Origin of the sequence: Pantoea sp. UBA7232 (assembly GCF_002473195.1) — a bacterium.
Taxonomy (GTDB): Bacteria; Pseudomonadota; Gammaproteobacteria; order Enterobacterales; family Enterobacteriaceae; genus Pantoea; species Pantoea eucrina.
Genome location: NZ_DKTK01000008.1, coordinates 57672 through 288357, shown reverse-complemented (window position 1 = coordinate 288357; position 230686 = coordinate 57672). Strand labels below are relative to the sequence as shown.

Annotated in this window: 226 protein-coding genes, 9 pseudogenes and 1 riboswitch (1 of these 236 running past the window's edge); of the genes and pseudogenes, 111 read left to right on the top strand and 124 right to left on the bottom strand. The window is 54.4% G+C overall.

Annotated elements, in window-relative coordinates; genetic code table 11:
* Positions 1-234 precede the first annotated feature (234 nt).
* Positions 235-435: a hypothetical protein gene (locus B4056_RS09335; protein ID WP_094111613.1), complete on the top strand. Its 201-nt coding sequence runs from the start codon at positions 235-237 to the stop codon at positions 433-435.
* Between the two features lie 161 nt (positions 436-596).
* On the opposite strand, the gene B4056_RS09330 is transcribed toward B4056_RS09335, so the two are convergent.
* Entirely contained in the window at positions 597-1700 is a 1104-nt protein-coding gene (locus B4056_RS09330; protein WP_288654555.1) for an NAD(P)H-dependent flavin oxidoreductase, read from the bottom strand.
* Positions 1701-2131: 431 nt separating this feature from the next.
* Between B4056_RS09330 and B4056_RS09325 the strand changes: the two genes are divergently transcribed.
* Positions 2132-3418, top strand: coding sequence for a methyl-accepting chemotaxis protein (locus B4056_RS09325; RefSeq protein WP_094111615.1), 1287 nt, complete (start codon positions 2132-2134; stop codon positions 3416-3418).
* A 30-nt stretch (positions 3419-3448) separates the two neighbouring features.
* On the opposite strand, the gene B4056_RS09320 is transcribed toward B4056_RS09325, so the two are convergent.
* Positions 3449-4522, bottom strand: coding sequence for an acyltransferase family protein (locus tag B4056_RS09320; RefSeq protein ID WP_288654484.1), 1074 nt, complete (start codon positions 4520-4522; stop codon positions 3449-3451).
* A gap of 443 nt (positions 4523-4965) precedes the next feature.
* Between B4056_RS09320 and B4056_RS09315 the strand changes: the two genes are divergently transcribed.
* On the top strand, positions 4966-7536 hold the full coding sequence (locus B4056_RS09315) for a bifunctional diguanylate cyclase/phosphodiesterase (RefSeq protein ID WP_244555229.1): 2571 nt from the start codon (positions 4966-4968) through the stop codon (positions 7534-7536).
* On the opposite strand, the gene B4056_RS09310 is transcribed toward B4056_RS09315, so the two are convergent.
* The 4 genes from B4056_RS09310 to B4056_RS09295 are packed head-to-tail and all read right to left on the bottom strand — an operon-like array spanning position 7531 to position 11527.
* Positions 7531-8862 carry an MFS transporter gene (locus B4056_RS09310; RefSeq protein WP_071668359.1) on the bottom strand — a complete coding sequence of 444 codons (1332 nt, stop codon included), beginning with the start codon at positions 8860-8862 and terminating at the stop codon, positions 7531-7533. The genes B4056_RS09315 and B4056_RS09310 overlap by 6 nt on opposite strands.
* Entirely contained in the window at positions 8855-9490 is a 636-nt protein-coding gene (locus B4056_RS09305; protein ID WP_288654481.1) for a DUF4286 family protein, read from the bottom strand. The genes B4056_RS09310 and B4056_RS09305 overlap by 8 nt, the downstream gene beginning before the upstream one ends.
* Entirely contained in the window at positions 9483-10832 is a 1350-nt protein-coding gene (locus B4056_RS09300) for an amidase (protein ID WP_288654480.1), read from the bottom strand. The genes B4056_RS09305 and B4056_RS09300 overlap by 8 nt, the downstream gene beginning before the upstream one ends.
* Before the next feature lie 14 nt (positions 10833-10846).
* Complete coding sequence (locus B4056_RS09295) at positions 10847-11527, bottom strand: DUF2848 domain-containing protein (RefSeq protein WP_094111835.1); 681 nt, start codon at positions 11525-11527, stop codon at positions 10847-10849.
* A 114-nt stretch (positions 11528-11641) separates the two neighbouring features.
* On the opposite strand from B4056_RS09295, the gene B4056_RS09290 reads away from it, so the two are divergent.
* Positions 11642-12316, top strand: a complete 675-nt coding sequence (locus B4056_RS09290; RefSeq protein WP_094111834.1) for a GntR family transcriptional regulator — start codon at positions 11642-11644, stop codon at positions 12314-12316.
* Here B4056_RS09290 and B4056_RS09285 read toward each other — a convergent pair.
* Entirely contained in the window at positions 12310-13338 is a 1029-nt protein-coding gene (locus B4056_RS09285; protein ID WP_094111833.1) for a LacI family DNA-binding transcriptional regulator, read from the bottom strand. The genes B4056_RS09290 and B4056_RS09285 overlap by 7 nt on opposite strands.
* Positions 13339-13577: 239 nt before the next feature.
* On the opposite strand from B4056_RS09285, the gene ascF reads away from it, so the two are divergent.
* The 6 genes from ascF (at position 13578) to B4056_RS09255 (ending at position 21130) form a co-directional block, all read left to right on the top strand.
* Positions 13578-15020, top strand: a complete 1443-nt coding sequence (ascF, locus tag B4056_RS09280) for a PTS cellobiose/arbutin/salicin transporter subunit IIBC (protein ID WP_040113527.1) — start codon at positions 13578-13580, stop codon at positions 15018-15020.
* A gap of 15 nt (positions 15021-15035) precedes the next feature.
* Entirely contained in the window at positions 15036-16472 is a 1437-nt protein-coding gene (locus B4056_RS09275; protein ID WP_150034835.1) for a 6-phospho-beta-glucosidase, read from the top strand.
* 252 nt (positions 16473-16724) lie between these two features.
* Entirely contained in the window at positions 16725-18755 is a 2031-nt protein-coding gene (locus tag B4056_RS09270; RefSeq protein WP_288654477.1) for a hypothetical protein, read from the top strand.
* 134 nt (positions 18756-18889) lie between these two features.
* Positions 18890-19447, top strand: coding sequence for a YfiR family protein (locus B4056_RS09265; protein WP_040113531.1), 558 nt, complete (start codon positions 18890-18892; stop codon positions 19445-19447).
* Between the two features lies 1 nt (position 19448).
* The gene (locus B4056_RS09260) at positions 19449-20663 is read left to right on the top strand and encodes a diguanylate cyclase domain-containing protein (protein ID WP_094111828.1); all 1215 of its coding nucleotides are present in this window, start codon (positions 19449-19451) and stop codon (positions 20661-20663) included.
* 17 nt (positions 20664-20680) lie between these two features.
* Complete coding sequence (locus B4056_RS09255; protein WP_150034890.1) at positions 20681-21130, top strand: OmpA family protein; 450 nt, start codon at positions 20681-20683, stop codon at positions 21128-21130.
* Here the strand turns inward: B4056_RS09255 and B4056_RS09250 are convergent.
* Both B4056_RS09250 and B4056_RS09245 read right to left on the bottom strand, forming a co-directional pair.
* Positions 21117-22094, bottom strand: a complete 978-nt coding sequence (locus B4056_RS09250) for a UV damage endonuclease UvsE (protein ID WP_094111827.1) — start codon at positions 22092-22094, stop codon at positions 21117-21119. The genes B4056_RS09255 and B4056_RS09250 overlap by 14 nt on opposite strands.
* 105 nt (positions 22095-22199) lie before the next feature.
* The gene (locus B4056_RS09245; protein ID WP_094111826.1) at positions 22200-24230 is read right to left on the bottom strand and encodes a choline transporter; all 2031 of its coding nucleotides are present in this window, start codon (positions 24228-24230) and stop codon (positions 22200-22202) included.
* Positions 24231-24479: 249 nt separating this feature from the next.
* On the opposite strand from B4056_RS09245, the gene betI reads away from it, so the two are divergent.
* Genes betI through betA form a run of 3 tightly spaced genes read left to right on the top strand, consistent with a single transcriptional unit; the run spans position 24480 to position 28266 of the window.
* A complete protein-coding gene (gene betI / locus B4056_RS09240) occupies positions 24480-25076 on the top strand; it encodes a transcriptional regulator BetI (protein ID WP_040113539.1) in 597 nt (198 codons plus the stop codon).
* A gap of 13 nt (positions 25077-25089) precedes the next feature.
* Positions 25090-26562, top strand: coding sequence for a betaine-aldehyde dehydrogenase (gene betB / locus B4056_RS09235; protein WP_071668368.1), 1473 nt, complete (start codon positions 25090-25092; stop codon positions 26560-26562).
* Between the two features lie 24 nt (positions 26563-26586).
* Positions 26587-28266: a choline dehydrogenase gene (betA, locus tag B4056_RS09230; RefSeq protein WP_071668369.1), complete on the top strand. Its 1680-nt coding sequence runs from the start codon at positions 26587-26589 to the stop codon at positions 28264-28266.
* A 141-nt stretch (positions 28267-28407) separates the two neighbouring features.
* On the opposite strand, the gene B4056_RS09225 is transcribed toward betA, so the two are convergent.
* On the bottom strand, positions 28408-29334 hold the full coding sequence (locus tag B4056_RS09225) for a LysR family transcriptional regulator (RefSeq protein ID WP_040113544.1): 927 nt from the start codon (positions 29332-29334) through the stop codon (positions 28408-28410).
* A gap of 98 nt (positions 29335-29432) precedes the next feature.
* Between B4056_RS09225 and B4056_RS09220 the strand changes: the two genes are divergently transcribed.
* Positions 29433-30764: an aspartate aminotransferase family protein gene (locus tag B4056_RS09220; protein ID WP_040113546.1), complete on the top strand. Its 1332-nt coding sequence runs from the start codon at positions 29433-29435 to the stop codon at positions 30762-30764.
* A gap of 4 nt (positions 30765-30768) precedes the next feature.
* Here the strand turns inward: B4056_RS09220 and B4056_RS09215 are convergent, their stop codons facing one another.
* The 8 genes from B4056_RS09215 to B4056_RS09180 form a co-directional block, all read right to left on the bottom strand.
* Entirely contained in the window at positions 30769-31635 is an 867-nt protein-coding gene (locus B4056_RS09215) for a DMT family transporter (protein ID WP_094111836.1), read from the bottom strand.
* A 32-nt stretch (positions 31636-31667) separates the two neighbouring features.
* Positions 31668-32306, bottom strand: a complete 639-nt coding sequence (leuE, locus tag B4056_RS09210) for a leucine efflux protein LeuE (RefSeq protein ID WP_040113891.1) — start codon at positions 32304-32306, stop codon at positions 31668-31670.
* Between the two features lie 223 nt (positions 32307-32529).
* Positions 32530-33927: a purine-cytosine permease family protein gene (locus tag B4056_RS09205; protein ID WP_094111824.1), complete on the bottom strand. Its 1398-nt coding sequence runs from the start codon at positions 33925-33927 to the stop codon at positions 32530-32532.
* A gap of 183 nt (positions 33928-34110) precedes the next feature.
* Complete coding sequence (locus B4056_RS09200) at positions 34111-35577, bottom strand: aldehyde dehydrogenase (RefSeq protein ID WP_094111823.1); 1467 nt, start codon at positions 35575-35577, stop codon at positions 34111-34113.
* 12 nt (positions 35578-35589) lie between these two features.
* The gene (locus B4056_RS09195; RefSeq protein ID WP_040113552.1) at positions 35590-36627 is read right to left on the bottom strand and encodes an LLM class flavin-dependent oxidoreductase; all 1038 of its coding nucleotides are present in this window, start codon (positions 36625-36627) and stop codon (positions 35590-35592) included.
* Positions 36624-37565 carry a flavin reductase family protein gene (locus B4056_RS09190; RefSeq protein WP_094111822.1) on the bottom strand — a complete coding sequence of 314 codons (942 nt, stop codon included), beginning with the start codon at positions 37563-37565 and terminating at the stop codon, positions 36624-36626. The genes B4056_RS09195 and B4056_RS09190 overlap by 4 nt, the downstream gene beginning before the upstream one ends.
* A 3-nt stretch (positions 37566-37568) precedes the next feature.
* Positions 37569-38396: an alpha/beta fold hydrolase gene (locus B4056_RS09185; protein WP_094111821.1), complete on the bottom strand. Its 828-nt coding sequence runs from the start codon at positions 38394-38396 to the stop codon at positions 37569-37571.
* Positions 38368-38970 carry an amino acid synthesis family protein gene (locus B4056_RS09180; RefSeq protein ID WP_040113559.1) on the bottom strand — a complete coding sequence of 201 codons (603 nt, stop codon included), beginning with the start codon at positions 38968-38970 and terminating at the stop codon, positions 38368-38370. The genes B4056_RS09185 and B4056_RS09180 overlap by 29 nt, the downstream gene beginning before the upstream one ends.
* 533 nt (positions 38971-39503) lie before the next feature.
* Here B4056_RS09180 and B4056_RS09175 point away from each other — a divergent pair.
* Entirely contained in the window at positions 39504-40181 is a 678-nt protein-coding gene (locus B4056_RS09175; protein ID WP_040113561.1) for a GntR family transcriptional regulator, read from the top strand.
* Positions 40182-40183: 2 nt separating this feature from the next.
* On the top strand, positions 40184-40471 hold the full coding sequence (locus B4056_RS09170) for a DUF1330 domain-containing protein (RefSeq protein WP_288654474.1): 288 nt from the start codon (positions 40184-40186) through the stop codon (positions 40469-40471).
* 178 nt (positions 40472-40649) lie between these two features.
* Here B4056_RS09170 and B4056_RS09165 read toward each other — a convergent pair whose 3' ends face one another.
* The gene (locus B4056_RS09165) at positions 40650-41846 is read right to left on the bottom strand and encodes an FAD-dependent oxidoreductase (protein WP_094111820.1); all 1197 of its coding nucleotides are present in this window, start codon (positions 41844-41846) and stop codon (positions 40650-40652) included.
* Between the two features lie 217 nt (positions 41847-42063).
* Here B4056_RS09165 and B4056_RS09160 point away from each other — a divergent pair, with 217 nt between their 5' ends.
* Positions 42064-44391: an FdhF/YdeP family oxidoreductase gene (locus tag B4056_RS09160; protein WP_094111819.1), complete on the top strand. Its 2328-nt coding sequence runs from the start codon at positions 42064-42066 to the stop codon at positions 44389-44391.
* A gap of 44 nt (positions 44392-44435) precedes the next feature.
* Here the strand turns inward: B4056_RS09160 and B4056_RS09155 are convergent, their stop codons facing one another.
* Complete coding sequence (locus tag B4056_RS09155; RefSeq protein WP_094111818.1) at positions 44436-45272, bottom strand: substrate-binding domain-containing protein; 837 nt, start codon at positions 45270-45272, stop codon at positions 44436-44438.
* Positions 45273-45478: 206 nt separating this feature from the next.
* Here B4056_RS09155 and B4056_RS09150 point away from each other — a divergent pair, with 206 nt between their 5' ends.
* The 3 genes from B4056_RS09150 (at position 45479) to B4056_RS09140 (ending at position 47176) form a co-directional block, all read left to right on the top strand.
* Positions 45479-46168, top strand: a complete 690-nt coding sequence (locus B4056_RS09150; protein WP_288654471.1) for a hypothetical protein — start codon at positions 45479-45481, stop codon at positions 46166-46168.
* 111 nt (positions 46169-46279) lie between these two features.
* A complete protein-coding gene (gene blc, locus B4056_RS09145) occupies positions 46280-46807 on the top strand; it encodes an outer membrane lipoprotein Blc (RefSeq protein WP_040113572.1) in 528 nt (175 codons plus the stop codon).
* 90 nt (positions 46808-46897) lie between these two features.
* Complete coding sequence (locus B4056_RS09140; RefSeq protein ID WP_094111816.1) at positions 46898-47176, top strand: VF530 family DNA-binding protein; 279 nt, start codon at positions 46898-46900, stop codon at positions 47174-47176.
* A 42-nt stretch (positions 47177-47218) separates the two neighbouring features.
* Here B4056_RS09140 and B4056_RS09135 read toward each other — a convergent pair whose 3' ends face one another.
* From B4056_RS09135 to B4056_RS09115, 5 genes are all read right to left on the bottom strand, one after another.
* Complete coding sequence (locus tag B4056_RS09135) at positions 47219-47431, bottom strand: hypothetical protein (protein ID WP_113655350.1); 213 nt, start codon at positions 47429-47431, stop codon at positions 47219-47221.
* Between the two features lie 424 nt (positions 47432-47855).
* Entirely contained in the window at positions 47856-48071 is a 216-nt protein-coding gene (locus tag B4056_RS09130) for a YdgH/BhsA/McbA-like domain containing protein (RefSeq protein ID WP_040113576.1), read from the bottom strand.
* A 374-nt stretch (positions 48072-48445) separates the two neighbouring features.
* Entirely contained in the window at positions 48446-48997 is a 552-nt protein-coding gene (locus B4056_RS09125) for a C40 family peptidase (protein ID WP_040113578.1), read from the bottom strand.
* Between the two features lie 316 nt (positions 48998-49313).
* Positions 49314-49469, bottom strand: coding sequence for a hypothetical protein (locus tag B4056_RS09120; RefSeq protein ID WP_158086450.1), 156 nt, complete (start codon positions 49467-49469; stop codon positions 49314-49316).
* 240 nt (positions 49470-49709) lie between these two features.
* Positions 49710-50777 carry an SDR family oxidoreductase gene (locus B4056_RS09115; RefSeq protein ID WP_071668378.1) on the bottom strand — a complete coding sequence of 356 codons (1068 nt, stop codon included), beginning with the start codon at positions 50775-50777 and terminating at the stop codon, positions 49710-49712.
* 101 nt (positions 50778-50878) lie between these two features.
* Here B4056_RS09115 and B4056_RS09110 point away from each other — a divergent pair, with 101 nt between their 5' ends.
* Positions 50879-51781 carry a LysR family transcriptional regulator gene (locus tag B4056_RS09110; protein ID WP_113655319.1) on the top strand — a complete coding sequence of 301 codons (903 nt, stop codon included), beginning with the start codon at positions 50879-50881 and terminating at the stop codon, positions 51779-51781.
* 4 nt (positions 51782-51785) lie between these two features.
* Here B4056_RS09110 and B4056_RS09105 read toward each other — a convergent pair whose 3' ends face one another.
* On the bottom strand, positions 51786-52904 hold the full coding sequence (locus B4056_RS09105; protein ID WP_288654468.1) for a lactonase family protein: 1119 nt from the start codon (positions 52902-52904) through the stop codon (positions 51786-51788).
* 263 nt (positions 52905-53167) lie between these two features.
* Between B4056_RS09105 and B4056_RS09100 the strand changes: the two genes are divergently transcribed.
* Entirely contained in the window at positions 53168-53806 is a 639-nt protein-coding gene (locus B4056_RS09100) for a LysE family translocator (RefSeq protein ID WP_040113586.1), read from the top strand.
* Between the two features lie 40 nt (positions 53807-53846).
* Here the strand turns inward: B4056_RS09100 and B4056_RS09095 are convergent, their stop codons facing one another.
* From B4056_RS09095 to B4056_RS09075, 5 genes are all read right to left on the bottom strand, one after another.
* The gene (locus B4056_RS09095; RefSeq protein ID WP_094111815.1) at positions 53847-54614 is read right to left on the bottom strand and encodes an N-acetylmuramoyl-L-alanine amidase; all 768 of its coding nucleotides are present in this window, start codon (positions 54612-54614) and stop codon (positions 53847-53849) included.
* 271 nt (positions 54615-54885) lie between these two features.
* Positions 54886-55686, bottom strand: a complete 801-nt coding sequence (locus B4056_RS09090; protein WP_094111814.1) for an inositol monophosphatase family protein — start codon at positions 55684-55686, stop codon at positions 54886-54888.
* Positions 55687-55700: 14 nt separating this feature from the next.
* On the bottom strand, positions 55701-56762 hold the full coding sequence (locus B4056_RS09085) for an ABC transporter ATP-binding protein (protein ID WP_104085803.1): 1062 nt from the start codon (positions 56760-56762) through the stop codon (positions 55701-55703).
* The gene (locus B4056_RS09080) at positions 56759-58981 is read right to left on the bottom strand and encodes an ABC transporter permease (protein WP_113655316.1); all 2223 of its coding nucleotides are present in this window, start codon (positions 58979-58981) and stop codon (positions 56759-56761) included. Before B4056_RS09080 ends, B4056_RS09085 begins: the two co-directional genes overlap by 4 nt.
* Before the next feature lie 74 nt (positions 58982-59055).
* On the bottom strand, positions 59056-60084 hold the full coding sequence (locus B4056_RS09075; RefSeq protein WP_040113596.1) for an ABC transporter substrate-binding protein: 1029 nt from the start codon (positions 60082-60084) through the stop codon (positions 59056-59058).
* A 210-nt stretch (positions 60085-60294) separates the two neighbouring features.
* Here B4056_RS09075 and B4056_RS09070 point away from each other — a divergent pair, with 210 nt between their 5' ends.
* Positions 60295-61329 carry a LacI family DNA-binding transcriptional regulator gene (locus B4056_RS09070; RefSeq protein ID WP_094110754.1) on the top strand — a complete coding sequence of 345 codons (1035 nt, stop codon included), beginning with the start codon at positions 60295-60297 and terminating at the stop codon, positions 61327-61329.
* Between the two features lie 20 nt (positions 61330-61349).
* Here B4056_RS09070 and B4056_RS09065 read toward each other — a convergent pair whose 3' ends face one another.
* The 3 genes from B4056_RS09065 to B4056_RS09055 are packed head-to-tail and all read right to left on the bottom strand — an operon-like array spanning position 61350 to position 63607.
* Positions 61350-61757 carry a DUF2000 domain-containing protein gene (locus B4056_RS09065; protein WP_040113600.1) on the bottom strand — a complete coding sequence of 136 codons (408 nt, stop codon included), beginning with the start codon at positions 61755-61757 and terminating at the stop codon, positions 61350-61352.
* Between the two features lie 33 nt (positions 61758-61790).
* Positions 61791-62648, bottom strand: coding sequence for an AraC family transcriptional regulator (locus tag B4056_RS09060; RefSeq protein WP_094110755.1), 858 nt, complete (start codon positions 62646-62648; stop codon positions 61791-61793).
* 56 nt (positions 62649-62704) lie between these two features.
* On the bottom strand, positions 62705-63607 hold the full coding sequence (locus tag B4056_RS09055) for a LysR substrate-binding domain-containing protein (RefSeq protein WP_094110756.1): 903 nt from the start codon (positions 63605-63607) through the stop codon (positions 62705-62707).
* 97 nt (positions 63608-63704) lie between these two features.
* On the opposite strand from B4056_RS09055, the gene B4056_RS09050 reads away from it, so the two are divergent.
* Positions 63705-64475 carry a 2OG-Fe(II) oxygenase family protein gene (locus tag B4056_RS09050; protein WP_094110757.1) on the top strand — a complete coding sequence of 257 codons (771 nt, stop codon included), beginning with the start codon at positions 63705-63707 and terminating at the stop codon, positions 64473-64475.
* Here the strand turns inward: B4056_RS09050 and B4056_RS09045 are convergent.
* From B4056_RS09045 to B4056_RS09035, 3 genes are all read right to left on the bottom strand, one after another.
* Entirely contained in the window at positions 64437-65540 is a 1104-nt protein-coding gene (locus tag B4056_RS09045) for a DUF2817 domain-containing protein (RefSeq protein WP_094110758.1), read from the bottom strand. The two genes, B4056_RS09050 and B4056_RS09045, sit on opposite strands and share 39 nt — an antisense overlap.
* Before the next feature lie 39 nt (positions 65541-65579).
* Positions 65580-66347, bottom strand: a complete 768-nt coding sequence (locus B4056_RS09040; RefSeq protein ID WP_094110759.1) for a transporter substrate-binding domain-containing protein — start codon at positions 66345-66347, stop codon at positions 65580-65582.
* A 218-nt stretch (positions 66348-66565) separates the two neighbouring features.
* On the bottom strand, positions 66566-67567 hold the full coding sequence (locus tag B4056_RS09035) for a zinc-binding alcohol dehydrogenase family protein (RefSeq protein ID WP_071668389.1): 1002 nt from the start codon (positions 67565-67567) through the stop codon (positions 66566-66568).
* Positions 67568-67704: 137 nt separating this feature from the next.
* Between B4056_RS09035 and B4056_RS09030 the strand changes: the two genes are divergently transcribed.
* Positions 67705-68619 (top strand): LysR family transcriptional regulator, encoded by a 915-nt coding sequence (locus B4056_RS09030; protein ID WP_040113614.1) that lies wholly within the window; start codon positions 67705-67707, stop codon positions 68617-68619.
* Positions 68620-69022: 403 nt separating this feature from the next.
* On the opposite strand, the gene B4056_RS09025 is transcribed toward B4056_RS09030, so the two are convergent.
* From B4056_RS09025 to B4056_RS08995, 7 genes are all read right to left on the bottom strand, one after another.
* Positions 69023-69481, bottom strand: a complete 459-nt coding sequence (locus tag B4056_RS09025) for a hypothetical protein (RefSeq protein ID WP_040113616.1) — start codon at positions 69479-69481, stop codon at positions 69023-69025.
* Between the two features lie 105 nt (positions 69482-69586).
* Entirely contained in the window at positions 69587-70555 is a 969-nt protein-coding gene (locus B4056_RS09020) for a HesA/MoeB/ThiF family protein (RefSeq protein ID WP_094110760.1), read from the bottom strand.
* Positions 70556-70565: 10 nt separating this feature from the next.
* Positions 70566-71324 (bottom strand): thiazole synthase, encoded by a 759-nt coding sequence (locus B4056_RS09015; protein WP_094110761.1) that lies wholly within the window; start codon positions 71322-71324, stop codon positions 70566-70568.
* 3 nt (positions 71325-71327) lie between these two features.
* Complete coding sequence (thiS, locus tag B4056_RS09010; RefSeq protein ID WP_040113622.1) at positions 71328-71525, bottom strand: sulfur carrier protein ThiS; 198 nt, start codon at positions 71523-71525, stop codon at positions 71328-71330.
* Positions 71509-72453 carry an FAD-dependent oxidoreductase gene (locus tag B4056_RS09005; protein ID WP_113655315.1) on the bottom strand — a complete coding sequence of 315 codons (945 nt, stop codon included), beginning with the start codon at positions 72451-72453 and terminating at the stop codon, positions 71509-71511. The genes thiS and B4056_RS09005 overlap by 17 nt, the downstream gene beginning before the upstream one ends.
* 122 nt (positions 72454-72575) lie before the next feature.
* Positions 72576-72696, bottom strand: a riboswitch (TPP riboswitch).
* Between the two features lie 428 nt (positions 72697-73124).
* Entirely contained in the window at positions 73125-73556 is a 432-nt protein-coding gene (locus tag B4056_RS09000) for a type II toxin-antitoxin system VapC family toxin (RefSeq protein WP_052246551.1), read from the bottom strand.
* Positions 73549-73794: a type II toxin-antitoxin system Phd/YefM family antitoxin gene (locus tag B4056_RS08995; RefSeq protein ID WP_040113898.1), complete on the bottom strand. Its 246-nt coding sequence runs from the start codon at positions 73792-73794 to the stop codon at positions 73549-73551. The genes B4056_RS09000 and B4056_RS08995 overlap by 8 nt, the downstream gene beginning before the upstream one ends.
* Before the next feature lie 548 nt (positions 73795-74342).
* Between B4056_RS08995 and B4056_RS08990 the strand changes: the two genes are divergently transcribed.
* The gene (locus tag B4056_RS08990) at positions 74343-74780 is read left to right on the top strand and encodes a 6,7-dimethyl-8-ribityllumazine synthase (protein WP_040113628.1); all 438 of its coding nucleotides are present in this window, start codon (positions 74343-74345) and stop codon (positions 74778-74780) included.
* A 116-nt stretch (positions 74781-74896) separates the two neighbouring features.
* On the opposite strand, the gene B4056_RS08985 is transcribed toward B4056_RS08990, so the two are convergent.
* Positions 74897-75109, bottom strand: coding sequence for a glycine zipper 2TM domain-containing protein (locus B4056_RS08985; protein ID WP_040113630.1), 213 nt, complete (start codon positions 75107-75109; stop codon positions 74897-74899).
* Positions 75110-75375: 266 nt separating this feature from the next.
* Positions 75376-76101 carry a pirin family protein gene (locus B4056_RS08980; RefSeq protein ID WP_113655313.1) on the bottom strand — a complete coding sequence of 242 codons (726 nt, stop codon included), beginning with the start codon at positions 76099-76101 and terminating at the stop codon, positions 75376-75378.
* A 120-nt stretch (positions 76102-76221) separates the two neighbouring features.
* Between B4056_RS08980 and B4056_RS08975 the strand changes: the two genes are divergently transcribed.
* Positions 76222-77103: a LysR family transcriptional regulator gene (locus B4056_RS08975; RefSeq protein WP_071668393.1), complete on the top strand. Its 882-nt coding sequence runs from the start codon at positions 76222-76224 to the stop codon at positions 77101-77103.
* Here B4056_RS08975 and B4056_RS08970 read toward each other — a convergent pair.
* Together B4056_RS08970 and B4056_RS08965 are read right to left on the bottom strand one after the other, a co-directional pair.
* Positions 77097-78032, bottom strand: a complete 936-nt coding sequence (locus B4056_RS08970; RefSeq protein ID WP_040113640.1) for an ROK family protein — start codon at positions 78030-78032, stop codon at positions 77097-77099. The genes B4056_RS08975 and B4056_RS08970 overlap by 7 nt on opposite strands.
* Before the next feature lie 162 nt (positions 78033-78194).
* Positions 78195-79364: an ROK family transcriptional regulator gene (locus B4056_RS08965; protein WP_040113642.1), complete on the bottom strand. Its 1170-nt coding sequence runs from the start codon at positions 79362-79364 to the stop codon at positions 78195-78197.
* Positions 79365-79619: 255 nt separating this feature from the next.
* Here B4056_RS08965 and B4056_RS08960 point away from each other — a divergent pair, with 255 nt between their 5' ends.
* From B4056_RS08960 to B4056_RS08940, 5 genes are read left to right on the top strand one after another with little or no spacing between them, the layout of a single operon-like run.
* Positions 79620-80855 carry an extracellular solute-binding protein gene (locus tag B4056_RS08960; RefSeq protein ID WP_288654459.1) on the top strand — a complete coding sequence of 412 codons (1236 nt, stop codon included), beginning with the start codon at positions 79620-79622 and terminating at the stop codon, positions 80853-80855.
* Positions 80856-80864: 9 nt separating this feature from the next.
* Positions 80865-81773, top strand: a complete 909-nt coding sequence (locus B4056_RS08955; protein WP_113655311.1) for a carbohydrate ABC transporter permease — start codon at positions 80865-80867, stop codon at positions 81771-81773.
* Positions 81763-82602 carry a carbohydrate ABC transporter permease gene (locus B4056_RS08950; RefSeq protein ID WP_040113648.1) on the top strand — a complete coding sequence of 280 codons (840 nt, stop codon included), beginning with the start codon at positions 81763-81765 and terminating at the stop codon, positions 82600-82602. The genes B4056_RS08955 and B4056_RS08950 overlap by 11 nt, the downstream gene beginning before the upstream one ends.
* Positions 82599-83546 carry a carbohydrate kinase family protein gene (locus B4056_RS08945; RefSeq protein ID WP_094110766.1) on the top strand — a complete coding sequence of 316 codons (948 nt, stop codon included), beginning with the start codon at positions 82599-82601 and terminating at the stop codon, positions 83544-83546. The genes B4056_RS08950 and B4056_RS08945 overlap by 4 nt, the downstream gene beginning before the upstream one ends.
* A gap of 3 nt (positions 83547-83549) precedes the next feature.
* On the top strand, positions 83550-84638 hold the full coding sequence (locus B4056_RS08940) for an ABC transporter ATP-binding protein (protein ID WP_094110767.1): 1089 nt from the start codon (positions 83550-83552) through the stop codon (positions 84636-84638).
* A 3-nt stretch (positions 84639-84641) separates the two neighbouring features.
* Here B4056_RS08940 and B4056_RS08935 read toward each other — a convergent pair.
* A pseudogene (locus B4056_RS08935) lies at positions 84642-86055 on the bottom strand (MFS transporter).
* 117 nt (positions 86056-86172) lie between these two features.
* Between B4056_RS08935 and B4056_RS08930 the strand changes: the two are divergent.
* The 3 genes from B4056_RS08930 to B4056_RS08920 are packed head-to-tail and all read left to right on the top strand — an operon-like array spanning position 86173 to position 87645.
* On the top strand, positions 86173-87066 hold the full coding sequence (locus B4056_RS08930) for a helix-turn-helix transcriptional regulator (RefSeq protein ID WP_094110878.1): 894 nt from the start codon (positions 86173-86175) through the stop codon (positions 87064-87066).
* 36 nt (positions 87067-87102) lie between these two features.
* Entirely contained in the window at positions 87103-87276 is a 174-nt protein-coding gene (locus tag B4056_RS08925; RefSeq protein ID WP_166714220.1) for a hypothetical protein, read from the top strand.
* Between the two features lie 21 nt (positions 87277-87297).
* Positions 87298-87645 carry a hypothetical protein gene (locus B4056_RS08920; RefSeq protein WP_040113654.1) on the top strand — a complete coding sequence of 116 codons (348 nt, stop codon included), beginning with the start codon at positions 87298-87300 and terminating at the stop codon, positions 87643-87645.
* Positions 87646-87686: 41 nt separating this feature from the next.
* Here B4056_RS08920 and B4056_RS08915 read toward each other — a convergent pair whose 3' ends face one another.
* On the bottom strand, positions 87687-88880 hold the full coding sequence (locus B4056_RS08915; RefSeq protein ID WP_040113656.1) for a zinc-dependent alcohol dehydrogenase: 1194 nt from the start codon (positions 88878-88880) through the stop codon (positions 87687-87689).
* Positions 88881-89144: 264 nt separating this feature from the next.
* Between B4056_RS08915 and B4056_RS08910 the strand changes: the two genes are divergently transcribed.
* Positions 89145-89852, top strand: a complete 708-nt coding sequence (locus B4056_RS08910) for a phage antirepressor KilAC domain-containing protein (protein WP_094110768.1) — start codon at positions 89145-89147, stop codon at positions 89850-89852.
* Positions 89853-89890: 38 nt separating this feature from the next.
* Here B4056_RS08910 and B4056_RS08905 read toward each other — a convergent pair whose 3' ends face one another.
* The gene (locus B4056_RS08905) at positions 89891-90109 is read right to left on the bottom strand and encodes a hypothetical protein (RefSeq protein ID WP_040113660.1); all 219 of its coding nucleotides are present in this window, start codon (positions 90107-90109) and stop codon (positions 89891-89893) included.
* A gap of 329 nt (positions 90110-90438) precedes the next feature.
* Between B4056_RS08905 and B4056_RS08900 the strand changes: the two genes are divergently transcribed.
* Genes B4056_RS08900 through crtB form a run of 5 tightly spaced genes read left to right on the top strand, consistent with a single transcriptional unit; the run spans position 90439 to position 96210 of the window.
* Positions 90439-91344, top strand: coding sequence for a polyprenyl synthetase family protein (locus B4056_RS08900; RefSeq protein WP_288654456.1), 906 nt, complete (start codon positions 90439-90441; stop codon positions 91342-91344).
* 12 nt (positions 91345-91356) lie between these two features.
* The gene (locus B4056_RS08895; RefSeq protein ID WP_150034847.1) at positions 91357-92634 is read left to right on the top strand and encodes a glycosyltransferase; all 1278 of its coding nucleotides are present in this window, start codon (positions 91357-91359) and stop codon (positions 92632-92634) included.
* On the top strand, positions 92634-93806 hold the full coding sequence (gene crtY / locus B4056_RS08890) for a lycopene beta-cyclase CrtY (RefSeq protein WP_094110769.1): 1173 nt from the start codon (positions 92634-92636) through the stop codon (positions 93804-93806). The genes B4056_RS08895 and crtY overlap by 1 nt, the downstream gene beginning before the upstream one ends.
* The gene (locus tag B4056_RS08885; protein ID WP_150034848.1) at positions 93803-95284 is read left to right on the top strand and encodes a phytoene desaturase; all 1482 of its coding nucleotides are present in this window, start codon (positions 93803-93805) and stop codon (positions 95282-95284) included. The genes crtY and B4056_RS08885 overlap by 4 nt, the downstream gene beginning before the upstream one ends.
* Complete coding sequence (gene crtB, locus B4056_RS08880; protein WP_094110770.1) at positions 95281-96210, top strand: 15-cis-phytoene synthase CrtB; 930 nt, start codon at positions 95281-95283, stop codon at positions 96208-96210. The genes B4056_RS08885 and crtB overlap by 4 nt, the downstream gene beginning before the upstream one ends.
* On the opposite strand, the gene B4056_RS08875 is transcribed toward crtB, so the two are convergent.
* The gene (locus B4056_RS08875) at positions 96149-96682 is read right to left on the bottom strand and encodes a sterol desaturase family protein (RefSeq protein WP_065647494.1); all 534 of its coding nucleotides are present in this window, start codon (positions 96680-96682) and stop codon (positions 96149-96151) included. The two genes, crtB and B4056_RS08875, sit on opposite strands and share 62 nt — an antisense overlap.
* A 113-nt stretch (positions 96683-96795) precedes the next feature.
* Entirely contained in the window at positions 96796-98196 is a 1401-nt protein-coding gene (gene clcA / locus B4056_RS08870) for a H(+)/Cl(-) exchange transporter ClcA (protein WP_113655308.1), read from the bottom strand.
* A 266-nt stretch (positions 98197-98462) separates the two neighbouring features.
* On the opposite strand from clcA, the gene glsB reads away from it, so the two are divergent.
* Positions 98463-99386 carry a glutaminase B gene (glsB, locus tag B4056_RS08865; protein WP_094110772.1) on the top strand — a complete coding sequence of 308 codons (924 nt, stop codon included), beginning with the start codon at positions 98463-98465 and terminating at the stop codon, positions 99384-99386.
* Positions 99387-99389: 3 nt separating this feature from the next.
* Here the strand turns inward: glsB and B4056_RS08860 are convergent, their stop codons facing one another.
* Positions 99390-100331, bottom strand: a complete 942-nt coding sequence (locus tag B4056_RS08860; RefSeq protein WP_040113677.1) for a D-2-hydroxyacid dehydrogenase — start codon at positions 100329-100331, stop codon at positions 99390-99392.
* 186 nt (positions 100332-100517) lie between these two features.
* On the opposite strand from B4056_RS08860, the gene B4056_RS08855 reads away from it, so the two are divergent.
* Together B4056_RS08855 and B4056_RS08850 are read left to right on the top strand one after the other, a co-directional pair.
* The gene (locus B4056_RS08855) at positions 100518-100916 is read left to right on the top strand and encodes a DUF2946 domain-containing protein (protein WP_288654452.1); all 399 of its coding nucleotides are present in this window, start codon (positions 100518-100520) and stop codon (positions 100914-100916) included.
* Between the two features lie 74 nt (positions 100917-100990).
* Entirely contained in the window at positions 100991-102721 is a 1731-nt protein-coding gene (locus B4056_RS08850; RefSeq protein WP_288654451.1) for a DUF2534 family protein, read from the top strand.
* 39 nt (positions 102722-102760) lie between these two features.
* Here the strand turns inward: B4056_RS08850 and ahr are convergent, their stop codons facing one another.
* From ahr to B4056_RS08835, 3 genes are all read right to left on the bottom strand, one after another.
* Positions 102761-103777, bottom strand: coding sequence for an NADPH-dependent aldehyde reductase Ahr (ahr, locus tag B4056_RS08845; RefSeq protein WP_040113682.1), 1017 nt, complete (start codon positions 103775-103777; stop codon positions 102761-102763).
* A gap of 186 nt (positions 103778-103963) precedes the next feature.
* Positions 103964-104350, bottom strand: coding sequence for a cupin domain-containing protein (locus B4056_RS08840; protein ID WP_071668413.1), 387 nt, complete (start codon positions 104348-104350; stop codon positions 103964-103966).
* 76 nt (positions 104351-104426) lie between these two features.
* Complete coding sequence (locus B4056_RS08835; protein ID WP_071668431.1) at positions 104427-105305, bottom strand: LysR family transcriptional regulator; 879 nt, start codon at positions 105303-105305, stop codon at positions 104427-104429.
* A 131-nt stretch (positions 105306-105436) separates the two neighbouring features.
* Here B4056_RS08835 and B4056_RS08830 point away from each other — a divergent pair, with 131 nt between their 5' ends.
* Entirely contained in the window at positions 105437-106612 is a 1176-nt protein-coding gene (locus B4056_RS08830; RefSeq protein ID WP_094110776.1) for an MFS transporter, read from the top strand.
* Here B4056_RS08830 and B4056_RS08825 read toward each other — a convergent pair.
* The gene (locus tag B4056_RS08825; RefSeq protein ID WP_113655306.1) at positions 106609-107544 is read right to left on the bottom strand and encodes a LysR family transcriptional regulator; all 936 of its coding nucleotides are present in this window, start codon (positions 107542-107544) and stop codon (positions 106609-106611) included. The two genes, B4056_RS08830 and B4056_RS08825, sit on opposite strands and share 4 nt — an antisense overlap.
* A gap of 123 nt (positions 107545-107667) precedes the next feature.
* Here B4056_RS08825 and B4056_RS08820 point away from each other — a divergent pair, with 123 nt between their 5' ends.
* The gene (locus tag B4056_RS08820; RefSeq protein WP_288654448.1) at positions 107668-107931 is read left to right on the top strand and encodes a DUF2798 domain-containing protein; all 264 of its coding nucleotides are present in this window, start codon (positions 107668-107670) and stop codon (positions 107929-107931) included.
* A gap of 24 nt (positions 107932-107955) precedes the next feature.
* Here the strand turns inward: B4056_RS08820 and B4056_RS08815 are convergent, their stop codons facing one another.
* The 3 genes and pseudogenes from B4056_RS08815 to B4056_RS08805 all read right to left on the bottom strand — a co-directional run.
* Positions 107956-108915 (bottom strand): sensor domain-containing diguanylate cyclase, encoded by a 960-nt coding sequence (locus B4056_RS08815; RefSeq protein WP_094110777.1) that lies wholly within the window; start codon positions 108913-108915, stop codon positions 107956-107958.
* Between the two features lie 27 nt (positions 108916-108942).
* Positions 108943-109629, bottom strand: a pseudogene (locus B4056_RS08810) (hypothetical protein).
* Between the two features lie 154 nt (positions 109630-109783).
* Positions 109784-110155: pseudogene (locus B4056_RS08805) on the bottom strand (decarboxylase); the annotation flags it as partial.
* 5 nt (positions 110156-110160) lie between these two features.
* On the opposite strand from B4056_RS08805, the gene B4056_RS08800 reads away from it, so the two are divergent.
* Together B4056_RS08800 and B4056_RS08795 are read left to right on the top strand one after the other, a co-directional pair.
* Positions 110161-111144 carry an MFS transporter gene (locus B4056_RS08800; protein WP_288654445.1) on the top strand — a complete coding sequence of 328 codons (984 nt, stop codon included), beginning with the start codon at positions 110161-110163 and terminating at the stop codon, positions 111142-111144.
* 20 nt (positions 111145-111164) lie between these two features.
* Positions 111165-111524 (top strand): annotated as a pseudogene (locus B4056_RS08795) (VOC family protein); the annotation flags it as partial.
* A 119-nt stretch (positions 111525-111643) separates the two neighbouring features.
* Here B4056_RS08795 and B4056_RS08790 read toward each other — a convergent pair.
* A complete protein-coding gene (locus B4056_RS08790; RefSeq protein ID WP_223811781.1) occupies positions 111644-112324 on the bottom strand; it encodes a DUF2268 domain-containing protein in 681 nt (226 codons plus the stop codon).
* Between the two features lie 351 nt (positions 112325-112675).
* Between B4056_RS08790 and B4056_RS08785 the strand changes: the two genes are divergently transcribed.
* Positions 112676-113218 (top strand): cysteine hydrolase family protein, encoded by a 543-nt coding sequence (locus tag B4056_RS08785; protein WP_288654549.1) that lies wholly within the window; start codon positions 112676-112678, stop codon positions 113216-113218.
* A 182-nt stretch (positions 113219-113400) separates the two neighbouring features.
* On the opposite strand, the gene B4056_RS08780 is transcribed toward B4056_RS08785, so the two are convergent.
* Positions 113401-113793 carry a VOC family protein gene (locus B4056_RS08780; protein WP_094110782.1) on the bottom strand — a complete coding sequence of 131 codons (393 nt, stop codon included), beginning with the start codon at positions 113791-113793 and terminating at the stop codon, positions 113401-113403.
* Positions 113794-114055: 262 nt separating this feature from the next.
* Complete coding sequence (locus B4056_RS08775) at positions 114056-114508, bottom strand: acyltransferase (protein ID WP_094110783.1); 453 nt, start codon at positions 114506-114508, stop codon at positions 114056-114058.
* 279 nt (positions 114509-114787) lie between these two features.
* Here B4056_RS08775 and B4056_RS08770 point away from each other — a divergent pair, with 279 nt between their 5' ends.
* A complete protein-coding gene (locus tag B4056_RS08770; RefSeq protein WP_288654442.1) occupies positions 114788-115207 on the top strand; it encodes an ASCH domain-containing protein in 420 nt (139 codons plus the stop codon).
* 252 nt (positions 115208-115459) lie between these two features.
* Here B4056_RS08770 and B4056_RS08765 read toward each other — a convergent pair whose 3' ends face one another.
* Together B4056_RS08765 and B4056_RS08760 are read right to left on the bottom strand one after the other, a co-directional pair.
* Positions 115460-115978, bottom strand: a complete 519-nt coding sequence (locus B4056_RS08765) for a class I SAM-dependent methyltransferase (RefSeq protein ID WP_199560433.1) — start codon at positions 115976-115978, stop codon at positions 115460-115462.
* Complete coding sequence (locus B4056_RS08760) at positions 115927-116208, bottom strand: hypothetical protein (protein WP_199560432.1); 282 nt, start codon at positions 116206-116208, stop codon at positions 115927-115929. The genes B4056_RS08765 and B4056_RS08760 overlap by 52 nt, the downstream gene beginning before the upstream one ends.
* A 340-nt stretch (positions 116209-116548) precedes the next feature.
* Between B4056_RS08760 and B4056_RS08755 the strand changes: the two genes are divergently transcribed.
* Together B4056_RS08755 and B4056_RS08750 are read left to right on the top strand one after the other, a co-directional pair.
* Complete coding sequence (locus B4056_RS08755) at positions 116549-117886, top strand: TonB-dependent siderophore receptor (RefSeq protein WP_288654440.1); 1338 nt, start codon at positions 116549-116551, stop codon at positions 117884-117886.
* A gap of 15 nt (positions 117887-117901) precedes the next feature.
* A complete protein-coding gene (locus B4056_RS08750; protein WP_150034853.1) occupies positions 117902-118906 on the top strand; it encodes an ABC transporter substrate-binding protein in 1005 nt (334 codons plus the stop codon).
* A gap of 62 nt (positions 118907-118968) precedes the next feature.
* Here the strand turns inward: B4056_RS08750 and B4056_RS08745 are convergent, their stop codons facing one another.
* Positions 118969-119571: a TetR/AcrR family transcriptional regulator gene (locus B4056_RS08745; protein WP_113655301.1), complete on the bottom strand. Its 603-nt coding sequence runs from the start codon at positions 119569-119571 to the stop codon at positions 118969-118971.
* A 138-nt stretch (positions 119572-119709) separates the two neighbouring features.
* Here B4056_RS08745 and B4056_RS08740 point away from each other — a divergent pair, with 138 nt between their 5' ends.
* The 3 genes from B4056_RS08740 (at position 119710) to B4056_RS08730 (ending at position 121348) form a co-directional block, all read left to right on the top strand.
* Positions 119710-120111, top strand: a complete 402-nt coding sequence (locus B4056_RS08740) for a RidA family protein (RefSeq protein ID WP_094110787.1) — start codon at positions 119710-119712, stop codon at positions 120109-120111.
* Between the two features lie 151 nt (positions 120112-120262).
* A complete protein-coding gene (locus B4056_RS08735) occupies positions 120263-120829 on the top strand; it encodes a TetR/AcrR family transcriptional regulator (protein ID WP_288654436.1) in 567 nt (188 codons plus the stop codon).
* Positions 120830-120871: 42 nt separating this feature from the next.
* Entirely contained in the window at positions 120872-121348 is a 477-nt protein-coding gene (locus tag B4056_RS08730; protein ID WP_288654435.1) for a DUF1348 family protein, read from the top strand.
* Between the two features lie 44 nt (positions 121349-121392).
* Here the strand turns inward: B4056_RS08730 and B4056_RS08725 are convergent, their stop codons facing one another.
* Complete coding sequence (locus B4056_RS08725) at positions 121393-122712, bottom strand: D-serine ammonia-lyase (protein WP_071668107.1); 1320 nt, start codon at positions 122710-122712, stop codon at positions 121393-121395.
* A 211-nt stretch (positions 122713-122923) separates the two neighbouring features.
* On the opposite strand from B4056_RS08725, the gene dsdC reads away from it, so the two are divergent.
* The 3 genes from dsdC to umuC all read left to right on the top strand — a co-directional run bounded on the left by dsdC (position 122924) and on the right by umuC (position 125614).
* Positions 122924-123847, top strand: coding sequence for a DNA-binding transcriptional regulator DsdC (gene dsdC / locus B4056_RS08720; protein WP_288654433.1), 924 nt, complete (start codon positions 122924-122926; stop codon positions 123845-123847).
* A gap of 124 nt (positions 123848-123971) precedes the next feature.
* Positions 123972-124349 (top strand): peptidase, encoded by a 378-nt coding sequence (locus tag B4056_RS08715; protein WP_040113719.1) that lies wholly within the window; start codon positions 123972-123974, stop codon positions 124347-124349.
* A 2-nt stretch (positions 124350-124351) separates the two neighbouring features.
* Positions 124352-125614, top strand: a complete 1263-nt coding sequence (umuC, locus tag B4056_RS08710) for a translesion error-prone DNA polymerase V subunit UmuC (RefSeq protein WP_288654432.1) — start codon at positions 124352-124354, stop codon at positions 125612-125614.
* 181 nt (positions 125615-125795) lie between these two features.
* On the opposite strand, the gene B4056_RS08705 is transcribed toward umuC, so the two are convergent.
* Both B4056_RS08705 and B4056_RS08700 read right to left on the bottom strand, forming a co-directional pair.
* On the bottom strand, positions 125796-126194 hold the full coding sequence (locus B4056_RS08705; protein ID WP_288654431.1) for a response regulator transcription factor: 399 nt from the start codon (positions 126192-126194) through the stop codon (positions 125796-125798).
* Positions 126195-126731: 537 nt separating this feature from the next.
* The gene (locus B4056_RS08700) at positions 126732-127649 is read right to left on the bottom strand and encodes an AraC family transcriptional regulator (RefSeq protein WP_040113733.1); all 918 of its coding nucleotides are present in this window, start codon (positions 127647-127649) and stop codon (positions 126732-126734) included.
* Positions 127650-127807: 158 nt separating this feature from the next.
* Here B4056_RS08700 and B4056_RS08695 point away from each other — a divergent pair, with 158 nt between their 5' ends.
* A complete protein-coding gene (locus B4056_RS08695; RefSeq protein WP_288654430.1) occupies positions 127808-128542 on the top strand; it encodes an SDR family oxidoreductase in 735 nt (244 codons plus the stop codon).
* Between the two features lie 58 nt (positions 128543-128600).
* On the opposite strand, the gene corA is transcribed toward B4056_RS08695, so the two are convergent.
* From corA to B4056_RS08680, 3 genes are all read right to left on the bottom strand, one after another.
* Positions 128601-129605, bottom strand: coding sequence for a magnesium/cobalt transporter CorA (gene corA, locus B4056_RS08690; protein WP_094110794.1), 1005 nt, complete (start codon positions 129603-129605; stop codon positions 128601-128603).
* 120 nt (positions 129606-129725) lie between these two features.
* A complete protein-coding gene (locus B4056_RS08685) occupies positions 129726-130046 on the bottom strand; it encodes an AzlD domain-containing protein (RefSeq protein WP_040113737.1) in 321 nt (106 codons plus the stop codon).
* On the bottom strand, positions 130036-130710 hold the full coding sequence (locus B4056_RS08680) for an AzlC family ABC transporter permease (RefSeq protein ID WP_040113744.1): 675 nt from the start codon (positions 130708-130710) through the stop codon (positions 130036-130038). The genes B4056_RS08685 and B4056_RS08680 overlap by 11 nt, the downstream gene beginning before the upstream one ends.
* Before the next feature lie 101 nt (positions 130711-130811).
* Between B4056_RS08680 and B4056_RS08675 the strand changes: the two genes are divergently transcribed.
* Positions 130812-131360 (top strand): helix-turn-helix domain-containing protein, encoded by a 549-nt coding sequence (locus B4056_RS08675; protein WP_040113746.1) that lies wholly within the window; start codon positions 130812-130814, stop codon positions 131358-131360.
* Positions 131361-131457: 97 nt separating this feature from the next.
* Here B4056_RS08675 and B4056_RS08670 read toward each other — a convergent pair whose 3' ends face one another.
* The 3 genes from B4056_RS08670 to B4056_RS08660 form a co-directional block, all read right to left on the bottom strand.
* Positions 131458-132768 (bottom strand): MFS transporter, encoded by a 1311-nt coding sequence (locus B4056_RS08670; RefSeq protein WP_094110795.1) that lies wholly within the window; start codon positions 132766-132768, stop codon positions 131458-131460.
* 111 nt (positions 132769-132879) lie between these two features.
* A complete protein-coding gene (locus B4056_RS08665; RefSeq protein WP_113655285.1) occupies positions 132880-133479 on the bottom strand; it encodes a nucleotidyltransferase family protein in 600 nt (199 codons plus the stop codon).
* A gap of 54 nt (positions 133480-133533) precedes the next feature.
* A complete protein-coding gene (locus B4056_RS08660; RefSeq protein WP_288654429.1) occupies positions 133534-134910 on the bottom strand; it encodes an aldehyde dehydrogenase family protein in 1377 nt (458 codons plus the stop codon).
* Between the two features lie 397 nt (positions 134911-135307).
* Between B4056_RS08660 and B4056_RS08655 the strand changes: the two genes are divergently transcribed.
* From B4056_RS08655 to B4056_RS08635, 5 genes are all read left to right on the top strand, one after another.
* The gene (locus B4056_RS08655) at positions 135308-136243 is read left to right on the top strand and encodes a RepB family plasmid replication initiator protein (protein ID WP_040113754.1); all 936 of its coding nucleotides are present in this window, start codon (positions 135308-135310) and stop codon (positions 136241-136243) included.
* Positions 136244-137269: 1026 nt separating this feature from the next.
* Positions 137270-138469, top strand: a complete 1200-nt coding sequence (locus B4056_RS08650; RefSeq protein ID WP_071668117.1) for an AAA family ATPase — start codon at positions 137270-137272, stop codon at positions 138467-138469.
* Positions 138470-138476: 7 nt separating this feature from the next.
* Entirely contained in the window at positions 138477-139448 is a 972-nt protein-coding gene (locus tag B4056_RS08645) for a ParB family protein (RefSeq protein WP_040113758.1), read from the top strand.
* A 258-nt stretch (positions 139449-139706) separates the two neighbouring features.
* Positions 139707-140813: an ABC transporter substrate-binding protein gene (locus B4056_RS08640; RefSeq protein WP_071668119.1), complete on the top strand. Its 1107-nt coding sequence runs from the start codon at positions 139707-139709 to the stop codon at positions 140811-140813.
* Positions 140814-141055: 242 nt separating this feature from the next.
* Complete coding sequence (locus B4056_RS08635; RefSeq protein WP_071668120.1) at positions 141056-141877, top strand: Cof-type HAD-IIB family hydrolase; 822 nt, start codon at positions 141056-141058, stop codon at positions 141875-141877.
* Positions 141878-141911: 34 nt separating this feature from the next.
* Here B4056_RS08635 and B4056_RS08630 read toward each other — a convergent pair whose 3' ends face one another.
* A complete protein-coding gene (locus tag B4056_RS08630; protein ID WP_040113764.1) occupies positions 141912-142313 on the bottom strand; it encodes a winged helix-turn-helix transcriptional regulator in 402 nt (133 codons plus the stop codon).
* Between the two features lie 108 nt (positions 142314-142421).
* On the opposite strand from B4056_RS08630, the gene B4056_RS08625 reads away from it, so the two are divergent.
* On the top strand, positions 142422-143471 hold the full coding sequence (locus tag B4056_RS08625; protein WP_288654424.1) for an NAD(P)-dependent alcohol dehydrogenase: 1050 nt from the start codon (positions 142422-142424) through the stop codon (positions 143469-143471).
* A 342-nt stretch (positions 143472-143813) separates the two neighbouring features.
* Positions 143814-144869, top strand: coding sequence for a diguanylate cyclase (locus tag B4056_RS08620; RefSeq protein WP_071668122.1), 1056 nt, complete (start codon positions 143814-143816; stop codon positions 144867-144869).
* A gap of 21 nt (positions 144870-144890) precedes the next feature.
* On the opposite strand, the gene B4056_RS08615 is transcribed toward B4056_RS08620, so the two are convergent.
* The 4 genes from B4056_RS08615 to hpxD form a co-directional block, all read right to left on the bottom strand.
* Complete coding sequence (locus B4056_RS08615) at positions 144891-145157, bottom strand: DksA/TraR family C4-type zinc finger protein (protein ID WP_040113772.1); 267 nt, start codon at positions 145155-145157, stop codon at positions 144891-144893.
* 513 nt (positions 145158-145670) lie between these two features.
* Positions 145671-145874 carry a general stress protein gene (locus B4056_RS08610; protein WP_040113773.1) on the bottom strand — a complete coding sequence of 68 codons (204 nt, stop codon included), beginning with the start codon at positions 145872-145874 and terminating at the stop codon, positions 145671-145673.
* A 435-nt stretch (positions 145875-146309) separates the two neighbouring features.
* Complete coding sequence (locus B4056_RS08605; RefSeq protein ID WP_094110799.1) at positions 146310-147278, bottom strand: PDR/VanB family oxidoreductase; 969 nt, start codon at positions 147276-147278, stop codon at positions 146310-146312.
* Between the two features lie 9 nt (positions 147279-147287).
* Entirely contained in the window at positions 147288-148319 is a 1032-nt protein-coding gene (hpxD, locus tag B4056_RS08600) for a molybdenum cofactor-independent xanthine hydroxylase subunit HpxD (protein ID WP_071668124.1), read from the bottom strand.
* Positions 148320-148452: 133 nt separating this feature from the next.
* Between hpxD and B4056_RS08595 the strand changes: the two genes are divergently transcribed.
* Entirely contained in the window at positions 148453-149367 is a 915-nt protein-coding gene (locus B4056_RS08595; RefSeq protein WP_040113783.1) for a LysR family transcriptional regulator, read from the top strand.
* On the opposite strand, the gene map is transcribed toward B4056_RS08595, so the two are convergent.
* Positions 149364-150146, bottom strand: a complete 783-nt coding sequence (map, locus tag B4056_RS08590; protein ID WP_376780624.1) for a type I methionyl aminopeptidase — start codon at positions 150144-150146, stop codon at positions 149364-149366. The two genes, B4056_RS08595 and map, sit on opposite strands and share 4 nt — an antisense overlap.
* Positions 150143-150388, bottom strand: a complete 246-nt coding sequence (locus B4056_RS08585; protein WP_040113787.1) for a ParD-like family protein — start codon at positions 150386-150388, stop codon at positions 150143-150145. Before B4056_RS08585 ends, map begins: the two co-directional genes overlap by 4 nt.
* A gap of 349 nt (positions 150389-150737) precedes the next feature.
* Here B4056_RS08585 and B4056_RS08580 point away from each other — a divergent pair, with 349 nt between their 5' ends.
* The gene (locus B4056_RS08580; RefSeq protein WP_288654420.1) at positions 150738-150974 is read left to right on the top strand and encodes a hypothetical protein; all 237 of its coding nucleotides are present in this window, start codon (positions 150738-150740) and stop codon (positions 150972-150974) included.
* 321 nt (positions 150975-151295) lie between these two features.
* Here the strand turns inward: B4056_RS08580 and B4056_RS08575 are convergent, their stop codons facing one another.
* A complete protein-coding gene (locus tag B4056_RS08575) occupies positions 151296-151784 on the bottom strand; it encodes a MarR family winged helix-turn-helix transcriptional regulator (RefSeq protein WP_040113792.1) in 489 nt (162 codons plus the stop codon).
* Positions 151785-151947: 163 nt separating this feature from the next.
* On the opposite strand from B4056_RS08575, the gene B4056_RS08570 reads away from it, so the two are divergent.
* The 7 genes from B4056_RS08570 (at position 151948) to B4056_RS08540 (ending at position 158596) form a co-directional block, all read left to right on the top strand.
* A complete protein-coding gene (locus tag B4056_RS08570) occupies positions 151948-152625 on the top strand; it encodes an SOS response-associated peptidase family protein (RefSeq protein WP_288654418.1) in 678 nt (225 codons plus the stop codon).
* 78 nt (positions 152626-152703) lie between these two features.
* The gene (locus B4056_RS08565) at positions 152704-152964 is read left to right on the top strand and encodes a hypothetical protein (RefSeq protein WP_094110881.1); all 261 of its coding nucleotides are present in this window, start codon (positions 152704-152706) and stop codon (positions 152962-152964) included.
* A 121-nt stretch (positions 152965-153085) separates the two neighbouring features.
* Entirely contained in the window at positions 153086-153934 is an 849-nt protein-coding gene (gene hchA / locus B4056_RS08560) for a glyoxalase III HchA (protein ID WP_113655278.1), read from the top strand.
* A 459-nt stretch (positions 153935-154393) separates the two neighbouring features.
* Positions 154394-156322 (top strand): methyl-accepting chemotaxis protein, encoded by a 1929-nt coding sequence (locus B4056_RS08555; RefSeq protein ID WP_040113798.1) that lies wholly within the window; start codon positions 154394-154396, stop codon positions 156320-156322.
* 307 nt (positions 156323-156629) lie between these two features.
* Positions 156630-157790: a diguanylate phosphodiesterase gene (locus B4056_RS08550; protein ID WP_040113800.1), complete on the top strand. Its 1161-nt coding sequence runs from the start codon at positions 156630-156632 to the stop codon at positions 157788-157790.
* A gap of 242 nt (positions 157791-158032) precedes the next feature.
* Positions 158033-158296 (top strand): hypothetical protein, encoded by a 264-nt coding sequence (locus tag B4056_RS08545; protein ID WP_040113802.1) that lies wholly within the window; start codon positions 158033-158035, stop codon positions 158294-158296.
* A gap of 102 nt (positions 158297-158398) precedes the next feature.
* Positions 158399-158596 carry a hypothetical protein gene (locus B4056_RS08540; RefSeq protein WP_040113804.1) on the top strand — a complete coding sequence of 66 codons (198 nt, stop codon included), beginning with the start codon at positions 158399-158401 and terminating at the stop codon, positions 158594-158596.
* 17 nt (positions 158597-158613) lie between these two features.
* On the opposite strand, the gene ycgZ is transcribed toward B4056_RS08540, so the two are convergent.
* From ycgZ to B4056_RS08520, 4 genes are all read right to left on the bottom strand, one after another.
* Entirely contained in the window at positions 158614-158856 is a 243-nt protein-coding gene (gene ycgZ / locus B4056_RS08535; protein WP_040113806.1) for a regulatory protein YcgZ, read from the bottom strand.
* Positions 158857-159085: 229 nt separating this feature from the next.
* Entirely contained in the window at positions 159086-159394 is a 309-nt protein-coding gene (locus tag B4056_RS08530) for a hypothetical protein (protein WP_040113808.1), read from the bottom strand.
* Positions 159395-159914: 520 nt separating this feature from the next.
* Entirely contained in the window at positions 159915-160565 is a 651-nt protein-coding gene (locus tag B4056_RS08525; protein ID WP_040113810.1) for a hypothetical protein, read from the bottom strand.
* A 234-nt stretch (positions 160566-160799) separates the two neighbouring features.
* Entirely contained in the window at positions 160800-161060 is a 261-nt protein-coding gene (locus B4056_RS08520; RefSeq protein WP_071668134.1) for a hypothetical protein, read from the bottom strand.
* A gap of 980 nt (positions 161061-162040) precedes the next feature.
* Here B4056_RS08520 and B4056_RS08515 point away from each other — a divergent pair.
* Positions 162041-162805 carry an SDR family NAD(P)-dependent oxidoreductase gene (locus B4056_RS08515; RefSeq protein ID WP_071668135.1) on the top strand — a complete coding sequence of 255 codons (765 nt, stop codon included), beginning with the start codon at positions 162041-162043 and terminating at the stop codon, positions 162803-162805.
* A 54-nt stretch (positions 162806-162859) separates the two neighbouring features.
* Here B4056_RS08515 and B4056_RS08510 read toward each other — a convergent pair whose 3' ends face one another.
* The 5 genes from B4056_RS08510 to B4056_RS08490 form a co-directional block, all read right to left on the bottom strand.
* Positions 162860-163090: a YgdI/YgdR family lipoprotein gene (locus tag B4056_RS08510; RefSeq protein ID WP_040113814.1), complete on the bottom strand. Its 231-nt coding sequence runs from the start codon at positions 163088-163090 to the stop codon at positions 162860-162862.
* A 22-nt stretch (positions 163091-163112) separates the two neighbouring features.
* Complete coding sequence (locus tag B4056_RS08505) at positions 163113-163340, bottom strand: YgdI/YgdR family lipoprotein (RefSeq protein ID WP_175540442.1); 228 nt, start codon at positions 163338-163340, stop codon at positions 163113-163115.
* 314 nt (positions 163341-163654) lie between these two features.
* On the bottom strand, positions 163655-163906 hold the full coding sequence (locus B4056_RS08500; protein WP_288654413.1) for a two-component-system connector protein YcgZ: 252 nt from the start codon (positions 163904-163906) through the stop codon (positions 163655-163657).
* 50 nt (positions 163907-163956) lie between these two features.
* Positions 163957-164160: a hypothetical protein gene (locus B4056_RS08495; protein WP_040113920.1), complete on the bottom strand. Its 204-nt coding sequence runs from the start codon at positions 164158-164160 to the stop codon at positions 163957-163959.
* Between the two features lie 127 nt (positions 164161-164287).
* Positions 164288-164905 (bottom strand): TetR/AcrR family transcriptional regulator, encoded by a 618-nt coding sequence (locus B4056_RS08490; protein ID WP_094110807.1) that lies wholly within the window; start codon positions 164903-164905, stop codon positions 164288-164290.
* Between the two features lie 143 nt (positions 164906-165048).
* Between B4056_RS08490 and B4056_RS08485 the strand changes: the two genes are divergently transcribed.
* The 4 genes from B4056_RS08485 (at position 165049) to B4056_RS08470 (ending at position 168700) form a co-directional block, all read left to right on the top strand.
* Complete coding sequence (locus B4056_RS08485; protein ID WP_288654410.1) at positions 165049-165708, top strand: NAD(P)-binding oxidoreductase; 660 nt, start codon at positions 165049-165051, stop codon at positions 165706-165708.
* Between the two features lie 24 nt (positions 165709-165732).
* The gene (locus B4056_RS08480; protein ID WP_113655276.1) at positions 165733-166308 is read left to right on the top strand and encodes a pyridoxamine 5'-phosphate oxidase family protein; all 576 of its coding nucleotides are present in this window, start codon (positions 165733-165735) and stop codon (positions 166306-166308) included.
* Positions 166309-166660: 352 nt separating this feature from the next.
* Positions 166661-167644: a DUF1852 domain-containing protein gene (locus B4056_RS08475; RefSeq protein WP_288654406.1), complete on the top strand. Its 984-nt coding sequence runs from the start codon at positions 166661-166663 to the stop codon at positions 167642-167644.
* Positions 167645-167668: 24 nt separating this feature from the next.
* Positions 167669-168700, top strand: coding sequence for a methionine synthase (locus B4056_RS08470; RefSeq protein WP_071668139.1), 1032 nt, complete (start codon positions 167669-167671; stop codon positions 168698-168700).
* Between the two features lie 57 nt (positions 168701-168757).
* Here the strand turns inward: B4056_RS08470 and B4056_RS08465 are convergent, their stop codons facing one another.
* Positions 168758-169342 carry an AraC family transcriptional regulator gene (locus B4056_RS08465; RefSeq protein WP_288654545.1) on the bottom strand — a complete coding sequence of 195 codons (585 nt, stop codon included), beginning with the start codon at positions 169340-169342 and terminating at the stop codon, positions 168758-168760.
* Positions 169343-169688: 346 nt separating this feature from the next.
* On the opposite strand from B4056_RS08465, the gene B4056_RS08460 reads away from it, so the two are divergent.
* A complete protein-coding gene (locus B4056_RS08460) occupies positions 169689-170366 on the top strand; it encodes an SDR family oxidoreductase (protein WP_288654404.1) in 678 nt (225 codons plus the stop codon).
* A 103-nt stretch (positions 170367-170469) separates the two neighbouring features.
* On the top strand, positions 170470-171090 hold the full coding sequence (locus B4056_RS08455; protein ID WP_071668140.1) for a pyridoxamine 5'-phosphate oxidase family protein: 621 nt from the start codon (positions 170470-170472) through the stop codon (positions 171088-171090).
* A gap of 68 nt (positions 171091-171158) precedes the next feature.
* Here the strand turns inward: B4056_RS08455 and B4056_RS08450 are convergent, their stop codons facing one another.
* Entirely contained in the window at positions 171159-171623 is a 465-nt protein-coding gene (locus tag B4056_RS08450; protein WP_040113832.1) for a YlaC family protein, read from the bottom strand.
* Positions 171624-171690: 67 nt separating this feature from the next.
* A complete protein-coding gene (locus B4056_RS08445) occupies positions 171691-173094 on the bottom strand; it encodes a PLP-dependent aminotransferase family protein (RefSeq protein WP_113655274.1) in 1404 nt (467 codons plus the stop codon).
* Between the two features lie 423 nt (positions 173095-173517).
* On the opposite strand from B4056_RS08445, the gene B4056_RS08440 reads away from it, so the two are divergent.
* The gene (locus tag B4056_RS08440) at positions 173518-174768 is read left to right on the top strand and encodes a sensor domain-containing diguanylate cyclase (RefSeq protein WP_288654401.1); all 1251 of its coding nucleotides are present in this window, start codon (positions 173518-173520) and stop codon (positions 174766-174768) included.
* Positions 174769-174856: 88 nt separating this feature from the next.
* Here the strand turns inward: B4056_RS08440 and B4056_RS08435 are convergent, their stop codons facing one another.
* Genes B4056_RS08435 through B4056_RS08410 form a run of 6 tightly spaced genes read right to left on the bottom strand, consistent with a single transcriptional unit; the run spans position 174857 to position 179614 of the window.
* The gene (locus B4056_RS08435; protein WP_150034867.1) at positions 174857-175483 is read right to left on the bottom strand and encodes a tetratricopeptide repeat protein; all 627 of its coding nucleotides are present in this window, start codon (positions 175481-175483) and stop codon (positions 174857-174859) included.
* On the bottom strand, positions 175484-176290 hold the full coding sequence (locus B4056_RS08430) for an SDR family oxidoreductase (RefSeq protein ID WP_288654399.1): 807 nt from the start codon (positions 176288-176290) through the stop codon (positions 175484-175486).
* Positions 176277-176942, bottom strand: coding sequence for a TenA family transcriptional regulator (locus B4056_RS08425; protein ID WP_288654397.1), 666 nt, complete (start codon positions 176940-176942; stop codon positions 176277-176279). Before B4056_RS08425 ends, B4056_RS08430 begins: the two co-directional genes overlap by 14 nt.
* Positions 176943-178379 (bottom strand): AMP-binding protein, encoded by a 1437-nt coding sequence (locus tag B4056_RS08420; RefSeq protein WP_094110813.1) that lies wholly within the window; start codon positions 178377-178379, stop codon positions 176943-176945. It lies immediately after the preceding gene.
* Complete coding sequence (locus B4056_RS08415; protein WP_094110814.1) at positions 178369-179019, bottom strand: thermostable hemolysin; 651 nt, start codon at positions 179017-179019, stop codon at positions 178369-178371. The genes B4056_RS08420 and B4056_RS08415 overlap by 11 nt, the downstream gene beginning before the upstream one ends.
* A 4-nt stretch (positions 179020-179023) precedes the next feature.
* Positions 179024-179614 (bottom strand): cytochrome b/b6 domain-containing protein, encoded by a 591-nt coding sequence (locus B4056_RS08410; protein WP_288654393.1) that lies wholly within the window; start codon positions 179612-179614, stop codon positions 179024-179026.
* 725 nt (positions 179615-180339) lie between these two features.
* Here B4056_RS08410 and B4056_RS08405 point away from each other — a divergent pair.
* The gene (locus B4056_RS08405; RefSeq protein WP_094110816.1) at positions 180340-180666 is read left to right on the top strand and encodes a hypothetical protein; all 327 of its coding nucleotides are present in this window, start codon (positions 180340-180342) and stop codon (positions 180664-180666) included.
* A gap of 1547 nt (positions 180667-182213) precedes the next feature.
* Here B4056_RS08405 and B4056_RS08400 read toward each other — a convergent pair.
* Entirely contained in the window at positions 182214-182834 is a 621-nt protein-coding gene (locus B4056_RS08400) for a LysE family translocator (RefSeq protein WP_113655345.1), read from the bottom strand.
* A 621-nt stretch (positions 182835-183455) separates the two neighbouring features.
* Here B4056_RS08400 and B4056_RS08395 point away from each other — a divergent pair.
* From B4056_RS08395 to B4056_RS08385, 3 genes are all read left to right on the top strand, one after another.
* The gene (locus B4056_RS08395) at positions 183456-183722 is read left to right on the top strand and encodes a YdgH/BhsA/McbA-like domain containing protein (protein WP_071668142.1); all 267 of its coding nucleotides are present in this window, start codon (positions 183456-183458) and stop codon (positions 183720-183722) included.
* Between the two features lie 344 nt (positions 183723-184066).
* Positions 184067-186229, top strand: a complete 2163-nt coding sequence (gene fhuE, locus B4056_RS08390) for a ferric-rhodotorulic acid/ferric-coprogen receptor FhuE (protein ID WP_108569787.1) — start codon at positions 184067-184069, stop codon at positions 186227-186229.
* Between the two features lie 268 nt (positions 186230-186497).
* The gene (locus tag B4056_RS08385; protein WP_094110818.1) at positions 186498-186971 is read left to right on the top strand and encodes a hypothetical protein; all 474 of its coding nucleotides are present in this window, start codon (positions 186498-186500) and stop codon (positions 186969-186971) included.
* A 200-nt stretch (positions 186972-187171) separates the two neighbouring features.
* On the opposite strand, the gene B4056_RS08380 is transcribed toward B4056_RS08385, so the two are convergent.
* The gene (locus B4056_RS08380) at positions 187172-187438 is read right to left on the bottom strand and encodes a hypothetical protein (protein WP_071668145.1); all 267 of its coding nucleotides are present in this window, start codon (positions 187436-187438) and stop codon (positions 187172-187174) included.
* A gap of 393 nt (positions 187439-187831) precedes the next feature.
* On the opposite strand from B4056_RS08380, the gene B4056_RS08375 reads away from it, so the two are divergent.
* Entirely contained in the window at positions 187832-188716 is an 885-nt protein-coding gene (locus B4056_RS08375; protein WP_288654391.1) for an NAD-dependent epimerase/dehydratase family protein, read from the top strand.
* Between the two features lie 59 nt (positions 188717-188775).
* Positions 188776-189066: an SDR family NAD(P)-dependent oxidoreductase gene (locus tag B4056_RS08370; RefSeq protein ID WP_223811787.1), complete on the top strand. Its 291-nt coding sequence runs from the start codon at positions 188776-188778 to the stop codon at positions 189064-189066.
* 852 nt (positions 189067-189918) lie between these two features.
* Here B4056_RS08370 and B4056_RS08365 read toward each other — a convergent pair.
* Complete coding sequence (locus B4056_RS08365; protein WP_094110820.1) at positions 189919-190839, bottom strand: LysR substrate-binding domain-containing protein; 921 nt, start codon at positions 190837-190839, stop codon at positions 189919-189921.
* 104 nt (positions 190840-190943) lie between these two features.
* Here B4056_RS08365 and B4056_RS08360 point away from each other — a divergent pair, with 104 nt between their 5' ends.
* Positions 190944-191969, top strand: a complete 1026-nt coding sequence (locus tag B4056_RS08360; protein WP_288654544.1) for a zinc-dependent alcohol dehydrogenase family protein — start codon at positions 190944-190946, stop codon at positions 191967-191969.
* 87 nt (positions 191970-192056) lie between these two features.
* Here the strand turns inward: B4056_RS08360 and B4056_RS08355 are convergent.
* Positions 192057-192863, bottom strand: a pseudogene (locus B4056_RS08355) (sigma-54 interaction domain-containing protein); the annotation flags it as partial.
* On the opposite strand from B4056_RS08355, the pseudogene B4056_RS08350 reads away from it, so the two are divergent.
* The 5 genes and pseudogenes from B4056_RS08350 to B4056_RS08330 form a co-directional block, all read left to right on the top strand.
* Positions 192857-193237 (top strand): annotated as a pseudogene (locus tag B4056_RS08350) (efflux RND transporter periplasmic adaptor subunit); the annotation flags it as partial. The pseudogenes B4056_RS08355 and B4056_RS08350 overlap by 7 nt on opposite strands.
* Positions 193230-196319 carry an efflux RND transporter permease subunit gene (locus B4056_RS08345; protein WP_288654389.1) on the top strand — a complete coding sequence of 1030 codons (3090 nt, stop codon included), beginning with the start codon at positions 193230-193232 and terminating at the stop codon, positions 196317-196319. The pseudogene B4056_RS08350 and the gene B4056_RS08345, both read left to right, overlap by 8 nt.
* A 239-nt stretch (positions 196320-196558) precedes the next feature.
* Positions 196559-196834, top strand: a complete 276-nt coding sequence (locus B4056_RS08340) for a putative quinol monooxygenase (RefSeq protein WP_071668157.1) — start codon at positions 196559-196561, stop codon at positions 196832-196834.
* A gap of 173 nt (positions 196835-197007) precedes the next feature.
* Positions 197008-197346: a cupin domain-containing protein gene (locus B4056_RS08335; protein ID WP_071668158.1), complete on the top strand. Its 339-nt coding sequence runs from the start codon at positions 197008-197010 to the stop codon at positions 197344-197346.
* A gap of 232 nt (positions 197347-197578) precedes the next feature.
* The gene (locus tag B4056_RS08330; RefSeq protein ID WP_223811788.1) at positions 197579-198136 is read left to right on the top strand and encodes a histidine phosphatase family protein; all 558 of its coding nucleotides are present in this window, start codon (positions 197579-197581) and stop codon (positions 198134-198136) included.
* 95 nt (positions 198137-198231) lie between these two features.
* Here the strand turns inward: B4056_RS08330 and B4056_RS08325 are convergent, their stop codons facing one another.
* The 3 genes from B4056_RS08325 to B4056_RS08315 all read right to left on the bottom strand — a co-directional run bounded on the left by B4056_RS08325 (position 198232) and on the right by B4056_RS08315 (position 200103).
* Complete coding sequence (locus B4056_RS08325) at positions 198232-198816, bottom strand: sugar phosphate isomerase/epimerase family protein (RefSeq protein ID WP_233496279.1); 585 nt, start codon at positions 198814-198816, stop codon at positions 198232-198234.
* Positions 198817-198837: 21 nt separating this feature from the next.
* Positions 198838-199116, bottom strand: a complete 279-nt coding sequence (locus tag B4056_RS08320; RefSeq protein WP_223811790.1) for a hypothetical protein — start codon at positions 199114-199116, stop codon at positions 198838-198840.
* A 117-nt stretch (positions 199117-199233) separates the two neighbouring features.
* Entirely contained in the window at positions 199234-200103 is an 870-nt protein-coding gene (locus B4056_RS08315; protein WP_071668161.1) for an AraC family transcriptional regulator, read from the bottom strand.
* A gap of 663 nt (positions 200104-200766) precedes the next feature.
* Here B4056_RS08315 and B4056_RS08310 point away from each other — a divergent pair.
* The 4 genes and pseudogenes from B4056_RS08310 to B4056_RS08295 all read left to right on the top strand — a co-directional run bounded on the left by B4056_RS08310 (position 200767) and on the right by B4056_RS08295 (position 204646).
* Positions 200767-202176: pseudogene (locus B4056_RS08310) on the top strand (sugar porter family MFS transporter).
* 25 nt (positions 202177-202201) lie between these two features.
* Entirely contained in the window at positions 202202-203212 is a 1011-nt protein-coding gene (locus B4056_RS08305; protein ID WP_288654387.1) for a Gfo/Idh/MocA family protein, read from the top strand.
* A gap of 36 nt (positions 203213-203248) precedes the next feature.
* Positions 203249-203677: a PTS sugar transporter subunit IIA gene (locus B4056_RS08300; protein ID WP_094110824.1), complete on the top strand. Its 429-nt coding sequence runs from the start codon at positions 203249-203251 to the stop codon at positions 203675-203677.
* Positions 203678-203704: 27 nt separating this feature from the next.
* Positions 203705-204646, top strand: coding sequence for a sugar phosphate isomerase/epimerase family protein (locus B4056_RS08295; protein WP_094110825.1), 942 nt, complete (start codon positions 203705-203707; stop codon positions 204644-204646).
* 192 nt (positions 204647-204838) lie between these two features.
* Here B4056_RS08295 and B4056_RS08290 read toward each other — a convergent pair whose 3' ends face one another.
* From B4056_RS08290 to B4056_RS08275, 4 genes are all read right to left on the bottom strand, one after another.
* A complete protein-coding gene (locus B4056_RS08290) occupies positions 204839-205015 on the bottom strand; it encodes a DUF1289 domain-containing protein (RefSeq protein ID WP_094110826.1) in 177 nt (58 codons plus the stop codon).
* 90 nt (positions 205016-205105) lie between these two features.
* Entirely contained in the window at positions 205106-205861 is a 756-nt protein-coding gene (locus B4056_RS08285; RefSeq protein WP_094110827.1) for an ABC transporter ATP-binding protein, read from the bottom strand.
* Positions 205858-206892, bottom strand: coding sequence for a FecCD family ABC transporter permease (locus B4056_RS08280; protein ID WP_083429487.1), 1035 nt, complete (start codon positions 206890-206892; stop codon positions 205858-205860). The genes B4056_RS08285 and B4056_RS08280 overlap by 4 nt, the downstream gene beginning before the upstream one ends.
* The gene (locus tag B4056_RS08275) at positions 206882-207868 is read right to left on the bottom strand and encodes an ABC transporter substrate-binding protein (RefSeq protein ID WP_254794533.1); all 987 of its coding nucleotides are present in this window, start codon (positions 207866-207868) and stop codon (positions 206882-206884) included. The genes B4056_RS08280 and B4056_RS08275 overlap by 11 nt, the downstream gene beginning before the upstream one ends.
* Before the next feature lie 319 nt (positions 207869-208187).
* On the opposite strand from B4056_RS08275, the gene zigA reads away from it, so the two are divergent.
* The 5 genes from zigA (at position 208188) to B4056_RS08250 (ending at position 214296) form a co-directional block, all read left to right on the top strand.
* The gene (gene zigA, locus B4056_RS08270) at positions 208188-209408 is read left to right on the top strand and encodes a zinc metallochaperone GTPase ZigA (protein WP_071668169.1); all 1221 of its coding nucleotides are present in this window, start codon (positions 208188-208190) and stop codon (positions 209406-209408) included.
* A gap of 335 nt (positions 209409-209743) precedes the next feature.
* A complete protein-coding gene (locus tag B4056_RS08265) occupies positions 209744-210982 on the top strand; it encodes an MFS transporter (protein WP_108569775.1) in 1239 nt (412 codons plus the stop codon).
* Positions 210983-210998: 16 nt separating this feature from the next.
* Positions 210999-212054 carry a sugar phosphate isomerase/epimerase family protein gene (locus B4056_RS08260; RefSeq protein WP_071668171.1) on the top strand — a complete coding sequence of 352 codons (1056 nt, stop codon included), beginning with the start codon at positions 210999-211001 and terminating at the stop codon, positions 212052-212054.
* A gap of 12 nt (positions 212055-212066) precedes the next feature.
* Complete coding sequence (locus B4056_RS08255) at positions 212067-213218, top strand: Gfo/Idh/MocA family protein (RefSeq protein ID WP_094110829.1); 1152 nt, start codon at positions 212067-212069, stop codon at positions 213216-213218.
* Positions 213219-213315: 97 nt separating this feature from the next.
* Entirely contained in the window at positions 213316-214296 is a 981-nt protein-coding gene (locus B4056_RS08250; protein ID WP_071668173.1) for a LacI family DNA-binding transcriptional regulator, read from the top strand.
* Positions 214297-214302: 6 nt separating this feature from the next.
* Here the strand turns inward: B4056_RS08250 and B4056_RS08245 are convergent, their stop codons facing one another.
* Positions 214303-215151 carry a sugar phosphate isomerase/epimerase family protein gene (locus B4056_RS08245; RefSeq protein ID WP_376780625.1) on the bottom strand — a complete coding sequence of 283 codons (849 nt, stop codon included), beginning with the start codon at positions 215149-215151 and terminating at the stop codon, positions 214303-214305.
* Between the two features lie 387 nt (positions 215152-215538).
* Positions 215539-216423 (bottom strand): LysR family transcriptional regulator, encoded by an 885-nt coding sequence (locus tag B4056_RS08240; protein WP_071668195.1) that lies wholly within the window; start codon positions 216421-216423, stop codon positions 215539-215541.
* A gap of 102 nt (positions 216424-216525) precedes the next feature.
* Here B4056_RS08240 and B4056_RS08235 point away from each other — a divergent pair, with 102 nt between their 5' ends.
* From B4056_RS08235 to B4056_RS08225, 3 genes and pseudogenes are all read left to right on the top strand, one after another.
* Positions 216526-217620, top strand: coding sequence for an NADH:flavin oxidoreductase (locus B4056_RS08235; protein ID WP_094110831.1), 1095 nt, complete (start codon positions 216526-216528; stop codon positions 217618-217620).
* Positions 217621-218006: 386 nt separating this feature from the next.
* Positions 218007-218513, top strand: a pseudogene (locus B4056_RS08230) (DUF4142 domain-containing protein); the annotation flags it as partial.
* Positions 218514-218670: 157 nt separating this feature from the next.
* Positions 218671-218922, top strand: a pseudogene (locus B4056_RS08225) (hypothetical protein); the annotation flags it as partial.
* A gap of 131 nt (positions 218923-219053) precedes the next feature.
* Here B4056_RS08225 and B4056_RS08220 read toward each other — a convergent pair.
* The 6 genes from B4056_RS08220 to B4056_RS08195 all read right to left on the bottom strand — a co-directional run bounded on the left by B4056_RS08220 (position 219054) and on the right by B4056_RS08195 (position 226022).
* On the bottom strand, positions 219054-219662 hold the full coding sequence (locus B4056_RS08220; RefSeq protein WP_094110833.1) for a KpsF/GutQ family sugar-phosphate isomerase: 609 nt from the start codon (positions 219660-219662) through the stop codon (positions 219054-219056).
* Entirely contained in the window at positions 219659-221299 is a 1641-nt protein-coding gene (locus B4056_RS08215; protein WP_094110834.1) for an FGGY-family carbohydrate kinase, read from the bottom strand. The genes B4056_RS08220 and B4056_RS08215 overlap by 4 nt, the downstream gene beginning before the upstream one ends.
* Before the next feature lie 29 nt (positions 221300-221328).
* Positions 221329-222282: an ABC transporter permease gene (locus tag B4056_RS08210; RefSeq protein WP_071668180.1), complete on the bottom strand. Its 954-nt coding sequence runs from the start codon at positions 222280-222282 to the stop codon at positions 221329-221331.
* Position 222283: 1 nt separating this feature from the next.
* A complete protein-coding gene (locus tag B4056_RS08205; protein ID WP_288654375.1) occupies positions 222284-223273 on the bottom strand; it encodes an ABC transporter permease in 990 nt (329 codons plus the stop codon).
* A complete protein-coding gene (locus B4056_RS08200) occupies positions 223266-224780 on the bottom strand; it encodes a sugar ABC transporter ATP-binding protein (RefSeq protein ID WP_128083766.1) in 1515 nt (504 codons plus the stop codon). The genes B4056_RS08205 and B4056_RS08200 overlap by 8 nt, the downstream gene beginning before the upstream one ends.
* A gap of 255 nt (positions 224781-225035) precedes the next feature.
* The gene (locus B4056_RS08195) at positions 225036-226022 is read right to left on the bottom strand and encodes an autoinducer 2 ABC transporter substrate-binding protein (protein ID WP_094110836.1); all 987 of its coding nucleotides are present in this window, start codon (positions 226020-226022) and stop codon (positions 225036-225038) included.
* Positions 226023-226655: 633 nt separating this feature from the next.
* Here B4056_RS08195 and B4056_RS17000 point away from each other — a divergent pair.
* Together B4056_RS17000 and B4056_RS08185 are read left to right on the top strand one after the other, a co-directional pair.
* Positions 226656-226817, top strand: coding sequence for a hypothetical protein (locus B4056_RS17000; protein WP_313109747.1), 162 nt, complete (start codon positions 226656-226658; stop codon positions 226815-226817).
* 966 nt (positions 226818-227783) lie between these two features.
* Complete coding sequence (locus B4056_RS08185) at positions 227784-228221, top strand: VOC family protein (protein ID WP_065647619.1); 438 nt, start codon at positions 227784-227786, stop codon at positions 228219-228221.
* Between the two features lie 105 nt (positions 228222-228326).
* Here B4056_RS08185 and B4056_RS08180 read toward each other — a convergent pair whose 3' ends face one another.
* Complete coding sequence (locus B4056_RS08180; protein ID WP_094110837.1) at positions 228327-228617, bottom strand: hypothetical protein; 291 nt, start codon at positions 228615-228617, stop codon at positions 228327-228329.
* Between the two features lie 273 nt (positions 228618-228890).
* Entirely contained in the window at positions 228891-229268 is a 378-nt protein-coding gene (locus tag B4056_RS08175) for a RidA family protein (protein WP_094110838.1), read from the bottom strand.
* A gap of 305 nt (positions 229269-229573) precedes the next feature.
* Here B4056_RS08175 and B4056_RS08170 point away from each other — a divergent pair, with 305 nt between their 5' ends.
* Complete coding sequence (locus B4056_RS08170; RefSeq protein WP_094110839.1) at positions 229574-230476, top strand: pyridoxal-phosphate dependent enzyme; 903 nt, start codon at positions 229574-229576, stop codon at positions 230474-230476.
* A gap of 197 nt (positions 230477-230673) precedes the next feature.
* Here the strand turns inward: B4056_RS08170 and B4056_RS08165 are convergent, their stop codons facing one another.
* Positions 230674-230686 carry the end of an alpha/beta hydrolase gene (locus B4056_RS08165; protein WP_094110840.1) on the bottom strand. Its footprint extends 890 nt past the window's final position, so the window shows 13 of its 903 coding nt (coding positions 891-903); the start codon falls outside the window, past its right edge — the gene reads right to left on this strand; it ends in the stop codon at positions 230674-230676.

Genomic DNA, 230686 nt, shown 5'->3' with positions numbered 1-230686 from the left:
GATTATTTCAACGATCAGCAGGCTAGCCCGATTGTACGTTGATAGCAAGCAGCACGTTTTTTTAACGAACCGCCAAGTTAAAAAGACGCCTTAGCGGGCAATAAAACATGGCTCAGATCTATATTTAAAATTTATTTTCTCTATGGCATTATATATACCAGCAATCATTGCTGTAACGTATTACTGCCTGCGGCTTTGTGCTGACTGGCATATTTTATCTGTGGAGAAAACCTGGTGAAACCGGTTGATGTACAACCTATTAACGACATTAATCAGGCGATAGGACGCGCCGTGACTACCCTTATTGCAGCGGGGGTGCCCGTTGAAAAATATGCCATTCTGGCGGAGTTACAAGAGTCTGAAGCGCAGGCTATTGATGGCGTTAAGAAAATTTATGGTGAAGCCATTCAATTTATATCAGTCCAGATGAGTTAATAGTTTATCTCCGGATATCTTACCTGCGCTAAATAAGCGCAGCGGTAAAATTATCGCTGCGCTTATTTGCTGTCCCACCCGTTTTTTTTATTTAATCAGCAGATGTCCGAAACGCAATCGCGTTTATAATGCATTCCTGCCACGTTATAAAGACGACCGTTCTACGCATTAGCCGGGCTACCCTGACCAGAGGCAGCATGCCACTCTGTGACCAGCTGCCGGATGAGTTCCGCCGCCGGCAGTTCGCGTACCAGTGCCGCTCCCTCTCCCGCCCAGTATGCCCCAAACCCCGCCTCGCCCTGCGCCAGCGCAGCCTTAGCCAGCGCCTTACCCAGTGAATAAGCCAGCGGATAAGCAGGGATCTCGGTGCGGGGGATATCGCGTGTAATAGTGCAGAATGCGTTGCGCAGCGCGCGCGCTTCACGACCGGAAATTGCCGCAGTCATGGTAGTACCCGTTACAGCGGCATGCCGGAGCGCCTGACGCCAGGCGGGTGCAGTAGCGGATTCAGGGCAGAGAAGAAAAGCGGTACCGGCCTGTACGCCGCTGGCACCCAGAGCCTGCATTGCTGCGATTGCTGCACCGTTCATGATCCCGCCTGCGGCAATCACCGGCAGCGTAACCCGCGCACAGATGGCCTGTACCAGCGTCAGCGTGGAGAGCTGATGATCCTCCTCATCGACGGCAAAACTGCCGCGATGGCCACCTGCTTCATAGCCCTGCGCCACAATCATATCCACTCCCTGCTGCGCGATCGCTTCCGCTTCCGCCACGCTGGTGGCTGTTGCCAGGGTCACTATCCGGCAGGCTTTCAGCCGTCGCAGAGTATCCGCCGGTGGCAAACCAAAATGAAAACTCACGACCGCCGGACGCGTTTCCTCAATGACCTGCAGCACCGCTTCATGACCGCAAAAAGTGGGATAGATCTCCTCCAGATTCACGGGAACCTGAGCGCCGAGAGCAGCAAAACGATCGGCGAAACGTGCTATCCACGCCTTTTCGACTACGTCGTTGCGCAGGGCGGGCGGATGGCAAAACAGATTGACGTTAAAAGGCTGCCGGGTAAGCGCCTGAGTCTGCCGTATAAGGCGTGCAGCCTCTTCCGCAGAGGAGGCGCCCAGTCCCAGCGAGCCAAGCGCACCGGCATTGCTGACTGCAGCAGCCAGTTCCGGAGTTGAAACGCCTGCCATCGGGGCCTGGATAATCGGATAGCGCAGATTTAATTCTTTACACAGGGATGTCGTCATCGCAAAGCTCTCCGTCAGTAGCTGCCATTCTGCTTATCCGCTCTCTGTAGCAGAGGTAACCTATATTTTATTTGCATCTTTAACAATCAGCCTGATCCACTCTGCTGCAGCGACATATTGCCTGACAGCGCAGCACCCGGCTGATTTCAGACCGCTGACGGTAAAATCCCCCCGCTGCGTTTTAATTAGAAAATTTACTCAGTTTTTGTTTTCCGCCGTCGATAACATATATTCAGCACCACATTTATTGCCAGCACCGGGAATCTGAACTTCAAAAAAATCCCCCTGACTGATGCCCGTTTACGCTTAACGGCTGCCGGCGCTCAGGACAACATGGAAATCGGGGGGAAACATCCGGCGCGGCACAGGCTCTGCGCTGAATGAAATTACGCGACCCTTTGTAAGGCGATCGCGCTACTTAACTGCACACTATCTGACAGAGGTCATCTATGTTTGGGGTGAAAACTTCACGCCTGGCGCTGCCGTTCAGCCACAGCGCCAGCGTTCATCGTGATATCAATGCTATCAGACAGCATGTTGCCTGGATTGAATTTACGCCGGAGGGTGAAATTGTTGATGCTAACGCGCTGTTTCTGACGCTGACGGGGTATCAGCTGCAGGAGATCCAGGGCCAGCACCATCGCCTCTTCTGTTCACCGCTTTACAGTCAGACAGCGGGCTATCGCCGTTTCTGGCAAACGCTGGCGCGGGGTGAGTCAATCACCGGCATTTTTGAGCGCTTCGATCGTCAGCAGCAGCGTTTCTACCTGAGCGCGACCTACTTTCCGGTCAGCGATGATAAAGGCCGGGTGTATAAGGTGATCAAAGTCGCCAGCGATATCACCGCGCGCCATCAGGAGCTGGAGCATAAAGAGGCGGTTATCACCGCGCTGGATCGCTCCATGGCGGTGATTGAATTTACACCTGAGGGCGAGATCCTCAGCGCCAACGCCAATTTTCTGCAGCATATGGGGTATAGCAGTGAAGAGATTGTTGGTCAGCATCACCGACTGTTCTGCTATGACGATTTTTATCACGCTCAGCCCGATTTCTGGCAAAAAATGGCGCGCGGGCAACATTTTGTCGGTCGTTTTGAGCGTAAAACCGCCAGCGGTGAGCGCATCTGGCTAGAGGCGAGCTATAACCCGGTAGTGGATGCGGATGGGCGGGTCTATAAAGTTATTAAAATTGCCTCTGATATCACCGCGCGCGTGGAGGCCGCAAAGCGTGTGGCAGATATAGCCCTCACCACGTCAGGTGAAACGTCGCAAATCACCGACAACGCCAACGACGTTCTGGACGAAACCGTACGCAATTCAGGTCTGGTGGCCCAGCGGGTTAATGCTGCGACGGAAATTGGCGTTCAGCTTAATGCGTCTGCCAGAAATATTGGCGAGGTGGTTAACACGATTAATCTCATCGCGTCACAAACAAATATTCTGGCGCTGAACGCCGCCATTGAGTCTGCGCGTGCCGGTGACGCAGGCCGCGGCTTCAGCGTGGTTGCCGCTGAAGTACGTCGTCTGGCTGCTTCCACCGCTGCCGCGACCCGGCAAATTACCGAAGTGGTGCAGCAAAACAGCCTGCTGATAAAAGAGATGTATCAGCAGCTGGATGAGGTGCGTGAGTTTGTCGTAGCTGAGCAGGAAAAAATCGGCATGCTGTCGCGCAGCCTGCGGGAAATTAACAGCGGCGTTCACGAATTTGTTAACGTTATCCATCGCCTGGATGTCTGAAACCAGCGGGAGGCTTTCGCCTCCCGCCCGCTACTCTATGCCGCTGCCTGCGGCCGGTGCGACCGGCTGCCGTTTTTTCTGCAGCGCCCGGCGCAGCGCCGGCTCCGCGTAGCGGGTAATGACATACGCAACACCGGCCAGCACGATAACCATTACCGGCGGCATGATCATCATGACGGTGTCACTTTTGACATAGCGGTTAAGCTTAATCAGCATCGCAATCATCAGGTTTTCATGAATCAGATAGAGCGCATAACTGACAAAGCCCATAGCGGTAAAGAGTCGCAGCGAAAGAAAGTGCTGGATCCGCTGCAGCCTGAAGCTGGCGATGAAAAACAGCAGCATCGCTACCAGCGGCACCAGCGCGAGTGCCCCGCTGTTTTTCACGTAATAGCTAAAGTTGATCAGCAGCGCAACGGCTACCAGCAGATAGTGGTAGCGCCTGTCACGCCCGTGCAGACGCTCGTAGACCAGACAGCCCACCATAAACCAGGCGTAATGAATAAATCCCAGTTTGGAGATGATATCCACCAGCAGCGGATAGCCGAGTGACTTAATGACTAACGCACCGGAAAGTAACAGCATCGGTAAAATCAGCGCCGGCAGGCAATATTTACGTCCCGCAGTGAAATAGACAGCGCCGATAATCAGATAAAACAGGGCTTCAACATAAAGCGACCAGAAAGAACCCGCCATAGAGTGAAACGAAATGCCGGTCAGCTGCGTCAGCGTTTCCGGATTAATAAACAGCAGACCCGGCAGCAGATTTTTCACATAGGGGGTCATAAGAGACCACTCCGGAAAAAATCCGCCGGCCAGAAAAAGCAGCAGGCTGGCAATAAGCATCGCCGGGAAGAGCCGCAGCCAGCGCTTCTGCAGAAAGCCCGAATAGCTCTCCGATCGGTCAAGCGTCATAAAAATAACAAAGCCCGAGATCATAAAAAAGAGCTGTACTCCAGCCCAGCCAAAAGAAAAGAGCGGCAGATGCTGAGTGGTGGCGACATAAGGCAGCAGTTCTGGCCAGCGCGCCCAGGCGTGATAGGCGATAACCATCAGAATAGCCAAACCGCGCATACCGTCGAGGTGAGTGATACGAGCCTGCATGATGTTCTCAGTGACAATAATAAATAGACATAAGTCAAATTAACATTGACGCAGATTTACATTCAATAAGGCTTATTCCTATTAAGATTAAATTTATATTAAGTAAACAGCAAAATGTTATAAAAATTTCTGGCTACCCATTCCGGGTATTTGATACCTCTGCTATGCCTGCAGAGCTGGCTATACTTGAACCTGAGCACTGAAACGCCCATTTATTCAGGTCCGTTTATTACATATCACCCGACATATTCAGTTTTACTGCCTGCATCTTTTTATGCACCAGCTCTCCGGCAGGGCTGTCACAGCGCAACATCACGTTCACGCATCAGGTTTTGCCAGCCTGTGCCGATAACCTGAACATACTTTTGTAATGTCATTTTAACTGGCGTATTAAGCCTATGATAGCGAAGACCTCTCTTGTCGATTCTCCCACACGCGGGCAAATGCGTGGTCTGATCCGTCAGCCTATGATGATGATGGTACTGCTGATCCTGCTGGCATTTGCCGGGGCGTTTATCAGCCTGATATTTATCGCCAGCGATTTAAACCGCCAATCCGATCGCCAGCAATCTTTGCTGCTGGACAAAGCACTGCAGACGCGGCAGGCGGTCATGCAATTTCACCTCTCTGATAACGCCGAGTGGGGCGAGGCGTACCAGAATCTGCATCGTACGCTGAATCGCAGCTGGGCATGGGATAATCAGAATCTTGGCGCCTCGCTGTTTGATACCTTTGCCTATGAGGGGGTATTTGTTATCTCACCGCAGGATGAAACGCGCTACAGCGTAATCCGTGGGCAGCCGGAAGAGAGAACGCTCTCTCTCTGGCTGGGCGCCGATCCCCTGCCCCGGATTAAAACGCAGCTGCAGGCGAGCGCGGGTAAAGCGATCAGCGACTACGTGCTGGCAAAGGGGCAGCTCACACTCTACAGCGCGGCGTGGATCACCCCAGGAGGCGACCGCAGCGTAACGGCGCTGCCTGGTCCGCCTTCGCTGATGATTTTCACCGATCGCCTGACGCCACAGAAGCTGCTTAAGCTGGGTCATGAGTATGGTATTCAGAACCTCCATCTGGATACCTCGCCTGCCGGCCAGCCAGCCTCTCCCGCTCTGCTGCTCTCCGTGGGTGACAAGCGCGTTGCGCTGGTCTGGCGCAGCGCAAATCCTGGCGGCGCGCTGCTGACCGGATTGCTGCCTCTGCTGGTGCTGATTATGCTGCTCTCACTGTTTACCGCGCTGATGCTGATGCGCAGCGCGCTGCGTAAAGCGCAGCTTAATGATGAGAGCGCCTGGCTACTGGGACAGAGCCAGCTCGCCCTGAGCGCCAGCGAACGACGCTTCCGTGACATCGCCGAAACCACTACGGACTGGATCTGGGAAATGGACAGCCAGCTGCGCTTTGTCTGGATTTCAGGGCGGTTTCCGGTCGTCACCGGTTTCAGCAGTCAGGAGTGGATACAGCGTACGCTGGCGGATTTTCTGCTGGATTACGCGAAATATCGCAGCCGTCTGACGCTGTTTCAGCAATCCGGTGGTCAGTTGACGCTGACCGGTTGCCGCTACCGCTCCGCGCAGGGGCACGTGCGCTACTGTAACCTGACGCTGAAAGAGGTGATGCTGACCCAGGGCGTCAGCGGTTTCCGCGGCAGCGCTACGGATATCACGCTCGAGTATGAGGCGCAGGCGCGGGCGCACTACCTCTCCCATTTTGATGAGCTGACCGGGCTGGCTAACCGGGTGCAGATGCAGGAGTTTCTGACGGGCAAACTCAGCCTGCCGTCCGATCCGCAACATCGCCTGGCGATTATCATGATCGATCTGGATAAATTTAAGCCGGTCAACGATATCTACGGTCACACCGCAGGCGACAAAGTTCTGCATGAGGTATCGGACCGAATCCGCGCCTGTCTCGGCAGTCACGGACTGGCGGCACGCCTGGGGGGCGATGAGTTTGTGGCGATCCTGCCTGAAATGAACAGCCGCGATCGTATTATCGCGCTGTGTCAGCAGCTGATAGCACGTATCAACGATGCGTTTGAGGTGTGTGACAACACGCTGCACATTGGCGCCAGTCTCGGCATTGCGCTGGCGCCGCAGGACGCCGATAACGCCAGCGATCTGCTGCGTTATGCCGATATCGCGCTGTATAAGGCGAAAAACAGCGGACGCAATCAGTGGGTCTTTTTCGATCGCGATATGGAAGAGAAGATTGTGCAGCGCCGCGAGCTGGAGCATGAGCTGCGCGATGCGATTAACAGCGAGCAGCTGGCGCTGGTTTACCAGGCGCGCTATGAGCTGGCAGCCGGACAGGTTACGGCAGTTGAGGCGCTGGTACGCTGGCAGCATCCGCGGCTGGGTCTGCTGATGCCCGATCAGTTCATCCCACTGGCGGAAGAGACCGGCCTGATTGGCGCGCTGAGCGACTGGGTGCTGCTGCGCGCCTGCAGCGATATTGTTAAGTTTGAGCCGACGCTCTCTGTGTCAGTTAATATCTCAGCGACGGAACTCCAGAATGATGCGCTGCCGTCACGTATTGCCCAGGTGCTGCAGCTCAGCGGCCTGCCCAATCACCGGCTGGAGATAGAAGTGACGGAAAACGCGCTGCTGAGCGATCCGGAGAAAACGCTGGCGACGATGCAGGCGGTTAAAGCGCTCGGCGTAAAATTCCTGATTGACGATTTCGGCACCGGTTACGCCTCGCTCTGCTATCTGCGCGCGTTTCCGTTTGATGGCCTCAAGATCGATAAATCGTTTATTTTCCCGCTGGGTGAATCCCCGCAGGCGCGTCAGGTAGTAGAAAATATGATTGGGCTGGGTAAAGCCTATTCACTGTCGGTTACGGCTGAAGGGGTGGAAACTCCCGGACATATGGCGCAGCTGCAGGCGCTCTCCTGCGACGCGGTACAGGGTTACTATATCGGACGTCCGGGTCCGCTGGCGCAGATTGCGATGGTGCTGCCGGAAGATAGTCCGATGCGGAAAAATGCGGCGGTCCCTCGCCAGCGACATTTATAGCGGTTTATGCGCCGTCTCTTTCGCTTTCCACAGGGCAAGCAGCGTGATCAGCAGCGCCAGCGACACGTAAAGTGATACCCAGAGCGTGCTGCCCGACTCACGGTAAAGCGAGGTAATGATCAGCGGCGCGAAGCCGCCGCCGATGATACCGGCCAGCGTATAGGCGAGCGAAGAGCCGGCGTAGCGGACGTGGCCGGGAAACTGTTCGGTCACGAAAGCCGCCTGCGGACCATACATAATCGCATGGATCAGTAACCCGACGATTACCGCCAGCACAATCAGTACCGGCTGCGAGCTGTCGAGCAGAACAAAAAAGACAAAGCTCCAGATCACGCCCAGCAGTGCGCCAGCGATATAGACCGGGCGACGCCCCAGCCGATCGGATAAAGCACCAAACATCGGCACCGTAATCGCATTGCCGATGGCGCCGAGCATAGTCGCCAGCAGCGCTACCGGACGCGGCAGCTCCAGCACCGTGGTGACGTAGGTCAGCGTAAAGACCACCACCAGCGCATACAGCACGTCAGATCCGATGCGTGAGCCACCGGCAATCAGCAGCGCGCGCGGATGATGGGTAAACACCTCTTTAAGCGGAGCCTGCGTGGTTTTATCTGCCTGTTTCATCGCCTTAAAGGTGGGTGTCTCATCCACGCCGCGGCGCAGCCACAGCCCAAACATCACCAGCAGCAGGCTGAGCAGAAAGGGTATACGCCAGCCCCATGCCTGAAACGCCTCGCCGCTCAGTGACAGGGTCACAAGCGTAATAAAGCCGGTGCCGATCAGCGTACCGCACGACGGCCCTACCTGCGCAAACGAGGCGTTACGCCCGCGCTTGCTGGCGTCACCATGCTCCATCGAGAGCAGCACCGCACCGGCCCATTCCCCGCCCAGCGCTATGCCCTGAATAAACCGTAGCGCAACCAGCAGCACCGGACTCCAGATCCCCCAGCTGGCGTAGCCGGGCAGCATACCCATCAGCGCGGTCGTGACGCCCATGATCACCAGCGTGGTGACCAGCACCGCTTTGCGCCCGGCCACGTCGCCAAGATGCCCAAAGATAAAGCCGCCTACCGGACGGGAGACATAGCCAACGGCATACGTGGAGAACGCCAGAATGGTGCCGACCAGCGGATCGAAGCTGGGGAAAAACACATGGTTAAACACCAGCGCCGCCATGATGTTGTAGACGGTAAAATCGTACCACTCCAGCGCCGTACCGATAGAGCTGGCGGCTGCCAGCCGCCGGGTTTTGCTGGCGCCCGTAGCGGCAGAGTGCGTGACGTCAGGCTGTGAAACCTGTGACAGTGCAGAGTCATTATTACTCATAGGAGATCTCCTGTCGGGTAAGCTGCCAGCTCAGCGCGTAGCGCTCTGCATCAGCATGGAAAGTCTGCGCGGCCATAGCAGCCAGCGTGACAGAGGCGGTTTCATCAGCGCAGTGCAGCAGCAGCATGGCGTGCATCGGACGATCGGCATCGGTTTCGCGCGGCAACGGCGTGCTGAGTGACACATCCGGCGTCAGCAGGCAGGAGGAGATATAGCCCGGCACCTGCGGCAGCTGCTGCTGCCACGCCTGCAGCGCCGTGCCTTCAGCGTCTGCGGGCAGGGTCAGAATAGCGAGATGCGCGCCCTGACCCCGGCCATGCCGGTGTGTCACTGCGCAAACCCGTCGCTTCGGATTAATCATCCGGTTGAGATTAGTGACTGACCATTCCGTCTGGCGCGTAAAGGCGGCATGGTAGGCGGCGCTGGTAAAAGTCTCCAGCGATGCAGTTTCATAAAGCCCCAGATAGCGGCGCGCTGCCGCTACGGCACGATAACGCGTACCGCTGAGAAAGCCTTCGATGGCGACGCGCTCTTCAACATGTTCATGGTCATACCATTGGTTAAAATCAGCATCATCTTCGGGTGCCACACTGGTGGCGACAAACAGCATACCGTGGGGATTATTCATGATGTAAACCTCGTTGCAGGGCAGATTCGGCAGCAGCGGCCCAGCTAAGCAGCGCTGCATCCTGGTTGTGAACTGACGCCAGCATCAGGCCGGCAGGTGCCTCGCCGGGCGTATGGCAGGGCAGTGAAATGGCGCAGCCATCCAGCATGTTGATGACGCTGGTGTTGCGCAGCATCAGCAGGTTGACTTCGCGGTAGCGCTCTTCATCATCCAGTTCGGCAATGGTGGGTGCGATCAGCGGCACGGTGGGCATCAGCAGCGCGTCAAAGGGCAACAGGAAATCGCTGACCTGCTGCTGCCACGTCCGGCGCAGCTGATACAGCTGCTCCGCATCCTGCGCCGTCAGCGCGCTGCCGCGCCGGATCCGCAGCAGCACCTGCGGATCGTACTCTGCCGGGGCTCTCTCCACCCACGCCTGGTGCCACTGCCAGGCTTCATACGCGGTGATACCGCCGCGCGCGTTAAGGGTATCGAGCTCGTTCAGCAGAGGCATCGGCTGCTCTGTCAGCGTCACACCCGCCTCGCGCAGTATCCTGAGCGCGCGCTGCCAGGCAGCGCTGACGCCCTCATCCAGACCGTCGAGCACGCGGGTTTGAGGAATAAGAAAATGTGCGTCAGCCAGACTGCGCGGCCCGAGCGTCAGCGGTGCATCGGCGATAACGCTGTCCAGCAGCCAGCAGCTCAGCACGTCATGAGCAATCGTCCCGATACTGTCGAGCGACGGTGCCAGCGGCAGCGTGCCCCGCTGGTCAATACGGCTGGCGCTGGGCTTAAAGCCGGTCAGACCGCAGAGTGCGGCCGGAATACGTACTGAGCCGCCGGTATCCGTGCCTGCGGAGCCAGCTGACATACCGTCCGCAACCGCGACCGCCGCACCGGATGATGAACCGCCCGGAATGCGTTTTTCCTGCCGCCGCCACGGGTTGGCAGGCGTGCCGTAATGCGGATTAATGCCCAGACCGGAAAAGGCAAATTCCGTCATAGTGGTTTTCCCTACGATCACGGCGCCCGCCTGCAGCAGACGCTGCACAACAGTGGCGTCTGCCGCCGCCGGAGAAAAACCGGGCAGCCGTGATCCGGCCAGCGTGGGCATACCTGCGACGTCAAACAGATCTTTAATACTGACCGGCACACCATCGAGCGGTGAGCGTGCTGCACCGCGCGCCCGGCGCGCATCGGCAGCGATCGCCTGCTGCTGCGCCTGCTCCGCCCATACCTGAGTAAACGCGCGCGCGCCCTCGCCCTGCTCCGCCTGAATCGCCGCCAGCGCCTGTGCCGTCAGCGCCACTGACGTGGTCTCCCCAGCCTGCAGCTGCTGGCTCGCCTGCCATAAGGTTGTCATAAGGCGCGTCTCCATCAGGCAATCACCGGCAGAGTGGAGAGGGAGTAGCTGTGCTCCAGCGTGCGGTTCAGCACCGGGTCGTGCAGCGCCATGCGAAACGCCGCGGCGGGACGAATACCGCCAATAGCCGATAATGTGCCGCAGGAGATCGCAAATCCCTCCTCTTCAGCCGTTTTACCTGAGAAGCGCGCAATCAGCTCCAGCGGAGAGAGGAGTGCATCAAGCGTGCCGGACTGGTAGGTGACCCAGTCGCCGTTTTCCATTATCCAGGCACGCAGCTCCAGCCGATCCCAGTGCGCGGCAACCTCCGCCATGCGCCAAGCCTGCTGCGCGACTGGCTTCACACATACCTGTTTTGAGAGCGCCACGCTGAAGGTTTCCAGATGGCGATCGGTGTGGTCAGAGATCAGCGAAACCCAGCACTCTCCCTGGTGAAAAAAGACAAACGGCTCAGCCTCACCTGACGTCTGCTCTCCCACCACTTCCGCATTCTCATGCTGGCTCAGCAGCGTCGGCGTAGCGCGATAGAACAGCGGTACTGCACCAGGAGCGGGCACACCCAGCGCCTCCAGCTCACGGATATGGTGCAATACGGCTTCCCGATCGCGCCCGGCCCAGCCCGCAATGACCAGTCGGTTGATGGTGACGTCCAGCGACAGGGGCGGGTTTTCCTGCGTGTTGAAACGTAGCTGCATGGTCGGTTCTCCTGACTTGAAATGACTGTGAAATTTCACTGTGATTTCAAAGTAGCCATTTTCATGCCAGGTTTTTGTGTAATATGTCTCAGTACCCAAAAAAGGATGTGCGCAATGAGTGATGTAATGGCTGAAAATGTGAACCCGCAGGCGAAGGGAAAGACGCTTTCATTAAATGAGCGCGCCTATCTGGCGTTTAAACATCGCCTGATCACGCTGCGCTATAAACCCGGCGACTATCTGAACACGGCGCAGGTGATGGAAGATCTGCAGATGGGCCGCACGCCGGTTAATCAGGCGGTGCACCGGCTGGCGACGGAGGGCCTGCTGCAGATCATTCCCCGTAAAGGTGTGATGGTCTCGCCGCTCTCTATTGATGATGCGCTTGAACTGATTGAGGTCAGGCTGGTGAATGAAGCGCTATGCGTCAGGCTGGCTGTGGTGCGCATCAGTGACGCGCAGATTGCTACGTTGCGTCAGCTCAATCAGCAAATCGCACATGCCGGTGCGGCGCATGAAAGAGAGACGATGATGCTGCTGGATCGGGAATTTCATCAGGTGCTGGCGGAGATCGCCGGAAACCGGCGTCTCACCGATATTCTGAGCATTATTCATGCCCAGGCACAGCGCTTCTGGGCAACCACGCTCTCCAGCGTCCGGCATATGGAAGAGGTGATCGCCGAGCATGAAGCGATTATCGTGGCGCTGGAGCAGGGTGACGTGCAACAGGCGGAAGCGGCGACGCGGGTACATATTCTCTCTTTCCGTCAGGCGCTGCTTAATCACTGAGTCGCGCGGGATAGCCAGGGACCTGCCGCCAGGGATTCACGCCGGATAAGCGTGCCGGTGTGCGGCGCGCCTGGCCTGATATCGCCGCCGTCGAGCATGGCGACCAGACGGGCGATGGTTTCATGGATCATCTCTGTCACCGGCATTTTCACGCTCGACAGCGCCGGAAGGGTATAGGGTGCCAGTGGAATATCATCAAATCCCACCACCGCCACCTGCTGCGGCACGGCAATCCCCCGGACGGCCAGCGCCCTGAGTGCGCCAATCGCCATTTCATCATTGCTTGCCACCACCGCGCTGAAGCGGACGTGCTGCTTCAGCAGCTGCTCAATAGCCATGACGCCCTGTTCCGCCTGCCAGCGCCCTTCCACCACCCGTGCCGAATCGAACGCAATGCCATGCTTCGACAGCGCCGTCTGATAGCCCGCCAGACGCTCGCGTCCGGTAGGCGAATCAAGCGATCCGGTGATAAACGCAATCTCGCGATGACCCAGCAGAATAAGCTGCTCAACGGCTGCCGCGCTGGTGGCGTGCTGATCGGCAAAAATGCAGTAGCTGGTATGCTGACGCAGGCGGCGGTTGATGACCAAAATCGGATGCCGGTGCTGAGCAATAATGCTGTCCATCTCTTCGATGGAAAGAAAGCGCGGATAGATGATGACGCCATCGCAGCGCAGATCGAGCAAGAACTCAATGGCGGCCCGCTCTTCTGCCGCGCTGTGTTTGCCGTCCACCAGCAGCAGCTGGCGCCCCTGCTGTTCAAGCATGCGCGCTGAATGCTGCATCATCTCGGTAAAGTAGCTGCCGCTATAGAGCGTATTGGTAATGACCAGCCCGATTGTCTGGCTGGAGCGCGTCGCCAGATTACGCGCCAGCAGATTGGGCCGGAAGCCGGTTTCAGCGATGGCCGCATACACTTTTTCCCGCGTATCCTGGCTGACATAGCCGTTACCTGACAGAACACGTGACACTGTCGCTTTTGAGACACCCGCGCGTTTCGCTACTTCGGTGATAGTGGTCATAATCTGCCTGTTTAAGCTCTCCTGCGCTGAGTTTACCTAAGTATCGGGACAGGCAAAGAAATTTATCTTTTGTCCAGCCGGGCGAGATCCGATCTGCGTCACAATTGCAGATATTAAATTTTAATTATCTTGCCTGAACATAATTCACATCTCATGATTTTGTGAAACCGGTTTCTCATGAATAAAAAACAGGCAGCCTGCTGCCGGACAATCTTACCCTGAAAACTGAGACAGAAATCATGGCGAATAAATATGCAGACGCCGCCCGCTCCATTGTTGCTGCGCTTGGCGGCCTGGAGAACGTTACGGCGGTGACCCACTGTATGACGCGACTGCGTTTTGTGGTACACGCACGCGAAAAGATTAATGATGCCGCGCTAAAAGCGATCCCGGGCGTAATGGGTGTGGTCTATACCGACACACAGTGTCAGGTGATCATTGGCAATGACGTAAACCTCGCTTACCAGGCGGTGCAGCAGCTCGGGACGCCCGGCGCTTCTGCCACCGCAGCCGCGCCGGCGCGGAAAATCACGCTGCGCCGCATCGGAGCCGGCATTCTTGATGCGCTGGTGGGCACGATGTCACCGCTGATCCCGGCTATCATCGGTGGCTCAATGGTTAAGCTGCTGGCGATGATGCTGGAGATGGGTGGCGTGCTGGAGAAAGGCAGTTCAACGCTGATCATTCTCAACGTTATCGGCGACGGCGCTTTCTTTTTCCTGCCGGTGATGGTTGCGGCTTCAGCCGCGCTTAAATTCAATACCAATATGTCGCTGGCGATCGCCATTGCCGGAGTGCTGGTACACCCCAATTTTATCGACCTGATGGCGAAAGCCGCGCAGGGCCAGACGGTGGAGTTCGCGTTTATTCCGGTAACGGCGGTGAAATATACCTATACCGTGATCCCCGCGCTGGTGATGACCTGGATCCTCTCCTGGATCGAACGCTGGGTTGATCGCATCACCCCTGCCGTGACGAAAAATTTCCTCAAGCCGATGCTGATCGTCCTGCTGGCCGCGCCGGTAGCCATTCTGCTTGTCGGGCCGCTGGGGATCTGGATCGGCAGCGGCATCTCTGCGCTGGTCTACACCATTCACGGCTATCTGGGCTGGCTCTCAGTCGCCATTATGGGCGCACTCTGGCCGCTGCTGGTGATGACCGGTATGCACCGCGTTTTTACCCCTACTATCATTCAGACCATCGCTGAAACCGGCAAAGAGGGCATGGTGATGCCGTCAGAGATTGGTGCCAACCTCTCGCTTGGCGGCGCGTCGCTGGCAGTCGCGTTTAAAACCAAAAACCCGGAGCTGCGTCAGACCGCTTTTGCCGCCGCCGCCTCTGCCATTGTCGCCGGTATTTCCGAGCCGGCGCTGTACGGTGTGGCCGTGCGGCTGCGCCGTCCGCTGATCGCCAGTCTGATCAGCGGTTTTATCTGCGGCGCGGTGGCCGGCATCGGCGGACTCGCCAGCCACTCTATGGCCTCACCGGGCCTGTTTACCAGCGTCCAGTTTTTTGATCCTGCTAACCCCATGAGCATTGTCTGGGTGGGCGGCGTTATGGTGCTTTCCGTGGTGGTTTCATTTGTGCTGACGCTGCTGCTCGGCTTTGAGGATATTCCTGTTACCACACCAGCAGAAAAGCCGCAGCCGGCCACCGGCAATGTCGCCATCCCTACCCGTTAATGATTGAGGTTTTTTATGTCTGACACGCCATTCCCGGCCGGTTTTTTATGGGGCGGCGCTTTAGCCGCCAACCAGTCTGAAGGAAGTTACCTGGCCGATGGTAAAGGGCTGACCACGGTGGATATGATCCCGCACGGCGCTAACCGTATGGCGGTTAAGCTGGGGCTGGAGAAGCGGTTTACGCTGCGCGAAGAGGAGTTCTATCCCAGCCATGACGCTATCGATTTTTATCATCGCTATAAAGAAGATATCGCGCTGATGGCAGAGATGGGCTTTACCGTTTTTCGTACCTCTATCGCCTGGAGCCGGCTCTTTCCCGGCGGCGATGAGCTGACGCCGAATGCGGACGGGATCGCTTTTTATCATAAAGTATTCACCGAGTGCCGAAAATATGGCATTGAGCCGCTGGTTACGCTCTCTCACTTTGATGTGCCAATGCATCTGGTCATTGAATATGGCTCATGGCGCAATCGTAAAATGATCGATTTCTTTGCGCGCTACGCGCGAACCTGCTTTGAAGCGTTTGATGGCCTGGTGAAGTACTGGCTGACCTTCAATGAAATCAATATCCTGCTGCACAGTCCCTTCTCAGGCGCTGGCCTGGTATTTGAACCCGGCGAGAATCATGAGCAGGTGAAGTATCAGGCGGCGCATCATGAACTGGTCGCCAGCGCGCTGGTGACAAAGATTGCGCATGAGGTTAATCCGCAGAACCAGGTGGGCTGTATGCTGGCGGGCGGTAACTTTTATCCATGGTCGTGCAAGCCAGAGGATGTCTGGGCCGCGCTGCAGAAAGATCGTGAAAACCTGTTCTTTATTGATGTTCAGGCGCGCGGAGCCTACCCTGCCTACAGCGCACGACTGTTCCGTGAAAAAGGCGTAACCCTTGAAATAACGGATGAAGACACAGCCATTCTGCGTCACACGGTAGATTTTATCTCCTTCAGCTATTACGCCTCGCGCTGCGCCTCGGCAGAGATGAATGAGCAGAACAGCAGCGCCGCCAACGTTGTTAAATCGCTGACCAACCCGCACATTGCGCGCAGCGCCTGGGGCTGGGGAATCGATCCGCTGGGCCTGCGCATCACCATGAATATGATGTATGACCGTTATCAGAAGCCGCTGTTTCTGGTGGAGAATGGCCTCGGCGCACGTGATGAGCTTACCGCCGCCGGTGAAATTCATGATGACTACCGCATCAGCTATCTGCAGCAGCATATTGAGGCTATGGCAGAGGCTATCGCCGATGGCATACCGGTGATGGGCTACACCACCTGGGGCTGTATCGATCTGGTCGCCGCTTCCACAGGTGAGATGAGTAAGCGTTATGGCCTGGTCTACGTTGATCGGGATGACATGGGCAACGGCACCCTGCAGCGCACGCGCAAAAAATCCTTCTGGTGGTATAAAAAAGTCATCGCCAGTAACGGACGCGACCTCAGTTCTGAATAATATGCGCAGGCCAGCCAGCTGGCCTGCTGCTCCCCCGAAATAGATCTGCTATTTCACAATAAACCACATAATTAATTTTTTTATGAGCGATTTACTGTATTAGGCGTTCATCTAACCTGGTTACTCTCTTCACATCCGGTTTTATACCCCCTGGCGGCATCCAGGAATTGTATTACCGACTCACTAATCCCCTCTTCTAACTGCAAACAGTAAAGGCATAATTTTCACACCAACCTCAGGGCGATATTAACTATGGAAAAAAACCCTCTTAATAAACTTTCACTTTGCGAAGCAACAGCGCATTTCCGGCCAGAGATAAATGCGCTGGTAGATATATTAAACCCGCCTGAATCAATCTGGGCCCGTTTAAAGTCCGTAGTAAATGCCTGGCAACTATTTGAAAAAGAAAGCACTAAGTATACTTTCATGAAAAAGTCACATTTAATAGCAACTCTTTACCGTGAACATACTTCAGGCATCTCTCTTGGGCGGTGCAATATTAAAAGAAGAGAGGTGGATAACGAAGGTACTGTGCGTGGTTCATTAAGATATAAACTGACTGATGTTATTTCTATGGACGCTCCCCTTCCATTACATATGGTCGATGAAGCCGTTAATTTATTTAACGCCGGTGGAACACCAGATTTCAGACGAAATAGCTATGAAGAATTGTGCAGCTTCAGAATCATGCTCGATCAGCGAGCGCGTCTTCTGCGCGAGCATAAAAAACTTCCGGCAACCGACTCTCTTTTAACTGAAGATAAGCATATCAATTTTCGCAAGCTGAAATTGGATAACATATATATTCCCAAAGATATGTTCGAAAAGGCTGATTTTAGCTACAGCTCCCTTGGGAAACGAGATATTACAGGGCATAATCTTTCTTGGGCCATATTTAAAAATAGTTCAATGCAGCTTGATTTTTCCAGACTCTCTGACGAAGAGAGAGATATCGATTTATTCTTTAATCATCATAATAACCCAGAAGGAACGCCATTAACGGCATTACAGAGTATCGATAATCGCTTTGCTGATTTTAAAAAACAGCTGGCGCGAGAAATTATCAATGAGTTATCGCGTCAGGATATCACTTTGCAACAGCTGATTAGCACAGCCATACCGATACTTGAGGTTTTTGGCAAAGAACCTTTCTGTTCAGATCCCAGTATCAGGCAATGGCACGACAGGCTGACGGAAGAGTGGTTTTATTCTAATAGACATATCTCAGGCAGCAATCTGAACCTCTTATCTCATGCAACAATTGAAAATTTCCTTCGCCTTATAACGCATGACTCATCTTTATTGTCGCAAAAAAATGCATTATTTCATCAAATAATTGATCTTACAGTTTCTGAGAACCATGAAAATTCCAGTATTGCCGCTCGCGCTCAGGAAAGCTATGACCGCTATCTTCAGAGCAGAGAAGTTACGCCTTATACGCGCTTTGAACACTTCAGCCGCACCAGTGCCCTCTCTGAACCTACACAAGTTAATCTGCAGGAGAGTGATGCGGTAAATCTCGTGTTGATGCCTGCGAATCCAGGCGGCCCGGTTCTTTTAATGAGTCTTGACACCATGCGCGGCATGCTGAGGCCCGATCCGCTGAACCCCGTCTGGAACCATTTTTATCAAATGGATACGCCGCAAAACTGCTTAAAAATGGTTGAAGTGAACCCGGAAAACCTGTTTCGCCGCGACTTTCCTCAGTTTCTTACTCCATTTCTGGCAGAACAGCAGAAAAATACGTTAAGCAAATTGCTGGACCTGCTCAAACTGGGAAAGTTCCGTAAAGCTTTTGACAACGCAACCGAAGCAAAGTCCTCAACTGAAAAAATGATCGATAAAGCCACCGAATTTAAGCTGGAAGCGCACTTTCGCCCTATGCTGTACCCTGACGAGTACTGGAGTCAACTGACGCAACAACATGCGCGGGCAGTTACAGAAGCTTATGGGATAGCAGATGCATCGCCGCGAAACAAAGCAGAGTATTTTCTCTGCATATCTGCAGTATTTACGCTCCTCTCTTCCAGTTTTTACTTTGGAACAGAAACAGAATCGCCTTTGCCACTGCGCGCCTACGCTCATGCTTTAATGCTTCAGGCGGCAAAATTTGACCCAACAATTTTTGACTCGCCTTCTTTGCTTATCAAGTGGCAGAATCAATTTCAGGGAAGTAACGGATTACTTGAATGCACGGCGGCTTTGTCCCAGGGCATGTTTGACTATTTGAACAGAGTCTGTCCGCAAACCCTGGCCGCGGTTCGCCCGCTGGCGTGGAGTTAACGTCGCGGCTCGCACAACCTGTGGCTACAAATGAGCGGTGGCAATAGACCGGTTTAAAAGCTTCATCCCGTACTGGTTACGCATTTCATGGCGTAAATGGTACTATCCCGGCTTTACTGACCAGGAAGAGTGCCATGCAGATAAAAGGATTTCCTGCCCCGTATTCAAAAGGATCCTGCCTTTGGCTGTGCTGCGCACTGCCTGCGCTGCTGGTGCTGCTTAGCTGGCCGATGGCATACGCCGCTGAGCATACTGCCGCTGACAATCGCGCTAACCGCATTGTCAGCGGTATCCTGAGTTTTACCCGCTGGCCACCTCCGGTGCAGGTGCCGCAGCTCTGCATCCTGGCCTCCGCCCGACACCTCACGCTTTCATCAGCCGACGCGCCGCCTGCCACGCCGTTCAGCGTCGTGCGCGCTGACAGCGCTGGCAGGTTATCCGCGCTGCACTGCGACGCGGTCTATTTCGGCACGGAAACTCCGGCTCAGCAGCACGCTGCTCTGGCAGCAATGCCTGATAAAGCGGTGCTCAGCATGGCGGAAAATAACCCTGACTGCGCAACCGGCGCCACTTTCTGTATGATTTTTGGTGAGGAACGTACCCGTTTTTCGGTGAATCTCGATTCACTGGCACGCAGCGGCGTCAAAGTCAGTCCCGATGTGCTGATGCTGTCGCGTAAAGAGAACCAATAAGATGAAATTTTTACTGAGAAAACGTCAGGGTTCATCACTGCGCGGTCGCCTGCGCCGCATCAGCACCATAAATGCGGCGGTGATCCTGCTGCTGTGCTGGCTGCTGATGACCTCGACCTCTCTCTACTTTATTAAGCGTTACGAAAACCGCAATCTGGCGCTGACGGCAACCACGCTGAGCACCAGTCTTACTGCGGCAACGGTATTTGAAGACAGCTATGATGCGCACAGTAAGATTGCCATGCTGGGTGACAAAGGGATGTTTGCGTCGGCGCAGCTGGTCACCGCCAGCCATACCGTACTGGTTGACTGGGTCAACCGCCGCGAACACAGCGGCTTCTATGAAAAACAGCTGCGGCAGTGGATCTACGCCAGTCCGGTCACTGTTGATATACAGCACGCGGGTACCCGGGCCGGCAGCCTGACGCTGGCCGGAACGGTGAATGGCGCCAGCGAGTTTATCCACTACTCCATCCTGATCCTGACCTGCGGCATGCTATGCGTGCTGGTGATCTCTTTTATGCTGAGCGAGTTTCTCCATCGCGGCATTCTGCTCTCCATGCGCACTATCACGCGCGCCATTCACTATGTGATCCGCACCGGTGATTTTACCCAGCGCGTGCCGCCTGAACCGATCAATGAGTTTCAGCTGCTCTCCAGCGATCTGAACGCGCTGCTGAGTGAGATGCAGACGCTGAAAGCATCGCTGCTGCGTGATAACCGTTCGCTGGCAGAAAAAGCGCTGACGGATCCGCTTACGGGTCTGGCGAACCGTTCTGCTTTTGTGGCGCGGCTGGCGCAATTGCTCGATCGTCCGTTAACGCCGCCGCGCTTTGCGCTGCTGTTTCTGGATGGTGACCGCTTTAAATGCATTAACGACAGCTGGGGACACGCTGCCGGGGATGAAGTGCTGAAAGCCACCGCTGAACGCCTGGCTGGCCTGATCTCAGAGGGCGATCTGGTTGCACGCATGGGGGGCGATGAGTTCGCAATGGTCCTGACCAGCCGCACCACCCCTGCCCGGCTGCAGGAACTTCGGGATGCCATACAGCACGCGGTGCGCCAGCCTATCGCGCTCAGCGAAGACCGCACTATTACCACCTCGGTCACCATCGGCTATGCCTGGGCGCAGTCTGGCGACAGCGTGGCCTCACTGCTGGAGCGGGCAGATTTGCATATGTATAAAAACAAAAAATTGAATAAGGATCGGCTGTGAAAATCTATGGTTGCCTGATGGCGCTGATACTCACCTGCGCGGGCTGCCAGTCCGGCGGGTTTACCCGTGCCCAGGTTGCGGCGCTGCAGCAGGAGGGGTTCAGTCAGAACAGCGAAGGCTGGGGGCTGGGGTTACCCAACCGTATTCTGTTTGGCATTAATGAGTCAGAACTTACCGCAGCCAGTAAACAGCGCATCGCCTCCACGGCCGGCACGCTGGCAGCTACCGGTATTACGCATCTGCGCATTGATGGTCATACCGATAACTACGGTGAAGCGGGCTATAATCAGCAGCTTTCACTTAAACGCGCCAATGCCGTAGCGCAGCAGTGGGCCGCCGGCAGCGGCGTCCCGCGCGCGAATATTGTGACGCGCGGGCTGGGTATGCGGGTGCCGGTTGCCAGCAACAGTACCTCGCAGGGGCGTGCGCAGAACCGCCGCGTCGCTATTGTGATCACGGCGCCGTAGCGTGACCACCGCGCTCCAGCGCATAGAAATAGAGCCGGTCGCGGGCGAGGTTTTTCATTTTGACTTCGCACATGATATCGAACCGGTCAAACGAGAGCGCCCAGTCGTTTAGCGTCTGATTAAAGAAGTAGTCCGAATGCGCGCGCAGCTTCATTTTGGAGGCTGCCAGCGCGTTCTGATCGGGAAAACCGCTATCGGGGATCAATCCTTCCTGCGCAATCGAGTAGTGCAGCACCGGACGCACGCCGCGCCAGGAGTCGATAATCTGTGCAATCCGGCCATCGTCAGGTTTGATAAAGGCATTCTCTTTTACCCAGTGATGGTGAATATCCAGCACCACCGCGCACAGCTCGCGCGCCTGAAGCACATCATCCAGCGCGCAGGAAACCTCATCATTCTCTACCGTCAGCATATTACGCGCCTCAGGGCTGAGCCGCATAAACGCATCGCGAAAACCATCAAACCCCTTTTTGCCGTTCATATGGATATTGATTTTAAAATCCTGAAAACGCTGTCCATAGCCCATCAGAACGGCACAGGTGGCATGATATTCAATATCCTCAATTGCACGCTCCACCACCCCCTCATTATCAGACGCCAGCACGGTATATTGTCCGGGATGAAACGAGAGCCGAATATTGCTGGCGCGCGCCAGTTCGCCACAGCGGGCAAACAGCGGCGCCAGCTCCGGCATCGCCTCGCGGTAGAGTGGCGTAGCCTGCGGAACGGTATAGAGCGGCAGCAGATCGCTGCCGATACGCATCATGCGCAGTGCATCAGGCAGCGTGGCGAGCTGTTCCAGCAGAGCATAAAGATTGGTGAGGTTAGTACGGGCCAGCCCAATTAGCAGCGTGGCGGCGGCATCACCCTGCATGCCCAGAAAGCGGGTACGAGTGGTGCTTTTGAATGGAAAAGGCTGCTTCGCCTCATGATCGAAATACTTACACGCAAAACCCAGTTTCATAGAATTCCCCTTAACAGCAGCTAGTGAGTCTAGCTCTCAGACAGGAATGCGCGAGGCGGAGAAAAAAGAAAACGGGCAGCTGCATGGTCGCAGCTGCCCGGAGGGTTACATCTCAGGGAAGGTCAGATTACTGCCCGGTGCTTCACGATGCAGATGGATAAAGTTCAGGTGACGCTCATAGTGATCGAGAATATCGATAATCACCTGCTCCTTGTTGTAGTCCATCAAATCGTTGCCCTGGCTTCCTTCCAGTAAAAAGGTCTCCAGCCGGTAGTAGTGCGATTTACCGCTGCGGGCGCGGTAGGTAAAGCCGGGAATTGAATATTGCTGCGGCCAGACCTGATACATAAAGCTCTGCTCTTCACCCAGATCAACGCGCAGCTCAAGGTGCCCCAGCGCCTGTCCCTCTTCAGCCGGCATTTTCTCCAGCATTACGTGCGCCCCGCGCAGCTCCAGCTCTTTCGCCACATCTTCCATCGCCGGATAGATAACCGTTTCCATCATCCGCTGCGTGTAGCGCGTACCCGGATAGTTCATCAGGCGCGACAGCCGCTTCTTCCAGCTCAGGCGATCGCTGCTTGAGGGAATATAGGGCGCGGTTTCACGCACGGCGCTGGCGCGACGATGATCTTCTACCTTCAGCGATTTCCACAGGCCGGCCATCACAAAGAAGATCACAAAGCTAAACGGCAGCCCCATGATAACCGTGGTGTTCTGCAGTGCAGAAATACCGTTAGTCATCAGCATGCCCATGGTCAGCACCCCAATCGCGATTGACCAGAAGATACGCAGCCAGTTAGGCGCGTCGCTATTGATATCCTTGAGCTTTGAGGTGAAGTTACCCAGCACCAGCGAACCGGAATCCGCTGAGGTAACGTAGAAAAGCATTCCGGTAATGGTCGCCACCGACGCGCTGAGCTTAAACGCCGGATATTGCGCCAGCAGACTGTAAAAGCCGCGTTCAGCATGCGCCATCACTTCCTGCGCAAAGCCGGCATCGCCGTGAATAATTTCATACAGCGAGGCATTACCGAATACAGAGAGCCATAGCAGGGTAAATGTAAAGGGAATGAACAGTGTGCCAAGCACAAACTGGCGAATGGTGCGGCCGCGAGAGATTCGCGCCAGGAACAGGCCAACAAACGGCGACCAGGCAACCCACCACGCCCAGAAAAACAGCGTCCAGCTGTTCATCCACTGGGTCGGACGATCGAACGCAAATGTATTCAGCGTCATGCCCATAAAGCGGTTGATATAGTCGCCAACGTTCAGCACCAGCGCGTTCAGCAGGAAGTCTGTTTTGCCCATAAACAGCACAAACAGGATCAAGCCGAGCGCCAGCGCCACGTTCAGCTCAGACAGGATCCGGATACCTTTGTCGACGCCCGATGTGACGGAGATCGTCGCAATGATCACCGACAGGACAATCAGCGCCATCTGCGCGGTCAGTCCTTCAGGGACGTCAAACAGTACCTTCAGGCCATAGTTCAGCTGCACTACCCCGATACCCAGCGTGGTAGCGATACCAAAAATGGTGCCGACTACCGCAGCGATATCCACGGTATGGCCAATCGGTCCATTGATGCGTTTACCAAAGATCGGATAGAGCGCTGAGCGAATGGTGAGCGGCAGATTATAGCGGTAGCTGAAGTAACCGAGCGCGATCCCCATCAATGCGTACATTGACCAGCCGGTCAGCCCGTAGTGAAACAGCGTCCAGACCATCGCCTGACGCGCCGCTTCCATGGTTTGTCCGGCCCCCTCCGGCGGCTGCATATATTGCGACACCGGCTCTGCAACGGAGAAAAACATCAAATCGATTCCGATACCGGCGGCAAACAGCATCGCCGACCAGCTCAGCAGGCTGAACTCCGGTTTGGATTGCTCCGGCCCGAGCTTAATCGCGCCATAGCGCGAGCAGGCCATATAGACCACAAAAACGATATAGAGCGTGGCGGCCAGCATGTAATACCAGCCAAACGTGGTTGAGACCCAGTTTACCGCTATCTGGATCCAGGCGCCCGCAAGGTCGCTATAGAGAATGGTGACAAGTGAAAATGTCAGAATCAGTCCGGCCGAGGTGAAGAACACCACGGGATTAATTCTGTCCTTTTCACTGGCAGGTGGATTAATCATCGATAACCTCTGGTTAATTTCCTGTAACTACTTAATAAATTGATGCGATCAGTGTGGCTGATCTTGTTGTTGTACTCCCTGCTTTACCTCCGTTAGTTGGGCACGGTGATAAATCGCTACCAAGCGTAGCTCACCGTTTGGCTTTTGTAACAAACGAAGTACACCATCCTAACAACTTTCTTTTTTATATTGAACGTGCAATCAAAAAAAGTTTTAATAGGGGTCTCGATTTGAGGTGGAGCGGTAGTGATGCCAAAGGTAGGAATGCAGCCGATACGTCGCCGGCAACTGATTGATGCGACGCTTGATACCATCAACGACGTAGGGATTAACTACGCCACCATCGCGCAAATTGCCCGACGGGCTGGCGTCTCTACCGGCATCATCAGTCACTATTTCAAAGATAAAAATGGCCTGCTCGAAGCTACCATGCGTGATGTCACGCGCCAGCTGCGCGAAGCCGTTTCCATGCGGCTTAAACCGCTGGCAGACGCCAGCACCGAAGCGCGCCTGCTGGCCATTGTGGAAGGTAACTTTGATGATACCCAGCTGCACAGTGCCGCCATGAAAGCGTGGCTCGACTTCTGGGCAAGCAGCATGCATCAGCCGCAGCTGGGCCGGTTAGAGCGGGTCAGCAGTCGCCGCCTGTTCTCCAGCCTGGCTGCAGAGTTTCGCCGGGAAATGCCGCGCGAGCAGGCCCGACTGGCAGCTTACGGTTTGGCTTCTATGATTGATGGCTTGTGGCTGCGTGCCGCATTGAGTGGCAAGCCCTTTGATTTAGCGATTGCCAGAACGCTTACCACCCAATTTATTCGTCAGCAACTGGCTGACTCACCGAATCACTGAGGAAGGAGAAAACATGTCCCGATTCACCGAACAGCACCTCTACATTGATGGCAAATTTGTCCCCTCTGCAGCAGGTAACACCTTCCAGAGTATCAACCCTGCTAATGGCGATGTGCTGGCAGAAGTCCATGAAGCTGAGCGTGCGGATGTCGATCGCGCCGTTGAAGCCGCGAAAAAAGGCCAGAAAATCTGGGCTGCGATGACGGCGATGGAGCGCTCGCGCATCTTACGGCGTGCGGTGGAGATCCTGCGTGAACGTAATGACGAACTGGCGGAACTGGAAACGCTGGACACCGGTAAACCGTTCAGCGAAACCCAGGCGGTAGATATTGTCACCGGTGCTGATGTACTGGAGTACTATGCCGGGCTGATCCCTTCACTGGAAGGCCAGCAGATCCCGCTGCGCGACACCTCTTTTGTCTATACCCGCCGCGAACCGCTCGGCGTGGTGGCCGGGATCGGCGCATGGAACTATCCCATCCAGATTGCGCTGTGGAAATCGGCACCGGCACTGGCTGCGGGTAACGCCATGATTTTCAAACCCAGTGAAGTTACTCCGCTGACCGCGCTGAAGCTGGCTGAGATCTACACCGCGGCCGGCGTGCCGGATGGTGTTTTCAACGTGCTGAACGGACGCGGCGCGGTGACCGGTCAGCTGCTGACCGATCATCCTGGTATCGACAAAGTTTCCTTCACCGGCGGCGTGGCCAGCGGTAAGAAAGTGATGGCAAACGCTGCCGGCTCGACACTGAAAGATGTCACGATGGAGCTGGGCGGTAAATCTCCGCTGATTATCTTTGATGATGCCGATCTCGACCTCGCTGCTGACATCGCCATGATGGCAAACTTCTACAGCTCCGGTCAGGTCTGCACCAACGGCACCCGCGTCTTTATTCCTGCAGCAGTAAAAGCGGAATTCGAGGCCAAAATCAGCGAACGCGTGGCGCGTATCAAAGCGGGCGACCTCGCCGATCCGGCCACGAACTTTGGTCCGCTGGTGAGCTTTGCCCATCGCGACAACGTAATGCGCTATATCGAATCGGGCATCAGCGAAGGGGCTACGTTGCTGTGCGGCGGTAAGCGCATGAGCGGCGCTGAATTTGATCAGGGCGCGTGGGTTGAACCAACCGTCTTTACCGACTGCCGCGACGAAATGACCATCGTACAGGAAGAGATTTTTGGCCCGGTAATGTCCATTCTCACCTATGAGAGCGAAGAAGAGGTCGTGCGTCGCGCTAATGCCACCGAATATGGTCTGGCCGCGGGCGTGGTCACGCAGGATCTTAACCGCGCGCACCGCGTTATTCACCAGATTGAAGCCGGTATTTGCTGGATCAACACCTGGGGTGAATCCGCCGCTGAAATGCCGGTAGGCGGCTATAAGCACTCCGGCATCGGCCGTGAAAACGGCGTGATGACGCTGCAGAATTACACCCAGGTTAAATCGGTGCAGATCGAAATGACCCGTTTTCAGTCAGTATTTTAATTGAGCTTACCTGAGGAGCGACTAATGGAATTTGATTACGTCATTATCGGAGCCGGATCCGCAGGAAACGTACTGGCTACCCGTCTGACCGAAGATAGCAATGTCAACGTACTGCTGCTGGAGGCGGGTGGTCCCGATTACCGCTTTGACTTCCGCACTCAGATGCCTGCGGCCCTGGCTTACCCGCTGCAGGGTAAGCGCTACAACTGGGCGTATGAGACCGAGCCGGAACCTTATATGAATAACCGCCGCATGGAGTGCGGGCGCGGTAAAGGGCTGGGTGGCTCTTCGCTGATCAACGGCATGTGCTATATCCGCGGCAATGCGATGGATCTCGACAACTGGGCCAAAGCGCCCGGTCTTGAGCAGTGGAGCTATCTCGACTGCCTGCCCTACTATCGCAAGTCAGAAACGCGTGATATCGGCGCAAATGACTATCACGGCGGCGAAGGTCCGGTCAGCATCACCACCTGTAAGCCGGATAACAACGTCCTGTTTGCGGCAATGATTGAAGCAGGTGTGCAGGCGGGTTATCCGCGCACCGACGATCTGAACGGCTATCAGCAGGAAGGCTTTGGCCCGATGGATCGCTTTGTTACGCCAAAAGGCCGCCGTTCCAGCACGGCACGCGGCTATCTTGATACCGCGAAGAAACGTCCGAACCTGAAGATCATTACCCATGCGACCACCGATCGCATTCTGTTTGACGGCAAGCGCGCGACCGGCGTTGAATACCTTGAGGGCGGCAGTAACACCCCGAAAACGGTCTATGCGCGGCGTGAAGTACTGCTATGCGCTGGCGCCATCGCCTCGCCGCAGATCCTGCAGCGTTCAGGTGTCGGTCCGGCAGAGCTGTTGCAGCAGTTTGATATTCCGGTCGTGCACGACCTGCCCGGCGTGGGTGAGAATCTGCAGGACCACCTGGAGATGTATCTGCAGTATGAGTGCAAAGAGCCGGTCTCTCTTTATCCGGCGCTGAAGTGGTGGAACCAGCCGAAAATCGGCGCCGAATGGCTGTTCAACGGTACCGGCGTCGGCGCCAGCAACCAGTTTGAAGGCGGCGGCTTTATTCGCAGCCGGGAAGAGTTCGACTGGCCTAACATCCAGTATCACTTCCTGCCGGTTGCCATTAACTACAACGGCTCTAACGCGGTTGAAGCGCACGGCTTCCAGTGCCATGTTGGCTCTATGCGCTCGCCAAGCCGGGGTCACGTGCGGATTAAATCACGCGATCCGCGCCGCCATCCGGCCATTCTGTTCAACTACATGTCGCATGAACAGGACTGGCATGAGTTCCGCGATGCGATTCGCATTACGCGTCAAATCATCAACCAGCCGGCGCTGGATAAGTATCGCGGTCGCGAAATCAGTCCGGGAATCGACTGCCAGACCGATGAGCAGCTGGATGAGTTTGTGCGTAACCACGGTGAAACCGCTTACCACCCTTGCGGCACCTGTAAAATGGGCAGCGATGAGATGGCCGTGGTTGATGGTGAAGGTCGCGTGCATGGCCTGCAGGGGCTGCGCGTGGTCGATGCCTCCATCATGCCGCTGATTATCACCGGTAACCTCAATGCGACAACCATTATGATTGGCGAGAAGATTGCGGATAATATTCGCGGTCGCGATCCGCTGCCACGCAGCACTGCCGACTACTATGTTGCCGGCGAGCGCCCGGTGCGCGGTGAGCCTGTACGGGCATAACCTCTCTGCAGGGCAGCGCAATGCTGCCCTGCTTCATACCGCTTTTATTCTCGCTGTAAAACTTGCCACGACGAATGCCCGATCGGACCAGCCGACACTGAAGCTGAACGAGTTAGTTGATCAACTAACAGTATGTTGTAATTATGATAGTGTGGCAGCTTCATTTTCCGCGCCTGCTGCTGCCAGAAAATGCTGCAGAATGGCATTCCGGCGCTCTCCCTGCCGGGTCACAATCGCGATTTGGCTGCCGAAGCGCAGCCGCGAAGGCGCAATTGCACGCATCTGCTGCAGCTCACACCAGCGTGCCGCATAGTGATCGGGCAGAAAGCCGATATAGCGTCCGGTTAAGATCAGAAAAGCGATACCTTCCCGGTCAGAGGCTGTGGCCGTACAGTTAAGTGACCGATGCAGGGCAGCGGCTTCCGCGCTCAGACGGTAGCCAGGCGCTATCGCTTCATAGCGATGCAGCACCGCTGGATCCGCCTCATGCGCCTGGCTGAAAAGCGGGTGCGTACTGCTGCAGTAAAGACAGGAGATCTCTTCATAGAGCGGCGTATAGACCAGGCCCGACACCGGCGCGGTATAGGGCAGCGCGCCCACATGCAGACGTCCGTCAAGCAAACCCTGCTCAATATCAGCGGCCGTAAGCATACTGATATTAATGCGGACTTCCGCACCCTTTTCGCGTAACGCTTCCAGCGCCTGCGTAATCTGCATACGCGGCTGCGTCACCAGATTATTGATAATGCCGATATTAAGTTCACCGCGCAGCTGTTTATGCATCTGATTTATTTGCTGGCGAAAATCCTCAACCGCCGCCATCAGGCTGGCGCTGTGGCGCAGGATCTCGCGCCCCTCATCCGTCAGGGCAAATCCCGCCCTTCCGCGCTGACAGAGCCGCATCCCGAGACGCTTCTCCAGATCGCTCATATGCAGGCTGATCGCCGAACGGGTAATGCCCAGCCTGCTCTCGGCAGCCGTAAAGCTGCCGCATTCGCTAACGACTTTAAACAGCCGCAGCAGACGCAGATCGAAATCGGTAACCTGCGCCAGCGTTTTAGGTTTCATTCAGGTGAGTTTTCCGCTGACTAAACTTAAGTTAATTAGCATTTAACTTAACCGATGCCTGATTGCAAACTCTGGCTATACACTCTGGAGAACCCGCCATGTCCGAACGCATAGATACCGCTTCCCTGAACCTGCAGTCGCACTGGATGCCCTCCAGCGCCAATCGTAATTTCCAGCGCGATCCGCGCTTTATCGTGGCAGCAGAGGGACGCTGGCTTACCGATGATCAAGGGCGACACATTTATGACAGTCTGTCAGGGCTGTGGACCTGTGGCGCTGGCCACACTCGCAGTGAGATCCAGCAGGCGGTAAGCCGGCAGCTCGGCGTGCTTGATTACTCCCCCGGCTTTCAGTATGGCCATCCGCTCTCGTTTCAGCTGGCAGAACGTATCACGCAGTACATGCCGGGCGATCTCAACCATATCTTTTTCACCGGCTCCGGTTCTGAAGCGGCAGACACCGCGGTAAAAATGGCGCGCGGCTACTGGCGCGCCAAAGGCCAGCCGGCCAAAACCAAACTGATCGGTCGCGCCCGCGGTTATCACGGTGTGAACATCGCCGGCACCAGCCTCGGCGGCATTGGCGGCAACCGCAAAATGTTTGGTCAGTTCATGGATGTGGATCACCTGCCGCATACGCTGCAAAGCGACCTCGCCTTCACGCCGGGTCAGGCTGAAACCGGCGGCGAGGCGCTGGCCAATGAGATGCTGAAACTGATTGAGCTGCACGATGCGTCAAACATCGCCGCGCTGATTGTTGAGCCGCTTTCCGGCTCCGCCGGAGCCATCATTCCGCCACGGGGTTATCTGCAGCGCCTGCGTGAGATCTGCACGCAGCACAACATCCTGCTGATTTTTGATGAGGTGATCACCGGCTTTGGCCGCATGGGACGCTGGACCGGCGCAGAGTACTTTGGCGTGACGCCGGATCTGCTTAACTTTGCCAAGCAGATCACCAACGGCGCCATCCCGCTGGGGGGCGTGGCCGCCAGCAGCGAAATCTATCACGCCTATATGTCACAGCCGCTGCCAGAGCATGCGGTGGAGTTTGCACATGGCTATACCTATTCCGCCCATCCGGTCGCCTGCGCAGCGGCTATCGCCACGCTTGACCTGCTGGAAAAGGAGTCGCTGATAGCGCAGTCGGCTGAGCTGGCACCGCTGTTTGAACAGCAGCTCCACGCGCTGCGCGGTTGTCCGCACGTGGTGGATATTCGCAACTGCGGGCTGGTCGGGGCGATTCAGCTGGCGCCGCGTGAAGGTGATGCCACGCTGCGCCCTTTTGAAGCGGGCATGCTGTTATGGAAGGCGGGATTCTATGTTCGCTTTGGCGGCGACACGCTGCAGTTTGGTCCGATGTTTTCTGCTCAGCCTGACGAACTCGACAGGCTGTTTAATGCGGTAAGCGATGCGCTGTATCGCCTTGCTTAAGCAATTACGCCAGCGCTTTCGCCTGCTGCAGCCGGTAATAGAGCAGCGACAGTAATATCAGCAGGCAGCCGAGCATTTGCCGGGCCGACATCGCTTCGCCATACCAGAGGGCCGCCGCCAGCACCGTCAGCAGCGGCTCCAGAATCATGATCAGTGCGGCGTTCGCCGCGCTGGTCATGCTCTGCCCTTTCAGCTGCAGCCAGAAGCGCAGGCTGGTCGCCAGCAGCGCGCTGGCCGCCAGCCAGCTCCAGGAGGCCAGCGCAATCTCCTGCGGCCAGCTTTCAGAGAGCAGCGACAGCACGCCTGCTACCGCGCCGGTGCAGGCGAGCTGTACCGTGGCCAGCGGACAGACAGGGACCGTCGCGGCAAAGCGGGTGGTGAAACAGAAGTAGACTGCCTGAACCAGCGCGGCGCCGAGGAACAGCAGCTGGCTCAGTTCAAAATGGAGATCCTGCCTGAGCGTCAGCAGCGCCAGTCCCGCGATGCCCACCGGCAGAGAGAGCCAGAACGCACGCGCCGGCCGGCTGCGCAGTATGACCCAGGCAAAAAGCGGCACAAACAGCATCGACAGGCTCATGATAAAAGCCCCCTCACCCAGCGAGCGCGTGGTGGCGACGGCATAAATCCACAGCAGCATATAAGCAGACTGCAGCAGCCCGCTCATCAGAACCGGCCTGATATTCCGCAGCGTATGGCGCAGCTCGGCGGCACGGCACAGCAGCAGCAGTACCACGCTGGCCGAAAGAAAGCGCAGCGCAACAAAGGCCAGCGCGGGCATACCAGCTATCGCTTCGCGTGAGCAGATCCAGCCAAATGCCGCGATGAGCGTGGTGCTCACCAGCAGGGCATCCGCCTGACGTTGTCTGGCTATCATTTATCTCTCCGCAGCGTGCGTAGTTGCCATCAGCTCTGGGCGCTCACCAGCCGGACGGCAAAACCAAAGAACAGCATACCGGTCAGCATGTTGGCAAATTTAACCAGCCGCGTGCGGCTGCGCAGGAAGCGGACCATCACCGCGCCCGCCACCAGCAGCACGGAGTAGTAGCTGAAGCTGATAAGCTGGATCAGCGCACCCAGCGTGGCGAACGCCGGCGCGGTATGAGTGACTTTGGGGTCGATAAACTGAATAAAGAAAGAGACGTAGAACAGGATAGCTTTAGGGTTAGTCACCCCCAGCAGTACCGCACGCAGAAAGTAGTTTTCTGCTTTGACCGGCTCAGCAGGCTGCGCATCCGCGCGCTGGCGCAGTGCGCCCATGATGATTTTGATACCCAGATAAAGTAAAAACATCGCGCCCAGATAGCGCACCATCATAAAAATGTGCGGGCTGGTGCGGATCAGCGTAGCAACCCCCGCCCAGGCAAGAAAAATCAGGATCAGATCGCCTGCCATGACGCCCGCAATCGCTTTAGACGCAGCTTTCATGCCGCGGCCCATGCCGGTGCGTAAAACATAGAGGCTGTTCGGGCCGGGTAACAGAATAATCACCAGCGCACCTGCCAGAAACGTCCATAAATCGATAATGCCTAAATCTTGCAACATCAGTGCCATAGCTCCATTCACCGCGCGTTATTCGCACGGCGTAATCATAATATTTATACCGGGTTAACCAGACGACAGCGCGCCGCTGCCGCGCGCTATGTTAGCAGGTATCCCGCATAAATCGCACCTCTGTCGCGTGCGGTTGCCGTGCATGAGAAGGTCGCAGACAGCAGCACGTTCGTTGCTAATGCGGGAAGCAGACCGGGGCATCCCTGCCCGGTTATTACACTTTGCTTTCAGGCAGTACGGTCAATACCGGCTGATGCCTGCGATGAAACAGCGGATAGGCGATGCTGGTTACAACCAGACTGATAATCCATGAGATATCCACGCCCGGGACCAGTTTTGCATAGGGACCGGAGAAAAACGCATTTTCGATGAAAGGAACCTGCACCAGGATCCCGGCAAAATAGACCAGCAGCGCCTGTGTATTAAGCCGCCCATAGCGTCCTCCGTCCGCCTGAAATATGGCTGCCACGTCGTAGTGCTGTTTATTGACGTAGTAGAAGTCGAGCAGGTTGATCACAATCCACGGGATCAGTACGGCGATCAGCGCCAGAATCAGGTTGATAAAAAATGCGACAAAGTTCTGCGATGCCGCCAGCGCAATCAAAATGCTGCCTGTCAATACCAGAGCGGACACCACCAGCCGCACCGCCGCCCCCGGCGTCCAGTGCGGACGGAAGGTCTGCACGGCCGTTATCAGCGATAACACCGCCCCGTACAGGTTCATGGAGTTATGACAGATGATATTCACCAGAAACAGGATCATCAGCAGCGGTCCCAGCCAGCCGGTGGCATGACGCACCGCCATCATGGCGTCATCCGCCGGAGCAATACTGACGGCCATCATGCCAAAGACAAACGCCAGGATAGTTCCACCGCAGGCGCCGAGGTAAGTCGCCCAGAAAGGACGGGCGATCCCCACATCCGCAGGCAGATAGCGCGAATAATCTGAGGTATAAGGTGAAAAGCTGATTTGCCACACCGCACCAATGCAAAAGGTCCCGAACCAGCCTGCCGCGCTCAGCGATCCGCGCTGCCAGAAGTCTGCCGGTAGCGGCTGCGATAGCATCAGCGTCAGTCCCAGCAGCAGGGCCGCGCCCATGATCCATGCGCCAATTTTATTGATCCGGTGAATAAAGCGGTAACCTATCACGCCGATCGCTGTTGCCAGCACGGCGCCTAAAATCGTTGCGCTCGCCACCGGCAGCGCCGGAATGACATTGTTAATTACCCGGCCCGAAAGCGAGATATTGGAGATAAAGAACCCCAGATAGATTACGGTAGTAAAGCTGATTACCAGCAGCGAACCATAGCGCCCGAACTGCGCGCGGCTCTGTACCATCTGCGGAATGCCGGTTTTCGGCCCCTGCGCTGAGGTCAGCGCAAGAAAGATGCCACCAAAGAGATGGCCGGCGATAATCGCAGAGAGCGCGGAAATTACATTAAGGTGAAACGTTTCGGTTGCGATCGCCCCGCTGACCACCGCCAGCGGAGCAATATTGGTACAGAACCAGAGCGTGAACAGGCTGTGCGATTTGCCGTGCCGCTCAGACACCGGCACATAATCCACCGACTTGTTCTCGATAAACGGCCCCTGACGTGATGATTTTTCCACCTTACCCTCCAGTTGAGATGCAGAATTATTATGTGTTGCAGATACATCACTGGCGTTGTCATGCCATAGCCATCCCGACGATGTGCGTCTCGTCTTCTCGCAGGAGAAACTGCTGGCGGTAAGACTCCTGATATTTAGCGATCCGGCGGGCGAGGATGTGAATGGCCAGCGCCGGAAAGGGAATTAACGCATGATAAAGGGATCGTCGATGGGCTCATCGCTGGTGCGCAGCCATACCGTTTTGGTTGTGGTGTACTCCAGCGCGGCGTCAGTGCCGCCCTCGCGCCCGAATCCTGATTTGCCATAGCCCCCAAAGGGTGCCAGCGGTGAGACTGCCCGATAGGTGTTCAGCCAGACCACACCGCTGCGCAGCTGGCGCGTGATGCGATGCGCGCGCGTCAGATTTTGCGTAAAGACGCCGGCGGCAAGACCATATTCGGTGCCGTTAGCCAGCCGCAGCGCGTCCGCTTCCCCGCTGAAAGTCAGCACCGAAAGCACCGGACCAAACAGCTCCTGCACGACACTCTCTGCTGCCGGTACGCTGCTGCAATCAAGAATAGTCGGCGGATAATAGAAGCCAGGCTTGTGAACAGGCTCATGCCCGATAATCAGCTTAGCGCCCTGCTCCAGCGTGCGGCTGACGACCTGTTCAATGTTCTGTTTCTGGCGCAGCGTGCAGAGCGGGCCAAACTGCGTTTCAGGCTGCTGCGGACAGCCGATCACAATGCTGCGCACTTTACTCACCAGCCTCTCAATAAACGCCTCTTTAATACTGGCTTCTACCAGCAGGCGCGAGCCTGCAACGCAGCTCTGACCCGAGGCTGAGAAGATCGCAGCCACCTGAGCGTTCGCCGCACTCTCCAGATCGGCATCGGCAAAAACAATAAACGGTGACTTGCCCCCCAGCTCCAGTGAGGTGCTGGCGAGATTCTCCGCGCTGCCGCGTATAATATGGCGTGCGGTTTCTGCGCCGCCGGTAAAAGCGATATGATCGATAAGCGGGTGTGCGGTGAGCCGTGCACCGCACTGCTCAGCAAAGCCGGTGATGACGTTAATCACGCCGGGGGGAAAATCCGCTTCATCAATCAGTTCTGCCAGCGCCAGAAGGGGAGCCGGAGCCACCTCTGCTGCCTTCACTACCAGCGTACAGCCAGCGGCGATCGCCGGGCCGATTTTAACCGCTGACAGAAACAGCTGGCTGTTCCAGGGGATGATTGCCGCCACCACGCCCACCGGCTCACGTCTGACCCACGTTTCCATATCGGGCTTATCGATACTTAACGTGGCCCCCTCCATTTTATCGGCCATGCCCGCGTAATAGCGGTAATACTCCGCCACATAGGCGATCTGCGCCTGCGTCTCGCGAATAATTTTGCCGGTATCCAGCGTTTCAATACGTGCAAGCCGCGCCGCATCCCGCTCAATCAGATCGGCCAGCCGCAGCAGCAGTTTACCGCGCGCGCTGGCAGTAAGCGCGCGCCATGCCTCTGACGTAAACGCGCGGGCAGCCGCCTCCACCGCGCGGTCAGTCTCCTGCTGTTCTGCGCCGGCGATAGTTGCCCAGGGCTCCGCGGTCGCCGGATTCAGGGATGTGAACGAGGCGGCGCCGGTTACAAACTGCCCGTCAATATAGAGTTTAAACGCGTCCATCTCTCTCTCCGCTTAGTGGAATTCCGGAACGACCTGCTCAATAAAGCGCATCAGCGAAGCTTTTTTGCGCTCAAAGGTCATACCGCTGTCGAGCCATAGCGCATATTCGTCATAGCCCAGTGCTTCATAGTTTTTCAGCCGGGCGATCACTTCGTCCGCCGTACCGATAGCCAGGTTCTGGCGCATTTTTTCTGCGCTGTAATAGGTGTTAGCGGCAATCTCTTCATCACTGAGTGGCGCAATAAGCCCCTGCGTCACCGGACGCTCGTTTTTAAACCAGGCGCCAAAGTAGTGGTAGAAGCGGTTCAGCTCCTGCGCTGCCTGCTGTGCATCCGCTTCATCCGCCGCCACGAAACCATGCTGCAGCAGCATAATTTTTAGCGGCTGCTCCGGAGCGTATTCCCGGCACGCCTCTTTAAACGTGGTGATCAGGCGCACAATTTCCTCGTCTCCCTGATGCAGCGGCGTGCACTGCACGTTACAACCCTGCTTAACGGCAAACTCATGGCTGTTGGGATCGCGGGCAGCCACCCAGATGGGGGGATGCGGCTGCTGTTTGGGTAACGGCGAGGACGTAGTGGACGGGAACTGCCAGAACTCGCCCTGATGAGCATAATCACCGCGCCAGAGCGCTTTTACTGCCGGCACCAGCTCCCGCATGCGCTGACCGGCTCCCCAGGCATCAAGGCCCGGCAGCAGACGCTCATACTCAAACGCATAGGCGCCGCGCGCAATACCCAGCTCCAGCCGTCCGTTAGTGATGATATCGGTCATTGCCGCCTCACCGGCAAGGCGAATCGGATGGGTAAACGGCGCAATAATGGTGCCGGTACCGAGGCGCACATGTCGGGTGCGGTGCGCAATATCCACCAGATTGATGAAAGGGTTCGGTGCAATGGTGAAGTTCATACCGTGATGCTCACCGGTCCAGATCGCATGCAGCCCGCCGCGATCGGCGATTTCGCACAGCGTCATCATCTCTTCGTAGAGCTTATCCTGTGCATCATCAGCCGAGACGCGCTCCATATGCAGAAACAGAGAAAGCTTCATACCACCTCCTGATGGGCTGGCACAGAGAACTGGCGCACCGAACCTTGCGCTTCATCGCCGTAATAGAGGCCATAATTACCCGCCGCATATTCACGCATGTAGCGTCCCAGCAGCGCCTGCAGCGCACCGTTAGCCACCGGTACTGCAGCCAGATCCTGCAGATCGCGCCACTCTCCCTGGTCAACTGCGGGTAGCGTACCGCCGGTGGGCTGAGCGCATAAAAAGACAATATGCTGCTGCTTTTTCTGCCGATCCTCCCACATGGAGTAGATAAAGCCCGGACTGGCGGCAATCTGCAGCGTGCTGAATACCTGCGTCAGCGTTTCATCGACGCTGCGGCCGCGCATGGTTTGTGCCGGTAGCTCATACCCCTCTGACTGCCTGACCAGCAGCACCTTACCGGCGGACTCGATAAGCGCACTGACCACAACATCCGGCCCGCTAATCAGCGACTCTGCCTGCTGATAAGGGGTAAAATAGGCGCCGCGATAGTAGCCCAGACCCGCCGTGCCGCTGGAAGCGAACTGCAGCACGTTACCAATCAGAATTGCGTGGTCGCCTGCGTCAATCACCTGATGCAGCGCACACTCAAACCAGGCCGAACTCTCATCAATCAGCGGCGTGCCCTGCTCTCCGCGATGCCAGCTGACGCGCGCAAACCGGTCGGCAATTTTCTGCGCAAACACGTTTGACGTCTCTTTCTGCTGTTCTGCCAGAATATTGACGGCAAAATGGCGGCACTGCGTAAAATGTTCAAAGTTAGCCGAACGTTTGTCGATGCTGACCAGCAGCAGCGCCGGGTCGAGTGATACCGATGAAAAAGAGTTTGCGGTGAAACCAATCGGCTCACCTTTAGCATCCCGGGTCGTGACCACGGTTACGCCCGTCATAAAGGCGCCAAAGGCGTCGCGCAACTCTCTGCGTTTATCTGCGTCCATAAGTTACTCCTGAATAGGCTCTTGTGACGTGACGGGGGCTGCAACCGGCTCAAGGAAAGAGAGCATCTCTTGCGTGACCCGTTCAGCATCGGTCAGATTCAACATGTGTCTGGCGTTATCGATAACCACCGCCTCACCGTAAGGTGCTGCGCCGGCCATCTGGCGTGTCATTTCCGGACTGGAGTTGGCATCCAGTTCGCCCGTCATGACCAGCACCGGACAGCGCATCTCTGCCCAGCGATCGGCATACAGCGAGTCGCCTTCAGCAAACGCCTGATAGGCGCGCGCATAGCCTGCCGGGCTGACCTGCTGCAGCCACTCGCCGACTTTGTGACGCAGCGGCTGCTCCTCCGGGGTGGCGCTGAACCAGCGCTCCAGTGGCGCATCCAGCTGGACATCACCGCTTGCCAGCTCGTGAGCGCGCTGCAGGACCGCAGCGCGGGCCGCAGCTGAGCGCCTGAAGACGCCGCTCATGACGATGGCGCGGCTGACAGAGTGCGGATAATCAATTGCCAGTCCGGCGGTGATCAGGGCACCCATTGAGTGCCCGGCAACCGCAAAACGCTGCTCTGGCTGAGTGGCGAGAAAGGCTGCCAGCCAGGAAACGTAGTCGGTCAGCGTCGCGTGATGCCCGAAGCCTGTGCTGTCGCCATGCCCGGGCATATCCACTGCGATAACCCGAAAATGGCGGCTCAGTACCGCTATCTGGGGAAACCAGGCTTCCGCATTCATGCCCACGCCGTGAATCAGCACCAGCGGAGTGCCGGCTCCCGCTTCGAGATAGCTGACCTGCGCTGACGCCTCAGACAGCGGCTGGATTTTTCTGATCATGGCCAAGCTCTTTAAGATCAAGATAACGGTTACCGATGCGATGATGCGGGCGGCCGCCCAGCGCAGCGCCCAGCGCAATCACGATCTCGTCGCTGAACGGAGCATCATTGATGGTGAACTGCATGGTCAGATAATGTTCGCGCGAGCCCTCATCTTCTGTTCCCATCATCGGGACGAGGATCGGGGTGTTGGCCGGGCCGCGCGTATTGTTGAATGCCAGATAGGTTTTGCCCTGCACCGCAGAACGGTAGTGATTACCAAAATGCAGCGTATGAATCAGCGCTGAGGCGTGCTCCAGCTCGCCGTTCAGTCCGGTAACGGCACATTTGCCATAGGCGACCACGCGATCGCCGCCCCCCGCTTCTTTAACGATTAATCCGGTCAGCAATTCGCCTAATACCGGCGCCATCTCACGGATTTCTGGTGCCAGATCTTCAACAAAGCCTCTGCCAGCCCACGGATTTTTGACCACGGCTGCAGCCGCAATCATCACCAGCGGCGTGCCCGCCGCTTTGCCGCCATCGGTATACACGGTTTCAGTGGTGACGACGGTTTTACGAATATCCGGATGCATGTAAACCCCTTTCAAGTTAACGGTTTGTTAATTGCTACTGGTGAAAGGGGTATAGCATCGCCACTTTTGGGATGTCAAAACATGGTATACCATCATACAGTCATACCTTAATTGCCTGCTTTGTATGCGCCAGGATGCGCCAGACGCGGTCCTGGGCCATTTTTAGCGGGCTGCCAGTGCAGGTTTTAGCGGGTAGAAAATCAGCTATCGGAGTGTGACTGGCATCATAAAAGTGATGCAGGCCAGCGCAGCGGAAAAAAATCATTTGATTGATAAATATGCATTATTTTTAAAGCCCGCGCGGGAAAAGGGAATACTTCAGCGATAAGTGATAAAAATGTGAGCAATGACAAATTCCGGGTATGGCGGCGTCAGACGAAATCACAGCGCCGCTGAGGGCTTTATGACCTCAGACTCTGTTGCAGCCACGTCCGCGACGTTGCGTTAACTGCCGGAACAGTGCTAATAGTAAAAAAGAGCGCGCGCAGGGGGCTTCGCGCAACGGTTCTTAACGCGGGACAATAGGGAAGATCATGATTGCGATTCACTCCTTAAGGATTGAAAACACGCCGGTGACACTGCGGGAACTGGCGCTGGTCAAAGTAAGACAGGCAATCATCTCAGGCTATTTTAAAGCGGGCGATCGTCTGGTTGAACGCTCATTGTGTGATGAGCTGGGCGTCAGTCGTACCGTGGTGCGGGAAGTGATCCGTTATCTTGAAGCGGAAGGACTGATCGAAAACCTGCCTAAAAAAGGGCCTATTGTGGCGCGGCTGACCTGGGAGATTGCGCAGCAGATCTACAGCATACGTCAGCTGCTTGAATCTGCAGCTGCAGAAGATTGCGCCCGCAAAGCCACAACGGAAGATAAGCAGAAGCTGCACACCCGGCTGATGCGAATTGCCAGAGCATCTGAACATCATGACGATATTGAACGGGTTGAAGCGTCTCAGGCGTTTTATGAAACGCTGTTTTCGATTGCGGAGCATCATATCGCCTGGGAAATCGTGCAGCGGCTCAACAGCCGTATCAGCCGGCTGCGCGCCATGACGCTGCGCAGCCCTGAACGCCAGGTTGCCGGATTTGAACGTATGTCGCGTATCTGTGCGGCGGTTGAAGCCAGCGATCCGCAGCAGGCCAGAGAAGCGGTGATACAGCATCTGACGGAAGCTGCGCAGCTGGCAAAAACGATTCTGACAACGGAGGAGTAACCATGACCGCTTACTGGATAGCACACGTGACGGTGCATGATGCTGAGCGCTATCAGCGTTACCGGGATCTTGCACCGGCGGCCTTTAATAAATATCAGGCAACATTTCTCGCGCGGAGCGAGCAGGCGCTGACGCTGGAAGGCGAGAGCTGTGGCCGGCATGTGTTAATCGCGTTTCCCGATTATCAGACGGCCGTGGCGTGTTACCACTCACCCGAATATCAGCAGGCGCGTGCTGCGCGTGCTGATATTGCTGACGCAACGATTGTCATTACCGAAGGATTAGCCTGAACCGGCCCGGCTGCATAAATTACTTATCTGTTCAGCAAAATTAACTCATCGAACAAAATTCGTACGTTCGCTGAAACGTTGCTATTATAGTGACGCTAAACAGCAATGCGTTGCTGACGAGAAAGTTTACCGGTTATCGTTCGCCTGCCCGCCTCGCGGGCTTTTTTTTGTCTGAAATTCAGACTTTGTCGGTCAGACGCGGGCGTTCCGGGCGAAATCCCAGTCCGATAAGACGCCCAAACAGGTGACGCAGGAACGGGTAGCGGCTGATGAACTGCGGCACTTTTGACGGCGCGCTGCGCGTGCGTTTTTTACTGCTCATCTTTATCTGCAGAAACTGCGTGGCAACCGTCGGAAACTGACGCCGCCGCTGGACTTTCTGTAGCGTTTTTAGGCTCACCCTGCCCCTGAGCAGTGAAGGCGTGAGCAGATTAGCGGTGGCCACCGCATCCTGGATAGCCAGATTCACCCCTACGCCACCGATGGGCGACATCGCATGCGCCGCATCTCCGATGCAAAGTACCCCTGCCCGGCACCAGCTGTCGAGCCGATCGATCCGGATCGACAGCAGGCGGAACATTTCCCAGTGCGTCAGCACATGAAGCCGCGCTTCGCTAAAGGGGGCCACCTCAGCAAGCCGCGTAATAAATGCAGCGACATCGCCCGTTTTGAGCCGCTCAAACTCACCTTTTTCGATGGTATAGCCGCACTGCCAGTAATCACCGCGATCGATCACAATAAAATTCTGCTTCGGTCCTTTATGACCCATGCCGAGCGCCGGATCGTCGGGAAGCTTAGGGAGTGAAAACCACAGCACGTCACGCGGTGCGCCAAAACTCTGGCTGGTCAATCCGGCTTTAGCACGTACCTGTGAGTGACGACCATCAGCCCCGATCACAAGCGGTGCGTGAATAGTCTCTCCCTGTAACGTCGTCAGGCCGGTAACCCGGTCGCCCTCTCTGATAAAGTCAGCAAAGCCGGTCTCCTGCAGCAGCGTAAAATTGTCATACGCGCGGGCTTTGCGCGCCAGAAAATCAAGAAAATCCCACTGCGGCATAAAGGCGATAAAACGGCAGCGCACCGGCAGGCGGGAAAAGTCCGCCATGGTGATCTCTTCCCCACCCACTTCCGCCTGCAGCTTTTCAGCCCGCTGATGCGGCAGCGTTAACAGCTCATCCAGCAGACCAAGCTGGTGCATCACTTCCAGCGTTGAAGGATGAATAGTGTCACCGCGAAAATCACGCAAAAAGTCAGCATGTTTTTCAATCACAATCACATTTACGCCGGCACGCGCCAGCAGGTATCCCAGCATTAATCCGGCCGGACCGCCGCCTGCAATACAGCAGTCAGTATGGAGAGTTTTACCGTTGTGCATTCTGTCAGTTCCGCATCAATTTACTGATAATAATTATCATTTATATAGCATGTTATAGCGGTAAGGCGAGAATCCGATGCGCTTATATGCCCGTTTAGCAATCGCAGCGCTGCAATATTCTGTAAACATTAAAATAACCTGTTTTAAATAGTTTCCTTGCGGACCCGGCAGCTTATTCCAGGCTTATTAGATAATTTTTTACGCGAGATAAGCAGCCATGAAAGAGCAGAATCGGGATGTCGGCATTAAACCTTATGGCGGCTCAGCCGGCGGCTGGGGTGCACTGAAAGCGGTAGCAGATGCCATTCGCCGTCAGATGGCGGTGAAACAGGATGTGATTGCGTTATTTAAGGTCAATCAGCCGGAGGGATTTGACTGTCCGGGCTGCGCCTGGCCCGATCCGCGTCACGCCTCGTCGTTTGAGTTTTGTGAGAATGGTGCCAAAGCCGTCTCCTGGGAAGCGACCAGCAAACGCACCACGCCCGACTTTTTCGCCGCACACACCGTCAGCGAACTCTGGCAGCGCAGCGCGTTTGAACTGGAAGGTGAAGGCCGGCTCACGCATCCGATGAAATATGATGCCGTCAGTGATACTTATCAGCCCATTGAGTGGGAGACTGCGCTGCAGGAGATTGGCGCGCTGCTGCGCGGTTATGACGATCCCGATAGCGTGGAATTTTATACTTCCGGACGCGCTTCCAATGAAGCGGCCTTTCTCTGGCAGCTGTTTGCCCGCGAATATGGCACCAACAATTTTCCCGACTGCTCCAATATGTGCCATGAGCCCACCAGCGTAGGCCTGCCTGAATCCATCGGCGTCGGCAAAGGCACGGTAGAGCTGGAGGATTTCGATCACGCCGATCTGGTGATCTGTATTGGTCACAACCCTGGCACCAACCATCCGCGTATGCTGGGGACGCTGCGGGAGGTCTCTAAGCGTGGTGCAAAAATTGTGGCCATTAACCCGCTGCGCGAGCGCGGGCTGGAGCGTTTTACCTCTCCGCAAAGCCCGATTGAAATGCTCTCGATGGGGTCCACGCAGCTGGCCTCAACCTACTATAAAGTGCGCGTTGGCGGCGATGCGGCCATGCTCAAAGGGGTGATGAAAACGCTGCTGGCTATGCATGATAACGCGCTTGAAGCCGGCGAGCCGCCGGTTCTGGATGAGACGTTTATCCGTGAACATACTGAAGGCTTCGCGGCGCTGAAAGCGGATCTGGATGACACCAGCTGGGATCATATTCTGAAAGTCTCCGGCATGGATATCGCCGAAATCCAGAATATTGCCCACCTCTACGCCGCCGCGGAAAACACCATTATCTGCTACGGAATGGGCATCACCCAGCATCAGTACGGCACGCAAAATGTGCAGCAGATTGCGAACCTGCTACTGCTGCGCGGCAATATTGGCCGGCGCGGCGCAGGCATCTGCCCGCTGCGCGGACACTCCAACGTACAGGGCGATCGCACCGTGGGCATTACAGAGATCCCCTCGCAGACGCTGCTGGACAGTCTGCAGAAGGTCTTTGGCTTCACGCCCCCGCAGCAGCACGGGCACGGCGCGGTGGCGGCGATTCAGGCGATTCGTGACGGACGCTCAAAGGCGCTGCTTTGCCTGGGCGGCAACCTTGCTGAAGCGATCTCCGATCCGCAAATCACCTTTGAAGCGATGCGCAAGCTCGATCTGGTGGTGCATATGGCGACGAAGCTCAACCGCTCTCATCTGTTGATGGCTAAACATAGTTACCTGCTGCCTGTGCTGGGCCGCACGGAGCGGGATCGCCAGGCGTCGGGCGACCAGAGCGTCACCGTGGAAGATTCGATGTCGATGGTGCACGCCTCGCGCGGCACGCTGGAGCCTGCCTCGCCGCATCTAAAATCGGAACCGGCGCTGGTAGCAGGACTGGCAAAAGCGACGCTGCCGGCTTCCCGCGTAAACTGGGATAAAATGGTCAGCGACTACAGTAACATCCGCGATGCGATTGAAGCCGTCTTCCCCGCTTTTGAGAACTTTAACCAGCGCGTAATGCAGCCTGGCGGTTTCCGCCTGTACAACGCGGCTTCTGAACGTGTCTGGCTGACGCCGTCGAAGCGCGCGCAGTTTAAAGTGATGCAGGGCATCAATGAGGATCCGCGCTCGCTACAGTGTCACGATTTGGTGCTGACCACGCTGCGCAGTCACGATCAATACAACACGACGCTTTACGGGCTGAACGATCGTTATCGCGGCATTACCGGCCGGCGCGACGTACTCTTTATTTCTGCCGATGAAGCGGAGAGCCGGCAGCTGCGCTCCGGCGATACGGTCAATATGACCGCGCTCGATCCGCAGGGCAACCGTACGCAGCGCCGTATGGAGAACCTGACCCTCGTGATTTATGACATGGCGCCCGGTTCGGTAGCCGCTTACTATCCGGAAGCGAATATCATGGTGCCGCTCGACAGCCACGATACGCAAAGCGGTATTCCCGCGTATAAAAGTATTCCGGTGGTGATTGAGCCTTCCGGTGCCGCGCAGGCTGACAGCAGCGGCGTGCTGCGTTAAGTGCAGGGCTCCGGATACGCATTCATGCTGTCCGGAGCCGCGCTTTAGTGGCGAATCGCGCAGCCACATTGCGACATTTTGCCCGGGATATATTTTCCCTGATGGGAATGCCGCACTTCCAGTGCACCCTGCTGCCAGACGCTGCTGTCAGCACGCTGCTCCAGTAACCGGTTCAGCGTTTCTTCGATCTGTAACTCGCTGCGCGGTGCCCAGCGGGTAAGATGCCAGGTGGATGTTGCCGCTTCGGGCACGCTGCCATAGCCCGTTACCGCCACGTGCGCACCCTGACCAAAATCACGCACGGCCTGTAGCGCGCCAAACGCCAGCTCATCGCTGCTGCACACCAGCGCGTTAATACGTTCAGCGGCACGGGTTTTCTTCAGGTAGGTCATCATACTTTGATACGCCGCTTCGCGCTGCTCACTGCCGGCCGTCAGTAAAAGCTGTATCTCTTTCTCCTGCGTCTGCAAAGCGGCATTCACGCCTGCCAGCTGCTGGCTTATAGCCGGCGTGTCGCCGGCGTGCATAAAGCCTGTCCGCTGATGCCCCTGCGAAAGCAGCAGCAGGGCGAGCGCTTCGCCGGCGCTGTAGCGATCGCTGGCCAGTGCATCAGCATGAAGCTGCGCGACCGCAGGCAGGATCTCTGCGGCCAGAGTCTGCTCATCGTCGCAGACAGATGAGAGATACAGCAGATGCGTAACCGGCAGCTCGGCGGCATTATGCAGCGCCTGCTGCAGCTCCTCGCGTGACTGCGCATGAATCAATAGGCTGACCATGCCGCGTTTGTTGAGCTGAGCGCTGAATGCGCTGAGCTGACGCGCGGTTGCCGCATTTTCAGGCGCGCGACAGATTAGCGCGACAAGTGAAGAGGAAGCTGACATCAAAGAGGCTCCTGCCAGTCCAGGCTGGCCTGATGAATAAAACGGTGAGTATTCCACGTTACCCGAATAATGCGCTATCGCCAACAACCGGCGGTACGCTCTGATTAAGACCGGTGCACCGGACGGCTTTCAGCCGCGCCTTAACGATCACTTTGAGCCGGCAACTGTTACACTGTTGCCACTTATCTTCTGTTTGCGGAACCCTTATGCACGTGATTATCGATCCGGCCGATCGGCCTTTTATCCACCGACTGCTGGGCAGTGAACCTGACACCATCGACGCCAGCTCTGCTGAAGCGCAGCGCCTGCAGCAGGCTCTGGTTATCGCTCGTCAGCAGAAAAACCACGAAGCCGATCTCAACTGGAAACGTAACGCGCTCTATCTGGTGCTGTTTCTGTTTTTATATGGCGTACTCGGCGCGTCGTTAACCCTGGATCTCACCGGTCTGGCACAGGATTCGCTGCATAAAAGTATCGCTTATGCTCTGGCGGCAGTACCGGTGCTGATCGCTTTCTCAGGCCTGTTTATCTCACTGCTGTTTCTGTTTGTGACACGCGGCAGCGCGCGTCGTCTGCGCAGCTGGGACCAGGGCATCTGGGTACTTGAGAAATACACAGGGTGCAACCTCAGTATGCAGATCAACGAAATGGGCGCGCGCGCAACCAATTATTCACAATCCGCTATCAGCGTGGCGCTGGCGCTGTTTATCTGCGTCACCTGGGTGGTGATGTATAACTTCTTTACCTTTACCACCAGCGGCGTTATTGGCAGCGTTATCTCTCTGTTTATCACCACCATGACTTACGTCATGCTCGATATTCAGCTGCTGAAGTCCGGTAAGTCGATTGCCATTGATGAACCTCAGTTTCCGGCGGACGACGAGAAAGCACCATAAGCCTGGCAGGCAAAGGCGCGGGCGGAACGCATCTGCCCGCGCCCGCCACGCCTCGTCAATCCTTAACTATACTCAGCATGGGATTTTTACGATGTTGTGTAAGGAGAGACAATGAAGATTTGGCCTCTGGTTGCTGTCACCGCGCTTTCACTGACGCTGGTGGCCTGCAAATCGCCTACCCCGCCCAAAGGTGTTAAGCCGGTTACCGGTTTTGATGCACAGCGCTATCTGGGCAAGTGGTATGAAATTGCGCGTCTCGATCATCGCTTTGAGCGTGGTAAAGATCACGTGACCGCCACGTATAAAAAGCGCAGCGATGGCGGACTGGTTGTTATCAATCGCGGTTACGATCCGGAGAAGAAATCCTGGAGTGAAAGCGAGGGTAAAGCCTATTTCACCGGACGCTCTGACGTTGCGGCGCTGAAGGTTTCGTTCTTCGGGCCTTTTTACGGCGGCTACAACGTTATCGCGCTGGATGAAGATTATCAGTATGCGCTGGTCAGCGGCCCGAATCGCAGCTACTTGTGGATACTGTCGCGCCAGCCGCAGATCCCGGAGCAGGTCAAACGGGACTACGTTAATCTCGCCAGAGAGCTGGGCTTCGCCACCGATAAACTCATCTGGGTCGATCAATCCTGACAAACACGTTTCACCGCGGGGTGGTTTGCGGTTACCGTAGGTTTACGGTAACCTTGGCGCCCCTTTTTGCCCTGTGAGACGCAACCTGATATGCATTCAAATGACCCTCTGCACGGCGTAACGCTGGAAATGATAGTGACTGCGCTGGCAGAACATTACGGCTGGGCAGAACTGGCAAAAAAGATCAATATTAACTGCTTTAAAAGCGATCCCAGTATAAAGTCGAGCCTTAAATTTTTGCGACGTACACCCTGGGCGCGTACAGAAGTTGAAGCGCTCTATCGGGAGATGTTAACTGAACAGCCTGAGAAAGATCTTGCTGACGCCGGATTTAATCCGTGGACGCAGGGAAATAAAGAGGAGCACTGAGCGTTCTCAGGCAGGGCTAAATAGCGCCCTGCCCAATAAGTATTACTGCGTATTTTTATTCGCTTCTTTCTCTTTTTTTTTCGCCATGTGATGACCTACTGCACATCCTGCTGCCGCACCGGCTACACCGTGATGCTTAAGATGCCCTGCCACACCGCCTACCGCAGCCCCTTTCAGACAGCCTTTAGCCTGAACCTGAGCAGTCGCTGATAACAGCACGCCGGCAGTTAATAAAGCAAACGCTATTTTACGCATATTCTTATCCCCGAAAATAAATGCAGATTGCATTCATGCTGAATATAGTAATGAAATTCCGGAATATCGAATGAATTACCTGAGTTGCGCCGCAATAATGTGTAACCAGAAATAAGTTACTAAAGGTTAAAATTCGCGTTGAAGCGTGTCATTGCTATGCGTTCTGCAGTCAGGGAATAAAATAGAATAAAAATGAGGCGAATAGATAGATCGGCCTGGCACAGTTAAACGTGCGCCTTACCTGACAAAGAGAGTGGATTATGCTTGCGGGTTTATCCACATTCCGCGTGAAAAGAGCAGGCGCAAACCTGTGGATAACCTTCTGCAGGCCGCATGGCAGATACGCCGCCATTGATTGGTTATTTTTTAACCATAAGAACAGCAAAGCCGCCCGAAGGCGGCCTTAACGCTTATTCACGCCAGATTATTTATAGAGCTCAGCGGTCATATGCACACGGTTGTTTGTATTGGCTTCAGTAATTTTGTACTGCGCGCCCTGCTCCTGCGCCTGAGCGGCAATTTTCGCTTCTGCACCATCCAGCGTACCGGAGGTCACAGAGATGCTCTGTGCAAAGCTTGCGCCGGATACCAGGGTCAGAGCGGTTACAGCAGCAATTGAGAGAGCTTTCATGGTTTTCATAATCTTTTCCTTAATATCTGTTTTAAAGGCCGCACGCCTTTGATGAGAAATATAGTAACACTGTAAATTATATACATTTTGATAATTAATGCTGTTACTGTGATCTTGCTAACTAAATTCACAAGCAAGTCAAGCAGTTTATTTCACTTAAAAAAACAGGTGGAGAATCACTCCGGAAACGCTATCAGCGCTGCCTCTGTTGCGATGAAGAGAGAATAAAGGTGTTGAGGAGAGTTTAAAAGCTAAGCATTTTGCCGTTTATGTTCATATTTTTTGAATAAAAACAGGCGTAAAAAAACCGCCATCAGGCGGTTTTTCTCAGCAGGCGGAGAGGGGTACGGCTGTTATTCCTGGATCAGAGAAGCAGGTAGCGCTCAGACTTTGTTTTTATAGTTGAAGCTGATTTGCGAACCCTGTTCGCGGGGCAGTCGCCGCGCCTGGAGATAGACAGACTTCCAGTAAGGATTGTTGAGGGATGAACGCATCACACCCTGACTCACCGACGCATGCAGGAACTGGCGGTCAGTATCATAGAAGCCCACATGCAGCTCATGCCTGATGCGGAAAAAGACCAGATCGCCCGGCTGCAGATGGGCCTGATCGACCGGCTTGCCCATGGCGATGAGTTCACGTGTCGTCACGCGCTCCATCGGAATATTAAAGCGATCTTTCAGCGTGCGCCAGACAAAGCCTGAACAGTCCACGCCGGAGAGCTGCGTGCCGCCCCACTGATATTTTGTGCCCTGCCAGGAGTGCATCTGATCGTGCAGTGCAGCAATAACCGGGATTAAATCGGGCTGTTTATCACCAGAGAGATTCATTTCAGCGCTGTCAGGCGGAGGCGCTTCATGATGCTTTTTCGCGCATCCAGCCAGCGTAAAGAGCAGCAGACTGGTAAAAAGAGTACGGCTTGCGGTGATAGTCATGGGTTGTCGTTTCGCCCGGCTTATTGGTGAAAGATTTATACCGTAAAAAAGCAGCACAGTTAAACCCGCAGCGGGAAAATCCTCACTCTCTCCCTGTTATTTACCTTAATTTACATAAAGGTAACATCATGTTTATACGTATAAAAACAGGATAAACAGTAATTTTGACAGGTGCCGTGGGTCGCGCGTGCTGAACGAGCTAATTTTAGCGGGTGTTTGAGAAAAGAGGAGGAGGGAAAAGAAAAATTTCAGCCGTCTTGTGAAGTGATAAAGAGGATGTCCCGGTTAACTCTGACAGCCAGCCGGGACTCAATCGCTACTCTTCTGCAGCGGCGACGGCCAGCGACTCAATTTGCTGCCAGAAATTCTCAGGCAGAGACTGAACCAGCGGAACCGGATCGCTGACAGCATGTTCGATGACGGCCAAAAGTTGCTGTGTGTCACTGTTGTTGTTTTTCAGAATTGTTGTCATAACGCAATAACCTGGTGAAATGTATCAGCGGGTTATTGTAAGGATCTGGTACTAAAAATAAATAAACGAACCGCACCAATCTGCCGCTGGCTTAAGGCATTTGTGCGTTTTGCACGTAACTTCACAGGCTGAAAACAGACCAGGCACGTCAGTTTTACAAAATAAAAACAGTGCGGTAAAAGATAGCGTTTATGCGCAACGTCTGCCGCTCGCCAGAGGCGGCGGCAGAACCTGAGTGCATCAGCGCGGGATGATATTTTCCGCTTTGAGGCGATCGAACAGCTGGATAAAAGAGTCAACGGACGAACGATAGCCGGTAAAACCTGCTTTGCGGCTTTTGCTCATATCTGTAAACACTTCCATCGGGCGACCGAGATCGGCATCGGTATGCCACCATGACGCCAGCTTACTGATATCCGCCTCACGTAACTGATAGCGTGCAGCGATCTCCTGCCAGATTTCAGCCGCCTCCTGCATTCTCTCTTCCAGCGGCAGCGTCTGAGCCGGCAAGTCTGCAGCTTCGATACCAAAATAGGCTGCCAGCTGCGGCCACATCCAGTTCCAGCGGAAAACGTCGCCGTTTACTGCGTTAAAGTCCTGATTCGCTGCGCCTTCTGCTGTAGCCGCCCAGACCAGCTGCTCAGCCAGCAAACCAGCATCCGTCACATCGACCAAACCATTCCACTGCTCAGGCGAGCCGGGGAAGATAAACGGCCAGCCTTTCTCACGGCACAGGGTGGCATAGACGGCCAGCGTCTGGCCCATATTCATCGCATTACCCAGTGCAAAGCCGACGATGGTGTGCGGACGGTGCACGCTCCAGCGATAATCATATTTTTCGGCCCCGGCAAACAGCTCATCCTCCTGAGCATAATAGAAGTTATCTACCGGCTGGCGGCCCTGCTCTTCGCGGAACGGCGTAACCGGTACGGCTCCTTTACCATAGGCTTCAAAAGGCCCCAGATAGTGCTTAAGGCCGGTTACCAGCGCCACGTGAGCACCCTGCAGCCGTTCGCCCAGCGCCTCAATGACGTTACGCACCATGCCGCCATTAACGCGAATGTTCTCTTTCTCATTTTCCTGACGTGCCCAGACGCTGAAAAACAGCGCATCGGGTTTTTCCTGCGCCAGCGCATCGCGTACCGCGTCGCTGTCGGTAAGGTCAGCAGTCAGGCTACGGCAGCCATCCGGTACTGCACCACGTCCGCGCGATAAGCCGGTAACGTCCCAGCCCTCTTTCTGCAGCTGTTCTGCCAGCGCACGTCCGATAACGCCACTGATCCCTACAATGAGTGCCTGTTTTTTCATCATTATCCTCCCGTCGGTTTATTAATATTTAGCCTAATAGAGAAATCAGTTCTTATCTCCGGTAAAAATTCACTTCATTTCTGAATTGAGTTCATGAATAGATGCACGATCATCGCCTGAAAGATATTGTTCCTTTTGTTGCCAGCGTGGAATGCGGCAGCTTTGCTGCGGCGGCGCAGCGGCTGCATCTGACCGGTTCAGCGATCAGTAAAAGCGTTACCCGGCTGGAAACGCGTCTCGGCTCACGCCTGCTGGAGCGCACCACGCGCAGTCTGAAGCTGACCGATGCCGGCAGCGCCTACTATCAGACCTGCCTGCGCGTCATGGAGGAGCTGGCCGAAGCGGAATCGGTACTGGCCGCGCAGCGCACGATCCCGTCAGGGCGCCTGCGACTGGCCCTGCCCAGCACCTACGGCCGGCTGGCGGTGATGCCGCTGCTGATCGCTTTTTGCCAGCAGCACGCGGAAGTGGAGCTAAGCCTGACGTTTTCCGATCGCTTTATCGATCTGTTTGAGGAGGGAATCGATCTGGCCGTGCGCATCGGCGGCTCGCCGGATCTGCCCGCGTCGCTGGGCTGCCGTCATCTCGGGCGTGAACGTATGGTATTTTGTGCAGCGCCGGACTACCTGGCGCGTCACGGCTATCCCGCAACGGAAAATGAGCTGCTGCTGCATCCGGCGGTAATGTATGAACGGGTTGATGGCACCACCAAGCCCTGGCTGCTGACTACCGCAGAGGGGCACGCCTACTGGCGTAATGTCCCGCATCGTATGGCGCTGGGCGATGTGGATGCACAGGTGCAGGCAGTCTGTGCCGGATTAGGCGTGGCGCAGATGCCCTCCTGGCTCATCGCCGGGCCGCTGCAGCGTGGCGAGCTCGAAATTATTCTCCCACAGCAGCAGCCAGACGGCTTTGCGCTGTCGCTGATCTGGCCGCGCCGCAAGCAGCTGTTACCGAAAGTTGATGCGCTGCTGACGGCGCTTGAACAGTTGCCTATCCGTTAGCCGCTCAGGGACGTTCTGTGGTCACAAATTTGATATCAGTTGGCGTGGCAATTTCTGCCGCCTTTCCTTTCGCCTCCAGCTCGCCGCTCTCTTCATTAAAAGAAAACAGCGAAATGGCGTTAGTGAAGACATTGGTCACGTACAGATAGCGGCCGGTGGCGTCAAAAGATAACGCCCGCGGCTCAATGCCGCCTGCCGGGTAGCGTACGGGCGCCTCCGGTTTGCCGTCACGCCCAATCCGGAATACCAGCAGATGGTTATGCGAACCGCGGTTGGACACAATCAGAAATTTGCCCTGCGGGCTGAGCATGATTGCGCCGCCGCTTCTCTGATCCGCCGTAGCGTTATCGGGCGCTATGTCCGTACTCGCAATGCGTTCCGGTTTTTCTCCCGTAAACCGCCAGGTTTCGACCACCGCCGCCATTTCTGCAATGACCCAGGCGTAGTGACAATCGGCTGAAAATACCATATGACGCGGCCCGGCACCGGGTGAAAAGGTCATGTCGCGTGCCGGATCCGGCTGCAGCGGCGTGGCTGAATGCGCGTCGTAGCGATAAGCATAAAGCTTGTCACCCCCCAGGTCAGCGGCATAAAGCGTCTTTCCATCCGGCGTAAACGTGACTGAATGAGCATGTCCGCTCTCCTGACGCTCGTCCACGACGCCGCTGCCTTCAGCAAACGGAAAGTGCTGCACCGGCGCACCCAGCGATCCATCCTGGTTCACCGGCAGTACGGCAATGCCTGCACCGCCTTTATTACCGGAATAGTTGGCGACCAGCAGATAGCGGCCATCGGGGCTGAGCGTGGCGTGTGTTGGCTCATCGCCGTGGCTGGTTATCGTGTTGATCACTTTTACGGTGCCATCAGCCGCAACCGACAGTGCGGTTACGCTGCCCGCCTTCTCTTCGTTGGTGGTATAGAGAAAACGCCCGTCGGCAGATTTCACCAGCCATGACGGACTCTTCATCTTCACCACATCCAGCGGAGTAAGCGTGCCGTCACGGTTCAGCTTCAGCCGGTAGAGCCCCTCGCTTGGCTGCGCCGGTTTTTCAGCCGCCGGAGCATCAGGCACGCTGGTCCAGGTGCCCACCAGGGCGATTTGATCTTCGCTATTTTGTGCCATTACATTTCCCCCAAAAGTAAAAAGAGCCAGTGACAGTGCTACGGAAAGCGGCGTCAATGCGCCAGACGCAGCGGGTTTGAAAGGTATAGACATCGTTATGTTTATCCTGCAGACCAGAGGTGTGATACAGCGTAGTCAGGAAACGGGCAATCTGGCAACGATTCTGCAAGCCGTCTATAGGAGTTAGTCAACAATCTGATTCTGCGATTAACACTGCCTGCCAGAGATGATTTAATAGCTTTTTTACTGCCCGGGACGGATCTATGTTGCCGTTTTCAAATGGATTTTTGCTTAGCCTCTCCTTATGTCTCGATATTGGTCTTGCCAATATCGCCATGCTGACCCTGGCGATGCAGCGTGGTTTTCTGCAGGGTTTCTGGCTGGGTGTCGGCACCTGCATTGGCGATTTGATCTATGCCCTGCTGGCGCTGGCGGGTATGGCTATGGTGCTGCAATTTGCGCCTGTGCGCTGGGCATTATGGATTGGCGGTGGCCTGCTACTGATCGGGTTTGCCGGGCGTATGCTTTACGCCGCGCTCATAAAGTCTGTTGCCATGCCGGCAGCTGAAACCGCGCCCCGACAGCCGCTGTCACGGGAATTCCGGCGCGGAGTGGTGCTGGCAATGTCATCGCCTACCGCCATTCTCTGGTTTGCCAGCGTGGGCGGCGCGCTGATTGCGCGTATGGGTAACCAGGGAGCAGGCGCCACGGCAGAATTCCTGAGCGGCTTCTTTATTGCAGGTTTGCTCTGGAGCGGCGTGATTTGCCTGACCGGCGCGCTGGGCGGCAAAATGCTGGGTGGGAAGCTGCTGAGGCTCTCTTATCTCGCCTCAGCGCTGATTTTCAGCTATTTCGCGGTGTATGTGATCTACTCCGGGTATCAGGAGTTTGTCATATCCTGAAGCGTGCTCTGCCGCTATCTGTGCGGCAGAGCAGCGCCTGTTAGCCAGCAAAATATTTATCTACCAGCGCATAGAGGATTGCGGCCGTTTCTGTATCCATTACGCCCGCATAATCCTGCTGACGAAAATGCAGCTGAAACGCCCTGACCAGCACACGATAGCCGTGAGCGGATGCAGCCTCCTGCGTGTTATAGCCATATGTTTTAAATTTGCTGATAATTTCATTTTTATCCGGCAATCCGGCAGCAAAACGCTCCATATACATCTGTTTCGTACTTTCATCATACCAGGCACCCACGCCCGCTTCATATAATCGCTGCCACGGAAAGCTTGCGCCCGGATCGCTTTTGCGACCCGGAGCAATATCGCTGTGCCCTACTACCTGCGTAGGTGTAATATCGGGATAACGCTGCAGAATATTATATGCCAGAGAAATTATCGCCTCGATTTGACTGTCGGGATAAGGAGGAAAAATAAATCCTTCACTGCTACTTTTAGCCTCATTAACAATTTCTATGCCGATGGATGAGTCATTAATATTTGTTCGTCCGGCCCATGTGCTGACGCCGGCATGCCATGCGCGCTCGTGCTCATCCACCAGGTTAAATATACGTTCATCGGTAAATCCGGCGTCGATATACGTTTTGTCTGTAAAATCCGGGACCAGATAGTGGGCGCTGACGGAAGCGCCCGTTAGCGCATTCACTGAACCGTTAAAATTTAATGCAGTGTAATGCATAATAAGAAAGCGTACGCGGCGGTTAAAGCCTTTTACAGAACGATAGCTGTTATAATCAATTTTAATCATGATATTCTCCTTTTCGTGTAAGAGAAATCATTTTTATAGCACCTATATTAAACAAAAATAAAACGAAGTTTTGCGATGACAAATTTATACAATTTTAATTACGGATTTTTTTAAGCGCTATTTCACGCCTTTACGCTATATTTTCTTGTTATATTTTTTTTAATAAAAAATAGCCTGATGAATCGGATATTTACTGATGCAGTATGCTGGCATACCAGCGTTCCGGTTACGTTAAAAAACGGATGCAATAATTTGCATCCGCTAACGGTAGTTACACGCCGGCAATCTGCCTGAGCTCGGTTTCAGCGCCTGGCGCCACTGCCAGCACCTGAGCGCCTTTCAGCAGGCGATCGCCTTCGGTATTAAACGGGTGATACCAGCCTCCCGCCTCTTTCACCAGACAATATCCCGCCAGACAATCCCAGGCGTGCATATAGGGTTCAAAATAGCCTACCACCCGTCCTGCAGCGACCCAGGCCAGCATCAGAGCGCCTGAGCCAATACGGATAAAGTTGCCGCCCGCCGCCAGCAGCGACGCGAGCAGCCTGCCCACCTCTTCCGGGCTGACGTGGCTGTTTGCACCAAAACCTGTAACGTGATTCTGCAAAGTGCGTGCGGGATCAACCTGCAGTCTTGTGCCATTCAGCGTGGCGCCAGCGCCGAGGGAGGCGGCATAACACTCTTCATAAACCGGCGCATAAATAATGCCAACCACCGGTATCCCCTCGTGCAGTACGGCCACCGACACGCACCAGTTAGGCATACCGTTCAGAAACGGGCTGGTGCCATCGATAGGGTCAACCACCCAGGTATAACCTGACGAACCAGGCTGCAGGCCATACTCCTCTCCCAGAAAACCATCCTGCGGAAACCGGAGGCGGATCTGCTCTGCTATCAGCTGCTCAACTTCACGATCGGCGCGTGAGACCACATCCTGCAGATCGTATTTTGTTTCCACCACCAGCGAATCGCGCTGCCGGAACCAGGCCAGAGCCTTTTCACCCCCCGCCCGCGCAACCTGCTCAGCCAGCTCCCGTCGCGCTTGTAGCGCACTGCTTACTGTCTCACTCATGACGCTTCCTCTTGTCAGCCGGCAATCAGAGCCAGCCCCTGTGGTTTGAAATCGACGCCGACCCGTGCCGCCAGCGGCAGCTGCTGCTCCATCTGTGCATCGACGATAAACAAGGCGCCCAGCTCAGTGGTCACTTCATATTCGATATGGTCGCCCAACCAGGTGCAGTGCGTGATCTCCCCCGTCAGCGCCCCGGCGCGGTGAGTGCTGAGCGTAATAAACTGCGGGCGCACGGAGAGACGGGCGGTGCCGGCGAGGACACCGTTGTCCGGCACGCGATAGCGCTGATTTCCCAGCCGAATCAGCGCCTCACTCTCTGCGACCTCTTCAACTTCACACGGCAGAATATTCGCCTCTCCCATAAAATCGGCAATAAACTCGGAGGCCGGACTGCGATAGAGCGTTTCCGGCGCGCCCTGCTGAGCGATATCTCCCTCTTTCATGACAATAATTTTGTCGGATACCGCCAGCGCCTCCTCCTGATCGTGCGTGACATACACTGCCGTAAAGCCAAGCCGCTGCTGCAAATCACGGATATCGGTCCGCACCCGGCGACGCAGCCGTTCATCCAGGTTAGAAAGCGGCTCATCCAGCAATAGCACCTGCGGCTCCAGCACCAGCGCGCGCGCCACCGCAATGCGCTGCTGCTGGCCACCTGACAATTCTGAAGGCAGACGCTGTCCCTGACTCTCCAGTCCTACCAGTTTCAGGCCTTCACGCGCGCGATCCTGCGCCTCACGCTTCGTCATCCCGGACGACTGCAGCCCGTACATGATATTTTCCAGCGCGCTCATATGGGGGAACAGCGCGTAGCTTTGAAAAACCATCGCCACATCGCGTTCGTTAGCGGGCAGATGGGTGACGTCTTTCCCGCCAATCAGTATCCGTCCGGAGGTAGGATGTTCCAGCCCGGCGAGCAGGCGCAGCGTCGTGGTTTTACCGCAGCCGGAAGGACCCAGCAGCGTTACCAGCGTACCCGGCTCCACGGTGAGCGAGAGATCCGGCAGCGCGTTAAACCCGGCAAAACGCTTAGTGACGTGTTCAAATACAACGGAACCTGCTTTGATGGCACTCATACAGCACTCTCCTGGGTTAAGGATGGAGCAACGGGCGGAGCGGCGACATCTACCGGGCGCGCCACGCGGCGCAGCCGGCGCTCACCCACCAGCCACTGGAACAGGCCAATAATCAGCAGCATGACAAAGATCAGTACGGTGGAGTACGCGATAGCCACACCATATTCTCCGTTCTCCACCAGGCCAACGATGTAGGACGTCGCCATGTTGTACTGCGCGCTGACAAGGAAAATCACGGCGCTGATAGAGGTAATCGCGCGCACAAAGGCGTAGACCAGCGCGGCGCTGATGGCCGGTTTCAGCAGGGGCAGTACCACTTTGCGCAGCGTGCGGAAACTGCTGGCACCCAGCGTCAGCGACGCTTCATCCAGACTTTTATCGAGCTGGCTCATGGCGGCAATGCCGCCGCGCACGCCCACCGGCATATTACGGAAGACAAAACAGGCGATCAGGATCATCGCCGTCCCGGTGATCTCCAGCGGCGGCAGGTTATAAGCCATAACATAGCTCACGCCGATAACCGTACCGGGAATGGCAAAGCTCAGCATCAGCAGAAACTCAAACGTCTGCCGCCCGGCAAACTTCTGGCGCACAATCAGCCAGGCGGTCAGCAGCCCGACAATTGCGGTGAGCGGCGCGGCGATCAGCGCTATCTCCAGCGTGGTCCAGAAGGAGTTCCATGCCACCCCGCTCCACAGCAGGTGTCCGTCGCTGATGCTCACGCGGAAAGCGCGCACGTAGTGCTCAATCGTCAGCGCACTGTTCAGGCCCCACGACTGCACAAAACCTCCGACCAGAATCATGCCGTAGACCACCAGTGTAAAGAGGCCCCACGGGATCACCAGCCCATAGACGCCGCCGCGCAGCAGCCGCGGCAGCTGGCTGTGCTGGCCACCATCCCCTTTGCCGGTTACGGTGGCAAAGTTTTTGCCCCCCAGCCACAGGCGCTGCAGCACAAAGGCCGCCAGCGTGAAGCAGAGCAGGATCATCGCCAGCACCGCCGCGCGGCTCGGATCGTTCTGGGCGCCTACCACCGAGAAGAAAATTTCTGTCGAGAGCACGCCGTGGCTGCCACCCAGCACCATCGGGTTGCCGAAATCGGCCATGCTTTCGATGAAGCTGATCAGAAAGGCGTTTGCCAGACCCGGCGCCATCAGCGGCAGCGAAACGCGGCTGAAGGTGCGCCAGCGATCGGCACGCAGCGTCTGCGATGCCTCTTCCAGCGAGGGGCTGACGCCCTCGGCTACGCCAATCAGCACCAGAAAAGCGATGGGTGTAAAAGAGAGCACCTGCGCGATCCAGATCCCGGTCAGGCCATAGAGCCAGCGACCGGGCTCTATGCCAAACAGCGCGGCCAGATGTTCTGTCACCACTCCCGAACGGCCAAACAGCAGGATCAGCGCCAGTCCGATAACAAACGGTGGCGTGATAATGGGCAGAATGGTCAGCATGCGCAGCGCTTTTTTACAGGGCAGCGGCGTGCGCGTGGCGGCGAGCGCGAAAGCGAGCCCCAGCAGCGTGGAGCCGGTCGCCGTCATCAGCGCCAGCCAGAGCGTGCGCCAGGCTGTCCCGCAGCTGCCGCCCGCCAGACAGGAGAGGCTCCAGATTGAGGGATCCTGCAGGTTAGCTAACAGGCCATCGGGCTGAAAGCTGCCGTCAACATCCTGTACGGAGACCACAAACATACTCAGCACCGGATAGAGCACAAATACGCTGACCAGCGCGGTGATCAGCACCAGCGCCGCCACAACAAACGCATCCCCTCTCAGCACGCCGCGCTCGGCCAGCGCAAAGGCGAAAAGCAGCAGAAAGGTGGTCAGCAGTAAAATTGCGCCAGCTCCCATTGCAGGCTGCCCCTGTTCCAGCGTGCCAAACTGATTCTCCAGCCACAGCCAGCTCCAGCCGCTGTAGCCAATGGCATGGCCCTCAATCACCAGAAACAGAATCCCCAGCGCGCTGAATAACAGCAGCAGCGCGCTGCGCTGTCTGCCCGGCATCAGGCCACTGACACCGCATAACAGCCAGAGGGTCAGCGCGCCCCACAGCCACGGATGTGCCGCGAGCTGCCACAGCGCCGGCGCGCTGGCCTCATCACGCCAGAGCGACAGGATCCAGCCGGTATCAAAAAAACCCGCTTCCAGGCTGTACCAGGGCAGCAGCGCCAGCGCTACGGCCCCCGATAGCAGAGCGCCTGTCAAACGGCGATTATGTGCATTCATATAACACCTCGAACGGGAGGGAGCGGGCTGGCGCGATCTGCACCAGCCCGGAATATCTGTCTGCATAGATGGGCTTACTGCGCGCCAGAGCCGATCTCTTTATCCCAGCGGCCGAGCAGCGCTTTACGTTTGGCCGTATCGCCATAGGTTTTGAAGTCGTAATCGATCAGTTTGATGTTCTCAAAACGCGGCGCATATTCTGAGATTTCCGCAGTGCGGTTAGAGGGCAGCTGGAATGACTTCGCCTCTTTCATATGCGACTGCGCTTCTGCGCTGAGCGCCCAGTCATACCAGACTTTGGCATTGGCCAGATTGCGTGCGCCTTTCACAATTGACATCGAGCCGATTTCGTAGCCGGTGCCTTCACACGGCGCAACGGTTTTTATCGGGAATCCATCAACCTGCATGGCGACGGCATCGTGCATAAACACAATACCGACCGTCGCTTCACCGCGCGCTGCGGCTTTCACCGGTGCCGAACCCGATTTGGTATATTGTGAGATATTGGCATTGAGTTTTTTCAGATAATCAAAAGCCTTGTCCTCACCCATAATCTGCACCAGCGTGGCCAGCGTGTTGTATGCCGTGCCGGATGAATTCGGATTAGCGATCTGAATTTCGCCTTTAAAGGCCGGGTCAAGCAGGTCCGCCCAGCAGGTGGGTTCTTTCAGTTTTTTCTCTGCCAGCAGTTTCGTGTTGTATCCCCAGCCCAGCGCCCCCGCATAGATCCCCACGGTGCGATAACCGGCATTTTCCGCCTGTTTCTGTGCCCATGGCTGCTGCTGATCGAGCAGCGGTGATTTGTAGACCTGCGTCAGTCCTTCCGCCGCCGCCTGCATATGCGGATCGCCGGTGCCGGCCCACCAGATATCGGTACGCGGATTACGCGCTTCACTGCGCAGACGAGCGTAGGCTTCACCGGCTGACAGCCGCACCATGCTCACTTTGATGTCAGGATGGCTCTGGCTGAAAATACGCGTCATCTGTTCGCACACCACGACATCCGCTGAACAGATCATATTAAGATTGCCTGCAGCTGAGGCGGTTATCGGCAGGCCAGCCGCTGAGAGGGTGAGAGCAACGGCAAGGGATAGGGTTCGCATAGTAGTCTCCTGTCGGGCAGAGGGTGCGCATTAATTGTTATTTGCACGTGTGTGCAAATTAGTAACGGACAGAAAATAGGCTGTCAAACGCTGTACTCTGCAATTGACTGCCTGCGTCACAAAAATGCAACATTTAAGCCGAAGGATAATTTGCACAGCTTTGCAATTTGCGGCAGACTCAGTTAAGCGACGGGAGTTGAGGATGTAACCATGCATAACGATAAAGCGGGCGTCAGCGCGCAGGATGTGGCAGCGCGGGCCGGAGTCTCCCGGTCAGCCGTTTCACGTGCTTTTACGCCGGGTGCCAGCGTCTCTGCCGCTACGCGGGCCAGAGTAATGAAAGCCGCAGAAGAGCTGGGGTATCACGTAAATCATCTGGCACGCGGCCTGGTGCGTAACCGCAGCGGCATTGTCTGTCTGATTGTCTCAGAGATCGCCACGCCCTACCGCGCGACGCTGGTGCGCTGGCTGACACAATTTTTGCAGGAGGCGGGCAAAGTGGCGATGGTGATCAATACCGATCGCTCTGACAGCAGCGTGTCGGCCGCGCTGCTGCAGGCGATCAATTTCCGCGCCGACGCCTCGATTATCCTGTCAGGCATGCCGGACCGTGCCATCACCGCCCAGTGCTACCGGCACGGACAGCGCATCATTCTGATTAACCGCGATGAAACGCTGCCAGGCTCGCTCAGCATTCATCTGGACGCGCAAAGCGCTGCTGAAACCGCCGTTATGGCCTTTCAGCGCGCGGGCTGCCGCCATCTTGCCTTTGCTAACTCGCTGGCCGGCACGCCCAGTCTGCAGAAGCGTGAAGCGGCGTTTCTGGCCGTTGCGGATGCCGCTGGCCTGCACGTTACCGTTGAGAGGTTTGGGACAACCTCATATGAGAGCGGACAAATTCTGGCACACCGTCTGCTGACGCGCGCGCAGCGGCCTGATGCGATATTTTGCGTGACAGACCTTATCGCCTGCGGCGTGATGGATGAAGCGCGTCACCGCTTCCGGCTACGGGTGCCAGACGATCTCTGCCTGTTCGGCTATGACAACATTGCGCAGGCGGGCTGGGCGTCCTATAACCTGACAACCTTTGCACAGCCAGTAGAGCAGTTTGCACGTGACGCCGTGGCCTGGCTTAGCGCCACGGAATCGGGCGAGCATGGTGCCTCCGGTACGGATGGAGAGCCGCCCGCGTCGCGTCTTTATCAGGCAGAGGTGATCTGGCGCGGCTCGGTGCGCGGCGGATGACGCCGCGTCAGCCGGGCTGACTACTCATGCAGCGCCAGCCCTTTGATCGCTTTGTCGACCGCTTTTTTCGGACCAAAAAGCGCCAGGCCAACCAGATTCATCTCCTGCGCGTTTTCTGCCAGAAACACCTCGCGGTTAGCCGCGTCGTTGCCGGTAGAAAACATCGCTTCTACATAGGGTATCAGCGTCAGTTCACGCTCCAGCCCCTGGCGATGCGCGCGCTGCAGGCCAGCGAGATTGCCGGAAAACACCCGCATCGGCTGTCCGGCGATCCGGCCATAGTGACGTCCCTGCGCATCGATGTAGGGTTCCCCCAGCATCTCCGGTGCCCCGGCGGCAAGGCCGGTAGCGATAAACGCCACCACGTTCAGACGCTGCCAGGTGGCTAAATCATCGCGTACGATCAGGGCAATTTTGGTGTCAGACATGGCATAACGCTCTCTTCAGAAAGGAAAACGCTATCATTCCTGATGCGGCGGTGCGCCGTATAGAACGTTTGTGCACGCCCGCTGATAGGCCGCCGGCGTCATATGCCAGGCGCGCCGGAACCAGCGGCCGAGATGACTCTGATCGGCAAACCCGGTGCGGGCAGCGACTTCAACCGGTGCCACGCCCTGCGCCAGCAGCGCGCGCGCCGCGCGCAGCCGCAGGCGCACCAGATAAGCGTGCGGCGACTGACCAAACGCCTGCCGGAACTGGCGCGTCAGGCGAAAACGATCCAGCCCGGCAAGACGCGAGAGTTCGTCGAGTCCGATATCCTGTGCCATAAAATCATGCAGATAGTCGCGCAGCAGCAGCATCTGACGCTGTGCCGCCGTCTCAGGCCGCTCCGGACGCCGTTCAAGATGCCGCGACAAAAGCGTTATCAACTGCTCCAGCGTCTGATCGCGCGCCAGACGCCCTTCGCGCTGGTGAATGGCATACCACGCCTCTTCAGTGGCGCGGGCAAGCTGCACGTCATCCGTCAGCGTATGCCGGAATGCGCCGCCGATCCGGGCGATATCTCCCTGTCCGCGCTGCTGCATCATGTCAGCCACCCACGGCTGCGGCAGGTAAAGCATGACATAGGTAAAACCCGCAGCCTCCGGCGCGTGGCCATCATGCACCGCGCCCGGTTCAATAAGAATGACGCGGCCGGGGGTGCTGGTATGCAGTGCGCGACGGCAGTTAAAGCGCTGCAGTCCCTGCCGGGTCACCCCGACCAGCAGCTCATCGTGATCGTGTGCGTCGTAAGCGTGACCGCTGAAGTGGGCGTTGATACTCTCAATGCCGGTCTCCTGGTCGCGTCGCAGCTCAACCCAATCTTTATTTTCTGACATAGTCTCGTCCCTTCCGGCAGCGGTGCAGATTATCTGGCTACAGCGTGCGGGTAAAATCAGGCGGCCGCAAGCGCAGTGAGCCACGCTATCAGCGCCCGGGCGTCGGGCTGCTGCAGCGTGCGCTGCGGCCAGGCGAGATAGTAGGGCTTACTGAGCGGCAGGCTGAAGCTATCTGCGATCGCCAGATCGCCCCGCGCCAGCTCAGCGGCAATAAGACGCCGCTGACCCAGCAGCAGCCCGGCCCCCGCAACCGCAGCATCTATCGCCAGCGACGTGAGGTTAAAGGTGAAAGCGGGCTGCTGCGCGGGTTCGCCGTGGCCGCGCGCCTGCAGCCAGCTTTGCCAGTCCGGCAGAAAACGCCCCTCATTGCCCCAGTCGAGATGGATCAGCGGCGCCTGGTTAAATAGCCGATCGCGCGGGAAGCGCTGCAGCAGCGCCGGGCTGGCTACCGGCAGCACCTCGTCATGAAACAGCCGCTGTTTCTCCAGCTGCGGATAGCGATCGTCACCGAATACGATAGCGAAATCAGCCGGCGTGGCGCTGAAGTCGACCTGTGCATGGGTGCCATGCAGGCAGAGGTCGCTCGCGGGACAGCACGCGCGCCAGTGGTTCAGCTGCGGCATCAGCCACTTTGACGCCAGCGCCGGCAGTGCGTACAGAGTCAGCGCAGGCCGGCTGGCCGCCTGGCGCAGACTGAGCTGTCCCATCCGCAGGATATCAAACGCTTCTGAAACATAGCGCAGATAGGCCCGGCCGCTCTCTGTCAGCATGACCCCGTTTTGCGTGCGCACAAACAGAGCGTGACCCAGCAGCGTCTCCAGCTGGCGGATCTGCTGGCTGATCGCCGCCGGCGTCAGCGCCAGGTGCGCGGCTGCTTTTGCAAGACTGCCCAGCTCTGCAGCAGCTTTGAACGCGAGAATAAGGCTGATCTTTGGCAGACGCGAAGCACTGACGGACATTAACGTTTCCTTAGCAGGGAAGTAATGATTTATCGTTACGCATTCCCGCCGCAGCAACGTAGAGTTTCAGTACACTGTTGCTATCGGGAACCGCACTATGTCTGGATTAATACGTTGTGACCTGCATCCGCTGGCGGACGCTGACTGGCGCGCGCAGTGTCGCGCGCAGCTGGAACAACACGGCGCCCTGGTGCTGCGGCAATTTCTGCAGCCAGCAGCGCTGCAGGCTATCATTACAGAAGGGAACGCGCAGCGCCATCTTGCCTGGCATACGCGCAGCAATCATAACGTCTATCTGCTGAAAACAGACGAGACATTGAGCGCAGACCACCCCCGTAACCGCGATGTCATCAGCACCAAAGGCTGTATTACCGATGAGGCGATCGCTCACGACTCACCGCTGCGTCATCTGTACAACGACACGCTGTTTAAGCAGTTTCTCTGCGACGTGCTGAACGAGAGCGCCCTCTATCCTTATGCCGATCCGCTCTCGTCAATCAACCTGCACTATGCCGCACAGGGTCAGGAGCTGGGCTGGCATTTCGACAACTCCTCCTTTGCCATTACCCTGCTGCTGCAGAAGCCGCAGGCAGGCGGCGTGTTCCAGTACGTACGCGATCTGCGCGATGCTGACGCGGGCGAGATGAACTACGACGGCGTCGCCGCAGTGCTCAATGAAGCCCGCACGCCGGATGCGCTGGCGATTGAGGCGGGCGATCTGGTGCTGTTTCGCGGACGCAATTCGCTTCATCGCGTAACGCCGACCGAAGGTGATATCACCCGCATGCTGGCGGTGCTCGCTTACAATACGCAGCCAGGAATTGCGCTGTCAGAGACCGCCCGCATGACGTTTTACGGCCGGCTGTGACAGCAGCGCCTGCCAGCCGCGCCGGAAAATTTGCTGCGTGCGGAATGCCGTCAGCTCGCGCCAGTCGCGGTCCTGTGGCCAGAACCCCTCAACCAGCTGCTGTTTGAGGGCCTGCCCGGCCGCACTCTGCACATCGCCCTCTAAGTGCAGCCAGTGATCGTCCCGCACCCGCCGGTGCATCTCCTCACCCGCGTAAGTGCCACACTCCACCACCAGCGGCAGGATGGCACCGTGCGGCAGCTGATCCAGCAGAAACTGCGAAACGTAACCGGTGGCCGTTGCCGTGATGCCGGTGGCGCTCTCCTGCCCGCTGCCGGTATCGATCAGCGTCAGCCATTCACCATACAGCTCGCGTCCCCGGGCGTGCACAGGAACTTGCTTCTGCGCAATGCCCAGCAGCATCGGGTGTCCCCATGCGCCTGCGCCGGTATGCAGATCGAAACTCAGGATCTGTTCTGCCCGCAGCAGATGCCCGGTTACGATCTTCTGCAGCGTCTGCTGCGACCAGGTGGCGTGCTTTCCGCCATAAAACAGACCATCAGCGTGCTGATACTGTCCGGCCTCCACCACCCGCTTGATCGCCGGCCAGCCGTCGCGCTGCAGCGCGGCAGCCAGCAGCCGATCCGCCTCTGCCCGCTCGCCGTGATAAAACGCGTGATAGCGTGCATAGTCAGCGTTATCCGGCAGCGGCGCGCTGAACGGAATAAAATTGCGGTTCAGATCGATATTCTCTTCATTGACGCGCCGCAGATGCGCCGCTCCCCACGGGTTCAGCAGATGAATCAGCATCACGGCACACTCTGCCGGTAAGCGGGCCGCATCGAGACTGTTCAGCCACTCTATCTGATTATCCGACCCGTAATATCCCTCCACGCCGTGCGTGCCGGAGATAATCAGCATGACGCGCGAGGCGTGCGGGTTGCCAATCACGGCAAGATCGGTAAACAGCGCTTCACCGGCCGGACCGCATAACGGATGCTGCCAGGTGTGCAGCACCCCTTTTTTATGCTCAACGGCAGCCAGGAAGCGGGCCCGTTGCGTGCGGTAATCGGTCAGGTTATGCATAATTCTCCTGCTGGCAGATAACGGATCCACACATCCCGATCAGGGGTAGACTTTATATTTGAAATACTTCTGCGCCAGACGATCGTAGGTACCGTTGCGGTGCAGTTCTGCCAGAGCCGCATTAATCAGTTTAAGATTTGCGACATCATCTTTGCGCAGCCCGATTCCCACGCCGTTACCTAATACGGCTTTATCGGTCAGGGTCACTTTATTCACATATTTCTTTCCTTCTGCGGTATTCAGGAAGCCCTGATCGGCAGACACCGCATTCGCCAGCGTGCCATCAAGGCGTCCGGCAACGAGATCGGGATAAATCTCCATCTGGTTGGGATAGGAGACCACGCTGACGCCTTTGGGTGCCCAGTAAGTCTGCGCGTAGGTTTCCTGAATAGTCCCCTGCGCTACGCCGATGTTTTTACCGCGCAGCGTGGCGATATCATCAGTCAGGGCGCTGTCAGCCGGGGTGATGAGCGCGCTGGGGGTGACATAAAGCATATCGCTGAATGCAACCTGCTCGCGTCGTTTCTCCGTCATCGACATGGCTGACAAAATCGCGTCAAACTTCTTTGCCTGCAGCGCCGGAATAGAGCCATCAAAGCCAATCTGAACCCATTTGCAGCTCACTTTGGCCTGGGCACAAATGGCGTTGCCGAGATCGATGTCAAACCCCTGCAGCGAGCCATCGCTGGCTTTGGATTCAAAAGGGGGAAAGGTGGGATCGACGCCAAAACGCAGCGTCTGTTGCGCCGCGGCTGACTGAATAACGCAGTACGAGAGCAGCAGAGCCAGTGAAATTCGCTTATACATAATTCTCTCCGGAAGGCTGAAAGCACAGAGAGCAGTCATATCATGACCCGCAGCATTCAGCCAGAGCGGCAGCCACGATTTGCAGAGCAAATTCTTATAATAGTTAGGGGGTTAGCGAAAATTACGACGGCCATCAGATTAGCTTAAGGCAGCGGGTGACGTTTTCCTGACTGAAACCCGGCACGAAGCGGCCGCTCCGTGCCGGGTGAATCACGTTATCAGAAACCGCTAAGCACCAGCTTGCCGCGCGCGCGTCCGCTCTCAATCAACGCATGCGCTTTGCGCAGGTTAGCCGCATTGATGCTGCCGAGATGCTCCCCGGCGGTGGTCTGCAGGGTGCCATCATCAATCAGCTGGCTGATACGCTGCAGAATCTCATGCTGGCGCTGCATATCCGGCGTTTCAAACAGCGAGCGCGTAAACATCAGCTCCCAGTGTAATGAGATCGCTTTACGCTTAAGCGGCATGGCATCCAGCGTCTCAGGATCGTCAATCAGCGCCAGCTTGCCCTGCGGCGCCAGCACCTCAATCAGCTGCGTATAGTAGCTGTCGGTATGGGTCAGCGACGCAACATACTTCACCGTGTCGATGCCGAGCGCACGCAACTGCTCCGCCAGCGGCTGGTGATGATTGATAACGTGATGCGCGCCCTGCTGCTGCACCCACTCTTCAGTCTCAGGACGGGATGCCGTACCGATAATTGTCAGCCCGGTGAGTTTGCGTGCCAGCTGGGTGAGAATAGAACCGACTCCCCCGCCCGCGCCCACAATCAGCAGCGCTGCGTTCTCATCCGCCTGCACCTCAAGACGGTCAAACAGCAGCTCCCACGCGGTGAGTGACGTCAGCGGCAGCGCAGCCGCATCGGCGTCGCTCAGGGAGCGCGGTTTGTGGCCGGCGATGCGCTCATCCACCAGACCATACTCTGCATAGCTGCCGGCCCGGCTGATATCGCCGGCATAAAACACCTCATCGCCCGGGCGGAACAGCGTAACCGCTTCACCCACCGCCTCTACCACACCGACGGCATCCCAGCCCAGAATGCGCGGCTGCTCAGTGGCGGCACCTTTACGTACTTTGGTGTCGACCGGATTCACCGCAATGGCATTGATTTTGACCAGCAGATCGCGGGCGCCGGGCTGAGGTTTGGCAACGTCAGCGTCATACAGCGCATTTTCATCCGAAATGGGTAAGCCGTTCTGACTATAAACAATGGCTTTCATGCCTTATCTCCATGGTGATTGACAGATTTTCTGAATACCCATCAAGCATAGCGGGCAATGGCGCATGGAAAAATCGACGTTGCAGGGGAAGACTTTCACTCGTAGAGTGAAAATCCGGTTTGCCAGGTAAAAACGTCATGGTTCGTCTCGAAGATATTACGCTGTTTGTCCGCTCAGCTGCGCTGGGCAGCTTCTCCCGTGCCGCGCGCGAAGCAAACCTGCTGCCGGGTCAGGTCAGCGCGGCGATTCAGCGGCTGGAGCGCGATCTCGATCGTCGCCTGTTTGCGCGCTCAACGCGCAGTCTGCGGCTGACCGCCGAAGGTGAGCGCTATCTGCCTTTTGCACAGGAGATGCTGGCGCTGATGCAGGCAGGTGCAGAGAGTCTGCAGCGTCATGACGACGAACTGCGCGGTGAACTGAAAATTGCGATGCCATCCGATATCGGGCGGCATATCCTGCTGCCGTTACTGACCCGTTTCTGCCGTCAGCATACCGGATTGCAGCTGCGCCTTTCACTCTCCGATCAGGTCAGTAACGTCTTCCGCGATCCGGTAGATATCGCTATTCGCTACGGCAAATTAGAGGAGAGCAGCTACGTTGCGCTGCCGCTGGCTGAAAATAACCGGCGGGTACTGGTCGCATCACCCGATTATCTTATTGAACATGGCCGGCCTGCCGCGCTGACCGATCTCACCCGCCATCACTGTCTGCCGTTTATGATGGGAGGCCACGTATATGATAAATGGAGCTTTCCGCAGGCGGAGGGCGCGCAGCTTATCACGGTAAAAAGCCGCCTTATGTGTGATGACGCGGAAGTCGCACGCCGCTGGGCGCTGGCAGGAATGGGTATCGCCTATAAGTCCTGGCTGGATGTGGCTGAGGATGTACATCAGGGGAGGCTGGAGTTGATTCTGCCTGAGGTAAAAGGTGAGGCGACGCCACTGCATCTGATCTGTCCGCACCGCAGGCAATTCTCGCCAGCGATTCGCGCCCTGCACCATCACTTACGTGAGCATCTGCAAAACAGCGTGTCGCTGCCGGGCAAAGATTAATGAGTGAGCCAGCGGTTAACCGCTATTCTCACGCTTATCAGCGCCAGCATCACGAATAATCCCGTTCGGATTCCTCTCTATTCTCTTCTGCATTTACGCTATCAAACCAGAGCCGGTCAGCTTTTCCTGACGCGTAACCCTTGTCCGCCTCCGGTTTAAGATGGCCTGGCATGGTATTCTTATTCTGAATCAGTAATAGTAAGCCACAGCACATATTTGTCAGGCTAACTATTCAGGATAGATAATGTCTTATTCCAGACCCCGATCGCGCAACCTGCTCACACACCTCGTGCTGTTTATTGTGGTAATCAATGTCATTGATGTTATTCATGCGCTGCTGAGCTGATGTCAGACAGCCAGATGAATATCGCGGGAGGGAGCGGTGCTGCAGCACCGCACTTTCTCAGGAGTTATCGGGAGGCGTACTGCTTTCACTGAACTGCGGACGCTGGCGGGTCACTGAATAAACCACATGTTTCGGCTTAGCCGTATCCGTGGTGATATCAACGCCCGGAATGGTGACTTTGCCAAAACCAAACAGCGTCTGTACATAGCCGCCGATTTCATGCTTGCCTGCCGCCACGCGGATCTCTTTATTCTCACCTTTTTTCAGCATGCCCGCTTCCTGGCCGTCAACGGTAACATACACTGCCGATCCATCATCCGTGCGCGTAACCAGGTGTGAAACGTTGATTACCGTAGGTCCGCTGGCAAAGGGCGTGTCGGTGTTGCTGTTCTCAATCGGTGCGGCAGCACTCACCTCTGCCGGCGCGGTGCTGGCAGTCTCATCAGCGTGATGACGGGCGCAGCCGGTAAGCAGTAAGGCAGCGGTTAAAGAAGCCAGTGTAAAACGTGAAAGCATTGTGACGATCATCCCTTAGCAAAATGAGAAGCGTTTAGTTTAGCGTGGCTTTTCATGTGATAACAGTCACAGGATTCCAGTATTTTCCGAAAAACCTGCCGCCGGCTAACTGCTGCTGGCCGCCAGAATCGCCAGGTCCGTATAGCCCCGCTCCGCCAGCTCGCTGGCCGCCTGTGCGGCGCGTATACCGCTGGCGCAAACCAGCACGATGCGCCGCCCAGCGGGTGGCTGCCAGGCCGCCAGATCTGCCGGCAAAATACGCTCAGCCTGGCTTGCCACGCTGTGGGGCGCTTCATCCCGGCTGCGTAGCTCGACAATACAATCTGCCGGGGTAAGCAGCGAGCAGTCGATAAAGGGCACGCCCGGCACGACAGGCTCCTGCGCTTCATCAAAGCGAAACGCGCGAAAGTGCCAGTTCACAAAATCGCAGTTGACCAGTAATCCCAGCGGAGACGGCTGCAGATCAAGCAGCACCGTAAGCGCCATCTGCGCCTGTATCGCGCCAAGCGCGGCCACAGCCGGCCCCATCACCCCTGCCGTGTTGCAGCTGGCAGCCGTACGCGGCAGCCGGGGAAACAGCGCCCGGTAGCTGGGCGCACCTCCGCAAAATCCGCCCGCATAGCCCTGCCGGCCCAGCACTGAAGCGCTGATAAACGGTGTACCGGTCGCATAGCAGGCGTCTGAAAGCTGCCAGGTCACGGCAAAATTGTCGGCCGCGTCGATGACCAGCGAACAGTCAGCCATAGCCTGCGCGATGTTGCTGGCCGTCAGGGCCTGTGCGCAGGTTTCGATATTGACCTCAGGATTGCGCTGCGTCAGCGCCTGACGCGCGCTGAGCACTTTTGACTGCCCGATATCCTGCTGCGTAAAGAGCGTCTGGCGATGCAGATTATGCAGCGCCACTTCATCGGCATCATAAATACGTAGCGTCCCCACGCCGGCCCCCACCAGCTGCGGCAGAAGCGTCGCGCTCAGACCGCCCGCGCCGGCTACCAGCACGCGCGCCTGCGCCAGCTTACGCTGCCCTGACGCACCAATTTCCGGCAGTATCATCTGTCGCTGATAGCGTTCCATCCTGTTCTCCTCAGCTTAGTGTGGCCAGACCGAATACCGGCGTTGATGCCATCGCCATATCGCGCTTTTCCATCAGCCCTGCCTCACAGGCGCTGCGCCCCGCAGCAATGGCCTGGCTGAACGCCGCTGCCATGCGGATGGGATCGCCCGCTTTCGCGACGGCGGTATTAAGCAGAATGCCGTCAAAGCCCAGCTCCATCGCCTGCGCCGCCTGGGAAGGAGCACCGATCCCGGCATCGATAATCAGCGGCGTATCCGGGAACCACGCCCGCATGGCGCGCAATCCGTCAATATTACGCAGGCCCTGCCCTGAGCCAATCGGTGCGCCCCAGGGCATCAGTAGCTCGCAGCCGGCAGCCAGCAGTTTCTCGCCAACAATCAGATCTTCCGTGGTATAGGGAAATACGCTAAATCCTTCAGCACACAGGATGCGTGCGGCTTCCACCAGCGCAAACGGATCGGGCTGCAGCGTATCGGCATGCCCAATCACCTCAAGTTTGATCCAGGCCGTATTGAACAGCTCACGCGCCATATGCGCCGTGGTTACCGCCTCTTTCACCGTGTGGCAACCTGCGGTATTGGGCAGTACGCGAACGTTAAGGCTGGCCAGCAGGTCGCGAAACGCGGCACCCGCACTGCCCTCCCGCCGCAGGCTTACGGTAATAATTTCACTGCCCGCCGCCGCTATCGCCTGCTGCAGAATGGCCGGTGACGGATACCCTGCTGTACCCAGCAGAAAGCGCGATGCGCCCGTAAAGTCGTAAAACATGCGTTACCCTCCCTGCATCGGTGACAGGACTTCCAGCTGGCAGCCTGCCGCAAGCGGCTGACGGGAGTAAGCGCTTCTGGGCACGAAGTTGCCATTCAGCGCTGTCGCCACGCAGCTGGCGTCGATTTGCTGCTCCTGCAGCAGTTCGCTGACTGTCTGCGCCTGGGTTTCAACGATCTGTCCGTTAAGCTGGATTTGCATAAGGGGTCTCCTGAATCAGTTGTTGCATCAGCTGCTCTGCCAGCATCGGCGCCAGCAGAAAGCCGTGGCGATACATGCCGTTAAGATAATAAATACCGTTTTCATAACGAATTTCGGGCAGGTTATCCGGCCAGGCGGGCCGCAGGCCGCTGGCGCTCTCGATAATGCGCGCTTCAGCCAGCGCCGGATGTATCGCCCAGGCGGCGCTCAGCAACTCCATCATGGCGCGGGCGCTGATCGCGCTGTCATCATCGCTCTCGATCATGGTGGCACCCAGCATAAAGCAGCCGTTACGCCGCGGAACCAGATAGCATGGAAAACGCGGATGCAGCAGACGAAGTGGCCGCGAAAAGTGCAGATCCTGACTCTGTAAGATGATCATTTCACCGCGCACGGCCCGCAACGAGGGCAGCGCGTCGCGGGCATGAATGCCACGACAATCGATGATCTGTCCGGAAGGCGCGGAGTGATGGAACGTTGCACCGTGCGCCTCAAGCTTCTGGCGCAGCTCAGTGAGCGCCAGCCGGGGATCAAGATGTGCTTCGCCCGCAAACAGCAGCCCCCGTGCGAAGCGATCCTCCAGCGCCGGCTCTACCTCTGCCGGATTGACCCACTGATGCGCGTGAGTCAGGCGCGCAAAACGGTTCAGCTCCTGACTGTCGCGTGGCGGAGCCAGCACCAGCGTGCCCTGATGCTCAACGCAGCTTACGCGCTGCTGCCACCAGCGAGCGGCATGCTGACCCAGTGAAATAACGTCGGCGGGGGCGCTTTCTGCTTCACACCAGGGTGCCAGCATGCCACCGGCATACCAGGATGCGGGCAGACGCTGCGCGTCATCGATGACTTCAACAGATTCACCGCGCTCCACCAGCAGGGTTGCCACGCATAGCCCGCTGACGCCTGCGCCTAACACGCTCCAGCGGCTCATTGTCGGTTTTCCGGATAAAAAATAAGGGTCACATCGGCCTCTCAGTGTTGACTGAGACCCGCGGATACAGGAAGGGAGATAAGGAGGTGCAGCCGTTTGCTGCAACATCCCGGACGGCACCGGTCTGGCGCCCTCAGTCTTCCTACGCCAGTATCAACTGGGTCAGGTTCAAAGGGTCGCTGAACCGCGCGGTTGCGCTATCAGCCTCTCAGTCTCTGTGGCGAGACTCCCCCGACATCTTTAGTTTTATTCAAGCCGCATCACGCCGTCAAGGAGAGCCTTTTAAGGCTCTCTTCAGGCGCTTAAATCTTGCACTGCAAAAAACGACTGTTTACGGTTTCTCAACACTTTTAAACAATAACTTAGAAGCCGTTTTGAACGCGGTTTTCTGGCTTATCGGCGTCTGAGACCAGAAATCAGATCACATTAAATTAATATATTTTCTACGGAAAACAGCGAATGTAATGCCACGTTTACGTCTGGGATCATGAAAGACTCAAAGCCTTAATTCGTCGCGGCGAGGGCTTTGGCTGCTTCCTGTGGGTCGGTAATGCTGCGGTAATAAACTTTGCCGAAGGTGCGATCGGGCACGCCACCCAGCTCGATCCCGGTCATTGTTTCATGCATGAATTTAGCCCATAAAAAACCCGCTCGGGACGGGTGTGTTTTTATCAGAACGTTTTCATCGGAATGTAATCTGAACAATATCGAATAATTTTTTCATCATCCGTGATTAAGGTCAGCGCCTCCATGTTCGCCTGAGCAACGATCAGCCGGTCAAACGGATCGCCGTGCATATCACGAGGCAAACGTTTAAGACTTACGGTGTGATGTGATGAAATGGGAAGTTCGTTATAACCGTTTGCGAGCAAGCCGCGCAAAATCTCCTCTGGATCAACCGTAAAATGAGGTTTACCTAACGCGAATTTTATGGCGATTTCATGAATAGATGCGGCGGAAAAATATAGCTCGTTTAAGGGATCAACAATCAGATCGAAACAGGCTTGCGGAAGACGCTTAGAGTCTGCGCAAGCCCAGATAAGATAGTGAGTATCAAGAAGATAGCGATTAAAGATGTTCCGCGTTCTTACAGGACTAGTCATTGCCACCTTCAAACATCGACTGGATTTCATCTGACATGAAATCGTTGAAATTATCAGGAATGGCATACTTTTTATGATCTAAAAAGCCAACACGGTTTAACAGAGGCGCTGATTTATAAGGAACTATCATGGCTATCGGATCGCCGTGGTTAGCAATGATGAAACTTTCACCGCTACTCGCTGAACTCAAAATCTGAGAGTAACGAGCTTTCGATTCGGCTACATTCAGGACTTTCATATTAACCTCATTAATTGCGGTCATGAGGTCATATTATCACCTACCTGATAAAAGTGGTCAAGTGGCCATATTTTATATAAGCAACTGATATTAATACTCTTATTTGATAACCGATGTTTATTCTATGAAATGGATGAATATTCGGGATCGGAAAATTTGCATCGAACAAAGCTAAACAGGGATGAAAATCGTCATTGATATGGCCAACACGCTAATGGGTGCAAAACGTTCAGTCCTGGATGTTCTTGATCAGCTTTGAGCGCTCAGCAACGACTCAGATCGCGTGGTCCCGGCGTTGAGCTTAAATCAGATCATGGTTGCCTTTACCCGCGCACGCGAGAAGACCGGGCTCAAATGGAAAGTTTCAGCGCCAACTTTTCACAAGATTCGCTAGCGTGATTTCGGCCCGAAGATGACATGAAAAACCTGCATCGCAACGGAGTGGATCGCGCTCTCAGCCTATGTTATACACACTCATGTTAATGAAAATGATGAGATTTTACGGATAATTATCCGCCTACTCTACTTTGGCAAATGACGGAAGACTTATGGAACAGATTAGAATCGCCTTTATCAAGGCTGGCTGGCATAAAGATATTGTGAACAATGCGCTGGCAGGATTTGTCAGTGAATTCAATGAGCAGGGCGCAGACAGCGTGCTGAAAACCTATGATGTGCCCGGTGCTTTTGAGATGCCGCTGCTGGCAAAGCGCCTGGCCGAAACCGGTCGTTTTGATGCCATTGTCTGTGCCGCGCTGGTCGTGGATGGCGGGATTTACCGTCACGATTTTGTTGCGCAGGCAGTGGTTGACGGCCTGATGAGCGTGCAGCTCAGTACCAACGTACCGGTGTTTTCTGTTTCACTGACGCCACATAATTTTCAGCCGGTCAATGAACTGGAATCATTTTATACCGAGCATTTTATTAAGAAAGGAAAAGAAGCTGCACGAGCCGTGCTGGCTATCCATCAGCTTAATATTGATTAAGGCTGATAAAGCATTACGTTTGTTCCGCCTGTTTAATAATGGCGTGCAATGCAGAAATAAGCTTATTTACAGGACGCGCAATAATACCATTATGCGCGTCCTGTCATATTTACTGTTTAACGACTTGCTTCATGGCCAATCAATCCGCCAATAGCCGCCCCGCCCAGCGTACCGAAGGTACTGCCGCCGGTCAGCACAGCACCGCCCAGGGCGCCGACACCAGCACCAATTGCGGTATTTTTACCACGATGAGACATGCCGCTGCATGCGGTAACAGACAAAGCCAGCACCAGTACGGCGGCAATATTAAAGCTGCGTTTTAAAGTCATCAAAATCCTCATTACCATTTAATAATGGAATGCAATCAGGTTAATGTTGTTAGTTATTTGATCGCCCTTTGCCAGCAGGCGGCATGGGTCTCAGGATGCGAATTTAAAGTGCTGCAGAAATTTAAGAAAGGTAAAAATTCTTATTTTAGTCTGGCCCTGTCCGGGTTCCGAATTAAGCGCTGATAAAACAGCCAATGGTGAAGAAATAATGGAGAATAGTTATGAATAAAGGGTAGCGCGCCGCAGCACGCTACCCTTTTTGGCTATTAACGCTGAGGATGATTCACTTCAAGCGGACGCAGATCAAACACCAGCACCTCGGCATCATTACCGTTCGCAAAAGTCAGCGCCGTTTCATTACGCACCCGCGCGCCGTCGCCCGTGCTGAAGCGCACGCCGTTAACCTCAATACTGCCGCGCGCAACATGAATATAGGCGTAGCGATCGGCTGCCAGCGTCAGCGTCTGCTGCTCATTATCGTTGAACAGGCCGGCATAGATGCGCATATCCTGTCGCACCTGCAGCGAACCGGACTCGCCCTGCGGCGAGACAATCAGGCGCAGTTTGCCGCGCTTATCCTGTTCCGCCACGGAAACCTGCTGATAGCCTGGCGCGGTATTGCGCTCTGCCGGCACAATCCAGATCTGCAGAAAATGCACGTTGTCGCTTTTCGAGTGATTAAACTCGCTGTGCGTCACGCCGCTGCCAGCGCTCATCAGCTGCACATCACCCGGCACGATAACAGAACCGGTACCCATTGAGTCTTTGTGCTCCAGAGCACCTTCCAGCACATAGGAGATGATCTCCATATTATTGTGCGGATGGGCACCAAAGCCGCGACCGGGTGCAACCTGGTCGTCGTTAATCACCAGCAGATCAGAGAAGCCCACCTGCTGTGGATCGCGGTAGCCTGCAAAGGAAAAGGTGTGGCGTGAATACAGCCAGCCGTGATCGCCAGTGCCGCGCTGATTTGAAAGGCGTTGTTCAATCATGATCTGCTCCTGAATAAGTAAGGGAAACGATTTTGCTTCCTGATGTGATTCAGTATACGTAAACTGATTTGCTCAACAATGTGCTGTCATGACAATCACTGTCACGAATTAGTGGACACTATGCAGATAGACGATCTTCGTATTTACGTTGCTGTTATCCATGCGGGCAACTTCAGTGCAGCCGCTGAACAGCTGATGCTTTCAAAGCAGTATGTCAGCCGCCGCATGGCGGCGCTGGAAGCGGCGCTGGGCACCCGCCTGCTCAACCGGAATACCCGCAAGCTTTCGGTGACAGAAAATGGTCTGCTGTTTGCGCATCACGCACAGCGCATACTGGATGATGTACAGGAAGCGGAACTGGCAGTATCCGGTCGTCATCAGGCTCTGCAGGGTAACTTCCGTCTGAGCGTGCCGATGTCGTTTGGCATTACGCATCTCTCCCCCTACATTGCTGAATTCCTCACGCTGCATCCCGGCCTGCAGTTTCAGGTTGAGCTGGCCGATCGCCATGTCGATATGGTGGGAGAAGGATTTGATATGGCTATTCGCATCGGCACCCTGCCCGACTCCAGCCTGATCGCACGCAGGCTGGGCGAATTCCGGCGGCTGATCTGCGGCAGCCCTGCCTATCTTCAGGGCGCCGGAGCGCCGGAGACGCCTGCGGAACTGTCGCTGCACCGCTGCCTGCGCTACGGCCGGGAAAGTCAGCAGGGCTGGGAGCTGTTCAGGGACGGGCAGCGCAGCGTCGTGGCAGTTCAGGGGCCGATGGTCAGTAATAATGGTGAAATGCTGCGCGATGCGGCGATTGCCGGGCTGGGGCTGATCCTGCTGCCGGAATTTATCGTGGCGCCGGCGCTGGCCAGCGGTGAATTAATACGCGTGCTGGATGCGTGGCAGCCCGCCTCGCTGCACCTTAATGCGCTCTACCCGCAGCATCGCCAGCGCAGCGAGATCCACCGGCAGTTTATTGCGTTTTTACAGCAAAAACTGGCGGCTCAGTGAGCCAGCGCCAGCAGCGCTGCACCCAGCATGCCACCCTGATGAGCATGGCGGCCGGGGATCACCAGCGGCTGCGGCGTACGGCGCAGCACCCGCTGCTGCACCGCCTCGTTAAGGGCAGCTATCAGCGGAACAACGGAGGCCAGCCCGCCGCCGACGGCGACGCAGCTCGCTCCGGTGATGTTAACGGTGTAGGCCAGCGGCTCACTCACCAGCTGGAGCCACGCCTCCAGCGTCTGCTGCGCCTGGTTTTCGTCTGCCTGCCAGCGTGAAACGATCGCTTTGCTGCTGAGCGTTTCATCATGCAGCACGCGGTGCAGGGTTTCCAGACCGCGCGCTCCGCCATAAGTATCAAGACAGCCGCTCTGACCGCACGGGCACGGCTGACGCGGTATGGCAACCGTTTTGCCTGCGATATCAACTTCGCGTAGCGTGATCGGGCCATGTCCCCACTCACCGGTTAAGCCATTCTGACCGGTGATCAGCCGGCCATCTGCAACCAGTCCGCCGCCCACGCCTGAACCGAGGATAGCGCCCAGCACCACTTTATGCCCCTGTCCGGCCCCGGCCAGCGCCTCCGCAACGGCAAAACAGTCGGCATCGTTATGGACCGTGACCGGACGCTGCAGGTATGCGCCAAGCTCCTGCGCCATATGACGTCCGTGAAAGGCAGGTATGTTACTGGCAAACATCTCGCCACTCAGTGGCGCGACAATTCCGGCGGTGGAAACCGCGACCGGGGAGTGCGCGCTGAAATGTGCCTGATGTCTGGCGATCGTATCGCTGACGGTAGCGCAAAACGCTTCCCAGGAGCGGGCGGGCATCGGCTGCTGATCGAGCAGCTGGATCTGCTCAGCCTGCGTCATCACGCCAAGTTTAATAAATGAACCGCCAAGATCGAGGCAGATTACCGGTAAGGCAGGAATAGTCATTGCAGAGTCCGCTGGGTCAGCAAAAAGTTGCTGGCAATGTAAATAAAATAACGCCGGCAGGAAACGGGCCGCACAGGTTTTTTCGCATCGGCGCAATAAACGGCTAAAAGGTATGCAGACGCCGCGCAGGATTACCGGCGCCAGCCTGGCGCATCATCATGCTCATTTCATTAATACCTGAAACTGCGGATTAAACTCATCAAACAGCGGCAGCGCTGCCGCACCCAGCGCGGCGGTATCACTGCCGCTCATTCCGGTCCGTATGCGCGTGGCGGTCAGGTAGCGCCCGCGCACAGACTGGTAAAGCGGCGGCAGGCGCGCAACGATTTTCTCCAGCAGGGCAGCAGGGATCATACCGCCAATAATCACGCTCTCCGCGTCAAAGATGCACTCCAGCATATTGATGGCCTGGCGCAGCGGCGTCAGCGCAGTGGCGATCCACGCGTCAAACAGCTCTGCCGGCACCGCCAGCAAATCGTCCGGCAGCGCGGTCATGGGATCAAGCCCGCAGAATTCATAGGCTGCCTGCAGCGAGACATAGCGTTCCAGGCACCCCTGATTGCCGCAGTAGCAGTCGCGCCCGCCGGGATCCACCACCATATGGCCAACTTCACCGGCGTTATGTGCATCACCGCTGCAGACGTGACCATCAACAATGATACCTGCACCCAGCCCGGTACCGATGTAGAGATAGATAAACGAATTAAGATGGCGCGCCACGCCGTGAAAGCGTTCGCCAATTGCCGCTACCGTGGCATCATTTTCCAGCGTCACCGGCAGCTGACTGAGTGCCGCCAGCTCTCCTGCAATATCGACATCTTCCCAGCCGTGCAGCGTGGTCGGCCCCAGTGAAGAGAGTCCCTCAACGCCAAAGGGCCCTGGCATCACAACGCCGATACCCAGCACTTTGCGCCAGCGCGCACCCAGCTGCGACTTAATCTCATCCAGCACCGAGACGATGCGCGCCAGCGTGGCAGCAGGCTCCGGTTTTTGCACCATAATGAGACGGCGAAAATGAATTTCGCCGGTTAAATCTACCAGCACCATCAGCAGCGTCTGGTGATCAAGATGAATACCGATTGAAAACGCACTGGCCGGATTCAGCGTGACGGGAATAGCGGGCTGTCCGCGTCCCTGACGTCGCGGTCCATGGCTTATCAGCAGTTCCGCCTGTTCAAGTTCTGCGACAATATTAGATACCGTTTGCGCGGTCAGGGCCGTGAGCCGCGCCAGCTCAGCCCGTGTCAGTTCACCGTGCAGGCGAATGGCCTCAATGATCACGCGCCGGTTATGCGCCCGCGCGTGTTCAAGGTTAGTCCCTGATGTTCTCATCGTGCTATTTCCTTTTCGCGCCTGGCCGCTCTGCCACCGCAACAATATCTATGATCGCTGGCACATTTTACAACCTGTTTACCTGACAGCGGCGGGAAAACGTGCAAAGTAGAAGCAGGACCCGCAGCAGATCGTTTCTGGCACATCGCTTGCTTACCTTTCTGTGGCATGGCAACTGACGCACACTTTTGCGCACGTTATTAAATCAATCAAATTGATTTAATTAATCTCTCACAGCTTTCAGGCGGACATATCATGAAAAAATCGGTTCACGGTTGTTTGGCACTGTTTCTGCTCGCCAGCGCTGCCAGCGCGACGGCGGCCACCTCACTCAATGCGCTGTTTATGACTCAGGCAGCCTATAGCGAGAGCGATATTCGCGCCATGACGCAGGCTTTTGAAAAAGCGAATCCGGACGTTAAGGTCAACCTTGAATTTGTGCCGTATGAAGCGCTGCACGACAAGATTGTCGCGGCACGGGGTGCGGGCGGAAATGGCTACGACGTGGTGCTTTTTGATGCGATCTGGCCGGCGGAATTCACAAAATTTAACCTGTTGCAGGATGTCAGCGGCCGTATCAGTGCCGAAGATAAGGCGCAGATTTTCCCCGGTGCGCTTAAAACCGTGGTGTTCAACGGTAAAACGCTCGGTATGCCGTGGATTCTGGACACCAAATATCTGTACTACAACAAAGCGATGCTGGAGAAAGCGGGCATCCGCGACCTGCCGCAAACCTGGCAGCAGGTAATGGATGACGCGCGCATTATTAAAGAGAAAAAGATCGTGAATTATCCGCTGGTGTGGAGCTGGTCTCAGGCGGAAGCGCTGGTATGCGACTACACCACGCTGGTCTCCGGCTTTGGCGGGCAGTTCTACCAGAACGGCAAACTTAACTTCTCCAGCCCCGCTTCACTGCAGGCGGTAAAACTGATGAAAAGCTCGCTTGATGACGGACTGACTAACCCCGCCTCACGTGAGTATCTGGAAGAAGATGTGCGCAAAGCGTTCTCCAATGGCGACGCCGCGTTCGCGCTGAACTGGAACTATATGTACAACATGGCCAACGATGCAAAACAGAGCAAAGTTGCGGGTCAGGTTGGCATTATGCCTGCACCTGGCGATGCGCCAGGCAAAGCGGGCGCGGTCAACGGCTCAATGGGGCTCGGGATCGCCAGCGGCAGCACCCATGCCGATCAGGCGTGGCAGTATATCCGGTACATGACCTCTCAGCCGGTGCAGAACAACTATGCCCGTCTGAGCCTGCCTATCTGGAAAAGCTCTTATCAGGATGCGGCGGTGATGAAAGATCAGGAGAGCCTGATTAAGGCAGCGGACACGTCGCTGAGCGTAATGCTGTCACGTCCTGAAACCGCAGACTATTCGCGTCTCTCCAGCACGCTGCAGCAGCAGCTGCAGCAGGTTTTGACCGGCGGCGCGACCCCGGAAGCCGCCATGCAGGCGGTCGATAAAAGTGCCGCGCGGCTGCGCTAAGGAGCGGGCATGCTGAGTTTGCGTCAACGTGAGCGACGGCAGGCATGGGTGCTGCTGGCCCCCATGCTGCTGGTCATGCTGCTGCTTACCGCCTGGCCGCTGATGCGGACCATCTGGCTGAGTTTTACCGACGCAGCCCTGATAGGCAGCGGCGATGCGCCCGGCTGGATCGGCGTGGAGAACTACCTGTACGCCTTAAGCGATCCCGACTTCCGGCTTTCGCTGTGGCGCACGCTCTATTTTACGCTGGTGTCGGTTGCTTTCGAGGGCGTCATTGGCGTGCTGGTGGCGCTGCTGCTTAATCAGCGGTTTACCGGCCGCAACGTGCTGCGCGTGCTGGTGATCCTGCCGTGGGCGCTGCCGACAATCGTTAACGCGATGATGTGGCGACTTAATTTTAATCCGGACTACGGCAGCGTCAACGCGCTGCTGACACAGCTCGGTATCCTGGATGGCTATCGCAGCTGGCTGGGTTCACCCGACTCAGCGCTTAACGCCGTGATGTTTGCTGATGTGTGGAAGAACTATCCGCTGGTTACGCTGCTGGTGCTGGCTGCGCTGCAGTCGATTCCGGACGATCTTTTTGAGGCGGCGCGCCTGGACGGCGCCTCAGCCTGGCGACGGTTTCGCGCCATTACCTTTCCGGCCATCGTCGGAGCGCTCAGCGTGGCGCTGGTGCTGCGCACCATTGATGCGTTCAAAATATTCGACATCATCTATGTCATGACCCGGGGCGGGCCGGTAGATAGCACCAAAACGCTCAGTTTCTACGTCTATCAGGAGTCGTTCAGCTATCTGCGCGCCGGCAGCGGAGCGGCCTATGCCATCCTGATGACGCTGCTGTGTGCCGTACTGATTGCGCTCTATATGCTGCTGCTGTGGCGGCAGCGTCGCCGGGGGAGTGCCCATGAAGCGTAAGATGATATCTGTGGCTAAATATGTGGCGGCAGCCGCCGTGGCGCTGTCGGTTCTGGCCCCGATGGGCTGGCTGTTTCTGATGAGCGTCAGCGCCACCAGCGACCTGACGCGCGTGCCGCTGGAGTGGATACCGCGCCAGTGGGATTTCAGCCGCTACGGCCGGCTTTTGTCGCTGGCGCCGGGTGAACCGGGAACCCTGTTTCTGCATGCGCTGGGTAATAGTCTGCTGGTGGCGACGGGAGGAACGCTGGTCTGTCTGCTGCTGGCGATCCCGGCTGCTTTCAGCTTTTCGCGCTATCCCGGACGCGACGGCTGGCTGTTTGCGTCACTGGCCATCTATATGGTGCCGCCGGTGGCCTTTGTACTGCCGCTCTACTTTCTGCTGCAGCAGCTGGATCTGCTGAACACCCGCCCGGGTCTGATTATCGTTTACTGTTCGCTGATCCTGCCGTTTCTGACCTGGATGCTCAAAAACCAGTTTGACACTCTGCCGCGTGATATTGAACAGGCTGCGCGGCTTGATGGCCTGCGGGTGTGGCAGGTGCTGCTGCGCATCACGCTGCCGCTGGCAAAACCGGTTCTGGGCGCCGCAGCGCTGTTTGGCTGGCTGCTGGCGTGGGATGAATTTTTCTATGCCCTGCTCTTCACCAGCAATATTACGGCGCAAACGCTGCCGGTGACCATTGCCGGCTTTACTGCCGGACGCGCAACCGATGACGGCCTGATTGCCGCGGTTGGCATTCTGGCTTCGGTTCCCCCTCTGTTAATTGCTGTCTGGCTGCAGAAAACGCTGGTGAGCGGTCTGGCCAGCGGCGGGAGTAAAGGATGACAATTGACTGTAACGCAACGCTCTACGTCGCTGGCAACGTTAACGCCGATTTAATTATGGGTACGCTGGATAGCTGGCCACAGCGCGGCACTGAAGTCATGCTCCCTCAGAGTGAACTGCGTCCGGGCGGCTCGGCGGGTAACTGTGCGCTGGCACTGGAAGCGATGCAGGTTCGCCATCGCGCTGTCGCTAATCAGGGGAATGATGGCCTCAGCGCCTGGCTGGCGGGCTACTTCCCAAACAGTGCGGCGCACTGGAGACGCTACGCCTGCGAAACGTCTGTCACCGTTGGCATTACGCACAGCGATCACGAGCGCTCGTTTCTGAGCAATTTTGGTCACGTGGCGCAGCTCAGCGCGGATGACGTACTGGATCAAATCCCGCCGCGTGCCTCGCCGGGAGATATTGTCCTGCTGTGCGGCACTTTTCTCTGTCTGGCACTCACTACGCACTATGCCGCGCTGCTGCAGGCGCTGCGCCAGCGCGGCTTTGCGATCGCCGTAGACACCGGCTGGCCTCCGCAGGGCTGGAGCACAGAAGTACGGCAGCAGGTTGCCCGGTGGCTGCCGTTCTGCGACTGGCTGTTACTGAATGAAGCAGAGACGCTGGGCCTCGGCGCGGCGGCAACGCTGCCGGAGAGCGCACGGCAGCTGGCGGGAACCCTGAGCGGACGTGGCGGCTGCGTGGTGAAGCGCGGTAGTGCCGGTGCCGCCTGCTGGCAGGGTGCGCAGTGGCTGGAACAGCCTGCCACTCCCGTCACCGTCGTGGATACCATAGGAGCCGGTGACAGTTTCAACGCCGGCTTTCTCACCGCGCTGTTACATCAGCAGCCGCTGAGCCGCGCGCTGCAGTGGGGCATTGCCGTGGCATCACAGGCGATCAGCACGCAGCCACGCCGCTATCCCGGCTGGCAACAGCTGCCATTTTCAGCAGAGGAGAGGTAATTTATGGCCAGTATTGAGCTCGTCAGCGTCGCCAGACGCTACGGCAAACAGACGGTATTGCATCCGCTCAGTCTCAGCATTCCCGATGGCAGTTTTACCGTACTGGTTGGCCCGTCCGGCTGCGGTAAGTCCACGCTGCTGAGGCTGCTGGCCGGGCTGGATAGTTTGTCAGAGGGAACCATTCTGATGAACGATATACCGATTGGCGATCGCGACCCGGCCGACCGCGACATGGCGATGGTGTTCCAGAGCTACGCGCTCTATCCGCACCTTACCGTGGCTGAAAACCTCGCCTTTCATATGCAGGTTAAAAAGGTGGGCCGCGCGGAGCAGCAGAGTAAGATTGCGCGCGTTGCCGCTATTCTGGGTATCGATAAATTGCTGCAGCGCTACCCGCGCGCCCTCTCCGGCGGCCAGCGTCAGCGCGTGGCGATGGGCCGGGCGATGGTGCGAAATCCTCAGGTTTTCCTGTTTGATGAACCGCTATCTAATCTCGATGCTCAGCTGCGCATGGAGCTGCGGGCGGAAATCAAAGCGCTGCACCAGCGTTTTAAAACCACCATGATTTATGTCACGCACGATCAGGTCGAGGCGATGACGCTGGCCGATCAGATTGTGGTAATGCGCGAAGGTCAGATCGTTCAGCAGGGCGCCCCGCTCAGCATTTACGATCGTCCTGCGGATCTGTTTGTCGCCCGCTTTATCGGCTCGCCTCCGATGAATCTGCTGCCGGCGCACCTGGTAACGCGTGATGGCGTGCCGGGCATTGAATGTGAAGATCTCTGGCAGCCGCTTCCTCCGCGCTGGCAGCACGCGGCACAGGAAGGGGCTGCGCTGATGATTGGCATCCGCCCCCACGATTTGATACCGGCGATGCAGGGCAGTCTGGCGCAGGTCGCCGTTACGGAGATCACCGGAGAATCCACGCTGCTGCATCTGACGTGGCACGGGCATACGCTGCATATGCAGGTACCTGGCCGTCACGCAGCAGGCAGCGGCGATCCGCTGACGATTGCGCTGCGCATGGAAAAAATCCACCTGTTCGATGCGCAGAGTGGCCAGCGTCTGCCGGAAGCGCCGCCGTTACCGTGAACGTTATCCTTCTGCGGGTGTGGTTGCCACGTTGTCATGCTGCATTAAGGCGATCGCCACCAGTACCAGCATGGAGAGCAGTTCAGTCCCCAGCGTACCGCTGATAGCACTCAGCCAGGATCCGGTCTGGCTGAAATGGCAGAATACGCCGCCCAGCAGCATCGGCCCCAGCCCCATCGCCGACTGCTGCACGGTCGACAACATGGCGCTGCCGGCGCCCGCCTGATGATGCGGAATATCGCGCATGCCAATACGGTAGAAGGTACTGACAATAAAAGACTGACCAAATCCAATGAGTGCCGTGGCTGGCGCCAGCGCAAGAATACCCGCCTGCGGCCACCGGAGCTGCAGGGTTGCCATCAGAGCCAGCAGGCCGGTGATCTGAATAGCACAGCCAGCCAGCCAGCAGCATTGTGCGCGTACCAAAGCGCGTGACCAGTGCGGTCGACCGCATGGCACCGATAAAATAGGCTACCCCCAGCGCTATGAAAGCGTTACCGGAGTCAAAGGCGCTGAAGCCAAGCCCGGACTGCAGCGTCAGAGCCATGACAAACATAAACCCGCTCCAGCAGGAGAAAAAGATAACGGCAAGCGTAAGGCTGAAACGCACGCCGGGTAAACGCAGCAGTGACGGGGGCAGCAGCGGTGAATGGCCTGACGCTTCAGCACGCACAGAGACCCGTCGCAGCTGCAGCAAAAACAGCGGCGCCAGCAGCAGTAACAGCACGCATGGCCAGCGCCAGTTCAGCACCGGCCCCAGCGCCAGGCTCAGCAACAGTGCGCCTGTGGCTCCGCCCAGCAGCAGCGCACCGCTGATATCAACCGGTACGCGGGTCGCATTGCGGGTTTCCGGAATAAAGCGGCGCGCAGCCACCAGTACGCCCAGACAGATCGGCAGGTTGATCAGAAACACGCTGCGCCAGCCATACCCACCCGGATCGGCTTTGATAAGAAAGCCGCCCAGCACCTGACCAATCACGAACGCCAGCCCGCCCATTCCGCCATAGAGACCAATCGCCCGCGCATGCTCCCTGCCCTGCAGCGTAATATGCAGCGTTGCCAAGATCTGCGGCACGATAAGTGCCGCACCCACTCCCTGCAGCGCGCGGGCAAACATCAGCATCCCGGCCCCGCTTGCCATACCGCACAGCAGCGAAGCCAGGGCAAAGATCCCGACACCGCTGATAAAAACCCGGCGCCGCCCATAGTTATCTCCGAGCCGCCCTCCCATCGCGAGGCAAACGGCAAAAGTAATACCATAGACAGCAACAATCAGCGCCAGCTGGGTGGGCGTTGCCTGCAGGCTATGCGCCATTGCATCCAGCGCCACGTTAACGATTGAAAAGTCGATCATAGGCAGTAAGAGTCCGGCCAGCAGTACCATCAGACCCGCCTGACGAAGTTGCGGAGTGTGCATCAGTTTCACCTTGTTTTCGTGTTCATTGCGGCATAGCATCTGCTGAAAAATAACCGGGTACCAGTTTTTGATTATCATGGTATTAAAACCACCCGTCTGGCCGGAGAAATGACGCTGATGTCGATTCAACCCGCTGTAAACTTTGCTGAAAAAGAGGTTCATACGAATCGCAAACTGCTGGGCGCCTTTTTGCGTTCCCGACGGGAAAACCTCGATCCTGTCAGGCTGGGTCTGCCGCGTATGCGCCAGCGGCGCACGCCGGGCCTGCGCCGCGAAGAGGTCGCCCAGCTGGCTGATGTCGGCGTCACCTGGTACACCTGGCTGGAACAGGGTCGCGATATTAAAGCGTCGCTGAAAACGCTGACGGCGATCGCATCAGCACTGCAGTGTAATGATGTTGAAACGCAGCATCTTTTCTCACTCGCCGGTCATAAACTGCCCGCCCTTCAGGTTGCCGCCTGCTGCAAACTCGCTGAGCATAATCAGCAGATGCTGGATGCTATCCAGCTGCCGGCCATTATTGAGACACCGCGTTTTGACATCATTGGCTATAACGCTGCGTGGTGTGCGCTGATGGGTATAGATCTGGCAAGCGTAGAGGCTGAGGATCGCAACTGTATCTGGCTGGCGTTTAATCATCCCGGCTGGCGCGGCATGATACGCGACTGGGATGAAGTCATGCCGCAGATGGTGGCCATGTTTCGCGGCCAGATGGGAGAACACCTTGGCGATCCGCACTGGGAAAGCTTTCTCACCCGGCTGATTAACAGTTCTGATGAATTTGCACAGACCTGGCAGCGTTACGAGCTGGGAAAAGTGGAGAATCGGATCAAGCGTTTCTGGCGGGCGGAAACCGGGGAATTTACGCTGCGTCAGAATAACTGGTGGTCCGCTTCACGCAATGGTGACCGCCTGCTGGTTTACGTCCCGGCGGACGAAACAAGCGCAGCGGCACTGGAAAAACTCATTGCCGGATATCAGGCGCTGCGCTCCACAAATGCGTTAATCTGACTATGCTTACTTCATGATAAATAATCAGGAGAAAGCATGAAATTTCTTTATTTCGTTGCGCTTATTGCGGCGGCGGGTTATTTGCTGGCATTTCTGCCTAAATTGCGTACCCGGCGTGAACCCGTTGCTTACTGGGGCTGCTGGGCCTGGCTGGGCCTGAACGCGGTTTACTGGTCGGTATATGCTGTACGCAACTATTTCCCGCACTGAAATATTATTCAGGAGTAATGTATGTCTGAAATTAATCGCGATCGGATGCCCTATCTGCTTTATTTTGCCCGCCAGCGTCTGCTGTTAGAAAATATCGATGCCAAAGTAGTTGATATTGGCAGCGCAGAAATCGTGGGTAATCATTTTCGCTGGAAACTGGATGGTAAAAACGCTCAGGGTGAAACCGCAAAAGAGGTGGATGAGCTGCTGGAAGAGGTTGAACGGCATCTGAGTTTTCTGTTTGTTGATGGTCAGTTCACCAGCCTGCCTGATGTCAGTGAAGATTACGGCGACAGGCTGGATAACATGCCGTTTGTTGAAGTGTCGCTTTCTGAACTCAGCGACCGTGACGAAGGCAGCGTACGCTGAATTTCTGTTATGCAGGCTGCCACGCGGCAGCCTCCATAGCGTCAGGCTTCAGCAGTAGCCGATTTCATTCCCGGCACCAGAATGATTTTGCGGCAATCCTCTTTGCGTTTATCAAAGATCTCATACCCCTCTGCCGCCGCATCCAGCGGCATATGATGCGTAACAATCTCTTCCGGCGTTAATAATCCCTGTTCAATCAGCGACAGCAGCCGTGGCAGATAGGCGTGCACGTGCGTTTGTCCCATTTTGAAAGTCAGCCCTTTATCGAACGCATCGCCAAACATGAAGCCATGGATAAAACCGGCATAGACGCCCGGCACGCTGACCACCCCACCGCGACGTACGGCCGCAATACACTGACGCAGCGCTTTGCCGCTGCTGCCTTCAAGTTTCAGATTGCTGAGGACGGTTTCGGTCAGGCTGCCTTTGGCTTCAAAGCCCACTGCATCAATCACCGCATCCACGCCGCGGTTCCCTTTGGTATGGTCAATAATCCAGGCTGCGGGATCGTCAATCTCGTCAAAATTTATCGGCGTAACGCCATAGCGCTGACGGGCAAACTCCAGACGATAGGCGTTATGATCAATCATAAAGATATCTTCGGCACCCATCAGCCTTGCACAGGCGGCGCTAAGCAGACCTACCGGGCCGGCACCAAAGATCGCGACGCTTGAGCCTTTATCCAGCCCGGCATTCTGCACCGCCTGCCAGGCGGTCGGGAGGATATCGGACAGAAACAGCACTTTGTCATCCGGCAGCGCCAGCGGCACTTTGAACGGGCCGGTATTCGCTTTCGGCACGCGAACATATTCTGCCTGTCCGCCGGGTATTCCGCCATAAAGATGACTGAACCCAAACAGGGCGGCGGGTGGCGTGATATTTTTTTTATTGAGTATCGCACCGCGACCCGGATTAGTGGTTTCACAGGCGGCATACTGATGCAGATGGCAGAAGAAGCAGTCGCCGCAGGCGACCACAAACGGCACCACCACGCGGTCGCCAATCGCCACATTGGTTACGGCACTGCCAGCTTCCACCACTTCACCCATAAATTCATGACCAAATATATCGCCATGTTCAGTTTTTGGGATCTTACCGCGATATAAATGCAAATCAGAACCGCAGATAGCGGTTGCAGTGACACGCAGAATAATATCATCCGCTTCCTGCAATACCGGATCGGGAACCGTTTCAACGCGTACTTTGTGCGGGCCATGATAGGTTAACGCTTTCATTCTTAACTCCTCATTAATAAGCGCAGCAGGTGCCTGACATTATTTAAGGCGAATTGCCTGAGCCTGGCATCAATTGCTGATTAGGCAAGCGCATCGGCAGTTCTGCCCGCGCGGTGCAACCGCGTTGCAGCTGCGCCGGAACGTGGCGCTCAGCAGCAGAAAAACTACCAAATTGGTTAAAAAAAACACTGGATATAACCACAGTAAGTTGTATACTTATCCAGCAGTCTTGATGACTGAATGACGTTTTAAGAGGTGATACGAATGATGATCTCAACGGAAATTCTTGCTGCTCAAACCGCGTCTCTGCTGATGAGCAGCCGTGACCTCGCCAGACTGACTGGCATCACGCACGGCGAAGTGAAGCGCCTGATTAAAAGCCTGGAAACCGCACAGCGCCTTTCCCAGCCTGTTACGGTCAGTCTTTACGAGCATGAAGGTGAGAGCCGTCAGGAGTTTCTGCTCAATAAACGCGACTCGTTACTCGCCATAGCCCGACTTTCGCCCGGCTTTACTGCCGATCTGCTCGATCGCTGGCAGGAGAAAGAAAAGATCGCTCAGCTGCCGGACTTCACGGATCCGGCCGAAGCAGCCCGTGCCTGGGCGGAGCAATTTGAACAGCGGCGGCGCGCAGAGCAGCAGCTGGCACTCTCTGCACCAAAAGCGGAGTTTTTTGACCGTTTTACTGAGGTCAATGAAGCGCTGGGATTTCGTCAGCTCTGTAAAATGCTGAAGGTCAAAGAGACTGACTTCCGGCAGTTCCTGCTTGAACGCAATATTATGTACCGCGAGAAAAATACGCTGGCACCACAGAAACATCACGTGCAGGCGGGCTATTTCTCTTTCCGCACCGGTACGGGTGAAAATCAGCACGCGTTCTCACAGGCCCGCTTTACCGCAAAAGGCGTGAAATGGGTTGCAAGCCTGTGGGCGGGTCACCTGGCCTCTCATCCTGCAGGCGTCGCCGCCTGATACAGCAGAGCCGATGAACAGACATCGGCTCTGCCTGCTTACTTGTGCTGATGCCGCTGACGCTGTAGCTGATGGCGAAACTGCCTGACCTCCTGCGGTGACCAGCACCGGCTGGAGAGCGGCAGCTCTTCATCAATTGCAGAGGGGAGCGGCACCTTCTCCAGCGTGCCGCGATTACAGATAGCGCGAATCAGCACGGCGGGAGAGACGCCCAGATAGCGCGCCATATCCGATAAACGCATTAGTGATTTGCTCATTGCTGCCTCCGGTTATTTCCTGACTAAAGGTATCTTCCTGCAATGCTGATGGCTGAAATTTGATCGCGATCGGCAAGTTCGTTTTTTTAGGTTAAAAAATAACCTCTTCTGCCTCTCTTCCCTGCTCTGCGCGCTGCTGTTTCTGAGGATGCTGACAGCAATGTATTCCGATCTGCCGGGCCTGATGCCATACCAGCCAGCCGGAACGGTAAATTAATATAAATAATTGGTTTCTGAGACTTAACGTGTCATCACCGCTGGCATTCTTCCCCTGCGCAGTCTACGGTTAATAAAAAAAGCGCCACGTTTATTAACCATGGATAGCCGCTATGACCGCCCATGCCGAAATTGCAGCAAATCAGGAAAACGATCTTCGCCAGCTTTGCCATGCTCTGCAGGAGAATCTTGAGCTGCTACTGCCAGCCGGACAGCCCTCCGATCGCGTGCGGGCCGCTATGCGTGCCGGCACGCTGCCGAGCGGTAAGCGCATACGTCCGCTGCTGCTGTTACTGGCGGCGCGTAACATGGGCTATGACCTGACAAAGCGTGGCATTCTCGATCTCGCCTGCGCGGTTGAAATGGTGCATGCGGCCTCGCTGATACTGGATGATATTCCCTGCATGGACGATGCGCTGATGCGACGCGGTCGTCCCACCGTGCATCGCGAGTTTGGCGAAAACGTGGCTATCCTGGCAGCAGTCGCGCTGCTCAGCCGCGCTTATGAAGTTATCGCGCTCGCGCCGGATTTGCCCTCCCAGCACAAAACAGACGCCATTGCTGAACTCTCTGCGGCGGTAGGTTTGCAGGGGCTGGTTCAGGGGCAGTTTCAGGATCTGCATGAAGGTGGACAGAGCCGCAGCCCGGAAGCGATTGCCATAACCAACGAACTGAAAACCAGCGTGCTTTTTCGCGCTGCGCTGCAGATGGCGGCGATTGTGACTGATGCTGCGCCGGTAATGCGTCAGAAACTCAGCTACTTTGCGCAGGATCTGGGCCAGGCTTTTCAGCTCCTGGACGATCTTGCTGATGGCTGCAAACATACCGGTAAAGATATTCATAAAGATCAGGGCAAATCGACGCTGGTTCAGATGCTGGGTGCTGACGGTGCGGAGCGCCGTTTGCGTGAGCATCTGCGCTCCGCTGATGAACATCTTGCCTGCGCCTGTCACCGCGGCGTTGCAACCCGTCAATATATGCATGCCCTGTTTAATCAGCAGCTGGCAATGTTCAACTAACGCGGATCATCTATGGGGCATTTTGCCGTTATTGCGCCGCCACTCTATAGCCATTTTCACGCGCTTCAGTCACTGGCACAGACCCTTATCAGCCGCGGGCATCATATTACCTTTATCCAGCAGGCCGACGCACGTACGCTGCTGACCGATGAACGCATCGCCTTTACCCCGGTGGGTGAACAAACTCATCCGGCCGGCTCTCTGGCGGCGGCTCTGCAACGCCTGGCCGCGCCCGGTGGCCTTTCCCTGTTTCGCGTAATCAATGATATGGCTGAAACCACCGATATGCTGTGTCGTGAATTACCGGCGGCATTGAAAAAACTGCAGGTGGATGGCGTGATTGCCGATCAGATGGAGGCAGCGGGCGGGCTGGTGGCTGAGGCGCTGGGCCTGCCGTTTATTTCCGTTGCCTGCGCGCTGCCGGTTAATCGCGAAGCGGGCATTCCGCTGGCGGTGATGTCGTTTCGCTATGGTCAGGATGAGAAGGCGCTGAAGCGTTTTGCGGCCAGCAGCCGCATGTATGACCGCATCATGCGTCGTCATCGCCACGTTATCGCTTACCATGCGCGCGCATTTGGTTTATCGCCACGTTCAGGCCTGCAGGATTGCCTCTCATCGCTGGCCCAAATCAGCCAGCTGGTGCCGGCATTTGATTTTCCGCGCCATCAGCTTCCCGCCTGCTATCACGCCGTAGGGCCGCTGCGTCAGCAGAGTATCACGACTCATCTGCCGCCGCCGTGGCCCGCGCTGCGTCAGCCGGTGGTTTACGCTTCGCTGGGTACACTTCAGGGACGCCGCTTTCGGCTCTTTCTGCGCCTGGCGCGCGCCTGCTGCAATCTCGGATTATCACTGGTTGTTGCCCACTGCGGCGGGCTGACCGCGCATCAGGTACGCAAGCTGGAGCTGGCTGGAGCAGCCTGGGTAACCGATTTTCTCGACCAGCACGCTGCCCTGCAGCATGCTCAGGTATTTATTACGCACGCCGGGCTGAACAGCGCGCTGGAAGCGCTGGCGCAGGGCATTCCAATGCTGGCGCTGCCTATTGCGTTTGACCAGCCCGGTGTGGCATCGCGTATCGAATGGCATGGCGTGGGGCGTCGCGCCTCACGCTTCAGCCGTACTCATCAGCTGGAGACACATTTGCAACTGCTGCTGTCCGATTCTCACTACCGTCTGCGCATGTCCGCGATTCAGGCGCAGCTGCAGCGCGCTGGCGGCTGTCAGCGTGCGGCTGATATCGCTGAACAGGCGCTGTGCCGGCAACAGATTGTGCTGGCGGAGGCGACCTGATGTCAGAAACGCATGCCGATCTTATTCTGGTGGGGGCCGGGCTGGCAAACGGGCTGATCGCCCTGCGGCTGATGCAGCTGCAGCCGGCCCCTGACATTCTGCTGCTGGAGAGTGCCGCTCAGCCGGCAGGCAATCATACCTGGTCGTTTCACCGCGACGATGTCAGTGACGCACAGTTTACCTGGCTGGAGCCGCTGCTATCCGCGCGCTGGCCAGGCTATCAGGTCCGCTTTCCGGCGCTGCGGCGTAATCTGCGCGGGGAGTATTGTTCCGTCGCCTCACAGGACTTCGCCCGCCATCTGCGCGAAACGCTGGGAGACAGGTTGCGCACTGCAGCGCCCGTGCGCAGCGTAACACCGCAAAGCGTAACCCTGGAAAACGGCGATGTGCTGCACGCCCGCGCCGTGATTGATGGACGCGGCCTGCAGCCCACGCCACATCTGCGGCTTGGTTATCAGTCGTTTGTCGGTCAGGAGTGGCATCTGGCGCGTCCGCACGGCCTGCAGCAGCCGGTACTGATGGATGCCACGGTCGATCAGCACAGCGGCTATCGCTTTGTCTATACCCTGCCGCTCAGCGCTGAACGGCTGCTGATTGAAGATACCCACTATATCAATCACGCCACGCTCGATAGCGAACAGGCACGACAAAACATCATGCACTATGCAGAGCAGCAGGGCTGGCAGCTAAGCCGCCTGTTGCGTGAAGAACAGGGTTCCCTGCCGATCACGCTTGATGGTGATATTGAACGCTTCTGGCAGCAGCAGCAGGGTCAGCCCTGCAGCGGGCTGCGCGCCGGACTGTTTCATGCGACCACGGGCTATTCGCTGCCCTCTGCCGTTGCGCTGGCGGATGAGATCGCGGCTGCCCTGCCCTGTAATGCAGAAATGCTCAGCCAGCGTATTGAACAGTTTGCCCGCCGCCAGTGGCGCGAGCAGCATTTTTTCCGCCTGCTCAATCGTATGCTGTTCCTTGCCGGACGGCCGGAAAAACGCTGGCAGGTTATGCAACGTTTTTACCGGCTTGATGCCGGTCTTATCAGTCGCTTTTACGCCGGAGAGCTCTTTCTCAGGGATAAAGCACGCATATTATGCGGTAAACCACCGGTGCCGGTGGGAGAAGCGCTGCGCGCACTGTTGATGACTCCTTCGCTACCAGGGAAGAAAGAATGAAACGTACTTATGTGATTGGCGCGGGCTTTGGCGGCCTGGCTCTGGCTATTCGTCTGCAGGCGGCTGGTATTCCGACCACGCTACTGGAGCAGCGTGATAAACCCGGCGGGCGCGCCTACGTATGGCAGGATGAGGGCTTTACCTTTGATGCCGGTCCGACGGTGATCACCGATCCCAGCGCCATTGAAGCGCTTTTCACGCTGGCCGGAAAAAAACTCAGCGACTACGTTGAGCTGATGCCGGTCACGCCCTTTTATCGTCTCTGCTGGGAAGATGGCAAGGTGCTTGATTATGACAATAATCAGACCCTGCTGGAGCAGCAGATCGCCGCGTTTAATCCGCAGGATGTTGAAGGCTATCGCCGGTTTCTTGCCTATTCACAGGCGGTATTTAAAGAGGGGTATCTCAAACTCGGCACGGTGCCATTCCTGAATTTTCGCGATATGCTGCGCGCCGGCCCGCAGCTGGGCCGCCTGCAGGCGTGGCGCAGCGTATACGATATGGTGGCAAAATTTATTCAGGACGATCATCTGCGCCAGGCCTTTTCGTTCCACTCTTTACTGGTGGGCGGTAATCCGTTTGCAACATCCTCTATCTACACTTTGATTCATGCGCTGGAACGCGAATGGGGCGTCTGGTTTCCGCGAGGCGGTACCGGCGCGCTGGTCGATGGCATGGCGCGGCTGTTTCGCGACCTCGGCGGCGAGCTGCTGCTTAATGCCGAAGTGAGCCAGCTGGAAACGCAGGGTAATCGCATCAGCGGCGTGCAGCTAAAAGATGGACGTCGCTTTGACGCCAGTGCCGTAGCCTCCAATGCTGATGTCGTACATACCTATGACCGGCTGCTGCAGCACCATGCGGTCGCTCGTAAGCGCGCCGCCACGCTGAAGCGGAAGCGAATGAGTAATTCGCTGTTTGTACTCTATTTTGGCCTGAACCAGCCGCACGCTCAGCTGGCGCACCATACGGTCTGCTTCGGCCCGCGTTACCGCGAGCTGATTAATGAAATATTTAACAGCAGCCAGCTGGCGGACGATTTCTCGCTCTACCTGCATGCACCCTGCACCACCGATCCGTCGCTGGCACCGGCAGGCTGCGGCAGTTTTTATGTGCTGGCGCCGGTTCCGCACCTTGGCACTGCCGCAATCGACTGGCAGCAGGAAGGGCCGCGCTTCCGCGACCGTATTTTTGCTTATCTTGAGGAGCACTACATGCCAGGCCTGCGCGATCAGATAGTGACACAGCGTATGTTTACGCCGGAAGATTTCCGCGACACGCTGCACGCACATCAGGGCTCAGCGTTTTCGCTGGAGCCGATCCTTACCCAAAGCGCCTGGTTCCGGCCGCATAATCGCGACGCCGACATCAGCAATCTCTACCTGGTTGGTGCGGGCACGCATCCCGGCGCTGGCGTTCCGGGTGTCATCGGCTCAGCTAAAGCTACCGCGCAGCTGATGGTAGAGGATCTTGCCGGATGAATCAGCCTCCCCTGATTGAGCAGGTCACGCAGACCATGGCGGCGGGCTCGAAAAGCTTCGCTACCGCAGCAAAGCTTTTTGATCCGGCTACGCGCCGCAGCACGCTGATGCTCTATGCCTGGTGTCGTCACTGTGATGATGTGATTGACGGCCAGACGCTGGGTGAAGGTGGCACGCAACATCAGGTGGCAGACGCACAAACGCGCATGCAGCATCTGCAGATTGAGACCCGCCGCGCATACAGCGGCGCGCATATGGATGAACTCGCCTTTCGTGCGTTTCAGGAAGTGGCGCTGACGCATGAACTTCCGCCCCAGCTGGCGTTTGATCATCTGGAGGGGTTCGCTATGGACGCGCGCGAAGAGCGCTACATCACCTTTGATGACACACTGCGTTACTGCTATCACGTAGCGGGCGTCGTGGGTCTGATGATGGCGCGCGTAATGGGCGTACGCGATGAGAACGTACTCGATCACGCCTGCGATCTCGGCCTGGCGTTTCAGCTGACAAATATTGCACGTGATATTGTTGAAGATGCGCAAAACGGGCGCTGCTATCTGCCGCAAAGCTGGCTGACGGAAGCCGGGTTACGTGCCAGTCAGCTGGCCGATCCCCACTATCGTGCGGCGATAGCGCCGCTGGCTGCACGCCTGGTAGCAGCGGCAGAGCCTTACTACTATTCGGCCCGCAGCGGGCTGCCCGATCTGCCGCTGCGCTCGGCGTGGGCTATCGCGACGGCCCACGGGGTGTATCGCGAAATCGGGGTAAAAGTGCAGGATGCGGGTATGCGGGCCTGGGATGCCCGGCAGCGCACCAGCAAAGGGGAGAAGCTGGCGCTGCTGCTCAAAGGCGCGGGGATTGCGCTTACTTCTCGCGTGGCGCGTCCGCAGCCGCGTCCTGCTGGTCTGTGGCAGCGGCCGCGTTAGGTTTGCGACCGTGACGTTCACGCAGCGTAGCCTGCAGCTTATGCAGCGGCGGTGCGTAGAGAAAACCAAACGAGACGCAACCTTCACGCCCGCGCACCGCATGATGCATCCGATGCGCCATATATAAACGCTTCAGATAGCCTTTGCGCGGAATGTAGCGAAACGGCCAGCGCTGATGCACCAGCCCGTCATGCACCATAAAATAGAGCGCGCCGTAGGTGGTCATACCGGCGCCGATCCACTGCAGTGGCCACATGCCCTGCACGCCATAGTAAATCAGCCCGACTGAGAGCACGGCAAACACAACGGCGTAAAGGTCGTTGAGTTCAAACCTGCTGGTATGCGGTTCATGATGAGAGAGATGCCAGCCCCATCCCCAGCCGTGCATAATATATTTGTGCGAGAGCGCCGCCACTGCTTCCATCAGTGCAACGGTTGCCAGCAAAATAAGCGTGTTCCATAACCAGAGCATGGTGCGTCCATTTTAAAAGGTCAAAGAGTAAAGGTGGACTGCGATACGGGATGCCGCAAGTCAGCATAGGTGAAATAAGCGCGAGGGTCACGCTTATCTCCGCCACAGCCGGGTCAGCTGGCATCGCGCGACAGCGGTTCTTTCAGCGGGGTTTTCGCCAGCGTGCGCGCCAGCAGTGATGAATAGAGCGGCTTGCCGCCAAAAAACTGTGCCGCCAGCGTAGCGCCCAGACAGGTAATGATCATCGGCAGGATCAGCTGATAATTGCTGGTCATCTCCAGCACCAGCACAATCCCCGTCAGCGGCGCGCGGACCGACGCGGCAAACAGCGCACCCATACCGGCAACCGCAAAGGTGCCCGCTTCCAGATGCCACGCCGGAAACCAGGCTATAGCGATCTGGCCAAAACAGGTGCCCAGCAGCGTACCCAGCGTCAGCATGGGCGCAAAAATGCCGCCCGGTGCGCCGGAGGCAAAGCAGCAGAGCGTCACCAGCGTGCGCAGCATAAAAAGACCAAACAGCATCAGCGCGCTATATTCGCCGCCAGAGAATGCCGGGATCAGCGTTATCCCGCCACCGGCCGCCTGCGGCAGCAGCATACTCAGTACACCGCAAAGTCCGGCCAGCACGCTGCCCCACAGCACCCACGCCGTGGTGCGCCCGCGATGCAGACGCTGAAAGCGATCCTGCATGGTGAAGATCAGCCGGTTAAACGCGACGCCGACAGCGCCAAACACCACCCCCAGCAGCAGATAGAGCCATAACGTATCAGTGGGCGCATCTCTGAGCTGGCCGATATTGATAATAGGGCTATTGCCCTCGCAGAGCCGGTAGACGATGCTGGCCATAATGACGCCAACAAATACCGCTTTGATTGAAACCAGACTGTAGCGAAACTGCGGGCGCATCTCTTCAATAATAAATAAAATCCCCGCCAGCGGTGCGTTGAAGGCCGCTGCAAGACCGGCTGCCGCACCGGTTGCGAGCAGCGTGTGGCGTGATTCAGCGCTGCGCAGGCGAAACAGATCGCTGCACATGCCGCCGATATTCCCGCCCAGCTGCACCGTCGGTCCTTCCCGACCCAGCACCATCCCGGAACCGAGTGCGCCCATGCCGCCAAAAAATTTTACCGGTAATACGCGCCACCAGCGTACCGGGCGCAGCTCTTCCAGCGCACCTTCAATTTCCGGAATGCCCGAGCCACCCGCCTCAGGCGCAAAGCGGCGCACCAGAAAATAGCCCACGCCGCCCATGATGGCAGAGGCGGCAAAGGCAGAGATCGCTCCGGTCACGAAACCGCTATGCTGTGCAGTGAGCGTATCGATACGCAGCTGCAGCATCAGGTTGACCGCCCGGTTAAATGCCACACCCACCAGGCCGGTCAGGGTGCCGACCAGCGCCGCCAGCAACAAAAGCCTTACCGGCGTGGTGTCCCGGCGCAGCAGCGTTTGCAGCCGCATAAACCGGCCAGGGCGACGCATAGTCTCTTCAGCGTCAGAAGGTGTAACAGGCATCAGTTTCTCCTCATCAGAAATCCATGTGCAGCGTCCCGGCGCCCTGCACCGTTCCAGCATAGTCAAAAGCGGGCAGCCCGTAACCTGGTCATTCGCAACAGAATTTTACGTTGCGGTTAATTCATATACAGTCCGCAACCGCGCTGTCACCGCGCGCGACAGAATGTGTCACAGAATTGCGGCTGGCGGATTGACGCGGCGCCTGCAAATCACCATCATCCTGGCCATCGCCCTTGTGGCCAGATTCATTACTATCGGAGCGGGATGTGTCAGAACTCAGTAACGCATTGCTTGAAGAGATTATCAGCGAGGTCCGGCCGCTGACGCAGCAGGGAAAGGTGGCGGATTATATTCCGGCGCTGGCGGACGTGGAGCCTGACCAGCTGGGGATCGCAATCTGTACCCCGTCAGGTGAGTGCTATCAGGCGGGTGATGCCGCTACGCGCTTTTCAGTGCAATCCATCTCTAAGGTGCTGTCGCTGACGGTGGCCCTGACGTTGTATGAAGACGCTGAAATCTGGCAGCGCGTGGGTAAAGAGCCATCCGGACAGGCGTTTAATTCGCTGGTCCAGCTGGAGCTGGAACAGGGCAAACCGCGTAACCCCTTTATTAACGCCGGCGCGCTGGTGATGTGCGATTTGCTGGAGAGCCGCCTGACGGCTCCGCGCCAGCGCATGCTGGAATTTGTCCGTGGCCTGGCGCAGCAGGAGGATATTCTGTATGACCGCGGCGTCGCGCGCTCTGAGTATGAGCACTCTGCCCGGAACGCTGCCATTGCCTGGCTGATGAAATCGTTTGGCAATTTTAATAACGATGTCAGCAAGGTGATGGAGACCTATTTTCACTACTGTTCGCTGGCCATGAGCTGCAACGAACTGGCGCGTACATTTCTCTATCTGGCCAACCAGGGACGCACACAGGATAATCGCCGGGCGGTGATCTCGCCGCGTCAGGCGCGTCAGGTGAATGCGCTGATGATGACCAGCGGCATGTATGATGGCGCCGGCGAATTTGCCTGGCGGGTGGGCATGCCGGCCAAATCCGGCGTGGGCGGCGGCATTATTGCGGTGATCCCGGGGGAGATGAGCATTGCCGTCTGGTCTCCGGCGCTGGATCGCTCAGGCAATTCACTGGCCGGCACCGCGCTGCTGGAGAAGCTGAGCGACCGCCTGGGCCGCTCGGTATTCTGACCCTTAGCTCACCTGATTACGCGGTTTATCCTGCGCAAACGCCTCCAGGTTGGCTTCAATACCGCGCAGCAGATTCGCCACGCCCTGCCGGGTTGCCCAGGCGATATGCGGCGTCAGCAGCAGCCGGGGCACGCCGGGTTGCAGCAGCGGATGCGTAGCGGGTGGCGGCTCACTGCTCAGCACGTCCAGCGCCGCGCCGCCGAGGGTTCCCTGACGCAGCGCGGCCGCCAGATCCTCCTCTTCAATCAGTCCGCCGCGAGCGGTGTTGATCAGTAACGCGCCCGGTTTCATCGCGGCCAGCGTCTGCCGGTTGATCATCTGCTGCGTCTGCGGCGTCAGCGGGCAGTGCAGCGTCAGTACGTCGCTGCGCGCCAGCACCTCATCAAAGGCGGTATAGCCGGCGCGGACGGCTGCCGCCCCCGGCCGTTCAGCATAGAGCACCGTCATACCCAGCGCCTGCGCCATCTCACCCGCTGCGCTGCCAATATCGCCTTTGCCGACCACGCCCAGTACCGCACCCTGAATATCCTGCAGCGGCTCGCGATGGATACAAAAGTGCGGCGAGGCGGGCCACGCGTCGCGGCTGCTGATGGCGTAATCCATCAGATGTCGCCGCAGCGCGAACAGCGCAGCGATTACCCCCTCCGCCACGCTGCGGGTGGAGTAGCCGGGTACATTGCTGACCACAATACCCTGCGCCCGGCAGGCGTCAAGGTCGATACAGTCATAGCCGGTAGCCGTGACGCAGATATAGCGCAGTTCAGGCAGCTGCCGCAGCGTGTCGGCGCGCAGCGGGACTTTATTGGTCATGGCTATCGTCGCCCCCTGCAGGGCAGACACAATCTCCGCGGGTGCGGTCTGTCCGCGCCAGACCCATGCACTGCACCATTCTGGCTGCGCCGGCCGTTCGGGCAGCGTATCACCATCCAGCATCACTATTTTCATCTTCGCTCCGCTTTATTGTTTCTGCACTGTTCTCATCAGGTTGCATTAAGGTTAACAAAAACGGCGTCCGGGGTGAGCTTTTTCAAAAAATGCGAATTATTTCCCTCTCCGGCGGCGTTTGTTTAACGCGGCAGCGGCAATCGCGTTACAATTCCGCCTCTTCTCTGACGTGACCTGCTATCTGCTATGACGGTTTTACCTGCACTTCGCCAGCGCCTAACTGCCTGCCTCGCCATTCTGGCGGTGCTGCTGCTGTTTGTTGCGCCGGTGGTGTCGAAAAGCCTGATTGAGCAGCAGCGCGTTTCGCAGCCTGCCCCGGCCATGATGGAGATGGATCATCATCAGATGATGGAGCACGCCATGCCGGGCATGATGCATCATGACGCGGACGACGGCGAACTTGCCTGCGGCTACTGCGATCTGCTGGTGCATGTGCCGCTGATGATTTGGGTGTTTATTCCCTTTATCTGGCTGATGCTGCTTCACTCCCGTGCGCCACCGCTGCCGCGGCGCGCGGCACCCATAGTGCGCAGGCAGGTGGCCATACCCCGTCCGCGCGGACCGCCTTCCCCGCTTCTTAACTGAATCCGCTTTAACGTGGCGCGGACGCAGCGTGCTGCCCGTCGCCCCGGTTGTTTACTTTCAGAAGGAAGACGCTTTTGTCTGCTGTTAATTCTGCAGCACCGCGCGGCGCGGTGCTCAATCTGCTTCGCCGCCTGCATTTTTATATCGGCCTGTTCGTTGCGCCGTTTATCTTTATTGCTGCGCTGAGCGGCACGCTCTATGTGCTCACGCCTCAGCTCGAACAGCTGGTCTATCACGATGCGCTGACGGTAACGCCCGCTGGTGAACCGCAGCCGCTGTCGGATCAGATCGGCGCGGCACGTGCCAGGGCTGGCGCAGATGCGCATATTTACGCGGTGCGACCGGCACCGGGTGCAGAGGAGACCACCCGCGTGCAGTTCAGCGATCCGGCGCTGGGCGCCTCGACCTCGCGCGCGCTGTTTATCGATCCCTATACCCTGCAGATAAAGGGAGATATGCCGGTCTATGGAACCAGCGGCATACTGCCGCTGCGCACCACGCTCGATTTGCTGCACAGCAGCCTGCTGCTGGGCGATGCCGGACGCAACTACAGCGAGCTGGCGGCAAGCTGGCTCTGGGTAGCCGCGCTGGGTGGCGTGGTGTTGTGGCTGGCGACCCGGCCGAAGCGCCGGCTTAAACCGGCACGCAGCGGGTTGGCTTTCAGCCGCCACTGGCACGCCACCCTGGGACTGGTGCTGCTGCTCGGTCTGCTGTTCTTCTCTGTGACCGGCCTCACCTGGTCACAGTGGGCAGGCGCGAACATCGATAAAATGCGCAGTGAACTGAACTGGCTGACGCCACAGGTCAGAACGGTACTCGATCCGGATGCACCGGCCGCCCCCGCCGATCCGCACGCCGATCATCACAGTATGTCAGTGACCGATATGGCGGCGATGCGCAAACCCGGCATGCCCATGATGAAACCGGCGCCTGCCAATATGCCCGATGCTGACTGGGACCAGGCGCTGAATGCCGCGCGCGCGAACGGGATTGATGCAGCGAAAGTGGAGCTGCGCCAGCCGAAAAACAGCGGCAGCGCCTGGACCGTTACGGAAATCGATCGCCGCTGGCCCACGCAGGTGGATGCGGTGTCGGTGGATCCGCACAGTTTCGCGATTGTGGATCGCGCTGAATTTGCCCGCTTCCCGCTGGTGGCAAAACTGACCCGCTGGGGCGTGGATGCTCATATGGGTGTGCTGTTTGGTCTGCCCAATCAGCTGCTGCTGGCTCTCTTTGGTCTCGGCCTCTGCACCATGATTGTGCTGGGCTACCGCATGTGGTGGCTGCGCCGCCCCGCTTCGGCTGCTACCAGCCCGCTTGAGACGCTAACGGCAAGCTGGCTGGCGCTGCCGCTCACGGCGCGCCTGCTCTCCCTGCTGCTGGCCGTAGCGCTGGGGTATGCGCTGCCGGTCATGGGTGTCAGCCTGCTGCTGTTTTTAGCCATCGATTATCTGCGCTGGCGCAGACAGCAGCGTACGCCAATGACTGAAGCGGAGATCCTCGCTGCACAGCAGTCGCCGCTGGGCATTATTCGCGCCCGCTTTACGGTCAAACGTAAAGAGATGCGCTATTTTCTGCGCGGCCTGTTCATTCTGGCGCTGATTGTCGGTACGGTGATGAGTAATGCGATTATCGGTGGCGTGATCGATCAGTATGGTATTCCGTTCAGCCACTGGTCGCTGACCATGTATCTGACGCAGGGCTTTATGATTACGCTCTATACGCTGGTATTTACCGGACTGATGTCGATTCCGCTCTGGTACTTCTTTCTCGGCGAGCAGGACGATTCAGTAAACAAAGGGTAAAAAAAAGAGGTGGCTGAGCCACCTCTTTTCATCTCTGCATCAGAAATCAGCTTTCAGCACAACGCGGTAGTTCGCTTTACCGGCGCGCACATGCTCCAGCGCATCGTTGATTTTTGACATCGGGAACTCTTCTACCTGCGGCGCGATATCAGTACGCGCGGCGAGGCGCATCAGCGTACGCAGCTGGCCCGGCGAGCCGGTAGAGGAGCCGGTTACCGCGCGATCGCCCATGATCAGGGTAAATGCCGGAACCGGGAACGGCTTCATTACTGCACCGACGGTATGGAACTTACCGTGCGGGGCCAGCGCCTGGAAATAGGGCTGCCAGTCGAGATCGACCGCAACCGTACTGATAATCAGGTCAAACTGACCCGCCAGCGCCTTCAGCGCTTTTGGATCGCGGCTGTTGACCACGCGATCGGCGCCCATCGCTTTAACAGATTCAGTTTTGCTGGCGTTTGAACTAAACGCGGTCACCTCTGCACCCATGGCACGCAGCAGTTTGATGGCCATATGGCCCAGACCGCCAATTCCGATGACGCCGACGCGGCTGTTAACGTTGATGTTGTGCATCAGCAGCGGTTTGAATACGGTAATACCACCGCAGAGCAGCGGGCCGGCTGACGTGATATCAATTGATTCCGGTAGCGGGATCACCCACTGCCAGTCCGCACGCAGGTGGCTGGCGAAGCCGCCTTTGTTCATAATGGTCGGGACAGAGCCTTTTTCGCAGTTTACCTGCTCGCCGTTAATACAGGCATCGCAGTGCTGACAACTTTTCGCCGTCCAGCCGATGCCCACGCGCTGGCCCACTTTCAGCCCTTTGTTTTGCGCTGCGGCTCCCAGCTCGCTGATGCGGCCGATAACTTCATGCCCGGCAATGACCGGGAAAGAGGAGATGCCCCACTCATTGTCGATCATAGAGAGATCGGAGTGGCAGACACCGCAGTAGTCCACTTCGACCATCACCTCTTCCGCGTTCAGCGGACCAGCTTCATATTCGTGCGGCACCAGTGCTTCGCCCGCTTTCATCGCGGCATAGCTTTTGATTTTCATTCCAGTCCTCTGTTTTTTAGTTACGACCCGGCAAGTTTAGCAGAGGCGCCGTGATGATTTAGGCGAGCAACCAGGCAACCAGCCCGATCAAAAACGCTGCGGGGCGCAAAAAGCATTAAGGGTTAAAGCGAACCGGGTGCAGATCGGCGCTGTTGCGCCTCCGGTCACTCTCCACCCGGCTCAACGCTAAAACTCCGGCTCTTCACCCGGCAGCGGCTCAGAGAGCGACTGCCCCTCTGCCCCGGCATAAAAAATAATCAGCTCGGTCGCCTGCTCAGCGGTATAGCCGCGATGCGCACTGTTAACCGTCTCATTCAGCGCTTCACCGGCATTAAAATGCTGGCGCCGGCCGCTCTCTTTATCTTCAATAATCAGCTGGCCCGACAGCACGTAAGCCGTGTTGGGCATGGGATGCGTATGCCACGGCAGTTCACTGTGGGGCGGCAGCGACATGCGCATAACGGAAATCTGTGGCTTGCCTGACGGATAGCAGTCGTAAGCCTGACCGTTCCATGCGGTGCCGCTCTCTGACACCAGTTCATGCACGATTTCACTGTTTTTTGAGTTCGTCATCTTTTCTCCTGTTACTTTGCGCGTTACCGGAGTGTAGAACATTGCTGCGCTTACCGACGCGCGCGCTGGATTTTGCTCAGCGTTCAAGCTGCTCCCGGCATTCGCTGAAGAGTCCGATAAGATGATCGGCCACCGCGCGTACGCGACCCGACGTTGCCAGATCGGCGTGCATTACCAGCCACAGCGGCTGATCGGCACTACTGTCGCGCTGCAGGCAATGCAAACCGCTGGCTCTGGCCATAAAGTGCGGCAACACGCCAACGCCCAGTCCGGCCGTCACCGCCGCAACCTGCGCGGTCAGCGTGTTGGCTTCCAGCCGGCAGGGCCTGCCGCGCAGCACGCGCTTGATCCAGCGGGCGGCAGGCAGATGCTGGTGTGATTCAGACCAGCCGATACAGGGCGCTTCATTGAGGGTAAAAGGTGCTGAAGCGTGCAGTAATGACGGCGCCATATACAGACCGAATCCCAGGGTTCCCAGCCGTCTGATGGTCAGGTTGCCCGCCTCAGGGCGAACCAGACGAATCGCCAGATCGGCCTCTCTGCGGTGCAGATTGACTGACTGCACCCCGCTCAGCACCTCCAGCCGAAGCGCCGGATGCGTCTGCAGCAGAGACGGCAGTGAAGGCAGAATAAAATGGGTGGCCAGATTATCCGACGTTGCCAGCCGTACCAGTCCGGCCACCGCTCCCTGCAGTTGCGCTTTTTCTGTCACCGCCCGCCCCGCCTCTTCCAGCGCCTCCGCCCGCTCCAGCAGCGCTTCGCCATCATCCGTTAGCCGGTATCCGCTCTGATGCCGGCTGAACAGCGGCAGTCCCAGCGACTGCTCCAGCCGGTCCAGCTTTCTGGAGACGGTCGCGATGCCGGTTTCCAGCGCACTCGCCGCGCCGCTCAGCGTTCCGGCGCGGGCGATTGCCAGAAAGATCCTGATGTCATCCCAGTAAAATTCACTCTTCATAGTTTCCATTTATGGAAAATAGCCTTCCATTCTCCGCACTGTTTTCCCGATTTCGATCAGATGATACTGCGCATCCCCGGGAAGTTAAACCGGTTAAGAATTCCGGAATCTGAACATAAGGAGACTGCACCATGAATGACACTGTTATCGCTACGCACGCTGTGCCAGCGCGTAACTGGATTGCTATTGTCGCGCTCGGCCTCAGCGCTTTTACTATTGTCACCAGCGAGCTGGCGCCGGTAGGGATGCTGAACGCCCTGGCAAACGATCTGCACCAGCCTGCTGCCACCACCGGACTGATTGTTACCGCTTATGGCTGGGTCGCTGCGCTGGCTGCACTTTGCTCCGGCATGCTGCCGGCACGCACTCCGCGCAAGGCGATGCTGGTTGGATTAATGGTGATTCTGGCGGGCTCCTGTCTGATGGCGATGCGCGCTTACGCTCTGCCCGCGCTAATGACCGCCCGCATTACCGGTGCGCTGGCCCATGGCGTATTCTGGGCGCTGATTGGCACCGTTGCCGCCCGGCTGGTGCCGGCCAGCAGGCTGGGACTGGCGACATCAGTGATATTTGGCGGCGTCTCAGCCGCCAGCGTACTGGGCGTACCGCTTGCCAGCTTTATGGCTGCTGCTGCCGGCTGGCGCAGCGCGTTCGGTGCCATTGCGCTGCTTGCACTGGCCGCCGCCGTGGTTCTCTGGCGCACGCTTCCGGCTCTGACGCCTCCTGCCCCCTTAAAACTGAATGACTATCTGGCTATTTTTCGCCATCGCACGCTGCTGACGCTGTTTGGCGCAACGGCAGCCGTCATCACCGCGCACTTTGCCGCGTTTACCTATATCGATCCGCTGCTGACGTTAAAGCAGGGTATTGCCCCTGCTGCGGTTTCCGCCCTGCTGCTGATGGCCGGCATCGCCGGCGTAGCGGGCAATATGATTGCCGGGAAGTTGATCGATCGGCATCTCAGGGGCCTGATTCTTTCAGCGCTGCTGCTGAGCGCGCTGGCGCTGGGCGCACTCAGCATCGCCGCATTGCCGCACGGCCTGACCGCGCTGCTGCTGGCTCTCTGGAGCGCCGGGATCGCAGTAATATTCGTCGGGCTGCAGACCTGGCTGCTGCGCAGTGCCGGTACGGCCGCGCAGCCCGCTTCTGCGCTCTATGTCGCGATATTTAATGCCGCCATCGGCAGCGGTGCGCTGGCAGGAGGACATCTGGCTGGGCTTATCGGCCTGCAGAAGATGGTGCTGATGGCAGCAGCAGTGATGCTCGTCAGCAGCCTGTTCATACTGCGGCTGCGCACTCCGCGTTAATCACTCCGGACCGGCGCCGATGACATCTTTTCATCTGTGGCAACCGCTGCCGCAATGTAATCAATAAACGCCCTGACTTTTGCGCTCAGGGCGGAACGCTCACTGACGCAGGCGTAAATGATCATCGGCAGCGACTGAATCGCCTGTTTGTCGTCAGTAAACAGCGGGATTAGCTGGCCGCTGGCGATCAGCGGCCGGGCGATAAAGCTTGCCAGCCGTGCAATTCCGCCACCGCTGACGGCAATTCTGGCAATAATATCGATATCGTCACTGATAAAACGGGGATTCAGCCGGGCGGTAACAACCTCCCCGTCTGCGCTGAAGCCCCAGGGAAGAAACCGGCCATCTGTGGGATAACGAAACACCAGACAGGCGTGCTCGCTCAGCTCGTCAATGCGTTGCGGAGTACCTGCACGGGAGAGATAAGCGGGTGCCGCACAGAAAATAAACGGCAGGGATGCGATTTTTCGCGCCACCAGCCGATCGTTCAGCTGCGCCTCAATGCGCAGGCTGACATCGATATTTTCCAGCCGGTGATCGACATCACGATCGGTAGCGATCAGTTCTATGTCAATTCCGGGGAACATTTCATTAAAAGCCGGCATAAGAGGGGCAACCACGTAGCGGCCAAACGCCGCGGTGGTGGCAATGCGCAGCGGACCCTGCGGTCCGGTTTCCACAGCGGCAGCCTGCGCAGCAAGCGCAATATCATACGGTATATGGCGGACTTTGGCGTAATAACGCTGACCGCTTTCCGTCAGGACCATACTGCGGGTGGTACGTGAAAGCAGACGCACGCCGAGGTGTGTTTCGAGCCGGGCCAGGCTCTGGCTTACGGCTGCAGCACTCATTCCTCTGGAGCGGGCAGCAGCGGCAATAGTGCCGTTTTCCACTACGCGAACAAAATTGTCGATCAACCCCAGCATATCCATCAGCGGCCCGCTCTTTTCGTAAATGTTGCTTAGCAATGATTAAAGCACAGCTGTGCTTTTTTTGTCCGGCACAGGCCCGTAAGGTAGCCGCTGTTTCTTAACTTACCGGTCAGGAGAGATCTTATGATTAAAGCCATTGCGTCAGCTGGCGTGCGCTTACGGCTGCCACATCGGGTTACCCCTTATATATTTTCTCTGTACATGGCGACCATTATGGCGTTTCTGATGAGCCTGGTTATTACGCTGGCAGAGTCTGGTCCAGGCCCGCATTGTATGACAAATGTGATGAATGCTTATCAGGTGGCGATGCCTGCTGCCTTTGTCTGCATTCTGCTTGTACGTCCGGTGGTTATCCGGCTGGTGACGCTAACCGTTCACGGCCACTAATCGCCTGCACAGCTGGCCGCGTGCTTAGCGCGGCTTTTTGCGACGCTTTTCGGCATACATCACGCTGTCGCTCTCGCCGATCATTTCCGCGAGCGAGGCATATTTGCCTGCCTCACTGGCGATCATGCCAAACGAGTAATTAATGTTGTAGGGCTTAGCCGCCTGCTGATTCCATACTGACAGCGCCTCGCGCAGCCGGCACAGGTAGGCTTTAGCATCGCTTTGCCGGGCCAGCAATACAGCAAACTCATCGCCGCCGAGACGGCCTGCAATGTCATCCGGTCCGAGCTGCTGATAGAGCAGCGCGGCGAAGATCTTCAGCACGTTGTCGCCTTCTGCATGGCCCCACAGGTCATTGATAGGCTTGAATTTGTCGAGGTCAAAATAGAGGATGGCAAAGTCGCGATCCTGCTGCTGCAGTTGCTGAAACCGCTTTTCTCCCATCGCATAAAACCCGCGCCGGTTGGGAATATCCGTCAGGCTGTCCACCATTGCGATGTGCGTGACCTGAAATTCATCTTCGACAATCGCCGCCACGTCTTTCATTGCGGCAATGTCGTCACCGGTAAAGCTGCGCGGTTCGCTGTTAGCCAGACACAGAGTACCGGCAACGGCACCGTCGGGCAGCCGCACCGGATACCCCACATAAAAACGGATAAACGGCGTGCCGGTCACCAGCGGATTGTCATAAAACCGCGCATCTTCGCGCGCGTCTGTGATGATTAAAGGCTCATCCAGCATAATGGCATGCGCGCACAGAGAGATGTCGCGTTTCATCTCGCGGCCGTTGATCCCCTGACACGCCAGCGCCCACTGACGATCGCGATCGATAAGGTTGATTAGCGCTATCGGTACCTGAAACAGCCGGCGGGAAATGCGGGTCAGTCGTTCAAAGCGCTCATCGTCCTGCGTATCCAGCAGGCCAAGTTTGTGGAGCGACTTCAGCCGCGCAGCTTCATTTTCCGGCATTCCCGGCAATTTCATAGCAACCTCTTCTCTTTTCGCCCTGGACTATTTTAAGGGATAGCACTCTGTCCAGTTATAGTTAGTTTTCACCAGCGTCAGTTCCCCCGGCTACATCACCGAACGTGGCGGCCTGATGCTTAAAGAAAAACGCGCGCGCAGGTTCAGGTAAAAACGCCGCCTCGTAGCGCAGCAGCGTGCTGTGCCAGAAGGGAGCCGGCAACGCTCTGCCGGCATGGCGCATCAGGATTTCATTTTTCCACTGAGAATCGAGCACCTTTGCACAGAACTGCTCGCGCAGCGCCAGCGCAGGATGTGCCGGGATCCCCGCCAGCAAAAGCTGATCGGGTAACGCTACCAGCCGCAGATGCGTAATCACAACTTTTTCCGCTGCAAATTCACGCCAGATAGTCATTAACTGATCCACTTTCGCTGGCAGTGGCTCATCTGCGTGATAGTGCGGCAGAGTCAGGGGTAAGAAAGTAAAATGCAAACCGCAGGCGGGCAACGTATCGGCAAGCCGGTCACCTGCGGTGAGCTGAGTTAACTTCGCAATAAGGCGTGAAATATCTGCGGTCACGGAGGGCCGTATGCCCGTTGCCAGCGCGGGTCGGGTCGGGTCGGATCGTAGTAGTTTTCCTCTCTGACCTTCCCGATACCTGCATTTTCCGCCCACAACGCCGCAGTATTGTTATTCACAGCGTGATATCTGTTTTGCAAACTTATTGCGTTCATAGCAACCCTTCAGGCATTAATTTAAGCACCGGCTTGTGGTCATATATTTGTCAGAAACAACGGCTAATGACCTGGGCCTGGCGGATTGCTTACTTTGCATACTCAGATGTCACTTTTGCCGCTTTCTATAGCACGCAGAATAAATATATTAAAATCATACAGATAAAATATTCATGTGTTCCGACAGGAGGTTTATGCCGGTCGCTTCAGCGCTTTCCCCCTCAATAACCAAAATGTCTATCTCCTCACAGCCGGCAACTAAAAATCGTGCCACGCCTGGTATCTTTTCTGCTGTCAGTCCGACGATAATCTGCTCACTCCGGGCTATTGCTGCTTTTTTAAATTCGCAATCTTCATACTCAAAACCAGTCAGTCCGGCTTCCGCGCTCATTGCACACCCGCCGATAAAGGCCTGATCGAACATGATGTTTTTCAATTGCGCTATTGCCGTATTTCCTGCACAACCGCCGCTTACTTTTTGAATACGCCCGCCCAGCATAATGACTTCTGCATTAGGGTGCTTTAATTGCTATGCCAGTAACAGGCTTACTGACCAGCCGCTTTGGTTGTCGCAGCGTTATTATGGCGGCTATCGCATTAGTTATTGTCAGCACACCTCTGCTGGCTGTGATTAATAACCCGTTGCTTCTGGGCGTTGTGCTGCTGTTTTTTGGCACAGGCCTTGGCGTGACAGACTGCGCCATGAATATTCAGGCGATCCTGGTGGAAAAAGAGGCGCCTGCTCCGCTGATGTCCGGTTTTCACGGCATGTACAGTTTTGGCGGTATTGCTGGTGCAGGTTTGATGACCTTGCTTCTGTCTGCGGATCTTAATGTTGTTACTGCTACCCTCTTCATCGTACTCATTGTGATTGTTTTAGCTTTACTGAGCTATCCGGGTTTGCTGACTTTTGCTAATCCTAAAGAAGGGCCGGCTTTTGCTGTACCTCACGGTGTTGTTCTGACGCTGGGAATGGTCTGTTTATTAGTGTTCCTGACTGAAGGCACTGTTCTTGACTGGAGCGCAATTTATCTGACGCAGGTAAGAGACATGCCTGAATCATTGGGTGGGCTTGGATATACCTGCTTTGCTATTGCCATGACAGCGTCCCGGCTCACAGGGGATCGGGTGGTAAAATATCTTGGTCAATTAGCTGTCGTTGTGGGCGGATCGCTGACTGCGGCTATTGGACTGGCACTGATTACGTTCATACCATCATGGCACCTGTCGCTATTTGGCTATGTTCTAATCGGAGCAGGGTGTGCAAATATTGTCCCGGTGATGTTTTCGGCCGTGGGTCAGCAGAGTGTAATGCCTCAATCCGTAGCTGTTCCGGCAATAACGACGATGGGTTATATGGGCGTATTAAGTGGTCCTGCTATTATCGGTTTTGTCGCTCATTTTAGTTCTCTTGCGCTGGCTTTCTCAGTGATTACAGCTTTAATGCTGTTTGTTAGTGCAATATCATTCACACTTAACCTTAGCCGGAAGAATTCCCCAGGAGCGAACAAATGAAAATTTGACATTTAGCTTTATGGACGGGAAATATTGAAGCGCAAAAAACATTCTGGCGAGACTATTTTGGCGGAACCCCTAATGCGTTATATATCAGCAAAAACCGGCCCGGTTTTTCCTCTTATTTTATCAGCTTAAGTGAAGGACCTACTATTGAGATAATGCACCTGAAGGGTATGGCAGAGGGACAACACGGTGCAGAGCTTACCGGCTGGGCGCATGTTGCTATCGACGTTGGCTACCGCCACCGGGTTGATGAAATGGTTATTAAAGCATCCGAAGATGGAATTTTAGTGAGTCCGGCTCGCCTCACAGGTGATGGTTATTATGAAGCTATCATCAAGGATCCCGATAGCAATCTTATTGAAATTATGGGTTGAATTTTTGTGAGCAATAACCTGCTTATAACTCAGCTGCATTATTGTTTTGATTGTCAAAACCAGAAAGTCCGTTTTTGCCTGCAAAACGGACGTTCTGAATAAACAGGACACGAATATTTTTAAATGAACATCCTGAAATCCTCAGCGCTAATATCTGCCAGCGCGGAAGCTTTCGGATGCGGAGAGGCTGCCAGATACCGGGAAATCAGCTCAAAGCCTGCGGTGTATCCCAGCCACTTTGGCAAATCGCCGGTTCCGTAAAACCAGGCATTGTGATCGTAATCGGTGCGATGCCAGCTGTCATGCAGTTGCCGGGCGAAGGATTGAATAATATCTGAGTTGAGGCTTTCCCAGAGTTCAGGTTTACCGCCTAGAAGCTCGAGAGAAAAGTGCCCGGCAAGTCCTTCAGAAACGATAGCTTCCCCTAACGTTGAGCCGTATCCGGGCCCTGCCCACCTGGCCGCATGGTGCAGTTCATGAGCAAACATTCGCTCAAGCGAGTGTGCTTCATTTTTACAGAATGCCGGGTTTTCAGGGTCGACCGTTAAATAGATAACGCCTGGCTCAGGACAAAAACCCGTGTGCCCTTTTTCAGGGATCACAAACTTTCCGGCTTTAACCACCACATCCAGCGAAGGAACCGGCATCAGCCGCTGAGCTTTTTCATAGGTAGCGGTCAGGCTGGCCTGAAGCCATTCACGGTGAGCGGTCAGTTTTTTCTGGGCATTCAGAATATGCAGGGTTATGTGAGGCATGTCAGCACCATCCAAAAACGAGAGTATATATCCGCCTGCCAGCAAACATACAGCGAATCTCCTGATGCGCCATTGCAGATCGCGCTGTCTGCTTCTGACGCAAAGCCCGCCTTTTATGCAGTGATGCTATATCAGACATTACCAGGTGGCCTTATGTGAAAAACGGAAGTCATATTACCATGCATTATCTGGCCTGGATGTCACAGGAAAAAACCGATATCAGTCAACGGACATATCTGTTGTAACAGGTGAGTTATGGTCCACCGTCACAACCACCGGCACCTTCGGCGGCGTGAGCGCATCTGTGACTGGCACCTGACAAAACAGACTCTGACTCCCCGCCAGACCGGACGGGGAAAACGATCTCTCCGTTCATAACTTACCGAATGGAGGTATATTATGATTTCTGAAAATGCGCTTTTAATTATCGATATGCAGCACAGGCTTTTTCGCGGGCCGGTTTCCCCCTATTCCGCGGCTTCTGTACTCTCGAATATCTGTCTGCTGATTGAAAAAGCCAGGCGGGCTCAGGTACCCATCTTTTTTGCGCGCCATACCGGACCTGATGACTCCCCTTTCTCAGAGCAGGGGCCGTTAACCCGACTTATACCTGAAATGAACGTGCACGCTGAGCGTGATGTCGTGTTTATTAAAAAGCATCCCAGCTGTTTTCAGAATACGGACCTGCAGCATCAGCTCAGCCAGCGAGGTATCAGGGAACTGGTTATCGCCGGGATGAAAACAGAATTTTGTGTGGACACGACCTGCCGTGCAGCGTCGGAACGCGGATTCAGGACAGTGCTGATTTCAGATGCGCATACAACAATGGATAACTGCTGCCTGTCAGCTAAAGAGATCGTCAGCCATCATAATGCCACGCTGGCTGGCCCGTTTGTTACGCTATCCACTGCGGCCGACTGGAACGTTATCGGGAAATGAGTATTAACCGTAGCCGCTCGCAGGGCGGCTGAAGACACTCTCGACGTATAGAACAATCCGATCATCTATCGGCCAGTGTCCGCTATGAGCGAAAAGCGGACGTTAAACCTATGGGGTAAGGATGTTATGCCACATTAGACATAACATTCCTAATGCGCTCCGACTGCAGGCAAGGGAGAAAGTTACGCAACGCTCTCCAGTAACTGCTTTGCCTGAAGGTATTCGTAGCTGGTCAGCTCAATCTTATTATCGCTAAGATCTTGAAAGTATAGGGACATAGATACATCGTGATCGCATACGGTAAACGGGATGCCTTTGGCGTTGAGAGTAGGCATAAGACTGAGAAACGCAGCCGCTTCTACTGCGAAAGCTACTGTATGGCCGGGGTGCTGATTTTTCCTGAGAAACAGGGAAAGTGATGCGCCGTTATTTCTGATAACCAGCGGCCCTCCCTGCTCAAACCAGAAATACAGCGAGTCATCGCGGGAAAAGCTAAGAACCTCTTGGTACCAGCGTTCTGCCAGTTCAATGTTATCGACGTATACGTGTATGTGGTCAATCTTCGTTATCTTCACAGTAACCTCCCTAATTGTTATTACCAAAGAGACTCTCAGTCATTTTTGTTAAACAACCCACCAGACACATGACAATACTCGATTTATCATAAGATTATCATTGATGACGGCTTCCGATATTTAACGTAGAAGTTCGTTTACAACGTCCGCTTCAGGCACAGTGCGGGCATCGGCTTAACGTAACGTCCGCTATGAGCGAAAAGCGGACTTTAACGGCCTCAGATTGCCAGGATTTCAGGCTGGCAACTTGCAGAGTATCTGATTAGAGCTTTCTCAAAAGTCTGGCGGGATTACCTGCATACACGCCTTTTACCAGCACAGGCTTTGTAACCACGCTACCGGCACCAATCACCGCACCACTGCAAATGTCCGTGGTTAAGATAGTTGCCCCGCTCCCCACGGTTACCGCGTTACCTAATACGATATGTATCCAGCTTTCTGCTGAAGCATCAGGAGCGCCATTCTTAAACAAGTCGTTGGCAAAGGTTACGCCATGGCCTATAAAACAATCCTTACCCAGGGTAACGTTCTCACAGATAAAAGTGTGTGACTGTACTCGGGTTCTGTCGCCTATAACGCATCCCTTTTGTATCTCTACAAATGGCCCTACAAAAACATCATCGCCCAGTTCACACTTATAGATGTTTACCGGCGTGATGACTTTCACATTTTCGCCTAGTTTTACGTCACGAATGCCACTTTCAATAACCTTCATATAAACTGTGTCCTTACTTGAGATGGTTCGGCTAAAAGCTTGCACAATTTTTATCGTCACGAGATAACAAAGTTAACCTGCTTTTACTCATTCGCGCACGATGAGGATCGCAATATCCGCTTCTGGCGCGAAGCGGACTTGCGCACAGATCGACGTTAGCTATGAGCGAAAAGCGGGATTTCGCAGCAGTGCAACAATGATGAATATTTGAATCAGGTAATTCATATTGAACGGAAATGGGTTACTTCCTTAAGCGTATTAAATTAACAAAGGCTAAAAATGACAAAGCTCGAAGAATTAAAAAACATTTATCCCGGTGCACTGGCATGGCAATTTGGCGACAGCCCGGAACTTGCTGATGAACTCGTACAACTGGTTTTAAGTGGCAGTAAAACAGCGACATGCTCTTCGATAGCATCTTTTCAGCATGAACATGAACGAGGCGAAGCTCCCTGCGTAGGAAGTTATAATATCATTCTTAACGGAACCGGGGAGCCAATGTGCGTGATCAGAACGCTCAGGATGCAGATTATCCGCTTCAATCAAATGACGAGTGAACTCGCCAGTAAGGAAGGTGAAGGTGATTTAAGTCTGGAGTACTGGAATGAAGGCCATAAGCGTTATTTTGAGCGTGAAGGCACTTATTCTGAAGAAATGGAGCTTGTCTTTGAGGAATTTGAACTTACAGAGATTTTGTAACTGTCCGCTCCTGACACAAAGCGGACTGACGCAGAGTTAAGGTCCGCGATGAGAGAGGCGGACGTCAAAAAGAGGGCGACCGGAAAGTTCTGCCACATCAGACATAGCATCCTGGCTACGAACCCCGCATAAGCCATCTGGTGTATGCTGCAGCAGTTAAAAAGGATGAAGAAAATGCCTGACATGAACACACCCTGAAGCATTTGATCTACTTCTGGCATAAAGCAAACATCAGCCGCAAAGCGATCAGCGTTAACGTTTTGCTTCGATCAAATGTCGGGTGGAATACGCAACAAATGGCTGACTCAGGCGCATTTTCTGATCCATCGCCTGCAATTCTTTATAGTATTTCTCTACGGAGAAGCCGGGAACCCACCAGACGCATTTTCGCAAAATCCAGACAACGGCACTGATATCAAAAAACGTCATCCGGCAGCGTGCTGTGCTTAATTCAATGACCTTCAGACCCGCCATCTCCGCATCCTCTTTTTCTTTGCCAGGATCTCTGTACGTTCTCTCTTTGGAAAGTGGTCCTAAAAAATACTCGATTAATTCAAATGCAGATGCAGGTCCAACATGCTGTGCCAGATAGCTTCCTCCGGGTTCAAGAACCCGATATATTTCTGGCCGATCCGGTGCTACCGGATGCCTGGATGTGACCAGGTCAAAAAATTGTTCGCTAAAAGGAAGCTTTTTGGTGATGGAAGTATCAACAATATTTACCCCCGGGGTGAAAGGTGCTGCCGGGCTTTTTTCAGGTTCGGGGGCCACGCTTCTGTTGCGGCCATATATGCAGGAAACTCGGGAACTTCATTTAATACTTCTCCTCCACCGGTATCAATGTCCAGTGCTGACGTTACCCGGCTTAAGCGTTCTCCGATTAACCTCGCGTAACCCCAGGAGGCCCTTTCCTCTGTCGCTTTCCCGTCCAGCCAGTCAAACCCCCAGCCCTCTGTATCGGCCTCCATAGCTTCCATTAATAGTTCATCAAAATATTTCACCTGAATTCTCTCCGTAGATATTTGGTTCAGGGCACATTTTAGAGTATTGATTTAGGCAATGCGATCCACTCCTGGAGCTATCATTAGCACTGTGAAAGCACCGCTGGTTTAATCACATTCGATATAATTTAATGTTACCGGACAGGTTTTGATTTAAGTCGATTAACTCACATAAGTCGTTATATACTCACTGATATAGCGGTAAGTAATTATGCCTGCCCTTTCGACAGATGTTGGAAATTTCATGTTTGTTAAACGTTTGATCCTGTTGAAGACAACGTTCACCAGCGCAATGTTATTGTCTGCTATGCCGGTATATGCCGTAAATGAACAACCTGCGATGGTCGTTAATGCTTCACCAGACGACGCGCCTTCTGCAACCGATAAGAAAGCTAACCTGGGCAGCCTGGGTGCCAGAGAAATACGTGACGCTCCCTGGTCGGTTCAGACGGTGTCTCCCCGTCTGATGAAACGTCAGCAGCTTAAGAGCGTAAGCGATCTCTACCGCTACCTGCCCTCGGTTCAGGGAGAGGGTGCGCGTCCGCAGACGCGCGGCATGCAGGGAAGTGTCGTCCAGAACAGCATGATTGACGGCCTGAATGTCGTGTCAACCACAGACTATGCCGCTGAACAGTTCGACCATATTGAGGTGCTTAATGGCCTCGCCGGGTCACTGTATGGTCCGGCTAATCCGGCAGGATTATTTAATTTTGTCAGTAAGCGCGCCAGTGATACACCGCAGCGAAGCGTTACTCTGGGAGGAGGTAGTGGCCCGGGTCATCAGATAGCCGGTGATTTCAGTGGTCCGGTGGATAGCAACGATCGGCTGCGCTATCGGCTGAATATGCTGGATGACAGGGGCAGTGGCTACGTCAGCGGCAGCAGAAAACGACGTCAGCTTTTCAGCCTGGCCCTGGATGCCAGCCTGAGCGATCGGACCCTGCTGGAAACTAATTTCAGCTATTACCATTTTTATGAAAAGGGATTGCCGGGGAGATTTGCGCTGGGTAACGGCCTGACGTTGCCCGCAGCTCCCAATCCAAAAACGGCTCATCTGGGACAATCCTTTGCGGGAAATGATAACCATACGCTGACCGCCGGCATCCATCTGAAGCATGATTTTGACGGTAACTGGCTTGGTGAAGCTGGTGTGCTGCGTCAGATAGCCGATCGCGAGTCCACTGCTGTCACCAATACGTTTACGAATAAACGTGGCGATTACACGACAACGACTTCATCAGCGACAGCCAGTCGTTTCACTATCAACAGTTATATGGCGAACTTAGAGGGTGAAATCGAAACTGGCCGTATCCATCATCAGATAGCCACCGGCGTGCGGGGGTTTGTCTGGAAAAATTACAATCCGCGTAAGGGTGGAACCTTAACGCTGGGCAGTGCCTCACTGGATAACCCACAGACATTTAGTGAGCCTGACTATCCCGATTTCACCCGGCGTTACCATTCTGCGACAGCCACTCAGCACGCATTTCTGCTGAGCGATACCCGGCTGTTTAATACCGCTACAACATTCCGTCTTGATGTCACTAATCTGACGAATCGTCACTACTGGACCAATATCGTGCCCGGCGGCCTGAACGGTTACAGCGGGGCCGGTTATGCCAGCGCCTCTGTGGGTGAACCGCGCCGGGTAGAGGTTTCCATGCAACTCAGCTTCTGACAGGGATATTTACCAATGAAAAGCCTGCAATGGGCACTACCGCTTCTGGTCGTAAGCGCTCTGGCGTCGGCTCAGACAGTCACTGACGACAGCGGGAATAAGATTGAATTGAGCCAGCCGGTGCTGCACATAGCCGATGCCTGGTTTGCCCACCACTCTCTGCTTATGACGCTGGGCGCCGGCGATCTGATTGTGGCAACCGTAAACCATCCGGCGGACCGGCCGTGGATGTTTAAGGTACAGCCATCGTTAAATCAGGCGCTCCAGGCACACGGTAAAACCTTTAACAGTGAAGCGCTGGTGGCACGCAACGTTGATGCGATTTTTGTACCCGCTAACGATCCCGATGCAGAGTCTTATCGTCTGGCCGGTATTCCCGTACTGGCAATGAATTTTGATGATTTTGACTCGATGAAACGCTCACTCACTACCACGGCTCAGGTGGTCGGCACACCGGCAGCGGCCGCGCGAGCCCGGGCTTATAATCGCTATCTGGATACGCAAATCGCTGCTATTCAGACCAAAACGGCCGCGCTTGCGGAGAGTGAACGCCCGCGCGTGCTGCATATTCAGTCGCTGCATCCGCTGAAGGTAGATGGCCGGAATACCCTGATTGATACCTGGATCAGGCTCGCGGGTGGCCGGAACGTCGCCGCCTCCGTGGATGGCAATATGCGCCCTGTTTCACCGGAGGAGGTGATACGCTGGGATCCGGATGTGATTATTATCGGTGCCGGCGCGGGAACCCTGGCTGACTCTGACTACAAATCGCTGTTCGCCAGCGTAAAAGCCGTGAAGCAGCAGCAGGTGTGGCAGAATCCATCGGGTGTCTTTCCCTGGGATCGCTACGGCACTGAAGTCGCACTGCAAATCCAGTGGGCTGCCAAAAAACTGCATCCGGCGCTGTTTGCAACGCGCGATCTGATTGACGCCACTCAGAAATTTTACCGGACATTTTACGATTACCCGCTGAGCAAACAGGATGCGCAGCGTATTCTGCAGGCACTGCCTCCAGGTTGAGGCAGGCAGGATTTTGCAATATTCGTTGATAAGCTGTGGTATCCAGACCAATTAAAGCGGCGTTATGGCTGCGCAACACTTTCCAGCAGACCGCCGAAGAGCAGAGTAAACGCCTGAATAGCTTTTGGTAATGCCTGTTGTGGATTACCGCTGGCAGCGACCCATAGCGCGGCATTCAGTGCCGCGCCATTTAACAGCCACGCAGCCGCATCCGCATCGACTGGTTTGATTACGCGACGTTCAATCAGATCGGTAATACTCTCACGCGTAGCACTGAGGCAGTTATTCTGACTCGGCCATTTTGCAGGATCGCCAAGAAAAGCGGGACCATCAAGCAGCACAATGCGCCGGACCTCTTCATCCAGCGCCATCCTGATATAGGCTATCCCTTCAGCCAGGAGCGTTTGCTGGTCGTTATCGGAGTGAACCGCTTCACGTTTAGCGCGTTGCGCCATTTCAGAATCAATCTGCGTCACTACCGCGGCGAGCAAGCCTTTTTTATCCCCAAAGTTATGGTAAAGCGCCCCGCGCGTCAGACCGACACTGGCAGTCAAATCGTCCATTGATGCAGCTGCAAATCCCTTTTCAGCGAACGCTTTGCGCGCTGCTGAAATCAACTTTTTCCGGTTTTCTTCCATCGTTTCTGTGCGGCGTCTGGTAACCATATACTTCTCCTGCTGCTAACGCCGCGCATGCCATTTGACATACGCAGCGTATGTGTGATTAATTTTACATACGCCGCGTATATTAATTGTTTTATTTATGCTGCGCATCTCCTGTTGCTCTCCCACAAAGGAGTCCCTGTGACCCAGCCAACACCCGTTTTTCCTGCTCATCGCCACGCTCTTTATGAACAGCATGGTTATTCTGCAGCAATCCGCTCTGGCGATTTATTATTTGTTTCCGGGCAGGTGGGTAGCCGCGACGACGGCACCCCGGAGCCGGACTTTGCAACCCAGGTACAGCTTGCCTTTGAGAATCTCAGAGCCACGCTCGCTGCGGCAGGATGTACGTTCAAAGATATGATTGATGTGACTACTTTTCATACCGACCCGGAAAACCAGTTTTCAACCATCATGCAGGTGAAACAGGCTCTTTTCCCGGCGCCGCCCTACCCCAACTGGACCGCCGTGGGCGTTAACTGGCTGGCAGGGTTTGATTTTGAGATAAAGGTTATCGCCCGCATTCCTGAGTCTCAGGCATAAAAACGTTGCAGAGCAATATCAGGGAGAGCCAGCTTACGGCTCTCCCTTTTTGATCCGCTCAGTCAGCATTGCATAGCTGTCTGTCGCCCCGGTGATAGCCTCCTGCTAAAAAAACGTTGACGAGGTAGAACGATCGTTCTACCTTAAGGCCATGAACAAAACATCAGTCAGTACCCGGGAAAAAATTCTCAGGAGCGCTGAGCAGCTGATTTATCAGAACGGTATCCACGCCATGGGCATGGATCTTCTGGTCAAAACCTCAGGCGTCGCCAGAAAAAGTATTTATCATCACTTCGCCAGTAAAGAGGAGGTGGCATCAGCCGCGCTGAGCGTGCGCGATGAGCAGTGGATGGCGTGGTTCAGAAGCGCGTCCGATCAAGGCAATACGCCGCAGGATCGCGTTCTGAATATGTTTACCGCGCTGAAAAGCTGGTTTGAGTCAGAGGGTTTCCGCGGCTGCGCATTTATCAACACCGCCGGTGAGACAGGCAACCCTGACGATACCGTTCGCCAGATAGCGAAAACCCACAAGCAGAAGTTACTGGATTACGCCCTGGAGCTCAGCAAAGAGATGAATGTTGCACATCCCGAGGCGCTGGCCAGACAGCTGCTGATTCTGATAGAGGGCGCCATTACCGCGTCCTATGTTATGGGGAGCGGGAGCGCGGCCGACGACGCACGGGATATTGCGAAAATGCTGCTGGAGCAGGTTTCCTGAAGCCTGCGTACTCATCAAATTTGAATTAACAGGAGTTTTACCATGTCTGATTCATACCAACGCCCGCCGCTTCCTCCTTTCACCCGCGAAAAGGCCATCGAAAAGGTGCGCCTGGCTGAAGATGGCTGGAACAGCCGCGATGCGGCTAAAGTCGCACTGGCTTACTCAGCGGACACACAATGGCGCAACCGCACCGAGTTTGCTCATAACCGTGAAGAAGCCGAAGCGTTTCTGGCCCGTAAATGGAAAAAAGAGCTTGAGTATCGTCTTATCAAGGAGCTCTGGGCGTTTGATGGCAACCGCATTGCTGTCCGCTACGCCTATGAATGGCGCGATGATTCAGGTAACTGGTTCCGCTCTTACGGCAATGAAAACTGGGAGTTTGAAGGCGATGGCCTGATGAAGCGCCGTTTTGCCTGTATCAACGATATGCCTATCAAAGAGAGCGAACGCAAATTTTTCTGGCCGCTGGGACGTCGTCCGGACGATCATCCGGGGCTGACTGCGCTGGGGTTGTAACGGCGGCAGGGCAGCTCGCGTGACTGCCCTGCTGCATGGGTTTATCAGCAGCTGGCTTTAGCGAGGTAGCGCTGCATTTCATCAGCAGGAACCATGCCGCCACCTGTCGCCCAGACAAGCTGCGTGGCCTGCTGCAGCTGCTGCGGAGTGATGCCCTGCTGTGCCAGATAAGCGGGGCTTGCCGCGATGCGCTGCGGCCCCTGCATGCCCGCCAGCGCGGAAGGTTCCAGCTGAATACCTTCCGTTTCATCCAGCATGGCAAGCAGCGTAAACAGGGTGCGATCGCTGAGCGTATAGCAGCCGTCGATCAGCTGCGCCATCGCCCGGCCGACAAAGCCGGAGGCGCGGCCCACCGCCAGTCCATCCGCAGCGGTTTTATTGTCGATACCGATATCCTGCACCGCAATACCATCGTGCAGGCCGGTGCTCATTCCCAGCAGCATACAGGGTGAATGGGTTGGCTCCGCAAAAAAGCAGTGAACGTTATCGCCAAAAGCCAGCTTCAGGCCAAAAGCGACGCCTCCCGGGCCGCCACCCACGCCACAGGGCAGATACACAAAAAGCGGATGGGAGGCATCCACAGTAATGCCTTTCTCCTTCAGCTGCTCTGGCAGGCGCAGGCCGGCAACGGCATAGCCCAGAAACAGCGTGCGTGAATTTTCATCATCAATAAAGAAGCAGTCGGGATCGGACTCCGCCGCTTTGCGGCCCTGCTCCACGGCGACGCCGTAATCCTGCTCATACTCAATCACGTGCGCTCCACGCCTGCGCAGCAGCGCTTTCTTCCACTGACGCGCATCTGCCGACATATGAACGGTAACATGAAACCCGAGGCGGGCACTCATTATGCCGATCGAAAGGCCCAGGTTGCCCGTTGAACCTACTGCTATTTTATGCTGGCTGAAAAACTGACGGTGCGCCGGAGAAAGCAGCTGGCTGTAGTCATCGGCTGGCGTGATAAGCCCCGCCTCCAGCGCCAGCTTCTCTGCGTGCGCGAGAACTTCGTAAATGCCGCCGCGCGCTTTGATGGAACCTGAAACGGGCAGATGGCTATCTTTTTTCAGCCAGAGTCTGCCTGGCAGCGGCGCACGCTGCGCCAGCCGCGCCTGCATCGCGGGTAGAGGTACCATATCTGACTCAATAATACCGCCGCTTTCAGCCGTTTCCGGAAAGGCGGCGGCGATCAGCGGAGCGAAACGGCGCAGGCGGGCTTCGGCATCTTCAGCCTCTTCACGCGTCAGTCCCGTATGCAGGAGCCCCCTTTCTGCCGTCGTCACCTGATCGTTAAACCAGATGGTTTCACGTAGCGCCCTCAGATCGCTTACCGCCGGTACAGACCGGAGTTTTTCAGTTAAATCAGTCATGGTTACTCTCATTCAGCCCGACGCATCAAAAGAAAACAGAGCGTTATTTATATGCACGCGGCTGCGCGGTGACAAACGATGGTTTTTCAACTTAACATGAGCTCAGCTAACTCAACAGGCGAGCACGCATTGTGCATTTTTATCTGCAACGTCCACGCCGGTTAAATAACTAATCGCTAAATCAGCAGCTTAAACAGTAAAGGTGAAAAATGTGTTCTCTGAGATGCGTGAAATAGAGGGTGGCCAGCTGGGACGTCTTTTCACCTTTGAAGCCGCTGCCCGCCACGGCTCGTTTGCCGGAGCGGCGGCGGCGCTGGCACTGACGCCCAGCGCTGTCAGCCACCGTATCAGCCAGCTGGAAAGAGAGCTCGGTATCTCGCTGTTCACCCGTTTACACCGCAGGGTGCTGCTGACCGAAGAGGGTGAGCGGATCTTCAATGCCATGAGTACCTCACTCGACTACCTCAACCGGGAAATTCAGGGCATCAGAAATCAGGGATCCAGCGGAAGGCTTACGGTTTACAGTCGCCCGTCGTTTGCGCACGCCTGGCTTGCACCGGCGGTGGCCTCTTTTCTGGAGCAAAACCCCGCTATCGATCTCGTTATTAATACCGGAAACGAACCGGTCGACCTGCATAAAATGGGTGCCGATCTGGCCATCTGTTTTGATGCTGACGTGCCGGACAGATTTCACCTGGACCCGCTGATGGATGAACATATTATTCCGGTTTGCAGCCCGCGCTACGCTGCACAATTCAGGCTGACGGACTGCCCGGAGAATCTCCGGAGCTGTCGCCTGCTGCACGATCGTCAGGCGTGGAGTATCGATTCCGGAGAAAATGAGTGGCGGTTGTGGGCAGCGCATTTTGACGTGGATATTACGGCAGCGCGCCGTGCCGAATTCGATCAGGCAGAGCTTGCGGTTGCTGCAGCGATAAACCATGCCGGCATCGCGATGGGACGTAAGGCGCTGGTGAAACAGCGTATCGCCTCTGGCGAACTGATAACGCCTTTCCCGCGCCTGGCGCTGCTGTGCAGCGAACGGTATTACATCGCTACCCGCGCCGACAGACGCTGGCCAAAAACAGAAACCTTTATCCGCTGGCTGCAGGGAACCGTGGCGAAAGAGAAATAATTACGCTCATAGTATCGTCACGCTGGCAGAGCAGGATCACGGCGTAAACCGCGCTATTTTTAAGCAGATCGGGTATAATAGCCGGACACTTGCCCACCCTTTTTATCCTCAGCGAAACAGGCATATGGCATTTCAGAATCCGGCTCAAAACTTTATCGAAGCGCGCCTGAACCTGGGTGATATCGTCTCGCTGTCGCCCTGGTCCACCTACCTGATGCGCAGTGATACAGCCTGCCCGGAGGCGGGCATCGTCAAAGGCTCAGTGCTGGCAGTTGATCGGGCACTGACGCCGCGGCACGGTCAGATTATTGTGGCGGAATTTGAGGGTGAACTGGTGCTGCGCAGGTTGCTGCTGAAACCCGTTCCGGCGCTGCAGTCGCTGGAGCGGTCCGATGCTATCGTTCTGCTCGACGAGAACCAGCCGCTGCCGGTGTGGGGCGTGGTGGCTTATGCGCTTAATGATATCGCGGGCCAGGGTTTCACCGGGCCTGCAGGAGAATAGGTATGTTTGCGCTTGCTGATGCCAACAATTTTTACGCCTCCTGTGAAACCATTTTCAGGCCCGATCTGCGCGGCAAACCCGTTTGCGTGGTATCAAATAATGATGGCTGCGTGATTGCCCGTTCAGCTGAAGCAAAGCGCATGGGTATAAAGATGGCCGCCCCCTGGTTTAAGCATGAACGCTATTTTCGTGACAATGGCGTACACGTTTTCAGTTCTAACTATGAGCTTTATGGCGATATGTCGGCGCGGATGATGGCAATACTCGATGAGATGGCTGCCGGGCAGGAAGTCTACTCTATCGATGAAAGCTTTCTTGATGTCACGGGCATCAGCAGTTATATGCCGCTGGAGCGCTTTGGTCAGCAGATGCGCGAGCGCGTTCGCCAGGAAACCGGTCTGACCATAGGCGTAGGCTTTGGCCCGACCAAAACGCTGGCCAAGCTGGCGAATCAGGCGGCCAAGCAGTGGACGAAAACAAACGGCGTGGTCGATCTCTCCGATCCCCTGCGCCAGCAAAAATTGCTGCAGCTGACGCGCATTGGCGATATCTGGGGTATTGGCTGGCGCATCGCCCAGCGTCTGGAAGAGATGGGGATCACCACCGGGCTGCATCTGGCAGAAAGTAATACCAGTACGATCCGCAAAAAATTTGATGTGATTGTTGAGCGCATTGCACGCGAGCTGCGCGGCGAATCCTGTCTGGCACTGGAGGATGCGCCGCCGCCAAAACAGCAGATCGTTAATTCACGCTCTTTCGGGCAGCGCATCACGACGCTGGATGATATGCAGCAGGCGGTTATGGCCTATGCGACCCGGGCTGCTGAAAAGCTGCGCCAGCAGGGCTCCCGCTGCCGTCATCTCACCGTCTCTGTGACGACCGGCCGCTATGGCAACGATCCCAGGTACTCTGCTACCGCGCCCGTCAGCTGGCAATATCCAACGGCGGACACGCGTGACATCGTCGCCTTTGCTCTGCAGGGGCTGAACGCTATCTGGCGCGACGGCTTTCGCTATGCCAAAGCGGGCGAAATGCTGAGCGACTTCTGGCAGTCAGGCAGCACGCAGTTTGATATGTTCAGCCAGCAGCAGCTGCGTGCCAATGCGGATGCGCTGATGACCGCTCTCGACGCCATAAACCGTTCAGGCAAAGGCAAAATCGGTTTCGCCAGCCAGACGACAGGAAACCAGGCGTGGCAGATGAAACGCAACATGCTCTCACCCCGCTATACCACTCGCCTGGCCGATATCCCTGTGATCCGATAGCAGGCTGTCGCGCCACCCGCTCCCGCTGCTGAGTGCTAAAAAGGTGCTCACCGGATTTAAGCAGCAGAAAGCCAGCTGAAGCCGGAGCGCCTCTGACAGTTGTCAGAGGCGCTTTATCTGGCGCAGAACGTTATGCGGAATACAGACGTTACCGACGGGCTGAGCGAGATAACAGAAAGCGTCAGCCCTGCTGCACTGCACGCTGTTCGCTCTCATTCATCGCGCGATGCAGGGTTGCAAGCAGCGGTTCAATATCGAGCGGCTTGGTAAAAATATCAAACGCCCCCTCCTGGAACGTGCTGCGGCAGACGTCAAGCGTACCATACGCGGTCATAAGGATAACCGGCAGCAGCGGATGACGGGCGCGCTGTTCGGTCAGCCAGTTAAGCCCATCCATGCCGGGCAGCCGCACATCCACCAGCAGACAGCCGCGCAGCGGCAGCGCTTCTGCACCGGCAACGGCGTCGAACGTCGCCAGATCGCCGAAGTCAGCCACCTCGTAATATACGGTTTTCAGCAGAAATCCCAGCGACTCCCTTACTGACAAATCATCATCCACTAACCACACTTTCGCGCTCATTCCATTACTCCGCCACCGGGAAAATTAACGTTATCTCTGCACCATATCTGGCGCGATTTATCAGCACCCGCTGACCGTTCAGGTACAGCGCCGGGCGCATTTGCAGAAAAACCTGGTACTGACTGGCGAAGACAGATTGCGGCTGCCAGCCTCTATTTCAGAAAAGTTCGTAGCCTGCCTCAGGGTTGTTCTTCCGTTATCGTGCAGCAGAAGCGACATGTTGCCGTAAGGCTGCAGTGCAATAAGAGAGGTCAGCCTGAACGATAAAAAGTGCCTGCAGCATGGCTGACAACAGCCTGCAGCACGGCTGCCGGAAACCTGTCGCGCGCAGCGCAATGCGCTGTTCCTGAGACGGCAGCGGTGCTTCACTTAAAGATGCGCGATCTTTTCATATCCCTTCCCGGAACGCCATCGGCACAAGTCTGGATAACGCAGCCGCCAATACCACGATTAACTGGGGGATTCGCTTTAAAACATTCAGGCTTCTTTCTGTGGCAGGGGGTGATGCTCAGTCAGCCGTTACCCGCGTGCAGGGTGCTAAAACAGGTCGTATGGTTCGGCTGGCAGCAGCGTAAATGCCCGTTTCATTATGCGCGCCTCCTCTGCCGGACTACGGCCAAACAGGCGTTTAAATTCGCGGCTGAACTGTGAGTCACTTTCGTAGCCTGTACGCGCAGCTGCCCCGGCTGCGGTCAGGTTCTGCTGGATCAGCATCAGTCGTGCACGATGTAAGCGCAGTGATTTAAGATACTGAATGGGTGAAGTTTGTGTAACGGTTTTAAAGTGCAGATGAAAACGCGGCACGCTCATGCCCGCCTCACGGGCAAGTTGCGTAACGTTTATAGGCTGCTGCCAGTTATCATGGATTTGCTGTAGCGCCCGGGCAATGCGGCCAAAATGGCCCTGATACGCCAGCGCGGCGCGTACAGCGGCACCCTGCTGCCCCATCAGAATGCGAAAGCAGATCTCTTCCACACGGGCCGGCCCCAGTATCCGCGCCTCAAGCGGATCCCGTAATGCCTGAAGCAGTGCCAGCGTACTCTGTAGCAGTGTGCTATCCAGCGGCGTGGAGATAATAGCAGCCGTCGCCCTCTCTTCACCCGCAGGCTTTGCCGGCACCTGCGCGATGAGTTTCGCCAGTACGTTAACGTCAAAACGGATCGCCAGGCCCAGCAGCGGCTCAGCGGACGTCGCTTCAGTCTCCGCTGAGAATGGCAGAGGCACAGATAATACCAGATAGTGTTGCGCGTCATAGCGGTAGACATTATCCGCCAGAAAGGCACGCTTAGCGCCCTGGCAGATAATGATGATGCCCGGCTCATAAAGTACCGGCGTGCGCGCCCATTGCTGATTAGCCCGCATAAATAACACGCTATCCAGCAGGGATTTTGTATATCCCTCCTGCGGTGCCAGCTGGTTAAGCAAAGTGCAAATCTGCTGTTGCACGTCATTCATCACACGTTCTCCCGGATAGTTGAATTCCTGCTTAGTCACAAGGCGCAGCGCGCGGCTCGCTCTGCGAGAGGATCAGGCAAAGATGCGCAGTGAATAGGTCTGTTGACGATTGCGGCATTTTTCAACAATAGCAGGGTACTTCACACGAGGAAAAAAAGATGACTGATGCAAAAGCGAAAGTAATTATTCTGACCGGCGCCAGCAGCGGTATCGGTGAAGCCATCGCCCGCTATCTGGCCAGGCAGGGTCACAGGCTGATCCTTGGTGCACGCCGGGCCACACGTCTGGCATCGTTGTGTGATGAGCTGCAGCAGCAGGGTGCCCGGATAGATTATCTGACGACAGATGTGACGCAGCGCGCTGATACACAGGCATTAGCCCGTCTGGCCATTGAAAAATATGGGCGGATTGATGTGATGATTAACAATGCGGGCGTGATGCCGCTCTCTCCGATGGCTTCACTGAAAGTTGAAGAGTGGGACCAGATGCTGAATGTTAATGTGCGCGGCGTGCTTTACGGCATCGCTGCAGTACTGCCCGCAATGCAGCAGCAGCAGGCGGGGCACATTATCAATATCGCGTCAATCGGGGCGCTTACGGTCTCACCCACCGCGGCGGTTTACTGCGCCACTAAATTTGCCGTCCGCGCTATTTCTGAGGGATTACGGCAGGAGTCGTCCGCTCTGCGCGTTACCGTTATCAATCCAGGCGTAGTGGAATCTGAGCTGGCTGACAGCATCACTGACGATGTGGCCCAGGAGGCGATGCGCAGCTTTCGGGCTATCGCCCTTAAACCGGAATCGATAGCGCAGGCGGTCAGCTGGGCTATCGATCAGCCTGGCGAGGTTGACGTCAGTGAAATCACGCTGCGCCCTACTGCCAGCCCGTTTTAAGCCATAAAAATTCTGGCGATTTCAGGCTGAAATTTCAGGCATCGACGCGCGGGCGTCTTTATAACCAGCCCGCGCGCTTCAGCCGCCACCACATAATGCAGCAGATAAGCAGCGTTGATCCCAGCGCCACCGGATAACCAAAATGGCTGTGCAGCTCCGGCATGTCGGAAAAGTTCATGCCATACATACTGAATACAATTGTTGGCACAATCAAAATGGCGCCCCAGCCCGCCAGCTTCTTATTCACTTCACTTTGCTGTACAGAGACCAGCGCGAGGTTGACCTGCATAGCACTGGCCAGCGTTTCACGCATATCCTCTGCATCGATCATGACGTGATGCGCGTGATCCTGCACATCGCGCAGATAGGCGCGCAGATTTTTTGGGATAATATCTTCATGGAAACGAACCAGCTGCGGACAGATTTCAGTGACCGGCATCGCGGCGTTGCGCAGCGCCAGCAGCTGGCGTCGCAGATGGTAGACCTGCTCCAGCGCGTGGTTATCAAAGCGCGTGGAAAACATCCCATCTTCGAGATTACCGATACGCTCGCTGAGCGTTTGTGTGATTTTACTGTAGTTGTCTACGATAAAATCGAGGATACAGTAGAGTGCATAGCCTGGCCCCTGGCACAGCATGGCGTGATTCTTTTCCGCTTTTTCCCGGATTGCGGCATAGCCTTCCCGCGATCCATGGCGTACCGTAATCAGGAAATTTTTGCCCAGAAAGAAGTGCGTTTCACCAAACGTGATGTGCTGCTGCGCCTGCATATACGCAGTTTTGACCACGATAAATACCGATTCGCCATACTGTTCAATCTTAGGACGCTGATGCGCCAGCAGAGCATCTTCGATCGCCAGCTCGTGCAGCCCGAATTCCTCCTGCAGCTTTTGCATAAAAGCGGGTTCGGGCTGGTATAACCCAAGCCAGACGAACGATTTATCTTCTTTCAGGATATCGCTGATCTCTGCAACATCGACATGCTCTTGCCGCTCGCCATGACGATAGACCACGCAGTTGACGATCTCATCTGCATGATTGTCGGTTCGTTCCTGCTTTTCCATTTTTGCCTCAATCCTGCTCTGGCTTACTCTGTCGCTTTCTGAAGGGATCCGGAAGCGACGCTTTATACTGTTAGGGTAGCAAAAGCCGTGGCAGGCGGATATTGCCAGCCTGAAAAGTCGTTACGGCACGCCCAGATAACGCAGTAATCCCGTCATCGCTGCGGCTCCTGCGATAACCAGAATCAACGGCGTCCGTCGCCATGCCAGAAAAACAGCAAACAGAACGCCTGCTACCCGTGCGATGCCGGCAAAGTGCGTTCCTTCAAACAGTGCGGTTGTGACCGCCACCGCCAGCAACAGGACCGTGGCAGCATCTGACAGCATATTGCGCGTTTTTTCTGACATCGGCAGCCGGCTGCCGAGACGGTATCCGGCAAAACGGATAGCGTACGTTCCGACGGCCAGCAGCGCGATACCGGCAATGACCAGACTATTGTCCATCTTTACGCTCCCGCCAGCTCAGCAACCCCAGCAGGGAAAAGAGCACCGGCATTCCTGCCGGTACAAAAGGCGTGACCGCGACAGAGAGTGCGGTCCCGGCCAGCGCCGGAATGCGTGTCCGCCGTTTGCGCAGCGCCGGAAAAATCAGCGCAATCAGGATCGCCGGGAAAACCGCATCCAGCCCGATGGCGGAAACGTCAGGAATAAAGCGGCCAATCATGGCGCCGCCGATAACGGTGAGTGGCCAGACCGCAAAAATACCGAGTCCGCACAGCCAGTAGGCAACCCGGCGCTGCTGCAGCCCCGGTTGCGAGATACCAAATACCACGCTCTCATCGTTCATGATATGGCAGCCAAGGAGGCTGCGGCCTCCCTGCCCCACCAGATCTTTTACCGCAATGCCAAACGGCAGATGGCGCGCATTGACCAGCAACCCGGCGGCGGCGGCAGTGAGCGGGCTTCCGCCACCAGCAACAATGCCGATAAACAGAAATTCCGAAGCGCCTGCCAGCACCAGCGTAGAGAGCGCTATCGGCACCCAGAGCGGAAAACCCTGTGCAGCGGCCAGCGAGCCATAGGAGAGGCCCACAATACCGTCTGCCAGACAAACCAGAACAATCGCTTTTATCACGCCGCGATCAAGCACGTTAATCCCCGCACGCATCACATATTGATCTCATACCGAACAGTAAAGACAGTATAATGAACGTTCAGAAATTGTTTTACAAGATGAACAAACGTTCGATAAAACGAACAGGAGCTGCTGTGACACCACCGATTGATACTATTGCCGCCGGGCTGATCCGCGAGCGGCAGCGTGCCGGACTTTCACTGACTGAAGTGGCTCGCCGTGCGGGTGTGGCAAAATCAACGCTCTCACAACTGGAAGCGGGCAACGGCAATCCCAGTATCGAAACCCTCTGGGCGCTCTGTGTCGCGTTAAATATTCCTTTCGCCCGCTTGCTGGAACCAGAGGTAAAACGTCTGCAGGTTATTCGCAAAGGTGAAGGGATGATTGTGTCGGCTGAACTGGCTGATTATCAGGCGGCTCTGCTCGCCAGCTGCCCGCCAGGCGGGCGACGCGATCTCTATCTGGTGACCAGTCAGCCAGGCGCGCCGCGCGCTTCAAAGCCGCATCCGCCCGGTTCGGTTGAGCACGTTATCATTGCCCGCGGGCGGGCCAGGGTAGGACCCAGCGATGCGCCGGTGGAGCTGAATCCTGGCGATTACATCTGCTATCCCGCTGATGAACCCCACGTGTTTGAAGCACTGGAAGCCGATACCATGGCGGTGCAACTCTCTGAACAGAACTGATATCGCCTGAGCCTGAATAAACGCGTCCTGCCTGACGTGTACGCAACGTTCACTGTAATCAGTAAAGCGCGCCTGCAACAGGCGCGCTTTAAGGCGATCAGCGATTGACCAGTTTTGCCGGCAGAGCCAGCACCAGCAGGCAGCTGAGCAATAAACAGGCAGCAAACAGCCACAGCGCCCCGTCGCTGCTGCCGGTCATATCCAGTGCGATTCCCATAACAGAATTACTGACCAGGCCTGCAATATTGGCAATAGAGCAGGCGAGCGCAAAACCTGCGGCGGCGGCAGTACCGGTCAGGAAGGTTGCGGGCAGGCTGAAGAAAACCGGCACGGCACCAATAATCATCGCCTGCGCAATGGAAAACAGCAGCACGGTTACAGCCACATTACTGCTCCAGAAGGGCGCGCAGGCCATTGCGGCTGCACCGATGATAAAAGGGACAATGATATGCCAGCGGCGTTCGCGCAGCCTGTCTGAGCTGGCGCCAATCAGCAGCATGCCAGCCAGCGCGGCCAGACTCGGTATCGCCGTAAGATAACCAATCGTGGTGAGATCGGTGGAGCCTGCTTTTTTCAGCAGCGTCGGTAACCAGAAGCCCATTGCGTAAGCGCTGAGCAGTATGGAGAAATCGATCCCACCCAGCATCACCACCCGCAGATTAAGCAGACCATCCCGCAGTCGGTGTTTCGCCTCAGCAGCTTCACCTGCATCGCTGCGGAGTTCATCAGCAATGACCTGTTTTTCCTGAACGCTCAGCCAGGATGCCTCCGCAGGGCCATCCGGCAGCATTCGCAGCGTCATCAGCCCCAGCAGAATACTCGGCAGGCCCTCCAGCAGAAACAGCCACTGCCAGCCATGCAGCCCGTGCAGTTTGTCAAAGTGCGTCATGATCCAGCCAGAGAGAGGGCCGCCGATGATGCTGGAAAGTGGCAGACCCAGCATAAACAGCGCAATAATGCGGCCGCGTCGCCATGAGGGAAACCAGCGGGTCAGATAAAACAGCACGCCCGGCAGAAACCCTGCCTCTGCCACGCCCAGTAAAAAGCGGATCGTGTAGAACTGACCGGGGGTTTTGACCAGCAGGGTTAACGCAGAGAGCACTCCCCAGCTGATCATGATCCGCGCGATCCAGATCCGTGCGCCGGTGCGTTGCAGAAACAGGTTGCTTGGCACTTCAAACAGAATGTAACCCACAAAAAACAGACCCGCACCCAGACCAAACGCCGTTTCGCTTAGCGCTAAGTCGCTTGCCATCTGCAGCTTGGCAAAACCAATATTAATGCGATCCAGGTAGGCTGCCAGATAACACAGGCAGAGAAACGGGATCAGTTTTAACGTTATTTTTCGATAGATGGCGGCACTTTCCCGCCGCGACTGGATTACTGAAGGATCGGCTACTGTGCTCATCACTCTCTCCGCGTACCATGACTCGGAACAGGGACGGTCAACCGGGTAGTGTGTCACCCGTTCGCATAAATATGACCGCGCGAGAGTAGCGGTAATTATCACCCTGCGCCACTACTTCCTGCGGCGGGCGAGCGGCGTGGCGGTAACGGGGAGATCGGCGTCGCGGATCACACCAGCGTGTCCCTGCAAACGCAGCAGGCGCGCGGGATCAAGCAGCGAGCGGGCGCCGCTGTCCCCTTTTAACTGACGAAGCGCCGGGCCATATTCTGTCGCAAAGCCTACCGGGTGGCCGGGTTTGTCCTGCCAGCAAAAACGGGCCTGGGTGGCCCCTTCGGAGAGTGCGCCAGCGATACGCTGATGATCTTCTGCCGTAACCCATGCCATATCGCCAGGCTGAACCAGCCAGCCAGACCAGTGCGGCACAGCGCGAACGGCAGCGGCAATCGTCTCGCCGCTGCCTGCACTGCTGACACACAGCACCGGTATCGCCTGCGCGGCAGCCAGCGCCCGTATTGCGGTATATTCAGGTCGCGTTACCAGCAGAAGCGGCAGGCCGCTGCGTTGTGCTGCATGCAGCGTCATACCGAGCACAGGATGGGGTGTTCCGGTGCTGTCAGGCAAGAGGGCAAGCAGCTTATTGCCTTTTCCGCCCGCCTGCTGAAAACGTGTTCCCTGCCCTGCTGCAAGGATGATAATGCCCGGACTTTTCATGTTGCTGGCTACCTGAAAATCGTGAGGCGCACAGTATTGCGCGCCTCAGGGCAGTTAGCGACGGTTTTTCCATACTGTCTGGATATTGCAGAACTCGTGTACGCCAAAACTGGAGAGCTCACGGCCATAGCCGCTCTTTTTAACGCCGCCAATCGCGACGCGCGGATCGGATGCGCCGTTGCCGTTGATAAATACCGCTCCTGTTTCCAGCCGCTCTGCCAGCCAGCTGGTCACCGACTCATCGCGGCTCCAGACGGTGGCACTCAGACCGAAATCGCTGTTGTTAGCCAGCGCAAGGGCGTGTTCTGCATTACGCGCCGTAGTGATTGCCGCGACCGGGCCAAATATTTCCTGCTGAAATGCTGTCATCTCCGGCGTCACATCAGCCAGAATGGTAGGGGCATAGTAATTTCCTTCCCCCTCAATTTTATGACCGCCCAGCACCAGACGTGCGCCCTCTTTGAGCGTTTGCTGCACCTGCCCATCCAGTTCATCACGCAGATCGTAGCGTGCCATCGGACCGATAAAGGTCTGCTCATCAAGCGGATCGCCAATTTTTAGTGCGGCTACGGCCTGGCTGAAACGCGCTTCAAACTCGGCGGCGATACTCTCTTCGATGATAAAGCGCTTCGCTGCCATGCAAACCTGTCCGGTATTCTGATAGCGGCCCACCACGGCTGAAGCGACAGCAGCGTCAAGATCTGCGTCGGCCAGTACGATGAAAGGATCGGCACCGCCCAGCTCCAGTACTGTTTTCTTCAGTACCACACCGGCCTGTGCTGCGATAGCGGCGCCTGCGCGTACGCTCCCGGTGACTGCAACGGCTGCAACGCGTGAATCGCTGATTGCTGCTGAAACGCCGTCGTTGTCCGTATTGATAACGGTAAAAGCACCGTGCGGCAGTTCTGTTGCCTCAAACAGTTCAGCCATCAGATAAGCCGATCCCATTACGCTGGGTGCATGTTTTAACAGATAGGTATTGCCGGCAAGCAGCATGCTGACAGCGCCACGCAGCACCTGCCAGTAAGGAAAATTCCACGGCATCACAGCCAGTATGACGCCCAGTGGTCTGAATGACTGCCACGCCTGCTGACCTTCTACCGGAGCTGGTTTATCAGCAATCATGGCCGGGCCATGTTCGGCATACCAGTCACATAAGCTGGCACATTTCAGGACTTCTGCACGTGCCTGGGCAACAGGTTTACCCATTTCCCGTGTTGCCATAGTGGCCAGTTCATCCTGACGCTGACGCAGCTGTTCACCCAGCTGACACAGTACCTTCACACGCTGTTCAATCGTTGTATTACGCCACAGCTCAGCGGCTTCAGCGCTCTGTGCAAGGGAGCGATCAAGTTCCTCAGCGGTCTGAAGTGGATACGTTGCGAGAATGGCACCCGTTGCAGGATTACGTGAAATTACATGGTCAGTCATCAGAATTCCTCAGTACATGGCTGTTGATCGTGCCTGTTACAATACGCCTGATTACTATTGATATAAAATGAATAATATTGAGCAAGTTGTTCTCTTATTGAAAGCAATTAAGAGAGAGTGTCTGCCGTGGGATCCTGAGTTATCCACTTATACATAAACCAGATCCTAATAAGAGATCATAAAGAGATCAAAGATAGATCCTAAGAGATCCCCGATCGTCGCAGGCCGCACCACACAAGGCCTCAAAGGGTGATCGTGTTCACTATAATCAGTAAAGCATTCACTGTAATCAGTGCTATATTCACTATACTCTGTGGAATGTTCACTATAATCAGTGCTAATGTTCACTGTAATCAGAAAACGATCCCTTTCATCCACAAAATGAAGATCTCATGCCATGGCAGACAAAGAGAGTAAAAACAAGGCGTTACTGGAACCTTTTCTGTCGGTGACAAAAAACAGTGGCGAAGTTATCCAGCTCCATCCTAACAAGAATAATACTGTCCAGCCTGTGGCACTGATGCGTCTGGGATTGTTTGTGCCCACCCTTAAATCCACTGCTCGCGGCAAATCCGGGGCTATGGCCTCCACTGATGCGACCAAAGAGCTGAAAAACCTCTCGCTGGTAAAAGCGGAAGGGTATGAGAAGATCACCATAACCGGTGCCAGACTGGATATGGATAACGATTTCAAAACCTGGGCAGGGATTATTCAATCTTTCTCCCGTTATCCGACCAAAGGCGACACGGTCACGCTACCTTTTATCGATTTCGTTAAGATGTGTGGTATTCCGTCAGCGAACTCCTCTGCAGCCCTGCGCAGGCGCCTGGATGCCTCATTACGGCGCATTGCAACCAATACGCTCTCTTTTGAAGGTAACGGCAAGGCTTATCATACTCACCTTGTACAATCTGCCTATTACGATCGGGAAAAAGATCTGGTTCGCATTCAGGCCGATCCGAAGCTGTTTGAGTTATATAACTTTGATCACAAGGTTCTGCTTCAGTTGCGGGCCATTTCGCGCCTGAAACGTAAAGAGTCTGCTCAGGCGCTCTATACCTATCTGGAAAGCCTTCCTGTTAATCCGGCCCCTATCTCGCTGGCGCGACTGCGTATGCGTCTTAACCTGGGATCGAAAACCACCACGCAGAACCATGTGGTGCGGCGTGCTATGGAGCAGCTGAAAGAGATAGGCTATCTCGACTATTCCGAGATTAAGCGTGGACGTTCCGTGTTTTTCATCATCCATAGCAGGACGCCCAAGCTGGATGGTATCGGAAATCTGGAGAGCATCGACGTGCTGGATGAGATCGAGTTTGACGACGAGTCGTGATGTTCACTGTAATCAGCAAAGCATCTTTTCCCGCCGCTGTGCCGTATCAGCCGTGCAGCGCTACTCTGCTCCTTAATGTTCCCCATGCAGGCTGGCTGTTCACTGTAATCAGTAACGTTCACTGTAAACAGCAGGCTTCTTTAGCCAGGCTGGGAACAATCAGGCACGGTATTCAACAGACGTGGCATAAATTGATAGTAAGCACTAACATACCTTTTCAGATAGCTTAATCCCGCTCTGTTTACTGATTACAGTGAACGCCTGCTAACCCTCTGCCCTGCCCTGCTGTGACCACTGTATAGAGTACACAGCTGCTGTTCACTGTAATCAGCAGAGGGCCAGATAGCGTTACGACAGCTGAAAGCAATACCTTTTACGGCCCGCTCTATTGCCCAGGCCACCTGCGGACCTGTCTGCTGATTATAGTGAACGCTGCCAGCGATAAGACGGGCCGTTACTGACTACAGTGAATGTGGCCAGGCTTTACTGCAGTGAGAGCGGGCATCCGCTACTGATTACAGTGAACGTGCTGCGTATAGACGATCCAGGCGCCGGTGATACTAAATGACCGCGCCCTGTGGCTCTCCTGATTACAGTGAACGTTACAGCCAGAGAGAGGCTAATTTGCCGGAGAATGCTGACTACAGTGAATGCTGCCGAAGAGGGTCTCCTCTGTTTTTAACAGCTGACTACTGACTACAGTGAACGTGCAGAGAGATACCGGCCAGAGCCTGCTTCACACAGCGTGTTTGCAGCAGCCTGCAGTGAATCTTTTACTGATTACAGTGAACGCTGCGCCCTCATTTACTGATTACAGTGAATCTTTGGACTTCCGACTTATATCTGAACGCCTGCAACTTTACGTTTGCTGATTACAGTGAACGTTTAGCGGCTACTGATTACAGTGAATGCTGCGGGCAATACATTCTGCAGGCATAATTAAGCATTCCGGTTTACAGGATAAGTAATTGCCTTATGTGCAGGATTTAAGTATAAAGTCATAAATCCTACATGTGTGGAGCAGGTATGGCTAATGATGAGAAGCAGATTCTGAAGGTTGCTCAACGTTCAGAAAGAATGCTGATGAGTCTCACCGAGCAGATTCAGGCGCAAAAAGAAGAACTCAAAGAAAATACGTTTTATCAGGTCTATGCGAAAGCCGCGCTGGCTAAACTGCCAAAACTGACGCGCGCCAGCGTTGATTATGCGGTCAATGAGATGGAAGAAAATGGCTACGTGTTTGATAAACGCGCTGCCGGCAGCTCCACCAAATATGCGATGTCGATTGAAAACATTGTCGATATCTACCATCACCGGGGCGTACCTAAATATCGCGATCGCCACGCGGAAGCCTATACTCTCTTCGTTGGCAATCTGAAAGGTGGCGTCTCCAAAACGGTCTCAACCGTCTCGCTGGCACATGCGCTGCGGGCGCATCCGCATCTGCTGTTTGAAGATTTACGTATTCTGGTCATCGATCTGGATCCGCAATCTTCGGCCACCATGTTTCTGAATCATGAACGTTCAGTGGGTCTGGTAGAAGCCACTGCCGCCCAGGCGATGCTGCAGAATGTCAGCGGCGAAGAGCTGAAAAGCGACTTTATTGTGCCCTCAATCATCCCGGGCGTGGATGTACTGCCCGCTTCAATTGATGATGCGTTTATCGCTTCACGCTGGGAGGAGCTTTGTCATGAACACCTGCCAGGGCAGAACGTGCACGCTGTGCTGTATGAAAACGTTGTGGCAAAGCTCAAAAAAGATTACGACTTCATTTTTATTGATAGCGGCCCGCATCTGGATGCGTTTCTCAAAAATGCGATTGCTGCTTCTGATTTGCTGATGACGCCCGTTCCGCCTGCGCAGGTCGATTTTCATTCAACGCTCAAATACCTTACCCGACTGCCTGAGCTGGTAGAGATTATTGAAGCCTCAGGGGCTGAATGCCGGCTGCAGGGCAATATCGGCTTTATGTCGAAACTCTCCAACAAAGCCGATCATAAGATGTGCCACAGCCTGGCTAAAGAGATTTTCGGTGGCGATATGCTGGACGCGGCGCTGCCGCGGCTTGACGGATTTGAGCGCTGCGGTGAGTCGTTTGATACGGTGATTTCAGCTAACCCTTCTACCTATGTGGGCAGCAGTGAGGCACTGAAAAACGCGCGATCGGCTGCAGAGGATTTTGCCAAAGCCGTATTTGACCGTATTGAATTTATTCGCTTGAACTGAGGTTAAGATGAGCGCAAAACGCATTACTATTGGCCGTACTTTCAGCCAGTCACCTCTGCAAAATGAACACACTGCTGCAGAACATACGCAAACGTTTGTGCTGAATACCGGCAAACGTGCGCTGTTCTCACTTCAGCACGTCTCTGCCCGCGATGTGGAAGCAAAGACTTTTGTCGTGCAGGAGACCAACGGTCGCGACCAGTCTGGCCTGACGCCAGAATCGCTGCGTGACATCATTCGTACGATTAAACTGCAGCAGTTTTTTCCCGCCATCGGGGTAAAGCGCGGTGAGCGCATCGAAGTACTTGATGGCTCCCGCCGTCGCGCTGCCGCGCTGCTCTGCAAAACGGGTCTGAGCATACTGGTGACTGATGAGGATATCTCTGCCGAAGAGGCACGTCGCCTGGCTCAGGATATTCAGACTGCGCGTGAGCATAATTTGCGTGAAGTAGGTCTGCGCCTGCTGGCTCTAAAGCAGAGTGGCCTGTCGCAAAAAGAGATTGCTGAGCAACAGGGACTGTCACAGGCGAAAGTGACACGCGCCTTACAGGCCGCGAGTGTGCCGGCTGAACTGATCATGCTGTTTCCTAACCATGCTGAACTCGCCTATCCGGACTATAAGCTGCTGCTGCAGGCATGTGAAAGGCTTCAGGAGAAGCAACAGAGCATAACCACGCTGGTAGAGACTATCAGCGCGGATATTGATGAGATTGCCTCTGAAGATGGCCTGGCTGAAGATGAAGTGAAGAATGCCATTTTGCGTCTGGTGCGCAATGGCAGTAACGCACTGCTTGAGGCTCCGGGAAAAGAGAAAGTCGTGACGACGTCGCTCTGGGACTTTGCTGACAAAGATCGCTTTGCCCGGAAAAAATCCAAAGGGCGCACCTTCAGTTATGAATTTAATCGCCAGCCTAAAGAGCTACAGGATGAGCTGGATAAGGTCATCAGCAGCACGCTTGCTAAATATCTGGAGCAGTAATCATACCGCCTGCAGGCGGTTTATTTGCTTTCGCCACCCCTTTTTCACGCCTAAGTGATTGTCAGTTATAGATTTGAGCTAAAAATTTCAGCCTGAAATCGCCACTGTTTCAGGCTGTTTTACGTAACAAAAGAGAGCCTTTATCCGGCAGTATGACGCATTCCGTTACAACCGCACCCGCATGGACCCTGCTCCGGCTTTACCAGTTATGATAAATTAGATGATAATAATTACTATTCAGTAACGAACGGAGTTCAAATGAAAGTTATTTGCGGCGTGGCGCTGAGCCTGGGTGTGGCTTTATCAGCGTCAGCCACCACCTATCCACTGACCATCACCGATCTGGATGGACAGCAACATACGTTTTCTAAAGAGCCTCGCCATATTATTTTACAGGATGGGCGTGATGTACTGACGCTGGCTCTGCTCGATCGTGATAATCCTTTTGAACGCGTTGTAGCCTGGAATAACCTGCCTAAAAAACAGGATACGCAAACCTGGGAAATGCTGAAAGCACGCTGGCCGCAGGCGGAAAAAATTGTTGATATGGGATTCAACGATCAGGGTCAGGTCAACCTTGAAAGCGTGCTGGCGCAGCAGCCGGATGTGATGATTGCACAGTTACGTGCAAAACCGGCGTTGATCCAGTCTGGTGTGGTCAGGACGCTTGAAAATCTGCACATCCCGGTTGTGTTTGTAGACTATGAACTGCACCCGGCGCAGAACACAGCTAAAAGTGTTTCTCTGCTTGGGCAGATCCTTAACCGCGAAGAGCAGGCCCGGGACTATACAACTTTCTATCAGCAAAAAATGTCCGCTATTACGAATAAAGTCAGCGGCATTGAAAAGAAACCCACGGTGTTTATCGAGCCTATTGCCGGCAACAGCGATAACTGCTGTTTTACGCACAGTCATAACGGCTGGGGCGGACTGGTCGAAGCGGTAGGAGGCAAAAATATCGGTTCTGCACTTTTACCGGGCAACTCAGGTTTTGTTTCGCTGGAAAAAATCATCGCGATGAAGCCTGATGTCTATATCATGACCGGTTCTAAACGGCCTAACAGCAACGTGTTACCGTTTGGCTATGGGGTTAAGCCTCAGGAGGTCACTGCAACCTTCCAGACCCTGACGCGCCGTACCGGCGTGGCACAGATTGAGCCGGTGAAGCAGAACCGGGCCTATGGTATCTATCACCATTTCTACAACCATCCGTGGAATATCATCGGCATGGAGATCCTGGCGAAAGATCTCTATCCGCAGCAGTTTGCCGCGCTGAATCCGGTTGCCGATTATCACCAGCTGGTTAAAACCTTCACGCATCTGCCAGATGACGCTATTACCCTGAGCTATCCTGACAATAACTGATTGAGCCGGGCGGCCTTAATGCGCCGCCGGCAGCCTTCTTTGCCTGGCATCTTCCGCTGTGCAACTCATCTTATTCACTGTAATCAGTAAACCATACAGATGCTCCGCGTCTGCCAGCGAGAAATCTCTGAAAGCAGTGAACATCGTCACTATTAACATTCTCATTAATCCACGTCGCGAGTAAGCTTATACTCTATAACAGGCCGGACGGGCTGACGGCAGATTCTATATGGGAGAGAGTAATGGCAGTTAAGATGATTGCAGTAGATATGGATGGCACCTTCCTTGATGATAACAAGCACTATAATCAGCAGCGTTTTGCCCGCCAGTACGCACTGCTCAAAGAGAAAGGGATCCGCTTTGTTGTTGCCAGCGGCAATCAGTATTATCAGCTGCAACACTATTTTCCTGATATCAAGGATGAGATCGCGTTTGTTGCTGAAAACGGCGCCTGGGTCTCAGACTGCAATGAGGAACTGTTTTGCGGAGAGCTGGCGCCTGAGCGGGTAGAGCAGATCCTGACTATCCTGGCGAAAGAGCCTGATATCAGCGTCGTAGTCTGCGGTCGTAACAGCGCCTATGTGCACACCTCTATGCCTGAACATGTAGTGAATAAACTCAGCAATCACTATCGCCGGCTGGAAAAGCGCGACGATTTGAGCAGCATTGACGACACCATTTTTAAATTCTCATTAAATCTGGAGCACGAAGGCGTTGAGGCGCTGATGTCGCGGTTGCATCATGAGCTGAGCGCAATTGAGAACATCATGCATCCGGTCTCCAGCGGATTCGGCTTTATTGACCTGATTATTCCTGGCTGTCATAAAGCGCACGGCATTGCCATGCTGCAGCAAAAATGGGGCATTGATGATTGTGAGGTGCTGGCGATTGGCGACAGCGCAAATGATATCGAGATGTTGCGACAGGCTTGCTACAGCTTTGCCATGGATAACGCTGCCCCGTCGGTTGCGGCAGTCGCCCGCTATCGTACGCAGAATAATAACGAAGAGGGCGCACTCAACGTCATTGCGCGCCTGCTGGCCCGGGAAACGCCGTTTAACTAAGTCTGACCTGACAGAGCCGCCCGCGGCGGCTCTGTTACTCCTCTGACTCAGCTTTAAGCCGGGCAGCGTGCAGATTAGCCTCCATACTATCCAGCGCGGCCTGGTTCTTAAGCCCCCACGTATACATCTCCTCCACCGGTCGGGCAAATGTCATTCCCAGCGGGGTGAGCCGGTAGTCGACTTTAGCGGGCGTAACGTCATATTCCCGCCGTTCAACCAGGCCGCGCTGTTCCAGCGCTTTTAGCGTCTGAAACAGCATTTTTTTTGATATGCCCTGCAGGCTGCGCTGCAGCTCGCCGGTTCTGGCACAGTGATCTGGCCAGTGATAAAGCGCATGCAGCACCATCGTGCTCCATTTGACAGAGAACAGCTCCAGCAGTCTGCGCGGAGGTGAATCCGCGTAAAAGACCAGTTTACCCTCTTCCCAGGCTGGCATGCCTGACTCCTTATAAGGTCACCGTTTGGTGCCTACTGTTAATTCTTTTTCGCATTCACTATAGTCTGCCGCCTCTCAGCTTATTAAGCCATCTTTGCCGGAGGCACAATGAAAATCAATGCACTGGTTGCACATAATGCAACCGCACCCCTGACGTCCGATAGCGTCGCTCTGCGCCCGCTGCAAAAACAGGATGTCAAAATTGAGATCCTCTATTGCGGCGTCTGCCATTCTGATCTGCACATGGCGCGTAATGAATGGGGCGTCAGCCGCTATCCGCTGGTACCGGGACATGAGATTGTTGGCCGGGTAACGGAGGCGGGCAGTGAAGTCAGCAAATTCAGGCCAGGCGATCTGGTTGGCGTTGGCGTAATGGTGGATTCCTGCCGGACCTGCCATTTCTGTCAGCAGCATGAAGAGCAATATTGTGAAGCGGGTTTTACCGCGACCTATAACGGGACCGACAAGTACACCGGCGGCACCACCTGGGGAGGATACGCTGAGAGCGTAATTGTCGATGAGCACTTCGTGGTCGCCGTTCCGCAAAATCTGCCACCAGCCGGGGTAGCACCGCTTCTCTGCGCCGGGGTTACGGTCTGGTCGCCATTACGCCATTTCAATGTTAAAGCAGGCGACCGTGTGGGCGTGGTTGGACTGGGCGGACTTGGACACATGGCGGTTAAGCTGGCCAGCGCAATGGGGGCAGACGTCACTCTGTTTACCACTTCTGCCGCCAAGCGCGACGATGCACTGCGCCTGGGGGCCAGTCGGGTAGTGGTATCTCGCAATGAGGAGGAGATGGCAGCCTGCCAGACTTCGCTGGATATCATCATCAATTGCGTGGCAGCTCCGCACGACCTTAATCCCTATCTTGCCACGCTGAAAACCAATGGACGTATGGTGCTGGTAGGTATTCCGGATCGGCCACATATTTCGCCGGATATCAACCCAATGGTTTTCCGCAGGCTGAGCATCACTGGCTCTTCAATCGGTAGCGTACAGGAAACGCAGGAGATGCTCGATTTCTGCGGCCAGCATAATATTGTGGCGGATATCGAGACTATTACCGGGGATGAGATAGAACAGGCATTTGAGCGTATGCTACGCGGCGATGTGCACTATCGCTTTGTCATCGATATGCAAGCGACTCAATGGTAAGTCTATGATTAACAGCGATTTCAGCCTGAAATCGCCAACAGAGGCTCTTCAGGTGACATGTTAAACGATGTAATCTGAAAAAATAATCTCTTAAGCCGGGCTTTACTGGCAGTCTGAATAGTGCAGCATTTATTTCAGGCTGTCAGATTTATCCAGCTTATCTGTATGATAACTATAATTATTTTATTAATGAAAGGATGATGGTAAAAACAGCCGTTGTGCGCCAGCGTAATTACATAAGCACGGTAACTTCAATCGATAAGGGGGAAGCGTCAAAATAATTCGCTGTCTGCGCCTTTTTCCCGATAAACTGCGGTTCCTGTTGATCAGATTTATCTTAGAATGAACTATTACACCCCTGATGATGATCATCTGAAAAAACGATCGAGACGTTTCGTCCGGCGCATGTTTTTTATGCGTCAGCTCGGTACTGTACTCTGTTTCTTTCCTATTCTTTCTGTGCTGCTCGATACGCAGCGCGAGCTGTTCTACAGCGCTTTACTGTTCATTAATGCCTTTGCCTGGCCGTGGCTTGCCTGCCAGCGTGCACTGCGCGCTGAAGATCCGACCAGCGCTGAACGTAACAACCTTACGCTCGATGCCGCTTTTGGCGGGATATGGGTGGCGCTGATGTCGCTCACTCCGGTGCCCTCGGTGATTATCATGGCCGTACTGGCCTCAGATCGCTATGCGGCGGGAGGCAGTACGCTTCTCATCTCCGCTATTAAAGCGTTTATAGTGGCTTTCCTGTCGGTGTGGATACTCGATGGTGCACGGATAGAGAGTGCCTTTACGACGCAGACGGTGTGGCTGACGCTGCCGCTCGCCAGCTGTTACATGCTGGCGCTGAGTATCGCTTCTTATAATCTGACCTGGCAGCTGCGCAAGCGTAATCGCGAACTGGAGCGCGTAGCTCTGATGGATCCGGGCCTGCAGATCCCTAACCGACGGCTATTTGAACGACGGCTGGAGAGTGAGTTTTTAAGTACGCGGCGTGGCGACAGTAACGGCTATCTGCTGCTGCTGGATCTGGACCATTTCAAGGCCGTCAATGACACCTGGGGGCATGAAGCCGGAGACTTTCTGCTGGCAGAAATTTCCGCTCTGCTGCGCAACTATGTCGGTATTCAGGATATACCCGCGCGTCTGGGAGGTGATGAGCTAAGCGTTATTGTTCACCATGCCAGTGATGAAACCGTGGTTGCTCTCGCCAGGCGACTGCGTGAAAAAATAGCGCAGGTTGCTTTGCCTGCCGCTCCTGATTTTCACTGCACGGTTAGCATCGGTATCGCTCCTGCAAGCAGCGCTGATTCTCTGCGCGACTGGCTGCGCCATGCGGATGAGGCCCTCTATCAGGTAAAGCGGGCAGGGCGTAACGACGTTCTGCTCTGGAGCTGAGTAACACAAGTCTGCGCCAGGCTAACGCAGCTGGCTGTCTTTACTGCCCCGGCGATTATAACCGCTACTGCTGGCTTCTTTCTTATCCAGTTCAGACTGACACTGGATACAGTAGCGTACGCCGGGCAGTGCCGCGCGACGTGCTTCGGGTATCGGTTCTCCACACTCATCACAGAAGCGTGCACTGTCACCCTGCTTAAGATGACTTCGCGCCCGGGCGATAGCATCATCAACCGTCGCATCAATCTGTTTCTGGACTGCGCCATCTTCCGACCAGCCACCTGCCATAAAGCCCCCTTATCGTTGCTGAATATTAACTATAGTCAGCGGTGATGCACGCGTCGCACTTTGCGTGCGGTTGCAGTCATCCCTCATTGCTGCCTCCTCAAACGAAATACCCGGCATTTGCGCAGGCAACGATAAGATGCATCATTAATGCAATTTTTCTTTATTAAATATAGAGTTAGGTTGTTTGTTATTTAAAATGCGTTGTAGTATGGGTTTATATTTTTAATAAAAGTGTACAAAGGGTTGTGCGTTGTACAAATATATCCATTCATGTTGCTGGTTAATAAAAATGCCATTTGTAAGTCAGTCAGAAAATATAGAACGTTTTTTTGTTAATAAAGCGAAGCGGTAAAAAAGGTTATCGATCAAGTTTTAATCGAAAATTCTTCTCCGAATGAAAAAATAACTCTCCTGACAGGTCAATTCTTTCGCGTAAGCGAAGCGTAAACGATGTCAGGAGAGTGTCATTTTCAGAATTAAATGAAGTGCAGAGATATCGGGCTCTGTATAAGTTTACTTACGACGGCTGATCTTCCCTCCTTTTCTGCCCGCTTCAATAGCCCGTTCAGGATCGTTTCTGAAGTTGCCACCGCTGACCTGGCCGCCCTTGCGGCCTGCCTCGGCAGCACGTTCTTTGTTAGCAGCAAAGTTACCTGCACCACCGCGGCGTGGTTTGGTTTTTTCAGCTTCTTCCGGGTTATTGCTGGAATCCTGCATTTTTTCCTCTCTGTTCATGCTGACTTGTGGCAAAAATAAATGTAGCGCTGTTTTTACCATGTTCAAGACAGAATTTATCCTGACTTTTTAATTTACGACGGGTCGTTTGTTTAAGTAAGAATCGATCTTAAGCGATTCTGTTATCTTAATCTTACGCAGGTGAATAGTTAGCATTTTACTTTGATAAAGGAAAGCGTTCTTTGCGTCCTGAAAAGGTTTAATGAAAAGTTGTGACAATTAGCCGGGCACAGCATTACGTCATGCAATAAAAGGGTGCAGGTATTCATTTGCGCTTCGTTTATTTTTTTCGTGACAGAGTATTGAGGATCGGAACATAAGCCGGGACTAAAAATAGACAGAAAATGATAGATGATAACAGGCGTGTTTATCGGGGCAGGGGAGGCCAAGCTGCTGGCCGGGTCAGCAGCCTGCTGTTCAGAGATCGATTGTCAGGCTGACGGTATGGCTGCGGGAGCAGCAGAGTGCAATACACTGGGAGGGCGCCGCTTTTTCTTTGTCAGACTGAACCGTATCGCGATGGTCCGGCTGGCCTTCAGTAACAGGTGTCAGACAGGCCCCGCACATACCCATTTCACATGACAGCGCAACCTCCACACCCTGTTCAGTCAGCACTGCTGCAATGGAACGGTCCGGCGGAACCAGCCAGCTTCTGCCCGATCGCGCCAGGGTTATAGTGAACGCTGCGCCTTGCTCAGTTACCTGCTGCGGTGCAGCTGCTTTAAATGCCTCTGTATGAATCACCTCAGGAGGCCAGCCGCAGGTTTCAGCCTGAAGCTGCAGATGGGACATAAAAGGCAGCGGACCACAGAGATAGATATGTGCGCCGGGCTGATAGCGAGCGATACTCTCAGGCTGATGAGTGCGGGCGCTGACACCCTCACTGCTGTACCAGATGTGACAAACGCCGTGCGCAAAATTCTGGTTCAGGAGTGCTGCAAACGCCTCATCGCCCCGCTCTCTGAGATAATAGTGCAGTTCAAACGCCTGGCCTGCTGCCTCCAGCGCCTGTGCCATCACAGAAAGCGGAGTAATGCCGATGCCTGCGGCCAGCAGGATAACCTTCCTGGCAGCGACCAGCGGAAAAAGATTACGTGGCGGAGAAATAGCAAGCTGCATGCCCGGGCGCAGCGTTTCATGTATGTAGCGCGACCCACCGCGCGACTCAGCCTCAAGCGCCACGCAAATTTCATAGCAGTCACGTCTGTTTTCCGCTCCGGTCAGTGAATATTGCCGGATCATTCCCGGCTGCAGATGCACATCAATGTGCGCACCTGCCTGCCATGCGGGCAGCAATTGCCCGTCTGTCGTCATCAGCCTGACGCTCAGGTTACGGCGGCCCTGACGCCAGATGCCGTCTGTCACCACATTAATCAGTTCGTTCATTGCCGCCCCTCACACCAGAAAAAATTCACCAAATCCCATACGTTTTAGCCCGCGCCGGTAGGCCACTGAACTGCGATCGGCCGGAATATGCGCCTCCAGCGTAAGATCCAGCGGCAGACGTTCAGGGCGCTGGGTCTCCACCATCAGCCGATCCTCCTCAAAAACGCGCAGGTTAAAGGCGTGCACCTCTTCCGGAGGAATGTGCAGATCAAAGTTGCGTGCGATAGGCGCAAACATGCGCGTCTGGCGGGCTGAAACCGGAGAGGCCGCATTCATGATTGTCAGGCGGGCGTCGCCAGGGAAGAAAATGGTCAGCGTGGCTGTAAAGGGCAGATGCATCTCAAAACGTCGCAGCCACTCAAAGCCGTCGGGCGCCTGCTGCGGGCTGCCGGCAGCAAAATTACTGACGGTACTCCAGTAGTCCACGCTAAAGCCGTAGTCGGTTTCAACCGGGTTATATGCCGGCACCAGCTGGTTAGCCGCATCGGCAAAGGTGTCCGTATGCACCCAGGCAAAATGCGCGACGTCCAGAAAGCCCTCTACCTGGCGGCCGGCAAAGCCTGCGACATCAAACCCAGGGCAGTTGATTTGCTGAAACCCGCTGTCATCCCAGTGCGGCATCGTCGGCAGTTTTGCCGGCTGTTCACTATCGGGCGCCAGACAAACCCAGATCAGTCCAAAACGTTCCGTCACGGCATAAGAGGTAAGATGCAGTTTGGCAGGCACCGGCTGGTCCGGACTCGATGGAATACGGTTACACCGGCCATTTTCCCCAAAACGCAGGCCGTGATAGGGACAGATAATGCCCTCATCATCATGGAAACCCAGCGTCAGCGGTACGCCACGATGTGGACAGATATCACGTGCGGCCACAACGTCCCCCTTAATCCGATACAGCACCAGCTGTTCATCCAGCAGAGTCGCCTTCACCGGCGCGCTGCTGATATCGCCGCTGCGCGCAACAGGATGCCAGTGGCGCGCAAGGCGCAGCCAGTCTTCGGGATCAAAAGTGCAGTGGGCGGGCGGTGTCGGACCGGACATAGTTATCTCCTGATAATCAGTTCACACAGCGTGATAAACATAATGTTTGTCAGGACATTGTTATTACGCTTCTGTGTTACGATCCATCGCTAAGATTACAGCCTGCTGTTGCAAAAAAGTGTACAGGTGCACGATGAGCCCATTCTCCCGCTTCGCTCTCTATTTTACCGAAGTCGCCCGCAGCGGCAGCCTGCGCAAAGCGGCAGAAAAGCTGCACGTGTCGGCCTCTGCGATCAACCGGCAAATTTTGCAGGCAGAGGCCGCCTTTAACACGCCGCTGTTTGAGCGTCTGCCTGAGGGTCTGCGTATGACCACTGCCGGAGAGTTGCTCTACAGCGATCTCACGCGCTGGCAGCGCGAATTTCGCGTTACGCGTCAGCGGTTCGATGAGATACAGGGGCTAAAACGCGGCAATGTCACTCTGGGAATGGTGCAGTCTCTGACCCGGGGCCGGATAGCTGAACGGATAGCGGCAATGGCGCAGACACACCTCTGGCTGAATCTGACGCTTACCGTTGATAACAGCCAGCGCATCAGCCAGCTTATCCGGCAATCTGAAATCGATTTTGGTCTGATCCTCGACCCGGATGGGCAGAGCGGCCTTAATGTACTGGCTTTTGCCGAACTGGAAATGGGCGTGGTGATGAACAACCGGCATCCGCTCAGCACCCGTGACGCTGTCTCGCTCAGTGAACTGAGTCACGAGCGGCATATTCTGCCGGGCGACTCACTGGTTGTTCATGAGCGTGTCGCTGCGCTCTATCACCGGCAGGGATTCCAGCCTGAAAATGTAATCGGCTGTAATGATATACGGCTTATCCATACGCTGGTGGCGCAGAACAGCGGTATCTGTGTGCTGAGCCTGCTGGATGTCATGACTGAGGTTGAACAGGGTGAGTTAAGCTTCGTACCGCTCCGGCACAGCGTTATGCGCCCCCTGACGCTGGCCTTATGCACCGCACCGTCGCGACAGCTTTCGCGCGCGGCGCAGATGCTGATTCAGCAGATGACAGAGGTGATCGACGCGATGAGTGTCACTCAGCGCTAAACCGGAGAGTAGTTGCCGGTGCCATCCGGCCAGGGTGTGAGAAGATCAAAGCCGTTATCCGTAACCGCAACGGTATGCTCCCACTGCGCGGAGAGGGAACGATCTTTGGTCACTACCGTCCAGCCATCACTTAATACGCTGGTTGCCGCTTTCCCGGCGTTGATCATGGGCTCAATAGTAAAGATCATGCCGGGTTCCAGCACAAGGCCTTTACCGGCCGTACCATAATGAAGCACCTGTGGTTCATCATGATAGATCCGTCCGGTGCCATGACCGCAATACTCGCGCACAACCGAGAACCCTGCGCCTTCAGCTACCCGCTGGATGGCTGCACCGATATCGCCCAGCGTGGCGCCGGGTTTAACCACGTGGATACCCGCTACCATGGCATCGTATGTGATATCCACCAGTCGTCTGGCACGAACTGAAGGCTGGCCCGCAAAGTACATACGACTGGTATCGCCATACCAGCCCTCTTTGATGACCGCGACATCAATATTAATGATATCGCCCTCTTTCAGTCGTTTCGGGCCGGGGATACCGTGGCAGACTACATGATTAACTGACGTGCAGACCGTGCGGGTATAGCCGTGATAGCCGATATTTGCCGGCGTGATGTTTAAAACATCAACGATATAATCGTGACAGAGACGATCCAGTTCGTCGGTGCTGATACCCGGCTTCACATGAGGACCAATCATCGCCAGTACGGCAGCAGCGGCCTGGCCCGCGGCGCGCGCCTGTTCAATTTCAGCGGCATTATGGAGCGTAATATTCACGATGCTTTCTCCTGAGTCAGAAAGAGAGGATGGTTTAAGAGTGCGGCCAGGTCGCTGCCCCCGTCGCGCTCTATGCGCATGAGCAGCCGGACCAGCGCCTGATGATCTTTGTCAGGATAGAGTTCCGCCAGCATGCCCATTTTCATCCAGTGTTCCGCCTGTGCGTTGACTGAACGGCTCAATGCGCCGCTGGCGATACGCAGATTTTCGTGCATCAGATCGGAAATTTTCACAATGCCCATCGCTGTGCCTTATATGTTTTATATATGAAGCATATACTACCCGCAATAAAGAAAGAAACAAGGTGCCTGCAGCGAATACAACAAAGCCGCAGCCGTTAAGGCAGTGGTAAAACGCACATCAGGCCTGTTAATTGTTTACTCTTTATCCTGAAGCGAGCCTCCCAGACATGCAGTAAAAAATTTCAAGTATCGGTTTAACGTTTTATTATTCATGTGTTTAGAGAGAAGGGAAGGCTCTGATCCGATGTTAGTGACGGATTGTTTCTGAATGGACATAAATTTTGTAGTATCTTTTTAGCGGTATGAAAAGCCCTTTCTCCAGATGTAAACTGACCCGGCGACCGCAAATATGAACAAAGCAGATGATAGTGAATGGGTAGACATAGTAATAGGCGAGGCGGTAATGGCTCTGTTCAGTGAGGAGTTACCCGTCTCTTATGATGCTTTGCTCATCAAATTGCAGGAGATGCTGGCAGCAGAGAAGAGCGCCGCAAAAACCCGTTCACTGTTTTTGGCCATCCGGGAAATTCAGGGAGCAGAGCACCCGGCGATCAACGTGGCATCAAATGAACAGACTTTGCACTAAACGTTGAGGCGTACCGCTCCGTCATGACTTATTGCTTTCTGGCTGTCAGGGCGCGCGCCGCGCTCGCGTAGATCTCTTTCATCCCATCCAGCGCCTCTTTTTCCTGCTGGCGCAGACGCGTCAGAATGTTATCCGTACTCAAAGGCTGCCCTGATTTACGTAAAAACGAAACGGCGCGCCCGATGACGGCATGAATAGCACTGTTGTTATCCAAAACGCTGAGTTTCACGCTTTATCCCTCTGCCTGATTTCTGATATTCATGGCTGCCACTACATACTCTGCACAGATCAATTCCTGAGCAGAGTGCTTCTTATTTGCGCTCAGGGCAGTGCCCGATGCAGCTTCTCCCGCAGGGCTGCCACTCTTACGGTAAGATCGTGCAACTCTTCATAGGGGGTATCCATTACCGATATCATATCGGCGGGCACGCCGGCGGCTTTGCTTTTAAGCTGCAGCCCTTCATGCGTCAGAAAAATGCGTACCCGGCGTTCGTCTCCTCCCGCATCACGTTTGCGCAAAATAAAACCGGCCGCTTCAAGTCTCTTCAGTAGCTGGCTGAGCGTGCCGGAGTCCAGCCGCACACGTGCGCCAACCTCCGATACTGTCACCTCATCTTTTTCCCACAGCGCCAGTAAAACCAGATACTGGGGATAGGTTAGCCCAAGCGGTTTTAGTCTGGACTGATAAAGCTTGGTCATCGCCAGCGATGCAGAGTAGAGCGCAAAACAGAGAAACTGGTCGACGGTGACCGGTGCATCAGAAAGCGCACCATCATGCTCACCGCTTTGATCATTTATATCAGTACACATTCACAATCCATTTTAGTGAGCTGGCCGGCAGGGAAAACGCACGCTGCGTCCGGGCAGCCACAAGTATTGAATCAAATTAAATTGATGTCAATGTAACCTGACACAAACGCTGTCGCCGTCGCGGGTCTGGCAAACTGGCCTATGCTTACAGCCGGAGGCCGATATGTGTGGACGATTCGCGCAGTACAGCAGCAGAGATGACTATTTTATGGCGCTGGGTATTGCGCCGGACGAAATCCAGTACGATCCGTTGCCCATCGGGCGCTACAACGTTGCGCCTGGTACCCGGGTATTACTGCTCAGCGAACGCGAAGAGGCGCTGCAGCTGGATCCGGTCTACTGGGGATATGGACCAGAGTGGTGGCATAAGCAGCCTTTGATTAATGCCCGCAGCGAAACCGCGGCCAGCGGCCGGATGTTTAAGTCTCTCTGGGAACAGGGCCGGGCGATAGTGCCGGCTGATGGCTGGTTTGAGTGGAAAAAAGAGAAGGGGAGAAAACAGCCGTTCTTTATTTATCACCAGCGTAAAACGCCGCTGTTTTTTGCTGCCATCGGTAAGGCGCCGTTTAAACACGTTCAGGGGCATGAAGGCTTTGTCATCGTGACCGCCGCCAGCAATAAAGGCATGGTCGATATCCACGATCGCCGCCCGCTGGTTCTGACCGCAGAAGGCGTTCATGAATGGCTGAGCAGCAGCACCTCTGCGCGTCGCGCGCAGGAGATTGCTCATGAAGCTGCTGAGCCGGAAGAGGCATTCTGCTGGCATGCGGTGACCACGCGGGTAGGCAGCGTACGTCAGCAGGATGCTGAGCTGATTGAAGAGATCGTGCCGGAAAAGTAGTGGCTGATACATTTTATCTATTGAAATGAAAACCGGTGTCCGGTTGCAGCCAGCGGTATGCCATTCAATAATCGAAGCATGACAACTTATCGCGTTAGAGTCGGGTATCATAACCCGTCAGCCCTGACTTTCAGGCAACTTGATGAACTGCTGGAGCCGCAGCGTTTCTGGCGTACTGCTACTCACACCAGTCGCTTCCGGTACTATATGGAGTATGAGTATGAATCTGACGTACGTGACCTGTGCGCAGTCTGCGCGCTGGCTTACTCTCAGGCCTGCCGCGTGCGGCGGTGTCCGCTGGTATTAGTTGAGGAAGTGTCTGCCGCTGTGACGCAATAAGTTGTGCGTACCGATGTTCTCTGCGGCGCAACAGGCGCAGCGGCATTCAGAATTGGCTCAGTGAGCCAGGCCGTTTTTTCACCTACGCTTCTTTCTGTATTTATTCACAGAGGAAGCATAAATGACGAACGAACTCAGCAGGAAACCCGTTGCCGATCGTGCCGAGGCAGACGCATTTTTCCCCTCCGACTACTCGCGCGATCGGTTTACCTCTCCTCTATCCGATCTGGAGGGCGCAGACTATCCGGCGCCCGGCGACGGAAGCAAAAAAATTCTGGTCCTGTGTGCTGATGAACGCTATCTGCCGCTGGAGAACGATACGCTGTTTTCAACCGGCAATCATCCGGTGGAAACGCTGCTGCCGATGTATCACCTGCATCAGGCGGGCTTCGGTATCGATATTGCAACGCTCTCTGGTCAGATGGCAAAGTTTGAACACTGGGCCATGCCCGGACAGGATGAAGCGGTATTACAGTTCTATCAGCGCTACCAGTCAGCCTTCCGCTCTCCGCTCAGGCTGGCAGATGTGTTAGCGTCCCTCTCTCCTCATAGCGACTACGCGGCAGTGTTTATCCCGGGCGGGCATGGCGCGCTGATCGGCTTACCGGAGAGTAAAGAGGTGGCGACATTGCTTCGCTGGACGCTGGAAAACGACCGCTATCTGATCTCACTCTGTCACGGCCCGGCGGCGTTTCTTTCACTCGCCGGGTCCGACAATCCGCTGGCTGGCTATGAAATCTGTGCTTTCCCTGATGCCATTGATAAGCAGACGCCGGACATAGGCTATATGCCAGGCCATCTTACCTGGTACTTCGGTGAGAAGCTGCGCGCAATGGGTCTTCATATTATCAATGAAGATATCAAAGGTACGGTACATCGCGATCGCAATGTTATAACGGGCGACAGCCCTTATGCTGCAAATGCGTTAGGCAAACTTGCTGCAGAAACGTTGCTGAAAGCTTACGGTTAAGGCGTCTGATTTCCCAGGCCCTGACAGGCATCTTTGTCAGGGCTGATATTTCTTCCTGATTAAAATTTAAATCGTAAACGTATTTCTCTGTTTTATTTTTTATAAAAAATAAGCTGTTTATCGGCGAGGTTAGCTAAAACTTTAGCACTTTATTATAATATAAGATTTTCCGATATATAACGAGCCAGAGTGTTTTTGATATACCTGATTTAATTTTTATCTTGTTGTTATTAAATGATTTATGTTTATTTGGCTTTGGCAGTTACGCAAGAATATATCGTCAATACACTTCCTGTAAAATAACCCTGAGCAATCTATAATTTTTCACTTCATCAGCGCCTGCAATAACCGGCAGGCCCGGATGCAGAGTGGCTATCTCATGGATGAGCAGATTGCACCGTTTAATAACAATAATTTTTATTCAGAATTGCTCACTTAAGGCTCACCCAGGAATATTGCATGAAAAAGATACTTAACACGATTAATTTGCCAGCGAAGTTTATTTTGCTGGGACTGTTTGCTCTCGGGCTGTTTATATTTCCAACCTGTCTGTTTATTCAAAGCGGGAACCAGGCCATTGATGCAAAAAAGCTTGAGCTTACCGGCATACCGGTTGAAAAGAAGATGCTGTCACTGATTAACCTGGTCCAGCGCCATCGGGCAGAAAGCGCTATTGCTATTGCGAGTGACGATCCAGCCCGAGCGTCACGCGTGGCGCTGGCAGAGGAGGCCGATGCGCTCTACAGCGGTGTAGTGACTGTACTGGGCGATAACGCGGAGGCTGCGCAACCGCTGGCGCGTTTGAATAAAGCTGACGGCGAGTGGAAAAAACTGCAGGCAGAGTTGGGCAATAAGCAGCTTTCGCTGGAAGCGAGCCTCAGCCAGCACGCCAGTCTGATTCAGACATTGTTAATAGCCAATCAGGACATCCTGGATTTTTACGGCTTGTCACTGGACAGCGACTTAAATACTTATCAGCTTATTGTCAGCATTTTCAACCGGTTGCCGCTATTAACAGAAACCCTCGGGCAGATCAGAGCAAGCGGCACATCGCTGATTGCGTCTGGCATGGGCGCATCAGAGGCAACGCTCAGCCAGATGGACTTCCGGCTGCAAAACGGCAACGTAGCGCTGGAGCAGTTCAGCAACAATATGGATAAAGTTTTTACTATTGAACCGGCGCTAAAAGCGCTGTTTGCCAGCGGAGAGACCACCGCCGTGCAGCAGGCGCAGGATGCACTGGCGCTGGCCAATACTGTTTTTGTATCCAAAACCAAAACCGTCACGCCGGCAGAATATGTTCGGGTATTCACTGAGGCGATCAATCAATTTGCCACACTGGGAACACAGAGCGCCGATCGGCTTTCGGTTATGCTTAGCCAGCAGATTGATGCGCGCCGTCATGCGCAATATAGCCTGCTGGGCGTACTGTTCGCGGTGGCGTTACTGGCTGTCTGGGTTGCCGTTATGATATCCCGCTCGATTACGCGCCCGGTGGAAGAAGCCGTTAATGCTGCCCGTCGCGTGGCAGAGGGCGACCTGACGTGTCCGGTTAACATTACCGGCAGCAATGAAATGGGGCAGCTGCTGCAATCATTGCAGTATATGCAGCAGCATCTTGCCGGGCTGGTCTCAGATATCAAGGAGAGCGCGCTGACGATCGCTTCATCCTCTGAAGAGATCGCAAACGGCAATGGAAATCTCTCAGCCCGGACTGAAGAGCAGGCCGCATCGCTGGCAGAGACCGCCGCCAGCATGGAGCAGATGGCATCCATTATCAGTCAGAATGCTGAAAATACCCATCACGCCACGACCATGGCAGAAGCGGCAACGCAGGCTTCATCGCTCAGCGGAGAGGCAATGTCGTCAGTGATGGACACCATGGGGCGTATCCGGGGCAGCTCGGCCAAAATTGAAGAGATCACCAGCGTTATCGACAGTATCGCTTTCCAGACAAACATTCTGGCCCTCAATGCGGCAGTAGAGGCAGCCAGAGCAGGGGAATCGGGTAAAGGCTTTGCCGTCGTCGCAGCAGAAGTGCGCTCGCTGGCGCAGCGTTCCGCTTCTGCTGCCAAAGAGATTAAAGAGCTGATTGCGCACTCGGTCAGCCACGCCGAAGAGGGAATGGTGATGGCCAGAAATGCCGGTGACAAAGTGAAACAGAGCGTAGATGCTATTGGACAGACGGCGCAGCTTATCCGCGATATATCTGCCTCCTCTCAGGAGCAGAGCAGCGGGATTTCGCAAATTAATATCGCAGTAAACCAGATGGATCAGGTGACACAGCAAAACGCAGCGCTGGTTGAAGAGTCTGCCTCTTCAGCAGGCGATCTCGCAGAACGCGCCTCGCGTCTGCGTCAGCTGGTGGCTGTTTTCCACACGGCGTAATCTTTGCGACGATGCGGGCGCGTCCCGCATCTGCTCGCGCAGTAAAAAAGCAGAGAATCGTTGCGAATCAACACGATTTGTCAAAAAACTTGTCTGCAGCGGATTACAATCCCACCCCGTTTCGCTTATTTACTGCGCTTCTGTATGATTCTGAAAAAAGGCGATTTTGTGCACTTTTGCTGGTTTTTACTGGAAACGTAGCTTTAATATTGACAGTAATTCAGCCAGATTATTTCAGACAGGATTATACGTAGCTGCCGCCGGCTGATAAAGTAGACAGGTACACTCACGTAAACTGGAGTATTTAATGCTAACCACAATCATTTACCGTAGCCACATCTCCGCGGATGTGCCTGTGAAAATTTTGCCGGGTATGGTTGAGAAGGCGAGTCTCCTGAATGAGTCACACCAGGTTACCGGTATTCTGCTCTTTAACGGTACACATTTCTTTCAGATCCTTGAGGGACCTGAAGAGGGTGTTATGACGATCTACAATCGCATCTGTGCTGACCGTCGTCATCACAATGTGGTTGAACTTATGCGTGACTACTCCCCTTATCGCCGTTTCGGTAATTCCGGGATGGAGCTGTTTGACCTGCGCGAACATGACCAGTCAACCGTACTTCAGGCGGTACTTGATCGCGGTACTTCACGCTTCCGGCTGACCTATGACGATCGGGGCCTGCAGTTCCTGCGCACGTTTGTTGAATCGCGGGAAAAAGAAAACTATTTCGAAGTGCTGCCTGCCGATCTGTGGGATTTTATTCCCGACATGACGGGGTCGCTTCAGGAAGAGCACGGCATTCATTTCCGCCCGGTTGTGGATCCACTTGGCCGCGAGATCACCGCACTGGAGGCTATTTCTGATAGTCCGGAGAGCGCAGGTGAAGATGAAGATAAGTATATTGCTAATCTGAACGCCGTACGCATGGCGCTGATGAAGGCGGGCAAAGCCTGTCCGGATGGCATGACGCTCTATCTGACTATTCTGCCTATGACGCTGGTTGCGGTGCCTAACGCGGTTGACACTATCACGGACGCCATTAAAAACGCCGGACTGGTGCCGGAACAGATTATTCTGGGCGTCAGTGAAACGGAAGTTATCCCGGGCCTGAATGATTTTACCGAAGCGGTTAAGCAGCTAAAACAGGCAGGCATCAGCCTGTCGATTGATAACTTTGGTGACGGCTCTGCCGGGCTTTCACTGCTGACTCATGTGCAGCCCGATCGCGTGCGTATTGCTTCCGGAATTATTCGCGATGTTCATCGCAGTGGTCCAAAGCAGGCTGTCGTTCAGGCTATTATCAAATGCTGTTCAGCGCTCGAAATCAACGTCATCGCTTCTGGTATTGAACAGCCGGAAGAGTGGATGTGGCTTGAGGCTGCAGGTGTTATCGACTTCCAGGGCTCGCTCTTTACCCCGCAGGGCACATCCGTGTCATGGCCGGAATATCGCGCGGCGATGTAACGCTTACTCTTTCACTATCAGTATCAGTCTGACCGACCGGCACATCACAAGCCGGTCGGTTGTTTTTTGTCATACCCTTTCCGGCTCTGCTCTTTTTTCAACCAGAAAAGATCTTTTCTGACAGCACTGCTGCGATAAATATGTGAAATTTATAAGAAACGCTCAGGCTCGCTGCGGTTCAGGGTTACACACTAAAATTCTGTGGTAAACTTTGCGCCCCCGAACCTGCAGGCGGACACATCATGAAAAAAGAATTTGAAGAAAAGATGACGGAAATTTTGATCGGTGAGGCGGTTACTGACTTACTTGATGCTAATGCAGCCATTTCATGGACCGCTTTACTTGATCGTCTGCGCGCTGGTCTTGATAAAGAGACCGATGAGCATCGCATCCGTGCCGGATTGCGTGCTATCGACGAAGTCAGACGTGAAATGCAGGTTAGGGCGTCTGAAAAAGCGATCGGGACTGAATCTGATATACGGCCTGCACGCGGAAAAATGCATTAAAATTGATTTAAATCAAAGACTCTCTAAGGTCTGACGCTAAATTGTTTCCCGGGAACAATTTCTGTTATACTGTATGCTTATCCACCTACGGACGGAGGTCATGTGAAAAATGACGCAGCCGCCGAAGATATCTACGCCGTTATTGGAACGGTTGTGGCGCGCCTTCTTAAGCCGGACCAGCATCTGACTCTGCATGAGATTACTACTGCACTGCATCACATGGGTGAGACAGCGACAGGGCAGGATGTTCGTGAGGCCTGCCGTAAAGCTGTCATTTTGCTTGCTCGTCAGATGCACTAACTAAAGCTCACGCAATATTAGCGATCAAACAACAGTCCAATCAGTGCCTGATAATGCTGCTCTTCTTCGGCGCTGGTTGCTGCTTCAAGACGACCAAGCAGTTTTGTGCATAACGCCTTACGGTTAAGGTTTTTGCCTGAGGTCAGAATTTCAACTACCAACTGTCCCAGCGTTTCCTGCTGGCTCAGAGTGGAAGCTTTGTTGAAATAATTAGCGATGTCACTAGCGGATGATGGATGCTGTACCATATTCTGACGCATAGTTAGCCTCGTTGTAATAAGTAAGTTGTACTGACAGAGGTAAAGTTATACAACTAACTTTTACTTGTACAGCTTTTTCTGCCACTAATTTATCGCCTGCGATCTTTTCATTCTTATTTTTCTTTTATATCAAATAGTTAAATGAAATTTTTTTTGAGTGAAAATTTTACTTCTTCTTTGTACAGCTTCTGCATTGAGACGTGTACAACGTGGTTGCGCTGATATTCTGCTAACTCTCTTCATCGTCACCTGAGGTAAAACGTATCGGTTTAGCCGATAACGCTGCCTGTTCATGACGTAGTGCCTGGGCCTGCCACTCTGTCTGAGTTTGGTGAATTCGCTCAGGCTGTACAAAATTTTTCAGCCAGCTTCTGGCATCGGCAATTTGTGCCAGACGCTCATCGTTCTCTTCTCTCTCTGCCATGCGACCCAGCTCTGCGATCAGGGCCTGAACGCTGATATCCCGATCGCCCAGTGCCAGATTGAGTGTCGCTTCGCCAATAATGACGTGACCTACTACCTTTTCATGAAATAACACTTCCGCTCTCCTCATCATAGTTTTGTAATGATTTTAAAGTGTAATGAGCAGCAATACTTCTACAATACGCTGTAAACGATCAGCTGAGTCCCGATGCAAAAAGTATTTGATGATTCTGAGATACAGGTTTGTAACGTACTGATAGCGTGCAGCATCATCTATTCATGCAGTGTAAACCGGCTAAAGGCAGAATAATCTTAAAAAATTTGAACGTTATTCATTGCTGTCTGTTTCAGCTCTGGCGCTTTTTCAGACGTTGCATGCCACTTTTTATAGCCCGCTGATTGCTGATGATTACAGCCTGGTCATGGGGTACAAACCTGAACCCGGTTAACAAAAGCCACGCTTTAGGACAATTGCCCGCTCTATACTCAGGCCTGGGTCTGCATTTATTCTGATAACTGCAACCCTGGCTGGCGTGCTCTGCTTTTACTCTATACGTGTGTTAAGCATGGCACGCGCTTACCTTATTAGCTTTATATCAGCAGAGTAAATTTTGCGCATGCAGGAGGGTGAGAGGTTAATGCTCCGGATTATCAGGAGTGAGGGGAAGGGTACTGATGATCACTCTGCGCAGCAGATGGCTGTCAGGCTGGCTGCCCCAGCAAAAGGTGATCCAATGTTCACAAAATGCGTGCCAGTCAGAAACCGGCACCAGCGGTTTGTCGCGACGTGTCCCGTCCCACACATAGACATAGTGATCGCGATCGCGCAGTGCCCAGGCAATCATACTCTCCCACATCACCTTTGCCGCATTGGTCTGAGCGCTATCGGTAACAATAATTGAACGCGTATGCAGGAAATAACAAAAAAAGCGACGTGCCAGGCCATGCACCGCCTGTTCATGCTGCGGCTGACGCGTGCGCCAGACCATAATCTGAATGCAGGCGCGTAACGGCGAGGTAAAATCCTCTGTTTCTTCCAGCCTTACTGCATAGACCGTTTCAGGTTTCGGTTCCTGGGTAACCAGCCGGTATTGTTTATCCTCCGGACAGACATAGAGCGCATAGCCAAAGGGAATAATAAAGCCTGGCAGCGTGAATACGCGCGTCTTACCTGTAAGAAAAGCACAGGTATCGTCCCGGTTTGGCACTTCACGGCTCAGAATCTGATTAAAGTGCGTATCAGGTAAGGTGATGGGCATGTGGTTATCCGCTGTCGTACGTTCCAAAAGACCTCCCTGAAAACCGGAGTGGATTTGATCATCAGTTTTAATGAGTAATAAGCTGGTACAGCAGGAAAAAGTGTAGCCGGAGATAAGGTTATAAGCGTCTGTTCAGATACGCTGTAGCAGGGCGGAGGTGTCGTCCATGACAGTTTCTCCGGCCGGTGAACGCTTGCGCGTAACCGATAAGGTTATCTTTATCGTCGTCTTCCAGCCGGAGCCGGATTACGTCCATAGGCGTCAGTTCTTTTCGTCGTTCAGGCTTGTCAGTGTCTGCAAATAGGGCACGTGCGGAACAACGTGCTCGGGTTTATCGAAACTTTTCAGCCAGCTTCTGGCCTCTGAGATCTCAATAAGACGGGCATCGCTGCCACCCGCATTTGCCATTGATTCGAGCTCATTAATCAGTGAACGAACGCTGATCTTTTTTTCGCTCAGTGCAAGGCTGAGTGCCGCTTCGCCGATAATGACATGACCTATCTCGTCGTGTTGAATAGACAAACAAACCTCCTTTACGATTGCATGATAACCTCACCACTTACTGTAGGCGTAACGGCAGAATTTGCCGGATATATTTTGAAATTTCCCAAATCAGCTAGCAGAATTTTTTGATCGAACGCTTTTTAGCCAATGAAAATTCTGCGGGCTTTCGCCAGCGATCGTTCTGAAATTCTGCAAAAAAAAAGCCCGCGCAGGGCGGGCTAACAAAATGTTGAAGAGGATTTCTCTCGCTGAAAACGCATCCTGTGTGTTGTTTGCCAGAATAGGCTGGCTCATACACTATAGATGACAAACCATTTTAAATTGGGTTTTAGCTGTAAACCCGACGAAAATCTGCGTTGCTCATCGGACCAGCATAAAATAGGGCAATAAGCTAATCAGGCAGGCTATAAGCAGTTTACAGAAATGGATAACCGGGCCAGAGGTAAGTAGATAACAACAACCCGTGAAATTGACAAAAAAATGCCTCCGCGAGGAGGCAAGGTAGGAGTTACTCAGCTCAGTGCTTAGTTGGATTTCTCACTGAACACACTAAGAATAGAGAAATTTGTCAGTTTTTCCGACTCGCTTAGTAAAAAATTATACATACAAAACTTATAGTTAGCATGATTACTGATTAACTATATGAATAATATGGCTTTAGTTTGTGATGAAATCGTTTTCTAAGAATTTACTTATATTTTCATTAACCTGCTCATATCACCCTTTCTAATCTTATTCTTCAGGTAGCGACTTTTCTGTGGATGGATTTTTAACCAGACTCAGTACCGCACACCTTTTGCTTTCATATCTGAAGTGCGCCACCGACTGCAAACCAATATAAATATGCGCCTTAAAAGAGGCGTGATTGTCACTTTTGACAAAAAGCACAGGGTGACGCGTGCTCCATTGAGAGTCATCCTAAAACTTACGTTTCGCTTGATGACTGGCGAGAGCTTGCCAGGCTTAGGAGTGTCATTTCCATCAGATAAGGAGAAATCATGTCACGGTTTGCAGATAAAGTTGTCGTTATTACTGGTGCAGGCTCAGGTATTGGCGCTGCGTCAGCACAACGTTTTGCTGCTGAAGGGGCATCAGTAGTACTGGTGGGAAGAACTGAAGAGAAGCTGCAGAAAGTCAAAGAGGCTTTACCTGCCGGAAAACATCTTGTTGTTCCCTGTGATGTTTCAGATGCCGGGCAGGTCAGGCAGCTTAGTGAAAAGGTGAACCAGCATTACGGGCGCGCGGATGTACTGGTCAACAATGCGGGCAGTATCGTTCAGGGCAAGATCCATGAAGTCTCTCCTGATGACTGGAAAAAGCTGATGGGCACCGATCTGGATGGCGTCTATTACTGCACGCACTACTTTATGCCAGCCCTGCTGAAAACCAAAGGTAACGTTGTCAACATCTCTTCCGTATCCGGACTTGGTGGCGACTGGGGAATGAGCGTATATAACGCGGCCAAAGGCGCTGTGACCAACTTCACGCGCGCACTGGCGATGGACTATGGCTCAGACGGCGTCAGAGTCAATGCTATCTGTCCGGGATTTACGTTTACTGATTTAACGGAAAACGCAAAACAGGATGAGGAGCTGCTGGCACGCTTTTACGACCGCATTCCGCTACGCCGTGCGGGAGAGGCTGATGACATTGCGGGCGCAATTGTCTTTATTGCCAGCGATGATGCGCGCTATATCACGGGCGCTAACCTGCCGGTTGATGGCGGTTTAACGGCATCGAACGGTCAGCCAAAACAGGCCTGATAGCAGCAAAAAAGCCCGCGCAACTGCGCGGGCTTATCTTTGACGTCACACAAACTATGAGCGTGGGATCTCAGACACTTCTTTGACATCAGCTTTATTAATCTGCTGTTTAACGCCGTTGGCATCAACATAACCCAGCAGTCCTGATTCCGCTTCTTTTGGCTTACCATCGCTGACAATAGTACGACCATCATTAGTATGAATCGCATAGGTGGTGCGGGTGCAGCCGGTAAGGGCGGACAGGGCAATAATCGCTGCTACTGGAAGTAAAATAACTTTCTTCATTGTACTCTCCTTGATAGATGGATCAGTTATTCAGTTCACTCATGTTCGTGATTTGATCACGATTGATCTGCTCAGTTTTGCCGGTTTGCGCGTTTTCATACGATACCAGCCCGGTATCGCTATCTACCTGTGGTTTACCACTGGTAATAATGGTGCGGCCATCAGTCGTTTTAATCGCCTGGTTAGACGAGCAGCCGGTTACGGCTAAAAGAGATGTCAGGACTGCGGCAGCAACAACCATTTTTTTCATCATATTTCCCTATTTTCTGGACACGTTATAAGAGGAGCATAGTCCATAATTTCCGGGGGTGGTCTGACCTTGATGATTTTTTTGTGCAATTGATGCGGTGAACAGCAGGGGAGTACGGCCGTAGCGGAGCATATATTTTGCTATCCTTCCGGTGATGCCTGAGAAACAGATAAAGGCAGGCGAACCATCAGAAAAGAGACAGGCTTGTTAAGAAAATTTTGGCTAAAGAGAGGGCACGCCACGGAGGCGCACTTTATAGCCCGCAGGAAAACGAGTATACAGCGAGCTGACGCAGATAAAGTAAATAAATATTATCAGGCCGCTTCTGCACGCCTTAAAAGCAGATTGAAAAGATTCTCATAATGCATCTTCTCACTGGCATCTGTACATTTATCCAGCCGGGAAAGTAAAGCGATACAGAGCGCTTTGCGATTAAGAACTTTATCAGAACATAAAATATCTTTAACCATTTCACCCAGCAATTGAAATTCTGTGGACTGACGTATTCTGGTCTGCTCTTCAGCGCTGACTTTATCCATTACGGGAAGATAATGATTCTGGCACATAGTTCTCTCTTATTAATTTAACCGGCGGATGGATCGGCACTGAAGCACTATTAATTCATTTTCCTGGCCAGCAACCGAATAACTTTTTCGCACGCCTGCTGCATTTCAGGGCTGTCCGCTCGTAAGCCTGTTCGGTATAACGCGCCGATGATCTCCTGCAAAGAAAGCGTTTCACCCGGTTTTAAAATCTGTGTAATTACGTCACCCAGTAAAGCGTACATCGCTTCCGCATCTTCTGAATCGTCTTGCTGCACATAACCCCCGTCCATTTTTAAAATTGCTTAATGTTTGTAATATGTCAGGGACGCCTGTTACTGAAAATCGCGACGACAGCACAGTAGCTTAATTAGGAAATGCGTATTTCCTAATAGCGCAGCAGCGTTAATCCAGCAGGCGCAGCGTCATCTTAATAGTTTCTTCGCCATTAGTCACATCCTGAATTTTGCCCACTACGCGCATACCAAACGCAATACAGAGCAGTAAACCGGCAGTCGTATCGGCATCCAGATGACTTGCTATAGAACCATCAGCCTGGCCCTGCTGAATCAGCGACATCAGGAAAGCGCGGTTGCGCAGCACTGCCTGGCGTACCAGATGAGATAACTCTTCATCAAGCGTCTGCAGCTCCACGGTGCTGCCCACCACCAGACAGCCGCGCCGTCCCTCTATCTCGCTGGCGGAATCGAGATAGAACTGGAGTAGCTCAGCGACGCGTTCACGACCCGTAGAGAATGCGTTCAGACGTTCGCGCAGATCGGTATTGCGAATGGCAATGTAGCGCTCGAACACGCGCAGAAAAAGCGAGCGCTTGTCCTGAAAAGCTTTGTAGATACTCCCCGCAGTAAGCTGCATAGCATCACCAAGATCGGCAATAGAGGCAGCGTGAAACCCTTTCTGGCGGAAAATGATCATCGCATTATCAAGCGCAACATCAATATCAAAATTGCGCGGCCTGCCGCGTTCGCGGGGAGCTGTGGCAGAGGATTTTACTGGTGGCATTTTCAGCCCTTATAAAGCGATTATTTCCAAATTATCCCGGTTGCGTCCGGGCCGGTCAACGCCGGAGATTTGCGCTAGAGTTAAGTGGTTAAATTACATCGTATTGCGATAAATATTTCAGCCTTTGTGACAGGGGGATCAGCATGAAAGATGTCTTTATTGTGGGTGGTGCAGGAAAGATTGGTCGTGAGCTGGGTCAGCAGCTGACCCGTGCCAGCGTGACGGCACGGGCGTTTTGTCGTACCGCTGAGCAGGAAGCCAGCCTGCAGCAGCAGGGTATCCAGGCTGTCAGAGGCGACCTGGTTGCCCTCGATGAACAGCAACTCACCGAACTGATGCAGGGATGTGGAGTCGTGGTCTTCACCGCTGGTGCCGGCGGAAAAGGCGGAGAGGCGATGACAAATGCCGTTGATGGCGACGGGCTGGCTAAGTCAGTTGCAGCCGCACAGCGGGCCGGTATTAAACGCTTTATTCTGGTCTCCGCCTTTCCGGAAGCGGGGCGTGGCAGGCAGCTTTCTGACACTTTTGAAAACTATATGCGCGTAAAAAAACAGGCCGACGTGGTTCTCGCCGCCAGCGCGCTTGAATGGGTTATTCTGCGTCCCGGCACGTTAACAGATGAGCCGGCAACCGGCAAAATCAGCGCCGGACCGGCAATTGCCTATGGCACGATTGCCCGTGCCGATGTTGCAGCCACCCTGGCAGCGCTGGTCCATCAGCCTGCCGTATCCCGCGTCATTATTGAGCTGACGGCGGGAGAGACACCCGTTGCAGAGGCGATAGACGCGCTGGTTTCACGCTAACCGGTTCAGCCGCGAGGAGACGTTATGGCACATTTACCGGATGCGCATCTGCAGGCAATCTGGCAAAAGCTGACTCATGCGGTCAGCGCGCGCTCACCCTTTACCCTGATGCAGCTGGCCAGCGTGGCAGAGAATGCGCAGCCTAAGATCAGAACCATAGTGCTGCGCGATTTCAGCCTCGCGCCAGCTTCCTTACTGTTTACCACTGACGTGCGCAGCGCCAAAGTGCAGGAGATGAGAGATAATCCGCAAGTTTCGCTGCTGGGCTGGGATGCGGAGAACAGCTTTCAGCTGCGTCTTGAGGGTAAGGCAGGCTGCGTGGATGAAGGCGAACTGCGCCGTACCGTCTGGCAGAAGCTGCGGCCCGCTGCGCAGCAGTTATTTTACTCGCCTGATTCACCCGGTGAGATCCTTGATGATCCGGATGCGCTGCGTAGCGGACACGCCTCCGCTTCGTTAGCTGACCCCCCGGAAAATTTTGCGCTGATACGCATCATGATAGAGCGTGTTGAGTCGCTTGATGTTAGTAGCGAACCTCATCAGCGCCGTGAGTTCTTACTGCGGGCGAACGGATGGACAGGACGGTGGCTGGTGCCTTAGCTCGCCTGACTCAAATATTTTCAGCTAAATGAAAATGTGGATGTTGAGATTTATTCATCCTGATTAAACGGGGCGCAGATTAATTACGCCTTAGAAAACATAAGGTTATGCGCCTTTCGGTTCACGCCTGCCTTCATTTCAATTTAGTTATGGGCTTAATGAAGTCGCTGCCCATCTGAACATGAAAAAGCTTCAGGTTCGGTGAAATTTAATCACTTTTTTTCAGCAGGGGAGTAAGGCATAAAAGAGTCAGCCCATTGAGGAAATGGTTATATCAAATCAGCATTCAGCGTCGGTTGTACAGGCAGACAGAGAAGCAGGTTTACATCAGAAATTGAGGTGAGAAATTACGATGAACAAAGAATTTACCTTTTCAATTAAAAGCCTTCGTTTTGACGAAAACTATAATCCTTCTGCAAACACGCGTATCACGACTAACTTCGCTAATCTGGCAAGGGGTGAAATGCGTGAGGAAAACCTGCGCAACGCACTGAAGATGATTGATAACCGCTTTAACTCGCTGGCGCACTGGGACAACGCGAAAGCTGACCGCTATGCCGTTGAGCTGGATATCATCTCTGTTGAGCTGAATATCGATCCGGCGGGAAATGAAAAGCCGTTTCCGGTCATCGAAGTCCTGAAGACAACCGTAGTTGATAAAACAAGCGGGCAGCGCTTTGAAGGCGTCGTCGGGAACAATTTCTCTTCCTGGGTGCGCGATTACGATTTCAGCGTTGTGTTATCTGAGCACAACAAAAACCAGGCCGGTTTCAGTACGCCAAAAAACTTCGGTGATCTGCACGGCAATATCTTCAAAGGCTTCATCAGCTCAGATATCTATAAAGCCAGCTTCAGCAAGCGTCCGATTATCTGCCTGAGCGTCTCCAGTAAAAATACCTATTACCGTACTGGTAATCATCATCCGGTTCTGGGGATTGAATATCGGCAGGACGCGGATTCGCTGACCGATCACTACTTTGCCAAAATGGGCCTGCAGGCGCGCTATTTCATGCCGCAGGGCAGCGTTGCGCCGCTGGCTTTCTATTTTGCCGGCGATCTGCTGCGTGATTACAGCGATCTGGAGCTTATCAGCACCATCAGCACGATGGAGACGTTTCAGAAAATCTATCGTCCGGAGATCTACAACGCGAACTCAGCGGCCGGACAGGAGTATCAGCCGAGCCTGTCACACAAGGATTATTCACTGACACGCATCGTTTATGACCGTGAAGAGCGTACGCATCTGGCGGTTGAGCAGGGTAAATTCACCGAACAGCATTTTATCAAACCTTACCAGACTCGTCTGGAGCAATGGTCTGCTGAGTTTGCGCACTGATTAATGGAAAAAAGGTTATCTATAGTGAAAAAGTTATTACCGACATCGACGTCTGGCAGTTTACCGAAACCTTCATGGCTGGCGCAGCCGGAAACATTATGGTCCCCGTGGAAACCGGCGGGTGACGATCTGGCAGATGCCAAGCGCGATGCGCTACGTCTCTGCCTCGACGACCAGCTGCGGGCCGGTATTGATATCGTCAGCGATGGTGAGCAGACGCGTCAGCATTTTGTGACGACGTTTATTGAGCATCTCAACGGCGTGGATTTTGAAAAGCGCGAAACGGTGCGGATCCGCAACCGCTACGATGCGAGCGTACCGTCGGTGGTAGGTGAAGTTTCACGCACTAAACCTGTATTTGTTGATGATGCAAAATTCCTGCGTCAGCTGACCACTCAGCCGATCAAATGGGCGCTGCCTGGCCCGATGACAATGATCGACACGCTGTATGACGGTCACTATAAAAGTCGCGAAAAACTCGCCTGGGAGTTTGCCAAAATCCTCAATCAGGAAGCCAAAGAGCTGGAAGCCGCAGGCGTGGATATCATCCAGTTTGATGAGCCTGCCTTCAACGTCTTCTTTGATGAGGTTAATGACTGGGGTATTGCGGCGCTGGAGCGTGCCATTGAGGGATTACAGTGCGAAACCGCTGTACATATCTGCTATGGCTACGGCATTAAAGCCAATACTGACTGGAAGAAAACGCTGGGTTCTGAGTGGCGCCAGTATGAAGAAATTTTCCCGCGCCTGCAGCGCTCAAATATCGATATCGTCTCACTGGAGTGCCAGAACTCCCGCGTGCCGATGGAGCTGATTGAACTGATCCGCGGGAAAAAAGTGATGGTCGGTGCCATCGATGTGGCAACCAATACTGTCGAAACGCCGGAGCAGGTAGCGGAAACGCTGCGTAAAGCGCTGCAGTTTGTCGATGCGGATAAGCTCTATCCCTGCACCAACTGCGGTATGACGCCGCTGTCGCGTCAGGTTGCTCGCGGCAAGCTGGATGCGCTGAGCGCCGGTGCTGATATCGTGCGCCGCGAACTGCTGGGCCAGTAATATGCCTGAGGGTGTATCAGGGCTGACGTCTGACGTCGGCCCTTTTTTTTATCATTCTTAACCGCGCCGTACGCTTTTGCGGCTATCCCGGCCAGGCGGCTCGCCAAACAATCGGGTATATTCGCGCGTAAACTGCGTCAGGCTCTGGTAGCCCACCTCCAGGGCAACAGCAGCAATATTTCCCTGCCGGATAAGTAACTGCTTACGTGCGGCACACAACCGCAGACGCTTTTGATATTGCAGCGGTGAAAGCCCGATGCTGGTTTTAAAGCGGCGGTGAAATGCGGAAACGCTCATGCCAGCCAGGGAAGCGAGCAGCGTGGCGCTGAAAGGGTCGCTGTAACAGGCCTGAAGATGGGTAATCGCCTTACGCACATTGGCAAAGTGCCCGCTGTGGTCCGCTATCTGTCGCAATACTCCTCCCTGCGTGCCGCTTAGCAGGCGATAAAGTACCTCCCGCTCCAGCAGCGGCACCATGATCGCTCTGTCGTCCGGTTTTGCTCCGGCACGCAGCAGACGCAGCCAGGCGTCAGTCAGCGCCTCTTCTGCCTCACCCACCGCAAAACCGCGCTGCGCAGCTGGCATAGCCGTCGCCGGCAGCTGGCACATCAGCTCGCTTACGGCTGCAATATCAATAGTCAGCCGGATAGCCAGATAGGGAGCGGTTTCGCTGGCAACGGCGACTTTGCCGGCTGCGGGCCTGTACCTGCGCGCTGTAACACTTCGAACGCCAGCGCACTCAGCGTCTTACTCATCATGGTATCGCGTTTACTCCTGCAGCGGTCATCCTGCATAAAAGCAGAATCGGGCAAAAATCGGGCAGGTATGCTGGCGCGAGCACGCTGCGGACATATTACTCTCAGGATCGAACAGTCTGCGCAGCCTGCAGCATGGTGATGTTATGACAGAGAGAGGATAAGAATGGAACTGAATAACCGGGTAGTCATCATAACAGGAGCGTCGTCCGGCATCGGCGAGGCGACCGCGCGTGCAGCACTACAGGCGGGCGCGCGTCGCTATGCTGGCACGCAGGCGCGAACGCCTTGAAGCGCTGGCTGTTCCGGCCACACGGGCGCTGGCAATCGCCTGTGACCTTACCCAATCAGAAGCGTGCGCGCGGGCCGTTCAGCAGGTTATCGCCAGCTGGGGCCGGGTCGATGTCGTGATAAATAATGCCGGGCAGGGGCTGTACGCGCCGGTGGAAGCGATCGACGTCAGCGACTTCAGAGAGGTGCTGGCGCTCAATCTTATTGCCCCGCTACAGATGATGCAGGCGGTGGTGCCCGTTAAGCGTCAGCAGGTAGGCGGAAGTATAGTCAACGTCAGCTCGGGTGCCACACTCGGAACATACAGCGGCTCTGCTGCCTATACCAGTGCCAAAGCGGCGCTGAATATGCTTTCGGCGGTTGCGCGTCTGGAGCTGGCTTCAGCAGGTATCAGCGTGTCACTGCTTTATCCTTTCGTAACGGCAACGGTGTTTTATCATTCGGTAAAAGCGGGACAGGCCGAGGCCTGCGCTCAGGCGGCAGAAAGTGCTGCGCTTTTGCACGCGCCTGCGCTGGTGGCAGAGGCTCTTCTGGATTTGGTACGCAGCGGTGCAGCAGAAGCCGATCTGGTTCCTGTCGCCTTTGGCGGCAGCTGGCAGCCTGAGAACGAGTGCAGATGAAAATAAGTGTGCGGCGGCGCAGCAATATGCCATTCGCGCGTTGCTTCCGGCGCAATGCATCCCTTACGTTAGCGGCAGGCCCGTTAAACACAGGATTCCGGCAATGGCGGATGGAAGCAATACGATTACCGATTTAAGCGCGCTTGCAGCGTGCTACGGCGCGGTGGCGAAACCGTCGCTGACCAAAGTCACCGATCATATTCACCCGGCGTATCGTCCCTTTATCGCCGCCTCACCCTTTGTCGCGCTGGCCACCAGCGGACCGGATGGGCTGGACGTTTCACCCAGAGGCGATCCGGCAGGTTTTGTGCATATTGAGGATGAGCGCACGCTCTTGCTGCCGGACAGACGCGGCAATAACCGTATCGATAGCCTGCGCAACATTTTGCATGATAATCGGGTAGCGCTGCTGTTTCTGATCCCGGGTATCGGGGAGACATTGCGCGTAAACGGAACCGCCACCATAAGCGTCGATCCCGCCTTACTTACCCGCTTCGCGATGAATAATCAGCTGCCAAAAACGGTGTTAACCATCACCGTTGAGAGCGTCTTTTTCCAGTGCAGCCGGGCCATCATTCGCTCCCGGCTCTGGGATCCGGCGACGCAAATTACGCGGGAGGCGCTGCCAAGCACCGGTTCCATACTGAACAGCATTTCGCAGGATATTGACGCCGGCGCCTACGATGCGGCACTCCCTGGTCGCCTGAAAGAGACACTCTATTAATCCGGCCTGATGCCGCACAGCAACCTGCACTCTACAGCCTGCCAGCAGGCTGTTTTCAGTTCCGCAGACTACCGGGTTCTCAGACGGTAAATATCAGCAAAGTAAAGATGGCCTTTACGGGCATACTGCGCCTGCAGGGTAGCTTTTTCGCTTTCGGTGAGTACATCTCCATTGAGCAGGTCATGAATAAAGGCTTCGCGAACGTAAACTTCCATGTACCAGTCGCCGGTATAGCAGTTCTTCCATGCGCCTTTATCGATATCTTTTACCCGGTAAGACGGGTTCACGTGAAAAAAGAAAAAGAAGTTACAGACGGCAAAAATGGCACAGCAGACGACATACTCAATTGTGCCGAAGGAGTCGGAGTAGAGTAAAAGTGCCATGGTCAGCACAAACAGGAAACACATCAGGCCATACAGGCCCGGGTACTGACGGATAAACGATACGTCGAAATAGGGTCGATCGTTGCGTTTTTCCGCGCGGTTGATGCTGTCCAGCTCCTGCTGCAGAAGCGCATTAAGTTGATTGCTCATGTTTTAAACCTTATCTGCCCATAATGATGGAGTTAACGTTTTACTGGCTGTTGTTAGCGTCACGCTGCTAAATCGCCATACCGGAAAAGTGGATGGGATCGGCCAGCATGGCGGCCAGAATTTTCAGGCCCTCTTCACACTGCTGCCGCGACTGAGAACCGCCCAGACAGATGCGCAGCGCGTCAGCAGGAAGATTACCAGTGCAAAACGCGGCACCGGAGACGGCGCTGATCCCTTTTTCACGCAGCTTTGCCGCGATGTCGGAGGCGTTGGCGTTGACCAGACCGGGCAGCGGCAGCCAGAGGTGATAGCCTGCGCTGTCAGCCTGAAACGGATATCCGGTCAGGCAGGCCGCTGCAATCTGCTGGCGGATGCCCGCCTCCTGTCTGATAGCGATCAGCATGCGATCCGCCGTCCCGTCATTGATCCACTGTCGCGCCAGCGCATTAGTGAGCGGGCTGGACATTACCGTCAGCGCCCGCAGCACGCCGGAAAGCAGCTGCGTCATCTGTCTGTCCGGGCCCTTCACAAACGCGATCCGCAATCCGGGGCCAAAGCACTTCGACAGGCCGGTAAGATACCAGGTCAGTTCCGGTATTAATCCGGCAAACGTTGGCACCGGCGCATCGCTGAGCGCCGCATAAGCGTCATCTTCAATGACCGTAATGTTATAGCGCTGACAGCACTCAGCCAGCGCCCGCCGGCGCGCTTCCGGGATCGTCATCGTGGTCGGATTTTGCAGCGTCGGGTTGATATAAAATGCGCCGATCTCGCCGCTGCGACACAGCGCCTCAAACGCCAGCGGATCGGGCCCCTGCGCGTCACAGAGCACCGGCTGCAGCCGCACACCCAGATGACTGGCAATCGCCTTCATGCCAGGGTAAATCAGGCTGCTGACACAGACCGCACCTTTCCTGCGCTTCAGCAGCGTCATGATGCCCATCAGAGCGCTGTGAATGCCCGGACAAACCAGCACGTCGGCCTCGCTCTCTACGTGAAGTTTGCGCCCGATCCAGCGCATCGCTGCTGCTTTATCCTCTGCCGTCCCGCCAAAATCCTGATAGCGCAGCAGACTCAGCATGTCGGTCTGGTTAAAAAGGTTGATGGCTCCTGCGCGCAGCGCTTCCTCAACGGCGGCACCGGCAGGCTCTGTCGGCGCATTCATGGTCATTTCATAAGTGCTGGCAGGCAGAGCTGAAGAGGCTGATGCCCGTGCACGAATAAAGCTGCCGAGTCCGGGGCGTGAGTCAATTAATCCTCTGCGCCGCGCTTCCGCATAACCGCGCGTTACCGTGGTGTAATTCAGACCCAGCGTTTCAGCCAGTTCACGCAGCGGCGGCAGACGGTAGCGTGAAGGCAATTCGCCTGTACTGATGCCCTCTGCAATGAAATCCGCGATGCGCAGATAGGCCGGACGTTGCGTCTGCTGCTGAAGCAGGGCTGCCCAGCGCGTAAAAAGCGGCGTAATCATATTAAATCCTGTCTCAGGACATTACGCAGACAGGTATATCACAGCCATAATCAAGGCGTAACTTGATTGCATGGTTGATTGCATCAGTTTTTCCATTTGACTCACTTTACGTGTTATCTGTACAGCGACGGGACGGGGCAGATTGCCGTAAAAGGAGGCTCTCGCTGCCCGCCGCGGGGAATAAAGCTTTACCGATTAAAGATTGCAGGCGGGTCAGCCGATAACGCTTCTGTGCTGCGTCAGTTTTTGTATCGGGTCAGAGAAACAGCGACGTTTTGCCAAATCAGGCAGGCGTAAAATGATTCTCTGACTATCATCGTTCTTTTACGCGCGTGCAGGATAGCAAGCCGGGCGATCGGGATATCTGCCACAATACGTTTTATGCTCTTTGAGTATCGTCAGAATAAACCAGGTCCAGCTATCATGAGCACAACGATCAAACCTATCTTATCCGCCGTTTGGTCCACCAACGCCCTGGGGATCTGCGTCACCAGCCAGGAGTGCCCTGCCGGCCTGATGCCTGCGCTCAAAGGCGTCACGCTACGGGAGTGGCTGAGCATCGCCCAGGCTGATGAGGATGCAAAAATTGCGCTGCTGCTGACTGCGGCCCTGGAGCGCGTACAGCCTTTTCATATTGAAGTGCCGATCAACTGCCTGGATGGCACCCTGCGCCATGTCATCGTGTCAGGATTGCCGGGCGAGCGGGCGGAAGCGCCACACCTGCAGTACAGCGGTTTCGTACTGGATGTCACCGGACAGCGTAAGGCGCTGGAGGAGGCGCTGCGCACGGCCGCTGAATATCGCCTGCTGATTGAAAACAGCACTGATCTTATCGCTCACTGCGATGCCGAAGGGCGGTATGTCTCAATTTCTCCCTCCTACAGCGAAATGATTGGCTGGTCAGCCGAAGAGATGCTGGGCCAGCGGGTGACGGACTTTCTGCACCCTGACGATCGCGCACCTGCAGCCGCGGTGCTGAGTGCTATTTTCGCCGGGGGGGAGCAGCCGGATGTGGTGGAGGTGCACAAACGTCATCGCAATGGCCACTATATTACGCTTGGCACAAAAGCCTGCGGCGTGACCGATCCCTCCACGGGAAAGAACATCGGTGCGGTACTGGTATCGCGCGATATCACTCGTGACAAAGAGAAAATGCTGCAGCTGGAGCAGCAGGCGATGCGCGATGCGCTGACCGGCCTGCCAAACCGCTCCTGGTTTTATAAGCAGGTTGACGCCCTGCTCGCACAGCAGCAGGAGCAGCGCCTTGTCACGGTGCTGTTTCTCGATCTGAACGGATTTAAAGCCGTTAACGATTCAATGGGCCATGCGGCAGGTGATACGCTGCTGTTACAGATAAGCGAGCGGCTGCAGAGCTGCCTGGCGCCGGATGAGCCGGTTGCCCGACTCGGCGGCGATGAGTTTGTGGTAGCAGCCCGATGCCGCGATCGCCGGGAGGCCTCTGCGCTTGCTGAACGTCTGATTGCCAGCTTCAATGCTCCTTTCAGCATCAGCAGCAGGACGATAAGCATCGGGGCCGCCATCGGCATAAGCCAGGCGCGACCTGCGACATTATCCGCTAAATTACTGATTCAGCAGGCTGACACCGCCATGTACCAGGCAAAAGCCCGCCGTGACGTCGCATACCAGTTTTTCTGCCTGCCCTCGCATCTGTGACGGGTTGCTGGCAGATGCCGCACCATTGACGGTTATTAGGGTACAGTGAATGCGCTATCGCGGTCTGAAACAGAACATTATTGAGCCGTCACATTTTATCCAGCTTAGCCAGGTCACGTTCTATATCAGCATGTCTGCCGCGATCCGCAATCTCGCGGCCAGGACGGGGCGCGGCGTTGAGCGCTTTTTCCAGATACTGTTTGGCCACTTGTTTATTGCCTTGCGCCAGCTGAAAGTCCCCATAAAAATAGTTAGGATCGATGCCTGCCGGATTGATAGCCAGCGCTTTCCTGAACATCGCCTCCGCTTTTTTATTATCGCCAAAACCAATTGGCCAGCCCGGAACCTGGTAATAGAGTGCGCCCAGGCTGGTATAGGCGGACCCCTGTAAAGCGTCCGGGTCAATAGATAACGCCTTTTCCAGATCCGCTTTAGCCTGTTTAACCAGGCTGAGCGCACCCAGGCCGCCTTTTGCGCCCGCCCAGCTGCTGTCGATAATGGCACCCCAGATAAGCAGCGCCGGCTCCTGATCGTGGCCCTGAAGATGATGTGCCTGCTGGCTAAGTGCGCTGAAGCACGCCTGTTTCTGATCTTCCAGCGACCGATACTGGCAGACCGACCAGCCATGCTGAAGGGTGGTCAGCGCTGATTCTGCCGATGCCGCACCCGGTAACGCAAAAAGTGACAGAGGTAATAAGGCAAAAAATGGATTCATCTATTTTATCTCCACAGGAGCATCAGACTGCAAAAAGCGCTTAATCAGCGGCAGTTTTTTTATCAGCGCGCGATCGACAAGGTGAGGCAGAAGGGCATTTATCCGGACAAAAACACGCTCCACTCCCCCCATTCTGGCTCTGCGGCGATCCTGCAGTAACGCCTCAGTAATAAACTGCGCTACTGCTTCGGGTGAATCGCTTTTGTTTCCCAGCGCCTTGTTCATCGCATTTACCGCCGCAGAGTTCAGCCCGGTCTGTGTGGCCCGCGGCGCTGCATAGAGCACTTTTATGCCTGTCGTGCTGAGCTCGCGGCCCAGCGCTTCAGAAAAGCGATGCAGCGCTGCTTTCGATGCACAGTAAACGCTGTATCCCGGATGTCCCAGCTCGCCGAGAATAGATCCGACATTGAGAATGGTGCCCTCTGCGCTGAACTGGTGGATCAGCGCGCGCGTAAGAATCAGCGGAATTTCAACGTTAACGAGCAGCTGCTCACGTACATCCGCAATGCTTTGCTGCTCAAGCAGCGCGAAACGACTGGTTCCGGCATTATTAATCAACACATCCAGGCGGTGGCCGGCATGAAAACAGCGGCTGAGCGACAGAATTTCTTCATCGCTATAATTCTCAACCACAAAAACGGTATGCCGCTCTGGATGCTCCATGCAGAGTCGCAGCCTGTTGAGTTCTGGTTGATTACGTCCTACCAGCCATAGCCGGGCACCCGCCAGCGCCAGCCTCTTTGCCAGCGCCTGACCGATCCCGCCGCTGGCACCGGTCAGCACAATATTTTTGTTAAGCAGCTCCATGCGGCACCTCAGAAAGTGCGTGGAGCATCTCACCATACAGTGCATAAACCATGCGGGCGGTATGCACAATATCCTGCTGATCGCGCTCATCTGTCACTTTATCCATCAGGCTGGCAAAGAACTTCAGGTGTTCCAGATCCAGTGCCCCGTGTGAGCGCAGATAGGTTGTGGCCTCCTCCGGCAAATCGAGTGATTGCTGCAGGGATTCTGCAATCGGCGTGGCGATATTTACGCTGGTTCCTTCAAGTACGTGAACCATGCCAAATATGCAAAGCGGATTAACGCGTTCGATGCGGTAATAGAGATAAGCAAGCATGAGCTCTATTGCCCGCCCTGGCTGCCCCTGACGCACGCATTCAGCGTCACCGCCGCAGGCGCGAATGTCATTCAGGATCCACTCATGGTGGCCATATTCCTCTTCGATATACTCAGCCAGCGCGGCACGCAACCACTCTTTTTCTGCAGGCAGGCGACTGCCGGCACTCATCAGCAGCGGTACCGTATGACTGACGTGATGATAAGCCTGTGTCAGAAAAGCGATATACATGTCACGTGTCACCGCGCCCCGGGCAGTCTGCTCAATGACGACGCTGCTCAGCATCGCTTCCCGCGCCTGTTCTGTTTTGTCCTGCAATTGCTGATAAAAAGCCATTCAGATGTACTCCTCACAGTTCACTATTTGATCTTTCATCGCCGTCCAGATCGCATCACGACGCGGGCGCCCGTTTGCAGTCAGCATTTCGGGTGATGAAATAAGCGGGGTAAAAATAAGATGATGCGGACGCGCGTAATCCGGCAAAGTCGCGGATAAGGCCTCCAGCTGCTCACGCGCTAATGCCTCATTGCCAGCAAAAGCATCCACCAGCGCAACGTTCTGCTTAAGACCTTCGCCAAACATAACGATGCGCCGCACGGCCGGACAGCTGAGCGCTTCAGCTTCAATCCACTCTGGTGAGAAGTTACGGCCAAATGCTGTTATCTGGACGTTGCGCGCCCGACCGGTGATATGGATAAATCCCCCGGCGTCCTGTCCGGCAAGATCGCCGGTATCAATCCATTTCTCAAAGGGGGCATCGCCCAGATAACCCGCGGCGTTACCCGGGCTCGCCACCAGCAGGCTGCCTGTAGCACTGTTTGCCACGTCGATGCCTGGCAAAGGGCAACCTGCACTGCCATCCATCACATGCTCAGGCAGATTCAGTGCTACCACCGACCCACATTCGGAAAGCCCGTAACCCTCATAGACCGGCAGTCCAGCCTGACGTGCTGCACGCAGCACGCCGGCCGCAATTTTTCCACCACCCGCAGCAATAAACTTCAGTGGCTGAGTTGCTGCGGGTAACTGATGATGCACATAGCTCAGCACGCGCAGTAGTTCGGGTACCAGCACCAGACTCTGCGGGTGCCAGCGCATCAGCGCTCCGGCAAATATGTCCGGGCTAAACTGACTTGAACCGGTAAAGCCCACTTCAGCAGCCGCAGGCACAACCGTGGTGACGCCCAGTAACAAAGGCACATATCCTCCGCAAATATTCTCGAGCAGCGTGCTCAGCGGCAGTACGACCAGATGACGGTTCAGAGCCAGGGGCAACATCTGCTTGGCCAGCACTGAAGCGGTCCATTCAACGCCCTTTTGCGTGAGACAGACCCCTTTTGGCTGACCAGTAGTACCTGAGGTATAGGTGATTTTTACCGTGTCCTGATGCAGAGGCGGTGTCTCAGCAGAGCGGCATATATGCAACTGGCCCAGAGAGAAATCTTTAGACCGCCAGCCAGCCGGGCATAGGCTTCCCAGTAAGCCATCCAGACCGGCCGAATGGGCCACCCACGTACGCTGCTGTTGAGAGAAAAACGAGGGCACAGGGACGCAGACGACGCTGGCTTTCAGGCATGCCAGATCGGCTATCAGCCATTCCGGACCATTTTCCAGGGCCAGACCCAGACGGCGGACGCCCGCCTGCTTTAGCTCAGCAGCAAAACGTGACACCGCCTGTTCATAGTCACGCCATGTCCAGCTTCGCTGACTATTAACCAGGGCTGTAGCATCGGGCTGATGCCGGGCATGGCTGGCAAGGGCATCAATTAACATGACGGATCTCCTTCTGCTGCAGGCGCCATGGGGCAACGGGCAGTTCATCAAACAGATTGAGCAGCAGCGAATGTTCAGCCAGTGATTTTTGACCGCTGGTTAGATCACCCGCCATCACCTGAGGCGCGTGCTGATAATAGTCTCCCCAGGCTGCGGGATTTACCGTCAGACGTGTAGGTTCCGCAGCAGTGATGGTTACCGGCTTCAGGTGCAGACGACTGAAAATATTTCGAATTTTCACTGTTCCGGTAAACATGATGTAGCGATAGCGATAATGGTTAAGCAACAGACACACCGCGGCGTACATGACGCGGGCAGCGCTTCCTTCTGTCGCAGCGAAATTGCCAACTTCTACAATGTCTCCGCGCTGTGCATTGCAAAAGCCATGCTGTTGCAGGCTGCTCTCAGCCGGTTTGTCGAGATATTGCTCCAGAAACAGCGCGCCGTGTGATGCAGCTTTCATTCCGCAGGCAGCCAGCAAATTCTCTTCTCCGTCACACAACATCAACACCCACGGCATTAACTCTGTCAGGTGAGCACCAAATTGCTGAAAATAGCCATCACGTATAAATTTAGTGGCGGGATTAATATGCGAGCCACCCGGCACCCATTTCAGGGAGCATACCGGTGCAATTCTCATAATATTATCTTTTACCTGAATGATAAAAATCAGCTGAAGACGATTTATAATGCAAAAATATATGAATCAACCCCATGCAACCATGAGAATAGAGATATATTTCAACAAATGTTGTCAGTAATTTATTCCAGTGAAGAATTAGTTCAGCGTCAGAATAATAAGCGGGAAAATATCTCTCCGCTGCAAGCCAGACACCGCCTGATGAGGCCACCAGCAGCAGAGCAATTACGCCCAATCCTTGCACCGTTGCCGCGAGTCCACCGTTTGACGCAGCGGGAAGCCTCAGGCGTACTATCTGATGTATATCGCGCTCTATTTGATCAAACCTGAAGAAAATCCACGGGTAATACCATTTGATCCCTCTCTGAGTCAGCATCCAGGTCAACAGTATTGCTCCGAGTACCAGCAGCAGTAGCCCGGATATAGCATGCAGCCAGGTAACTAATGCCGGTAATCCCGCGCTGTTCAGCGCTTCTGCTTCAATAAAGTTTGAATTAATTATCTGTCCGGCTATCAGCAGCGCGATAGCGATATGCAGCGCGCGAAAGAATGGCGCGTAACTGTGCGGAAGATAATGCATTATCTTTTTTGTCATACTCAACTCCTGGTCAGGATAGAGTTAAGTATTGCAGTTGAATATTAACTGAACCTTAATATCAGGAGGCGCTAAAAAAAGTGCACGTAATTTTTCCTGGCTAAAAACGCTGTTTAGAAAAACATACCTGTTGAGGCATCTGTAAACAGCGCGTCGTGCCTGCCCGAATTTTTCCAAAGCAAAGAAGAAGACCAGCGGACAAAGGCGGTGCATTCATGGCGATGAGAATGCAGCGCTACTGGCTTGCTTGTACTGGTACAACGTAAACGTATAACGGGTTGCTTCAGGAGGGAGGCCGGATAGCTTACTGGTGTCCTGACCTGGCGGATGCGATCGTCAGGCCGACATCGGTTACCGGACGGACTCCGGGTAAAACAGGGACTGGTTGCCGCCAGACGAGTTATGCGCATGACTCATGCACAGCGCAGTTCCCACTGGTTTACGCATTTGGCTAATCAGTGTGGCTGTGATTTTTCTGAGTGGCAGGTTAATAAGTTATGTTAATAAACGGTGCTTTTATTTTTTTCATTATTTTTAATAACTAACCAGTTATTAAATTTTTTAGATCCGACGAAATAAATTCACGTAAAAGACTTTTATCTTAACTTCTGTTTTATGCTCTAACGAAGCGTAAGCCAGGCTGGACAATGCATTAGTAACGTGATGTTATTGTCTGCGCATTGATTACTTTTATCTGACATTTCCAAAATAAATACGCTCTGCCGATGCCTGAAAGCCGTGTTCTGTTTTCAGGTTTTGCTTTTTTCTCAGCTGAGGAAAATATCGTGTTTAAATTAAATCCTGTACTTCTGGCCCTTATTGCAGCACAAGGTATGATGTTTCCGGTTTTAAATGCATCGGCGGAGATATTTAAGCCCTATACGCCTGAAAACAATGATTATAAAGCGGGTGCATTTTATTTGCGTGGTGGTTCAGTTCGGTCGCTGACCGGACTGCCGCAGTTTACACCGGGCGTGAGTGGCGTAATGCGCACCACGCTGGGTGAGCTGCAGCGCGCGGGCCGGATCGTTACCGATACGCTGACCGGGTAACCCCGTATTAATGTCGGGCAGCAAAATCTGAATATCGTTATTCCCGATCCCGGGAACAACAGCTATAAATCCTTCCGCGTTTATGACAGCTTAGCCTTTACAGATTTACCAGAAATCAATACAGAGACAGAGGCAGAGGACTTTTATGCTGTAAACGATCGGCAATATATAGGTGCCCGCATCGCCTCAGTTACGCGCGGCACGCTTAATATTAATATCGGGCGACCTGACAAAATCGCAGGTTCGGACACAAACCGCTGGTCAATGGCGGCCAGACAAAGCCAGCTTTTTACCACGGCACAGGGCGGCCATCTGAACTGGAACAGTAATAATCGTATTACGTTCACCGCCGTTGAGGCACCTCCTGAAAATAATCAACTGACGCTGAGCAGAGATAGCGTGGTGAGTTATACCGGGACTTTCAGCGTAAATACGCGGGATGGCGGAGTCGCCACGTTCACGGTAGCCTCCCTTACGGAAATAAGGAATTATAATGACTGGTTAATTAATCAGCTGCTGAATGACAATATTACGCAGGAAGAGTATGGCAACGCGTTCAATAAAGCGTTTTCGCTTAATGAAGGCCGCGTGGTTTATCGCACCGGTGCCGGCAACCGCCGCGATGAAGTCAGGCTGCCGGCGGGCGACCGGATGGTGCTTAGTGCGAATGGCCGTGACGCCAGTGTGAAAATTTCTGCAGGGCGTACGGTTGAAGTTATCAACGCCAGCACGGCGATGCAGGCCAGCAACGGCGCGACCGCAACCATTGATGGCAAGCTCGCCGTGACCGCTACCGGCATTGCTGAGAGCAGGGCACTGGCACTTCTCTCAGGCAGTACCGGAATAAATAATGGCACGCTGAACGCCGGCTTCCTGAATAACGCCAGCGGCACGGGCGTCGACCGCAGCACGCTGGGCTATATCGGTAAAGCTGTCGCGGTAAAAAGCGGCAGCCGTGTTACCAATAATGGTGTGATTAATCTTGCCCCCGGCGATGCGCCTGAAGGTCTGGAAAGCAGCGCGATCTGGATTGGTCAGGGCAGTGCGATTAACCGCGGCAGCATCAACGTCGGCGTCACGGATGTGGTTAATAACAGCTCAGCGGCAGGGGTTACGTTAGGCGCTGCAGGGCACTTTATTAACGCGGCACAAGGCACCATCGCCATCGGTCGCTCGCCACAAAACCGCAAAACGGACAGAACGCAGGATGTCGCGGTTACGCTGAGCGGCGGCGTCAGCGCTATTGAACAACGCCATAACAGCAGCGCGATCAATAATGGCCGTATTGTCATCGGTTCCCGCGTGCAGAACGCCGTGGGTATGCGCGTGGAAAATGCACCCTCTGCGCTGACGCTGAATAACGGCGTTACCGATATTAACGGACGGGCACAGCCTCAGCCGCTGGAAAACATCGGCATGCTGGTGCTGAATGCCGGGCAGTTCGGGCGGGTGAGCAACGCAGGAATAATCAATCTTAACGGTGATAACAGTACCGGCCTGAGCAGCGTTTCAGGCCGGCTGCGGCAGGTTTACCGCAGCCGCGCTGTTCAGCGACGGCTCAGGGCCAGACGGGCAGCAAAGGCCAGAAAAATGGCGCCGGTGGTACGATCCATCCAGCGAATGACCTGCTCTTTTCGCAGTATCGTTGCCAGCGGGCGCGTGGCGCTTATCAGTGCCATCGACCAGCTCGTCCCGATCACAATATGGATACCGACCAGAATAAAGGTCCAGAGTACCGGTGAGTGACCCTGCGGAATAAACTGCGGTAAAAAGGAGACATAGAAAATGCCAATCTTAGGGTTGAGTGCATTGCCGAGCACGCCTTTCAAAAACCAGTTTGAGCCTTTTTTAGCGGTATTATCCGCCAGCGCCAGCTGCTTTCTCGGCCGCAGCAGCATGTTAATGCCCAGCCAGCTCAGGTAGAGCGCGCCACAAAACTTCAGGATGTCGTAAGCCAGTTCTGACACTGCGATGAGCGCCCCCAGCCCGAACGCCACGGCGGCTCCCCAGACCAGACAGCCGGTGCTGATACCCAGCGCCGCGTGAACCGCCTGTTTTCGTCCCTCAACCGTTGCCGTTCTCAATACCAGCGCGGTATCCAGGCCCGGCGTCAGAGTCAGTAACAGCGCGGCAAAGCTGAATGCCAGCAGCGCATCCATTATGGTCATCATATCTCTCCTTCAGGCAACAGGTTGTTCTGGTCGCAGGCATCCATCTGAGGCAAACCTTTACTCAGGCTAATCCGGGCTGCTGAGCAACGGACGAGTGCAGCAGCAGCTTTTCGGCCGACGGGCGAACGGCTTATACAGCATATAGCGTTTACGATAAACGCTCAATTATCGCCAAAGAGCAACACGCACCTGCTGCGTTACCCGACCCGGAAAAATAAATATCATCCTGGCAACGGCCGTCATACAGAAATAAATATCAGATGCAGCGATCTGCTGTGAAAAAGTAGAAATGCTGCCTGTGATAATAAAACCGGCGGGTGGTTTGAAGGCAGTATATATATATTTACGCGCGGCGACGCCTGCCGCTGGCTATAACGTGCGGCCGCTTCGCAGGAAGCGCTCGCGCTACCGTGAATCGCCCGGCAGGCCGTTGTATTCAGGAAGAAAGTGGCCGTTTCGACATCACGCACGTATCACCGGACCGGACAGCCGGCTGCGGGTAAAAGCTGTCTGCCCGCATAATTAAAAAATCTCCTGAAAGAACGTTGCTTTATTTTTATTCTGAACTATCTGTTTATAGGGATATCCGGTTATTTTTTATTTCACGAGGACTAATGTATGAAACGTAAAATAATGGTCGCTGCTGCTCTGTTTCTGGGAACACTTGCCTCTGGCTCTGTTTTAGCCGCGCAGGAGATCACTAAAGAACAGGCCAGCCAGTATCAGGAAGTGGGCAAGATAAGCTCGATGAAAGAGCAGACTGCGCCTTCAGATGCCAAAGCCGATCTCTCCAAAAAGGCAGATGAACTGGGCGGTAAATACTACGTCATCACCTCTGCAAAAGAGGGTTCAAAGATGTCAGCTACCGCTACCGTCTATAAATAACAGCGGGTCTGTTGTATGCAAACGGCAGGCTATGGATGGCCTGCCTGAATGGCACCGCGATCTCTCCCGTAATCATCGCTGATCACCTCCTGCACTCTGCCTTTCTCTGAATCGGTATGACCTAAACCACCGCTATTTCCGGGTTTTAACTCCCTATATCACTGAATATTATGATTTTTACATAAAGTTACATTTGCAATGGAATCTTTTAGAGAATTGCTAAAGCAAATGATTATCATTGTCTTTCTCAGGTGAGGCGGACCTCTGCCTGCCTGCGCTGAACGGATAAATATAAAAACAGCGCATCACTGCTTAACCTAATACCAATGTTTAAGAGAGAGTTTATGGCTTTTTGTAGCAGGGAATCAGGGTTCAATAACCTCTTCAGCATCTCATTACTGGCACTGACCGTGCATTCCCTTCTCACTCCCGCCCGGGCGGCAGAGGAGGATGCGCAGGAGATGATCGTCAGCACTGATTCGGCCGATAACAGTGCGCTCAGTAACCAGAACTATGCGGTGCAGACCACCCGTGCGGGCACTAAGCTGATGCTGACACCGCGCGATGTACCGCAGTCTCTTAGCGTCGTGACACAGCAGCGCATGCAGGATCAGGATTTGCAGTCGGTTAATGATGTATTAACCAACGTTACCGGCATATCCACTAATCTTGTCGACAGTGAACGCTCTGAGTACTATTCGCGCGGCTTCAAAGTCAGCAATTTTACGTTTGATGGTATTCCGGCTTTAGTCAACGACGCATGGAATTATGGCGATGCGGCTTCCGACTCCGCTATTTATGACCGCATTGAGATCGTGCGCGGTGCAACCGGCCTGATGACCGGCGCAGGCAGCCCGGCGGCTTCAATCAACATGGTGCGCAAACATGCCGACAGCAAAATCGCCACCGGAACGCTGAGTGCCAGCTATGGCAGCTGGAATAAGCAGCGTTATGTGGCCGATCTCTCTTCTCCGCTGAACGGGGATGGCAGCCTGCGTGGCCGCATTGTGAGCGGCTACACTGACCAGCAGAGCTGGCTGGATCGCTATCAGAAGACCAAAAAGTTTATCTACGGCGTCATTGATGCCGATCTCTCTGAAAGCACCACCGTGTCACTGGGATATGACTACGAAGATAACAACACCGGCAACCCAACCTGGGGCGGTTTGCCGATGTTTTATAGTAACAATGCCACCACCCATTACGATCGCAGCCTGAATTCAGCAGCCAACTGGGCGCGGTATAATACCAACTCCCGTAAAGTCTTTGCCGATATTGAACATAACTTTGATAACGGCTGGAATGTTCATGTTAACGGCACGCACGCTGAAAACACATTCAGCGATAAGCTGCTCTATGTGATGGGCAATCCCGATCGGGAGAGCGGTGAGGGTACGACCGGCTACGGCAGTATGGATCGCGGCAAACGTAAACTGGACTCTGTCGATGGCTTCGCCAGCGGCCCGTTTGAGCTGGCTGGTCGTCAGCATCTGTTAATGGCGGGTGCCAGTTACAGCCGGCAGCACAATGCAACGTATAGCCAGGATGGTTTCAGCGATGCAGAAGCGCGTGAGATCACGGCAGCCGATATGGGTATTTTTGATAACCACTGGAGCGGTAATGTAGCGGAGCCGGCGTGGCAGGGCTGGTATCGCAACGCCAATGACACGGTGCGGCAGAAATCCGTTTACAGTGCAGCACGTCTGTCGCTGGCCGATCCGCTGTCACTGATTGTTGGCGCGCGCTATACCCAGTGGAGCACCACCGGCAGCAGCGGAGAGGTGACTAAAAATAACACCACGCCTTATGCAGGGCTGGTGTATGACATCAACGATACCTGGTCCGCCTATGGCAGTTACACTGCTATTTTCCTGCCGCAGACTTATCGCGATACCCGAGGCGGCTACCTGTCACCCGTAACCGGAAAAAGCTACGAAACCGGGCTGAAATCTGCCTGGAACGATGGCCTGCTCACCGCCACCGTGGCGATATTCCGTATCGAAGAGGATGATGTCGGTCAGGCGCTTGATGGTGTCTACCTGAATGGCAGCGAGCAGGCTTATGTCGCCGCTAAAGGTGCCGTGAGTAAAGGCGCCGAGTTTGAACTGAATGGTGCACTGACTGATAATCTGCAACTGACATTTGGTGCCACCCGCTATGTTGCGCGTGACAAAAGTGGCCGCTTTAACAGTTACCAGCCGCAGACCTCCTTTAAGCTATTCACCCGTTATCAGCTGGCCGCTATTCCTGACCTGACTATTGGCGGCGGCGTTAACTGGCAGAATCGGGTATTTAAGGATGTGACCAACGCCAGCGGTGAGAGCGTACGGGTGTATCAGGGCAGCTATCCGCTGGCATCGCTGTTTGCGCGCTATCAGGTGAATAAACAGGTTGCGGTACAGGCCAACCTCGATAATCTCTTTGATCGCCACTACTACAGCTATATGAACAGTTACGTCTATGGTGAGCCACGAAATATGAACGTCAGCGTTTCCTGGCAGTTCTGACAGATCGAATAGTCGATATTCACATTCAGGCATGCAACACGCTGACATGCCTGAATGCTTCCACTATTACCCGCCCGCTTCTCTTCTTTCTGCACGCTCAAACCGCTCATCTATACTGATTATTCCAGCAGGCATGCTGCTGGCAGTATAGATCCCAACACTCAGATAATGTGACCATGTAAATGTGCTTGTTAAATAGCGCGTTCCTGCCTTATATCCCGGCGGAGCGTAAGAGCAAATAGATCTCTCACTATCCGGAAAACCAATAATGAAAATAACGCGTTTTGTTTATTCTGCCCTGATTGGCGTGGTCGCCAGTTGCCGTTCAATGACGCCGATGGCGGCTCTTGCTGCGGCACGTCTTGCGAAGCGCAATACGTCAGGCGCTCTGCTGCTGCTGGATCGGCCGCTCTTTAAATATGGTGCGTTAGCGATGGGAGCAGGGGAGCTGTATGGCGACAAAATGAAATCAGCACCGGACCGCACTGTGTTTCCTGGCCTCTCGGCGCGCGTGGCCAGTGCCGGGATTGCCGGTGCCGCGCTGGCACCTCGTGGCGAAGAGAAGACCGGGGCCGCGGTAGCTATTTCTGCCGCGGTGCCACTGGCTTATGCCACGCTTGCAGCCCGCAAAAAGGCGATAACAAAAATCGGACAGACCCGAAGCGGCCTGATTGAAGATACGCTGGTTGTCGCTCTTGGAGCCGCCGTGGTCTTCTTTGCCACGCGTTCTGACCGTCACTAAACGCCTTCCCCAGCCTGACAGAACAGGAAGTTTGTGATGGGGGTGGGGCAGGTTATTTATCTTTTGCCCGTTCTGATTGGTGTTGCCTTAGTTAACAACCGGGTGTCATCCCTGACAGTTTCTCCGGCCGGTACGCGTCGGACGCGCCCGTTATGAGGTTGGCTTATCTTCGTCGTCTTCCGGCCGGGGCCGGGCAACGGTTAGTGATGTTTTCCGTCGTCGTCCGGGTCTGCTTTCATCTTTAAGTGCAGCCCAGCCTTGTCGCGCATATCAGTTTGAGAGAAACCATTGAGCCAGTGTCTGGCTTTTCTGATTTTTTCCGCCCTGACCGCGTTAGTGGCGTTACCAGCCATCAAATCCAGCTCCGCCGTCAGGGTTCGCTGGTTAATGTCCTGTCCCGCCATTGCAAGGTTGAGTGCTGCCTCTCCGATGACAGGTTTCTCCTGATCGTCGTCGTGATCAAACACTGAATACACCTCCTGATACGAGTCAATGACAACCTCACCGGTAACTGTAGTTCCAAAATGGATACGATGCCTGCCCGAACACGCGATCGCTTAAGGCTGCAGGCCTGATAAGTATCTTTCACGTCGCTTAAAAGCCGCACTGCTTAAGCGTTGTTTACTCTGCGGTAGTTTTGAACACTAAGAGAGGCTTATGACGTCCGCTATGAGCGAAAAGCGGGCCTTTAATTATGAAGCCTTATAAGCACCCTTGCCGATTGATGGATTCCGCCTGTTCTGTAAATAAAACCAGATCGATGAATTAAAGTAACCGTAGCTTTTAGCCAGGCTCATCGCTAATTTTCTGTTGTCATCAAAACTTAGGGTTGATTTGCACCTCAACCATAAGGACGAAGTATGTCAGATAAGAAACGTATAGCCATTACCGGTGCGTCAGGGAAAATTGGCAGGGTCACAGTAGAGTGGCTTGAAAAAGCAGGGTATGACCTGTTCCTCATTGATAAGAAAGAACCGTCAACCAGCAAACATCCGGCGATGATTGCGGATTTAGAGGATTTTGGTGCAACACTTGACGCCCTTTCCTCCGTCGGGGAAGACATCTATTCACGACCCGAACCTGCAGCTTTTGATGCTCTGGTTCACCTCGCCAGTATCCCCCATCCCCGGATGATCCCCGACTCTGACGAGTTCAGAAACAATATGCTGGCCACTTTCAACGTATTTGAAGCATCCAGGCGTCTGGGGATTAAAAATATCATCTGGTCATCGAGCGAGGTTCTTACCGGCGTGCCTTACGATCGGTGGGCGCCCCCATATGTGCCGATTGATGAACACTACCCGGCACGGGGGATTAGCATTTACGCGCTGACGAAAGTGCTGGGTGAGGAAATGGCCCGTCAGTTCTGCCTTAATAACGCTGATATGCGCATTACCTGTCTCCGGCTTTCTAATGTTATGGGGCCGGATGAATACGCCCGGTTTGAAAGCTGGCAGGACGATCCGGCCGTCAGGTTATGGAATATGTGGACCTACGTTGACGTTCGTGACGTTGCCCAGGCGATTGAAAAAGCTCTCGAATATGACGTCAGGGGCAAAGATGAGTTCTTTATTACCAGTGATGTCACCTGCATGCGAATCCCCACAAAGGAACTTCTCGACCATTACTACCCTGAAGTTGAGCAGCGTAAACAATTTGCAGGCAATGAATCGGTGCTGAGCAGCGAAAAGGCAATGCGCATCCTGGGTTATCAACCGGCTTACCGCTGGACCGACAGTATCTGATGATCCCTTTGTTACCGGCCTGTACAGGGCCGGGTAAACCGTCTCAACAGGAGAATGATATGAGTGAGAAAAAACTGGCTCTCATAACCGGCGCAAGTAACGGTATTGGCCTGGCGCTTGCGGAAGAATTTGCGGCTAACGGATACGATCTTGCCATCGTGGCCCGGGATGATAAAAAGCTATCAGCTACACGCGAACATCTGCAAAAACACTTTTCAGTTAGCGTACACTCATTCAGTGCTGACCTTAGTGAGTATGATCAGATAATCGGCCTGCAGACCAGAATAGATGCGGCCGGTTTAAACCCCAGCGCGCTGGTTATCAACGCCGGCCAAGGCCTACTGCCTTGAAGACAGGGTTCGTGACCACATTCGTGACGGCAGCCTGAGGATTGTGCTCCCGGAATGGGCACCCGTTGAAGAGCCTATGTATCTTTACTATCCCGGTCACCGGCGGGTTCCACAAGGGCTGAAGGAGCTGATTGCGGTGCTGAGAGAAGAGATAAAAAATGAAAAGAGAGTAGCTGATAAATAATCTGATTTATTGCTATGGGTAAGTCCGCTCCTGGTACGAAGCGGTCATTAGTATCAAAAAACTGATGGCCCCCTCCGGCTCTTCGGCGTTGCCGGATCTTCAGCCTCACCCCCGCTAACCGGCTCTGCCCGATCCCTCCGGAGTTAGGGTCTGCGCCTGACTTTTTTGAGGGCTTTATTGGTTATCTGGCATCGAAAGCGCCGCGTTTACTGACTCACTGGATGCGTTCTCACTCTAAAGACTGGACGGGGGGATACCGGGAGTATTTTTCCATCAGCAACGGCGCCTGTTTTGTCGTGCCGGGATTTGAGGGCAAAAAACACTTTCACATCCTGTCCAGGGGCTTTAGCGCGGAAAAGTCGGCCGGGGCTGCAGGGTCAGCACCATGTTGTTCGTACCGAAATGTCTGGACGTGGCCTGAATCATTGCGACGCGGGCAGCAAGTTGCCCGCTATATCCGCAGTCAAATGTGCATGTTGTTAATTATAAAGCGGCTTCATATGGTTATACCGGGATAACGCAAGAATACAGATATCAACATAAAGATGAGTTTTACTGACCAAAATTCTTTTCTGTCACCGTTGCTGTGGCGCAATTTGATTGTGGACTTAATGAGGCTAACATCCGCTTCTGCCACAAACCAGACATACAGACGGCGTGAGCGAATCTCAGATCGGGTCTTCAGCACCAGAGATCATAGCTGGCAGTTCGCTCACCAGTTTATCTACCGCCAGCCTGACCTTAAGAGGAAGATAAGGCATTTGCGGCCATACGGCATAGACCGGCTGTCTTTCAGAAGAGCAGTTTTTTAACACCTGTAACAGCTTGCCATTGATAAGCTGTTCCCGCACAAGCCAGTCAGGCAGCCAGGCGATCCCTCCTCCTGCAACGGCACTATCTCTTATACCCTGCATGTCATCCATTATCAGCCGGGCGGATGGCGTCATTTCATACATCCCTTTATCACCATTTTTTATACGCCATTTAAGAATGCGTCCTGCACTGAGGTAGGCAATCGCGGCATGCTGCTGCAGATCCTCCGGTAAGGCAGGTTCTCCCGCTTCACGCAAATATGCCGGTGATGCACATAAAACCATGGCGTGAGAGGTTAGCTGGCGGGCTATCAGGCTACTGCTGTCATCCAGCATGCCAATCCTGACAGCCATATCAAAACCCTCTGATGGCAGGTCAACCTGGCGATCGCTGAAAGAAATTTCCAGTGCCAGCCCGGGATGCTCTTTTGCCAGCGCGGCTAATAGCGGTGCCACACAAAAATGTCCGAACAAAACCGGCACAGAGACTCTTAGTTTACCGCTTGCCTGCAGCTTGCCGCCTTCCAGCATCTCCTCTGCCATTCTGATTTCATCCAGCGCCCGACGGCAGAATGCATAATAGAGCGCGCCTTCATCCGTCAGGGTCTGACGACGGGTTGTGCGGCTGAAAAGCGTAACGCCCAGCCTGCCTTCCAGCCGGCCGATGGTTTTCGCTACGGCCGAACGCGTGAGGTGCAAGTTTTCGGCGGCCTGAGAAAAACTTGCTGACTCAGCAGCAGCCACAAAAACCGGAATGCCGCTCATTTCACTTTTCATATTGTCGCCTGACAGGAATCAATAGAGGGAAATATTATCGCCACTGTCAATGCACAGGCAATGTAAGAATGATGCTCTATCGTTCTAACCCAAAAGGAGTCGCAATGAAACGCTTAATGAAACGCTGGAGCCTGGACAAAACAGGGCGTCAGAACCTGAAGCTCACGCACACAGATATTCCTCAGCCAGGCCCGTATGAAGTGCTGGTGCGTGTAGAGGCCCTCTCTTTGAACTTCCGCGATAACGCCATTATCGAAGGAAAAATGGGTAATGAGATGACGATGCCGCTCACACCAGGGTCTGATATGGCGGGTGTGGTTGAAGCCGTGGGGACGGGGGCTACCCGTTTCAGCGCAGGCGATCGAGTTATTTCATCTTTCAATGCAGAGTGGATCGAGGGTCGCCCAGTCAATAATGCTAAAAACCCTGAATACAACTCGCTCGGCTACGCTCTTCAGGGCGTAATGGCTGAGTATGTGGTCATGAATGAGGAGTGGCTTGTTCGCGCGCCCCGGACGCTTACTGATGCTGAAGCCAGCACATTGGTTTGTGCAGGCCTGACGGCCTGGGTTGCCCTGGTTGAACGTGGCGGCCTGCGCGCCGGTGAAAGCGTGCTGGTTCAGGGGACGGGTGGCGTGTCGCTATTTGCACTGCAGATTGCAAAAGCCATGGGGGCGCAGGTGTTTGTCACCTCATCCAGCGATGAGAAGCTTGCAGCCGCAAAAATGCTGGGCGCAGATCGCGGGATTAACCGGAAGAAAGAGGACTGGGTGGAGGCCGTATACCGCCTGACCAGTGAAAGGGGAATAGATCACGTTATCGATACGGTCGGAGGGCGCAATGTTGCCGATTCAGTTCGCGCAGTGGCTTCGCACGGTCGTATCTCGCTGATTGGCATGATGGACACGCACGATGTTTCTGCATCCGGCGCTCTGCTTCTGCTGAAATCTCCGACGCTGCAGGGCATTGGGGTAGGGCATCGTCGGGCCCTTGAAAATTTTGTCAGGGCCGTTGATGAGATTAACTTAAAGCCGGTTATCGATAAGCGTTATTCATTCGACCAGCTGCCGGAGGCGCTGGAACACCTGGAACAGGGTGCATTCGGGAAAGTTGTGATTAACGTGATTTAAAAACCGGGCTTCAGTTAAAAATGTATTCAGGGCCTGCAATGCATCCTGCAGGCCTGTCGGGAACGAAACTTCTCTCGTCCGCTGCGCTCAGTGAGGACGTTTTCTGAGTGCGCGATAATCAACCTGCCACGCATTAAGCTTGTTATAAAGCGCTGTCCGGGAGATCCCCAGCTGTTGTGCAGACTGACGCAGGTTTCCCCTCTGTTCTTCTAACACCTGAATAATGTGCGCGCGTTCCAGATTCTGCAGCGAGGAAAGCGCTTCCCCGCTCATATAAGCGGCGGTCATCTCCTGCAGCGAGTCGGGTAGATCTGCACAGGTAATCTCTAAGCCTTCACATAAGTTAACCAGGCGTTCGACGACATTTTCCAGCTCACGCACATTGCCTGGCCACTCCCGGGACTGCAGGTCCGTCATCGCGTCAGGCATGACCACAGGAGGCGTGCGTTTCAGACGCGCGCACAGTGCCCGAATGAATGCGTTAACGAGCTCCGGAATGTCTTCGCGGCGCTCACGCAGCGGTGGAATATTTAATGAGATCACATTCAGGCGATAATAAAGATCGCGCCGAAAAGCGCCTTTCTCTGCGGCTTCGAGCAGATTGCAATGTGTTGCCGCAATAATCCGCACGTTGACTTTTACTGGCTGCGCCGCCCCGATACGCTGAACTTCGTTCTCCTGCAGCACGCGCAGCAGACTGGTTTGTGCCTCAAGCGGCATCTCGCCGATCTCATCCAGAAACAGAGTGCCACCGTCCGCCAGTTCAAACTTGCCTGCGGAACCACCACGACGTGAACCTGTGAAGGCGCCATCTGCGTAACCAAACAGTTCACTCTGTACCAGATCGCGCGGCAGGGCGCCGCAGTTGATAGCAATAAATGCCTCCTGCCGCCGATCCATTAAGCCGTACTTTTGAAGCGCGATATGTGCTGGAAGGGGCGCTGGCTGACTCACCGCTGGGCGCCACGGTCACGCTGCGTATTGCCGATGCAAAAGCTTCAGGTAAGGTCATGCAGGTACCCATAACCGCCCTGTTTGATCAGGGTAAAGGCGCGAGCGTTTGGGTAATTGAAGAGCGATCTGCACGTGTAACCCGGCGGGCTGTGCAGGTAGAAGGTATCAGTGACGATAACGCCAGAGTGACCAGTGGGCTCAGTGCTGGCGAAGAAGTGGTTGCGCTTGGCGCTCACCTGCTGCATGACGGTGAAACCGTCCGCGTGGCACGTCAGGGTGATGGCAGCATTGCCGGAGGCCAGCCGCATGAGTAATTCCCGTTTCAATCTCTCTGCGCTTGCCGTCCGTGAACGCTCAATTACGCTGTTTCTGATCATTCTGATTACGGTCACAGGCATCCTCTCTTTTTTTGCGCTGGGGCGGGCAGAAGATCCGCCTTTTACCGTCAAACAGATGACGATTATTACTGCATGGCCGGGTGCGACGGCACAGGAAATGCAGGATCAGGTTGCTGAACCGCTGGAAAAGCGATTGCAGGAGCTTAAGTGGTACGACCGTACTGAAACGTATATCCGTCCGGGAATGGCATTCACCCTGCTATCGCTGCAGGACAGCACGCCACCCTCACAGGTGCAGGAAGCGTTTTATCAGGCCCGTAAAAAGCTGGGTGATGAGGCAAAAAATCTGCCTGCAGGCGTCATCGGACCGATGATCAATGACGAGTTTTCGGACGTCACTTTTTCCCTCTTCGCTTTAAAAGCGAAAGGAGAGCCTCAGCGTTTACTGGTACGCGATGCAGAATCACTGCGCCAGCGGCTTCTTCATGTGCCGGGTGTGAAAAAGATCAATATCATTGGTGAGCAGACCGAACGCATCTTTGTTTCCTTCTCTCATGACCGGCTGGCCACGCTGGGCGTTTCTCCCCAGGAGATATTCGCAGCGCTCAATAACCAGAATGCCCTGACGCCGGCAGGCTCCATTGACACCCAGGGCCCACAGGTATTTATTCGCCTTGACGGGGCGTTCAGCAAACTTGAGCAGATTCGTAAAACGCCGATTGTGATCGGTGGCAGAACGCTGCTGCTGTCGGACATTGCCACCGTTGAACGAGGCTATGAGGATCCCGCTACGTTTCTCATCCGTAATCAGGGTGAACCCGCTCTGCTACTGGGAATTATCATGCGTGAGGGATGGAACGGCCTTGAGCTGGGGAAATCGCTGGATGCTGAAGCGGCCAGTATCAACGCATCCATGCCGCTGGGTATGACGCTGACGAAAGTCACCGACCAGTCGGTTAACATCAGCTCAGCCGTCGATGAATTTATGCTTAAGTTCTTCGTTGCGCTGCTTGTGGTCATGGTGGTCTGCTTTATCAGCATGGGCTGGCGGGTGGGCGTGGTGGTGGCTGCTGCGGTGCCGCTGACGCTGGCGGTGGTTTTCATGGTCATGGAGGCATCAGGTAAAAACTTTGACCGTATCACTCTGGGGTCACTGATCCTGGCTCTGGGGCTTCTGGTGGATGATGCCATCATTGCGATTGAGATGATGGTGGTAAAAATGGAGGAGGGCTACGATCGCATCAAAGCTTCCGCCTATGCATGGAGTCATACTGCCGCCCCGATGCTGGCTGGAACACTGGTGACGGTGGTGGGGTTTATGCCTAACGGCTTTGCACAGTCTACCGCCGGTGAGTATACCAGTAACATGTTCTGGATTGTCGGTATCGCCCTGATAGCGTCGTGGGTAGTAGCCGTAGTGTTCACGCCCTATCTTGGCGTAAAAATTCTGCCAGAAATCAAAACCGTATCAGGTGGCCACACCACAATTTACGATACCCCGCGCTACAATCGTTTTCGCCGGTTAATTGCGCACGTTATTGCACGAAAATGGTTAGTCGCCGCGACGGTCATCATCATCTTCACCGTGGCTATTCTCGGCATGGGGCTGGTAAAGAAACAGTTCTTTCCGACATCAGATCGTCCGGAGGTTTTGATTGAGGTTCAGATGCCTTACGGCACCTCAATTGAGCAGACCAGCAAAACCACGGCGAAAATCGAGGAGTGGCTGAAAAAGCAGAAAGAGGCAAAAATCGTCACCTCTTACATTGGACAGGGCTCACCCCGTTTCTATCTGGCAATGGCGCCTGAGCTTCCCGATCCCTCTTTTGCAAAGATTGTTGTTCTGACAGAGAGTCAGGATGCCCGGGATGTTCTCAAGCACCGGCTGCGTGAGGCTGCAGCCAGCGGACTCGCTCCTGAAGCACGCGTCCGCGTAACACAGCTGGTTTTTGGCCCCTATTCACCTTATCCGGTTGCCTGGCGGGTCATGGGACCTGATCCGGATAAACTGCGTGAAATAGCGGGCGAAGTAGAGGCGGTTATGCTGGCCAGTCCTGATATGAGGACCGTCAATACCGACTGGGGGCAACGCGTGCCGACGCTGCACTTCTCGCTGAATCAGGATCGTCTCCAGGCTGTAGGACTGACGTCTAATGCCGTTGCGCAGCAGCTCCGGTTTCTGCTCTCTGGCGTACCTGTGACATCCGTTCGCGAAGATATCCGTTCTGTAGAGGTGATGGGGCGTGCAGCCGGCGATATCAGGCTCGATCCTGCAAGGATAGCTGGATTTACCCTGGTGGGATCATCAGGCCAGCGCATTCCGCTGTCTCAGACAGGCGACGTTGAGATAAGAATGGAAGATCCCGTACTGCGGCGTCGCGATCGAACCCCGACGATTACCGTACGGGGCGATATTTCAGACAGCATGCAGCCACCCGATGTTTCCACGACAATCCTGAAAAAATTACAGCCTGTTATCGCTAAGCTTCCGGCCGGATACCGCATTGAGCAGGGGGGGCCAATTGAGGAGTCGGGTAAAGCGACTAAGGCGATGGCGCCGCTGTTCCCGATCATGATTGCCATTACGCTTCTGATTATCATTCTGCAGGTGCGGTCAATGTCAGCGATGGTGATGGTGTTTCTGACGGCGCCGCTGGGGCTGATTGGTGTGGTACCGACGCTGCTGCTGTTCAATCAGCCGTTCGGGATAAATGCGCTGGTCGGGCTGATCGCCCTGTCGGGGATTCTGATGCGCAACACATTAATCCTGATAGGGCAGATCCATCACAATGAGCATGAAGGGCTGACGCCTTTTGAGTCCGTTGTCGAAGCCACTATTCAGCGTGCCCGTCCCGTTGTACTAACGGCGATGGCCGCTATCCTGGCCTTTATACCGCTCACGCACTCGGTTTTCTGGGGAACGCTCGCCTACACGCTGATTGGCGGAACCTTTGCCGGAACTATTATTACGCTGGTTTTCCTGCCTGCTATGTATGCCATCTGGTTCAGGATACATCCGGAAAATAAAAAACACGCGGAAGTTAAAGCCGCAGAATAACGGTTATCCGCAGGGGGGCACCCGCGCATTGGCTCAAGTCTGACATTACAGGTGCTAAAAAGACGGTGCCCGGGGGAACGGGCCCGTTGCAGCAAGGTCCCGGCGGTGAACCGGTCGGGACTTCTGCCAGCACAGGAGGCGGTCAGGCCCGCTTCTGATCGGTTTCTTTTCCTCAACGGTTTGGTGTAACTTCGTCGCTGGGATACTCGATAAAACCGCATGAAAATAACGGGATGATAATGATTAAGCTGACGGGTCGTTTGGTGTGTAAAAGTGCAGAAGAAGCGGATCTTGTTCGCCAGTACCTTCCTGAACACAAGCAACTAACCAGGAAAGAAACCGGATGCGTATCATTTGAGGTTACTGAAACAGCAGACCCCCTGGTCTGGACCGTCGAAGAACTTTTTACAAACCAGGCTACTTTTGACGCCCATCAGAAAAGAACCAGGGCTTCGGTCTGGGGAAGAGAAACCAGCGCGATCGCCAGAGAGTATGAAATCTCAGAGAGTGAGTAACTTTACCGAAACCGAATCACGATACGTTTATAAAAGGCCGCTACCCAGCGGCTTTCTTACATCTGCAGATAGAGCCGCATCAAACATAACATCGCTGTTGCGAATCAAAGAGCTCTCAAAGTATAACAACGCATCAGGTTCAGAATTCTTACGCGGTCAACAGGTAAAAACCAATGATTTCTAAGGCTAATGCTGAGCATTATGTATGGGGTGATAAGTGCGATGGCTGGTATCTGGTAAACCGGCAAGACATGCTGATTATTCACGAAAAGATGCCGCCGGAAACATGTGAAAAGCGACACTACCATTCGGTATCCAGACAGTTTTTTTTCGTTCTGGATGGTGTGTTGACCATGGAGCTGGAAGGAAAAGCGCATCGAATTGTCGCTCAGCAGGGCATCGAGATCCCCCCTGGGTCAAAGCATCAGGCCAGAAATGACACGGATTCCGCAATCGAATTTATCGTCATTTCACATCCAACACCGCGCGGAGATCGAACAGACCTTACCTGACTGTGTCTTAAAAAACGTTTCTGGTTGCGCTACTCAAAACGCCCCGGAACCTTTTAAAGGCGTAAAGGGCATTTCCGGCACCTTTGCCATCCGATGAAAAACAGCCTGAAGATTCCGATGGAGTACATGGCTATGCACTGTCAACGGCTCGCCATGAATGAGTGCATTCAGGTTTAGTCATCTCCGCTTTGAGTGAGAAGCGGACATTAGGACAATAAATAAGAAGTTCTGTATGGAAATTATTTTAATGCGTCATGGAAAGCCCGCTTTTACAGGATCTGCGAAAGTAACGAGCCGTGAAATGTGCAACTGGATTGCCAGATATGATCTTTCCGATACAGGAGAAGATAGACCGCCCGATTCCAGCAAATCATTAGCGGTCTGCGCATCGCGAATCATAAGTAGCCCTCTTCCCAGAGCACTTTCTTCCCTGAAAGCATTAGGGCTTGAACCGGACGTTATTGATGAGGTGTTCAGGGAAGCTGGTCTGCCGGTATTTCACCTGCCCGGTTTCAGGTTATCTCCAGCCGTATGGGCTGCTATTTTTCGCGTTATGTGGCTATGTGGCCTGTCCCGTAATGTGGAGCGCATGGGAAAAGCAAAGAGACGTGCTGCTCAGGCTGCGAATAGCCTCGTCGGGTTGGCAAAAGCATCCGACGGGCCTGTGCTTCTTATGGGACATGGGGTGATGAATCGGCTAATTGCAGGGGAACTGAGGTCTTTGGGTTTTAAAGAATATTGTAGTCAGGGTAATGGTTACTGGAACGCGAGCATCTACAGACTTCAGTAATTAAAGATATCGGGTTGGGGGCACGTCCGGAGTCTCCAGACATTGAAAATTAGTAGTTTCGCTTTCGGCACAAAGCGGACAGCCAAAGCCTTAACCTAACCTAAATAGAATTTCATATTATCAATGATCTGTTTTGCCAGGATAGCGTGGTCCATCTCCCAGCGTGCCGGGCTGAATAATTCTGCTGACCATACGCCATCAAAACCGGTGGCTTTTACCGCATTGCTCCATGCCTGAATATCAATATCCCCCTCGCCGGGCATATAAGCGCGCAGCACCGTTTCGTTCCATTCTTCACCAGGGCGGGGCTTACGGCCATCACAAGAGTGCACGCCGTAGATAAGGGCAGGATCGAGCTGTTGAATATCCTCCGGCGTAGTATGCCCGGTCGCAAAGAGGTGCCAGAAGTCGATGACTAAACCGATATTAGGTGCATTTATACGCTGAATCACCTCCAGTGCCTGATTGAGCGTGTTGAATCGCGTATGCGCGATAACCTCAATCTGATAGCGCACCCCATATTGCTGGCCAATAGTGGCAATCTCAGCAATATTTTCGGTAATAATATCGAGAAGTTGCCTCTCTGGCAGATGATCAATGCCGTGCTGCGCCAGAATCTGAATGGTCGGGCAGGCCAAATCCGCCGCAATCTGCGTCAGTCGCCTGGCTTCAGCCAGCATTTGCTGCTTTTCTGCACCCTGTTAGCGTTCAATATTTATCAGGGCATTAAGACACAAGGTCTGTAATCCATGACCCCGCACCAGCGTGTTAAGTTGTGCAGTACTGCCGCCGTGATCGAGATAACGCAGCAATTTATCATGCAAAAACTCCAGACCATCATAGCCCGCTTCCGCAGCTATACGTGCTTCAGTAACCACATTGCAGTAATGGGTTGAAATACCGTGAAGAGTTTTGAGCATAATTTCCTCTGCATCAGAATTTAATATAGCGGGAATCAACAGGAGATAGAAAGCCTGCATACGGTCACGCAATATTACCGGATGCGTCTTAAACTGTATGAGAAAAAGAAAACCGGAAGCATCTCAGAACAGATCAGGGGCAGGGTGATCGTGCCGCACACAAAGTATCCATGTAACTTATCTTTTTATCTGCCCGGTTATCCAGAATTTTTTATAACGGGCAGGCGGAATGCCGACAAGATTATGAAAGATTCGGTGGAAATTGTTTACGTTATCGTAGCCTACAGCACTTGCTACATCTATGACTCCCAGGTCAGTGCTTAATAATAAGTTTTGTGCCTCGCCGATACGGCGGCGGGTCTGATACTGTTTTGGGGAATAACCCGAATAGGCTTTGAAGACATGCGCCAGATAGAACTGATTCATATTCATCGCTGCAGTAATCGAACTCAGGGAGATATCTTCTTTATAATGGTTGTCGATATAGTCCTTCACGCGCTGCCCTAATAATACGCTGGCGCTTTCCTGTTGCGGTTTGCTTTCTATCCAGATATTCCGGCACAATAATAACAGCACGCTGAGTAAGCTATCGCCAATTTCTGTGCTGTACAGACGCTTATTACTGACATGCGACCACATCTGTTCAAACAACTGGCAAATTTCATGATAATAATTGCCGGCTGGCATGACCGCGGTTTGCGAGCGAGGCGTAAGGACGTTCAGTGGCAAACCATCGACCTTCAGTTGCTCAACGCCACAGCTGAATATCAGCAGGTCATCTGAGGCTTCCGGGCATTCATCATGAAGCACGCTGGCATTGAACAGTAATATATCGCCAGATTTAACGACATAGCTACGGCCGTCGATATTATAAATACCCTTGCCTGAGCGGATAAACATCAATTCAAAGCGTTCATCATGTTTGTGCATTACGCGAGGAATCGCTTCCTCTTTGCCTTCAGCTTTGCAGATGAAGCTCAGGCGCGGTCGCAGGCCACTGTCGAAGCCGCGTGCGGAAGGATGCTCGTTAAGACTGAAGGTGATCATAATGTCTCCTGTCGTGATGGCGCTATTCTGACACGACTTTACGCGCTGGTAATCATCAACTTTGCTTTTTCTTCCTGACTAACCCACTGATATATAATGCCAGAATGAAATTCTTTTATCCTTAACTCTCTTTAATTGTTATGACCGCTCTGGTCACGCAAGGAGACATGATTGTCATCACGTTTTTTAAAAAGCAGCCGGATGCACTCATTCAGATAAAGACAGTAACAAGCTAACTCTGTTAAGAGGGGTATTTTCATTAAACGGTCAATAATCATCAAAATTGCTATTTTATTTCTTATAAGTAAGCCACCACAGTGGTGGTAAAAATTGACTTTTCAAACTCTCTTCAATCTTGCTATGTCAACGTTCATGTTTGACGGCGTGATGATTATCACTGCTTTTCACGAATGTAATTAAAAATATTTGATCGCCAGCACGCTGGTAAATAGTATGGAGAGACGTGTCTGGCTTTTGATTTTCACTTTGATATAACGTTGTCGTAACGTTTGAGGGTCACAGCAGCCTCTTCACGCTGAAATTAAAATCATACTTAAACAGCCAGTAAGTTAACTGCTCTTTTTAACGTTTTAAATCAACATAGCTTTATTCTGACTATAAACGGCTTGCAACGGTATTACCTTACAACCAGATGGAAAAACTATGTATAACAAAACTCACCTGCAAAATCCTAAGCGCATACGTTTGATTACGCTTGTATCAACCATTGGCGGCTTATGTTTCGGTTATGACACCGGCGTTATCTCCGGCGCATTAATATTCATGAAATATGATATGAATCTGACACCGGCTCAGGAAGGATTTATCACTTCATTTCTGCTGTTTGGTGCCGCGCTGGGCTCGCTATTTGGTGGATATTTATCAGATAAGCAAGGACGTCGTAAAAATTTGCTTTGGGTGGCAGCTGTTTTTATGTTCGGCGCGTTAGGCACGGCGTTTGCGTGGGATGTGCCATCAATGATTGTTGCGCGTTTTATCCTGGGCTTAGCGGTGGGCTGCGCTTCTGTAACCGTACCCATTTATATTTCCGAACTGGCATGAGCCGATCAGCGCGAGCGGTTAGTCACCGTCAATGAGGTAATGATTGTTACCGGCCAGTTCCTCGCGTATTCCGTTAATGCAACGCTTGTGAATGTCTATCCCGAGTTGCAGCACAACTGGCGCATTATGCTGGCTATTCCGGCACTGCCTGGCGCGCTATTGTGGATCGGTATGCTTATGATGCCGGAATCACCGCGTTTCTTTATTCGTCGCGGTGAAACTGAAAAGGCCATAAGCGTATTGAAAACGCTTCGCCTGCCGGAAGAAGTTGACCGCGAAGTGAAAGATATCCAGCAAATCGTCAAAGCCGATCAGATGAAATTAAACCTGTTTGACGAACTGAAAAAACGCTGGGTGATTCAACTGGTGTTAACGGGCTTAATGATCGTACTCGCAACGCGCGTTACCGGGGTCAATACCATCATGTACTACGCGCCAACGGTATTGAAAGCCACGGGCCTGGGCGATGCGGCAGCTGTCACTGGCGCAGTAGCCAATGGCATTATCTCTGTACTGGCTACCCTCCTTGGCATGGCGTTAATTGGCAAACACTCACGCCGGAAAATGTTTTTTACCGGACAGGCCGGCGTCACGCTGAGCCTGCTACTGATTGGTTTAGCGTTTAAGTTCCTGTTTCACACTGAAGTTGTGGATGGTGCAGAAATTCTGCATGCGAATTTTGCCAGCGCACCCTATGTGATCCTTGGCTTGATGCTGGTTTTTCTGGTGTTCATGCAGGGCTGGATAGCACCGGTGTTCTGGCTGATGCTGGCAGAAATCTATCCTCTCAGAATGCGCGGTATCGGTATGGGCTTTGCGGTATTCGGTTTGTGGATATTCGATTTCATAATCCAGTCTATTTTCCCTTTCCTGCTGAACCATTACGGAGGCGGCCTGACCTTTGGCTTCTTCGGGGCAACTAACATCATTATGTTGATTCTGCTGGTGAAATATCTGCCGGAAACACGCGGTCTGACATTAGAACAAATCGAAAAGAAATTTCGTTTCTAACGCTTTAGTAACTGAGGGTAAATAAATGACTGTCAAAATTGGCCTGATTGGTCTGGGCATGATTGGCCAGGATCACCTGAAACGTTTTCAAAATACAATTACTGGCGCGCAGGTTACTGCTGTTTGCGATATAAACCATACGGCAGCCGATGCGGCGGCCAGAGAATTTAACGCTACGGCGTTTTATGATGCTGAAGAGATGATTAATTCGGAGCTGGTCGATGCAGTGTTTATTTGCTCAATAGGCCCGGTTCATAAAACGCAAATCCTTGCGGCATTTAATGCCGGCAAACCGGTATTTTGTGAAAAGCCATTAACACCAACTGCTGATGAATCAGCAGAAATTATTGATGCTGAAGTCAGAACCGGTAAGCGTCTGCTTCAGCTTGGCTTTATGCGCCGTTTCGATCCAGGTTATCAGGCGCTGAAAAAGACAATTGATGACGGGAAACCCGGCGATATCCTGCTGATCCATTGCGCGCACAGAAATCCCTCTGTGCCGAAAAGCTATACGCTGGAAATGGCGGTGAATGATTCCGCCACGCACGAAATCGATATCATCCGCTATTTGCTTAATGAGAATATTATTTCGGTGCGCGTGGACAAACCCCGTAAGAAAACCCGGCGTGCGCAGCCGCATTTACAGGATCCTTTAATCATAATTTTCGAGACCGAATCTGGTGTGCGCATCGATGATGAGCTGTTTGTAAATTGCCATTACGGCTATGACATTCGCTGCGAAGTGATTGGCGAAAACGCGATTGTCGCGCTGACTGAACAGCAGCTGATTAGTACGCGTTCGCTGAACGGCAACGCACAGCATATTGCACAATCCTGTATGGAACGTTTCGCCACGGCATACGATCGGGAAGTGCAGCATTTTGTCGATAACGTGCGTAACGGGCGCGAGATGAGCGGCCCCTCCTCATGGGATGGTTACGTAGTGGCGCTGGTTTGTGATGCCGGTTTAGCCTCGCTGAAAGATGGCGAAAAACACGATGTCATTATTCCACCGCAGCCCGCCCTTTATCGTTGATTAATGCACTCTTGCGCCACCAGTGAGGAATAAGTGATGTTGAATTTAACGGAAGACGCGCTGCATTTGCAGTGCCGGGCAACGCATAAAAATGAGGCAATACACATTGCCGCCAGCGCCCTGGAAAAAGCGGGTTATGTCAAACCCGGCTTTGAACAGGCAATGCTCTCGCGGGAAAAGAGTGTTTCAACCTACATTGGAGCAGGTATTGCGCTTCCCCATTGCGCAAAGGAAAACCTCGATCTGGTCATTCAATCTGGCTTTCAGGTGTTTCAGTTTCCCGATGGCGTCAGCTGGGGTAAAGGAAAAATTGTTTTTATTGTTGTCGCTGTAGCTGCAACAAAAAATGAACATATTCAGATTCTGGCGGATATTGCAGATTTACTGGGTGATGAAGTCAAAACCACCTTATTAGCGAATGCCAGAACTAAATCCGGGTTTATCGATCAATTCGAAAGAGCGTAACGCACGCAAAATATTGGGGATAATAGAATGGAACTTGCATTGTGTGCTGATGTTCTGGCGGATTTACCTTTTCCGGCAATGCTGGACAAAGTTAAAAGTTATGGGATCAGTGGGGTTGAAATGACCGCAGGCGGCTGGTCACCCTGTCCACATGTTCAAACCGAAGCGTTATTAAATTCGCCCGAAAAGCTTGAGCAATTCAAACAGGAACTGGCTGAGCGGGAGATGCGTATTGTGGCGCTGAACTGTTCTGGCAACCCGTTAGCGCCTGGTGAACTGGGCGAAACCCATACCAAAAGCAGTTACCGGGCGGTTGAGTTAGCAGGCAAACTGGGTGTTAAAAAGATTGTGATGATGAGCGGTTTGCCCGGAGGCGGGCCAGAAGATCGCGTGCCAAACTGGATAACATCAACGGTTTCATGGCCGGATTACATGCCGGGTGTAATCGATTATCAATGGAACGATGTCGCGATCCCATGGTGGAAAAAGTTTGTGCAGCACGCAAAGCACCATGGCGTAGAGCAAATTGCTATCGAAGAGTTTCCCAGCCAGCTGGTTTATAACCCATCCACCTTACTGCGTCTGCGTCACGCCGTAGATGACATGATTGGCATCAACCTGGATCCCTCTCATCTGATAGCTATGGGCGCTGACCCCATAGCAGCAGCGCGTAAGCTGGAAGGCGCGGTTTTTCATGTTCATGGTAAAGATGCGCGAATCGAGCGGGGTCTCGCCGACATTGATGGACTGATGGAGTACCAGCCCGTTACCGATACTAAAACCCGTACCTGGAACTATGTCGCCGTAGGTTGCGGGCAGGATCTGAAATGGTGGAAAGAGTTTTTTTCAGTATTGCGTATGACTGGTTATAACGGTGATGTGTCACTTGAAATGGAAGATCTGACGATGAGTGTTGAAGCTGGTCTGCAGACGTCTATTGATGCCTTACTCGCCACCCTGAGTCGCTAGAAGCGCAGTGCCTGTCAGTAAAGGCAGGCACGTCACCGGACGCCGCAAAGTGATTCTGTTCAGAAGGAATAGCCTCCTGTAAGGTTTCGCTCAGCGCAGGCAGACTCATGGAAGTTCAAAAATTAACCAGGGTGGTAACCTCACAGGGGCGCGTCAGGCGCGTCAGCGCGCATTCGACAAAACCGGTGGTGTTTAACTCTTCATTAGAATGTTCAGCCGCACAGGAAGCGCTCGCTCAATCTGTTTACGATGATAAGGAGAAAGCTTGCGCCATTCTTTTGCCTCTTTTAGCGTGCGACCACATCCTTTACACCAGCCTTTCGACTGTTCAAAGATGCAAACGTCGGTGCAGGGAGATTTAATGGCCATACCGGTTCCTCAAAAGTTTCTTGCCTGTCTTCAGTACACTTTCATAAGTAAGCAGTGGAAAGAGAGCCAGGTCGTTTATAAATAGAGTGGTTAAACATATTGTATGTTTATGGCACCGTTTCCCGGTTGGTTAACCAGTGCGTGAACTTTCCATGTGGAATGAATAAGCGCTGGCGTCAGAACGCTCTCCGGAGAGCCTGTTGCAATAACTTTGCCCTGCTGCAGAACGACCAGATGCTGACAATACCTGGCGGCCAGATTCAGATCGTGCAGCGCAATAACCACCGTTACAGGCAACGCAGTAATAAGCCGCATTAATTCGAGCTGAAACTGAATATCCAGATGATTTACCGGCTCATCAAGCAGGAGGATATCGGGCTTTTGCGCCAGCGCGCGTGCAATCTGACAGCGCTGTCGTTCACCGCCTGATAAGCGCTGCCACGGCCGGCTGACCAGACTGTTTAACTGCATCTGTGTAAGCGCTTCCTGCACCGCATGATTATCCGCATCCCGCCATCGACTGAATGCGCTGCGATGTGGCGTACGCCCCAGACGCACAATATCAATGACGCTCAGTTCGTTATCAGCTTCTGCATGCTGTGGCACAAAGGCCAGCTTCCGTGCAAGGTGGCGGCGTGGAAACTGGCAGAGCGACGTACCGGCGATTTGAATACGATTGCCGGAAGCGGGAAACAAACCCGCCAGCGACCTGATCAGCGTTGATTTACCGGAGCCGTTCGGCCCAAGCAGCCCAACAGTCTGCGCAGGTCCGGCGCTAAAACAGATGTCTGACAGGATAGTGTTGTTTTGCAATTCAACATCAAGATGAGTGACCACAATACTCATATCGACTTCCCCCGGTTGCTATAGAGAATAACGGCAAAAACAGGTGCACCGACCAGAGCAGTCACCACGCCGACAGGTAAGACCTGATGCGTTATCAACGTTCTGGATAGGAGATCGGCGAGGATCATAAAATGACTGCCAGCAATAAACGTTACGGGAATGCTAACCAGATGCCGGTGGCCCACCAGCATCCGCGTTATATGAGGAATGACCAGGCCGATAAATCCGACAGCGCCAATCGAACTGACGATAACGGCCGTGACCAGAGCGGTAACCAGCAGTAGCATTATGCGGACAAAAAGCACACGCGTGCCCAGTGTGGCCGATATCTCAACGCCAAAAGTAAACGTATCCAGCGATCGTGCATGGCCAATAACCAGCATTAAACCGGCAAGTGAAACAAGAGAACAGAGTATGGCATCAGGCCAGCGCACGCCGCTGAGGCTACCCAGTAGCCAGAACATCACACCGCGCGACTGCTCGGCATTCGCGGCGGTACTGACAATATAAGAGGTCAGTGCATTAAACAGCTGAGTGCCCGCCACGCCAGCGAGGATGATTCTTCCGGTGTGATTCTGTATGCCGCCAGATAAAAGCAAAATCAGCCCAAACGCCAGGCATGCACCGGTAAACGCGCCGGCGCCGACAGTGACAATCCCGCCGCCAACGCCTAACAGCATAATACAGACGGCACCGGTTGAAGCACCGGCTGAAATCCCCAGCAGATAAGGTTCAGCAAGCGGATTACGCAAAACGGACTGTAGCACTAGCCCGCACAGCGCCAGTCCGCCACCGCTGCTGGCCGCCATTAACGCTCTGCTCATTCGATACTGCCAGACGATGCCCGCCTCAACCGGCGGGAGGTCATAATGTGACAGGCCCAGCCCGTTGGCGATCGCCTGAGCGGTAACGGTAAAAGAAACGGGCATGTCGCCTGTTGAGGCGGCTAACACCATCGTCACAGGCAGGCTGAGCAAGCCTGCCAGAATGACTATCGCTGTCTGCGCTGGCGAAGAGATCTTATTTGCCATGTTCGTTTCTGTATGCGGACAGTTGTTTGCCAATTAGCTCTACTGCATCCACGTTGCGCAGTGAGGGATTGAGCGACATTGCCGGTACGACGATGATGTGGCCTTGCCTGACCGCATTGATTTCGCGCGTGACAGGGTCATTCTGGAGAAAGGCCTTTTTTACCGAGGCGTCATCAGCGGGATAAAGCCGTCTGTCCATGCTGGCGATAACGATCACGTCGGGCTGAGAGTGAGCAATATGCTCCCACGTCACCGCAGGCCACTCCTCTGAAGAGTGAATGATATTCTGCAGGCCAAGGGTCTTGCTTATCCAGCCCGGCGCGCCGTCATTACCCGCCACCCACGGATCGCCTTTCAGCCGGCTGCTGGAAAACCAGAAAACGACGTTAAGCGGAGGTCCTGTCTGCGCGTCTGCCTGCTGCTGCGCGTGAGCGATCCGATCCGCCAGATTCTTTTTGAGCGCCTCTCCGCGATCGGCGACATCGAAAATTTGTGACAGTTGAGTGATCTCATTCATGACGGAGTTCAGCGTATAAGGCGTAGTACGCGCGCCGTCGCCGTTCGACATCTCTGTGACGGTTTTGCCCGTGCAGTCAGCAGGGGATATCCATGTTCTGATGCCCAGTTGCTCAAATTGTTCACGCGTGGCCACTTCACCCTGTGGACCGACATGCCAGCTGTACTGCGCCAGTACCAGCTCTGGCTTTTGCGCCACAACCGTTTCAAACCCGGGCGAATTATCAGCAAGGCGCTTCAGGCCTGCGGCCCTGCTTTCAAGCTCGGGCGGAAGCTTGCCGAACCAGACCGAGGTGCCGGCAATCGTTTTTTCCAGCCCCAGCGCCAGCAGAAGTTCAGTTTCGTGCTGTCCAATCGTAACGACGCGAGCGGGCGGCTGCCTGAATGTTTCAGAAACGCCGCAGTTCTCAACGGTCAGTGGCCAGGTGCTGGCGAATGCGGTTGTGCACGAGAAAGCCATGAACGCCGGAGCGAGCATTTTAAACGGAAATTTCATTATCATCTGCCAAGGTAACGTTATAACATAACATTATCAGATTTTTATCTGGCTTTTGTCAATCACCGGCGAGCTTTGTAGCCTGCTGCAGTATCTGTTTTCCCGGCAGGTAGCGCGTGTAAAAAACGCTCTGAAATACCTGGCGTTAACTCAATACACATTTGAGTCAATGACAAGCGCGAAGGTTATGTTATAACATAACAATAAACAAATCTGTCGTCCGGCTTGTTTGTCAGCTCGCTGGCGACCACGAACTCAGCAGTTCATTTCAGGAGAGCATGTCATGTCTGATTGCACGCCACACGCTGGCCAGTTTAAAAAGTTACCTGTTACCGTTCTGTCCGGATTTCTGGGCGCAGGGAAAACGACGTTACTGAATCACATTCTGAATAATCGCGAAGGCCGTCGCGTGGCCGTTATCGTCAATGACATGTCAGAGGTCAATATTGACGCAGCGCTGCTCAGAGAGGGCGGCGCAGAACTGTCGCGCACAGATGAAAAGCTGGTAGAGATGAGTAACGGCTGTATCTGCTGCACGCTGCGCGAAGATCTGCTGCTGGAAGTTAACCGGCTGGCGCAGGAAGGGCGCTTCGATAATCTGGTGATTGAATCCACCGGTATTTCTGAACCGCTGCCGGTGGCGGAAACCTTCACATTCGCCGATGACAGCGGCCAGAGCCTCTCCGAAGTTGCCTTGCTTGACACCATGGTAACGGTTGTTGATGGCTACAATTTCCTTCGCGACTATGAGTCTGATGAAAGCATCCAGGCTCGCGGCGAGTCGCTGGGTGAGGAAGATGAGCGCACGGTCGTGGATCTGCTTGTCGACCAGATCGAATTTTGCGATGTGTTGATCCTGAACAAGATAGATTTGATCAGCGAAGCAGATAAAACGCGTCTGATGGCGATTCTGCACTCTCTTAACCCCCGAGCCAAAATCGTTAACGCCGAATTTGGCAGGGTCGCACTGGATAACGTACTAAATACCGGATTATTTGATTTTGACGCGGCGGCTCAGGCGCCGGGCTGGCTCAGGGAGCTACGGGGCGAACACACGCCTGAAACAGAAGAGTATGGCATTCATAACTTCGTCTTTCGCGCCCGTCGTCCGTTTCATCCGGACCGTTTCCTGAACGTGATTGAAAACGATATGAAAGGCATTGTGCGATCGAAAGGCTTTTTCTGGCTTGCCAGCCGGCCCGGATATGCCGGCTCCTGGTCTCAGGCGGGAGGCGTGAGTCGTCAGGGGCTGGCAGGCATGTGGTGGGCCAACGTGCCGCAACAGCACTGGCCGGAAGATAGAGAGTCACGTGATTACATCATACAAAACTGGGCTGAGGATACCGGTGATGCGCGACAGGAGCTGGTCTTCATTGGCATCGGTATGGATGAACCTCAGCTTCGGCTGAAACTGAACAGCGCGCTGTTAACCGACGAAGAGATGCAGGCCGGGTCTGACAGCTGGGCAACGCTTCACGATCCTTTCCAGCCCTGGTTCAACTGATTACAGAAAGCTGGCTCAGGGCCAGCTCTTCTGATTTGCTGCTGCCCTAAGGGGATATGGTTTTTGGTCTGTAATTTGATCGCGATTGAGTGCTACTGGTTTGATCCAGTGCGAAGGATGGTCAGGAAAATTTGCGCCTGTCAGATAAGTTTTGACTATTTTGAATAACAACGTGTTTGCCTCAGGCGCTGCGTCAGAAACTCAGCATCTTAACGAATCGGGTCAGAAAGTAATTAAATGTAATGTGTGATCAGGTAGACGGAAACTCCATTTGTAATCGATTACTTTATGCATATTCAAAAATGTAATCGATTACTTTAGGGCGTGAGGAGAGTATGACTACTACAGCAACAGGCAGGGAGGAGGCAATGGCACAACAGCGTTTACTGATCCCTCGCCTCTCATTGATGATGTTCATGCAGTTTTTTATCTGGGGAAGCTGGTCCGTTACGCTCGGGCTGGTGATGGCGCAGCATAATATGTCGTTGTTGATTGGTGATGCTTTTTCAGCAGGGCCGATAGCCTCGATCCTGTCTCCTTTTGTGCTGGGCATGCTCGTAGACCGGTTCTTTCCTTCGCAAAAAGTCATGGCGGTAATGAATCTTGCCGGCGCAATGATCCTGTGGTTTATCCCGTCTGCGTTGGTGGCCGGGAACGGTGCGCTGCTCATCGCCCTGTTATTTGGTTATACGCTGTGCTTTATGCCCACCCTGGCGCTTGCCAATAACATTGCCTTTCACAGCCTGGCCCGCAGCGACAAAAGTTTTCCGGTGGTGCGCGTGTTCGGGACGATTGGCTGGATTGTGGCCGGCATCTTTATTGGGTTTGCCGGCATTTCTGCCAGCACGTCGATCTTCACCGTTGCGTCGGTCTGCTCTGTGGCACTCGCGATCTATAGCCTGACGCTACCCCATACCCCGGCACCCGCCAAAGGGTTACCGCTAAAGGTCCGCGATCTGTTCTGCGCGGATGCGTTTGCACTGCTTAAAATCCGGCACTTTTTTGTGTTCGCGCTGTGCGCCACCCTGATCTCTATTCCACTGGGCACATACTATGCCTATACCGCCTCATGGCTGGCAGACGCCGGCGTGTCAAATGTCAGCACCGCGATGTCCTTCGGTCAGATGTCTGAAATTTTCTTCATGCTGGTGATCCCATTACTGTTCCGCCGCCTCGGCGTGAAATACATGCTGCTGGTCGGGATGCTGGCATGGTTCGTGCGCTATGCGCTGTTTGCGATGGGTATGAACGATGAGGGCCGCGCGCTGATCTACCTGGGCATTCTGCTGCACGGTGTCTGCTACGACTTCTTTTTCGTGGTGGGGTTCATCTACACCGACAGGATCGCTGGCGAAAAGGTCAAGGGGCAGGCGCAGAGCATGGTAGTGATGTTCACCTACGGCATTGGCATGCTGCTGGGCTCACAGATTTCTGGCGCACTTTACAACAACCTGGTTGCCGGCCAGGGCACGGCAGAAAACTGGGCAACGTTCTGGTGGGTCCCGGCTATTGCAGCAGCGGCGATCGCCATTCTTTTCCTCTTCTCCTTTAAATACCGGGATGAAGCGGTTTGATTAACCGGAGGTGTACGTGAAAACGTTAAAAGGACCTGGCATTTTTCTTTCGCAGTTTATCGGACAACAGGCTCCGTTTAATTCGCTGGAGGGGCTGGCGAAATGGGCTGCAGACCTGGGATATCGGGCATTGCAGATCCCCTGTAATCATCCGGCCATTTTTGACCTTGAGCGCGCTGCAGCCAGCCAGTCCTATTGCGATGAGGTCACGACATTACTGGCAGGATACGGTCTGGAAATCAGCGAGCTTTCAACGCATCTGGAAGGACAGCTGATTGCGGTTCATCCTGCGCATGATGCGGCATTTGATGGCTTTGCGCCGGAACACGTACGCGGAGATAACGCAAAGCGCACGGCCTGGGCTATTGAGACGGTAAAAAAGGCTGCGGCGGCTTCGGCAAAGCTGGGGCTGCGCGCGCATGCAACCTTTTCCGGTTCGCTGGCGTGGCCCTATGTCTATCCCTGGCCGCCGCACAATCCGGCTCTGCTGGAAGAGGCGTTCGCCGAACTGGCGCGCCGCTGGCTGCCGGTTCTGGAAGAGTTTGATCGTCACGGCGTTGATCTCTGTTACGAGCTTCATCCGGGTGAAGACCTGCACGATGGCGTGACGTTTGACCGTTTTCTGGCGGCGGTGAATTATCATCCACGCTGCAACATCCTGTTCGATCCCAGCCATCTGTTGCTGCAGCATATCGACTATCTGCAGTTCATTGATATTTACCATCAGCGCATCAAAGCGTTTCACGTGAAAGATGCCGAGTATCTGCCTAACGGTCGCAGCGGCGTGTACGGCGGCTATCAGCGCTGGATCGATCGTGCCGGGCGTTTCCGCTCACCGGGCGACGGTCAGGTTGATTTCAAAGGGATCTTTAGCAAGCTGGCGCAGTACGACTACGACGGCTGGGCGGTGCTGGAGTGGGAGTGCTGCCTGAAAGAGAGCGACACCGGCGCACTTGAGGGAGCCGAATTTATTCAGCGCCACATCATTCCGGTTGCCGATCGCGCATTTGACGACTTCGCCGCACGACAACAGGATACCGCCGGAGTGCGCGCCCAGCTGGGTCTGAAATAAGAGGGGATTTAAGTGATTAACACAGGGATTATCGGCACCGGTTTTATCGGACCGGCGCATATTGAGGCGTTACGCCGTCTTGGCAACATTAACGTGGTGGCCATCTGTGATACCAGCCAGAGCGCGGCCGAGGCGCGTGCAGCAGAGCTGAACGTGCCGCACGCCTACAGCGACGTCGCGGCGTTTTTACAGCATGAAGGGCTGCACGCTGTGCATAACTGCACGCCAAATCATCTCCATGCAGCAATAAACCGGCAAATCATCATCGCCGGCAAACATGTTTTCTCTGAAAAGCCTCTGTGCATGACCATGGATGAAGCGCGTGAGCTGGTTGAACTGGCTGAAAAGGCGGGCGTGGTAAACGGGGTCAGCTTTGTCTATCGCCAGTTTGCCATGGTACAGCAGGCAGCCAGTATGGTGCGCTACCAGCAGCTGGGGCGTTTGTTTTCGGCTCAGGGTAGCTACCTGCAGGACTGGATGCTGGAAGAGACCGACTATAACTGGCGCGTGGATGCAGAAAAGGGCGGCGCCTCGCGGGCCGTAGCGGATATCGGTTCGCACTGGTGCGATACCATTCAGTTTGTCACCGGACGTAAAATCGTGGAGGTGATGGCCGATTTATCGATAGTCTGGCCCACGCGCAAAGCCAGCCTGGCTGCCGCCGGCACTTTTGGCACGCAGAACGAGGAGGCACAATATGAGTCCCGCGAGGTCACCACAGAAGACATGGGCTTTGTGCTGTTCCGCTTTGATGACGGCAGTAAAGGGAGCTTTAGCGTCTCGCAGGTTTCAGCCGGTCGCAAAAATCGCCTCAGCCTGGAAGTGAATGGCAGCCAGGCGTCGCTGGCCTGGGATCAGGAAACGCCCCAGCAGCTGTGGCTGGGATACCGGCATAAAGCTAACCAGCTTTTGTCAGACGATCCTGCCCTGATGAATCCTGACGTGGCCCGCCGCGCACGTTTTCCCGGGGGGCATATCGAAGGCTGGCCGGATGCGTTCCGCGCCATGATGCAGCAGTTTTATCAGGCAGTGGAGCAGGGAAGAGCGCCTGCTCCGCAGGATACCACCTATGCCACCTTTCGCGATGGTGCTCAGGTGATGGCGATCGTTGAAGCCATCGTGCAGAGTCACAGGGAACAACGCTGGGTCAGCGTTAATTGCTGATACACAACCCGGTCCGTCCTGCACAGACCGGGTTAACTTATTGTTCGCGCGGTTTTATGGTAGCCTGTGTGCTATATGTTTCGGTCCGGATCCTTCCATGTCCATTCAAAAAATCGCCCGTCTGGCGGGTGTTTCCGTTGCAACGGTGTCACGCGTATTAAACAACAGCGATACGGTTAAAGACGCCAACCGCGAAAAAGTGCTTCAGGCCATCAAAGCGAGTAATTATCAGCCTAACCTGCTGGCACGCCAGTTGCGCACCGCGCGCAGCTCAATGATTCTGGTTATGGTGTCCGACATTTCGAATCCGTTTTGTGCCGAGGTGGTCAAAGGCATCGAAGAAGAGGCCGAGAAGAACGGTTACCGCATTCTTCTGTGCAATTCCGGTTCGGACATTGAGCGCTCCCGTTCCAGCCTGCAGCTGCTGTCGGGGAAAATGGTTGACGGTATCATTACCATGGACGCTTTTAGCAAGCTGCCGGAGCTGAGCCATCTGATTGCTGATACGCCCTGGGTTCAGTGCGCAGAGTATGCTGATGCCGGTGACATATCCTGCGTCGGCATTAACGACAGCGAGGCATCACAGCAGGTGGTGGGTTATCTGGCGGATCAGGGTCGCAGACGTATAGCCCTGATAAATCACGATCTCAGCTATAAATATGCGCGCCTGCGCCAGCAGGGATATCTGTCTCAACTGGACGAGCACAATCTGGACTGGCAGGGCATCAGCTATGCCAGTGAACTGAGTTTCAGTGCAGGCAGGCAGGCAATGATGACTCTGCTTGCCGCTGATGAGATCCCTGATGCGGTATTTGCGGTATCAGACACGCTGGCCGCGGGTGCAATGGCGGCAATACAGGCCTCTGGTTATAGCGTGCCCGGTGACATAGCGGTAGCCGGGTTTGACGGCACTGAGCTGGCGGAGATGATCTCGCCGCCGCTGACCACGCTGGCACAGCCCTCGAGGGATATTGGCCGTGAAGCTTTCAGGCTGATTCAGCAGAAGATAGACCAGCCTGACTCCGCGGCGCAACGCGTCATTCTGCAGGGCCACCTGATTAAGCGAGCCAGCGCATAAACAATCTTAATGCGGCTGTTTTTGCAGTGCGGCCCGGAGGTTACGCAGTGACGTGCTGATAATGCTCCACGCGTCTTTTGGTTTGTCATGCTCAATGATAAACCACTTTACGCCGCTGTTTTTGGCTGCAGGCAGAATGGCTGACCAGTCCAGTAATCCCTCACCCAAGGGCGCAAAGTTCATTTCATCGTCCCGGATGCCGATTGAGGCATTGTCTTTAGCGTGAATGGCATAAACCCGTCCCGGATAGGCTTTGAGAAAACGAAGCGGATCCTGACCACCGCGCGATACCCAGGCTGCGTCCATCTCAAGTTTGAGATTATCCGGTGAAGAGTGATTCAGGATAATTTCCAGTGCCGTTACACCCCCATATTTTTTCATTTCAAAGTTATGATTGTGGTAAGCAAGTTGCAGGCGATCATGGCGCAGTTTTGCTCCCATCGCATCCAGACGTCTGGCAAAGTCGATCCAGCCCTGAGAACTGTCAGGACGATCCTGCGGCTCAATCCATGGGACAACGATAGTGCTATTGCCAACTGATTTATTAAAGGCGACCGTTTCGGCGTAATTTGTTTCCAGTGCTGAAAGCTGCACGTGCGCTGAGGTAACGGTAAGATCGTTCTTTTTCAGCAGGGAGCTTAACTGTTTAGCGCTGAGGCCGTGCGTTCCGACTATTTCTACGTGCTTAAACCCGGCATCATGCGCCATGGCAAATTGTTTTTCTGCCGGACCGGCATTGCGCAGGGTATACATCTGCAGAGCGATACTGTCATCCACATTCACTGCCAAAGCAGCAGTGGAAGTCATTGCTGTTGAAGCCAGAAGGCAGGTGCTAAAGACTAAGTGACGAAGCATAATTTTTCCCGCTTCCAAAAAGTAATCGATTACAAAAGTAACGCAAAAAGTAATCGATTACTTTTAGAATGCGCAACGGATACAAAAATTGTGACTGAACTCATATCTCTAAAGCAGGGTGCTTTCGGAAATTTGCGGCAGCGTGATTTTCCGGTATTTAAAATTGCGCGTCATCACATCATTCTTATCCAGATTTTTCGGAGAATGGCAGGCCTTCCATCCATGTTCCTGAATCCACAGAATCTGAACAGGCCTTTCGGGGCCTGGTTATCTGGCAGAGTATTGCGTCTGCCTGCTCAGAAATAGTTCGATAGTGTGCCGCTGTACACCTGTATAACAGGCTCTATTTTACCTTCAGGCACTCTTTCGCCGCTAATCCTGTTAGCTTCAGGATGATAACCCGCTCAGTGAAACTTTTAATGCTTCAAGAAAAAGCGTTACGCGGCAGGGAAGATAGCGTTTAGTTGGCAATAGTGCCCAAATTGCCAGCATGTGTGGCTCTGCATCTTTCAGCGGTATTTCGATAAGCTCGCCTTTCGCCAGCTCCTGCTCAACATCAACTTTTGTCAGCTGAGCAATTCCGGCCCCTGCTTTACACATTGATCGTACACCCTCAACGCTATTACAGGTGAATCGTGGGTCAAAAACATAATTTATGGTTGCGGTATTCTGTATAAACGTCCATTGCGCCACCATTGCCGTTTTGAGACACCAGTGATCAGAAAGGTCTGCCAGAATTACAGGCTGGCCATATTGCGAAATATATTCTGGTGATGCACAAAGGATACGCGGGTTATTACTGAGTTTATGTGCAATCAGATTGGAATCTTTGAGTGGTGCCACTCTTATCGCTACGTCATAACCTTGCCCTACAATATCAACCACGTCATCGCTAAGGTTGAGATCGATTTTCAATTTTGGATTTTTTTTCATCAATTCCGGAAGCAGGGGCAGAATGTTGCGCCGGCCAATACCTGACGGAGCCGACATCTTTAGCAAGCCTGATGCCCCGGCAATTTCATTATTGAACATGACCCGGGCGCTTTGTTCCGCCTCGGTGATAGTTCTGGCGTAGGGAAGAAACTCTTCACCTTCACTGGTTAGCGACACAGCGCGGGTGGTGCGCTGAAACAGCCGTACGCCCAAATCCTTTTCAAGCTGAGCAAGGTGCCGGGAAACGGTCATTGCGCTCATGCCCAGTCTTCGCGCAGCCCGGCTCAGGTTACAGGTTTCAGCAAGAACGATGAATAATTCAATATGCTTTACATTCATTATATCTGATTCCGTTATACAGTGATGCTTTAAGTCGCGTTTATATTCTCCTTCAGTCTCTATTATAATGGCATTCATTATAATTAACTGAGAGTATTTTCCATGCCACATACTTCACTGTTCGATACTGCTTCTATTGGAAATGTCATATTTAAAAACCGGATTATGGTCGCTCCCATGACGCGTATTTCCGCTTCGGAAAGCGGTGTGCCGGGAGAAAAGATGCTGAATTACTACACCCGGTTTGCGCGCGGTGGATTTGGCGCCCTGATTACTGAGGGTATCTATATCGATACGGCATGGTCGCAAACCTATGCGTTTCAGCCGGGCATAGTTAATGATGAGCAGATATCAGGCTGGAAACAGGTTGTCAGGCATTCTCATAACGCCGGTGCGCGCATTATTGCTCAGCTGATCCATGCTGGCGCGCTGTCTCAGCACAATATTTATCGCCCTGGTACCGCGGCGCCTTCAGCCATAAAACCTAAAGGTCAGCAGCTGGAGTTCTATCATGGTTCTGGTGAGTACGGCATACCTGAGGCACTGGGTGAACAGCAGATTCAGGCAATTATCACCAGTTTTGCTGATAGCGCCGGGCGGGCCGTGAGCAAGGCCGGATTCGATGGAGTGGAGATTCATGCGGCTAATGGTTATCTGCTTGACCAGTTCCTGACAGATTATACCAATGCGCGCAGCGATGAATGGGGTGGGACACTCGAAAATCGTCTGGCTATTACGCTAAGCGTTATCCGCGCGGTGCGCAAAGAAATCGGTACGGATAGCGTGCTGGGCGTCAGAATTTCGCAGGGAAAAGTAAATGATTTTCATCATAAATGGAAAGAGGGTGAGAGCGGAGCCAGAACAATTTTTACTCTGCTTGCCGCAGCCGGCGTCGATTACATTCATATAACTGAATACAAATCGTGGTTGCCTGCGTTTGAAGATGGTCAGAGAAGCCTTGTTGAAATTGCGCGGGAAGCGGCTCCGGATACTGTGATTATCGCTAATGGCGGCCTTGATGATGGTAAGCTGGCAGAACAACTGCTCGGTATGGGCGCTGATTTTGTTGCTATCGGTAAGGCTGCGCTGGCTAATCCTGACTGGCCTCACAAAGTTGAGAGCAATTTACCGCTTGAGAGTCTGCCTGAGGATATTCTTTCGCCAGTTGCGGACATAAAGGAAAAAGAACAGATCTGATATTCAATCTGCGCAGGTGATATCAGAAGATAAATAGTGGATGACGGAACAAAGAAAACTATCGGTTTTTTTGAGATGCATGGCATCTTTACGCGTCCGTGAGCAGGTTGCCCCTGCTGAATGAGTAAACGTTCTGTCTGAAAAGTCCGGGTCTTATTACCAGGGAGGCACGGACTGATATAAAACCTGCCTGTTCAGTTGATTAATATAAAATATCTTCATTGTATTTTTTAACACGAGCTGTTTTTTTTGCGGCTCGCTTTAAATGATCTTATCGTGACCTGTCTCCAATAGATTTCGCGGAATTTAGCGCGGTAAAATCTCCTCTCTTTATCACTGTCTATACTGATTAATACACTTCTGATTTCCCTGCATGGCTGCGTATGGTTAATAGCCAGACGTCAGCCAGCACCGTGCAGGATGGTGCTGCAGGCCAGAGCGCAGCGGGCGGCAAACTGAGCGCCAGCGATGAAAAAGCGCTGAAGGATATGGCGCAGGCCAATATCAATGAAGTCGCTGCCGGCAAAATTGCGCTGACGAAAGCGGAAAGCAGCGAAGTGAAGGCCTATGCACAAAAAATGGTAGACGATCACAGCGCTGCGCTGACCAAAGTTCAGACGGTCGCCGGGCAAAAAGGCGTAACGCTGCCGACTGAACCGGATGCGAAGCACAAAACGATGGCCGCTCAGCTGGAAAAACAGAGCGGTGCCGCATTTGACAAGATGTATATGACTAACGCCGGCACGAAAGATCACAAGATGGTGCTGTCGACCCTGCAGCGTGACGCCAAAATGATTAAGGATCCCGATGTCAAAGCACTGGCTGACGCACACACGCCGGTTGTTGAAGAGCATCTGAAGTCTGCCGAACAGATGTCACAAGCCGGTAAATAACTATCTTGCGCGCTCCCGCAACCTGCGTTGATGGCGTTGCGGAAAAAAGCGCTGATGAGTGTCAGTTATGAAGAGCAGGCGCGGCGCTTATTCGTTAAGTCGCCGCCTGATATCCGCCTGGCTGCAGTCCCATGCTGACACTCACCTGCAGGCTATTGTGTTCACCATCTTTATTGGCCTGATTCTCTCATCGGCTTTCTCTGCGCTGGTGGTTTACGCTCAGGAAATTGTCCCGGGTCGTGCAGGGATGGTCACCGGGCTCATGTTTGGCGTCAGCGGGCTCGCCGCCGCCGGTCCTGGCAAGATGGCAGATATATACGGCATTGAGTGGGTTTATGGCCTGTGTGCTTTCCTGCTGCTGCTGGGCTGTTTATGCCGGATAAAAAGCGCGGCCGGTAATACCCTATAAGCGAGATTGCTGAAAAAGGGACAAACCGGGCTATTACCCGGTTCTATCGTTGGTATAACCGCTCGCACGCGGCATATCTACTGGCGGGTATGGCTGACGGACCAGATGAGATAAAACAATTAACGTCCTGTTCACACATCCTGTTCGCGCAACGTTTTACCAACATTGCCACCCGGATGAACGTTCAGCAGCCGCTTCTGATCGAAGCCGTTACGCAGCATAATGTTTCCGCACAGCGCATCAAACACCGCCAGCACCAGCACAATAGAGGTAGTGGCTAACATATTAAGCGGGTCGATTTCACGCTGGATATGTGTTTTAACCACCAGCGTGGCGGCGCGGGCAATGGCTGAGTCCGGGTTCTCCGTCACGCTAATAATCGTCACGCCTTTGGTTTTAAGCGTCGGTAGCAGGCGCGTCAGTTCTTCAGAGTTGCCGCCTCGCGATATCAGGATCATCAGGTCGTTGCTGCGCATGAAGCCCAGATCGCCATGGGCCGCATCGGTAGCGCTGAGATACACTGCCGGCTGCTCGACGCATGCCAGCATGTGGGCGATTTTTCGGGCGGCGATGCCCGAGGTGCCAACGCCCGTCACGGCAATTTTTCCCTTGCAGCCGGTGATCAGCATCAGCAGCTGCTGCCAGGTCGCGGCATTGAGATGACGCTGCAGCGCCAGCAACTCCTGACTGTAGGTCTGCCAGCCCTGACACGCCAGGGCAAATTCTTCATCCGCATTCATTGCGTTTCCCCCTGCATCAGATGCCGGTATTTCATACTGTCATGATACATCTCATGGAAGACGCGATACTTACGATCGTAATACTCTTTGATTTTGTTTGTCTGTGGCGTGATGGTCTTACCAATGCGGCTCATGGCAGCCATCGCTTCTGGCAATGATTCATAAGCGCCCGCCGCGACGGTGCCCATCATTGCGCTGCCAAGCAGCATCGCTTCACTCTCTTCCGGCAACAGCATTGCGCAGCCCGTCGCATTGGAATGCTCCTGCACAAAGATTGGGTTTTTGATGCCGCCACCACACGCCATCATAGTATCAATGCAGTAACCATTCTGGTTCATGGTTTCAATAATGTGGCGAGTGCCGAGCGCCAGCGCCTGAATGGTGGCGAGGTAATGCAGCGCCATATCTTCCGGCGTACGTGATAATTTCAGGCCCGTCAGCGTGCCAGTCAGCGTCGGGTTGGCGCGCGGTGAGCGATTGCCGTGAAAATAGGGCAGCATATGAATGTCTTTAGTCAGAAACGCAATATTCTCTGATTCGCCCGCCATGCTGCGCAGAATGCCGTTGAGAACCTCATAGATGTTTTTACCGCTGTCTTTACCCTGTTTAAGCAGATCCTGATAGCAGGGATGCGACTGAATCACATGATCAATCAACGCGCCGGTAGTGGATTGTCCGCCTTCATTCAACCAGTAATCCGGCAGAATTGCCGAATAATACGGCCCCCAGATGCCGCCGATATAGCGCGCGCTACGCGACATCGCCATATGCGCCGTAGATGTGCCGCCAATGAGTGCGATGCGGTTGTCAAAATCCGCTGATTCGCCGGATACACCACTGGCGCCAAGAATGCCAAGACTGCCTGCGTGAGCATCAATAATCGAGACGCTGACTGCGGTACCCGCTATCAGTCCCATCTCTGCGGCAGCGCGCTGTGTCAGCCCATGCCCCAGCGGCTCACCCATAGCTTTCACTTCGCTGCCGATTTTTGATGCGTTGTTTTCCAGCAAATCGTCCAGACCGATCTGACGAAAATAGCCGGGATCCCAGCGGTCTTCGTGACCGATATATGTCCATTTGCAGACGGTGGAACATATCGAGCGCGTGGGGTCCTGCGTGGCGCGCCAGGTAAGAAAATCAGGCAGGTCGAACAGATGTCCGACGTTGCTCCAGGTGGTCGGCATGTGCTGTTTTAGCCAGAGCAGTTTGGGTGTCTGCATCTCCGGAGAGATAATCCCGCCGACAAACTCCAGTACGCGATGGCCGGTGGCATTGATGCGTTCTGCCTGAGTGATGGCGCGATGATCCATCCATACAATAATATTTTGTTCACTGCGTCCTGATGGGCTGACAGTCAGGGGATTGCCCTCTTTATCCAGCACCACCAGCGAGCAGGTCGCGTCAAAACCGACGCCTTTCACCTGAATCGGGTTAATATCCGCCTGACTGACTACGTCTCTTACCGCGTTACAAACGGCCTGCCAGATCTCGTCGGAAGATTGCTCAACAAAATCGGCTTTCGGGCGGTATAATGTGATCTCACGGCTGGCCTGACCGAGCATACGACCACTCATATCGAAAACCCCTGCGCGGGCGCTGCCGGTTCCTACGTCTACGCCGATAAAATAACTCGCCATGTTCTTTCCTTTTTTTAGAAAGCTTTCGCTTATGATTTTCTGTTTTGCAGAGCGATAAACAGGATCAGAACGCATCCCCACAGCGCCATGGTCAGGTAACTGCTGACGCCCATCAGATTCAGGCCGCTCTCCAGCATTTGCAGAACGATTAGCGCCAGCACCAGCCCGAGGACCCGGCCAAAACCGCCGTCAGGGTTAATTCCGCCGAGCACAGAGGCCAGAATGGTCACCAGTAAATAGGCATCGCCGTAACCCGCTTTCGCCGAGTTAAATTTGGACATCATCAGCAGTGCTGCACCCCATCCGAGCAGCGCCGAAAGCACGTACACTGCGATGGTGACTTTGTGCGTATTAACACCGCTAAAGCGCGTAGCCTGTTCATTGGAGCCCATCAGATACAGGCTGCGACCCAGCGTGGTATGTTCCAGCAGGACCCACAGCAGCAGTGCTACCAGCAGGAATAACAGCAGCGCAACCGGAATGCCCATCAGGCTACCGTTACTGAGATACTGAATGGCCGCTGGAAAACCGGAAAGCACTGTGCCGTTGGTCAGCAGAATATTCAGCCCGGCGATAAGTGTCATAGTACCGAGCGTCGCCAGAATCGGCGAAACGCCGATATATGCGATCAGCGCACCATTGAGCACGCCAATGACCACCGCTACGGCCAGTCCGGCGAGCATCGCCAGTGCGAAATAGTGCGGCTGGTCAGGGTGGGCCACCAGAATGGCCGCCATCACCAGCGAACAGGCATTGGCACCGGCGATGATCGAAAGGTTGATACCGCCGGTAAGCATGGTAATGCCCATCCCCAGCGCCAGCATGCCCAGAATCGGTAACTGTGAAGCGATTGACTGGAAATTGCCGACGCTGTAGAAGCTGCCGCCCAGCGTGAACGAAAACAGTACGGCAACGGCTACGATAATCAGTAACTGCAAACGAATGATGCGGTCGCCGGGGAAGAGTCGGTTTATGGTTGTCATGTCACATTCCCTTTGCCAGTTTGCGTTTTTCATTCCACGCGGTGCTGCTGATGCTGACCAGAATGATTACGCCGCTGAATACCTGATGCCAGTAAGCTGAAATGCTGAGTAAGGTCAAACCATTCTGCAGGAAGGCCAGCAGCATCACGCCCAGAATGGTGCCGGTCAGCGAACCACGCCCGCCGGTCATGCTGGTACCGCCTAAAACTACAGCGGCAAGGACCGTCAGCTCATAACCGAGCAGGGAGTTAGGCGCGACTGACTGAGTGATTTGCGCCTGCACCACGGCAGCAATTCCCGCCAGCAAACCCATAAAACCGTAGACGTAGAAATGCAGCCGCAAAATATTCAGACCAAGACGCGAAGCAGCATCACGATTGCTGCCCATAGCGTAAATCTGGCGACCCACGCGGGTCCGGTTCATCAGTACCCCGGTGGCGATGATCACCCCCAGCAGGCTGAGAAGCGGCAGAGTGAGGCCATAGTCGTAGCCATCGGCGGCGGTGAAGGAGAACCAGTTAATGCCGTTCATAAACCAGTCGGGTAAACCGTACAGCCAGGTGCCGTTAGTGAGATACACCAGCAAACCGTAGAACAGGTTCAGTGTGGCGATGGTGATGATGATGGCTGGCACGCGCAGCCAGTAAACCAGAAAACCGTTGACCAGCCCAAGTAGCAAACCGGTACCCATCGACAGAGCAAATGCCAGTGGGAAGCTGCCACCGTGATGGATGATGTAACTCGCCATAACGTATTGGCCGATGGAGGTTACGGCCGGGAAGGAGATGTCGATACCTCCGGCGATCAGCACCACAAACAGACCGCAGGCCAGAATGCCGAGAATGGCGTAGCTGGTGGCGACGTCCGTCAGGTTACCCAGCGTCATAAATTCGCTGGTGCGGACGCTCAGACCAATCACCAACAGCAGAACCAGTAATCCCAGCCAGAATTCGTGCTGTGAAAACAGTTTCGAGAGCGATTTATTACCCATTTATCACCTCCGCAATCTGCGCTTCGCTGCTCTGATGCGGCGCAAATTCCGCTACCAGTTTACCTTTGCGCATTACCAGCACGCGATGGCTGTTGTAATACGCTTCCGGGATCTCATCGCAAATCATCAGCACCGCCATGCCGGACTCCGCCAGATCGCGTGCGATGCGGTAAATTCCCTCTTTGTTGGCAATATCCACACCGACCGTCGGCGAATCGAGGATCAGGATACGTGGCTGCGTCGCCACCCATTTGGCGATGGCGATACGCTGTGCATTACCGCCGGAAAGCGTCTTCACGGGTAAACTGCTGTCCGAAACTTTAATGTTCAGATCGCGGATCAGCTCTTTCACCACCAGGGCGGCTTTGTGATGATCCATCAATCCTGCGCGGGTGTGCAGCTTGTCGAAAATGGATACCAGCGTGTTATCGTAAATGGATTGCTCCATTATCAGCCCCTGCGTCAGGCGGTCTTCTGACACATAGGCAATACCGTGCCGGATAGCGTCACGGTTTGAGTGGAGTTTCACCGCATTACCGTTGATGCGGATCTCGCCGTTGTCTGGTTGACTCATGCCAAACAGACTCAGGCAGAGTTCCGTACGCCCTGAACCGAGCAGACCAACAATCGATGCGATCTCGCCCTGGCGCAGCGACAGCGAGATATCATGATACTGACCCTTGCGGCTCAGATGGCTGATCTCCAGTAACGGCGTAACTTCGGCAGGTGCCCGGTGCGGCAGGTGGCTGTAGGTAAAGCGCTGACCGGTCATCAGGAACGCCAGCTCGTTGCTGTCGAGATCGCTCGCCGGCCAAGTGCCGACCAGTTTGCCATCGCGCATTACGCTGATGCGGTCAGCCACTTCCATTACTTCATCCAGACGGTGGCTGACAAACACCACACAGATACCGGCGGCTTTCAGCTCGCTCACTACCCGCAGCAGGCCATTAACCTCGGTTCGGGTCAGTGAGGCCGTCGGTTCATCCATGATCACCAGCGTGGCATCAGCGGCGATTGCACGGCATATTGCGACTAACTGACGGTCGGCGATCGAAAGTTTTTCTACTTTACGATCCGGATCCAGAGAAACGCCGACGCGTTGCATCGCCGCTACAGCCTTTTTGCGCATTGACTCACGATGTACCCAAAAATCACCGCCCGGGAGATAACGGTTAATAGCAATATTTTCGGCTACCGATAAATTTGGAAAGAGGGACAGATCCTGATAAATAACCTGAATACCGTACCAGGAAGAGAGCTGCGGCGTCAGGGTATGAAATAGTTTTCCGTCCAGCGTAATCGTCGCACCTTTTTCCGGCTGATAGACGCCGGAAATGACTTTAATTATCGTGCTTTTACCACAGCCATTCTGACCGGCCAGACAATGTACTTCGCCTTTATTAAGCGTCAGGCTGACATTATCCAGTGCTAATACGCCGGGGAATTTTTTACTGATCTTCTCAAGACTGATAAAGGCTTCAGCAGGGGCAGGGGGCGCGTTGTGCATATCCATCACAGGTCCTTAAGCATACCGGTTATATTCGGGCTGGGGCTTTGGCTGCATTTACTCCTGCGGATCACTGACGGATGTGATCGCAGGAATTCATGCACACCCAATCCGGGCTATACAGGATATAGGTTTTCAATCTCTCAGTAGAAATTCAGATACAGCACAGCATACAACGCCGTATCTGTTTCTATTTGCCTGGTGTAGCGCGGGAGATAATATATCTCCGGAAAATAAAATAATTAAAATGACCCATCAAAAGCCAAGTGATTTCGCATTCTCTGGTGTGACTTCAAGAATTTTATTAAAGCGGATCACTTTTTTGTCCATATCTACATCGGCTTTGCCCAATTTTTCGATACTCAGCTCTTTAGTCACTTCTTTACCCTGAAGCAGCTGATCGGCAACTGTCACCAGGGCGTAACCGGCATCTTTCGGATCCCACAGCAGAACTTTCTTAATATCACCGCGCATCAGGTAAGGAGCCGCCTGGCCTGGCATAGCGATACCGACAACTGCAATTTTGTTTTTTGCACGTTTCTGCTGAATAGCCTGACCGGCACCGATAGGACCGAGCGAGCCGAAACCGATAATCCCCTTCAGGTCAGGGTAGGTTTTCATTAAATCCAGCGTGGTGGAGTATGACTTATCAATATTTTCGGCCACCGGCAGACGTGAAGTCACTTCATGCATGTCCGGATACTTCTCTTTCTGATATTTAATCGCAGCATCCGCCCACGCATTGTGCAATGGCACGGTCAGAGAGCCGACATAAATGGCGTAACCCCCTTTGCCACCCATATCTTTTGCCAGCTCATCCATGTTGGCCTGAGCATATTTCTGGCTGTCGATGGTTTCGACATCCCACTGGCCAATTTGCTGATCCGGCGATTCATGCGTTAATACCACGATGCCCTGATCGCGGGCTTTTTTCAGCACCGGTTCCAGCACTTTAGCGTCATTGGGTACCACAATGATTGCGTTAACTTTTTTAGCGATCAAATCTTCAATAACTTTGACCTGCTGGGCCGGATCCGGGGTAGACGCACCGACCTGGTATGCGTTGACATCGAGTTTCTGCGCGGCTTCTTTTACGCCGACCTCCATACGGGTAAACCAGGGAATGCCCGTAACTTTGGCAACGACGGCGATATCGTAAGGTTTGGCGGCAAATGAAGGTGTTGTAAATAACATGCATGCTGAAACCACACATGCACTGACTAATGCGAGGTTAAATTTCATTTCGGTACCTTTCTTATGAGGTTCTGATAAAGGGGACAGGCGACAGCTTTCACATCCACGTTCTGAGATTAACGTAAGGGGGTATCGCTTTTCGCTCGCCCTTGAGCGAAATGTGAGCAATGTCCGCATTTGTTAAATTTAATGGTTTTTTATGTAAAAAATAAGTTATAAAAATCCGTTTTGAGTCAGGTTGCTATTTTACGGGGCCGAAAACCTGTATTTTATTAACATAAATTAATCAATATATTAACAATAAATTAACTTAACGGACCATCGGCGGTGTTTTTATCATCAGTCTGGTAGCGGCTATGCTTTTTATTTGAACAGAGTGTGAACAGGGTCACGAAGGCAGCGGGCAGACCCCGGTTTCGCCTTGCGGCAAACCGGGAAGCGACGTAAACCGTCCGGTTGTGGCGCTAAGCGGACTGACATCGGGCTGATGTCCGCTATGGGCGAGAAGCGGACATCATGACGGTGTGACGTGTGTATTAAGGTATTTACTTTTTCATACAGTGATTATCACCTGAAATATCATCTCATCGATCAGTATCAATCCTGGACAAAGTAGTGGTGCGTCATATGTTTATCGCGTTAGTCTGACCGCCTGGAAGGACCATAAGCAAGAAGCGTTGTATGGAAATTATTTTAATGCGTCATGGAAAGCCCGCTTTTACAGGTTCTGCGAAAGTAACGAGCCGTGAAATGTCCAACTGGATTGCAGATTATGATCGTTCTGATACAGGAGAAGATATACCGCCTGAGTCCAGTGAATCATTGGCGTTCAGCGCATCGTAAATCCTCAGTAGCCCTCTTCCCAGAGCACTTTCTTCCCTGAAAGCATTAGACCTTGAACCGGATGTCATTGATGAGGTTTTCAGGGAAGCAGATCTGCCGGTATTTCCTATGCCCGGTTTCAGGCTATCACCGACCGTATGGGCTGTTTTTTTCCGCGTCATGTGGTTATGCGGCATATCCCGTGACGTAGAGCGCGTCGGAACAGCAAAGAAACGTGCTATTCAGGCTGCGGGTATCCTTGCAGCGTTTGCAAAAAGATCTGACGGTACCGTGCTGCTTATGGGACATGGAGTAATGAATCGGCTAATTGCAAGGGAACTGAGGTCATTGGGTTTTAAAGAATATCGTTGTCAGGGTAGTGGTTACTGAAACGCAAGTAGCTACAGGCTTCAGTAAGTAAATATGGAAAGGGCATATCTGGCCTATTCAGACATTGGAAATGAGTCGTTTCGTTTCCGGCACACAACAAACAGATACAACCGCTACGGTTCGTTTTGATTGAAAATTATACTATCAGTCGTTGTGCTGCTTGTCTGGGGACATGTATGCTTTCTGCCCCTTCTGAATGTTAAGAAACACATATGCTCTCTACGTCAGGATCATCTTCCTGATGCCTTAGCACGCGCTATACCTGCATATGCACGCTCACAATCCGCAACCACAAAGATAACCTGCATCGTCATTTTTACGGCCGGACCGGTGAGAGCTGCTCTACCCAACGCCGGGCCGTGACCGCGTAGTTCTGACATAGAAATCAGCTCAACAGTTTTTCTGTTCTCCGGAGCACGTCATCCAGGGTGTCTAAGCATACAGGAATAGAATCTTTTCTGACTGCAACAGCAGTACCCGGGTCCGGACAGTAGTATGTTCAATTAAGCCATTCAGATATGTTTGCTCACAGCGAACATTCAGGTTTTCTATAATTGATATTGGTTTACGATGCAGTCGCGCACAGCAGGTAATTGTATGATAAAAAAAGCAGATCACGTCGGATTTTCAGTCAGAAGCATTGAAGAGTCATTATTTTTCTGGACTGATATTCTTGGCGGAAAGTTATTACGCGAAGGAAAAATGTCTGGGCCTATCATTGATGAAGTGACAGGCGCAAGGGGCGCTGATGTGCGAATGGCGTTGCTTGAACTGGCTGGCATCAAAATTGAATTACTGCAATACGATAACATCAAACAGCCAGAAGAACCTTCAGTACCTTATATCCCTGGCTATGCTCACCTTGCATTTATAGTTGAGGATATTGATACGCTCTTGAGTAAAGCATCTGAGTATGGCTGGAAGACACCAGGTAAACCTCAGACAATCTTATCAGGCCCCATGCAGGGAACCAGAGTAATCTATTTACAAAGCCCCGATGGACAGACACTAGAGTTGATGGAGCAGGGTCAATAAAGTCCACATCGTGTCACCGCGTACTGGTATGACGCACATGCAGGCGGTCGCCGGGTCAGGCATCATTCTGCAGCGCGACGGCCGGAGCTGCTGAACAGGGCTGGACTATTCAAGGTCAATCACACGCAGTCCTGACCAGCACCGCTCTCCGGCACCGGTTATCAGTACGACGGGCGCCTCACTGAAGCTGCTCAGCAGGGTGCATACCCGGCTCATTAAATCCGTAATCTTTTCAGAACCCACGTAGACGAACTCGTCCGTCGGCAGGGCATACGTGAACCCCCGCCTGCAGACGACGCTTCGTGAAAAACCGTTCTCATGCATGGCAAACATCATCTCAATGTGCGCTTTTTCGGTCTGCTCCTTTAACTCAATCCGGACTGTATAACTGGCCATAGCGATACCTGACAGATGTATAATTTAAGATAACTTAAATTATAGGTATTCCTGAACAAATGACGGGCTATTGAGATATGTCCTAAGCAAATGTGCTTACTGTTCTGAGCCCCCGTCCTGATCAACTCCGGGAGAACTCAGCCCGCTGCGTACCTTAACGTCCGCAAAGAGCGAGAAGCGGACGTTATATCAATGGACGTCATGTCTCAGAGAGGATATGAGAAAACGGCATTAGAACCGATCAGTTATCGCCATCCGGTTATGAGCAATAAATCAAAGGCCAAATATAGCCTCAATTTCAATTGAGAGGTCAGGTGAAAAGAGGCGGCTGACTTCTACGAGCGAGCTGGCTGGCAAGTGATTACCGTAATTTTGGTACAATACTTTGCGTAACTCGTCGATCTCCTCAAAAGAGGTAATGAATATGGTTACTTTGATTAGGGCTGAAAAATCTGTACCTTCTATGCTGATTATTTTCCTGATTTGGCTGAATATTTCCTGTGCCTGTCCAGCAATACCTTTATGTTGAGCACTTGTACCAAACGCAGTCAACCCTGAAATGTAGAGCGTACTGTTATGTTTTACAGAGTGAACATAAGGAGCCTTTACTTCACCTAGTTCGGGATAATTCTTCCGTAACACATTGTTCATAATGAGATCCTTTCCGGAAGTGAGGAAATAACGACCTTACCATCGTCCTCTTAATGTTCAATCTTAATTTTTTAATTATGAAACGTGCAACGTCCGCTTCTGGCACAAAGCGGGCCGATACTGGAGCAACGTCCGCTTTGAGCGAAAAACGGTCGCACTTTAGTCTTGTCTGGACGGAATTGTAACCGGCACTTTTATTACCCATTGTATCCATCCCTTTACGCTCTAACCCATTATGATAAATCTGTTTCTAAACCTGGAATGCTTCTCGTTTATCACGGGAAAAGATAATAAGGATCTTCCTCATGGCAATAAGTATACAAACCCCTCTTATACATTCACTGCCCTTAAGCCAGCATTGTGGATGCCTTGTCTGGCTTAAAATGGAATCTTCCCAGCCGACGGGATCGTTCAAGCTCAGAAGTGCAGAGAACATTTGTCGCCATTATGCGGAAAGGGGCGCAACAGCTTTCATCAGTTCATCGGGCGGCAATGCAGGCATAGCGGTGGCACATTGCGGCCGCAAACTGGGGCTGCCGGTCACTGTGGTTGTGCCGGAAACCACGTCTGACAGGGCAAAACAGCTTATTGAACAGGAGGGTGCAAGAGTTGTTGTGCACGGAAAAGTATGGAGTGAGGCGAACGACTACGCCCTGTCACTGGCGACGGATGACATTATCTGTGTACATCCCTTTGATCATCCACTTTTGTGGGAAGGTATCAGCACAATCGTGGATGAGGTCATCAGCGAAGGGGTAACGCCTGATGCGGTAATTCTTTCTGTTGGCGGCGGGAGCATGCTGTCCGGTATCGCTCAGGGACTGGTGAAACATCAGCTTGGTCATATTCCGGTTTACGCCGCAGAAACCCAGGGTACGGCCTCTCTTCGCGCCTCGCTTAATGCCGGCAGGCTGGTACGTCTTGATAAGGTCAGCGGCATAGCCACGACGCTGGCCGCAAGCCAGGTGTGCGAAAATGTTTTCAATGTGGCCAGCCGTATGGACGTCAGAAGTATGCTGGTTTCAGACCAGGAAGCGCTGAATGCCTGCCGGTGCTTTCTCGATGACCATCGGGTGCTCACTGAGCCTGCATGCGGTGTATCACTCTCACTTTTGTACGACAAAAAAGTCTTATTCAAGCCGGCTGATAATGTACTGGTCATCGTATGCGGCGGGGCCTCTGTCACGCTGGAAGGGATCGCGAGCTGACAGAAGAGCGCATTTATCCTGCCAAAGTTTATGAGCAAAAGGATGGGCGAACTGCCCGGTTAATTAACTTGTTTTAAAGTGAGTTATGCCCTCTTTGGCACAAACAGACTGGCGCGTGGGTCAGGTCCGCTATGAGCGAGCAGCGGACATTTCACTTATGACAGCTGAGGGGTTCTAATACGTTGAACATAACTGACCTATTGCGCTCTT

Coding starts and splice junctions, on each gene's coding strand:
- B4056_RS09325 (WP_094111615.1), top strand. CDS start 2,132: ATGTTTGGGGTGAAAACTTCACGCCTGGCGCTGCCGTTCAGCCACAGC.
- B4056_RS09320 (WP_288654484.1), bottom strand. CDS start 4,522: ATGCAGGCTCGTATCACTCACCTCGACGGTATGCGCGGTTTGGCTATT.
- B4056_RS09315 (WP_244555229.1), top strand. CDS start 4,966: ATGCGTGGTCTGATCCGTCAGCCTATGATGATGATGGTACTGCTGATC.
- B4056_RS09310 (WP_071668359.1), bottom strand. CDS start 8,862: ATGAGTAATAATGACTCTGCACTGTCACAGGTTTCACAGCCTGACGTC.
- B4056_RS09305 (WP_288654481.1), bottom strand. CDS start 9,490: ATGAATAATCCCCACGGTATGCTGTTTGTCGCCACCAGTGTGGCACCC.
- B4056_RS09300 (WP_288654480.1), bottom strand. CDS start 10,832: ATGACAACCTTATGGCAGGCGAGCCAGCAGCTGCAGGCTGGGGAGACC.
- B4056_RS09295 (WP_094111835.1), bottom strand. CDS start 11,527: ATGCAGCTACGTTTCAACACGCAGGAAAACCCGCCCCTGTCGCTGGAC.
- B4056_RS09290 (WP_094111834.1), top strand. CDS start 11,642: ATGAGTGATGTAATGGCTGAAAATGTGAACCCGCAGGCGAAGGGAAAG.
- B4056_RS09285 (WP_094111833.1), bottom strand. CDS start 13,338: ATGACCACTATCACCGAAGTAGCGAAACGCGCGGGTGTCTCAAAAGCG.
- ascF (WP_040113527.1), top strand. CDS start 13,578: ATGGCGAATAAATATGCAGACGCCGCCCGCTCCATTGTTGCTGCGCTT.
- B4056_RS09275 (WP_150034835.1), top strand. CDS start 15,036: ATGTCTGACACGCCATTCCCGGCCGGTTTTTTATGGGGCGGCGCTTTA.
- B4056_RS09270 (WP_288654477.1), top strand. CDS start 16,725: ATGGAAAAAAACCCTCTTAATAAACTTTCACTTTGCGAAGCAACAGCG.
- B4056_RS09265 (WP_040113531.1), top strand. CDS start 18,890: ATGCAGATAAAAGGATTTCCTGCCCCGTATTCAAAAGGATCCTGCCTT.
- B4056_RS09260 (WP_094111828.1), top strand. CDS start 19,449: ATGAAATTTTTACTGAGAAAACGTCAGGGTTCATCACTGCGCGGTCGC.
- B4056_RS09255 (WP_150034890.1), top strand. CDS start 20,681: ATGGCGCTGATACTCACCTGCGCGGGCTGCCAGTCCGGCGGGTTTACC.
- B4056_RS09250 (WP_094111827.1), bottom strand. CDS start 22,094: ATGAAACTGGGTTTTGCGTGTAAGTATTTCGATCATGAGGCGAAGCAG.
- B4056_RS09245 (WP_094111826.1), bottom strand. CDS start 24,230: ATGATTAATCCACCTGCCAGTGAAAAGGACAGAATTAATCCCGTGGTG.
- betI (WP_040113539.1), top strand. CDS start 24,480: ATGCCAAAGGTAGGAATGCAGCCGATACGTCGCCGGCAACTGATTGAT.
- betB (WP_071668368.1), top strand. CDS start 25,090: ATGTCCCGATTCACCGAACAGCACCTCTACATTGATGGCAAATTTGTC.
- betA (WP_071668369.1), top strand. CDS start 26,587: ATGGAATTTGATTACGTCATTATCGGAGCCGGATCCGCAGGAAACGTA.
- B4056_RS09225 (WP_040113544.1), bottom strand. CDS start 29,334: ATGAAACCTAAAACGCTGGCGCAGGTTACCGATTTCGATCTGCGTCTG.
- B4056_RS09220 (WP_040113546.1), top strand. CDS start 29,433: ATGTCCGAACGCATAGATACCGCTTCCCTGAACCTGCAGTCGCACTGG.
- leuE (WP_040113891.1), bottom strand. CDS start 32,306: ATGTTGCAAGATTTAGGCATTATCGATTTATGGACGTTTCTGGCAGGT.
- B4056_RS09200 (WP_094111823.1), bottom strand. CDS start 35,577: ATGGACGCGTTTAAACTCTATATTGACGGGCAGTTTGTAACCGGCGCC.
- B4056_RS09195 (WP_040113552.1), bottom strand. CDS start 36,627: ATGAAGCTTTCTCTGTTTCTGCATATGGAGCGCGTCTCGGCTGATGAT.
- B4056_RS09190 (WP_094111822.1), bottom strand. CDS start 37,565: ATGGACGCAGATAAACGCAGAGAGTTGCGCGACGCCTTTGGCGCCTTT.
- B4056_RS09185 (WP_094111821.1), bottom strand. CDS start 38,396: ATGATCAGAAAAATCCAGCCGCTGTCTGAGGCGTCAGCGCAGGTCAGC.
- B4056_RS09180 (WP_040113559.1), bottom strand. CDS start 38,970: ATGCATCCGGATATTCGTAAAACCGTCGTCACCACTGAAACCGTGTAT.
- B4056_RS09175 (WP_040113561.1), top strand. CDS start 39,504: ATGATTGCGATTCACTCCTTAAGGATTGAAAACACGCCGGTGACACTG.
- B4056_RS09170 (WP_288654474.1), top strand. CDS start 40,184: ATGACCGCTTACTGGATAGCACACGTGACGGTGCATGATGCTGAGCGC.
- B4056_RS09165 (WP_094111820.1), bottom strand. CDS start 41,846: ATGCACAACGGTAAAACTCTCCATACTGACTGCTGTATTGCAGGCGGC.
- B4056_RS09160 (WP_094111819.1), top strand. CDS start 42,064: ATGAAAGAGCAGAATCGGGATGTCGGCATTAAACCTTATGGCGGCTCA.
- B4056_RS09155 (WP_094111818.1), bottom strand. CDS start 45,272: ATGTCAGCTTCCTCTTCACTTGTCGCGCTAATCTGTCGCGCGCCTGAA.
- B4056_RS09150 (WP_288654471.1), top strand. CDS start 45,479: ATGCACGTGATTATCGATCCGGCCGATCGGCCTTTTATCCACCGACTG.
- blc (WP_040113572.1), top strand. CDS start 46,280: ATGAAGATTTGGCCTCTGGTTGCTGTCACCGCGCTTTCACTGACGCTG.
- B4056_RS09140 (WP_094111816.1), top strand. CDS start 46,898: ATGCATTCAAATGACCCTCTGCACGGCGTAACGCTGGAAATGATAGTG.
- B4056_RS09135 (WP_113655350.1), bottom strand. CDS start 47,431: ATGCGTAAAATAGCGTTTGCTTTATTAACTGCCGGCGTGCTGTTATCA.
- B4056_RS09130 (WP_040113576.1), bottom strand. CDS start 48,071: ATGAAAACCATGAAAGCTCTCTCAATTGCTGCTGTAACCGCTCTGACC.
- B4056_RS09125 (WP_040113578.1), bottom strand. CDS start 48,997: ATGACTATCACCGCAAGCCGTACTCTTTTTACCAGTCTGCTGCTCTTT.
- B4056_RS09120 (WP_158086450.1), bottom strand. CDS start 49,469: ATGACAACAATTCTGAAAAACAACAACAGTGACACACAGCAACTTTTG.
- B4056_RS09115 (WP_071668378.1), bottom strand. CDS start 50,777: ATGAAAAAACAGGCACTCATTGTAGGGATCAGTGGCGTTATCGGACGT.
- B4056_RS09110 (WP_113655319.1), top strand. CDS start 50,879: ATGCACGATCATCGCCTGAAAGATATTGTTCCTTTTGTTGCCAGCGTG.
- B4056_RS09105 (WP_288654468.1), bottom strand. CDS start 52,904: ATGGCACAAAATAGCGAAGATCAAATCGCCCTGGTGGGCACCTGGACC.
- B4056_RS09100 (WP_040113586.1), top strand. CDS start 53,168: ATGTTGCCGTTTTCAAATGGATTTTTGCTTAGCCTCTCCTTATGTCTC.
- B4056_RS09095 (WP_094111815.1), bottom strand. CDS start 54,614: ATGATTAAAATTGATTATAACAGCTATCGTTCTGTAAAAGGCTTTAAC.
- B4056_RS09090 (WP_094111814.1), bottom strand. CDS start 55,686: ATGAGTGAGACAGTAAGCAGTGCGCTACAAGCGCGACGGGAGCTGGCT.
- B4056_RS09085 (WP_104085803.1), bottom strand. CDS start 56,762: ATGAGTGCCATCAAAGCAGGTTCCGTTGTATTTGAACACGTCACTAAG.
- B4056_RS09080 (WP_113655316.1), bottom strand. CDS start 58,981: ATGAATGCACATAATCGCCGTTTGACAGGCGCTCTGCTATCGGGGGCC.
- B4056_RS09075 (WP_040113596.1), bottom strand. CDS start 60,084: ATGCGAACCCTATCCCTTGCCGTTGCTCTCACCCTCTCAGCGGCTGGC.
- B4056_RS09070 (WP_094110754.1), top strand. CDS start 60,295: ATGCATAACGATAAAGCGGGCGTCAGCGCGCAGGATGTGGCAGCGCGG.
- B4056_RS09065 (WP_040113600.1), bottom strand. CDS start 61,757: ATGTCTGACACCAAAATTGCCCTGATCGTACGCGATGATTTAGCCACC.
- B4056_RS09060 (WP_094110755.1), bottom strand. CDS start 62,648: ATGTCAGAAAATAAAGATTGGGTTGAGCTGCGACGCGACCAGGAGACC.
- B4056_RS09055 (WP_094110756.1), bottom strand. CDS start 63,607: ATGTCCGTCAGTGCTTCGCGTCTGCCAAAGATCAGCCTTATTCTCGCG.
- B4056_RS09050 (WP_094110757.1), top strand. CDS start 63,705: ATGTCTGGATTAATACGTTGTGACCTGCATCCGCTGGCGGACGCTGAC.
- B4056_RS09045 (WP_094110758.1), bottom strand. CDS start 65,540: ATGCATAACCTGACCGATTACCGCACGCAACGGGCCCGCTTCCTGGCT.
- B4056_RS09040 (WP_094110759.1), bottom strand. CDS start 66,347: ATGTATAAGCGAATTTCACTGGCTCTGCTGCTCTCGTACTGCGTTATT.
- B4056_RS09035 (WP_071668389.1), bottom strand. CDS start 67,567: ATGAAAGCCATTGTTTATAGTCAGAACGGCTTACCCATTTCGGATGAA.
- B4056_RS09030 (WP_040113614.1), top strand. CDS start 67,705: ATGGTTCGTCTCGAAGATATTACGCTGTTTGTCCGCTCAGCTGCGCTG.
- B4056_RS09025 (WP_040113616.1), bottom strand. CDS start 69,481: ATGCTTTCACGTTTTACACTGGCTTCTTTAACCGCTGCCTTACTGCTT.
- B4056_RS09020 (WP_094110760.1), bottom strand. CDS start 70,555: ATGGAACGCTATCAGCGACAGATGATACTGCCGGAAATTGGTGCGTCA.
- B4056_RS09015 (WP_094110761.1), bottom strand. CDS start 71,324: ATGTTTTACGACTTTACGGGCGCATCGCGCTTTCTGCTGGGTACAGCA.
- thiS (WP_040113622.1), bottom strand. CDS start 71,525: ATGCAAATCCAGCTTAACGGACAGATCGTTGAAACCCAGGCGCAGACA.
- B4056_RS09005 (WP_113655315.1), bottom strand. CDS start 72,453: ATGAGCCGCTGGAGCGTGTTAGGCGCAGGCGTCAGCGGGCTATGCGTG.
- B4056_RS09000 (WP_052246551.1), bottom strand. CDS start 73,556: ATGACTAGTCCTGTAAGAACGCGGAACATCTTTAATCGCTATCTTCTT.
- B4056_RS08995 (WP_040113898.1), bottom strand. CDS start 73,794: ATGAAAGTCCTGAATGTAGCCGAATCGAAAGCTCGTTACTCTCAGATT.
- B4056_RS08990 (WP_040113628.1), top strand. CDS start 74,343: ATGGAACAGATTAGAATCGCCTTTATCAAGGCTGGCTGGCATAAAGAT.
- B4056_RS08985 (WP_040113630.1), bottom strand. CDS start 75,109: ATGACTTTAAAACGCAGCTTTAATATTGCCGCCGTACTGGTGCTGGCT.
- B4056_RS08980 (WP_113655313.1), bottom strand. CDS start 76,101: ATGATTGAACAACGCCTTTCAAATCAGCGCGGCACTGGCGATCACGGC.
- B4056_RS08975 (WP_071668393.1), top strand. CDS start 76,222: ATGCAGATAGACGATCTTCGTATTTACGTTGCTGTTATCCATGCGGGC.
- B4056_RS08970 (WP_040113640.1), bottom strand. CDS start 78,032: ATGACTATTCCTGCCTTACCGGTAATCTGCCTCGATCTTGGCGGTTCA.
- B4056_RS08965 (WP_040113642.1), bottom strand. CDS start 79,364: ATGAGAACATCAGGGACTAACCTTGAACACGCGCGGGCGCATAACCGG.
- B4056_RS08960 (WP_288654459.1), top strand. CDS start 79,620: ATGAAAAAATCGGTTCACGGTTGTTTGGCACTGTTTCTGCTCGCCAGC.
- B4056_RS08955 (WP_113655311.1), top strand. CDS start 80,865: ATGCTGAGTTTGCGTCAACGTGAGCGACGGCAGGCATGGGTGCTGCTG.
- B4056_RS08950 (WP_040113648.1), top strand. CDS start 81,763: ATGAAGCGTAAGATGATATCTGTGGCTAAATATGTGGCGGCAGCCGCC.
- B4056_RS08945 (WP_094110766.1), top strand. CDS start 82,599: ATGACAATTGACTGTAACGCAACGCTCTACGTCGCTGGCAACGTTAAC.
- B4056_RS08940 (WP_094110767.1), top strand. CDS start 83,550: ATGGCCAGTATTGAGCTCGTCAGCGTCGCCAGACGCTACGGCAAACAG.
- B4056_RS08930 (WP_094110878.1), top strand. CDS start 86,173: ATGTCGATTCAACCCGCTGTAAACTTTGCTGAAAAAGAGGTTCATACG.
- B4056_RS08925 (WP_166714220.1), top strand. CDS start 87,103: ATGAAATTTCTTTATTTCGTTGCGCTTATTGCGGCGGCGGGTTATTTG.
- B4056_RS08920 (WP_040113654.1), top strand. CDS start 87,298: ATGTCTGAAATTAATCGCGATCGGATGCCCTATCTGCTTTATTTTGCC.
- B4056_RS08915 (WP_040113656.1), bottom strand. CDS start 88,880: ATGAAAGCGTTAACCTATCATGGCCCGCACAAAGTACGCGTTGAAACG.
- B4056_RS08910 (WP_094110768.1), top strand. CDS start 89,145: ATGATGATCTCAACGGAAATTCTTGCTGCTCAAACCGCGTCTCTGCTG.
- B4056_RS08905 (WP_040113660.1), bottom strand. CDS start 90,109: ATGAGCAAATCACTAATGCGTTTATCGGATATGGCGCGCTATCTGGGC.
- B4056_RS08900 (WP_288654456.1), top strand. CDS start 90,439: ATGACCGCCCATGCCGAAATTGCAGCAAATCAGGAAAACGATCTTCGC.
- B4056_RS08895 (WP_150034847.1), top strand. CDS start 91,357: ATGGGGCATTTTGCCGTTATTGCGCCGCCACTCTATAGCCATTTTCAC.
- crtY (WP_094110769.1), top strand. CDS start 92,634: ATGTCAGAAACGCATGCCGATCTTATTCTGGTGGGGGCCGGGCTGGCA.
- B4056_RS08885 (WP_150034848.1), top strand. CDS start 93,803: ATGAAACGTACTTATGTGATTGGCGCGGGCTTTGGCGGCCTGGCTCTG.
- crtB (WP_094110770.1), top strand. CDS start 95,281: ATGAATCAGCCTCCCCTGATTGAGCAGGTCACGCAGACCATGGCGGCG.
- B4056_RS08875 (WP_065647494.1), bottom strand. CDS start 96,682: ATGCTCTGGTTATGGAACACGCTTATTTTGCTGGCAACCGTTGCACTG.
- clcA (WP_113655308.1), bottom strand. CDS start 98,196: ATGCCTGTTACACCTTCTGACGCTGAAGAGACTATGCGTCGCCCTGGC.
- B4056_RS08860 (WP_040113677.1), bottom strand. CDS start 100,331: ATGAAAATAGTGATGCTGGATGGTGATACGCTGCCCGAACGGCCGGCG.
- B4056_RS08855 (WP_288654452.1), top strand. CDS start 100,518: ATGACGGTTTTACCTGCACTTCGCCAGCGCCTAACTGCCTGCCTCGCC.
- ahr (WP_040113682.1), bottom strand. CDS start 103,777: ATGAAAATCAAAAGCTATGCCGCGATGAAAGCGGGCGAAGCACTGGTG.
- B4056_RS08840 (WP_071668413.1), bottom strand. CDS start 104,350: ATGACGAACTCAAAAAACAGTGAAATCGTGCATGAACTGGTGTCAGAG.
- B4056_RS08835 (WP_071668431.1), bottom strand. CDS start 105,305: ATGAAGAGTGAATTTTACTGGGATGACATCAGGATCTTTCTGGCAATC.
- B4056_RS08830 (WP_094110776.1), top strand. CDS start 105,437: ATGAATGACACTGTTATCGCTACGCACGCTGTGCCAGCGCGTAACTGG.
- B4056_RS08825 (WP_113655306.1), bottom strand. CDS start 107,544: ATGGATATGCTGGGGTTGATCGACAATTTTGTTCGCGTAGTGGAAAAC.
- B4056_RS08820 (WP_288654448.1), top strand. CDS start 107,668: ATGATTAAAGCCATTGCGTCAGCTGGCGTGCGCTTACGGCTGCCACAT.
- B4056_RS08815 (WP_094110777.1), bottom strand. CDS start 108,915: ATGAAATTGCCGGGAATGCCGGAAAATGAAGCTGCGCGGCTGAAGTCG.
- B4056_RS08800 (WP_288654445.1), top strand. CDS start 110,161: ATGCCAGTAACAGGCTTACTGACCAGCCGCTTTGGTTGTCGCAGCGTT.
- B4056_RS08775 (WP_094110783.1), bottom strand. CDS start 114,508: ATGAAGGTTATTGAAAGTGGCATTCGTGACGTAAAACTAGGCGAAAAT.
- B4056_RS08770 (WP_288654442.1), top strand. CDS start 114,788: ATGACAAAGCTCGAAGAATTAAAAAACATTTATCCCGGTGCACTGGCA.
- B4056_RS08755 (WP_288654440.1), top strand. CDS start 116,549: ATGGTCGTTAATGCTTCACCAGACGACGCGCCTTCTGCAACCGATAAG.
- B4056_RS08750 (WP_150034853.1), top strand. CDS start 117,902: ATGAAAAGCCTGCAATGGGCACTACCGCTTCTGGTCGTAAGCGCTCTG.
- B4056_RS08745 (WP_113655301.1), bottom strand. CDS start 119,571: ATGGTTACCAGACGCCGCACAGAAACGATGGAAGAAAACCGGAAAAAG.
- B4056_RS08735 (WP_288654436.1), top strand. CDS start 120,263: ATGAACAAAACATCAGTCAGTACCCGGGAAAAAATTCTCAGGAGCGCT.
- B4056_RS08730 (WP_288654435.1), top strand. CDS start 120,872: ATGTCTGATTCATACCAACGCCCGCCGCTTCCTCCTTTCACCCGCGAA.
- B4056_RS08725 (WP_071668107.1), bottom strand. CDS start 122,712: ATGACTGATTTAACTGAAAAACTCCGGTCTGTACCGGCGGTAAGCGAT.
- B4056_RS08715 (WP_040113719.1), top strand. CDS start 123,972: ATGGCATTTCAGAATCCGGCTCAAAACTTTATCGAAGCGCGCCTGAAC.
- umuC (WP_288654432.1), top strand. CDS start 124,352: ATGTTTGCGCTTGCTGATGCCAACAATTTTTACGCCTCCTGTGAAACC.
- B4056_RS08705 (WP_288654431.1), bottom strand. CDS start 126,194: ATGAGCGCGAAAGTGTGGTTAGTGGATGATGATTTGTCAGTAAGGGAG.
- B4056_RS08700 (WP_040113733.1), bottom strand. CDS start 127,649: ATGAATGACGTGCAACAGCAGATTTGCACTTTGCTTAACCAGCTGGCA.
- B4056_RS08695 (WP_288654430.1), top strand. CDS start 127,808: ATGACTGATGCAAAAGCGAAAGTAATTATTCTGACCGGCGCCAGCAGC.
- corA (WP_094110794.1), bottom strand. CDS start 129,605: ATGGAAAAGCAGGAACGAACCGACAATCATGCAGATGAGATCGTCAAC.
- B4056_RS08685 (WP_040113737.1), bottom strand. CDS start 130,046: ATGGACAATAGTCTGGTCATTGCCGGTATCGCGCTGCTGGCCGTCGGA.
- B4056_RS08680 (WP_040113744.1), bottom strand. CDS start 130,710: ATGCGTGCGGGGATTAACGTGCTTGATCGCGGCGTGATAAAAGCGATT.
- B4056_RS08670 (WP_094110795.1), bottom strand. CDS start 132,768: ATGAGCACAGTAGCCGATCCTTCAGTAATCCAGTCGCGGCGGGAAAGT.
- B4056_RS08665 (WP_113655285.1), bottom strand. CDS start 133,479: ATGAAAAGTCCGGGCATTATCATCCTTGCAGCAGGGCAGGGAACACGT.
- B4056_RS08660 (WP_288654429.1), bottom strand. CDS start 134,910: ATGACTGACCATGTAATTTCACGTAATCCTGCAACGGGTGCCATTCTC.
- B4056_RS08655 (WP_040113754.1), top strand. CDS start 135,308: ATGGCAGACAAAGAGAGTAAAAACAAGGCGTTACTGGAACCTTTTCTG.
- B4056_RS08650 (WP_071668117.1), top strand. CDS start 137,270: ATGGCTAATGATGAGAAGCAGATTCTGAAGGTTGCTCAACGTTCAGAA.
- B4056_RS08645 (WP_040113758.1), top strand. CDS start 138,477: ATGAGCGCAAAACGCATTACTATTGGCCGTACTTTCAGCCAGTCACCT.
- B4056_RS08640 (WP_071668119.1), top strand. CDS start 139,707: ATGAAAGTTATTTGCGGCGTGGCGCTGAGCCTGGGTGTGGCTTTATCA.
- B4056_RS08635 (WP_071668120.1), top strand. CDS start 141,056: ATGGCAGTTAAGATGATTGCAGTAGATATGGATGGCACCTTCCTTGAT.
- B4056_RS08630 (WP_040113764.1), bottom strand. CDS start 142,313: ATGCCAGCCTGGGAAGAGGGTAAACTGGTCTTTTACGCGGATTCACCT.
- B4056_RS08625 (WP_288654424.1), top strand. CDS start 142,422: ATGAAAATCAATGCACTGGTTGCACATAATGCAACCGCACCCCTGACG.
- B4056_RS08620 (WP_071668122.1), top strand. CDS start 143,814: ATGAACTATTACACCCCTGATGATGATCATCTGAAAAAACGATCGAGA.
- B4056_RS08615 (WP_040113772.1), bottom strand. CDS start 145,157: ATGGCAGGTGGCTGGTCGGAAGATGGCGCAGTCCAGAAACAGATTGAT.
- B4056_RS08610 (WP_040113773.1), bottom strand. CDS start 145,874: ATGCAGGATTCCAGCAATAACCCGGAAGAAGCTGAAAAAACCAAACCA.
- B4056_RS08605 (WP_094110799.1), bottom strand. CDS start 147,278: ATGAACGAACTGATTAATGTGGTGACAGACGGCATCTGGCGTCAGGGC.
- hpxD (WP_071668124.1), bottom strand. CDS start 148,319: ATGTCCGGTCCGACACCGCCCGCCCACTGCACTTTTGATCCCGAAGAC.
- B4056_RS08595 (WP_040113783.1), top strand. CDS start 148,453: ATGAGCCCATTCTCCCGCTTCGCTCTCTATTTTACCGAAGTCGCCCGC.
- B4056_RS08585 (WP_040113787.1), bottom strand. CDS start 150,388: ATGGGCATTGTGAAAATTTCCGATCTGATGCACGAAAATCTGCGTATC.
- B4056_RS08580 (WP_288654420.1), top strand. CDS start 150,738: ATGAACAAAGCAGATGATAGTGAATGGGTAGACATAGTAATAGGCGAG.
- B4056_RS08575 (WP_040113792.1), bottom strand. CDS start 151,784: ATGTGTACTGATATAAATGATCAAAGCGGTGAGCATGATGGTGCGCTT.
- B4056_RS08570 (WP_288654418.1), top strand. CDS start 151,948: ATGTGTGGACGATTCGCGCAGTACAGCAGCAGAGATGACTATTTTATG.
- B4056_RS08565 (WP_094110881.1), top strand. CDS start 152,704: ATGACAACTTATCGCGTTAGAGTCGGGTATCATAACCCGTCAGCCCTG.
- hchA (WP_113655278.1), top strand. CDS start 153,086: ATGACGAACGAACTCAGCAGGAAACCCGTTGCCGATCGTGCCGAGGCA.
- B4056_RS08555 (WP_040113798.1), top strand. CDS start 154,394: ATGAAAAAGATACTTAACACGATTAATTTGCCAGCGAAGTTTATTTTG.
- B4056_RS08550 (WP_040113800.1), top strand. CDS start 156,630: ATGCTAACCACAATCATTTACCGTAGCCACATCTCCGCGGATGTGCCT.
- B4056_RS08545 (WP_040113802.1), top strand. CDS start 158,033: ATGAAAAAAGAATTTGAAGAAAAGATGACGGAAATTTTGATCGGTGAG.
- ycgZ (WP_040113806.1), bottom strand. CDS start 158,856: ATGCGTCAGAATATGGTACAGCATCCATCATCCGCTAGTGACATCGCT.
- B4056_RS08515 (WP_071668135.1), top strand. CDS start 162,041: ATGTCACGGTTTGCAGATAAAGTTGTCGTTATTACTGGTGCAGGCTCA.
- B4056_RS08510 (WP_040113814.1), bottom strand. CDS start 163,090: ATGAAGAAAGTTATTTTACTTCCAGTAGCAGCGATTATTGCCCTGTCC.
- B4056_RS08505 (WP_175540442.1), bottom strand. CDS start 163,340: ATGAAAAAAATGGTTGTTGCTGCCGCAGTCCTGACATCTCTTTTAGCC.
- B4056_RS08500 (WP_288654413.1), bottom strand. CDS start 163,906: ATGTGCCAGAATCATTATCTTCCCGTAATGGATAAAGTCAGCGCTGAA.
- B4056_RS08490 (WP_094110807.1), bottom strand. CDS start 164,905: ATGCCACCAGTAAAATCCTCTGCCACAGCTCCCCGCGAACGCGGCAGG.
- B4056_RS08485 (WP_288654410.1), top strand. CDS start 165,049: ATGAAAGATGTCTTTATTGTGGGTGGTGCAGGAAAGATTGGTCGTGAG.
- B4056_RS08480 (WP_113655276.1), top strand. CDS start 165,733: ATGGCACATTTACCGGATGCGCATCTGCAGGCAATCTGGCAAAAGCTG.
- B4056_RS08475 (WP_288654406.1), top strand. CDS start 166,661: ATGAACAAAGAATTTACCTTTTCAATTAAAAGCCTTCGTTTTGACGAA.
- B4056_RS08455 (WP_071668140.1), top strand. CDS start 170,470: ATGGCGGATGGAAGCAATACGATTACCGATTTAAGCGCGCTTGCAGCG.
- B4056_RS08450 (WP_040113832.1), bottom strand. CDS start 171,623: ATGAGCAATCAACTTAATGCGCTTCTGCAGCAGGAGCTGGACAGCATC.
- B4056_RS08445 (WP_113655274.1), bottom strand. CDS start 173,094: ATGATTACGCCGCTTTTTACGCGCTGGGCAGCCCTGCTTCAGCAGCAG.
- B4056_RS08440 (WP_288654401.1), top strand. CDS start 173,518: ATGAGCACAACGATCAAACCTATCTTATCCGCCGTTTGGTCCACCAAC.
- B4056_RS08435 (WP_150034867.1), bottom strand. CDS start 175,483: ATGAATCCATTTTTTGCCTTATTACCTCTGTCACTTTTTGCGTTACCG.
- B4056_RS08430 (WP_288654399.1), bottom strand. CDS start 176,290: ATGGAGCTGCTTAACAAAAATATTGTGCTGACCGGTGCCAGCGGCGGG.
- B4056_RS08425 (WP_288654397.1), bottom strand. CDS start 176,942: ATGGCTTTTTATCAGCAATTGCAGGACAAAACAGAACAGGCGCGGGAA.
- B4056_RS08420 (WP_094110813.1), bottom strand. CDS start 178,379: ATGTTAATTGATGCCCTTGCCAGCCATGCCCGGCATCAGCCCGATGCT.
- B4056_RS08415 (WP_094110814.1), bottom strand. CDS start 179,019: ATGAGAATTGCACCGGTATGCTCCCTGAAATGGGTGCCGGGTGGCTCG.
- B4056_RS08410 (WP_288654393.1), bottom strand. CDS start 179,614: ATGACAAAAAAGATAATGCATTATCTTCCGCACAGTTACGCGCCATTC.
- B4056_RS08405 (WP_094110816.1), top strand. CDS start 180,340: ATGCCTGAAAGCCGTGTTCTGTTTTCAGGTTTTGCTTTTTTCTCAGCT.
- B4056_RS08400 (WP_113655345.1), bottom strand. CDS start 182,834: ATGACCATAATGGATGCGCTGCTGGCATTCAGCTTTGCCGCGCTGTTA.
- B4056_RS08395 (WP_071668142.1), top strand. CDS start 183,456: ATGAAACGTAAAATAATGGTCGCTGCTGCTCTGTTTCTGGGAACACTT.
- fhuE (WP_108569787.1), top strand. CDS start 184,067: ATGGCTTTTTGTAGCAGGGAATCAGGGTTCAATAACCTCTTCAGCATC.
- B4056_RS08385 (WP_094110818.1), top strand. CDS start 186,498: ATGAAAATAACGCGTTTTGTTTATTCTGCCCTGATTGGCGTGGTCGCC.
- B4056_RS08375 (WP_288654391.1), top strand. CDS start 187,832: ATGTCAGATAAGAAACGTATAGCCATTACCGGTGCGTCAGGGAAAATT.
- B4056_RS08370 (WP_223811787.1), top strand. CDS start 188,776: ATGAGTGAGAAAAAACTGGCTCTCATAACCGGCGCAAGTAACGGTATT.
- B4056_RS08365 (WP_094110820.1), bottom strand. CDS start 190,839: ATGAAAAGTGAAATGAGCGGCATTCCGGTTTTTGTGGCTGCTGCTGAG.
- B4056_RS08360 (WP_288654544.1), top strand. CDS start 190,944: ATGAAACGCTTAATGAAACGCTGGAGCCTGGACAAAACAGGGCGTCAG.
- B4056_RS08345 (WP_288654389.1), top strand. CDS start 193,230: ATGAGTAATTCCCGTTTCAATCTCTCTGCGCTTGCCGTCCGTGAACGC.
- B4056_RS08340 (WP_071668157.1), top strand. CDS start 196,559: ATGATTAAGCTGACGGGTCGTTTGGTGTGTAAAAGTGCAGAAGAAGCG.
- B4056_RS08335 (WP_071668158.1), top strand. CDS start 197,008: ATGATTTCTAAGGCTAATGCTGAGCATTATGTATGGGGTGATAAGTGC.
- B4056_RS08330 (WP_223811788.1), top strand. CDS start 197,579: ATGGAAATTATTTTAATGCGTCATGGAAAGCCCGCTTTTACAGGATCT.
- B4056_RS08325 (WP_233496279.1), bottom strand. CDS start 198,816: ATGCTGGCTGAAGCCAGGCGACTGACGCAGATTGCGGCGGATTTGGCC.
- B4056_RS08320 (WP_223811790.1), bottom strand. CDS start 199,116: ATGCAGGCTTTCTATCTCCTGTTGATTCCCGCTATATTAAATTCTGAT.
- B4056_RS08315 (WP_071668161.1), bottom strand. CDS start 200,103: ATGATCACCTTCAGTCTTAACGAGCATCCTTCCGCACGCGGCTTCGAC.
- B4056_RS08305 (WP_288654387.1), top strand. CDS start 202,202: ATGACTGTCAAAATTGGCCTGATTGGTCTGGGCATGATTGGCCAGGAT.
- B4056_RS08300 (WP_094110824.1), top strand. CDS start 203,249: ATGTTGAATTTAACGGAAGACGCGCTGCATTTGCAGTGCCGGGCAACG.
- B4056_RS08295 (WP_094110825.1), top strand. CDS start 203,705: ATGGAACTTGCATTGTGTGCTGATGTTCTGGCGGATTTACCTTTTCCG.
- B4056_RS08290 (WP_094110826.1), bottom strand. CDS start 205,015: ATGGCCATTAAATCTCCCTGCACCGACGTTTGCATCTTTGAACAGTCG.
- B4056_RS08285 (WP_094110827.1), bottom strand. CDS start 205,861: ATGAGTATTGTGGTCACTCATCTTGATGTTGAATTGCAAAACAACACT.
- B4056_RS08280 (WP_083429487.1), bottom strand. CDS start 206,892: ATGGCAAATAAGATCTCTTCGCCAGCGCAGACAGCGATAGTCATTCTG.
- B4056_RS08275 (WP_254794533.1), bottom strand. CDS start 207,868: ATGGCTTTCTCGTGCACAACCGCATTCGCCAGCACCTGGCCACTGACC.
- zigA (WP_071668169.1), top strand. CDS start 208,188: ATGTCTGATTGCACGCCACACGCTGGCCAGTTTAAAAAGTTACCTGTT.
- B4056_RS08265 (WP_108569775.1), top strand. CDS start 209,744: ATGACTACTACAGCAACAGGCAGGGAGGAGGCAATGGCACAACAGCGT.
- B4056_RS08250 (WP_071668173.1), top strand. CDS start 213,316: ATGTCCATTCAAAAAATCGCCCGTCTGGCGGGTGTTTCCGTTGCAACG.
- B4056_RS08245 (WP_376780625.1), bottom strand. CDS start 215,151: ATGCTTCGTCACTTAGTCTTTAGCACCTGCCTTCTGGCTTCAACAGCA.
- B4056_RS08240 (WP_071668195.1), bottom strand. CDS start 216,423: ATGAATGTAAAGCATATTGAATTATTCATCGTTCTTGCTGAAACCTGT.
- B4056_RS08235 (WP_094110831.1), top strand. CDS start 216,526: ATGCCACATACTTCACTGTTCGATACTGCTTCTATTGGAAATGTCATA.
- B4056_RS08220 (WP_094110833.1), bottom strand. CDS start 219,662: ATGAATGCGGATGAAGAATTTGCCCTGGCGTGTCAGGGCTGGCAGACC.
- B4056_RS08215 (WP_094110834.1), bottom strand. CDS start 221,299: ATGGCGAGTTATTTTATCGGCGTAGACGTAGGAACCGGCAGCGCCCGC.
- B4056_RS08210 (WP_071668180.1), bottom strand. CDS start 222,282: ATGACAACCATAAACCGACTCTTCCCCGGCGACCGCATCATTCGTTTG.
- B4056_RS08205 (WP_288654375.1), bottom strand. CDS start 223,273: ATGGGTAATAAATCGCTCTCGAAACTGTTTTCACAGCACGAATTCTGG.
- B4056_RS08200 (WP_128083766.1), bottom strand. CDS start 224,780: ATGCACAACGCGCCCCCTGCCCCTGCTGAAGCCTTTATCAGTCTTGAG.
- B4056_RS08195 (WP_094110836.1), bottom strand. CDS start 226,022: ATGAAATTTAACCTCGCATTAGTCAGTGCATGTGTGGTTTCAGCATGC.
- B4056_RS17000 (WP_313109747.1), top strand. CDS start 226,656: ATGGAAATTATTTTAATGCGTCATGGAAAGCCCGCTTTTACAGGTTCT.
- B4056_RS08185 (WP_065647619.1), top strand. CDS start 227,784: ATGATAAAAAAAGCAGATCACGTCGGATTTTCAGTCAGAAGCATTGAA.
- B4056_RS08180 (WP_094110837.1), bottom strand. CDS start 228,617: ATGGCCAGTTATACAGTCCGGATTGAGTTAAAGGAGCAGACCGAAAAA.
- B4056_RS08175 (WP_094110838.1), bottom strand. CDS start 229,268: ATGAACAATGTGTTACGGAAGAATTATCCCGAACTAGGTGAAGTAAAG.
- B4056_RS08170 (WP_094110839.1), top strand. CDS start 229,574: ATGGCAATAAGTATACAAACCCCTCTTATACATTCACTGCCCTTAAGC.